Source organism: Janthinobacterium tructae (assembly GCF_006517255.1).
GTDB classification, from domain to species: domain Bacteria; phylum Pseudomonadota; class Gammaproteobacteria; order Burkholderiales; family Burkholderiaceae_D; genus Janthinobacterium; species Janthinobacterium tructae.
Genome location: NZ_CP041185.1, coordinates 5,658,539 through 5,887,703 on the forward strand (window position 1 = coordinate 5,658,539; position 229,165 = coordinate 5,887,703).

195 protein-coding genes, 7 tRNA genes, 3 rRNA genes, 1 other RNA gene and 1 riboswitch (2 of these 207 cut by a window edge) are annotated in these 229,165 nt (G+C 61.8%); of the genes, 119 read left to right on the top strand and 87 right to left on the bottom strand.

Going from position 1 to position 229,165, the window contains the following annotated elements; genetic code table 11:
• Nucleotides 1-1,316 carry the 3' portion of a sodium-translocating pyrophosphatase gene (locus FJQ89_RS24935; protein ID WP_141172127.1) on the top strand. 808 nt of this gene lie to the left of the window's left edge, so the window shows 1,316 of its 2,124 coding nt (coding positions 809-2,124); the start codon falls outside the window, past its left edge; the stop codon is at nt 1,314-1,316.
• 46 nt (nt 1,317-1,362) lie between these two features.
• Here FJQ89_RS24935 and FJQ89_RS24940 read toward each other — a convergent pair whose 3' ends face one another.
• On the bottom strand, nt 1,363-3,432 hold the full coding sequence (locus FJQ89_RS24940) for a TonB-dependent receptor domain-containing protein (RefSeq protein WP_141172128.1): 2,070 nt from the start codon (nt 3,430-3,432) through the stop codon (nt 1,363-1,365).
• Between the two features lie 286 nt (nt 3,433-3,718).
• Here FJQ89_RS24940 and FJQ89_RS24945 point away from each other — a divergent pair, with 286 nt between their 5' ends.
• The 14 genes from FJQ89_RS24945 (at nt 3,719) to FJQ89_RS25010 (ending at nt 22,065) form a co-directional block, all read left to right on the top strand.
• A complete protein-coding gene (locus FJQ89_RS24945; RefSeq protein WP_141172129.1) occupies nt 3,719-4,150 on the top strand; it encodes a hypothetical protein in 432 nt (143 codons plus the stop codon).
• A 156-nt stretch (nt 4,151-4,306) separates the two neighbouring features.
• Nucleotides 4,307-5,065, top strand: coding sequence for a 3-hydroxyacyl-CoA dehydrogenase (locus FJQ89_RS24950; protein WP_071078915.1), 759 nt, complete (start codon nt 4,307-4,309; stop codon nt 5,063-5,065).
• An 84-nt stretch (nt 5,066-5,149) separates the two neighbouring features.
• The gene (gene ggt, locus FJQ89_RS24955) at nt 5,150-6,925 is read left to right on the top strand and encodes a gamma-glutamyltransferase (RefSeq protein WP_141172130.1); all 1,776 of its coding nucleotides are present in this window, start codon (nt 5,150-5,152) and stop codon (nt 6,923-6,925) included.
• A gap of 206 nt (nt 6,926-7,131) precedes the next feature.
• Nucleotides 7,132-8,301 carry a patatin-like phospholipase family protein gene (locus tag FJQ89_RS24960; protein ID WP_071078913.1) on the top strand — a complete coding sequence of 390 codons (1,170 nt, stop codon included), beginning with the start codon at nt 7,132-7,134 and terminating at the stop codon, nt 8,299-8,301.
• Between the two features lie 81 nt (nt 8,302-8,382).
• Nucleotides 8,383-12,588: a two-component regulator propeller domain-containing protein gene (locus tag FJQ89_RS24965; protein ID WP_423245221.1), complete on the top strand. Its 4,206-nt coding sequence runs from the start codon at nt 8,383-8,385 to the stop codon at nt 12,586-12,588.
• A gap of 85 nt (nt 12,589-12,673) precedes the next feature.
• Nucleotides 12,674-13,384, top strand: coding sequence for a response regulator (locus FJQ89_RS24970; protein ID WP_141172131.1), 711 nt, complete (start codon nt 12,674-12,676; stop codon nt 13,382-13,384).
• Nucleotides 13,385-13,477: 93 nt separating this feature from the next.
• Complete coding sequence (locus tag FJQ89_RS24975; RefSeq protein ID WP_141172132.1) at nt 13,478-15,097, top strand: AMP-binding protein; 1,620 nt, start codon at nt 13,478-13,480, stop codon at nt 15,095-15,097.
• Nucleotides 15,094-17,493 (top strand): bifunctional salicylyl-CoA 5-hydroxylase/oxidoreductase, encoded by a 2,400-nt coding sequence (locus tag FJQ89_RS24980; RefSeq protein ID WP_141172133.1) that lies wholly within the window; start codon nt 15,094-15,096, stop codon nt 17,491-17,493. The genes FJQ89_RS24975 and FJQ89_RS24980 overlap by 4 nt, the downstream gene beginning before the upstream one ends.
• 1 nt (nt 17,494) lies before the next feature.
• Nucleotides 17,495-18,295: an SDR family NAD(P)-dependent oxidoreductase gene (locus tag FJQ89_RS24985; protein WP_141172134.1), complete on the top strand. Its 801-nt coding sequence runs from the start codon at nt 17,495-17,497 to the stop codon at nt 18,293-18,295.
• A 12-nt stretch (nt 18,296-18,307) separates the two neighbouring features.
• On the top strand, nt 18,308-18,829 hold the full coding sequence (locus FJQ89_RS24990; RefSeq protein WP_141172135.1) for a MarR family winged helix-turn-helix transcriptional regulator: 522 nt from the start codon (nt 18,308-18,310) through the stop codon (nt 18,827-18,829).
• 10 nt (nt 18,830-18,839) lie between these two features.
• Nucleotides 18,840-19,694, top strand: coding sequence for an enoyl-CoA hydratase family protein (locus FJQ89_RS24995; protein ID WP_141172136.1), 855 nt, complete (start codon nt 18,840-18,842; stop codon nt 19,692-19,694).
• Nucleotide 19,695: 1 nt separating this feature from the next.
• Nucleotides 19,696-20,850 carry an acyl-CoA dehydrogenase family protein gene (locus FJQ89_RS25000; RefSeq protein ID WP_141172137.1) on the top strand — a complete coding sequence of 385 codons (1,155 nt, stop codon included), beginning with the start codon at nt 19,696-19,698 and terminating at the stop codon, nt 20,848-20,850.
• A gap of 26 nt (nt 20,851-20,876) precedes the next feature.
• Nucleotides 20,877-21,269, top strand: coding sequence for a RidA family protein (locus tag FJQ89_RS25005; protein ID WP_141172980.1), 393 nt, complete (start codon nt 20,877-20,879; stop codon nt 21,267-21,269).
• Between the two features lie 163 nt (nt 21,270-21,432).
• Nucleotides 21,433-22,065 (top strand): PEP-CTERM sorting domain-containing protein, encoded by a 633-nt coding sequence (locus FJQ89_RS25010; RefSeq protein ID WP_141172138.1) that lies wholly within the window; start codon nt 21,433-21,435, stop codon nt 22,063-22,065.
• 158 nt (nt 22,066-22,223) lie between these two features.
• Here FJQ89_RS25010 and FJQ89_RS25015 read toward each other — a convergent pair whose 3' ends face one another.
• Nucleotides 22,224-24,197 (bottom strand): acyltransferase family protein, encoded by a 1,974-nt coding sequence (locus FJQ89_RS25015; protein ID WP_141172139.1) that lies wholly within the window; start codon nt 24,195-24,197, stop codon nt 22,224-22,226.
• A gap of 435 nt (nt 24,198-24,632) precedes the next feature.
• Between FJQ89_RS25015 and FJQ89_RS25020 the strand changes: the two genes are divergently transcribed.
• From FJQ89_RS25020 to FJQ89_RS25150, 27 genes are all read left to right on the top strand, one after another.
• Nucleotides 24,633-24,707, top strand: a tRNA-Arg gene (locus FJQ89_RS25020).
• Nucleotides 24,708-24,879: 172 nt separating this feature from the next.
• Nucleotides 24,880-26,772 carry an ATP-binding cassette domain-containing protein gene (locus FJQ89_RS25025; protein WP_141172140.1) on the top strand — a complete coding sequence of 631 codons (1,893 nt, stop codon included), beginning with the start codon at nt 24,880-24,882 and terminating at the stop codon, nt 26,770-26,772.
• Between the two features lie 151 nt (nt 26,773-26,923).
• Nucleotides 26,924-27,613 (top strand): CAAX prenyl protease-related protein, encoded by a 690-nt coding sequence (locus tag FJQ89_RS25030; RefSeq protein WP_243136250.1) that lies wholly within the window; start codon nt 26,924-26,926, stop codon nt 27,611-27,613.
• A 41-nt stretch (nt 27,614-27,654) separates the two neighbouring features.
• A complete protein-coding gene (epsL, locus tag FJQ89_RS25035; RefSeq protein ID WP_141172141.1) occupies nt 27,655-28,911 on the top strand; it encodes an XrtB/PEP-CTERM-associated polysaccharide biosynthesis outer membrane protein EpsL in 1,257 nt (418 codons plus the stop codon).
• Between the two features lie 8 nt (nt 28,912-28,919).
• A complete protein-coding gene (locus tag FJQ89_RS25040; RefSeq protein WP_141172142.1) occupies nt 28,920-30,302 on the top strand; it encodes an undecaprenyl-phosphate glucose phosphotransferase in 1,383 nt (460 codons plus the stop codon).
• Nucleotides 30,303-31,004: 702 nt separating this feature from the next.
• On the top strand, nt 31,005-31,925 hold the full coding sequence (locus FJQ89_RS25045) for an EpsD family peptidyl-prolyl cis-trans isomerase (protein WP_243136252.1): 921 nt from the start codon (nt 31,005-31,007) through the stop codon (nt 31,923-31,925).
• Between the two features lie 29 nt (nt 31,926-31,954).
• A complete protein-coding gene (epsE, locus tag FJQ89_RS25050) occupies nt 31,955-32,743 on the top strand; it encodes a polysaccharide export protein EpsE (protein WP_141172143.1) in 789 nt (262 codons plus the stop codon).
• A gap of 58 nt (nt 32,744-32,801) precedes the next feature.
• Nucleotides 32,802-34,211 (top strand): chain length determinant protein EpsF, encoded by a 1,410-nt coding sequence (gene epsF, locus FJQ89_RS25055; RefSeq protein ID WP_141172144.1) that lies wholly within the window; start codon nt 32,802-32,804, stop codon nt 34,209-34,211.
• Between the two features lie 15 nt (nt 34,212-34,226).
• Nucleotides 34,227-35,102 carry a chain length determinant protein tyrosine kinase EpsG gene (epsG, locus tag FJQ89_RS25060; protein ID WP_243136254.1) on the top strand — a complete coding sequence of 292 codons (876 nt, stop codon included), beginning with the start codon at nt 34,227-34,229 and terminating at the stop codon, nt 35,100-35,102.
• Nucleotides 35,102-35,995 carry an exosortase B gene (gene xrtB, locus FJQ89_RS25065; RefSeq protein ID WP_141172146.1) on the top strand — a complete coding sequence of 298 codons (894 nt, stop codon included), beginning with the start codon at nt 35,102-35,104 and terminating at the stop codon, nt 35,993-35,995. The genes epsG and xrtB overlap by 1 nt, the downstream gene beginning before the upstream one ends.
• A complete protein-coding gene (gene epsI / locus FJQ89_RS25070; protein ID WP_141172147.1) occupies nt 35,992-36,660 on the top strand; it encodes an exosortase-associated protein EpsI, B-type in 669 nt (222 codons plus the stop codon). The genes xrtB and epsI overlap by 4 nt, the downstream gene beginning before the upstream one ends.
• A 130-nt stretch (nt 36,661-36,790) precedes the next feature.
• A complete protein-coding gene (locus tag FJQ89_RS25075) occupies nt 36,791-38,332 on the top strand; it encodes a lipopolysaccharide biosynthesis protein (protein ID WP_141172148.1) in 1,542 nt (513 codons plus the stop codon).
• A 12-nt stretch (nt 38,333-38,344) separates the two neighbouring features.
• Entirely contained in the window at nt 38,345-39,412 is a 1,068-nt protein-coding gene (locus tag FJQ89_RS25080; protein ID WP_141172149.1) for a nitroreductase family protein, read from the top strand.
• Nucleotides 39,413-39,469: 57 nt separating this feature from the next.
• Nucleotides 39,470-41,035 carry a hypothetical protein gene (locus FJQ89_RS25085; protein WP_141172150.1) on the top strand — a complete coding sequence of 522 codons (1,566 nt, stop codon included), beginning with the start codon at nt 39,470-39,472 and terminating at the stop codon, nt 41,033-41,035.
• A gap of 55 nt (nt 41,036-41,090) precedes the next feature.
• On the top strand, nt 41,091-42,329 hold the full coding sequence (locus FJQ89_RS25090; protein ID WP_141172151.1) for a polysaccharide pyruvyl transferase family protein: 1,239 nt from the start codon (nt 41,091-41,093) through the stop codon (nt 42,327-42,329).
• Nucleotides 42,330-42,339: 10 nt separating this feature from the next.
• On the top strand, nt 42,340-43,341 hold the full coding sequence (locus FJQ89_RS25095; RefSeq protein ID WP_423245173.1) for a glycosyltransferase family 2 protein: 1,002 nt from the start codon (nt 42,340-42,342) through the stop codon (nt 43,339-43,341).
• Between the two features lie 1,452 nt (nt 43,342-44,793).
• Nucleotides 44,794-47,067, top strand: a complete 2,274-nt coding sequence (locus FJQ89_RS25100; RefSeq protein ID WP_141172153.1) for a hypothetical protein — start codon at nt 44,794-44,796, stop codon at nt 47,065-47,067.
• Nucleotides 47,068-47,339: 272 nt separating this feature from the next.
• Entirely contained in the window at nt 47,340-48,458 is a 1,119-nt protein-coding gene (locus tag FJQ89_RS25105; protein WP_141172154.1) for a glycosyltransferase, read from the top strand.
• 38 nt (nt 48,459-48,496) lie between these two features.
• Nucleotides 48,497-50,365: an asparagine synthase (glutamine-hydrolyzing) gene (gene asnB / locus FJQ89_RS25110; protein WP_141172155.1), complete on the top strand. Its 1,869-nt coding sequence runs from the start codon at nt 48,497-48,499 to the stop codon at nt 50,363-50,365.
• Nucleotides 50,366-50,372: 7 nt separating this feature from the next.
• Nucleotides 50,373-52,388: a heparinase II/III family protein gene (locus tag FJQ89_RS25115; RefSeq protein WP_243136258.1), complete on the top strand. Its 2,016-nt coding sequence runs from the start codon at nt 50,373-50,375 to the stop codon at nt 52,386-52,388.
• On the top strand, nt 52,385-53,695 hold the full coding sequence (locus FJQ89_RS25120) for a nucleotide sugar dehydrogenase (protein WP_141172156.1): 1,311 nt from the start codon (nt 52,385-52,387) through the stop codon (nt 53,693-53,695). Before FJQ89_RS25115 ends, FJQ89_RS25120 begins: the two co-directional genes overlap by 4 nt.
• A complete protein-coding gene (locus tag FJQ89_RS25125; protein ID WP_205704530.1) occupies nt 53,676-54,938 on the top strand; it encodes a glycosyltransferase family 4 protein in 1,263 nt (420 codons plus the stop codon). Before FJQ89_RS25120 ends, FJQ89_RS25125 begins: the two co-directional genes overlap by 20 nt.
• 50 nt (nt 54,939-54,988) lie before the next feature.
• On the top strand, nt 54,989-56,143 hold the full coding sequence (locus FJQ89_RS25130) for a nucleotidyltransferase family protein (RefSeq protein ID WP_141172157.1): 1,155 nt from the start codon (nt 54,989-54,991) through the stop codon (nt 56,141-56,143).
• A 20-nt stretch (nt 56,144-56,163) separates the two neighbouring features.
• Nucleotides 56,164-57,618 (top strand): mannose-1-phosphate guanylyltransferase/mannose-6-phosphate isomerase, encoded by a 1,455-nt coding sequence (locus FJQ89_RS25135; protein WP_141172158.1) that lies wholly within the window; start codon nt 56,164-56,166, stop codon nt 57,616-57,618.
• A 182-nt stretch (nt 57,619-57,800) separates the two neighbouring features.
• A complete protein-coding gene (locus FJQ89_RS25140; protein WP_141172159.1) occupies nt 57,801-58,358 on the top strand; it encodes an FxDxF family PEP-CTERM protein in 558 nt (185 codons plus the stop codon).
• 84 nt (nt 58,359-58,442) lie between these two features.
• The gene (locus FJQ89_RS25145) at nt 58,443-59,021 is read left to right on the top strand and encodes an FxDxF family PEP-CTERM protein (RefSeq protein ID WP_141172160.1); all 579 of its coding nucleotides are present in this window, start codon (nt 58,443-58,445) and stop codon (nt 59,019-59,021) included.
• A 138-nt stretch (nt 59,022-59,159) separates the two neighbouring features.
• Nucleotides 59,160-60,182 carry a TIGR03790 family protein gene (locus tag FJQ89_RS25150; RefSeq protein ID WP_341474470.1) on the top strand — a complete coding sequence of 341 codons (1,023 nt, stop codon included), beginning with the start codon at nt 59,160-59,162 and terminating at the stop codon, nt 60,180-60,182.
• Between the two features lie 84 nt (nt 60,183-60,266).
• Here FJQ89_RS25150 and FJQ89_RS25155 read toward each other — a convergent pair whose 3' ends face one another.
• Entirely contained in the window at nt 60,267-60,995 is a 729-nt protein-coding gene (locus tag FJQ89_RS25155; protein ID WP_243136260.1) for a PEP-CTERM sorting domain-containing protein, read from the bottom strand.
• 90 nt (nt 60,996-61,085) lie between these two features.
• On the opposite strand from FJQ89_RS25155, the gene FJQ89_RS25160 reads away from it, so the two are divergent.
• The 5 genes from FJQ89_RS25160 to FJQ89_RS25180 all read left to right on the top strand — a co-directional run bounded on the left by FJQ89_RS25160 (nt 61,086) and on the right by FJQ89_RS25180 (nt 66,671).
• Nucleotides 61,086-61,286: a hypothetical protein gene (locus FJQ89_RS25160; protein WP_141172162.1), complete on the top strand. Its 201-nt coding sequence runs from the start codon at nt 61,086-61,088 to the stop codon at nt 61,284-61,286.
• A gap of 180 nt (nt 61,287-61,466) precedes the next feature.
• Nucleotides 61,467-64,466: an ExeM/NucH family extracellular endonuclease gene (locus FJQ89_RS25165; RefSeq protein ID WP_141172163.1), complete on the top strand. Its 3,000-nt coding sequence runs from the start codon at nt 61,467-61,469 to the stop codon at nt 64,464-64,466.
• Between the two features lie 10 nt (nt 64,467-64,476).
• Nucleotides 64,477-65,115 carry an NF038129 family PEP-CTERM protein gene (locus tag FJQ89_RS25170; RefSeq protein WP_141172164.1) on the top strand — a complete coding sequence of 213 codons (639 nt, stop codon included), beginning with the start codon at nt 64,477-64,479 and terminating at the stop codon, nt 65,113-65,115.
• Nucleotides 65,116-65,298: 183 nt separating this feature from the next.
• Entirely contained in the window at nt 65,299-66,003 is a 705-nt protein-coding gene (locus FJQ89_RS25175; RefSeq protein ID WP_141172165.1) for a winged helix-turn-helix domain-containing protein, read from the top strand.
• Nucleotides 66,000-66,671 (top strand): LuxR C-terminal-related transcriptional regulator, encoded by a 672-nt coding sequence (locus tag FJQ89_RS25180; RefSeq protein WP_141172166.1) that lies wholly within the window; start codon nt 66,000-66,002, stop codon nt 66,669-66,671. The genes FJQ89_RS25175 and FJQ89_RS25180 overlap by 4 nt, the downstream gene beginning before the upstream one ends.
• Here the strand turns inward: FJQ89_RS25180 and FJQ89_RS25185 are convergent.
• From FJQ89_RS25185 to FJQ89_RS25195, 3 genes are all read right to left on the bottom strand, one after another.
• Nucleotides 66,668-67,087 carry a protease inhibitor I9 family protein gene (locus FJQ89_RS25185; protein WP_141172167.1) on the bottom strand — a complete coding sequence of 140 codons (420 nt, stop codon included), beginning with the start codon at nt 67,085-67,087 and terminating at the stop codon, nt 66,668-66,670. The two genes, FJQ89_RS25180 and FJQ89_RS25185, sit on opposite strands and share 4 nt — an antisense overlap.
• Before the next feature lie 75 nt (nt 67,088-67,162).
• Nucleotides 67,163-70,315: a S8 family peptidase gene (locus FJQ89_RS25190; RefSeq protein WP_141172168.1), complete on the bottom strand. Its 3,153-nt coding sequence runs from the start codon at nt 70,313-70,315 to the stop codon at nt 67,163-67,165.
• Nucleotides 70,316-70,357: 42 nt separating this feature from the next.
• Nucleotides 70,358-71,116, bottom strand: coding sequence for an NF038120 family PEP-CTERM protein (locus tag FJQ89_RS25195; RefSeq protein WP_141172169.1), 759 nt, complete (start codon nt 71,114-71,116; stop codon nt 70,358-70,360).
• 463 nt (nt 71,117-71,579) lie between these two features.
• Between FJQ89_RS25195 and gspG the strand changes: the two genes are divergently transcribed.
• From gspG to FJQ89_RS25255, 12 genes are all read left to right on the top strand, one after another.
• On the top strand, nt 71,580-72,023 hold the full coding sequence (gspG, locus tag FJQ89_RS25200) for a type II secretion system major pseudopilin GspG (RefSeq protein ID WP_141172170.1): 444 nt from the start codon (nt 71,580-71,582) through the stop codon (nt 72,021-72,023).
• A 35-nt stretch (nt 72,024-72,058) separates the two neighbouring features.
• Nucleotides 72,059-73,264: a type II secretion system F family protein gene (locus tag FJQ89_RS25205; RefSeq protein ID WP_141172171.1), complete on the top strand. Its 1,206-nt coding sequence runs from the start codon at nt 72,059-72,061 to the stop codon at nt 73,262-73,264.
• A complete protein-coding gene (locus tag FJQ89_RS25210; RefSeq protein ID WP_141172986.1) occupies nt 73,264-74,958 on the top strand; it encodes a GspE/PulE family protein in 1,695 nt (564 codons plus the stop codon). The genes FJQ89_RS25205 and FJQ89_RS25210 overlap by 1 nt, the downstream gene beginning before the upstream one ends.
• Nucleotides 74,951-75,769 (top strand): hypothetical protein, encoded by an 819-nt coding sequence (locus FJQ89_RS25215; RefSeq protein ID WP_141172172.1) that lies wholly within the window; start codon nt 74,951-74,953, stop codon nt 75,767-75,769. Before FJQ89_RS25210 ends, FJQ89_RS25215 begins: the two co-directional genes overlap by 8 nt.
• Entirely contained in the window at nt 75,766-76,314 is a 549-nt protein-coding gene (locus FJQ89_RS25220; protein WP_141172173.1) for a hypothetical protein, read from the top strand. Before FJQ89_RS25215 ends, FJQ89_RS25220 begins: the two co-directional genes overlap by 4 nt.
• A complete protein-coding gene (locus tag FJQ89_RS25225) occupies nt 76,311-76,874 on the top strand; it encodes a hypothetical protein (RefSeq protein ID WP_141172174.1) in 564 nt (187 codons plus the stop codon). The genes FJQ89_RS25220 and FJQ89_RS25225 overlap by 4 nt, the downstream gene beginning before the upstream one ends.
• Nucleotides 76,871-77,392 (top strand): hypothetical protein, encoded by a 522-nt coding sequence (locus tag FJQ89_RS25230; protein WP_141172175.1) that lies wholly within the window; start codon nt 76,871-76,873, stop codon nt 77,390-77,392. The genes FJQ89_RS25225 and FJQ89_RS25230 overlap by 4 nt, the downstream gene beginning before the upstream one ends.
• Nucleotides 77,392-79,422: a secretin N-terminal domain-containing protein gene (locus FJQ89_RS25235; protein ID WP_141172987.1), complete on the top strand. Its 2,031-nt coding sequence runs from the start codon at nt 77,392-77,394 to the stop codon at nt 79,420-79,422. The genes FJQ89_RS25230 and FJQ89_RS25235 overlap by 1 nt, the downstream gene beginning before the upstream one ends.
• Nucleotides 79,419-79,910, top strand: a complete 492-nt coding sequence (locus tag FJQ89_RS25240; protein WP_141172176.1) for a type II secretion system protein — start codon at nt 79,419-79,421, stop codon at nt 79,908-79,910. Before FJQ89_RS25235 ends, FJQ89_RS25240 begins: the two co-directional genes overlap by 4 nt.
• A 3-nt stretch (nt 79,911-79,913) precedes the next feature.
• Complete coding sequence (locus FJQ89_RS25245) at nt 79,914-80,306, top strand: type II secretion system protein (RefSeq protein ID WP_141172177.1); 393 nt, start codon at nt 79,914-79,916, stop codon at nt 80,304-80,306.
• Between the two features lie 5 nt (nt 80,307-80,311).
• A complete protein-coding gene (locus tag FJQ89_RS25250; protein ID WP_141172178.1) occupies nt 80,312-80,962 on the top strand; it encodes a type II secretion system protein in 651 nt (216 codons plus the stop codon).
• A 240-nt stretch (nt 80,963-81,202) separates the two neighbouring features.
• Nucleotides 81,203-81,685: an FxDxF family PEP-CTERM protein gene (locus FJQ89_RS25255; protein ID WP_141172179.1), complete on the top strand. Its 483-nt coding sequence runs from the start codon at nt 81,203-81,205 to the stop codon at nt 81,683-81,685.
• Between the two features lie 191 nt (nt 81,686-81,876).
• On the opposite strand, the gene murJ is transcribed toward FJQ89_RS25255, so the two are convergent.
• Nucleotides 81,877-83,424 carry a murein biosynthesis integral membrane protein MurJ gene (gene murJ, locus FJQ89_RS25260; RefSeq protein ID WP_141172180.1) on the bottom strand — a complete coding sequence of 516 codons (1,548 nt, stop codon included), beginning with the start codon at nt 83,422-83,424 and terminating at the stop codon, nt 81,877-81,879.
• A gap of 297 nt (nt 83,425-83,721) precedes the next feature.
• Here murJ and rpsT point away from each other — a divergent pair, with 297 nt between their 5' ends.
• Nucleotides 83,722-83,988: a 30S ribosomal protein S20 gene (gene rpsT / locus FJQ89_RS25265; protein ID WP_010395935.1), complete on the top strand. Its 267-nt coding sequence runs from the start codon at nt 83,722-83,724 to the stop codon at nt 83,986-83,988.
• A 164-nt stretch (nt 83,989-84,152) separates the two neighbouring features.
• Here rpsT and FJQ89_RS25270 read toward each other — a convergent pair whose 3' ends face one another.
• From FJQ89_RS25270 to FJQ89_RS25280, 3 genes are all read right to left on the bottom strand, one after another.
• Nucleotides 84,153-84,605 (bottom strand): DUF192 domain-containing protein, encoded by a 453-nt coding sequence (locus tag FJQ89_RS25270; protein WP_141172181.1) that lies wholly within the window; start codon nt 84,603-84,605, stop codon nt 84,153-84,155.
• Nucleotides 84,606-84,736: 131 nt separating this feature from the next.
• Nucleotides 84,737-85,000, bottom strand: coding sequence for a hypothetical protein (locus FJQ89_RS25275; protein ID WP_141172182.1), 264 nt, complete (start codon nt 84,998-85,000; stop codon nt 84,737-84,739).
• Nucleotides 85,001-85,123: 123 nt separating this feature from the next.
• Entirely contained in the window at nt 85,124-85,687 is a 564-nt protein-coding gene (locus FJQ89_RS25280; RefSeq protein ID WP_096234386.1) for a pseudouridine synthase, read from the bottom strand.
• Nucleotides 85,688-85,977: 290 nt separating this feature from the next.
• Between FJQ89_RS25280 and icd the strand changes: the two genes are divergently transcribed.
• On the top strand, nt 85,978-87,231 hold the full coding sequence (gene icd / locus FJQ89_RS25285; protein WP_099760198.1) for an NADP-dependent isocitrate dehydrogenase: 1,254 nt from the start codon (nt 85,978-85,980) through the stop codon (nt 87,229-87,231).
• A 92-nt stretch (nt 87,232-87,323) separates the two neighbouring features.
• Here icd and cspE read toward each other — a convergent pair whose 3' ends face one another.
• A complete protein-coding gene (gene cspE, locus FJQ89_RS25290; RefSeq protein ID WP_010395943.1) occupies nt 87,324-87,527 on the bottom strand; it encodes a transcription antiterminator/RNA stability regulator CspE in 204 nt (67 codons plus the stop codon).
• 321 nt (nt 87,528-87,848) lie between these two features.
• On the opposite strand from cspE, the gene clpS reads away from it, so the two are divergent.
• The 3 genes from clpS to FJQ89_RS25305 all read left to right on the top strand — a co-directional run bounded on the left by clpS (nt 87,849) and on the right by FJQ89_RS25305 (nt 93,998).
• Entirely contained in the window at nt 87,849-88,151 is a 303-nt protein-coding gene (gene clpS, locus FJQ89_RS25295) for an ATP-dependent Clp protease adapter ClpS (protein ID WP_096234388.1), read from the top strand.
• Nucleotides 88,148-90,448: an ATP-dependent Clp protease ATP-binding subunit ClpA gene (gene clpA / locus FJQ89_RS25300; protein WP_141172183.1), complete on the top strand. Its 2,301-nt coding sequence runs from the start codon at nt 88,148-88,150 to the stop codon at nt 90,446-90,448. Before clpS ends, clpA begins: the two co-directional genes overlap by 4 nt.
• A 181-nt stretch (nt 90,449-90,629) precedes the next feature.
• A complete protein-coding gene (locus FJQ89_RS25305) occupies nt 90,630-93,998 on the top strand; it encodes a S41 family peptidase (protein WP_168208525.1) in 3,369 nt (1,122 codons plus the stop codon).
• Here the strand turns inward: FJQ89_RS25305 and FJQ89_RS25310 are convergent.
• The 4 genes from FJQ89_RS25310 to prpR form a co-directional block, all read right to left on the bottom strand.
• Nucleotides 93,985-94,704 carry a LytR/AlgR family response regulator transcription factor gene (locus FJQ89_RS25310; protein ID WP_141172185.1) on the bottom strand — a complete coding sequence of 240 codons (720 nt, stop codon included), beginning with the start codon at nt 94,702-94,704 and terminating at the stop codon, nt 93,985-93,987. The two genes, FJQ89_RS25305 and FJQ89_RS25310, sit on opposite strands and share 14 nt — an antisense overlap.
• Nucleotides 94,701-95,759: a sensor histidine kinase gene (locus tag FJQ89_RS25315; protein WP_243136263.1), complete on the bottom strand. Its 1,059-nt coding sequence runs from the start codon at nt 95,757-95,759 to the stop codon at nt 94,701-94,703. Before FJQ89_RS25315 ends, FJQ89_RS25310 begins: the two co-directional genes overlap by 4 nt.
• Nucleotides 95,760-95,762: 3 nt before the next feature.
• Nucleotides 95,763-96,635, bottom strand: coding sequence for an alpha/beta fold hydrolase (locus FJQ89_RS25320; RefSeq protein WP_141172186.1), 873 nt, complete (start codon nt 96,633-96,635; stop codon nt 95,763-95,765).
• Nucleotides 96,636-96,738: 103 nt separating this feature from the next.
• A complete protein-coding gene (gene prpR, locus FJQ89_RS25325; protein WP_141172187.1) occupies nt 96,739-98,364 on the bottom strand; it encodes a propionate catabolism operon regulatory protein PrpR in 1,626 nt (541 codons plus the stop codon).
• 209 nt (nt 98,365-98,573) lie between these two features.
• Between prpR and FJQ89_RS25330 the strand changes: the two genes are divergently transcribed.
• The gene (locus tag FJQ89_RS25330; RefSeq protein WP_141172188.1) at nt 98,574-102,230 is read left to right on the top strand and encodes a sensor domain-containing protein; all 3,657 of its coding nucleotides are present in this window, start codon (nt 98,574-98,576) and stop codon (nt 102,228-102,230) included.
• A 96-nt stretch (nt 102,231-102,326) separates the two neighbouring features.
• Here FJQ89_RS25330 and xth read toward each other — a convergent pair whose 3' ends face one another.
• On the bottom strand, nt 102,327-103,091 hold the full coding sequence (gene xth / locus FJQ89_RS25335) for an exodeoxyribonuclease III (RefSeq protein WP_141172189.1): 765 nt from the start codon (nt 103,089-103,091) through the stop codon (nt 102,327-102,329).
• 570 nt (nt 103,092-103,661) lie between these two features.
• Here xth and FJQ89_RS25340 point away from each other — a divergent pair.
• Genes FJQ89_RS25340 through FJQ89_RS25355 form a run of 4 tightly spaced genes read left to right on the top strand, consistent with a single transcriptional unit; the run spans nt 103,662 to nt 105,283 of the window.
• Nucleotides 103,662-104,033 (top strand): phiTE_015 family protein, encoded by a 372-nt coding sequence (locus tag FJQ89_RS25340; RefSeq protein WP_099760191.1) that lies wholly within the window; start codon nt 103,662-103,664, stop codon nt 104,031-104,033.
• Between the two features lie 10 nt (nt 104,034-104,043).
• On the top strand, nt 104,044-104,232 hold the full coding sequence (locus FJQ89_RS25345; RefSeq protein ID WP_034782199.1) for a DUF1653 domain-containing protein: 189 nt from the start codon (nt 104,044-104,046) through the stop codon (nt 104,230-104,232).
• Between the two features lie 35 nt (nt 104,233-104,267).
• Entirely contained in the window at nt 104,268-104,738 is a 471-nt protein-coding gene (locus FJQ89_RS25350) for a CreA family protein (RefSeq protein WP_071079295.1), read from the top strand.
• 11 nt (nt 104,739-104,749) lie between these two features.
• Entirely contained in the window at nt 104,750-105,283 is a 534-nt protein-coding gene (locus tag FJQ89_RS25355; RefSeq protein WP_205704532.1) for a hypothetical protein, read from the top strand.
• A gap of 185 nt (nt 105,284-105,468) precedes the next feature.
• Here FJQ89_RS25355 and FJQ89_RS25360 read toward each other — a convergent pair whose 3' ends face one another.
• The gene (locus tag FJQ89_RS25360) at nt 105,469-106,962 is read right to left on the bottom strand and encodes a leucyl aminopeptidase (RefSeq protein ID WP_141172190.1); all 1,494 of its coding nucleotides are present in this window, start codon (nt 106,960-106,962) and stop codon (nt 105,469-105,471) included.
• A 67-nt stretch (nt 106,963-107,029) separates the two neighbouring features.
• Between FJQ89_RS25360 and lptF the strand changes: the two genes are divergently transcribed.
• Genes lptF through FJQ89_RS25380 form a run of 4 tightly spaced genes read left to right on the top strand, consistent with a single transcriptional unit; the run spans nt 107,030 to nt 110,719 of the window.
• On the top strand, nt 107,030-108,175 hold the full coding sequence (lptF, locus tag FJQ89_RS25365; RefSeq protein ID WP_141172191.1) for an LPS export ABC transporter permease LptF: 1,146 nt from the start codon (nt 107,030-107,032) through the stop codon (nt 108,173-108,175).
• A complete protein-coding gene (lptG, locus tag FJQ89_RS25370) occupies nt 108,172-109,341 on the top strand; it encodes an LPS export ABC transporter permease LptG (RefSeq protein ID WP_096234398.1) in 1,170 nt (389 codons plus the stop codon). The genes lptF and lptG overlap by 4 nt, the downstream gene beginning before the upstream one ends.
• Entirely contained in the window at nt 109,341-109,748 is a 408-nt protein-coding gene (locus FJQ89_RS25375) for a sirohydrochlorin chelatase (RefSeq protein WP_141172192.1), read from the top strand. The genes lptG and FJQ89_RS25375 overlap by 1 nt, the downstream gene beginning before the upstream one ends.
• The gene (locus FJQ89_RS25380) at nt 109,745-110,719 is read left to right on the top strand and encodes a stealth family protein (protein WP_141172193.1); all 975 of its coding nucleotides are present in this window, start codon (nt 109,745-109,747) and stop codon (nt 110,717-110,719) included. Before FJQ89_RS25375 ends, FJQ89_RS25380 begins: the two co-directional genes overlap by 4 nt.
• Here the strand turns inward: FJQ89_RS25380 and FJQ89_RS25385 are convergent.
• The 8 genes from FJQ89_RS25385 to FJQ89_RS25420 form a co-directional block, all read right to left on the bottom strand.
• Nucleotides 110,716-111,366 carry a hypothetical protein gene (locus FJQ89_RS25385; protein ID WP_141172194.1) on the bottom strand — a complete coding sequence of 217 codons (651 nt, stop codon included), beginning with the start codon at nt 111,364-111,366 and terminating at the stop codon, nt 110,716-110,718. The genes FJQ89_RS25380 and FJQ89_RS25385 overlap by 4 nt on opposite strands.
• A gap of 247 nt (nt 111,367-111,613) precedes the next feature.
• Nucleotides 111,614-112,378, bottom strand: coding sequence for a uroporphyrinogen-III C-methyltransferase (cobA, locus tag FJQ89_RS25390; RefSeq protein WP_141172195.1), 765 nt, complete (start codon nt 112,376-112,378; stop codon nt 111,614-111,616).
• 29 nt (nt 112,379-112,407) lie between these two features.
• A complete protein-coding gene (locus FJQ89_RS25395; protein WP_141172196.1) occupies nt 112,408-113,724 on the bottom strand; it encodes a sulfate adenylyltransferase subunit 1 in 1,317 nt (438 codons plus the stop codon).
• Nucleotides 113,724-114,635: a sulfate adenylyltransferase subunit CysD gene (gene cysD / locus FJQ89_RS25400; RefSeq protein WP_099760183.1), complete on the bottom strand. Its 912-nt coding sequence runs from the start codon at nt 114,633-114,635 to the stop codon at nt 113,724-113,726. The genes FJQ89_RS25395 and cysD overlap by 1 nt, the downstream gene beginning before the upstream one ends.
• A 40-nt stretch (nt 114,636-114,675) precedes the next feature.
• Nucleotides 114,676-115,392, bottom strand: a complete 717-nt coding sequence (locus FJQ89_RS25405) for a phosphoadenylyl-sulfate reductase (protein WP_141172197.1) — start codon at nt 115,390-115,392, stop codon at nt 114,676-114,678.
• Between the two features lie 9 nt (nt 115,393-115,401).
• Nucleotides 115,402-115,962, bottom strand: coding sequence for a DUF934 domain-containing protein (locus tag FJQ89_RS25410; RefSeq protein WP_141172198.1), 561 nt, complete (start codon nt 115,960-115,962; stop codon nt 115,402-115,404).
• Nucleotides 115,955-117,643, bottom strand: a complete 1,689-nt coding sequence (locus tag FJQ89_RS25415) for a nitrite/sulfite reductase (protein ID WP_096234405.1) — start codon at nt 117,641-117,643, stop codon at nt 115,955-115,957. The genes FJQ89_RS25410 and FJQ89_RS25415 overlap by 8 nt, the downstream gene beginning before the upstream one ends.
• Before the next feature lie 69 nt (nt 117,644-117,712).
• Nucleotides 117,713-118,486 (bottom strand): sulfite exporter TauE/SafE family protein, encoded by a 774-nt coding sequence (locus FJQ89_RS25420; RefSeq protein WP_141172199.1) that lies wholly within the window; start codon nt 118,484-118,486, stop codon nt 117,713-117,715.
• Between the two features lie 160 nt (nt 118,487-118,646).
• On the opposite strand from FJQ89_RS25420, the gene FJQ89_RS25425 reads away from it, so the two are divergent.
• The 3 genes from FJQ89_RS25425 to FJQ89_RS25435 all read left to right on the top strand — a co-directional run bounded on the left by FJQ89_RS25425 (nt 118,647) and on the right by FJQ89_RS25435 (nt 121,565).
• On the top strand, nt 118,647-119,588 hold the full coding sequence (locus tag FJQ89_RS25425; protein WP_071078844.1) for a CysB family HTH-type transcriptional regulator: 942 nt from the start codon (nt 118,647-118,649) through the stop codon (nt 119,586-119,588).
• Nucleotides 119,589-119,649: 61 nt separating this feature from the next.
• Complete coding sequence (locus FJQ89_RS25430) at nt 119,650-120,300, top strand: class I SAM-dependent methyltransferase (RefSeq protein ID WP_141172200.1); 651 nt, start codon at nt 119,650-119,652, stop codon at nt 120,298-120,300.
• A 317-nt stretch (nt 120,301-120,617) separates the two neighbouring features.
• Nucleotides 120,618-121,565, top strand: coding sequence for a porin (locus FJQ89_RS25435; RefSeq protein ID WP_141172201.1), 948 nt, complete (start codon nt 120,618-120,620; stop codon nt 121,563-121,565).
• A 45-nt stretch (nt 121,566-121,610) separates the two neighbouring features.
• On the opposite strand, the gene FJQ89_RS25440 is transcribed toward FJQ89_RS25435, so the two are convergent.
• The 3 genes from FJQ89_RS25440 to FJQ89_RS25450 all read right to left on the bottom strand — a co-directional run bounded on the left by FJQ89_RS25440 (nt 121,611) and on the right by FJQ89_RS25450 (nt 125,070).
• Nucleotides 121,611-122,792, bottom strand: a complete 1,182-nt coding sequence (locus FJQ89_RS25440; RefSeq protein ID WP_141172202.1) for a PAS domain-containing sensor histidine kinase — start codon at nt 122,790-122,792, stop codon at nt 121,611-121,613.
• A 163-nt stretch (nt 122,793-122,955) separates the two neighbouring features.
• Entirely contained in the window at nt 122,956-123,714 is a 759-nt protein-coding gene (locus FJQ89_RS25445; protein ID WP_096234411.1) for a LytR/AlgR family response regulator transcription factor, read from the bottom strand.
• A gap of 63 nt (nt 123,715-123,777) precedes the next feature.
• Nucleotides 123,778-125,070, bottom strand: coding sequence for a sensor histidine kinase (locus tag FJQ89_RS25450; protein WP_141172203.1), 1,293 nt, complete (start codon nt 125,068-125,070; stop codon nt 123,778-123,780).
• A 594-nt stretch (nt 125,071-125,664) separates the two neighbouring features.
• On the opposite strand from FJQ89_RS25450, the gene FJQ89_RS25455 reads away from it, so the two are divergent.
• The 6 genes from FJQ89_RS25455 (at nt 125,665) to FJQ89_RS25480 (ending at nt 132,228) form a co-directional block, all read left to right on the top strand.
• Nucleotides 125,665-127,194: ribosomal RNA gene (locus FJQ89_RS25455) — 16S ribosomal RNA — on the top strand.
• A gap of 79 nt (nt 127,195-127,273) precedes the next feature.
• Nucleotides 127,274-127,350, top strand: a tRNA-Ile gene (locus tag FJQ89_RS25460).
• A gap of 25 nt (nt 127,351-127,375) precedes the next feature.
• A tRNA-Ala gene (locus FJQ89_RS25465) sits at nt 127,376-127,451 on the top strand.
• A gap of 242 nt (nt 127,452-127,693) precedes the next feature.
• A 23S ribosomal RNA gene (locus FJQ89_RS25470) occupies nt 127,694-130,568 on the top strand.
• Nucleotides 130,569-130,706: 138 nt separating this feature from the next.
• Nucleotides 130,707-130,819 (top strand): 5S ribosomal RNA (gene rrf, locus FJQ89_RS25475).
• Together the 16S, 23S and 5S rRNA genes with 2 tRNA genes alongside form the textbook arrangement of a ribosomal RNA operon.
• Nucleotides 130,820-130,929: 110 nt before the next feature.
• Complete coding sequence (locus FJQ89_RS25480) at nt 130,930-132,228, top strand: leucine-rich repeat-containing protein kinase family protein (RefSeq protein ID WP_141172989.1); 1,299 nt, start codon at nt 130,930-130,932, stop codon at nt 132,226-132,228.
• Nucleotides 132,229-132,281: 53 nt separating this feature from the next.
• Here the strand turns inward: FJQ89_RS25480 and FJQ89_RS25485 are convergent, their stop codons facing one another.
• Both FJQ89_RS25485 and FJQ89_RS25490 read right to left on the bottom strand, forming a co-directional pair.
• Nucleotides 132,282-133,541: a nitronate monooxygenase gene (locus FJQ89_RS25485; RefSeq protein ID WP_100876084.1), complete on the bottom strand. Its 1,260-nt coding sequence runs from the start codon at nt 133,539-133,541 to the stop codon at nt 132,282-132,284.
• 183 nt (nt 133,542-133,724) lie between these two features.
• Nucleotides 133,725-134,210, bottom strand: a complete 486-nt coding sequence (locus tag FJQ89_RS25490) for a YajQ family cyclic di-GMP-binding protein (RefSeq protein WP_010396032.1) — start codon at nt 134,208-134,210, stop codon at nt 133,725-133,727.
• Between the two features lie 185 nt (nt 134,211-134,395).
• Between FJQ89_RS25490 and murB the strand changes: the two genes are divergently transcribed.
• Entirely contained in the window at nt 134,396-135,424 is a 1,029-nt protein-coding gene (murB, locus tag FJQ89_RS25495; protein ID WP_141172204.1) for a UDP-N-acetylmuramate dehydrogenase, read from the top strand.
• Here murB and ppnP read toward each other — a convergent pair whose 3' ends face one another.
• The 15 genes from ppnP to FJQ89_RS25570 all read right to left on the bottom strand — a co-directional run bounded on the left by ppnP (nt 135,425) and on the right by FJQ89_RS25570 (nt 153,335).
• Nucleotides 135,425-135,739, bottom strand: a complete 315-nt coding sequence (ppnP, locus tag FJQ89_RS25500; RefSeq protein ID WP_141172205.1) for a pyrimidine/purine nucleoside phosphorylase — start codon at nt 135,737-135,739, stop codon at nt 135,425-135,427. It abuts the gene before it with no gap.
• A 24-nt stretch (nt 135,740-135,763) separates the two neighbouring features.
• Nucleotides 135,764-136,789 carry a diguanylate cyclase gene (locus FJQ89_RS25505; protein WP_141172206.1) on the bottom strand — a complete coding sequence of 342 codons (1,026 nt, stop codon included), beginning with the start codon at nt 136,787-136,789 and terminating at the stop codon, nt 135,764-135,766.
• Nucleotides 136,790-136,799: 10 nt separating this feature from the next.
• On the bottom strand, nt 136,800-137,849 hold the full coding sequence (gene cheB, locus FJQ89_RS25510; protein ID WP_141172207.1) for a chemotaxis-specific protein-glutamate methyltransferase CheB: 1,050 nt from the start codon (nt 137,847-137,849) through the stop codon (nt 136,800-136,802).
• A gap of 10 nt (nt 137,850-137,859) precedes the next feature.
• A complete protein-coding gene (locus FJQ89_RS25515; protein ID WP_141172208.1) occupies nt 137,860-140,145 on the bottom strand; it encodes a hybrid sensor histidine kinase/response regulator in 2,286 nt (761 codons plus the stop codon).
• Entirely contained in the window at nt 140,142-140,828 is a 687-nt protein-coding gene (locus FJQ89_RS25520; protein WP_141172209.1) for a chemotaxis protein CheW, read from the bottom strand. The genes FJQ89_RS25515 and FJQ89_RS25520 overlap by 4 nt, the downstream gene beginning before the upstream one ends.
• Before the next feature lie 9 nt (nt 140,829-140,837).
• Nucleotides 140,838-142,073 (bottom strand): CheR family methyltransferase, encoded by a 1,236-nt coding sequence (locus FJQ89_RS25525; RefSeq protein WP_141172210.1) that lies wholly within the window; start codon nt 142,071-142,073, stop codon nt 140,838-140,840.
• Nucleotides 142,070-142,525, bottom strand: a complete 456-nt coding sequence (locus FJQ89_RS25530; RefSeq protein ID WP_141172211.1) for a chemotaxis protein CheW — start codon at nt 142,523-142,525, stop codon at nt 142,070-142,072. The genes FJQ89_RS25525 and FJQ89_RS25530 overlap by 4 nt, the downstream gene beginning before the upstream one ends.
• A 4-nt stretch (nt 142,526-142,529) precedes the next feature.
• Complete coding sequence (locus FJQ89_RS25535; RefSeq protein ID WP_141172212.1) at nt 142,530-144,341, bottom strand: methyl-accepting chemotaxis protein; 1,812 nt, start codon at nt 144,339-144,341, stop codon at nt 142,530-142,532.
• Nucleotides 144,342-144,530: 189 nt separating this feature from the next.
• Complete coding sequence (locus FJQ89_RS25540; RefSeq protein ID WP_071078781.1) at nt 144,531-145,766, bottom strand: argininosuccinate synthase; 1,236 nt, start codon at nt 145,764-145,766, stop codon at nt 144,531-144,533.
• A 69-nt stretch (nt 145,767-145,835) separates the two neighbouring features.
• Nucleotides 145,836-146,756 carry an ornithine carbamoyltransferase gene (gene argF, locus FJQ89_RS25545; protein ID WP_099760165.1) on the bottom strand — a complete coding sequence of 307 codons (921 nt, stop codon included), beginning with the start codon at nt 146,754-146,756 and terminating at the stop codon, nt 145,836-145,838.
• Nucleotides 146,757-147,042: 286 nt separating this feature from the next.
• Nucleotides 147,043-149,895, bottom strand: coding sequence for an ATP-binding protein (locus tag FJQ89_RS25550; RefSeq protein WP_141172213.1), 2,853 nt, complete (start codon nt 149,893-149,895; stop codon nt 147,043-147,045).
• 175 nt (nt 149,896-150,070) lie between these two features.
• Nucleotides 150,071-150,523 carry a hypothetical protein gene (locus tag FJQ89_RS25555; RefSeq protein WP_141172214.1) on the bottom strand — a complete coding sequence of 151 codons (453 nt, stop codon included), beginning with the start codon at nt 150,521-150,523 and terminating at the stop codon, nt 150,071-150,073.
• A gap of 267 nt (nt 150,524-150,790) precedes the next feature.
• Nucleotides 150,791-151,696, bottom strand: coding sequence for a ribosome small subunit-dependent GTPase A (gene rsgA, locus FJQ89_RS25560; protein WP_141172215.1), 906 nt, complete (start codon nt 151,694-151,696; stop codon nt 150,791-150,793).
• Nucleotides 151,693-152,058: a 4a-hydroxytetrahydrobiopterin dehydratase gene (locus tag FJQ89_RS25565; RefSeq protein ID WP_141172216.1), complete on the bottom strand. Its 366-nt coding sequence runs from the start codon at nt 152,056-152,058 to the stop codon at nt 151,693-151,695. The genes rsgA and FJQ89_RS25565 overlap by 4 nt, the downstream gene beginning before the upstream one ends.
• Nucleotides 152,055-153,335, bottom strand: coding sequence for a M48 family metallopeptidase (locus tag FJQ89_RS25570; RefSeq protein WP_141172217.1), 1,281 nt, complete (start codon nt 153,333-153,335; stop codon nt 152,055-152,057). Before FJQ89_RS25570 ends, FJQ89_RS25565 begins: the two co-directional genes overlap by 4 nt.
• Before the next feature lie 56 nt (nt 153,336-153,391).
• Between FJQ89_RS25570 and orn the strand changes: the two genes are divergently transcribed.
• Entirely contained in the window at nt 153,392-153,988 is a 597-nt protein-coding gene (orn, locus tag FJQ89_RS25575) for an oligoribonuclease (protein ID WP_205704533.1), read from the top strand.
• 99 nt (nt 153,989-154,087) lie between these two features.
• On the opposite strand, the gene FJQ89_RS25580 is transcribed toward orn, so the two are convergent.
• Both FJQ89_RS25580 and gcvA read right to left on the bottom strand, forming a co-directional pair.
• The gene (locus FJQ89_RS25580; RefSeq protein ID WP_141172218.1) at nt 154,088-154,453 is read right to left on the bottom strand and encodes a hypothetical protein; all 366 of its coding nucleotides are present in this window, start codon (nt 154,451-154,453) and stop codon (nt 154,088-154,090) included.
• Nucleotides 154,450-155,394, bottom strand: a complete 945-nt coding sequence (gcvA, locus tag FJQ89_RS25585; protein WP_071078774.1) for a transcriptional regulator GcvA — start codon at nt 155,392-155,394, stop codon at nt 154,450-154,452. Before gcvA ends, FJQ89_RS25580 begins: the two co-directional genes overlap by 4 nt.
• A 317-nt stretch (nt 155,395-155,711) precedes the next feature.
• Here gcvA and FJQ89_RS25590 point away from each other — a divergent pair, with 317 nt between their 5' ends.
• From FJQ89_RS25590 to FJQ89_RS25610, 5 genes are all read left to right on the top strand, one after another.
• On the top strand, nt 155,712-156,611 hold the full coding sequence (locus tag FJQ89_RS25590) for a DMT family transporter (protein WP_141172219.1): 900 nt from the start codon (nt 155,712-155,714) through the stop codon (nt 156,609-156,611).
• Nucleotides 156,612-156,805: 194 nt separating this feature from the next.
• Nucleotides 156,806-157,906, top strand: coding sequence for a hemin-degrading factor (locus FJQ89_RS25595; RefSeq protein ID WP_205704534.1), 1,101 nt, complete (start codon nt 156,806-156,808; stop codon nt 157,904-157,906).
• Entirely contained in the window at nt 157,894-158,841 is a 948-nt protein-coding gene (locus FJQ89_RS25600; protein ID WP_141172220.1) for a heme/hemin ABC transporter substrate-binding protein, read from the top strand. The genes FJQ89_RS25595 and FJQ89_RS25600 overlap by 13 nt, the downstream gene beginning before the upstream one ends.
• On the top strand, nt 158,838-159,890 hold the full coding sequence (locus FJQ89_RS25605; RefSeq protein ID WP_141172221.1) for a FecCD family ABC transporter permease: 1,053 nt from the start codon (nt 158,838-158,840) through the stop codon (nt 159,888-159,890). Before FJQ89_RS25600 ends, FJQ89_RS25605 begins: the two co-directional genes overlap by 4 nt.
• Nucleotides 159,891-159,898: 8 nt before the next feature.
• Nucleotides 159,899-160,687 (top strand): ATP-binding cassette domain-containing protein, encoded by a 789-nt coding sequence (locus FJQ89_RS25610; protein ID WP_141172222.1) that lies wholly within the window; start codon nt 159,899-159,901, stop codon nt 160,685-160,687.
• A 4-nt stretch (nt 160,688-160,691) separates the two neighbouring features.
• Here the strand turns inward: FJQ89_RS25610 and FJQ89_RS25615 are convergent, their stop codons facing one another.
• The 6 genes from FJQ89_RS25615 to FJQ89_RS25640 form a co-directional block, all read right to left on the bottom strand.
• Nucleotides 160,692-161,126: a hypothetical protein gene (locus FJQ89_RS25615; protein WP_205704535.1), complete on the bottom strand. Its 435-nt coding sequence runs from the start codon at nt 161,124-161,126 to the stop codon at nt 160,692-160,694.
• Nucleotides 161,123-162,562: an efflux transporter outer membrane subunit gene (locus tag FJQ89_RS25620; protein ID WP_141172223.1), complete on the bottom strand. Its 1,440-nt coding sequence runs from the start codon at nt 162,560-162,562 to the stop codon at nt 161,123-161,125. The genes FJQ89_RS25615 and FJQ89_RS25620 overlap by 4 nt, the downstream gene beginning before the upstream one ends.
• The gene (locus FJQ89_RS25625; RefSeq protein WP_141172224.1) at nt 162,559-163,641 is read right to left on the bottom strand and encodes an HlyD family secretion protein; all 1,083 of its coding nucleotides are present in this window, start codon (nt 163,639-163,641) and stop codon (nt 162,559-162,561) included. The genes FJQ89_RS25620 and FJQ89_RS25625 overlap by 4 nt, the downstream gene beginning before the upstream one ends.
• A gap of 26 nt (nt 163,642-163,667) precedes the next feature.
• A complete protein-coding gene (locus FJQ89_RS25630) occupies nt 163,668-165,191 on the bottom strand; it encodes an MFS transporter (RefSeq protein WP_141172225.1) in 1,524 nt (507 codons plus the stop codon).
• 117 nt (nt 165,192-165,308) lie between these two features.
• A complete protein-coding gene (locus tag FJQ89_RS25635; RefSeq protein ID WP_141172226.1) occupies nt 165,309-166,229 on the bottom strand; it encodes a LysR family transcriptional regulator in 921 nt (306 codons plus the stop codon).
• A 76-nt stretch (nt 166,230-166,305) separates the two neighbouring features.
• Nucleotides 166,306-167,004, bottom strand: a complete 699-nt coding sequence (locus FJQ89_RS25640) for a UPF0149 family protein (RefSeq protein WP_141172227.1) — start codon at nt 167,002-167,004, stop codon at nt 166,306-166,308.
• A 103-nt stretch (nt 167,005-167,107) separates the two neighbouring features.
• Between FJQ89_RS25640 and FJQ89_RS25645 the strand changes: the two genes are divergently transcribed.
• Both FJQ89_RS25645 and FJQ89_RS25650 read left to right on the top strand, forming a co-directional pair.
• On the top strand, nt 167,108-168,121 hold the full coding sequence (locus FJQ89_RS25645) for a serine/threonine protein kinase (protein WP_141172228.1): 1,014 nt from the start codon (nt 167,108-167,110) through the stop codon (nt 168,119-168,121).
• Nucleotides 168,122-168,312: 191 nt separating this feature from the next.
• On the top strand, nt 168,313-170,748 hold the full coding sequence (locus FJQ89_RS25650; protein ID WP_141172229.1) for a coiled-coil domain-containing protein: 2,436 nt from the start codon (nt 168,313-168,315) through the stop codon (nt 170,746-170,748).
• A 39-nt stretch (nt 170,749-170,787) separates the two neighbouring features.
• Here the strand turns inward: FJQ89_RS25650 and FJQ89_RS25655 are convergent, their stop codons facing one another.
• The 11 genes from FJQ89_RS25655 to FJQ89_RS25705 all read right to left on the bottom strand — a co-directional run bounded on the left by FJQ89_RS25655 (nt 170,788) and on the right by FJQ89_RS25705 (nt 181,440).
• On the bottom strand, nt 170,788-171,741 hold the full coding sequence (locus tag FJQ89_RS25655; protein ID WP_243136265.1) for a hypothetical protein: 954 nt from the start codon (nt 171,739-171,741) through the stop codon (nt 170,788-170,790).
• A 245-nt stretch (nt 171,742-171,986) separates the two neighbouring features.
• Entirely contained in the window at nt 171,987-172,361 is a 375-nt protein-coding gene (locus FJQ89_RS25660; protein ID WP_141172230.1) for a hypothetical protein, read from the bottom strand.
• Between the two features lie 33 nt (nt 172,362-172,394).
• Nucleotides 172,395-173,633 (bottom strand): TerD family protein, encoded by a 1,239-nt coding sequence (locus FJQ89_RS25665; protein ID WP_141172231.1) that lies wholly within the window; start codon nt 173,631-173,633, stop codon nt 172,395-172,397.
• Nucleotides 173,630-174,616 carry an HpcH/HpaI aldolase/citrate lyase family protein gene (locus tag FJQ89_RS25670; protein ID WP_141172232.1) on the bottom strand — a complete coding sequence of 329 codons (987 nt, stop codon included), beginning with the start codon at nt 174,614-174,616 and terminating at the stop codon, nt 173,630-173,632. The genes FJQ89_RS25665 and FJQ89_RS25670 overlap by 4 nt, the downstream gene beginning before the upstream one ends.
• Nucleotides 174,609-175,715, bottom strand: coding sequence for a cysteine protease StiP family protein (locus FJQ89_RS25675; RefSeq protein WP_141172233.1), 1,107 nt, complete (start codon nt 175,713-175,715; stop codon nt 174,609-174,611). The genes FJQ89_RS25670 and FJQ89_RS25675 overlap by 8 nt, the downstream gene beginning before the upstream one ends.
• Nucleotides 175,712-176,464 carry an HAD family hydrolase gene (locus tag FJQ89_RS25680; RefSeq protein WP_141172234.1) on the bottom strand — a complete coding sequence of 251 codons (753 nt, stop codon included), beginning with the start codon at nt 176,462-176,464 and terminating at the stop codon, nt 175,712-175,714. The genes FJQ89_RS25675 and FJQ89_RS25680 overlap by 4 nt, the downstream gene beginning before the upstream one ends.
• Nucleotides 176,442-177,605 carry a phosphoribosyltransferase domain-containing protein gene (locus tag FJQ89_RS25685; protein WP_141172235.1) on the bottom strand — a complete coding sequence of 388 codons (1,164 nt, stop codon included), beginning with the start codon at nt 177,603-177,605 and terminating at the stop codon, nt 176,442-176,444. The genes FJQ89_RS25680 and FJQ89_RS25685 overlap by 23 nt, the downstream gene beginning before the upstream one ends.
• Nucleotides 177,602-178,639, bottom strand: coding sequence for an ATP-grasp domain-containing protein (locus tag FJQ89_RS25690; RefSeq protein WP_141172236.1), 1,038 nt, complete (start codon nt 178,637-178,639; stop codon nt 177,602-177,604). The genes FJQ89_RS25685 and FJQ89_RS25690 overlap by 4 nt, the downstream gene beginning before the upstream one ends.
• Nucleotides 178,640-178,736: 97 nt before the next feature.
• A complete protein-coding gene (locus tag FJQ89_RS25695; RefSeq protein ID WP_141172237.1) occupies nt 178,737-179,453 on the bottom strand; it encodes a TIGR00266 family protein in 717 nt (238 codons plus the stop codon).
• Nucleotides 179,454-179,641: 188 nt separating this feature from the next.
• Nucleotides 179,642-180,217 (bottom strand): TerD family protein, encoded by a 576-nt coding sequence (locus FJQ89_RS25700; protein WP_034759261.1) that lies wholly within the window; start codon nt 180,215-180,217, stop codon nt 179,642-179,644.
• A 140-nt stretch (nt 180,218-180,357) separates the two neighbouring features.
• The gene (locus FJQ89_RS25705; protein ID WP_141172238.1) at nt 180,358-181,440 is read right to left on the bottom strand and encodes a DUF475 domain-containing protein; all 1,083 of its coding nucleotides are present in this window, start codon (nt 181,438-181,440) and stop codon (nt 180,358-180,360) included.
• A gap of 234 nt (nt 181,441-181,674) precedes the next feature.
• On the opposite strand from FJQ89_RS25705, the gene FJQ89_RS25710 reads away from it, so the two are divergent.
• The 3 genes from FJQ89_RS25710 to FJQ89_RS25720 all read left to right on the top strand — a co-directional run bounded on the left by FJQ89_RS25710 (nt 181,675) and on the right by FJQ89_RS25720 (nt 186,736).
• Nucleotides 181,675-182,100 (top strand): divergent PAP2 family protein, encoded by a 426-nt coding sequence (locus tag FJQ89_RS25710; protein WP_071078753.1) that lies wholly within the window; start codon nt 181,675-181,677, stop codon nt 182,098-182,100.
• 238 nt (nt 182,101-182,338) lie between these two features.
• Nucleotides 182,339-183,511 carry an efflux RND transporter periplasmic adaptor subunit gene (locus FJQ89_RS25715; RefSeq protein ID WP_141172239.1) on the top strand — a complete coding sequence of 391 codons (1,173 nt, stop codon included), beginning with the start codon at nt 182,339-182,341 and terminating at the stop codon, nt 183,509-183,511.
• Nucleotides 183,512-183,514: 3 nt separating this feature from the next.
• Complete coding sequence (locus FJQ89_RS25720) at nt 183,515-186,736, top strand: efflux RND transporter permease subunit (protein ID WP_141172240.1); 3,222 nt, start codon at nt 183,515-183,517, stop codon at nt 186,734-186,736.
• A gap of 92 nt (nt 186,737-186,828) precedes the next feature.
• Here FJQ89_RS25720 and FJQ89_RS25725 read toward each other — a convergent pair whose 3' ends face one another.
• The 5 genes from FJQ89_RS25725 to FJQ89_RS25745 form a co-directional block, all read right to left on the bottom strand.
• Nucleotides 186,829-187,161: a hypothetical protein gene (locus FJQ89_RS25725; protein WP_141172241.1), complete on the bottom strand. Its 333-nt coding sequence runs from the start codon at nt 187,159-187,161 to the stop codon at nt 186,829-186,831.
• A gap of 239 nt (nt 187,162-187,400) precedes the next feature.
• The gene (locus FJQ89_RS25730) at nt 187,401-188,324 is read right to left on the bottom strand and encodes an SAM hydrolase/SAM-dependent halogenase family protein (protein ID WP_141172242.1); all 924 of its coding nucleotides are present in this window, start codon (nt 188,322-188,324) and stop codon (nt 187,401-187,403) included.
• Between the two features lie 17 nt (nt 188,325-188,341).
• Nucleotides 188,342-190,849 (bottom strand): TonB-dependent receptor plug domain-containing protein, encoded by a 2,508-nt coding sequence (locus FJQ89_RS25735; protein WP_243136267.1) that lies wholly within the window; start codon nt 190,847-190,849, stop codon nt 188,342-188,344.
• 194 nt (nt 190,850-191,043) lie between these two features.
• Nucleotides 191,044-191,808, bottom strand: coding sequence for a histidine phosphatase family protein (locus tag FJQ89_RS25740; RefSeq protein ID WP_141172243.1), 765 nt, complete (start codon nt 191,806-191,808; stop codon nt 191,044-191,046).
• A gap of 80 nt (nt 191,809-191,888) precedes the next feature.
• Nucleotides 191,889-193,289 (bottom strand): L-cystine transporter, encoded by a 1,401-nt coding sequence (locus FJQ89_RS25745; protein WP_099760137.1) that lies wholly within the window; start codon nt 193,287-193,289, stop codon nt 191,889-191,891.
• A 258-nt stretch (nt 193,290-193,547) separates the two neighbouring features.
• On the opposite strand from FJQ89_RS25745, the gene FJQ89_RS25750 reads away from it, so the two are divergent.
• Nucleotides 193,548-193,925 (top strand): nuclear transport factor 2 family protein, encoded by a 378-nt coding sequence (locus tag FJQ89_RS25750; protein ID WP_141172244.1) that lies wholly within the window; start codon nt 193,548-193,550, stop codon nt 193,923-193,925.
• Between the two features lie 13 nt (nt 193,926-193,938).
• Nucleotides 193,939-194,328 (top strand): hypothetical protein, encoded by a 390-nt coding sequence (locus FJQ89_RS25755; protein ID WP_141172245.1) that lies wholly within the window; start codon nt 193,939-193,941, stop codon nt 194,326-194,328.
• Between the two features lie 3 nt (nt 194,329-194,331).
• On the opposite strand, the gene FJQ89_RS25760 is transcribed toward FJQ89_RS25755, so the two are convergent.
• Together FJQ89_RS25760 and FJQ89_RS25765 are read right to left on the bottom strand one after the other, a co-directional pair.
• Nucleotides 194,332-194,937, bottom strand: coding sequence for an IMPACT family protein (locus FJQ89_RS25760; protein WP_141172246.1), 606 nt, complete (start codon nt 194,935-194,937; stop codon nt 194,332-194,334).
• 67 nt (nt 194,938-195,004) lie between these two features.
• Entirely contained in the window at nt 195,005-195,262 is a 258-nt protein-coding gene (locus tag FJQ89_RS25765; RefSeq protein WP_141172247.1) for a hypothetical protein, read from the bottom strand.
• 66 nt (nt 195,263-195,328) lie between these two features.
• Here FJQ89_RS25765 and FJQ89_RS25770 point away from each other — a divergent pair, with 66 nt between their 5' ends.
• Complete coding sequence (locus FJQ89_RS25770) at nt 195,329-196,126, top strand: AraC family transcriptional regulator (protein ID WP_141172248.1); 798 nt, start codon at nt 195,329-195,331, stop codon at nt 196,124-196,126.
• A 494-nt stretch (nt 196,127-196,620) separates the two neighbouring features.
• The gene (locus FJQ89_RS25780; protein WP_141172249.1) at nt 196,621-197,094 is read left to right on the top strand and encodes a hypothetical protein; all 474 of its coding nucleotides are present in this window, start codon (nt 196,621-196,623) and stop codon (nt 197,092-197,094) included.
• 51 nt (nt 197,095-197,145) lie between these two features.
• Here FJQ89_RS25780 and FJQ89_RS25785 read toward each other — a convergent pair.
• Nucleotides 197,146-197,221 (bottom strand) — tRNA-Lys (locus tag FJQ89_RS25785).
• Nucleotides 197,222-197,299: 78 nt separating this feature from the next.
• Nucleotides 197,300-197,375 (bottom strand) — tRNA-Lys (locus FJQ89_RS25790).
• 120 nt (nt 197,376-197,495) lie between these two features.
• Between FJQ89_RS25790 and FJQ89_RS25795 the strand changes: the two genes are divergently transcribed.
• Together FJQ89_RS25795 and FJQ89_RS25800 are read left to right on the top strand one after the other, a co-directional pair.
• A complete protein-coding gene (locus tag FJQ89_RS25795) occupies nt 197,496-197,954 on the top strand; it encodes a MarR family winged helix-turn-helix transcriptional regulator (protein ID WP_168208526.1) in 459 nt (152 codons plus the stop codon).
• Entirely contained in the window at nt 197,951-199,450 is a 1,500-nt protein-coding gene (locus FJQ89_RS25800) for an MDR family MFS transporter (protein ID WP_243136269.1), read from the top strand. Before FJQ89_RS25795 ends, FJQ89_RS25800 begins: the two co-directional genes overlap by 4 nt.
• Here the strand turns inward: FJQ89_RS25800 and FJQ89_RS25805 are convergent.
• Nucleotides 199,444-200,532 (bottom strand): NADH:flavin oxidoreductase/NADH oxidase, encoded by a 1,089-nt coding sequence (locus FJQ89_RS25805; RefSeq protein WP_141172251.1) that lies wholly within the window; start codon nt 200,530-200,532, stop codon nt 199,444-199,446. The two genes, FJQ89_RS25800 and FJQ89_RS25805, sit on opposite strands and share 7 nt — an antisense overlap.
• 103 nt (nt 200,533-200,635) lie before the next feature.
• Between FJQ89_RS25805 and FJQ89_RS25810 the strand changes: the two genes are divergently transcribed.
• Nucleotides 200,636-200,977 (top strand): ArsR/SmtB family transcription factor, encoded by a 342-nt coding sequence (locus FJQ89_RS25810; protein ID WP_141172252.1) that lies wholly within the window; start codon nt 200,636-200,638, stop codon nt 200,975-200,977.
• A 122-nt stretch (nt 200,978-201,099) separates the two neighbouring features.
• Nucleotides 201,100-202,230 carry an acyltransferase family protein gene (locus FJQ89_RS25815; RefSeq protein WP_141172253.1) on the top strand — a complete coding sequence of 377 codons (1,131 nt, stop codon included), beginning with the start codon at nt 201,100-201,102 and terminating at the stop codon, nt 202,228-202,230.
• 32 nt (nt 202,231-202,262) lie between these two features.
• Here FJQ89_RS25815 and FJQ89_RS25820 read toward each other — a convergent pair whose 3' ends face one another.
• From FJQ89_RS25820 to ybgC, 11 genes are all read right to left on the bottom strand, one after another.
• The gene (locus FJQ89_RS25820; protein ID WP_243136270.1) at nt 202,263-202,541 is read right to left on the bottom strand and encodes a type II toxin-antitoxin system RelE/ParE family toxin; all 279 of its coding nucleotides are present in this window, start codon (nt 202,539-202,541) and stop codon (nt 202,263-202,265) included.
• A complete protein-coding gene (relB, locus tag FJQ89_RS28665; protein ID WP_341474471.1) occupies nt 202,510-202,851 on the bottom strand; it encodes a type II toxin-antitoxin system RelB family antitoxin in 342 nt (113 codons plus the stop codon). The genes FJQ89_RS25820 and relB overlap by 32 nt, the downstream gene beginning before the upstream one ends.
• Nucleotides 202,852-202,857: 6 nt before the next feature.
• A tRNA-Lys gene (locus FJQ89_RS25830) sits at nt 202,858-202,933 on the bottom strand.
• 89 nt (nt 202,934-203,022) lie between these two features.
• Nucleotides 203,023-203,098, bottom strand: a tRNA-Lys gene (locus FJQ89_RS25835).
• Nucleotides 203,099-203,166: 68 nt separating this feature from the next.
• The gene (gene ybgF / locus FJQ89_RS25840; RefSeq protein ID WP_099760127.1) at nt 203,167-203,925 is read right to left on the bottom strand and encodes a tol-pal system protein YbgF; all 759 of its coding nucleotides are present in this window, start codon (nt 203,923-203,925) and stop codon (nt 203,167-203,169) included.
• A 135-nt stretch (nt 203,926-204,060) separates the two neighbouring features.
• On the bottom strand, nt 204,061-204,582 hold the full coding sequence (pal, locus tag FJQ89_RS25845) for a peptidoglycan-associated lipoprotein Pal (RefSeq protein ID WP_096234468.1): 522 nt from the start codon (nt 204,580-204,582) through the stop codon (nt 204,061-204,063).
• Nucleotides 204,583-204,625: 43 nt separating this feature from the next.
• On the bottom strand, nt 204,626-205,894 hold the full coding sequence (gene tolB, locus FJQ89_RS25850; RefSeq protein WP_479723896.1) for a Tol-Pal system beta propeller repeat protein TolB: 1,269 nt from the start codon (nt 205,892-205,894) through the stop codon (nt 204,626-204,628).
• Between the two features lie 5 nt (nt 205,895-205,899).
• Nucleotides 205,900-206,922 carry a cell envelope integrity protein TolA gene (gene tolA, locus FJQ89_RS25855; protein WP_141172255.1) on the bottom strand — a complete coding sequence of 341 codons (1,023 nt, stop codon included), beginning with the start codon at nt 206,920-206,922 and terminating at the stop codon, nt 205,900-205,902.
• A gap of 48 nt (nt 206,923-206,970) precedes the next feature.
• Nucleotides 206,971-207,411, bottom strand: coding sequence for an ExbD/TolR family protein (locus tag FJQ89_RS25860; RefSeq protein WP_223278896.1), 441 nt, complete (start codon nt 207,409-207,411; stop codon nt 206,971-206,973).
• 15 nt (nt 207,412-207,426) lie between these two features.
• Nucleotides 207,427-208,116, bottom strand: a complete 690-nt coding sequence (gene tolQ, locus FJQ89_RS25865; protein ID WP_071078726.1) for a protein TolQ — start codon at nt 208,114-208,116, stop codon at nt 207,427-207,429.
• 47 nt (nt 208,117-208,163) lie between these two features.
• Nucleotides 208,164-208,565 carry a tol-pal system-associated acyl-CoA thioesterase gene (gene ybgC, locus FJQ89_RS25870; protein ID WP_046682324.1) on the bottom strand — a complete coding sequence of 134 codons (402 nt, stop codon included), beginning with the start codon at nt 208,563-208,565 and terminating at the stop codon, nt 208,164-208,166.
• A 315-nt stretch (nt 208,566-208,880) separates the two neighbouring features.
• Nucleotides 208,881-209,005: riboswitch (ZMP/ZTP riboswitch) on the top strand.
• A gap of 111 nt (nt 209,006-209,116) precedes the next feature.
• Here ybgC and glyA point away from each other — a divergent pair.
• From glyA to FJQ89_RS25925, 11 genes are all read left to right on the top strand, one after another.
• Complete coding sequence (gene glyA / locus FJQ89_RS25875) at nt 209,117-210,361, top strand: serine hydroxymethyltransferase (protein ID WP_141172256.1); 1,245 nt, start codon at nt 209,117-209,119, stop codon at nt 210,359-210,361.
• Nucleotides 210,362-210,504: 143 nt separating this feature from the next.
• Nucleotides 210,505-210,969 (top strand): transcriptional regulator NrdR, encoded by a 465-nt coding sequence (gene nrdR / locus FJQ89_RS25880; protein WP_071078724.1) that lies wholly within the window; start codon nt 210,505-210,507, stop codon nt 210,967-210,969.
• Between the two features lie 254 nt (nt 210,970-211,223).
• A complete protein-coding gene (pilV, locus tag FJQ89_RS25885) occupies nt 211,224-211,790 on the top strand; it encodes a type IV pilus modification protein PilV (RefSeq protein ID WP_141172257.1) in 567 nt (188 codons plus the stop codon).
• The gene (locus tag FJQ89_RS25890) at nt 211,787-212,764 is read left to right on the top strand and encodes a PilW family protein (RefSeq protein WP_243136271.1); all 978 of its coding nucleotides are present in this window, start codon (nt 211,787-211,789) and stop codon (nt 212,762-212,764) included. The genes pilV and FJQ89_RS25890 overlap by 4 nt, the downstream gene beginning before the upstream one ends.
• A gap of 9 nt (nt 212,765-212,773) precedes the next feature.
• Nucleotides 212,774-213,433, top strand: a complete 660-nt coding sequence (locus FJQ89_RS25895) for a pilus assembly PilX family protein (protein ID WP_341474472.1) — start codon at nt 212,774-212,776, stop codon at nt 213,431-213,433.
• On the top strand, nt 213,430-217,314 hold the full coding sequence (locus FJQ89_RS25900; protein ID WP_141172258.1) for a pilus assembly protein: 3,885 nt from the start codon (nt 213,430-213,432) through the stop codon (nt 217,312-217,314). The genes FJQ89_RS25895 and FJQ89_RS25900 overlap by 4 nt, the downstream gene beginning before the upstream one ends.
• Before the next feature lie 56 nt (nt 217,315-217,370).
• Nucleotides 217,371-217,868 (top strand): type IV pilin protein, encoded by a 498-nt coding sequence (locus tag FJQ89_RS25905; protein ID WP_141172259.1) that lies wholly within the window; start codon nt 217,371-217,373, stop codon nt 217,866-217,868.
• Between the two features lie 3 nt (nt 217,869-217,871).
• Entirely contained in the window at nt 217,872-218,453 is a 582-nt protein-coding gene (locus tag FJQ89_RS25910) for a GspH/FimT family protein (protein WP_243136272.1), read from the top strand.
• A 62-nt stretch (nt 218,454-218,515) separates the two neighbouring features.
• Nucleotides 218,516-219,589 (top strand): bifunctional diaminohydroxyphosphoribosylaminopyrimidine deaminase/5-amino-6-(5-phosphoribosylamino)uracil reductase RibD, encoded by a 1,074-nt coding sequence (ribD, locus tag FJQ89_RS25915; protein ID WP_205704670.1) that lies wholly within the window; start codon nt 218,516-218,518, stop codon nt 219,587-219,589.
• 30 nt (nt 219,590-219,619) lie between these two features.
• A complete protein-coding gene (locus FJQ89_RS25920) occupies nt 219,620-220,255 on the top strand; it encodes a riboflavin synthase (protein ID WP_116743605.1) in 636 nt (211 codons plus the stop codon).
• A gap of 150 nt (nt 220,256-220,405) precedes the next feature.
• Nucleotides 220,406-221,683: a hypothetical protein gene (locus FJQ89_RS25925; RefSeq protein ID WP_141172261.1), complete on the top strand. Its 1,278-nt coding sequence runs from the start codon at nt 220,406-220,408 to the stop codon at nt 221,681-221,683.
• Here the strand turns inward: FJQ89_RS25925 and FJQ89_RS25930 are convergent.
• Nucleotides 221,680-222,105, bottom strand: coding sequence for an OsmC family protein (locus FJQ89_RS25930; protein WP_141172262.1), 426 nt, complete (start codon nt 222,103-222,105; stop codon nt 221,680-221,682). The genes FJQ89_RS25925 and FJQ89_RS25930 overlap by 4 nt on opposite strands.
• A 297-nt stretch (nt 222,106-222,402) precedes the next feature.
• On the opposite strand from FJQ89_RS25930, the gene ribBA reads away from it, so the two are divergent.
• The 3 genes from ribBA to nusB all read left to right on the top strand — a co-directional run bounded on the left by ribBA (nt 222,403) and on the right by nusB (nt 224,739).
• On the top strand, nt 222,403-223,524 hold the full coding sequence (gene ribBA / locus FJQ89_RS25935; protein WP_070219577.1) for a bifunctional 3,4-dihydroxy-2-butanone-4-phosphate synthase/GTP cyclohydrolase II: 1,122 nt from the start codon (nt 222,403-222,405) through the stop codon (nt 223,522-223,524).
• A 59-nt stretch (nt 223,525-223,583) separates the two neighbouring features.
• The gene (gene ribH, locus FJQ89_RS25940) at nt 223,584-224,066 is read left to right on the top strand and encodes a 6,7-dimethyl-8-ribityllumazine synthase (RefSeq protein WP_099760114.1); all 483 of its coding nucleotides are present in this window, start codon (nt 223,584-223,586) and stop codon (nt 224,064-224,066) included.
• 202 nt (nt 224,067-224,268) lie between these two features.
• Nucleotides 224,269-224,739, top strand: a complete 471-nt coding sequence (gene nusB / locus FJQ89_RS25945; RefSeq protein ID WP_071078713.1) for a transcription antitermination factor NusB — start codon at nt 224,269-224,271, stop codon at nt 224,737-224,739.
• A 121-nt stretch (nt 224,740-224,860) separates the two neighbouring features.
• Here nusB and FJQ89_RS25950 read toward each other — a convergent pair whose 3' ends face one another.
• The gene (locus FJQ89_RS25950) at nt 224,861-225,781 is read right to left on the bottom strand and encodes a lytic transglycosylase domain-containing protein (RefSeq protein WP_168208527.1); all 921 of its coding nucleotides are present in this window, start codon (nt 225,779-225,781) and stop codon (nt 224,861-224,863) included.
• Nucleotides 225,782-226,259: 478 nt separating this feature from the next.
• Between FJQ89_RS25950 and ubiD the strand changes: the two genes are divergently transcribed.
• The 3 genes from ubiD to FJQ89_RS25965 all read left to right on the top strand — a co-directional run.
• On the top strand, nt 226,260-227,744 hold the full coding sequence (ubiD, locus tag FJQ89_RS25955; RefSeq protein ID WP_141172263.1) for a 4-hydroxy-3-polyprenylbenzoate decarboxylase: 1,485 nt from the start codon (nt 226,260-226,262) through the stop codon (nt 227,742-227,744).
• Between the two features lie 185 nt (nt 227,745-227,929).
• An RNA gene (gene ffs, locus FJQ89_RS25960) (signal recognition particle sRNA small type) lies at nt 227,930-228,028 on the top strand.
• 213 nt (nt 228,029-228,241) lie between these two features.
• Nucleotides 228,242-229,165, top strand: the 5' portion of a protein-coding gene (locus FJQ89_RS25965) for a DNA polymerase III subunit gamma/tau (protein WP_141172264.1). 1,407 nt of this gene lie beyond the right edge of the window; 924 of the gene's 2,331 nt are visible here — the first part of the coding sequence; its start codon is at nt 228,242-228,244; its stop codon lies beyond the right edge, outside the window.

Consider the following 229,165-nt stretch of genomic DNA (forward strand, 5'->3'; position numbering starts at 1 on the left):
TCCTCGCCTCCATCGTCGGCTGCTCGATGGTGAAAACAAAGCCGGGCGCGAAGATCATGTCGGCCCTGTACACGGGCCTGTGGTGGGCGGCCGGCCTGTCGCTGGTGGGCTTTGCCGTGGTGACGTGGCTGCTGTGGCCGGACGACGCCATGCGCTACAAGGTGCTGGGCGCCACCGTCGTCGGCATCGTGCTCACGGGCCTGATGGTGTACATCACCGAGTACTACACGGGCACGGACTTCAAGCCGGTGCGCCACATCGCCGAAGCGTCGACGACGGGCCACGGCACGAATATCATCGCCGGCCTGGGCGTGTCGATGAAGTCCACGGCGTATCCGGTGCTGGCCGTCTGCGTTGCCATCCTCGTCTCGTATCAATTGGCAGGCCTGTACGGCATTGCGATCGCCGCCACGGCCATGCTGTCGATGGCGGGTATCATCGTCGCGCTCGACGCGTATGGCCCCATCACGGATAACGCGGGCGGCATCGCGGAAATGTCGGGCCTGCCCGACTCCGTGCGCGCCATCACCGATCCGCTCGACGCCGTCGGCAACACCACCAAGGCCGTCACCAAGGGCTATGCCATCGGCTCGGCCGGGCTGGCCGCGCTGGTGCTGTTTGCCGACTACACGCATGCGCTCGAATCGGTGGGCCAGCACATCACCTTTGATTTGTCGAACCCCATGGTCATCGTCGGCCTCTTCATCGGTGGCCTGATACCGTATCTGTTCGGCGCCATGGCGATGGAAGCGGTAGGCCGCGCGGCCGGTGCCGTGGTGGTGGAAGTGCGGCGGCAGTTCCGCGACATCAAGGGCATCATGGAAGGTACGGCGCGGCCCGAATACGACAAGGCCGTCGACATGCTGACGGCGTCGGCCATCCGCGAAATGATCGTGCCGTCCTTGCTGCCGGTGGTGGTGCCCATCGTCGTCGGCATGCTGCTGGGGCCAGCGGCGCTGGGGGGGCTGTTGATGGGGACCATCGTCACGGGCCTGTTCGTGGCCATTTCCATGACCACGGGCGGCGGCGCCTGGGACAATGCGAAGAAATACATCGAGGATGGCCACTTCGGAGGCAAGGGGTCGGACGCGCACAAGGCGGCCGTCACGGGCGACACGGTGGGCGACCCGTACAAGGATACGGCCGGTCCGGCAGTGAACCCCTTGATCAAGATCATCAATATCGTGGCCCTGCTGCTGGTGCCGCTGCTGCCGGCCACGGGCTGGCTGGCCGTCAAGGCTCCGGCGCCCATCCACGCGCCCGTGCCGGCCATCCTGGCGCCGGCGACGCCCGTGCAAGTGTTGCCGGCGCAGTAAGGCACTCCCTGCCGCCCCGCGGCACATGCCGCAGGGCGGTGCCGCGTCAGAAGCGCGACGTCAGGCCGACAAACATACGGCGTCCCGGCACGTAATAGTCGACCAGGCCGTCGGCCATCGGCCCCTTCTTGAACAGGTTTTGCACGCCACCGCGCACGGTCCACTGGGGTGTGACCTTGTACGACACCACGGTGTCGACGATGGTGTAGGCTTTTTCGGCCAGCTTGCCGGCATCGAGTTCCTTGCCCGTGTACTGGGCCGATACTTCGCCGAACAACTGGTCGTTGACTTGCCAGCCCAGCGCCGAGTACCACGACAGCTTCGGTGTCGACAGCAGGTTGGTGCCCGTGGTCAGGTTTTTCGCTTCCGCCATGTAGGTCACGTTGTTACGCCAGTTCAGGTTTTTCGTCAGCGGGATGGTGGCTGTCGCTTCCAGGCCGCTGGTACGTGCCTTCTGAATATTCGTCATCTTGGTCCACCAGCGTTTCTGGTAAAAGCCCAGCGGCGCATAGTCGATCTTGTTCTTGAAATCCGTGTGGAAGTACGTCAAGCCCACATCCCAGCCATTCTGTTCCCACGCCACGCCGATCTCGCCGGCCGTGCTCGTTTCCGGCTTCAAGTCCGCATTGCCGGCCATGTAGCAGGAGCCGGTGACGTAGCCCAGAGGTTTCAGGCTGCCGCAACCGCGTCCGCCCGAGTTGGTCGCCGCCGCCGGCGAGTTTTCCTTGAGGCTCGGGGCGCGGAAGCCTTGCGAGACGCCGCCCTTGATGGTCCAGGCGGGGGCAGGGTGGTACACCAGGTACAGGCGCGGGCTGTAGTGGTTGCCGAACTTGCTATGGTGGTCGAGGCGCAGACCGGCCGTGGCCGTCAAGTCTTCGCGCAGGAACAATTGATCTTCCGCAAACAGGGCCGAGGTGGTGCCCGACAGGGTCGCGCCGCTCACGGTGTTACCCAGGTAATCGGTGGGCACGGTGCCGATGGTACTCGTATTCGTCAGTTCCTGGTGCTTCCATTGGCCGCCCATCACCAGCATTTGCTCGATGCCGCCCCAGCCGATCCGTTTTTCCAGGCTGGCATCGAGCGTGCTGTCCTTGGATTTTGCTACCGAGCCGACGACTTCGTTATCGAAGTCGTTGTGATACAGGTTGACCATGGTCTTGCCGAAGTCCCAGCGACCTTCGTAGCCTAGGCTGACGCTCTTGCGTATCAGTTTGTTGGCGCCCCAGCTGTAGACCAGCGGATCGCCATTCTCGTCATGCGCGCTCGAATCGCTGGCTTCCTGCCTGCCATAGCTGGCGTCCAGCGACAGGTTCTGTTTCTTGCCAAGCGCCCAGTTCAGCTGGCCCGAGACAGTCTGGTTGCGTTCGCCGCCCATGCTGCCCGCTTTCTCGAAAAATTTTTCATCGGGATTCTGACGCGACTGGCTTACGCCCAGGCGCATGCCGACCGTGTCCGACAGGGGGCCGGCCAGGTTCACGCCCAACTGGTGCGCCGTGCCGCGGTCGCTGTCCTGCGGCTGCGTGTAGTTGGCCGTGGCCGAACCGTTCCACTTGCCCGGTATCTTGCGCGTGATGATGTTGATCACGCCGCCCATGGCGTCCGAGCCGTACAGCGAAGACATGGGGCCACGCACCACTTCGATGCGCTCGATCATGTCGGGCGAGATCCAGTTCAAGTCCTGGCGCCCCAGGTCGGGGCGGTAGGCGGTGTCGGCCGAGCTGCCCACGCGCTTGCCATCAACCAGAATCAAGGTGTATTTGTCGGGCAAGCCGCGCAGCTTGATCTTCGACGCCTCGCCTTCGGGGCTGGTGCCACCCGTGACGCCGGGGATGCGGCGCAGCAAGGTGTTGAGGTCATACACGGGCTGGCGCTCGATTTCCTCGCGCGTGATGACGCTGATACTGGCCGGCGCATCCTTGATGTCGATGGCCGTGCCGGACGCGGTGACGACCACCGTGTTCATGGTGGGATCGGCGGCCACATTGCCTTCGGCCCAGGCGCTGCTGACGGCCAGCGAGAGCAGGCAGGGCAGGAGCAGGGCGGTGGAATGGATAGCACGGGCGGGAGTGGCGACGGGGGCCAAGAAGGTTGCGAAGGCGGGACTGCGCTTGGTCATGGTGAACTTTCCGGATGTTGTTATTTCCTGGCTGCCTTCCGGGTGGCTCGGGTATCAATGAATAGAATAAACTGCGCTCGAATTCCACTAATGAGAATAAGAATCGTTCTTATTGTAATGCCGTCCTGGCAAGAAGGAAAGTACTGAGAGGAAATAAAACACCGTTGCAAGGTGTGCCACGGTGGTGTGCAGCACGTGCAAACGTGAGAAATTGTTACGCGCGCTGGCATCTGGCGCGGCATGTGCCAATAATGAACGCTGTGCGATGGCTACCGGGGGAAGCGGCATGCAGACGATGAGCAAAATGATGCCGGCGCTGGCCTGCGCCGTGTGCCTGCTGGCTGGCGGCCATGCCTGGGCGCAGGAACCGGCGGCGCCCGCTGAGTCCTTGCCCGTGTGCCAGCTCGACCCGCGCGACAGCGGCAAGCTGGCCGTGGAGCCGTGCCGCCCGGCGCCGCCCGTGCAGCCGCGCCGTTCCGTGGCGCAAGTAGTTGGCCGCATGCCCGTGCATCACTCGGCGCCGCCCGTCGTGCCCATGGCACCCCTGCCGCCCGGCCCTACCGTGCCCATGCCCGGCGCGCCGCAGCCCATCGGTGCCTGCGACACGGGCGGTTGCCGCGATGCGGCCGGCGTGCGCTACAACGGCGCGGGCAACGCCACGCTCGATGCCAACGGGCGCATCTGCCATCGCAATGGTGCTTTCATGCAGTGTTTTTAACCTTGCCATTGCTTGCCGCTGCAAGTTTTCGCTGAGCGGGCGTAAAAATGGCTACAATTGTCGCCGACATTACGTTTACGTAAACGTAATGATGGCATCATGCACCATGCAACCATCGGGCGCCGGGAACACGGCCCTCATCACTCAGGAGATTTCATGCAGATTCAGGACAATGTATTCATCATCACGGGCGGCGCATCGGGTTTGGGCGCAGCCACGGCGCGCATGCTGACGGCCGCTGGCGGCAAGGTCGTGCTGGCCGATGTGCAGACGGAGGCGGGCCAGGCGCTGGCCGCTGAACTGAACGGCGTGTTCGTGCAGTGCGATGTGACGTCGGAAGAAGACGGCATGGCCGTGGTGGCAGCGGCAGGCAAGCTCGGTACCTTGCGCGGCCTGGTCAACTGCGCCGGCGTGGCGCCGGCCGTGAAAACCGTGGGCAAGGATGGCCCGCATCCGCTGGCCCTGTTTCAGAAAGTCGTCAACATCAACCTGGTGGGCACCTTCAATATGTGCCGCCTGGCGGCCGATGCCATGGCCAAACAGGATGCCACCGCTGAGGGCGAGCGCGGCATCATCATCAACACGGCGTCCGTGGCGGCCTATGATGGCCAGATCGGCCAGGCCGCGTATGCGTCGTCGAAGGCGGCCGTGGTGGGCCTGACCCTGCCGATGGCGCGCGACCTGTCGCGCAACGGCATCCGCGTGATGACGGTGGCGCCCGGCATTTTCGAGACGCCGATGTTGCTGGGCATGCCGGCCGAAGTGCAGGATGCACTGGGCAAGATGGTGCCGTTCCCATCGCGCCTGGGCAAACCCGGCGAGTACGCGCAGCTGGTGAAAGCCATCGTGGAAAACGTCATGCTCAATGGCGAAACTATCCGCCTGGACGGCGCGATCCGCATGCAACCCAAATAAGCCCGGCGTGATTTGATGTAGGATACCCCCGTATGGGGCGTACAGCCTTGCTCGGCTGTGCGCCCTTTTTTTATCGGAGAATCCATGATCACATTGAAGCCGCTGGCGCTGAGCCTGACCTTGCTGGGAGCTCTGGCTGCCTATCCTAGCTTTGCCGAAGTGCCGCAAAAGGCGCCGGAAATCGCCACCGCGTATGCGGAAAAAAGTGGTTGGGCGGCGCAGAAATTCATGGTCGCCGCCGCCAATCCGCTGGCCGCCGATGCCGGCTACCAGATGCTGAAGCGCGGCGGCAGCGCCATCGACGCGGCCATCGCCACGCAGCTGGTGCTGACCCTGGTCGAACCGCAATCGTCGGGCATCGGCGGCGGCGCCTTTTTGCTGTACTCCAGCGCCAAGGGCGTGCAGGCCTTCGACGGGCGCGAAACGGCGCCTGCCGCCGCCGACGAACACCTGTTCCAGAATGCCGACGGCAGCCCCGTCTCGCGCGCCACGGGCGTGGTGGGCGGACGTTCCGTGGGTGCGCCGGGCGTGCTGCGCATGCTGGAACTGGCGCACAAGGAGCATGGCAAGCTGCCGTGGGCGACCCTGTTCGGCCCCGCCATCAAACTGGCGCACGGCGGCTTTCCCGTCAGCCAGCGCCTCAACGGCCTGTTGAGCTGGGACCAGGCCCTGAAGCGCGACCCTGTCGCCGCCGCGTATTTCTATGACCAGGACGGCAAGCCCTGGCCTGTCGGCCATGTGCTGAAAAACCCGCAGCTGGCGCGCACCCTGCGCGAGATCGCCGGTGGCGGCGCCGACGCCTTTTACCAGGGCCGCATCGCGCGCGACATCGCCGCCAAGGTGGCCTCGCACCCGAGCAATCCGGGCAAGCTGACGGCGGCAGACATTGCCGGCTACCGTGCCAAGGTGCGTGAACCCGTGTGCAGCGATTACAAGGCCTGGACCGTGTGCGGCATGCCGCCGCCTTCGTCGGGCGGCATCGCCATTGCGCAGATGCTGGGCATGCTGGAAGTGAAGGACATCGGCCCGTATGCGCCCGTCGACGGCGTGCTCGATGTGCAGGCGATCCATTTGTTTTCGGAAGCGGGGCGCCTGGCCTACGCGGACCGCAACCGCTACGTGGCCGACACGGACTTCGTGCCGCTGCCCGGCAAGGGCATCGCCTCGATGCTGGATAAAAGCTACCTGGCGCAGCGCGCCTCGCTGATCGGCGACAAATCCATGGTGAAAGCCTTGCCCGGCACGCCGCCCGGCATGCAGGTGGCGTGGGGCATGGATAACGCGCTGCAGCGCCCGTCGACCTCGCACCTGGTGGCGGTCGACGCTTTTGGGGGCGGCCTGTCGATGACCACCAGCGTGGAAGACGCGTTCGGCTCGCGCCAGATGGTCGACGGCTTTTTGCTGAACAACCAGCTGACGGATTTCTCGTTCGATTCGCGCGATGCCGCTGGCCCCATCGCCAACCGTGTTGAAGCGGGCAAGCGCCCGCGCAGCGCCATGTCGCCCACGCTGGTGTTTGAGAAGGGTACGCACAAGCTGGTACTGGCGACAGGTTCCCCGGGGGGCTCGTCCATCATCAATTATGTCGCCAAGGTGCTGGTCGGCACCATGGACTGGGGCTTGAACGTGCAGCAAGCCATCAGCCTGCCGAACTTCGGCAGCCGCAATGGCCCGACGGAGCTGGAAAAGGGCCGCGCGCCGGCCGCCCAGGTCGAGGCGCTGCAAGCGATGGGCCATGAGGTGCGCGTCATCGAACAGAATTCCGGCCTGCAGGGCATCATGCGCCTGAATGCGCACGGCAAGGATTTCTGGTTTGGGGGCGCCGATCCGAGAAGAGAAGGCATGGTGCGGGGCGACTAGGGGCACCGGACCAAACCTACTGCGCGTCGGTATAGGCGGCCTGCGATGCTCACCGTACCTTCGTACGGTTGCGCTTCTTAGTCGCCTCTCCCTTCCGCTCGCTACGGTTTTGTCCGGCGCCGTGATGCTAACAATATACCTGCAGGAACTGGCGCCTGCCTTCCAAACTTTTCCACAAAGTATCAAGACCCTGCTAATCTGCCGGCATGGGAATACAAAATAAAACAGGCTTGATACTCACGGGAGGCGGTGCCCGTGCCGCCTACCAGGTCGGCGTGCTGCAGGCAATTTCGGCGATATTGTGGGAAGCGGGCTGGGCGCCGGCGCGCAACCCGTTCGATATCATTTGCGGCACCTCGGCCGGCGCCATCAACGCCACGGCGCTGGCCTGCCGCGCCGACAATTTCGGCGAAGGCGTGCAAAAGCTGCTCGACGTGTGGCAGCATATCCAGGTCGAGCAAGTTTACCGCGCCGATTCGCTGGGCGTGATCCGTTCGGGCGCGCGCTGGCTGTCGCTGCTGTCGTTTGGCTGGCTGCTGCGCCAGTGGCATGCCTCGCCGCCCAATTCCCTGCTCGACAATACCCCGCTGGTCAGCCTGCTGCACCGCATGCTCGACCTGCCGCGCCTGGACGCGGCGCTGGCCGATGGGCTGCTGCATGCGCTGGCCGTGACGGCGTCGTCGTATTCGGGCAGCCGTCACATGACGTTTTACCAGACGGGGGCCGAGATCGCGCCCTGGGTGCGCACGCAGCGGCTGGCCTTGCAAGACCAGATCGGTGTGGAACACTTGCTCGCCTCTGCCGCCATCCCCTTTATTTTTCCCGCCGTGCCGCTGTACGTGGGCGGCCAGCGTGAATACTGCGGCGATGGTTCCATGCGCCAGCTGGCACCGATCTCGCCGGCCATCCACCTGGGGGCGAACAAGGTGCTGGTGGTGGGCGCGGGACGCATGACGGAACCGGCGCCCGCCGCGGCCGAAGCGGCGCGCTACCCCAGTCTGGCGCAGATCGCCGGCCATGCGCTGTCGTCGATCTTCCTCGATGGCCTGGCCGTCGACATCGAACGCCTGAACCGCATCAACCTGACCCTGTCGATGCTGCCGCCCGAGTTGCTGGGCAAGACGGCCTTGCGGCCCGTGGAATTGCTGGTCATCGCGCCGTCCGAGCGGCTCGACGCCATCGCCAGCCGGCATATCGGCAGTTTGCCGCGTCCCATCCGCACCATGTTGTCGGGCATCGGCGCGGCCGAAGCGCGCGGCGCGGCGCTGGCATCGTATTTATTATTCGAATCGACGTATACTAACGAGCTGATCCGTCTTGGACAGCGCGATACGCAGGCCCGCAAGGATGATGTCCTGGCGTTCTTTGGTTCCTGAGACGGCCCTTGGAGCGGCGTGCGTTTTTTTCGCGTTTTTTTTGACAGGACGATTGTGCTGGTATTTCGACGTGTTTGCGAAGTGGTATTGCTGTTGTCTTTGCTGCTGCCGGGCGGCCCGGCCGCGGCGGCGCCTGCGCCCACCCTGCGTTTCGATCAGCTCAGCGTGGAACAGGGCCTGGCGCAGGAATCGGTGCTGGCCATCGCCCAGGACCGGCAGGGCTATATGTGGTTCGGCAGCCAGTCTGGCCTGAGCCGCTACGACGGCTATCGCATGGTCGTCTACAAGAATATCGAGGGCGACAAGACCAGCCTGGCCGACAACTGGGTCGGCGAACTGCATGTCGATAGCCAGGGCCAGCTGTGGGTGGGCACGGACAACGGCCTGGACCGCTTCGACGCCGCCAGCCAGACCTTCACGCATTACGTCCCGGCCGAAAAGAGCAAGCGCGGCAACGGCAACCGGCATATCCACGCCATTCTTGACGATGGCGCGCGCGGCTTCTGGATCGCCACCTCGGACGGTTTGCAGCATTTCGACCCCGCCACTGGCGCCTTCCGCACCTGGCACCATGAAGAAGGTAATCCGCACAGCCTGGGCGACAATGAAATCAAGGCGCTGGCGCTGGACGCGCAACAGCGCCTGTGGATAGGCACCGTCACGGGCCTGGACATGCTGGCGCCGGGCAGCGACCGCTTCGAGCATTTCGCCGTCGACACGGAGCCCGGTTCCAAATATAACGTGATCCAGTCGCTGCTGGTGGATCGCCAGCAGAATCTGTGGATAGGCACCATGGCCGGCGCCGAGCGCTGGCGCCTGGGAGGCGCCGGGCAGGCACCGCAGTCGCGCCTGCGCCTGAATGAAAAACAGGGTTTTTCCGCCATCCGCGTGGCCAGCCTGTACCAGGATATCGACGCCACCGTCTGGCTGGGCAGCAATGCCGATGGCCTGTTCCGCTGGCTGCCCGAGAGCGACACCTTCCTGCAGTACCGGCACCAGACGGGCGACAAATTCAGCGTCGCGGACAACCAGCTGTCGTCGCTGTACCGCGACCGCGCGGGCACTTTCTGGGTCGGCTCCTGGTACAACGGCGTGAGCCGGGTCGACCTGGGCAGCGGCGGCTTTTCGCGCATGGCGCGTGCGCCCGGCGATGTGGGCGCGCTGGCGGACAAGAAAGTGCGCGCCGTGGCCGACGCGGGCAATGGCAAACTGTGGCTGGCCACCAAGGGCGGCCTGAAACTGTACGATACGCGCGACGGCAGCTCGCGCCTGTTCGACCTGCGCAGCTCGCCCGGCATGTCGCGCGACGAGCAGGTCACCACCTTGTACAAGGCGCCGGACGGTACCCTGTGGGTGGGTGGCTCGACGGGCTTGCACCGCTTCGATCCGGTACTCGGGCGTTTCTTTACCATGCGCTTTGCCGCCGGCGATCCGAACAGCGACACCATCCGCAATATCGTGAGCGACCGCAGCGGCATGCTGTGGGTCTCGACGCGCGGCGGCGTGCACCGTTTCGACCCCGTCAGCCGCGCCTTTACTACCTACCGCCACGATCCGGCCAACCCGAACAGCCTGTCCGACAACATGGTGCGGCCCGTGCTGGAAGACGCCAAGGGGCGGCTGTGGATAGGCTCATTCCACGGCCTCGATTTGCTGGACCGCGCCAGCGGCCACTTCAGGCATTTCCGCCACGATCCGCAAAATCCGCATAGCCTCAGCCACGACGAGGTGCACTATCTGCACGAGGACAAGCGCGGCGTGCTGTGGGTGGGCACGGCCAATGGCTTGAACCGCATGGATGTCGATGCGAAGGGCGACATCCGCTTCCGGCGCTTCCTGCGCAAGGATGGCATGGCCGACGATGCCGTCGCCAGCATCCTGGGTGACGATAACGAGCAACTGTGGCTGAGCACGAATAGCGGCATCACGCGGCTTGACATGCGCAGTGGCCTGTTCCGCAACTATGACAGCGCCGATGGCACGGTGGAAGGCTCGTACTTTGATGGCGCGGCCCTGCGCGCGGCCGACGGCACCATGTATTTCGGCGGTTTTAACGGCATGACGGCGTTCGTGCCGCAGGATATCCACGACAACCGCGTGCCGCCGCTGGTGGCCATCACGGAACTGCAGATCTTCAACAAGCCGGTGGCCATCGGCCGCGGCGAATTCGCGCACGTGCTCAGGACGGCCATCGACCATACGCGCCAGTTGGTGCTGACCAGCCGTGAAAGCGTCTTTTCGCTGGAATTCGCGGCCCTGCATTTCGCTGCGCCCCAGCGCAATATGTTCGCCTACCGGCTCGAGGGCTTCGACCAGGACTGGGTCATGACGGATGCGGGGCGGCGCTTTGCCACCTACACCAACCTCGATGCGGGCAATTATGTGTTTCGCGTCAAGGCGGCCAACAAGGATGGCGTGTGGAACGAGAGCGGCGCCACCTTGGCCATCACGATCCTGCCGCCGTTCTGGAAAACCTGGTGGTTCCGTACTCTGATGGCGGCACTGCTGCTGGGCGCCGTGTATGGCGCTTACCGGCAGCGCGTGCGCGCGCTGCGGCGCCAGCAGAACGAGCTGGAAAAACTGGTCGGCGAACGCACGGCCGAGTTGCAGAGCAAGGAAATCGAAGTGCTGGCGCAGTCGGAAAAGCTGGCGCAAGCCAATAGCAGCCTGACGAAAAACGAGGAAAGCCTGCGCCTGGCCAAGCGCAAGGCCGAGGATGCGACGCGCCAGAAGTCGGAATTTTTAGCCAATATGAGCCACGAGATGCGCACGCCGCTGGCCGGCGTGATCGGCATGCTGGGCTTTGCCCTGCGCGACGAGCAGCTGCACGATGCCACGCGCGAGCAGATATTGCGCGGCCAGGCCAATGCCCAGTCGCTGCTGGTGATCATCAATGACTTGCTCGATTTTTCCAAGATCGAGGCGGGCAAGCTGAGTATCGAAAATATCGACTTCGCGCTCGGCGCGGCGATCGAGACGGTCGTCAGCCTGTTCGAGGAGCAGGCGGCCGCGCGCAGCATCGGTTTTGCCATCGATTTCGCACCCGACCTGCCGCCCTTCGTGGTGGGCGACCCGACCCGTTTGCGCCAGGTGCTGGTCAACCTGGTCGGCAATGCCTTCAAGTTTACCCAGCGCGGCGGCGTCAGCGTCTGCGTCGAGCGGGCCGGCGTGGCCAGCGGCAGCGGCGGGCGCAGTGTCAACCTGATCCGCTTTACGGTCAGCGACAGCGGCATCGGCATCGATGCGGACGCGATGGCGCGCCTGTTCCAGAAGTTCGAGCAGGCCGACGCCAGCACCACGCGGCGCTACGGCGGCACGGGGCTGGGCCTGGCGATCTGCCGCCAGCTGGTCGAACTGATGCAGGGTGAGATCGAGGTGGCCAGCACGCCGGGGCAGGGCAGCACCTTTGCCTTCACCTTGCCGCTGGCCGATGGCGTGGCGCCGCCGCTGGTGCCGCAGGTGGCGCTGGCGCCGCACAGCCACCAGTTGCGTGTGCTGTGCGCGGAAGACTTCCCCACCAACCAGATCATCATCCGCGTCATGCTCGAAGAACTGGGGCACAGGGTCGATGTGGTCGCCAATGGCGTGCTGGCGGTGGCGGCCTGCGTGCATACGCGCTATGACCTGATCCTGATGGACGGGCGCATGCCGGAGATGGACGGCGCCACGGCGACACGATTGATCCGCGTGGGCGGCTGGCCGGACCAGCCCGTGCGCGACCAGGAACTGATGATCGTGGCCCTGACGGCGAATGCCAGCGATGAAGACCGCAGCCGCTATCTTGGCGTCGGCATGGATGATTTCCTCAGCAAACCGGTCGACGAGGCGGCGCTGCATGCCTTGCTGGCGCGCGCCATCGAGCGCCAGCTGCAGCGCGGTTTCATGTTGCCGCGCATGCCGTCGAACGTGCCGCGCGCCGCCGCACGGGGGCAGGCCGAACTCGATGCCCTGTTCGGCATCGCGCCGGCTGCGCCCGTCGCGGCACTCTCGCGGCCCATCCGCAGCGGTGAACTGCAACGGCGCATCCGTGTCGCCTTCGTCGCCGACCTGGAGGGGCGCCTGCGCGAACTCGACGCCGCCCTGGCGGCGCAGGACAGGGACAATGCCGGGCGCCTGCTGCACGGTTTGAAGGGCAGCGCCGCCTATCTCGACGAAACGCAGCTGCACATGCTGTGCACGGAAATGGAAGAGGCGGCGGATGGCGGGCGCTGGACGCAGGTGGCCTTGCATTTGCCGCAATTGCGCGCACTGTTGGCGCAAATAGCCGTTTCGGGCAAGGAAATGTAAAATAGGCAATGCCGGCCTTCGAACGCGCGGCGAAACTGGGTAGAATACGGCCAGGCCCCTGACGCCGCCGGCAATGGAGAAAGCAATGAAAGTACTGGTGGTTGACGATGATGTCGTGTCGCGCATGGTCTTGATGCATCTGATCGACAGCTGCGGCGTGCACGATATCGTGGAAGCCGAAGATGGCGCGGCGGCGTGGGAGCAGCTCGAAGGGGGCTTGCGGCCATCGCTGTGCTTTTGCGATTTGCGCATGCCGCGCCTGTCCGGCATGGAACTGCTGCAGAAAATCCGCTCCGACAGCACGCTCGACGCCATGCCGCTGGTGCTGGTGTCGTCGGCGAATGACCAGGATACGGTGCGTGACGCCGTGCAGGCCGGTGCCGCAGGCTACATCGTCAAGCCCTTCCAGCCGGAGCAGGTGCGCCAGCATATCGACGCCTGCTTCGACATCTCCGTATTATCGGCCGAGGCGCCGCGCGACACCTTGCAGCGCCTCGGCATCGACAGCGAACGCCTGCAGGCCTATCTGACGGGTTTCCAGGGGCAGGTGGGCGCCGCCAGCGAACAGGTCGACGCCTTGCTGGCGCGCGGCGAGCCGGCCCAGGCGCGCCAGCAGCTGGAACGGCTGCACCTCGGTTGCCGCACCCTGGGCTTGCATGGCGCGGAGGCCGGGATGATGGACCTGCTGCAGGCATCGGTGCTCGATGGCGATCAGATACAGGCGGCGCTGGCCGCACTGGCGCGCAGCGTGGCGCAGCAGGCGCGCCTGGCGCGGCAGCACGACACCGCCGACTGAATCTGCTGTTTTCCGCTTGCCGGGAAAATACTTTAGGTTTAAAGTATCTGCTTCCGGGCCATGTGCACGCGCCCGCTACCAGCCAGGATGAGCATGAGCAGCGACCCTTCGCCCAGCACCGCATCTCCCCAGGACGACTTTGCGCGCGCGCACCTGCCGCCGCGCGCACTCTGGCCGCAGCTGTGCCTGGACTTGCCCGAGCTGCAGTATCCGCCGCGCCTGAACTGTGCCGCCGTGCTGCTCGATGCGGCCGTCGCCAGCGGTGGCGGCGAACGCAGCGCCATCCTTGCCGATGGCCAGCGCTGGACTTACGCGCAGCTGGCGCAGCAGGTCGACCGCATCGCCCACGTGCTGCGCGCCGACCTGGGCCTGATCCCCGGCAACCGCGTGCTGCTGCGCGGCGCGAATACGCCCATGATGGCCGCCTGCCTGCTGGCCGTGCTGAAGGCCGGCTGCATCGCCGTGCCGACCATGCCGCTGCTGCGCGCGCGCGAACTGTCCACGATTATCACCAAGGCAGAAGTGAACGCCGTGCTGTGCGCGCAGGGCTTGCGCGGGGAACTCGACGGCGTGCCGAAATGCCCGCCGATGTTGTGCTTTGGCGCTGACGATGCGCCACTGGAACAGCACATGGCCGCCCACGATGCACCGTTTGCCGCCTGCGACACGGCGGCCGACGACGTCTGCCTGATCAGCTTTACCTCGGGCACGACGGGCGTGCCCAAGGGCACCATGCACATGCAGCGCGACCTGCTGGCCATTTGCGACTGCTTTCCCCGCTCCATGCTGCAGGTGCGCGCCGACGATATCTTCATCGGCACGCCGCCGCTGGCCTTCACTTTCGGCCTCGGTGGCCTGCTGCTGTTCCCCCTGCGCTTTGGCGCTTGCGCCGTGCTGCTGGAAAAACTCACGCCCGAGGGTCTGCTGCGCGCCATCGGCGCCTATCACGCCACGATCTGCTTCACGGCGCCCACCTTTTACCGCCAGATGGCGCCGCTGGTTGCGCAGCACGACCTGCGCAGCCTGCGCCTGTCCGTTTCGGCCGGCGAGGCGCTGCCGCTGGCCACGCGTGACGCCTGGCAGGCGGCGACGGGACTGGCCATGACGGACGGCATCGGCGCCACCGAGATGCTGCACATCTTCATTTCCGCCACAGGAGAGGGCATACGCCGCGGCGCCATCGGCAAGGCCATCCCCGGCTACCAGGCATGCATCGTCGACGACGCCGGCGTGCCGCAGCCGCCCGGCGTGACGGGCCGCCTGGCCGTGAAAGGCCCCACCGGTTGCCGCTACCTGTCCGACCCGCGCCAGCGCGAGTACGTGCAGAACGGCTGGAACCTGACGGGCGACACCTTCGAGATGGATGCCGACGGCTATTTCTATTACCGCTCGCGCAGCGACGACATGATCGTCTCGGCCGGCTACAACATCGCCGGCCCGGAAGTGGAAGAGGCGCTGCTGCGCCATCCGGCCGTGGCCGAGTGCGGCGTGGTCGGGCGCGCCGATGCCGAGCGTGGCCAGATCGTCGAGGCGCACATCGTGCTCAAGGAGGGCTGCCAGGCCAGTGACCTGCTGGCGGCCGAACTGCAGGACTTCGTGCGCCAGCAGATCGCCCCGTATAAATATCCGCGCGCCATCCGTTTCCTGCCTTCCCTGCCGCGCACGGAAACGGGCAAGCTGCAGCGCTTCAAACTTCGCACGGACACCACATGAATATTGTCTGCATCGGCGGCGGCCCCGCCGGCCTGTATTTCAGCCTGCTCATGAAAAAGCAGAACCCGGAGCACCGCATCACCGTCATCGAGCGTAACCGCCCGTACGACACGTTTGGCTGGGGCGTGGTGTTTTCCGACCAGACCCTGGGCAACCTGGCCAACGCGGACGAGCCGACTGCGCGCGCCATCCTGCAGGCGTTCAACCACTGGGACGATATCGAGATCCACTTCAAGGGCGAGACCGTACGCTCTGGCGGTCATGGTTTTTGCGGCATCGGCCGCAAGCGCCTGCTTAATATCCTGCAGGCGCGCTGCGAGGAACTTGGCGTGCAGCTGGTGTTCGAGACGGAAGTGCAGGATGACCAGGCCATCGCGAAGCAGTACGGCGCCGAGCTGGTGATCGCCAGCGACGGCTTGAACAGCCGCATCCGCACGCGCTATGCGGCCAGCTACCAGCCCGAGGTCGAGCAGCGTCATTGCCGCTTCGTCTGGCTGGGCACGCGCAAGAAATTCGAGGCCTTCACGTTTGCCTTCCGCCAGACGCCACACGGCTGGTTCCAGGCGCATATCTATCAATACGACGGCGACACGTCGACCTTCATCGTCGAAACGCCGGAACACGTGTGGCGCGCGGCGGGGTTGGACGCCATGAGCCAGGAAGAGGGCATCGCCTTTTGCGAAGCGCTGTTCGCCGAGGAGCTCGATGGCCAAGGTTTGCTGAGCAATTCGCCGCACTTGCGCGGTTCGGCGCAGTGGATCACCTTCCCGCGCATCGTTTGCCGGCAATGGGTGCACCGGCACGATGGCGTGCCCGTCGTGCTGATGGGCGACGCGGCCCACACGGCGCATTACTCGATCGGTTCGGGCACCAAGCTGGCGCTGGAAGACGCCATCGAGCTGGCGCGCTGCTTCGGCCAGCATGCCGACGCCGCTGCTGGTACGGATGCTGCGCTGCTCGCCTACCAGCAGCTGCGCGCCATCGAGGTGTTGAAAATCCAGAGTGCTGCGCGCAATTCCATGGAGTGGTTTGAAAACGTCGAGCGCTACAGCGCCATGCAAGCGCCGCAGTTCGCCTATTCCATGCTCACGCGCAGCCAGCGCATCTCGCATGAAAACCTGCGCCTGCGCGATCCCAAGTACGTGGCCGATTATGAGCTGTGGCTGGCGCGGCGCGCGGGCGAACAGGCCGGTGTGACGCTGCCGGACGAAGCCATGCCGCCCATGCTCACGCCCTTCCGGCTGCGCGGGGTGTTGCTGAAAAACCGCATCGCCGTCTCGCCGATGGCGCAGTACAGCGCCGTCGATGGCGTGGCGGGCGACTACCATCTGATGCACCTGGGCGCGCGCGCCATGGGCGGTGCTGGCCTCGTGTTTGCCGAGATGACGTGCGTGTCGGCCGATGCGCGCATCACGCCCGCCTGCCCCGGCATGTACAGCGAAGCGCACACGCAGGCCTGGCGGCGCATCGTCGATTTCGTGCATGCCAACAGCGATGCGAAGATCGCCCTGCAGCTTGGCCACGCGGGGCCGAAAGGCTCGACGCGGCCCATGTGGGACGGCATCGACCTGCCTTTGAAAGAGGATAACTGGCCGCTGCTGGCTGCCTCGGAGCAGCAGTACCTGGCCGGCGTGTCGCAGCTGGCGCGCGCGGCCACGGAAAGCGACCTGGCGCGCATCGAGCAGGACTTCGTGCGCGCCACCCTGGCGGCCGCCGTCGCCGGTTTCGACTGGCTGGAACTGCATTGCGCGCATGGTTATCTGCTGTCGAGTTTTATCTCGCCGCTGACCAACCGCCGCACGGACGAGTATGGCGGCAGCCTGGAAAACCGCTGCCGTTATCCCTTGCGCGTATTGCGCGCCATGCGCGCGGCCTGGCCGCAGGATAAACCGATGAGTGTGCGCATCTCGGCCCACGACTGGGTCGAAGGCGGCATCACGCCCGACGATGCAGTCGTCATCGCGCGCCTGTTCAAGCAGGCCGGCGCCGACCTGATCGACTGTTCCTCGGGACAGGTGAGTAAACTCGAACAGCCCGTGTACGGACGCATGTTCCAGGCGCCGTTCGCCGACCGCGTGCGCAACGAGGCGGGCATCGCCAGCATGGCCGTCGGCTCCATCTTCGAGGCCGACCACGCCAACAGCATCATCGCCGCCGGGCGCGCCGACCTGTGCGCCGTGGGCCGGCCGCACCTGGCCAACCCGGCCTGGACGCTGACGGAAATGGCGCGCATCGGCTACAGCGGCGCAGGCGCAGTGACAGGCGCAGCGTGGCCGAAACAGTATCGTCCGGGCCAGCAGCAGCTGGAACGCAATCTGCAGCGCGAGCGCCAGCTGGCCGCCGCCAGCACGGGCCTCACCCCGCAACAGGTGGCCGTGCGGCTGCTGGAAGGATGACATGAACAAGGAACAACTGGACGGCGCATTGGCCGACAAGCACGCGCTGGTGACGGGTGCCGCCAGCGGCATCGGCCTGGCGTGCGCGGGCGCCTTGCTGGGTGCGGGCGCCCGGGTCACCCTGGCCGGGCGCGACGGCGCGCGGCTGGCGCGCGCGCGCATGCAGCTGGAAGAGGCGGGCCACGCGGGCAGGGTGGCCATCTGCGTGCTCGACGTGAGCGTGGAAGCGTCCGTGCAGGCGGGTTTCGCGCAGGCCGCCGCGCACTTCGGCCGCATCGACATATTGATCAATAACGCGGGCCAGGCGCACGCGGCGCCGTTCGGCAAGACGGGTGCGGCCATCTGGCAGCAGATGCTGGCCGTGAACCTGACGGGCGTGTTCCACTGCTGCCAGGCGGCCATGCCGGCCATGCTGGAAGCGGGCTGGGGGCGCATCGTCAACGTGGCGTCGACGGCGGGCCTGAAAGGCTATCGCTATGTCAGCGCCTATGTCGCCGCCAAGCACGGCGTGATCGGCCTGACGCGCGCGCTGGCGCTGGAAGTGGCGCCGCGCGGCGTCACCGTCAACGCCGTATGCCCCGGTTACACGGAAACGGAGATGGTGGCGCAGGCCGTGCAGAACATCGTGCGCAAGACGGGGCGCGGCGAAGACGCGGCGCGGGCGGAGCTGGCGGCTGGCAATCCGCAGCAGCGGCTGGTACAGCCACAGGAAGTGGCCGATGCGGTGGCCTGGCTCTGCCTGCCCGCGTCGGCCGCCATGAATGGACAATCGATCGCCGTCGCCGGCGGTGAAGTCATGTAGACAATGGATAAAATGGACAATGAACGCGACCTCCCGCAGGCCGAGCCGGTGCTGGACCTGGCCAGCCGCCTGACGCAGGACCACCACCAGTCGCTCAAGCTGTGGCTGCGCATGCTTTCATGCACGGTGAAAATCGAAAACGAGGTGCGCACGCGCTTGCGCGCCACCTTCGGCATCACCTTGCCCCGCTTCGATCTGATGGCGCAGCTCGAGCGCTTTCCAGAAGGCTTGCGCATGGGCGAACTGTCCCGGCGCATGATGGTCACGGGCGGCAATATCACGGGCATCACCGACCAGCTGGAGCAGGAAAAACTGGTGCTGCGCGTGGTCGATCCGAAGGACCGCCGCTCGTACAGCGTCAAGCTGACGCCGGCCGGCCGGCGCGCCTTCGACGAGATGGCGCGCGTGCACGAAGGCTGGATCGCCGAACTGCTGCACGGCGTGACACCGGACGACAAAACCCGATTGATCGACCTGCTGTCGCAGATGAAACAGCACTTGAATGAACACGATCGTGACACCATCGATAAATAAAGGAAGCAACATGCGCCACTTACCCGGCCAGCCGCAAGACCTGCCAGGCAACCGCGCCAGCCTGGGCCATTACACCGCGCAGCATTTTCTGTTTTCCGTCGACGCAGGCGTCGCCACCTTGACCCTGCACCGGCCCGAGCGCAAGAATCCGCTCACCTTCGATTCGTATGCGGAATTGCGCGAACTGTTCCGCGCGCTGGCGCATGCGGACGACGTCAAGGCCGTGGTGATCACTGGCAGCGGCGGCAATTTCTGCTCGGGCGGCGATGTGCACGACATCATCGGCCCGCTGACAAAACTCGACATGCCCGGCCTGCTGGCGTTTACCCGCATGACGGGCGACGTGGTGAAGGCCATGCGCGCCTGCCCGCAGCCCATCGTCGCCGCCATCGACGGCATTTGCGCGGGCGCCGGCGCCATGCTGGCGCTGGCTTCCGATATCCGCATCGGTACGGCGCGCAGCAAGACGGCTTTCCTGTTTACCCGCGTGGGCCTGGCCGGCTGCGACATGGGCGCCTGTGCCTTGCTGCCGCGCGTGATCGGCCAGGGCCGCGCCGCCGAACTGCTGTACACGGGCCGCTCCCTGGCCGGCGCCGAGGCCGAGCGCTGGGGCTGGCTCAATCGCCTGGTCGAGCCGGAGGAATTGGGCGAAGCGGCGCAGCTGTTCGCCGCCGGTCTGGCCGGCGGCCCCACCTTCGCGCACGGCATGACGAAAAAAATGCTGCAGCAGGAGTGGAACATGGGCGTCGATGAAGCCATCGAGGCGGAAGCGCAGGCGCAAGCCATTTGCATGGCCACCAACGATTTCCACCGCGCCTATCACGCCTTCGTGGCGAAGGAAAAACCACAGTTCGAGGGTAATTGACATGCGTGATACGAGCTATCTGGACTGGCCGTTTTTCGAGGCGCGCCATGCGCAGCTTGCGTCTGAGCTCGATGCCTGGGCGACGCAGCACCTGGACGGTGCGCATGGCGCCGACGTCGATGCGGCTTGCCGCGCACTGGTGGTGCAACTGGGGCAGGGCGGCTGGCTGGCGCACGCCACCGGCACCGATGGCAAGATCGATACACGCGCCATTTGCCTGATGCGCGAAACCCTGGCGCGCCACGACGGCCTGGCCGATTTCGCCTTCGCCATGCAGGGACTCGGTTCCGGCGCCATCGGCCTGTTCGGCAGCCTGGAGAACAAGGCGCGCTATCTGCCGGACGTGGCCAGTGGCAAGCTTATCGCCGCCTTTGCCCTCTCCGAGCCGCAGGCCGGTTCCGACGTGGCGGCGATGGCGTGCGCGGCGCGGCGCGACGGCGACGCGTATGTGCTCGATGGCGAAAAAACGTGGATCTCGAACGGCGGCATCGCCGACTTTTACGTGGTGTTCGCCCGCACGGGCGAAGCGCCCGGCGCGCGCGGCATCAGCGCCTTCATCGTCGATGCCGACAATCCCGGACTGGAAATCGCCGAGCGCATCGCCGTGATCGCGCCGCATCCGCTGGCGCGCCTGCGCTTTGCCGATTGCCGCGTGCCCGTGTCGCAGCGCCTGGGCGAGGCGGGGCAGGGCTTCAAGGTGGCGATGGCGACACTGGACGTGTTCCGCACCTCGGTGGCCGCCGCCGCGCTGGGTTTTGCGCGGCGCGCCTTCGATGAAGCGCTGAACCACGCGACCAAGCGCCAGATGTTCGGCCAGACCCTGGCGGATTTTCAATTGACACAGGCGAAACTGGCACAGATGGCCACCGGCATCGACGCGGCCGCGCTGCTCACCTACCGCGCCGCCTGGCAGCGCGACCAGGGCCGCAAGGTGACGAAGGAGGCGGCGATGGCCAAGCTGACGGCCACGGAAACGGCGCAGCAGGTGATCGACGCTGCCGTGCAACTGTTCGGCGGCATGGGTGTGGTCAGCGACCATCCGGTCGAGCGCCTGTACCGCGAAATTCGCGCCTTGCGCATCTACGAGGGGGCCAGCGAAGTGCAGCAATTGATCATCGCGCGCGAATTGCTGCGCGAGGCGGCGGTGGACGCATGAACGGTATGAACAATCAGGAGAAGACAATGCAAGTGCTGCAACCAGCAGGATGGGCCAGGCCGCGCGGCTATGCGAACGGCGTGGTCGCCAGCGGGCGCACGGTGTATGTCAGCGGCATGATAGGCTGGGATGCGCAGGGCCAGTTTCACACGGACGATTTCGCGGGGCAGGTGCGCCAGGCGCTGCAGAATATCGTCGCCGTGCTGGCCGAGGCGGGCGCTTTGCCCGAGCACATCGTGCGCATGAACTGGTATGTACTGGACAAGAAGGAATATGTGGCGGCATATCCACAAATTGGTGTTGCTTACAGAGAAATCATTGGCAAGCATTTTCCGGCCATGACGGCGGTGCAGGTGGCGGGACTGATAGAGGACAGAGCGAGGGTGGAGATCGAGGTGACGGCGGTGTTGCCTGAGTGAGCGGCGGCACCTGTATGGTAAGCATAAAAATGTAACAAATCGTGATTTCTCCAAGAATAGATATTAAAACCACACTATTTGTGTTCTACTTGGCAACCGATCTCATACGCTATAAATGTAGATACGGCATTTCTTGAGAGAATTATTACGAAAGAGGTTACATATGTTAATGCGTACAGGTTTAATTGCGCTGATGTCAATTGCGACGCTGGGAAGCGCCGCTGCTGCCATTCCAAACAATGGATTTGAGAGGAGCAATCTGTCCTCGTTTTCCATCGGTGGAGATTCTGATGTCCAGGTGCGAACGTCATTTCTTGGCTATACGGCTGCCGAAGGACAATATTTTGCGCATTTGAGCAACGCTGGACAGGAAGACCTGAGTGCGTTTGGCGGGACAATTGGCTCTGCCATGAGCAAGACGGTCACCCTCGCTGCAGGGCAGGGTTTTTCTTTTAAATGGGCCTTCCTGACAACAGAGTCCGGACCCACGCCCTACAATGATTTCGCCCTGTTTTTGAATGGCAAGGTCTTCAATTTGTCGGATGTTGTCACGGTTGGCGCCAATGGCCGCACAGGATGGAATACTTACAACTGGACGAATCCGGAAGCTTTTACCGGCACGGTGACTTGGCTCGTGGGCAACGCGAAAGATAATCTGTCGTCCTCCCATCTGCTGATCGATGATGTCAGGATGGCTGTGAGTCCGGTACCGGAACCCCACTTTTTGACAATGCTGCTTGTCGGGCTTGGTATTTCAAGTGTCGCAGGACGGCGAAAGAGAAAGCGTGATGCATAAAAAAACGATAAAAAGATCCGCTTTTGCGGATCTTTTTATTGGTGCCTGCGCGGCTGCCTGCGGCCGCTATCAACAAGTTCCAGGCGTTGAGAATTGCCGGCCATGGTGGGTGTATGCAACCAACGAGGGGGCTTTTGTTACCTCCCCTTCAAGCACAATTAGCTGCTCGGTACGACACTTTTCTCTACTCTCGATGCCTTTGTCGAGGCAGCGGGGAGCAGGGTGGGAGCAAGATAGCTTGCCACGCGCCGCGCGTAAGCAGGTCGCATATGGATGGGATCCGTGTAGAGCGGTTTCCCTTCTGCATCAAGTACCGGACAAGTTTCCTGCGAACACAGGTAGTTCAGCGGATCGATCAGCACTGCTCCTGTCTGTTCGGCAATGGCGCTCAGGCGCTTACGCGGACCGGCACTCTCTCGAAGAAATTTTTCGACCGCAACGTCAGGAATCTGAGGCAGGGGATAAATACTTTTGAAACGCGAGCCCGCATACATGTTACGGGGGTCAAATGCGCCGCCACTGGGAGGTTGCATGATGAGGTAGACACGCTTCCCATGTTTTTTCAGTAATTCTACGCTCGTTTGCAGGGATTGGTAGGCTTTTTCCATCGCTATTTCTTCAGGGAATGCGTAGCGTTTGCCATTGGATTCAACGAGCAGTTCTGCATAGTTATTTTTGAAGTATCCATACCATGCGGCTCCAATCACGACCGTATCCACGTCATCCTGGTTGGCAAGGTCATATGCGGCATCGATTATTTTCGGACATATCGGGAAACGCACCAAGGGCAAGCGGATAGTGCCTTGAATTGGCGGGCAGCCGCCGGCGGTGGCGAAAATCACCGAATTGTTTGCATTACCGCTCTTTGCCATGGTCTGCTCAATATAAGGACCATATTGCTGTATCAGCGAATCTCCGATGAATACTGTCAGTTTTGGAGAGGTGCTGCTTATTTTCTGAAAAACGATCCCATTGTGACGGTATGGCGTGAAACTTTGGCCGGGAAAGTCGCTGTCATTCAAGGCATTCAGATAGATGTCGGCGCCGTGTACATTGATGCGTTCCTTGAGCAGGCCAAAATGAATGCTCAAACCAATAGCTATGATAGCGACCATGGCGCCGCTCAAGGATGCCACCACGTTTTTCTTTCTACGGGTGCGCAGTGGCACTTCAAGGTAGCGATAGGTCAAATAAGCAAGAGCAAAGGCAAGCAGTATTAGTGCTATTTTAATTTGATACGTCGGCTTTTCGCCGTGAATGATGAATCCAAAGGATAGCAATGGCCAATGCCAGAGATACAATGGATAACTGATCAAACCAATCGATACCATTATTTTTCGGCTGAGGATAGCGCGATTGATGATCGAAGATGGCCCCGCCATGATTAGCAAAAATACTCCGGCGACTGGAAGGATCGCCCACCATCCGGGAAAAAGATCCTGAGGCTTGATCAGCGAAAAACCGGCAATCAGCATGGCCGCACCGATCACGGACGCCGAATTTTTTTGGCGCGCAGACCATGTCGGGCGATAAAGATGCCAATACGCTGCGATGCCACCGGCCATCAGTTCCCAGAAGCGTGTCAATGGCGAAAAAAACGCTGCGGAGGGATCCGTTCCGACGGTCAGGATATTACTGGCCATGGAGATGACAAATATCACCGTTGTGACCAGGAGAAAATTCATCTTCTTTTTAAAGACGAGCCATAGGATCAATGGCCAAAGAAAATAGAATTGTTCTTCTACGCCCAGGGACCACAGGTGCAATAAAGGCTTGGTAGTTGCTGAGTTGTCGAAATATCCGGATTCATGCCAAAGTACGAGGTTGGAAATAAAGCTCCCGCCAGCGGCCGTGTGCTTGCCCACCTGCTGGAACTCTCCACTCAGCAAAGTTATCCATCCAAAACCGAGTGTGACCACAAGAACCAGTAATAATGCTGGAAAGATACGCCGCACGCGGCGGGAATAGAAACTTGCAATGCTGAAATCGTTCGTTTCCAGCTGTGTCAGGATGATGGACGTGATCAAGTATCCAGAAATGACGAAAAAAACATCGACACCGATGAAGCCGCCGACGAACCAGTTTGGCCACCCATGATAGAGAACCACAGAAAGTACAGCGACCGCGCGCATGCCATCAATGTCGGCGCGGTATTTGATGCCGTGAGGATGCGGGGCGCTAGGACGTGTGTTCAGGGCAGTCTCCTGGGGGGTAAGGTAATGGAGGCGCAGCGCAGGAAGTTGATCTGCAGGCGATGTGCTAGGTCCATCAGCTATTCATCTGATTGCAATAGTGCTAAAGCAGCAAGACGGATGTCTGAAGAATCATTATTATAAATCAAACTAATTGTATTTGTTGATAACAAATACAAATACTTGGAAGTGTCTGCCGGCACCCTGTAGCCGAAAAATGCCTGCGCTGCGCTGCTGCCGGAACTATGCAGCAGCGTGTCCGCTAATGTAAAGCCGCCCTTGCAAGTGGTAAGGAGCAGCGAAATCGTGTGTCTTTCGTATCTGATTTGCTGTGCGCTTTACCTCTCTGGTTGTACAATAGCGACGCTTTCGCGTGTCGCCATCGTACAATGGATAGTACAAGGTCCTCCTAAGACTTAAATGCAGGTTCGATTCCTGCTGGCGACACCACGTTTCCACGCAACGCGCGTCGGCAGCCTGTGATATTCCTGGCGGTAATTACTGGTCGATGGCGATTGAAGTCCAAGTTATCGGTACAATGCGTGCTTCATTCATCTAATCGGCGGCTGTTTGGCACACCACGCGGTGTGCGCGAGACGGCGCCCGAGCACTCTTACTCATTATGGCTGTCATTTCTCTTTCATCGGCGCAACTTGCGTTCGGTCACGTCGCGCTGCTCGATCACGCGGAATTTTCACTGGAAACCACGGAGCGGGTCGGCTTGATCGGCCGCAACGGCACGGGTAAATCCTCGCTGCTGAAAGTTATTTCGGGCAAGTTCAAGCTCGATGACGGCTTGTTGGTGATGCAGCAAGGTATCAAGATCGCGTATGTGGAGCAGGAACCGCAATTCGACCCGGACATGTCCGTGTTCGACGCGGTCGCTTCCGGCATGGGCGAATCGCAGGCATGGCTGAAGGAATACGATGCGTTGACGGGCCAGTTTGGCCAGGGCAATGACGACGAACTGATGGAACGCATGCACGACATCCAGGTCAAACTCGATGCGGCCGATGCGTGGAGCTTGCCGAACAAGGTGGAAACCGTGCTCGACCGTCTGAACCTGACGGGCGACATGTTGATGAAAACCTTGTCCGGCGGGATGCAAAAGCGCGTGGCGCTGGCGCGCGCGCTGGTGTCGGCGCCCGACGTGCTGCTACTCGACGAGCCGACCAACCATCTGGATTTCAGTTCCATTCTGTGGCTGGAAGGTTTATTGCGCGACTTCAAGGGTAGCGTGCTGTTCATCACCCATGACCGCTCCTTCCTCGACAACGTCGCCACGCGCATCATCGAGCTCGACCGCGGCCGCTTGCTGTCGTACCCGGGCAACTTTACGGCTTATCAGACCCGCAAGGCGGAGCAGCTGGAAATCGAAGAAGTGGAAAACGCCAAGTTCGACAAGTTCCTGGCGCAGGAAGAAGTGTGGATACGCAAGGGCGTCAAGGCGCGCCGCGTGCGCGACGAAGGCCGCGTGCGCCGCCTGGAAGCGCTGCGCCTGACGCGCAATGCGCGCCGCGATCAGCAGGGACAAGTGAAACTGGACGTGTCGGCCGGCGAACGCTCGGGCAAGATCGTGGCGGACCTGGAAAACGTCTCGAAGACTTATGGCGACAAGGTCATCGTCAAGGATTTCAGCGCCACCATCTTGCGCGGTGACAAGGTCGGCCTGATCGGCGCCAACGGTGCCGGCAAAACCACCTTGCTGAAGATGATCCTGGGTCAGGAAGAGTCGGACACGGGCACCATCCGCCTGGGGACCAAGCTGCAAGTGGCGTATTTCGACCAGATGCGCACGCAGCTGAACGAAGAAGCGAACCTGATGGAAACCATCGCGCCGGGCAGCGACTGGGTCGAGATCAATGGCCAGCGCCGTCACGTGATGACCTACCTGAACGACTTCCTGTTTGCGCCGGAACGCGCCCGTTCGCCCGTCAAGTCGCTGTCCGGTGGCGAACGCAACCGTTTGCTGCTGGCACGCCTGTTCGCCAAGCCGGCCAACGTACTCGTGCTCGATGAGCCGACCAATGACTTGGATATCGATACCCTGGAATTGCTGGAAGAGTTGCTGGAAGAATACACCGGCACCGTCTTTCTGGTAAGTCATGACCGTACCTTCCTCGACAACGTGGTCACGCAGGTGATCGTTGCCGAAGGCGAGGGCAAGTGGCGCGAATTCGTCGGTGGCTACACGGACTGGGAGCGCGTGCGCACCTTGCCGATCGCCACGGCGCCAGCCAGCAAGCCGGCCGTGAAGGTCGAGGCAGCCACTCCTGCCGCCAAGCAGAAAAAGCTCAGCTACAAGGAACAGCGCGAGCTGGAAGAGTTGCCGAAGCTGATCGCCAAGCTGGAAGACGAGCAATCGGTGCTGGCTGCCGAGCTGTCGCATCCGGATTTCTACAAAAAGACGCCAGCCGAAGGCAAGCGCCTGAACGCGCGCGTGGCCGAGATCGAAGGCGAACTGCTGGAAGCACTGGAAAAGTGGGAGCAAATCGAGGTGCGCAGCAATGCCTGATTAGTTTCTTGCATTCTTTGTTGTAATTTAAGTTAGGATTACTTGCCACGGCAACGGTTCTGCTTGATATAATTATATAATTATATTTATTACATCGGAGGATGCATGTTTGTCATGATAAACGCGCGATCCGGACCACGGCGTCCGGCGCGTGGTTCCGCCTCCGGTGCGCATCAGCATGTTTGACCGCGCCGCCTTGCCCCGCGTAGCGCCATTTCTGGCCTACCTCTCCTTCATCTTCATCGTCGACATGCTGGGCCGGGCGGGCTTTGCCGCGCAGGACCTGCGCTGGCTGTACGCCGTCAAGATCGGCGTCGTGCTGGGCATGCTGCTGTACTGGCGCCGCAGCTATACGGAATTGGCCTGGACGCCATTGGGCGCGCGCGCCTTGGTGGTGGCACTGGCCACGGGATTTGTTGTTTTTTTGTTGTGGATTAACCTTGACGCGGGCTGGATGACGATCGGCAGTGCCGATGGCTTTGATCCGCGCAATGACGGCCAGATCGAGTGGAGCCTGGTGGTCTTGCGCATCGCCGGGGCCGCCCTCGTGGTGCCCGTGATGGAAGAACTGTTCTGGCGCTCTTTCCTGCTGCGCTGGATCGACGCGCCTGATTTCCTGAAATTTCAGCCACGCCTGGCCAGTGCCAAGGCGTTTGTCATCAGCGTCGTGTTGTTTGGCTTTGAACATAATTTGTGGCTGGCGGGCATTGTTGCCGGTGCCGCGTATAGCCTGTTGTACATGCGTAGCCAGAACCTGTGGTCACCCATCCTGGCGCACGGGGTGACGAATGGCGTACTGGGTCTCTGGATTGTTTCCGGTGGACACTGGACTTACTGGTAATATTGCCAATCAACTGTTGTTTTCTCAAAAGACGATATCTCATGTTGAAATCCCCGCGAAAAAGTCAGCTTAGCTACCTGGGTCTGCCACTCAGGATGGCTCCCCTGTCTGCGCTGCGTGCAGCCTGTGTGCTGGTGCTCGGCGGCCTGGCAACGGTGCCAGCCATGGCTGCGCTCAGTGATACCATTTTTCCGTTTCTGGCCACGTCGTATTCGTACGACGACAATTTGCTTCGCCTGGACGACACGACGCCCGGTTACAAGGGCTCCCGATCGGACACGTCGCGCCAGTTGCAAGCAGGCTTTTTATTTAACCGTCCTATCGGACGTCAAATTTTATCGGGACAGGCCAAATGGTCGCGCGTCTCGTTTCAGAATTTTGATAATCTCGACTATAACGGCATGGATTTCCAGGCGGATCTGGAGTGGCATATCGCCAATCACCTGCAGGGCCATCTTGGGTCCACTTACAGTCAGACCCTGACGCCTTTCAGTGATTTCCAAAGCACGGAGCGAAATCTGCGCGTGCGCCGCCGGGACTACGTCGATGGCGCCTGGCGTTTTCATCCCAGTTGGCGCGTGCGCGGCGCTCTGAGCCGCGAACGCTATTCCTATGACTTGCCTGTCATGCGCCTGTCGAACCGCGTCGAGGATGCGAGCGAGTTCGGCGTCGATTACCTTGCGCCTAGCGGCAGCTTGATAGGTATTCAGTTACGCCATCTCAAGGGAGATTACCCTAACCGTGCCAATGGCGGCCAGTTTGGCGTAGATGACGGCTACACACAAGATGAGGTAAAAGCGAATATTTATTGGCGCTATAGCGAAATTACCCAGGTGCAGTTGTTGGCGGGTTGGGCTCGGCGTGGCCATACCTTGTATAGGGGCCGAGATTCCAGTGGCACTAATGGGCGCTTGGTCGTCAACTGGGCTCCACTGGGCAAGGTGCGCTTCACCGGTAATCTCTGGCATGAGTTTGGCACAGTGGAAAATGCGCTTATTTCCAGCAGCTTGAATAATGGCGCGAGTTTGTCTGCGACATGGGATATTACGGCCAAAGTGCGCATGGATGCACAGCTGCGGCGTGAGAAGCGCGATTTCTCCGCCGCCAGCGGACTGGTGTTTCCTGTCGACGTCACTGACACGACGCGCACCGAGTCGTTGGGGCTGACCTATTTCCCACGGCCAAATATCCAGTTAGGATTGAATGCGTTCCGTGACAAGCGGGCGGGCGCACCCATTATCAATACGAGTAGCTATCGCGCCAAAGGCGTCTCTTTTAGTGCCAGCGTGCAGTTCTGAAGAGCATCATGACCGTTAATGATATACCTCTGATTTCGTTTTTTCAGCGCGTACTTGATCCCTTGATCATCATGGGAACGCTGTATTTGCTGTCAGTACTGTCGGGTACGCCGTTTACTGGCTACTCGTTGGTGCTGATGATATTGGCATTCTTTATTTCCTCGTCGGTATTCCAGTATGTCGATCCGTACCGGACGTGGCGCAGTGGCCGCATGCTTGCCTATGCCCGCGATGTCTTCGTCGGCTGGGCGATCACCGCGCTGATCCTAGTATTCCTTGGCTCCGCCACGGGGCTGGCATTCCACTACAGCCACGACCTGGTCATGGCCTGGTTCCTGCTCACGCCGTTTGTGTTGCTGGTCAGCCATCTTGCTGCGCGGCGTGTCGTCGCTGATCCGGGGCGTGACAGCGAGGTGCGTTCCGTGGTGATCATCGGTGCCAATGATGCCAGTTTGAAATTTGCCAGCACGGTGGAGCGCAATCCCAACCTGTTCATGCAGGTGCGGGGCTTCTTTGATGACCGCACCGATGACCGCTGGCCGGAGAAGATGCGCGAACCCATGCTGGGCAAGATGGCTGATATTGCCGCCTATGTACGCGAAAATAATATCAAGATGATATTTATCAGCCAGCCCATTTCCGCCCAGCCGCGCATCCGCAAGATGCTCGATGAATTGCAGGATACGACCGCATCCGTGTATTTTTTGCCGGATATCTATATCTTTGACCTGATGCAGGCGCGCTTCGACAATGTGGGCGGCATGCCTGTGATCGCCATTCGTGAATCGCCCTTTACCGGCATTAACAGCATGGTCAAACGCGGAAGCGATATCGTGCTTGGCTTGCTGATCCAGATCTTGCTGTTGCCGGTGATGCTGGTCATCGCCATTGCCGTCAAGCTGACGTCGAAAGGGCCGATCATTTTTCGTCAGCGGCGGTATGGCCTGTATGGAGAAGAAATTATTGTCTATAAGTTCCGCTCCATGACCGTCAGTGAAGATGGGGCCACCGTGACTCAGGCAACCAAGAATGACCAGCGTGTCACGCGTATAGGGGGCTTCTTGCGCCGTAGTTCGCTCGATGAGTTGCCACAGTTCATCAACGTGTTGCAAGGGCGCATGAGCATCGTGGGACCACGGCCGCATGCTGTGGCGCACAACGAGCAATATCGCAAGCTGATCAAGGGCTACATGCTGCGCCACAAGGTCAAACCGGGAATCACTGGCTGGGCGCAAGTGAACGGCTTGCGTGGTGAGACCGAGACCCTGGACAAGATGGAAGCGCGCATTCATTTCGATCTCGATTATTTGCGTAACTGGTCCTTGTGGCTGGATATCTGGATCATTTTCCGCACAGTCAAGGTAGTGCTGGCACGCGAGAATGCCCACTGACCACCCTGGTACTGGAATATGTTTTGTGCAGTGTTGATACGCGTTAAAATGATTGCAGAACTTCTACTCTCCGCACCACCACTTTTGCCATGTGGGTGCGGGCTGGCTGGTGGTAGTCGCCGGGAGGCTGGCCAGGGAGCGTGCGCCGCGGTGGTGGATCGTGCTGGCAGCGCTGCCGTGCGCCGTTTGTGTCATCTAGAAATGTTACTGCGAGTGCGAGATGGTTTTCCGATGGGGAAGTTTATTTCAAATGCCAACCCTGCTCCAGTCTAGTCGCTTCCTGGCACTGATCGGCTTGCCGCCCTTCGGTGACATGCATCGCGCCTTTGCGTTTTTAAAAAGTGCTATTCTATTAATAATTTCTGCCACAATGTACCCGTAGCATCACATGATCACCTTGGAAACAGTTGTTTTTAACCCTTCTTAATGGATTTTTAAGCAAATAGTTTCCAAGAGGACTTGTAAAATGTGTATCATATTTATAATATTGACAATTGTGGGGGCAAGTCCCATAATTTTGACCGAAATCTATTTTTTTGAATAACAATGTTGTTTTCCAGTCTATTGATTTTGCTGGTTGCAATCGTGCCGTTCTTAGCAGATTTTCCGACCTGAATCCAAGGAGTAATCTTGAACCATTCTCATGACGCAGCGCTGTCCCATCACAAACTCGTTGCTCCTTCGCGCCTGCGGTGTGCGGTCTTGGTGTTGCTGGTTGTGGCCGGCTTGTCAGCCTGCGGTAACAAAGAGAAGAAACCAGGCCAGGCATTGGCCAGTGTCAATAGCGAAGAAATCACGGTTTTGCAACTGAATGAAGAGATGCAGCGCGCGAATGTACAGGCTGCGCAGCAGGAAGCTGCCAGCAAACAATTGCTGGAATCGCTGATTGATCGTCAGTTGCTGCTCAACGAAGCCGTCAAGGACAAAGTGGATCGCGATCCAAAAGTTGTGCAAGCCATCGAACGGGCCAAGGCGCTGATACTCGCGCAAGCCTACATGCAAAAGAAAATAGGTGCTGTTGCCCGTCCGGAAAAAGCCGAGATCGAAGAGTACTTCACCAAGAATCCGCAATTTTTCGCGCAGCGCAAGCAGTTCGACATGCGTGAACTGATTATTGCAACTGCCGATGTGAATGACGGTCTGAAGGCGGCGATGGATAGCGCCAAGTCGCTCGAAGAGGTGGCGGCATGGCTCGATGCGAACAAGGCGAAATATGCGCGCACGCAACTGTCACGCACCAGTGCTGACCTCGCGCCTGAATTGAGCGGCAAGTTGCTGGCGATGCCGAAAGGCCAGTTGTTCATCATTCGCGAAGGCGACCGTACCTTGCTCATTTCGCTGGCGGACATCAAGGACAGCCCTGTCACCCTGGCGCAGGCGGCACCGCAGATCGAGCAGTTCCTGTTCAATAAGAAGAACAAGGATGCTGCCGATGCGGAACTGGCCCGCCTGCGTGCCACGGCCAAGATCGAATATATGAACCAGGCTGAGAAAAAAACGCCGCCTGCTGCCGTCGCATCGGCGGTGGCGAGTGCCAGCGCTCCGGTTGTCCCGGCGGCTCCGGTGGCGCCGGCGGCACCCGACCACGACGTCAATGCACGTGGTGTAGCGGGTTTGAAGTAATTTAATTGATGTATTTATTAGGACTGATCATGAAACGACTCGTACTGTGGATGACGGCGCTGTTGATGGCAGGGGTACTGAATGTTGCCGGTGCAGCAGATGTTCTGCTGGGCCCAGGGGATATATTGAAAGTCACGGTGTACGGCAGCCCCGACCTTGCCATGGAAACCCGTGTTAGCGAAGCGGGCGATATTACATTCCCGCTGATCGGCCCCGTGCATGTCGGCGGTCTCTCCACGTCAGTGGCCGAGAAGAAAATCGGCGGCTTGCTGGAAAGTGGCGGTTTTTTACGCAAGGCCCAGGTCAATATCCTCGTGACAGTCCTGCAAAGCCAGCAAGTGTCGGTGCTGGGCCAGGTTAACCGTCCGGGACGCTACCCGATCGAAGGCAAGCGCAGCGTCATGGATATGCTGGCGGTTGCCGGTGGCATAAGTGCCGATGGCGGTGATACGATCAGCCTGATCCGCAAACGCAGCGGCAGTACCACGCGCGAAGTGGTCGACATCATCAAGATGGTGCAAAGTGGCGAGTTGTCCCAGGATTACGAGGTCTCGGGCAATGACGTGATTTTCGTCGAGCGCGCTCCCCGCTTCTATATTTATGGTGAGGTACAACGTCCTGGCGCATTCCGGCTCGAGCGTGATATGACCGTGTTGCAGGCATTGTCAGTGGGCGGTGGTTTGACACAGCGCGGTACAGAACGCGGCGTGCGGATCAAACGCCGTGACGCCAATGGCGCCTTGCAAGTGCTCGATGCCAAACATGATGATTTGCTCAAGGTGGACGACGTCGTGTATGTGAAGGAAAGTCTTTTTTGATTTTCCACTAACACATTTGTCATACGGCACCATTTTTTCTCCGGTTTGAAAGCACCAAATGAACTTAGCCCAATTTTTACTTATCTTGCGAGCACGCAAGAAAATTGTCCTGCTAACCCTGCTGTTTACAGTCGCGGTTACGTTGGGCGTCAGTCTGATTCTGCCGAAGTCGTATCGGGGAACCAGCTCACTGGTGCTGAACTATAAAGGTGTAGATCCGCTGACCGGCTTGACCTTGCCAGGGCAATTGCTGCCTGGGTATATGGCAACGCAGATTGATATCATCAGCAGCAAGAATGTCGCTCTGCGCGTGGTCGATTCCCTCGGCTTGGCGAAAAGCCCTGCCGTCGTTGCTCAGTTCAACGAGGATACGCAAGGCAAGGGCAATATTCGTGACTGGCTGGCCGACTTGCTGCTGAAAAAGCTGGAAATCGTGCCGTCGCGCGAGAGCAGTGTCGTCGATGTCAGCTTCAAGGGCGCCGATCCGCAATTCGTTGCCGCTGTGGCGAATGCATTTGTTGATGAGTATCAAAAAATCAACATCCAGCTGAAGGTGGAGCCGATGCAAAAGGCCTCCGCTTACTTTAACGACCAGATCAAGCTGTTGCGTGACAATGTCGAGGTAACGCAAAGCCGGTTGTCAAAGTACCAGCAAGAGAATGGCATCGTCAGTGTCGATAACCGTCTGGACGTCGAATCGAATCGCTTGAACGACTTGTCGGCACAATTGGTCGCGGCACAGGGGCAGTTGATGGAAGCCAGTTCGCGCCAGCGCATGGCGCAAGGTGCGAATGCGGCCAACTCGCCTGATGTCACAACGAACCCGCTTATCCAGAATCTGAAAATCGGGCTTGGTAGCGCGGAGGGGAAATTGGCCGAACTTGGACAGCGTCTGAGCCCGAATCACCCGCAATACCAGAGCGCCAAGGCTGAAGTGGACAAGTTGCGCAATGATTTGCGCGAACAAATGCAGGCGACGTCGTCCAGTGTTGGGAATAATGCGGAAATCCTGCAGCAGCGCGAGGCAGCCGTGCGCGGGGCCCTGGCGGCACAGAAATCCAAGGTGCTCGAACTGAACCGCACACGCGATGAAATGGGCGTTCTGGCGAAGGACGTGGAAAGCGCGCAGCGCGCATTCGATGTGGCATCGCAGCGTTTTTCGCAAACGCGGATCGAGGGACAGTCCGATCAATCCGACGTGGCGGTATTGAACCCGGCCACGCCGCCGATCGAACCGGCCTCGCCGAAAATCCTGTTGAACGTCGTGCTGTCGCTGTTCCTGGGCACCATGCTGGGGGTCGGTTTTGCCCTAGTGATGGAAATGCTCGATCGCCGCGTGCGTTCCGAGACGGACCTGCAGGATGCGGTTGATGTGCCGGTGCTTGGCCTAGTGGAATGGAAGGCGCCAAAGCGTCGCCGTTTCGGTCTCTTCAAACGTGCTGCGCCACGCAAGCTTGGCCTTAATTAAAGAATGGACTCGACGATGAATCAACTTATCCACCCGGTTGCGACACCGGCACCGTCGCGCAGTGCCGATTCCAGTATCGGTGGCTTGCTGCTGGAATCAGGCAAGATCACGCCGGAAGGTGCCGAGCGCATCTTGCGCATGCAGAAAGAACTGGGTATACGCTTCGGTGAAGCGGCGCAGCGCCTGGGCCTGGTAACGGAAGCCGATATTCAACAAGTGCTGGCGCGCCAATTCGATTATCCTTACCTGCAGCCAGGCGAACGCCAGTATTCAGACAAGCTTTTGGCCGCCTATCAACCGTTCAGTCCGCAGGTGGAAACCCTGCGTGCTGTGCGTAGCCAGTTGATGCTGCGCTGGTTTGCACGCGGGCGCAAGGCGCTGGTAGTGGCCGGAATCGATTCCGGTGATGGTGCCAGCTTGTTCGCCGCCAACCTGGCCGTGGTGTTTTCCCAGCTGGGTGAAAATACTCTGCTGGTGGATGCGAATTTGCGCAAGCCGATACAGCATGAGGTTTTTGATGTGAAGGGGCGCCAGGGCTTGTCCGACATGCTGGCTGGCCGCGCCGAGATCGATATCATTGAGAAGGTGGATGCTTTTGTTTCGCTGTCAGTGCTGGGCGCTGGTACCTTGCCGCCGAATCCGCAGGAACTCCTCAGCCGTAGTTCGTTCGGCGGCTTAAATCAACAACTGGAAAGCTTGTACGACGTCGTACTGTATGACGTGGCAGCCTATTCCGATGGTTCCGATTCGCTGGCCATCGCCGGCCGCGCCGGCGGTGTGTTGCTGGTGGCACGCAAGAACAAGACGCAGCTGGAAGCGATCAGCGCCATGGCCGAACAAATGAAAAACAATGGTGCCGAGGTGGTTGGCTCCGTGCTGGTTGACTTCTGATGACAGCGCTCTCAAACGCCGGTGCTGGGTCAGCCTCTGCCAAATGGCGGATGGAACTGTCCAGTTGGCCGATATTGCTGGGTTTCCTGGCACTCGCCGTTCCGACGTTGATCAGTCTTTTTGGCGGCCCATGGTCGACGGAAGAGTACGCGCACGGACCGATTATCCTGGTGCTTGCCTTATGGCTGATGTGGCGCCGCTGGCCCATGGTGCTCGCGGCGGCAGATAGCCGTCCGAGCTGGACCGGCTGGCCGCTGTTTGCGCTTGCAATGCCTCTGTACGTGATTGGCCGCTCGCAACAGATACTCTCCTTTGAAATCGGCTCGCTGATATTGCTGGGAGCTGCACTGGTGCAGGTGCGTCAGGGTGCGCGTGCGCTGGTCATCTTGTGGTTCCCGTTTTTCTTCATGCTGTTCATGATTCCCTTGCCCGGCGCCGTGGTCAGTGCATTGACTATGCCTATGAAGATGGCGGTTTCCTATGTTACCGAACACTTGCTGTATGCCGCCGGGTACCCGATCGCGCGCACCGGGGTGATTTTGCAGATCGGGCAGTACCAGTTGCTCGTCGCTGATGCCTGTGCCGGCTTGCAGACCTTGCTTACCCTGGAATCGCTGGGTTTGTTTTACCTGAATGTCGTGCGCCATACCTCGGCCTTGCGTAATATCGGCCTGGCCTTGTTGATCATTCCCATTTCCTTCACTGCGAACGTGATTCGCGTAGTGACGCTGACGCTGATTACCTATTACTTTGGCGATGCCGCTGGCCAGGGCTTCCTGCATGGCTTTGCCGGAATGGTGTTGTTCATCAGTGCACTGGTTTTGATTATTGGCGTCGATTCCCTGTTGCAGAGTATCTCGAAGTGGCATGCCGGACGCGGAGCGCTCAAATGAAGACAAGATTAATTGGCGCAATGGTGATGGGCGCCTGCATGTTGCTCGCCGCTGGTGCTACAGTGGCACTCACGCCCCATATCTACCAGGCGAAGATTCGTCCGCCGTTTGTGCTGGAAAACGTGATACCAGTGCAGTTTGGGGAGTGGAGCGAGGAAAAGAACCAGATGGCCGCTGTGGTCAGTCCGGAAACGGCAGCCATGTTGAAGAAAATTTATTCGCAAACACTCTCGCGCACTTACGTCAATCGCCAGGGTGAGCGTGTCATGCTGTCGATAGCTTATGGCGGGGACCAGAGCGACACCATGCAGGTGCATTACCCAGAAGTGTGCTATCCCGCACAGGGCTTTCAGCTATTGCGGGAACGCAGTGAAACCTTGAAGCTCGCTTATAGCAGCATCCCCGTAAAACGCCTGGAAACGAGCCTGGCCAACCAGCGATTCGAACCGATTACGTACTGGACCACAGTGGGTGACCAGGTCGTGCAAGGCGGATTCAATAAAAAGCTTGCGGAAATGAAATATGGCATGGACGGCCAGATACCCGATGGCTTGCTATTCCGGGTCTCGTCGATTGATATGAATACGGCGCGTGCGTATCGATTGCATGACAACTTTGTGAGCGCTTTGGAAAAACGTTGCCTCCGGCATATCGCAAGCGTCTGATGGGAAGCACATCTTGAAATGTTCAGTTTGTTTCATGTCTGCGGTTCCAGGCTGATGAAGCTTCGTCCTTTGCCGAGTTTTCGAGTGTACTTGTCCTTCGCCAGGTTACCGTCACCAGTGCTCTGTCACCATGTCCGCTGATTTGCACGAAGACGCCTATTCCTCGGCGAAAGTGAAACGCAGTCTGGTGCATTTCCTAGTAGGTAAAACTGGTTCGGCAGTCATCGCGATTGGCATGCTGCTGGTGCTGGTACGCATGCTCGAACGGGAATCATATGGTTTGTACATTGTTCTATTGGCCACCCTGGAATTGGTGCAGTTGGGCAGTAGCCTGGGGTGCTACCCGGCATTGAACCGTTATGTACCGGAGCTGTTGTCGCGTAATCAGGGCTTGGCCGTACGGCGCCTGCTTTGGCTGCTGTCTTGCTGGCGTGGCGTGACGCTGGCTGTCGCATGCCTTATTTTTGCCAGCATGGCCAGGCCCTTGTCCGGCTTGCTGGGTTTCCCGAACTTCGCTGCCATTATAGCCTTGTACGCGGTGGTCATTTTCCTGGAAGGTGCGGCCCGCTATTTTGATGTTGTTTTTGAAACTTTATTGTTGCAGGGTGTAAGTCAAAGTGCGGTGTTGCTGCGCAATGGTTTGCGTCTGGCTGGAATCCTGCTGGCGTTCTCCTTCGACATGGAATTTTCCCTCTTGATTTTTGTATGGATCGAAATAACGGCATCTGCTTGTGGACTGGGCTTTTCCATATTGTTGACTGCGCGTCATGTCAATGCCATTGCGCGTACGCGTCCTGGCGACCAGGCCATGCCTTCGGTGTCGCGCATGCGCACGTATGTGACGCCAGCCTACCTTGCCCAGGTGGTCGGTCTGGCGCAGGGGCCTGATCTGGTCAAGATGCTCGTTGCCAAGCTGTCTGGCGCTGTGCAGACCGGAGCATTCGGCTTTGCGGCGGCGCTGGCCAGCATGTTGCAGCGCTATCTTCCTGTCTTCTTGCTGATCGGGATGGTGCGGCCTTTATTTGTTTCACAGCAGGCCCGAGGCAGGGATCCCGCGCGCCTGATTCTGCTGGCAAATCTTGTTTTCAAGCTTAATGTTTTTGTGATCGCTCCCGTCGCGATGCTGCTGCTAGTGGTGGGTGAGCGCCTGACCGGAACGTTGTCGGGAGGAAAATTTCCGGAAGCCTGGCAATATCTGGCTGCCTTGCTCTTGCTCTTGGTCGCGCAAACCCTGCATGTCGTTCTGGGTTTGATTGCGCTGGCGGCCGAAGAAGCGCGCGCCGGACTGCTAGGGACAATGTATGGTCTGGCAGGCATCGCCGCCGGCCTGCTACTGTATCCATTGATGGGGCCGCTGTCGATGTGCGCCGGCCTGATAGTCAGTGAGCTGATTTGGTGCTGGGTCATGCATGGGGCGTTAAAGCGCCATGGATTTCACTTCCGGATCGATTGGTCTGGATTGCTGCGCTTGTGGCTTGCTGCCGCGGCCGCGATGCTGCCGCTGCTGCTGGGACGTGCCTATCTGTTGGGTTCCTCTCTACTGGCGCTGATGTCGGCGATTGCCTTCACCGGTCTGCTGTATTTATTCATCGCTCGCCTGCTAAGGCCATTTTCTGGCAGTGAGCGCCACTTAATCAATTCGGCGTTGCCCAAGCCGATTTTTGTCTGGTAATGATAGAGCAAGATGTCCGATTTTAAACAAACGGTACCCGTGCCAGGGTTGAAGGCGCGCCTGAAACAGCAACTACGCGCCCATCCACTGCTGTGGGGCGTTTATTGGCGAGCCAAGCAGCAGATTCGCCGCCTGGCGTTGATGCGCTATTTTTGGTACGACATCCGTCACACCTACCGGGGCATGTTCTGGCGGCATCAACATGTAGAAGTGCCTACCTTGGGCGCCGAGATGCTGTTTCAATATCATAAATTAGAAAAAGGGCTGGTCATGCCGGGCAAGCGTCGGCTGTTCGGGCTTGAGCCAGCGCATGCTAGCATGCAACTAATACAGCGTTGGCGCGCGGCGGGACATGATTTGCAAGATCCCGTGTATGTTGGTGCGGTCGAAACGCTGCGTGCCTACCAAAGGCGCTTGCGGGACAATGAGCTCGACCCGAAGGGCATTATTTTGCCTCAAGTGGATGTTTTCCTTCAGAACAGCGGTGATGGCGATGCGGCGTTAGCGACACCACAGAAGCTGGTGAAAGCGATGGTGACCGAACGGTCGCCGGCGGCCACGTTCCGTTCGCTGACGGAAGCACGCCGTAGCGTACGCAGTTTCTTGCCCGAGACAGTGCCATACGGAGTGTTCGAGGAAGCCGTGCGCCTGGCCCAGCTCTCACCATCGGCCTGCAACCGCCAGCCTTGCCGCATCTATCTGGTGAGTGACGAGGAACAGAGGCGGCAACTGCTTGCGCTGCAGAACGGCAATTTGGGCTTTGGCCATATGGCGCCCCATGTCGCCATCATTACCGCCGACGAGGAATGCTTTTTTGATGCCAGCGAGCGGCACGAGCCGTATGTCGATGGCGGCCTGTTTTCCATGTCGTTCATTCTTGCATTGCGTGCCCAGAATGTCGCTTCGTGTTGCCTCAACTGGTGTGTTTCGCCAGAGACCGACCGGCGTGCGCATGCCTTGTTCGCGCTGCCGCAGTCGCAGCGCATTGTCATGCTCATGGCGATCGGCTATGCGCCCGAGGAGTGCGCGGTGCCCCGTTCGCCCCGGCGAGGCTTGGAGCAGGTGTTGATTTCATTGTAAGCACGGCGCCGATGGCGCAAAATTTCTATAATCGCAAGGCAGTTGGAGCCAGGCTTAATGAAGCAGTCACTTAAAAAAAATCGATTCCAGTATGTTCTCATGGCGATGGGCGGCATGCTGACAGTCTTTCTGTTGTCCGCATTTGTTGCCCTAGCAGGACCGGGAAAACCGACCTTCCTGCTGATCGGTGCAATGGCGGCAGCGTTTCTTCTATTGCTAGATAATTCGCGCCTGATCTTCCTCCTGGGCGTGATGGTATTTGTGGTGATTGGTCAGTTGCTCTATTTTGCGAAAATCAACCAGGCGCTCTGGCTGCCGTATGGCCTGTCCGCTTTGCTTTTCCTGCGCATTCCTTCCGCATACCTGCAAAGTCCATTTGCGAAATCGCGGGTGCCGATCCCGCTGCTGCTGCCGCTGCTGTTTTTCTTTTTTATCCTGCTGCTGTCCATTGCTCTCAATACGCCTCCGTTGTTGCAGGTAATGGTGGGTGGCAAAAACCTGATCATGCTGTGGAGCGTCTTCCTGCTGATCGCCTTGTTTGCCATTCCGTTTTCAGCGATGGAGCGGCTGATTGGCATGTTGTTCGGCGTCGTTTTCCTGCAAATTCCCTTTGTTCTCTATCAATACTTCATCGTGGCGCCGAAGCGTAGCAACCTCGGTGGCCGTCACGGCGTGGCGTGGGATGCAATCGTCGGTTCTCTGGGGGGCGATCCGAACGCGGGGGGCTTGAGCGGTTCCATGGCATTTTTATTGGTGGTAGGCATGATCCTTGCCATCAGCCTGTACCGCCATCGCCAGATCGGGAAAAAAATGCTGGCGGCGATCTGGCTTGCCGGATTGCTGTGCATCGGTTTGGCTGAAGTGAAAGTGGTCGTCGTACTTTTACCAATTGGTATCGGCATCTTGTTTTGGAAAGATTTGCTGGCCAGGCCCTTGAAAGCAGTTCTGGGTGTGCTGGGGGGCGTGGTGTTAGCGCTGTGCATCTTGGTGGCGTATAACGAAATACACTCCAATAAGTCGAACAAGGCACATGATTTGACGCAGTTGCTGGATCAGAATTTTGGCTACGTTTTGGACCCGGCTCTGATCAATTTTGAGACGGGCGAGATGGGCCGCAGCGCCGCCATCATGTTCTGGTGGAGCGAAGGCTTCGAGCCGGATCCATTACGGGGTCTGCTCGGATACGGGCCGGGTGCCAGCCGCAGCTCGAGTTCGCTGGCGGTGGGTGAAATTGCAAGGAAGTACAAGTTTGGCATCGACCGCTCCAGTGCCACCCAATTGCTGTGGGAAGTGGGCCTGGTAGGATTCTTTGCTTATCTGCTGATTTTCGGCGGAGCGGTATGGATGGCGTTGCGCAGTGCCGACGTCTTCCAGTCGCCGAGAACGAAGGCGATGCTGGAAGCCTCTGGCGCGAGTCTATGCATGGCGCTGTTGATGTTGCCTTATGGTCGCGACATGTTGGAGGCGCCCGCGCTGACCTTCACCATGATGTGCCTGCTGGGCTATGTCGCCCAGGCATATGGACTGCGTGCGCTGGCCAGCGTATCGCGCAAGGGAGTCCCGCGTTCCGCAAGTGCAGGCATTTTGACAGAGCAGGACGTGGTGGGCTTACAAAAACGTTGAATCGAGTCATGCCATGGCGTGAACACTTCGCTATCAATCTACTACAGGATGTTTCATGACTAAGATTTACTTTGCAGGTCACAATAACTTTGGCAACCGGGGCTGTGAAGCATTGGTCCGTTCCGTGTCGGGACTGATACGCACGCAGCTCGATAGTGTGCGGTTCGCCACCCCCTCCGTTGCCATCGAGCTCGATAGCAAGCAGTGGCCGCAAGCGGTAGCCAATGGAATCGAATTCGTTTCCGCCGCGCCTGCCTCCGAGAAGTTGCGTTGGTGGAGCCGGGCGAACCGGGTGCTGCCTTTGATTGAGCGCATGGGCCGGCCGGGCAGCAAGCTCGATCCCGCCTCGCATAGACAGTTAAAAGATTCGTCGCTGCTGCTGATGACGGGCGGCGATAATATTTCTCTCGATTATGGTTTGGTGTCGCTATATGAGCATGCCGCGTATATCGATGCGGCAAAACGCCTGGGGATACCGGCCATGTTGTGGGGTGCCTCAGTGGGACCGTTCAGCCGTAAGCCTCATGTGGAACGCTTCATGCAAAAGCACCTAGCCGACTACGCGGCCATCACGGTACGCGAAACGGAAACGGCGCGTTATCTGCGTGGCATTGGCCTGGACAATGTGATCGAGGCCAGTGATCCCGCCTTTACCCTCGTTCCGGAAGCATTCGACGTGAGCTCCATCTTGCCCGAGGCGCCAGAGGGCGTCATCGGCATTAATGTCAGCCCTCTGGTGCGAGGTTACCTTGCCGGAGAACAAGCACGCACGACACTCGATGCCGAGGTGGCGGCCTTCGTGCGCGAACTCGTCGAAAAGCGTGGTTACGCCGTTGTATTGCTGCCGCACGTCGGACCACTCGATGGCAGCAACCGCAATAGCGATTACCACTACATGCACGGCTTGATGAAGGAATATGCGCTCGACCATCCACGCATACGCCTGGCTCCTTCGCATCTGAATGCCACGCAGCTGAAATACCTGATTTCGCGCTTCCGCTTCTTTATTGGTGCGCGCACCCATGCCACCATTGCTGCATTCTCCACAGGTGTGCCGACCATTTCGATTGCTTACAGCGTCAAGGCGAAGGGCATCAACCGTGACCTGTTTGGCGATACGCGCCTCGTTCTCGATACCCCGGCCGTGTCGCTCGTCAGCTTGCGCCAATACTTGAGCCACCTTGAAAGTCATGAGCAGGAGATCCGGGATCTGCTTGCCGAGCGGATTCCCGAATGGCGCCGTCGTGCGGCTATTCCCGTACAGTCCGTATTGAATCTGGTAGGGAAACGTTGATATGAGCAGGATGGCTGTGAGTGTCATCATCAAGGCGCTTAATGAAGAAAAGCATATAGCGCGGGCAATCGAAAGTGCCCTGCGGGCGGTGAGCAAAGTTGGCGGGGAGGTGATCCTTGCCGACTCGGCATCAACTGATCGCACGGTTGAAATTGCCTCGGCGTATCCGGTTACCATCGTCAGCCTAGCTAACCCGCTGGAGCGCTGCTGTGGTATCGGAGCACAGCTCGGTTATCAGCACGCCCGTGGCGAGTTCATTTATGTCCTCGATGGCGACATGGTCATGCATGATGGTTTTCTGGAAGCCGCCCTTGCGTGTTTTGCCGAGAATGCGATGCTCGCCGGCGTGGGCGGCATGGTCTGCGAAAAAAATCTTGACAGCCTTGAGTATCGAATGAGGGTCGCGCGCGCGTCGCCTGATTTGAAGCCCGGAGAAGTAGGGCGCCTCGATGGCGGCGCCCTGTATCGCCGTGCCGCAGTCGACAAACTCGGGTACCTGACCGATCGCAATCTGCATAGTTATGAAGAGTTCGACCTTGGCATACGGCTGCGTGCGGCAGGCTGGAGCTTGCAGCGCATCCCCGTGAATGCGGTAGATCACTATGGCCATACGACGGAAGCGGTGAAACTGTTGCTGCGGCGTTGGAAAACTGGCTACATCTGCGGCTCAGGCGAGGTCCTGCGCGCCGCCATCGGCAAGTCTCATTTGCCACTGGTATTGCGGGAACTGCGCGACCTGCATTTAAGCGGGGCGATCATTGCATGGGGGCTTGCCATGGTTGGCGTGTGGTGGCTGCCCGCCTCCCTGCTGGCCACGACAGGTGCATTTTTACTGGTTCTGATACTGCCCATACTGTTGATGGCGGTAAAAAAACGCTCGCTAGCGCGCGCTACGTATTCTATATTCTCGTGGTGTCTCGGTACTGCGGGCTTGTTGCGCGGCTTTTACGCATCGCGCCGTCCACCTACTGAGTCGATCCGGGTACGCCTGCATTCCCCAGGCGCATATTGAATCCAGGGATGGCCGCGCCAGCTGTTCCTGCAATGCCGACGGCGGGCGCGGCAACGTTTACATACCGAGTGCCCCCTTGCAACGGATGCGTGGCTATCAGCGTAACCATCTAACATCATTGAAGACGTCGAGCAGCCACCGTCGGTATGATATTCAATCAAGTTGTGGCCGGCACCGCTGGCCCGCAGCCCATAGTTGTTACGCACAATTATGTGGAGCACGAGGACCAAGCTTCGAGGATGGAGTTTCCACCCACATTATAGCTATAATTTCTTTCAATGATCGAATCGTCCACATTGGCAACCTCGAAGCGTTTTTCAGCGAAGCCTAGCCTTCGTAATCGATAATTATGCACACATTGCCGGTTTGGGGGGAGGGGGGCGGCGCGTCGCAGGCAGAGTTGGTTCGCGTGGTCACTTTCGAAAAGGAAGTTGCTAGACTTTCCCCATTGTATCAGGCCATATAGCGTAATTGCCTGCTTATTCGCAGGTTTTCTGGCCTGACGCGGGTGACTAAACGCTTGCTTCGACGCGTATTTGGTCGCCAGCAGTGAGCTACGCTACGTGGCAGGTTGCGGCCGCGAAGCAATGCCTGTCCCATCATGCAGCATCGCTGTCGTTTGAGTATCAGGCTTGGCCGGACGGTAAAACCTTGCTGCGTGCACATGGTTTTACCGCAAGATAGAAGGTCATTCTGAATGAATAACGATATATGCGACGGCAAGAAACAATGGTATGAAAAATAATCGTTGTATATGAAAAATATATATCTTATTCATAATTTATTGACGGTGAAATTCAATTTATATTGAATTTCATGCATTTTTCTTCAGTGTTGTCAGCCGAGACATTATTTTATTGCGTCATATTTAATAGATGCATGTGCACGTTAGTTACTGTTTTCATCTGAATGGCGATCTTTTTGAAGAAGGTAACTGTTATTTATTCACCGTTCTGCAGGTCCCGTTGCTGATTACGTGCGTGCGCGCTCGTCGCTTTGTCTGGAGGTGATTTCTGCTTGCGCCACATGCACCCTCGAAGCACCCCTGGCTTGGCTATGGCAAGGCCGGAGCGACGCCTAAGTGCTCTCTTGCACACTGGGCGGTAGCGATTGACTGGAAGGCTCGCGATTTTCTGCTCGATGAATGGGCCGCAAGTGTATCGCCAAGCTGGCGCGAGGGGCAATTGTTGTTGAATTGCACGGAGTTATCTTTGGCGCTTCTTTTAATGAGCTTGCTTCAAAACAGAAATGATAAAATGAGGCAATTAAATATTTGTGGGTATCGGTTGCTTAGCATGATATTTAAATCATTTTTTCATTTATGGCAATTTTGTGCTATCTGGCTGTTGGTTGATTTGGCTGCAAAATCTTCAATGTTGAATGGTAGTTCGAAGACGGATGGTTCTGCAGTGACGAATCGCTGCTGAGTATTTCTCTGCAAGAGGAGGTATTATGTTTTTTAACTATATGACATCGCGCCAGGTGTATCGTGGCATTGGCAAATGGTTGTTGCTGGCTGGCCTGTGTGCTTTTTCGTCGGCTGGGGCCATTGCTGCAGAGTGGAAGACGGTCGAGGACACCAGCTTGGTCATTCGCGATGGGAGCCCACTCGATTTCAGTAAGTGGCTGCCCGCTGGGCCAGCCGGTTCGCAGGGTGCGGTGATAAGTGGCGGACCACGTGGACGCTTCGCCTTTGCCAAGAATCCGGCAGTGCCTGCGACCTTGAACTGCGTTTCCCTAGCATGGAGTCCTGCTACGGGCAGCTTCCCGGACAAGGTCATGGCGGACTTGTTCGCCCGTCAGATCAAGGTGCATGGATACAACCTGGTGCGCATACATCATGTTGAAGCGATATTAATGACAAACCGGGCAGTTGACTTTGATTTTGACCCAGTGCAGTTGGACCGCTTTTATTACTTCCTGTCGGCGCTGAAGAAACAAGGCGTGTATTGGGTGATCGATGTCATGACGTCGGAGAACGGCGCATTCGGCAATGTCCTGCCAAATCGCTGGATAGAAAAGCATAACCTAAAAGTCAAGGTGCACGTAAAAGAGGACGCAAAGGCCCATTGGCGCATGCTTGTCGATAAGTTATATGTGCCGAAGAATCCATATACTGGCTTGAGCCCGTTGAATGATCCCGCCATGGCGGGCATGATATTGCTGAATGAAGGAAGCTTGAACTTTCTTGCTCAGACGCGTGAAAGAGGTATTTGGCCGGCTGAACTGCAGCCATTGTTTGTTGCCTTTTTGAAGCGCAAGTATGTAAACGATGCTGCTCTCAGGACGGCGTGGGGTGACTTGCGCGCAGATGAATCCATTGTGACCGGCACTGTGCGCATGCCAGAGGCACGCAACTATTCCGTGCGCATGCAGGATTTCCAGAGACTGCTTGGCGAAGTGGAGACCGATACCGGACGTTGGATGGCAACCCATCTGCGCTCGCGCGGCTACGGCGGTCCCTTGACCTCCTACGACAACTGGAATACCACACAGGCAGGCGCGACCCGTGCCGGATTTGGCTGGATCGACATGCATGCCTACCATGATGAGGTGTTGGGCTTTTCCCCAGGAACGAAAATTGCGCAGACCAGTTCCACAGACGGTGGCGCGCGCTATGCCCGCTGGCTGGCAACAGCCCGGCATGCCGGAAAGCCTTTCTCGGTCACGGAGTATGGTCAGCCATTCTGGAACCGTTTCCGTTTCGAGGCGGGTGCGATCGTGCCGGCGATGGCCGCGCTGCAAGGCTGGGACTATGCTTGCCTGCACGGTGAAGGTGGCGTGGATCTCACCTTTTATAACAATGTGATACGCAAGGTGGCCGTACACCCGTATGGCGTGGGAATCGATCCCGTGACCCGTGCTGGCGAGACACTCGCCGCTTTGTTGTTCATGCGAGGCGACGTTGCGCCCTCTCCCAACCGGATAAGCATCGACTACCAGGGTGATTCCGCCTTTACGCGTCCCTATCTGGACGCGGTACCTGACGACCTTGGCATGGTAGCCTGGATGACGGGCGTGGAGGTGGTATATCCCAAGGAGAAGTCGTCAGTGGCCGTGAAGCAGGTCTGGCAGCCGACGACGTTCAATCAAACTACTTGGGGTCTGGCAAAAAATACGGCACAGGCTGCCATGACGCCTCAGGATTTTGCCACCGACCTGCGGGTTGCGGAACTGCGCAAGTTTGGCATTCTCGATAGTGCCAATCGCAGCAATGTTGCTGCCGGCCTGTATGAGAGCGACACCAAGCAATTGCTGATGGATACCCGGAATCGCCGCTTCATAGTGACGACTCCCCGTACCGAAGCAATTACCATGGCCGCACCGAGCAGTAACTTGACAGTAAAGTATCTAACGGTTGTTTCCACTGCGTCTCCCGCATTGCTGTCGGCCAGTTCGCTCGATGATCTGGCCTTGGCTGACAGCAAGAAGATTTTGCTAATTCTCGCCACGGATGCACAAAACACGGGCATGAAATTTGCCGATGCGGATAGGCGCGAGTTAGTTTCTTTGGGAAAAATACCTGTGCAGATACAACGCGGCGTAGCAAGCGTGAAGTTGGCGTTGAATCATGCTACGCCGATGAAACTGACGGCGCTTACCCTGAATGGAGAGCCAGGCAACGAAATCCCCCTCACGCGCACAGGTAATACATGGACCATGACCCTCGATAGCAGCGCATCGGTGAAGGGCCCGACCACCTTCTTCTTGCTGGAGAAAAAATAGGTGCAGGCTTTGCTGTCGGCGATGTGTATTGGTGTTGTGCATCGCCGCCGTTTCACGCTACTGTCGGTGCTTTAGATATTCATGGCCGCGTCTTGGTGACGCGGCTTTTTTTTGGGTAGCCCACAGTTTTTATTTGCCCCATGGAAACATGGGCAGCCGTTTAATTGCCAGTATGAAATAAATATTTCTTATCATTTTTCTTGCGATATATTTGTCATGGAAAAGTATTGTGCGATGAGCCAAATTGCAAAAATATAACATATAATATAAATATGATTACTATTCTCGTGCTGGGGCCTGCGTTGACGGCTGTGAGCGGCGTTACAACTCATCTCAATCAACTGTTCCGCTCTTCGCTGGCTCAGGAGTTCTGTCTTGTTCATTTTCAGGTGGGCAGCGAGGGGCGTGCTGAGTCAATGCTGCGCAAGCTGTTGCGTTTTAGCTGGAGTCCTGTGCAATTTATGGGCGCCTTGCTGCGGCACCGTCCACAGATTGTGCATGTCAACACGTCCATGGAACCTAAAAGTTATTGGCGTGATATTGTCTATGTTGTCATGGCAAAGTTGCTGGGGAAACGGGTGTTATACCAAGTTCATGGCGGGGCCTTGCCACAGGTGTTTTTCCGCAATCGGTTGCTGAAAAGCCTGCTTGCGCAAGTGCTGCGGATGGTCGATGAGGTCGTCTTGCTGGCGCAGGTGGAATTGCAGGAATATCGGCGCTTCGATGCCAAGCTGGCATTGCGGGTGATCCCAAATGCGATTGATATCATTCCTGATCCGCTGGTGAAATATGTCGTGCACCACAGGCCATTGGCGCTGGTTTATGTCGGCAGGCTGGCTGAGGCTAAGGGAATTTTTGATCTGCTCGAAGCGTTGGCACTGGTGCGCCAGGGCGGGAATCAGGCCACGCTCACTATTGCCGGAGGTGGACCAGCCGATGCGGCGCTGCGTCAACGCGTAGAGCAACTTCAGTTGCAAGATGCCGTGGTTTTCCTTGGGCCGGTATTTGGAGCAGACAAGAATCAGGCGTGGCTGAGTGCCGATGTGTTTGGATTCCCCACGTATCATAACGAAGGATTGCCGTATGCCTTGCTGGAAGCAATGGCTGCGCGTACGCCGGCATTGATTTGCCCGGTCGCCGCCATACCGGACGTTATGCAGGATGGCGTGCATGGTTTGTTCGTGCCGCCGCGCAATCCCCAGGCATTGGCGGACGCGATCCTGCGTCTGGACGCGGACCGTGAACTGTTGCGCGATATGGGGCAAGCGAGCCGTAGCAGGATAGAAGATCATTACTCGTTGGCTCGGCTGGCAGCAGACTTCCGCGACGCGTATCGGTCGCTCTCCGATGGGCAGGAAAAGGCCGGTGCAAACGTCCCGGATGTGCGCTAAGCGCCGTGAATTTTCATTGCGTAGAAGGATAGTCATTCATGTGTGGTATTGCCGGTTTTGTTGTTCCCTCACCCAATCTCGATACGCTTGCGCAATTAGCCCTGATGGGTCAGGCGATTGCCCATCGTGGTCCCGACGATACGGGCATACTCGACGTAGTCAGTAGCGATGAGAGGTATCGCGTCGGTCTTGTGCACCGGCGCCTGTCGATCATCGATCTGGCCACCGGTCACCAGCCGTTGGGCAATGCCGATGGCTCGGTGCAAGTGATTTTTAACGGCGAAATCTACAATTTCCAGTCGTTGCGCGAAGAGCTAATTGCCTTGGGGCATATTTTCAAAACCGCATCCGATACGGAAACCATCGTGCACGCGTATGTGCAGTGGGGCGAGGAGTGCGTGCGGCATTTCCGCGGCATGTTTGCCTTCGCCATCTGGGATGCACGCCACGACCGCCTGTTTATCGCGCGTGATCCGTTTGGCAAGAAACCGCTGTTCCTGTGCGAGCACGCTGGCGGCTTGTTGTTTGCCTCGGAAATCAAGGCCTTGCTGGCCGTTCCTGGTGTCGCCGCGGAGGCTGACGAGGCGGCCATCTGGGATTATTTTGCCTACCGCTATGTACCGGGTCCGGCGACCCTGTTCCAGGGAATTCGAAAACTGGCACCTGGCTCTACCCTGACATGGGAAAACGGTGTACTGCGCGAACAGGTGTATTTCACGCCCGCCGACAGCCGGCCGCGCGTTGCGGCCCCGTTGCCTGCCGACCCCGTCGCCACCTTCCTCGACAAGCTCGATGAATCTGTGCGCATCCGCATGATTTCCGACGTGCCTTTCGGCGCTTTCCTGTCCGGCGGCATTGATTCGTCTGCCGTGGTGGCGCTGATGTCGCGCCATACGGAATTACCTGTCAAGACCTTCTCAGTTGGCTTCAAGGAGGGCGGCTTCAGCGAACTGGCGTATGCGGCCGATATCGCCCGGCAATTTTCCACCGAACACCATGAGTTGGAAGTGTCCGTCGACCAGGTCATCGCGCTCCTGCCCGACCTCGTGCGTTTCCGCGATGCCCCCGTGGCCGAGCCATCCGACATTCCCATCTACCTGCTGGCGAAAGAATCGCGCAAGACGGTGAAAATGGTCTTGACGGGCGAAGGATCCGATGAAATCCTCGGTGGCTACCCCAAGCACGTGTACGAGCGCTATGCGGGCAATTATCAGATGCTGCCGGGCCTGCTGCGCCGCAGCTTGATCGAGCCGGCCATCGGTGCCTTGCCGTACCGTTTCCGCCGCGCCAAGACCGCGATCGTGAACCTGGGCCTCGAAGCGTTCGACGAGCGCATGCCGCGCTGGTTCGGCATGATGTCCGACCAGGAACGCGCGCGCCTGGTGGCCATGCCGGCGCCGGTGCGCCAGCGCGATCCTTCGCTGGGCTGCGGCAGCGCGGGCAATAGCGCCTTGCGCCGCATCCTGTGCTTCGATCAGCTCAGCTGGCTGCCGGACAATCTGCTGGAGCGGGGCGACCGCATGACCATGGCCGCCTCGCTGGAAGCGCGTATGCCTTTCATGGACCACGAACTGGCGGCGTACGTGTCGAGCCTGCCGGACGAGTATCGTGTGCGCGGCCGCACCACCAAGTGGATATTGCGCGAAGCCATGAAGCAGCTGCTGCCGCAAGCCATTCTGGAACGGCCGAAGGTGGGCTTTCGCGTGCCCGTCAACGAATGGTTCCGCGGTCCCATGAAGGATTATCTGTACGAACACTTGACGGGCACCGATTCGCGCACGCGCCACTATTACCATGCGGCAGCCCTGCAGCAAGTGCTGGCCGAGCATGTGGCGGGGCGGCAAAACCACGAAAAGCTGCTGTGGAGCTTGCTTACCCTGGAAATCTGGCATCGCCAGTATCTGTGAGATGTCCATGCTGAGCAATCTGTCCTGGAAACTGAACCGCTTGCGCGCCATGGGGGCGCCCGAGGTGGTGCACCGCGTGCGCGATGCCGTCCAGCAACGGTTGCAGGCGCGCGGTTATGGCCTGGCGCTGGTGCCGCCGCCCGCCGCGCGCCAGCGATTCGGCGCGCCATGGCTGGGCTTGCCCATTGATCCTGCGCCGCACCTGGCGGCGGCCGAACGCATCCTGGCCGGCCGCTTCGACGTGTTCGCCCTGCGCGATGCGGATCTGGGTTTCCCGCCCCAATGGAACCGCGATCCGAAGACGGGTACCGTGGTGCCGCTGGGCTTTGGAAAGACGCTCAATTACCGCGATGAAGCGGTGGTGGGCGATATCAAATGCCTGTGGGAACCGAACCGCCACCTGGCCGTGGCTGACCTCTCGATGGCATACCGCTTGGGCGGCGACCTGCGCCATGCGCATGGCGCGCAAGCCTTGCTGGAATCGTGGTGGCAGCAGTGTCCGTATCCGCTGGGACCGAACTGGAGCAGCGCGCTGGAACTGGCCTTGCGCTTGGTCAGCTGGTCGCATGCGTGGCACTTGCTCGGTGGCATCAACAGCCCCCTGTTTGAGGGCGCGCAAGGGCAGGCCTTCCTGCAGCGTTGGCTCGACAGCATCTACCAGCATTGCCACTTCATCGCCGGCCATTTTTCGCGCCACTCGTCGGCCAACAACCACCTGTTTGGAGAATTGACAGGCTTGCATATTGCCGCGCTCACATGGCCGTGCTGGCCGGAAAGTGCTGGCTGGCTGGCACAGACGGAACGCGAGCTGGAAGCGCAGGCGCTGCAACAGAACGGCGCGGATGGTGTGAACCTTGAGCAAGCCATTTATTATCAGCATACGGTGGCCGACGAGATGCTGCTGTGCGTGCTGGCTGGCCGGGCCAACGGCCGGCCCCGCTCGGCCGCTTTTTTACAGCGCCTGGAAGCCATGCTGGAATTTATCGCCGCCATGACCAACGTGGCGGGCGAGATGCCGATGATCGGCGACGCCGACGACGCGCTGCTGGCGCACTGGGACAAGGCGCCTGGCGCCAATCCATACACCTCGCTGCTGGCCAGCGGCGCTGCCCTGTTCGGCCGCGCCGACTTCAAGGCCAAGGTGCGCGCCTTCGACGAGAAAAGTGCATGGCTGCTGTGCGCGGCGGGGAGAGAGGCGTTTGACGCCTTGCCGGACGCTGCGCCCGATACCTTGCCACGCGCTTTCCCTGATGGAGGCTATTACGTGATGGGCGCCGGCTTCGGCACGCCCGGCGAAGTGCGCCTGACCGCCGACGCCGGCCCGCTGGGCTACCTGGGCATTGCCGCGCACGGCCACGCCGATGCGCTGGCGCTGACCTTATCTGTGGCGGGCCAGATGGTGCTGGTCGATCCGGGCACCTATGCCTACCACACGCAAAAGCAGTGGCGCGATTATTTCCGCGGCACCAGCGCGCACAACACCGTGCGCATCGATGGCCGCGACCAGTCCGAGTCGGGCGGCAACTTCCTGTGGCTGCGCAAGGCCAGGGCAGAGTGCCTGGCGTGGCGCGATGATGCGGATGGGCAATTCTGGAGCGCCAGCCATGACGGTTATCTGGGCTTGAAAGATGCCGTGCTGCACCGGCGCGACGTGCGCGTGGCACATGGCGCTGCGCTGATCGTGGTCGATGACGTGATCGAATGCGAAGGCGCGCATGAAGTGGAGCTGTTCTGGCACTTCGATCCCCGCTGCCGCGTGCAATTGGATGGCCAGGTGCTGCGCGTGGCGGGCGATGCCTTCTTGCTGGAAATGCATTTGCCATCGTTGTCAGATGCCTCCCTGCAACTAGTGTACGGCAGCGACAACCCGCCGCTGGGATGGATATCGCATCGGTTTGATGAAAAACAAGCCGCGCCGACCCTGGTCTGGCGCGCGCAGGTACAAGGCACGACCGCCTTGCGCACCGAGTTACGCTTGAGTTTGGCTAATCCTGATCTGTCAGAAAATACGAGGAAAACATGAAAATTAGCATATTTGGTTTGGGTTATGTGGGTGCCGTGTCGGCAGGTTGCCTGGCAACGGATGGACACGAAGTCATCGGCGTCGATCCGAACAAGACCAAGGTCGACCTGATCAACCAGGGCACCACGCCCATCATTGAAAAAGACATCGGCGAGATGATCGCCGCCACCGTGAAGAGCGGCCACTTGCGCGCCACGGCGGATGTGCGCGACGCCGTCTTCGGCTCGGACATGTCGCTCATCTGCGTAGGCACGCCGTCGCAGCTCAATGGCAATCTGGATCTGAGCCACGTGCGCAAAGTATGCCAGGAAATCGGCGCGGCCATCCGTGAAAAGGATACTTTCCACGTCGTCGTGGCACGCTCGACCATGCTGCCCGGTTCCATGCGCTCGCTCGTCATTCCGACTCTGGAAGCGGCCTCGGGCAAGGTGGCTGGCGTCGATTTCGGCGTGTGCAACAATCCGGAATTCCTGCGCGAAGGCACCGCTGTCTACGATTACTACCATCCGCCGAAGACGGTCATCGGCGAGTCCGACGAAAAGGCAGGCGCGCTGCTGGTGCAGCTGTATGAAAAGATGGATGCGCCGCTGGTGCGCACGGACGTGGAAACGGCCGAGATGGTCAAGTACACGGACAATACCTGGCATGCCGTCAAAGTGGCGTTCGCGAACGAAATCGGCAACATTTGCAAGGCCGTCGGCATCGATGGCCACAAGGTGATGGAAATCTTCTGCCAGGACACCAAGCTGAATTTGTCGCCGTACTACATGAAGCCGGGCTTTGCCTTCGGTGGCTCCTGCCTGCCGAAAGACGTGCGCGCGCTGACCTACAAGGCGCGCAGCCTGGACCTCGATTTGCCCTTGCTGAACTCCATCCTGCCGTCGAACCAGCGGCAAGTGGAAAAAGGCATCAAGATGATCGTCGACAAGGGTGCGCGCAAGGTGGGCATCCTGGGCTTCTCGTTCAAGGCCGGTACGGATGACTTACGCGAGTCGCCGCTGGTCGATGTCATCGAGTACCTGCTGGGCAAGGGCTACGAACTGAAGCTGTACGACAAGAACGTCAACCTGGCTGCCTTGACGGGCGCCAACCAGGATTACATCCTGAACCACATTCCGCACATTTCCAAGCTGATGGTAAGCAACATGCAGGATGTGCTCGACTTCGCCGACACCATCGTCATCGGCAATGGCGCGGCCGAATTCAAGACCGTGCCAGACAGCCTGAAGCCGCACCAGCACATCGTCGACCTGGTGCGTATCAGCAAGGAACAAAGTGGAGAGCAATATGACGGCATCTGCTGGTAAGACCATGGCAGGGCCGCCGCGGCGCGTGCTGATCCTGGTGGAAAACCTGCCTTCGCCGTTCGATCGGCGCGTGTGGCAGGAAGCGACCACACTGCATGCGAATGGCTATGAAGTGTCGATCATCTGTCCTACGGGCAAAGGTTACGAGTCGCGCTACGAAGCCATTGACGGCATCCATATCTACCGCTACCACCTGCCGCTGGAAGCGGAAGGTGCCAAGGGATATCTGGTGGAATATACACTGGCGCTGTTCCACACTTTCCGCCTGGCGTGGAAAGTGCACTTCGCGCGCGGCTTCGACGTGATTCATGCTTGCAATCCGCCCGATTTGCTGTTCCTCATCGGCGGCTTCTTCAAGTTGACGATGGGCAAGCGTTTCCTGTTCGACCACCATGACATCAATCCGGAGCTGTACGAAGCCAAGTTTGGCCGGCGCGACTTCTTCTACAAACTGATGGTGCTGTTCGAACGCTGGTCGTTCCAGAGCGCCGACGTGTCGATCGCCACCAACGAGTCGTACAAGAAGATCGCCATCGAGCGGGGCGGCATGAAGTCCGAGGATGTCTACGTGGTGCGCAGCGGTCCCAAGCTTGACCGGCTGCGCGTGCTGCCACCCGTACCAGAACTCAAGAAAGGCCGCACTTACCTGGTCGGTTACGTGGGCGTGATGGGTGCGCAGGAAGGCATCGACCTGCTGCTGCAGGCGGCGCAATACATCGTGCAGACCCTGAAGCGCGAGGACGTGCACTTTGGCCTGGTGGGCGGTGGCACCTCGCTCGAACAGATGAAGCAGATGGCGCAGGACATGGGCATCGCCGACTACGTGACTTTTACCGGACGCGTGCCGGACCAGCAATTGCTGGAAATGCTCAACACCTCGGACGTGTGCGTGAACCCGGACGTGGCCAACGACATGAACGACAAGTCGACCATGAACAAGATCATGGAATACATGGCCCTTGGCAAGCCGATCGTGCAGTTCGACCTGGTTGAGGGCAAGGTTTCCGCACAGCAGGCATCGCTGTATGCCTTGAAGAACGACCCCATCGACATGGCGCGCAAGATCGTCGAATTGCTGGACGACCCGGCCCGCCGCGAGCAGATGGGCGCGTTTGGTCGCCATCGCGTGATCAACGAGTTGGAGTGGGAGTATGAAGCGCCCAAGCTGCTGGCCGCGTATGCGCGCCTGTTTCCCGCCACCGCGCCCGCTACTCCCGTGACCTTGAGCAAGGACGGCCGCTGACAGGCGTCGCCTGGCCAGCCATCCCCAATCCTGATGGAGCATACGCGACGATGAAAGCAATGATATTAGCGGCAGGCAAGGGCACGCGCGTGCGGCCCCTGACCTATGATTTGCCCAAGCCGATGATTCCTATCCTGGGCAAGCCCGTGATGGCTTACCTGGTGGAACACCTGGCGCAGCATGGCGTGACCGATATCATGGTCAACGTCAGCTATCTGCATGAAAAGATCGAGGAATATTTTGGCGAGGGCCACCAGTTCGGCGTGCAGATCGGCTATTCCTTCGAAGGCTATACGAACGATGCGGGCGAGGTCGTGCCGCAACCGCTGGGCTCGGCTGGGGGGATGAAGAAGATCCAGGAATTTGGTGGCTTTTTTGACGACACCACGATCGTGCTGTGCGGCGACGCTTTGATCGACCTCGACCTGGAGGCTGCCCTGCGCGAGCATCGCAGCAAGGGTGCGCTGGCATCCGTCATCACCCTGGAAGTGCCATGGGACAAGGTGTCGAGCTATGGCGTGGTGGTCAGCGACGATGATGGGCGCATCCGTGCCTTCCAGGAAAAACCCGCGCAGGCCGACGCGTTGTCCAATTGCGTCAGCACCGGCATCTACATTTTCGAGCCGGAAGTGCTGGACCTGATACCCTGCGACCGTCCCTTCGATATCGGTTCGGAACTGTTTCCCTTGCTGGTGGAAAAGGGCTTGCCGTTCTATGCGCAAAAGCGCCAGTACAACTGGATTGACATCGGCAGCGTTAAGGATTACTGGGAAGTGCTGCAAAGCCTGCTGATGGGAGAAGTTGCCCAGTTGCAGGTGCCGGGCACCCAGATTGCCGATGGCGTATGGGCTGGCCTGAATACCAGCATTGATTGGAGCGGCGGCACGCGTATCGAAGGCCCCGTCTACATCGGCTCAGGCTGCCGTATCGAAGCGGGCGCGACCATCATTGGTCCCACCTGGATAGGCCACGGCAGCCATGTGTGTAGCGGCGCGGAAGTGGTGCGCAGCGTGCTGTTCGAGTACACGCGCGTGCTGCCGGACGTGCTGCTCGATGAAATGATCGTTTTCAAGGATTATAGTGTCGACCGTGCCGGCCAGATGCGCCACGCCTCCGAGTATGCCACCGATGCCTGGGGTAACGCGCGCGACCGGCGCAGCCGGCGCCGCGCGGAAACGCCGCCGGCCCTGTACGCTGCCTTATAAACTGTTTGCGAAGTGAAACCATGAAAATTTACCCAGTCATCCTGTCCGGCGGTTCGGGCACCCGTTTATGGCCGCTGTCGCGCGCCGTGTTGCCCAAGCAACTGTTGCCGCTGGTAACGGACAAGACCATGTTGCAGGAGACGGCGCTGCGCGTGACCAGCCTGCCCAACCGCCGTGCCGGCGATAGCGGACTGGCCGGTTTCGACGTTATGTCGCCGCTGGTGGTGTGCGGCAATGAGCACCGTTTCATGGTGGCCGAGCAGTTGCGCGAGATCGGCTTGCCGCCGCTGGGCATTTTGCTTGAACCGGTGGGGCGTAATACGGCGCCGGCCGTGGCCGTGGCTGCGCAATATCTGCTGGCCATCGACCCGCAGGCGCTGATGCTGGTCTTGCCGGCCGACCATGTCATCACCGACGTGGCTGCGTTTCACCAGGCCATCGCCGAGGCGGCGCTGCTGGCGGCCGATGGCGCCCTCGCCACCTTCGGCATCGTGCCGACGGTGCCGGAAACGGGCTATGGCTACATCCGCAGCGGCGCGCCTGTGAGTCCGGGGAGCATGGGCTGCAAGGTCGAGCGTTTCGTGGAAAAACCGGACCTGGCCACGGCGCAGTCGTTTCTGGCTGCCGGTAATTATTTCTGGAACAGCGGCATGTTCATGTTCCGCGCCGAACGCTATCTGGGCGAACTGGGGCAATTCCAGCCCGCCATGCTCACCGCCTGCGAAACGGCCGTGCGCGACGGCTACCGCGACCTCGATTTCTGCCGCCTGGAAGAGAAGGCCTTCGCCGCCTGCCCGTCCGATTCGATCGACTATGCCGTCATGGAGCATACGGCGCATGCAGTGGTGCTGCCGGCCGCCATCGGCTGGAGCGATGTCGGTTCCTGGTCGGCCCTGTGGGAAGTGCAGCAGGGTGATGCCAACGGCAACGTGGTGCGCGGCGATGTGTATCTCGATGGCGTGAGCAATTGCCTGGTGCGCGCCGAGCGGCGCATGGTGGCCGTGCTGGGGGTGCAGGACTTGATCGTCGTGGAAACGGACGATGCGGTATTGATCGCGCACAAGGACCAGGTGCAGCGCGTAAAACAGGTGGTCGATCACTTGAAGCAGGCGGGGCGCAGCGAACACGTGCAGCATCGCAAGGTGTACCGTCCGTGGGGCAGCTACGAAGGCATCGATATCGGCGAGCGCTTCCAGGTCAAGCGCATCACCGTCAATCCGGGTGGCAAGTTGTCGCTGCAGATGCACCACCACCGGGCCGAGCACTGGGTGGTGGTCAGCGGCACTGCGAGCGTCACCTGCGGCGAGAAGGTGACCTTGCTGACGGAGAACGAATCGACGTACATCCCGATCGGCATGACGCACCGGCTGGAAAACCCGGGCAAGCTGCCTTTGCACCTGATCGAAGTACAGTCGGGTAGTTATCTGGGCGAGGACGATATCGTGCGCCTGGAGGATGTCTACCAGCGCGCCTGATGTGCGTTTTTTACGATATCCGCACCGTGAAACTATTGGCTTTAAGAATGATGCTATAAAGTAACTTCTCATTAAATAATAGTTAACATAAAAAATTGCTTTATGCTATGATTCTGTCTGGTTTGATCAAATAACTCATGCGGACGCGCTGGCGCGTCCGCATTTACGCTCAGTGGAATCGCATGAAGAAAAATACGTATTCGGTGCTGGCTGCGCTGGCCTTTGCCGGTTCAGCTTTGTTCTCGCAGGCAGTCATGGCCGCGCCCGTCGACATCAGTTCCACGCCTGGCGCAGTGAGTCTGGCCGCAGGCGGTTCGCTGACCTTTGGCGACAAGTTTAAAAACAATCAAAAAAGCAATTTTTTCAATGACCTGTTCGCATTTAATGTGAGCAAGACCAGCGACCTGAGCGTGGTACTGAACTCGCGCAGCAGCAGCGCGGCGAATGGTCTGAACCTGACGGGTTTCGGTTTGTACAGCAGCGTCGGCAATACCTTGGTGCTGGGCGGCGATCAGTTGCTGACAGGCATCGATGACAAATGGACCCTGTCGTATGCCAATCTGGCTGTCGGTTCCTATTACTTGAAAGTCAGTGGCAACGTGGTGTCAAACACGGGCGCGGCTTTCAGTGCGAACGGCAGCCTGGTGTCGGCCGTGCCTGAGCCAGGTACGTATGCGATGTTGCTGGCGGGCCTGGGCCTGCTGGGCTTCATGGCACGCCGTCGCCAGAAGGCGGCTTGAGTCCTGCCTGGTTGATTGGCATCCTCGTTTGTGTTTCCATCCCGCAGCTGGCTTGAGCCGGTTGCAGTCATCTTGGTGAAAAGTATGAAAAAATTCCTGAAATCCCTGTTCGTGGCCGCCATGTTTGCCGGCAGCAGCCTGGCAGCCCATGCGGCGCCGGTTGACATCAGCCACGCCACGGTGGATCTGACGCAAGACTTGCTCGATTATTCCAGCAGTGAGCTGCTGGGCTCGTTTTCGCTGGCGCCAGGCCAGTTGGCTGGTGTAGGCAATAACTTTTTCAGCGACAAATTCATGTTCAGTGTGACGGGCCTGAACGACCTGAGCGCACTGGCAACGTCGCTCAAGCCGAGCGCCAACTCCGGCCTGACATTGACCGGTTTCAGTCTGGGTAATGCCAACGGCATTCTGTTTCATGGCGCGATTGATCTGATCAAGTTCACCGCGCAAGACCAGGCGTGGTCACTGGAGTCCGGCTCCGCGCCTTTAGCTGCTGGTAACTATTTCCTGCAAATTGACGGCTATGTGGCCTCGCCAACGGGCGGCAGCTACAGCGGCATCCTGGCCGTGACGCCGGTGCCGGAACCGGAAACCTACGGCATGATGTTGGCAGGCCTGGGTTTGCTTGGCTTCCTTGCGCGCCGCCGCAAGCTGTCAGCCTGAAGATAGAAAATCCTGGACATGAAACGGAGGCTTCGGCCTCCGTTTTTTTGTCGCCGGCCGATGTGGGGCTATAATTGTCACGCACAGTGGGTGGCAGCGGCATGGCTGCTTCGATCTTCCTCAACGGCGATATTGACCTTGCATAAATCTCTCTTCTTTTCGCTGGCGCTGGCCGCCGGCATCGCACGTGCCGACGCGCCATCCATGCCGCCAGGATTGAATGCGCAGCAATTGGCTGTCGTGGTCAATGACGCCGAGCCGAACAGCATCGCGGTGGGAGAATATTACCGCCAGGCGCATGGCATTCCTTCTGCAAACGTGGTGCACGTGAGTATCCCGAATCGCCCGCGCAAGCTCAGCGTGGATCAGTTCGCGCAGTTGAAAGAACGTATCGATGCGCAATTGAAGCCCCATATCCAGGCCGTGCTGATGGTGTGGAGTGCGCCGTATGCTGTCGAATGCAACTCCATCACTTCCGCCTATACCATGGGCTATGATGCGGGGCAATGCGCGAAGACGTGCGATGCGGGCAAGCCCAGCAGCTATTTCAACAGCAATGTGCCGCAACCATTCACGCAGATGGGCATGCGCCTGTCCATGCTGCTGCCCATCGATTTTGTGGAAGAGGCCAAGGCCGTGGTGGATCGCGGGACGGTCAGCGGTTTTTCTGTGCCCGCCGCCAGCGCGTATTATCTGACCACCAGCGAAAATGCGCGCAACAGTCGTGCCGCCTTTTTTCCGCCTGCCGGGATCGTGCGCCAGCGCAAGCTGACGGTTAAGAACCTGAAGGTCGATGTGCTCGATGGTGCCCAGGACATCATGGTGTACCAGACGGGCATGGCGAAGGTCGCAAAGCTCGACACCTTGCGCTTCCTGCCTGGCGCCCTCGCAGATCACCTGACTTCGTTCGGTGGCGATCTGCAGGGGACCGCGCAAATGAGCAGCCAGCGCTGGCTGGAGGCAGGGGCCACGGCCAGCTATGGTACTGTCAGCGAGCCCTGTAATTACTGGCAAAAGTTTCCCAATTCGACAGTGCTGCTACGTCGCTACCTGACGGGCATGACGGCGCTGGAGGCGTACTGGGGGAGTGTGGCGTGGCCGGCGCAGGGATTGTTCATCGGTGATCCGCTGGCAGCCCCGTATGCAGCGTTCCGGCGATGAGAAGGATAGGGGAAATGATGGAGGCATAAGGGCGGTGGCCAAGGCGGCTCTCGCAAACCGTCCTTGCCTGGCGCTTGTAATGTCTTAATGCGTCTTTTTTGCGCGTTTCCGGCGTGCCGCTAGCCCCATCAGTGCGAGCCCTGCAATGACCATGGCGTAGTTTGCTGGTTCTGGAACGGCAGGAATCGTCGGGATGTTCGGGATGGCGCCGCTGCCTCCACTATCGAGGCCGCCCCCCGCGCCGCCGCCCCCCGCACCACTCTCTGAAAAGCCGCTATCGAGGCCGGCTTCGGGCGTGCTGCGCACCAGCGAGGCATATTCGGGGGGAGTCCTGGCGGCAGGTCGGCCTCCGCGATAGCCACCCGCTTCAGGCAACAGGTTTTCATCTTCTTGTTGGGCAATAAAATCACGTGCCCCGAATCTCGGCGTGTCGTGGCTCTGCAGCCGCCGGCCGCTGCCGCTGCTGGCGGTCGCATTGCTCTCGCCATACGGATTGCTCAGCTGGTGATTGCTATTGTCAAATTGTGGTTTGCGCAGGCTGGGGGTCGAATTGTCTTTCTCGAAGGCCGGGTTTTCGCTGTTGCCCGTGTTCGGACGGCTGGCGTAGCCGATCTTTCCATTTACCAGGCGGCACGCATTATACGCGCCATTCATGTCGGCATTCTTGCCTGCCAGATTGTCGTTGCTGGTGGCTTGACACTTGCTATCGTCCTGCGGTTCATGGTTTTGTGCATGCAGCAAGCCGCTGCACAGCATCAAAGTCACGCTGAGTACAAGGGTGCGGGGATGGAATGGGGTTACACGTTTTAACATGGCTGATCTCTTGGTCGAGTCTCCCAACGCATGCATATCTGCACTGGCATACGGGAGGCGATTAGCGCCGGCGTCAGACATGCAAATGTCATGAGCATGAATGAACTAGCTTTTCAAGAGCGAGGCGTGAGTGGGGCCTGCCCTGGCGATATCTACTTTACTGGCTTTCCCGGCAACATTAATTGCTTGTCAGGAGAAAAACTTATTTGCATGAAATATATCACATTTCCGCTGCCATTGCCCGCCAAAATTGTATTGATTACTTTTTCGTTGCTGAAAAGATACGTATAAATCCACTGTTGTTTGCGCGCCAAGCGTGCGCATTTACTCCATTCGGCTTAATCAAATGTCATCAAGTCGTCATCCCGGGCATTTAATATGCAAATAACAAGTCTGAAATACTTTTGTTAATCGTGGTGCGCCGGCCGATCATGTGGGGCCGGCGTCATTTATTCACCGACCGGGATCCTCATGCACACCTCGTTTTCCCCCTTGCGCACGCCGCTGCGCCTGACCGTCATGGCCGCCGTGCTGGCCAGCCTGTCCCTGCCAACCGTGGCCCTGGCCGCTTCCGATATCGTCATCAGCCAGGTATATGGCGGTGGCGGCAACAACGGCGCGCTGTACCGCAACGATTTCATTGAGATTTTCAATCGTGGCAGCAGCCCCGTTAACCTGAGCAACTGGAGCGTGCAATACGGCGCGGCCGGTGGAACGAGCTGGGCCGTGACGGCCTTGCCGGCCATCGATCTGCAGGCTGGCCAGTATTTGTTGGTGCAGCAAGCCAAAGGCACAGGCGGCACGCAGGACTTGCCCACGCCGGACGCCACGGGCACCCTGACCATGTCAGGCACGACGGGTAAAGTATTGCTGAGCAATAGCAAGACGGCACAAGTGGGAGCGGCTCCTACGGGCGCGGCCGTCGTCGACCTGGTCGGCTTCGGCACGGCCAACGGTTTTGAGGGCAGCGTCGCGCCCGCGCCGTCGAATAGCGTGGCTATCTTGCGCGCGAATGGCGGCTGTGTTGACACGGACGACAACGGCGCCGACTTTGCCAGCGGCAGCGTGACGCCGCGCAATACGGCCTCGCCGCTGAATGTTTGTGGCGGCCCCGTGGTGCACAAGATCATCACCAGCTGCCCCGCCAGCCTGGCCTTGGCCGTGGGCAATGGCGGTAACGCCGTGCTGCGCGCCTCCGACGTCGATGGCATCGTGAATGCCGCCATCTTGAGTTCGCCCGCCGTGGCCGGCATCAGCCTGGCCAGTTTCAGCGCTGCCGGCGTGGCTGGCGACAGCGCCAGCGTGAGCCTGCTGGTGGCCGCCGGCGTGCCGGTGGGCAATTACCCCGTCATCGTCAGTTTCAGCAACGACCAGCAGCAGACAGCCTCGTGCAAGGTGGACGTGGCCGTGCAGGGCCTGGCCGCCATCAGCCACACGATTCCGCAAATCCAGGGCAGCGGCGCGGCCAGCCCGTACGCCAATTCCGTGCAGACAAGCGAAGGCGTGGTGACACTGAAAGTGGGCACCGGCTTCTTCATCCAGGATGCGGCCGGCGATGGCGATCCATCGACGTCGGACGGCATCTTCGTCTACACGGGCAATACCGTGACGACGGTGCAGCCGGGCGAGCTGGTGCGTGTGACGGGCACGGTGTTTGAATACACGCCCACGGGTGCGAAAAATTCCTACACGGAATTGAAGGATGTGACTGCCATCCTCACGCAAAGCGCCGGCCACAGCATCGTGCCGACGAATGTGACTTTGCCAAACGATAACTTGGCTGCTGTGGAAGGCATGCTGGTGCGCTTCACGCAGCCGTTGACCGTGTCGCAGAACGCCTACCTGGGCGCGCGCGGCGAATTGACCCTGTCGGCCGGACGGCGCGAAGTGCCGACCAACCGCTACCCAGCCGGATCAAACGAAGCGCAAGCCTTGATCGCGGCCAATGCGAACAACCTGATCGTGCTCGATGATGGCATTTTCGTGACGCCACCCACCATTCCTTACATCGGCCAGGACAACACCGTGCGCAGCGGCGATACGGTGGCCGATCTGACGGGCGTGGTCGACTTTGGTGCCATCGGCGGTGGCGGCGCCGCGTACAAACTGCAGCCGACGCAAGCGCCGCAGTTTTCGCGCGACAACCCGCGTGCGGCCAGCCCGGAATTGCCTGCTGGTAACGTCAAGGTGGCCAGCGCCAATGTGCTCAATTTCTTCACGACCTTTACGAATGGCAGCAACGTCTTTGGCCAGACGGGACAGGGCTGTACTCTGGGCACGTCGACAAGCAAGAGCAATTGCCGCGGTGCCGACAACCTGGCTGAATTCGTGCGCCAGCGCGACAAGATTGTCGCCGAACTCAAAGCCATCGATGCCGACGTGGTGGGCTTGATGGAAATCCAGAACAATGGCGAGACGGCCGTCACCTACCTGGTCGAGCAACTGAATGCGGCCATCGGCGGCATGAGCTACGCCGTGGTGCCGAAACCGGCCGCGACCGGCACGGATGCCATCCGCGTGGCGATGATTTACAAGCCGGCCAAGCTAGGCCTGGTGGGCGGCGCTTTGTCGGATGCCAATGCCATCAACAACCGTCCGCCGATGGCGCAAACCTTCCGCGCCGGCAATGGCGAGAAATTCTCGCTGATCGTCAACCACTTGAAATCGAAGGGCAGCTGCCCTTCGGGCGGGCCGGACGCGGACAACAACGATAGCCAGAGTTGCTGGAACGCCACGCGCGTGCAGCAGGCGCAGCGGCTGGTGGGCAGTTTCGTGCCGCAAGTGGCAGCCGCTGCCGGCGACGCGGACGTGCTGGTCATCGGCGACCTCAATTCGTATGGCGCGGAAGACCCGATCCAGGTCATCACGGGCGCCGGCTTCGTGAATGAACTCGAACGCTTCGTGCGTCCGTCCGGCATGCCGTATTCATATGTGTTTGGCGGCCAGAGCGGCTACCTCGACCATGCGCTGGCCAGTGCCGCGCTGAGCCCGCAAGTGGCCGGCGTGGCCGAATGGCATGTCAATGCCGACGAGCCGGAAGTGATCGACTACAACATCGATGCCGCCAAGCCGCAAGACTTGTACAGCGCCTTGCCGTACCGCGCCTCGGACCACGACCCCGTCGTCGTCAGCCTGGACTTGCAGCCGGCCTACCGCGACATCACGGCCGCCGTGAGGCAAGCCAGCTCGGGCCTGACGGTCAACCGCGCCACGCAAAAATACACGGGGACGTTCTCGTTCACCAACACGGGTACCAGCACCTTGAACGGCCCGTTCCAGGTGGTGTTCGGCGGCTTGCCTGCCGGCGTGACCCTGGCCAACGCCACTGGCAGCCATGCGGGCGCGGCTTTCGTCAGCGTCAACGCGGCCAGCCTGGCGCCGGGTGCGACGGCTTCGTTTGCCGTCAGTTTCAGCAATCCGTCGAAAGTGACGATCAATTACTCAGCCAGCATCTACGCCGGCAACTTCTAAGGACATCACCATGTTTGCAACGACACTCAACCGTACCTTGCGCCACGCGGTGCTGGCCGCCTTGCTTGCTGGCAGCTCCAGTCTGGCGCTGGCTGACCCGCTCAGTTACCACGTGGAAATCGACACCAGCCAGTTTTCCGGCGCCGGCTTCCTCGACTTTTCCTTTATCGCCGGCAACAGCCCCGCGCCGGGCGCCAGTGCCATCTTGAGCAACTTCTCGGGCGCTTTCGGCGCGCTCGAATCGCAGGAAGGCAGCGTCAGCGGCAGCCTGCCCGGTACCTTGACCTTCGGCAATAGCGGAGCGTATAACGACTGGTTTCACAACGTGACCCTGGGCGGCAAGTTCGGTTTCAATATCGTCTTTGGCGGCGACTTTCTGAACACGGCCGGCAGCGCGGGCACAACGTTTGGCGTGGGCTTGCTCGACTACACCGGCATAGCTTACCTCGGCAACGCGAATGGCAGTGTGCTGCAATTCGAACTGACGCCGCTCAACGGCGGTTTGCCCGCCAGCATCGCCGGCAGCACGTATGCGAGCATCGCGTCCATATCGGCCGTGCCGGAAGCGTCTGAATGGATGATGCTCACGGGCGGCCTGGCACTGATCGGATTTGCCCTGCGCCGTCGCCAGCCTGTCACCCGCACCTAGTCTTTCCAGACTGAACACAGCGCGCCTGCGGGCCGCTGTGTTTCATCTATTTAGTCGTAATAGCTATAAATCAGGAAACTAAATTGTATTGGTCAGCGTTTTACGCTTGATGCATAGTAAAAAACTTGTCGGGCAGTCTAGTATTTTCATGACTGCTGCCAACTTTTTTCGGGAGATGCATCGATGCCTGGCCATATTCTGGTGCTGGACCCTGCGCCCGCCATGCAGGCGCTGCTGGTGCATAACCTCGCTGGCGCCGGCTACCGGGTCAGCTGCGCCCTGGATGCGCGCGGTGCGCTGGCGCTGCTGGCAGCCGATCCGCCCGAGGTGCTGCTGCTGGAATGGGAATTGCCGGACGCGTCCGGTATCGCGCTGCTGCGCCAGGTGCGCCAGGACGGCGTACTGTGCGACTTGCCCATCATCATGCTCAGCGCGCGCGACAGCGAACAGGATAAGGTACTGGCGCTGGAAAGCGGCGCCGACGATTATCTGTGTAAACCTGTCGGCCCCCGTGAAATGCTGGCCCGCGTGCACGCGCTGCTGCGCCGCCGCGCGCCATCGGCCTTGCGCGCAGGCGCAGGCACTGCAGCGCTGAGGCTCGACCCGCACACCCTGCGTGTGACGGCCGGTAACGTGCCCGTCAGCCTGGGGCGCGTGGAATTCAAGCTGCTGCATTTCCTCATGGATCATCCGGACAGGGTGTATAGCCGCGCGCAACTGCTGGACCAGGTGTGGGGCCATGCCGCCTATCTCGACGAACGCACGGTCGACGCCCATGTGGGACGCTTGCGCCAGGCTTTGCTGCCGGGCGGCTGCGGCCACCGTATCGAAACCGTGCGCGGCAGCGGCTACCGCTATCTGGCGCTTGATACCGCCGTGTGCGCATGATGCTGCTGACGGGGCGGGAGCAGGAATACCTGCTGCACGCCATCCTCAGCGCGCATGGCATCGCCGTGCCCGGCGATTTCTTTCTGTGGAGCCAGGGGCCGCTGCAAATGCTGTTGCCGCACGACTTATTAATGTGCGCGCAACTGGACGCCGACGGTGCCGTGTTGCGCAGCGAAGCCTGGCATAGCGCCGCGCCCGATCACGCGCAGCTGCGCGAGCGTCAGGGGCAGCTGGCATACCTTGCGCTGGCCTGGCGTGCCGGTGGCCAGAAGGCAGGTGTCATCGACGGCGTGCTGGTGCACGGCAGCGTGGGCGACGCCGGCGGCAGCTTTTTTGCCCTGTTTGCGATGGGGGCGACGGATGCGCTGCGCCAGGCGTATGCGCTGGAATTGCTGCTGCCATATCTGCACCTGTACTGGCTGGCGTTGCCTGGCAGCCAGCGTGCGCGCATGACCGGCACGGCTGGCATGCGCGCGGCCAGTGCGCGCGAGCTGGAAGTACTGCATTGGGTGCGCGAAGGGAAAAGCAATAACGAGGTCGGGCAAATTCTCGGCATTAGCGGCGCCACCGTGAAAAGCCATTTGCAGCGCATCTATAAATTACTGCAGGTGAGCAACCGCATGCAAGCCGTGTCGCGCAGCGTCGCGCTGCGACTGCTCAGCCATTAGCGCTGGTCCTGCGGCCTGGTCTGCACCTTGCCATTGCCGCCACCATCTTGCATGTGTTCGACGGTGCCGGGCGACACCCTTGCCACGTCCGGGCTCGCTTTCAGGCGCGCCACTTCGGCTGGTGTCAGCATGGCGGCAAAGCCGTTGAAAGTCACCGTGTAGCGGTATTGCACGGGGGCATCGGGTACCAGCGCCAGCACTGCGCGCTGCTGCGCTTCCAACTGGGCCGTGTAGCGCCGCGCGGCGTCGCTGTGCGTATCGAGCCCATGCACGCCATCCGCTTGTGAGGCCAGCGGCGGGGCGCGCAACTGCACCAGATAGGACAGCCGCGCCGCAGCGGCCTGCGCCGCGGCAGGCAGTGCATGGATGCTGGCCATGCCGGCCAGGATGGCAATGCTGAGGCGAAATGTGGACATGCGCCGATTGTACGCGCGTCGCGCAAAAAAAACGCGCCCCGCAGGGCGCGCCGTGTACTGCCGGGAGCGATACCGTTACAGCTTGGCGTCCGCTCTCACGTTGCGCTGGCTGGGGACGGCCAGCGGCAGCGGGTTGTTGGTCTCCACCGACAGCACGGTGGTGGACGCTGCCGCGTTGTTGCCATCGAGGAATACTACACCGCCCAGGTAGCGTTTGCCCGTTTCCAGTCCAGACCAGCTGACGCCAGCCGTGGCGCTACCGCCCACATACACCTTGGTGGGCAGGGTGGCTTTCAGGTTGCCGCCCTTGTCGGCTGTCGTGACGACGGCCGACGACAGGCCGAAGCTTGTCGACACGCCATTTGCCACTTCATAGCCGATCGCGCACACCTTGTAGCTGCCTGCCGCGGGGGTGGTGACGGTGATGGCCTCGTTCGAGCCGCCGTTGGTCGAGGTGGCGACGGTCGCGCCGGCGCTGTTGAGCAGCAGCAGGTCGAGGTCGTTGCCCGTGCCTTCAGTCGTGTCGCGGTCGAAGATTTCGAAGCGCGCCACGACAGTGTTGGCGGGAATGCTGACATTGACGACGCGCACGCCGCTGCCGCCCGCCTTGCACGCGGCAGCCATCTGCGCCAGCGTGTCGACGCTGCCCTGTGCTGCCTGGCTGATGGTTTGCTCGCTGCGCGCCACTTCCTTCAGGCCGCCCGTCGCCGCGCCGACCTTGCCGGCAAAGCCGGTGGACAGGGTCAGCGAACGCAAGCCGCTGACCTTGTCGGCCCGCAGCAATGCCGGCGATTGCACCGCGCGGCCCGAGCGTGCCGTAACGGGGCTGCGCACCGTGTGCACGCCGTCGCTCCACACGAGGGCGCCATACTGCCAGGCATTGTCCGGCGCCGTGGTGCGCGTCAGGGTCACGGTGAAGGACTTGGTTTCGCCGGGCGCGAGCGCCAGGGTGGCGGGCGCCACTGCCACGCTGTAGCCGCTGACCGAGGCGCTTGCCGTGTAGGTGGCGCTGCTGCTGCCCACATTGGTGACGCGGCGCGTCACCGTTTGCGTGCCCAGCACGTTACCGATGGTGATCGACGGCACGTTCAGGTTGTAGCCGGCAATGGTACCGCCCGCGCATTCGGCCGTCATGCCAACGCCGCACATGTATTTCTTGTAGTCAGCCAGGCTGGCGTCATACACGAGGCCGGGATCGGTCGCCTTGTTCGGCGTCACGTGGCCGGCGCCCTGGCCCCATGGCAGGATGCCGCGCGCGTCGCCTGCCTGAACGTCGGGCAAGGTGGTGCTGCCGGTCGTCATCAGGGCCGATTTGATGGCGGCCGGACTCCAATCCGGATGCTGCTGGCGCAGCAGGGCGGCCAGGCCGGCCACGTGCGGGCTGGCCATCGAGGTACCTTGCAGGAAGATGTAGGCTTGCGCCGGCACCAGGTTGCCATCTTGCACGGCGTCGCGCTGGGCGCGCGACAGGGCGGGTGTGCCGCCGGCCAGGATGTCCACGCCAGGCGCGGTGACGTCCGGCTTGAGCAGGTTGGCGTCGTACAGGTTCGGGCCGCGCGACGAGAAGTCGGCCACCACGGGTGCGGCGGGGCCGTTGCCGTTGGTGACGAAGCGCGAGATGGCGGCCGTGGCCGCGCCCGTTTGTGCCTGAGCGTTGATCAGCGCGCCGTCGGCGGCGCTCACATGCACGGCGGGCAGCACGTGCGGGTCGGATACCAAGCCTATGCCCGTGTCGACCAGCACCATGCCTGCGCCACCGGCTTCCAGCACGGCGATGCCCTTGTCGGTGCGCGCCGTGGTGCCGCGCAGGCAGCTGACGACCTTGCCTGCAACCTTGGCCGGATCCAGCAGGGCCACGCCGCCGTTGTCGCCAGCGCGGTAGCACAGGGCCAGTTTCTGCGCATCGGCGCCGGGCAAGCCCGCGTCTTGTGCGCGGATCAGGGTGGTGGCTGGCAGCGGGTTGTAGTTGAGCGAGGCGCCCATGTACTTGGCACCATTGCCCAAGGTCACGGTAGCCTGGTTGGCGCGGTTGTGCGTCGAGGCGGCCACCGTGGTGATCCATGGGCTGACGTGGGCCACGGTATTGGCAGGACCCGCATTGCCGGCCGAAGCGGCAACGAAGACGCCGGCATTCGACGCATGCAGGAAGGCTTGCTCGACGGGATCGTTGACGGTGCCGCCACCGCTGATGGAGTAGTTGATCACGTGGACGCCATCCTGCACGGCTTTTTCGATCGCCGCCACGCTGTCGCCACCGTAGCAGCCGTTCTTCGCGCCGGTCGGCTGGGTGGCCAGATTGTAGGACCAGCACACCTTGTAGACGGACAGGCGGGCGCGCGGCGCCACGCCGGAAATGGCGCCCAGCGGCGTTCCGTTCACGGTGACGGGCACGCCCGCATTGCCGCCCGCAGTGGACGAGGTATGCGTGCCGTGGCCGCCTTCGCCATTCGGGTCGCCGATGGAATCGCGCGGCGAGGTGAATTCGCTCCAGTGCTGGATCTTGTCCGTCTCGGTCAGGCGTACGGCGTTGAAGTATTGCGCGCCGAGCAGCTTGTTGTTGCAGTGGTCTTGCGTAAAGCCTTCGCCGGCCTGACAGCTGCCTTTCCAGGCGGCCGGCGCGGCGCCGTATGCCAGGGCGGCGTTCGGGTCGAAGGTCGGGGCGCCGTTGGCGTCGACCCTGTCCGCATACGACAGGTTTTCCGGCCACACGCCGCCATCGACGATACCGATGATGATGTTTTCGCCCGCATGCTGCTTGCCGCCCAGCTGGCTCCACAGGCCGCCCGGCTGATCCAGGCCCAGGAAGGTGGGCGTGTAGTTCGTTTGCAGGGCGCGCGGTTCGTCGGGGGCGATGTTGGCTACTTCGCTGCTCGCTTGCAGCTGGCGCACTTCGGCGTCGGTCAGCAGGGCGGAAAAACCGTTGAGGACGATCTTGTACTGGTATTGCACGGGTGCGGCGGCGACGAGGGCTTGTACCCGGGCCTGTTTCTGTTCAAGGTAGTCGCCGTACAGCTGCACTTGCGTGCTTGCCAGGTCGAGGCGGCTGCCGGCGGCAGGCTGGGTGGCATCGAGGCCATCCACCGAACCGGTGTAGGAAGCGATGGGTTTGTCGGTCAGCTGCACGATGTAGGGGCGGCGCAGGTCGTCGGCGTGGGCCTGCAAGCTGAGGCTGGCAAACAGGCTCAGCACGGCGAGCGAAATGGGACGCAAGGTGGGGCGGAATGTCATGTAGGGTTTCCTGGTGACGGTAGCGGGAATCGAAAGGGAAGATCAGGCTTGCTTGCGGCGGCGCGCCGCGAAACCGATGCCTGCCAGGCCCAGCAGCATCATCGCGTAGGTCGATGGCTCCGGTACCGAGGCGACGATATTGTCGAGCGCAAACTGGCCCTTGTTGGTGCTGAAAGCGTTGCAATTGCCGGCCGTGTTGCAAGTGAAGCCGAAGAAGGCCAGCGAGGCGAATTGCTGGCTGCCGAAGCTGGCGCTGGTGTTGTAGCGCTGGAACTGGAAGTTGCCGCCGATGGGGCCGCCCAGCTGATATGTTTCATAGATGGAAGAACCGTTGGCATAGAAGCCTTGCACGCGCAGCAGGCCCGCTACCGCCGGATAGGTGACGCCCTGGGCGTAGCCGATGAAGCTGGCGTCGAAACCTTGCAAGCTGACGCTGCCGCCCGTCTTCAGCGGATCGAGGTAGACGATGCCGTCGTTGAGCGATGCATAGTAATTGCTCGTATTGTTGGTCGGGCACGCCATGCCGCAGGCGGCCGGGTCCGTGCCGTCGAATACAGCGCCGACCAGGTCGCCATAGCTGGCGCCGACGGCATTCGAGGCGCCCGTCAGCAGGAATTTGCCGAATTCCAGGGAGTCACCGTGGCCGACGAATTGGCTATCGATGTTGTCAAAGTTGATCACGTCCGCCATGGCGGCGGGAGTCCAGGCGGCGGACAGGGCCAGGATGGCGGCGCCGGTCCACTGCTTGGCCGAGAAAGGACTTGCCGCGGCAGTTGCCTTCGAATGCACAATACGAGTCATGAATTTTCCCTTGCTGTTTATGTAGGATGCAATATGTTTTGCGTCTGGGATGCTCTCTCCTGCGCGGCCGGATAAGACCAATGCGTAGAAAATTGATTTTTACTATAGCAAAAGAGGCAATTTTATTGTTTGATATTCTTGCAAATTTAATTTGAAAGTTACAAATAATGAATGAATAAAATTCATCACTTACTATGACTTGGTAACCAGGAGTAGATGGTTTTCGCATCGAAAATAGTTGAGTAGTTGCCTAGCCAGCCGAGCGCGCGGCGTCGTGGCGGTTTCGCGCACGCTGGATGGTTTCCGCTGAAATTTGTTGTTCGCAGTGCAAATAAAAGATTGTATGAACTATAACCGGCATGGTAGGCTGATAAGCATCAGGCAAGCGCGTGTCGCCCGTGCGTGGCCATCCGCCGCGCGCAGCGACGCAATGTATTGAGGGTAGGCAATAAGGAGTTACCGGATGCATGCAGCACACAGGCAGAACCTTGCGGCAACGCGCCATGCGCGCGGCTTTACCTTGCTCGAATTGCTGGTCGTCATCGTGATCATCGGCTTGCTGGCGGCGTATGTCGGCCCCAAGTATTTTGCCCAGCTGGGCAAATCGGAAGTGACGGTGGCCAAGGCGCAGATCGAGGCGTTTGAAAAGTCGCTCGATACCTATCGCCTCGACGTGGGACGCTACCCGACCACGGAAGAAGGTCTGGGCGCACTGCTGGTGGCGCCGCCGGCTGCCGGCACGCGCTGGAATGGACCGTACCTGAAAAAGGCCGTGCCGCTCGATCCCTGGGGCCATGCCTATCAATACCGCGCACCCGGCAGCAAGGGCGAGTACGACATCGTCTCGATGGGCAAGGATGGCCAGCCCGGTGGCAGTGGCGAGAATGCCGACATCAGCTCGCAATAGCGCCAGCGCTACTCCTCCCTCACGGAAACGCCATCATGCAGTTTGAAGTTCGCGCGCTCTCCACGGACCAGGCAGCGGTCACCTTGTCGACTTGCGTGATTGACGCGCGCGACGAAGCGGACGCGCGCCGCCAGGCCGAGGCGCGGGGCCTGTTTGTCAGCGCCATCCGGCCGCTGCGGGCCACGCCGTTCAGCGCGGCCGGACGCCAGCGCGCGCGCGCGCTGCCCCTGTTGCTGTTTAGCCAGGAATTGCTGGCGCTATTGAATGCGGGCCTGGGCATCGTCGAGGCGCTCGAAGCCCTGTTGGAAAAGGAAGCGGCGCCGGCCACGCGCAGCGTGCTCACGCGCCTGCTGGAAGGCTTGCGCGAAGGCAAGCGTTTTTCCGCCGTGCTGGCAGAGCAGGCCGAACTGTTCCCAGCGCTCTACATCGGCATCGTCAAGGCGGCCGAAGGCACGAGCGACTTGCCGCGCGCGCTGTCGCGCTATATCGACTACCAGCAGCGCATCGATGCGGTGCGCTCAAAAATCGTCAGTGCCGCCATCTATCCGGCCATCCTGCTGGCCGTGGGTGGCGGCGTCAGCGCCTTCCTGATCACCTATGTCGTGCCGCGCTTTGCCGAGGTGTACCAGGGCGCCGGGCGCAACCTGCCGTGGATGTCGCAAGTCATGCTCAGCTGGGGCCAGTTCGTCACCGAACACGGCCTGGTCCTGCTGTTGGCGCTGGCGCTGGCCGGCAGCGTGTTGCTGACCGCCGTGCGCCGCGTGCTGCGCAACGGCGGCGTGGCGCGCCTGCTGGCAAAGCTGCCCGGTATCGGCGAGCGCGTGCGCATCTATGAATTGTCGCGCCTGTACCTGACGCTGGGCATGCTGGCGGAAGGCGGCATCACCATCGTGCAGGCAATTTCCACCGTGCAAGCGATGGTTTCGCCGCGCATGCAGGCGTCGTTGCGCCAGGCGCGCGACGCCATCGAGGCGGGCCAGCCCCTGTCCTCGGCGTTTGAGCAGCATCAACTGACGACGCCCATTTCCCTGCGCATGCTGCGCGTGGGCGAGCGCACGGGCGACATGGGCCCCATGCTGACGCAGTCGGCGGCCTTTTACGACGGTGAAATCAGCCGCTGGATCGACCGCTTCACGCGCACCTTCGAGCCGCTGCTGATGGCCGCCATCGGCCTGATCGTGGGTGCCATCGTGATCCTGCTGTACATGCCCATCTTTGACCTTGCCGGCGATATTTCATGATGCACACTGATTCTGCGCCCACCGTGACCATCGACGCTGCGCTGCTGCAGAGCGCGCGCGCCCTGTGCCTGCACTCGAAGCGCAGCCTGGTCGAAGAATTGCAGCAACTGAGCGGCATCGAGGCGCGCGCCGTGGTGCGCGAACTGGCGCGCCCCTTCGGCTTGGGCGTGCTGGAAACGGCCGACATGCTGGCCTACGTTCCCGCCTTCGACCTGCTGCCGCTGTCGCAGGCATTGGCGCGCCACAGCGTGCTGCTGCGCGCCGCCGATGGCCAGCTGGTGGGCGTGATTGCCGACCCGTTCGACCTCGACCTGCAAACCTGGCTGGGCGCGCGCGCGGGGCAGGCCAGCCTGACTGTGCGCCTGGCGCTGCAGGCCGACATCGGCGCCTACCTGTCGAAGCAGGAAGAATCGGCGCGCGCCGTCGACAACCTGCTGCCTGGCGCAGCGAACGACGCGCGCCGCGATGGCAAGACGGCCGCCGTGCTGTCATTCGCCAGCGTCTCGGAAGCGGCCAGCCCCGCCGTCAAGCTGGTCAACTCGACGCTGTACGACGCGCTGAAGGCGGGCGCCTCGGATATCCACCTGGAAAGCACGGCCGGCGGCCTGGCCGTCAAGTACCGCGTCGATGGCGTGCTTGATCACGCCACGTCCGTCAACGGCATCGAAGTGGCCGAACACATCATCTCGCGCCTGAAAGTGCTGGCCGAACTCGATATCGCCGAGCGCCGCGTACCGCAGGACGGCAGCTTCCGCGTTGAATCGGGCGGGCGCGAAATCGACTTGCGCGTCTCCATCATGCCCAGCATCCATGGCGAGGACGCCGTCATCCGCATCCTCGACAAGCGCGCCATGATCGAGGCGTACGGTGCGCTGACCCTCGAAGCACTGGGTTTTGACGCCCCATCGCTGGAAGCCTTGCGCGCGCTGGCGCAGGAAGCCTACGGCATGTTGCTCGTCACCGGTCCCACGGGGTCGGGCAAGACCACGACCCTGTACGCGGCGCTGACGGAAATCCATAACGGGCGCGAAAAGATCATCACCATCGAAGATCCCGTCGAATACCAGCTGCCCGGCATTTTGCAGATACCCGTGAATGAAAAGAAGGGGCTGACCTTTGCCAAGGGCTTGCGCTCGATTCTGCGCCACGACCCCGACAAGATCATGGTGGGCGAGATCCGCGACCGCGAGACGGCGGAAATCGCCGTGCAGTCGGCCCTCACAGGCCACCTGGTACTCACCACCGTGCATGCGAATAATGTGTTCGACGTGTTCGGCCGTTTTACCCACATGGGCATCGACCCGTATGCGTTTGTCTCGGCCCTGAACGGCATCTGGGCGCAGCGCCTGATCCGCACCAATTGCCCCCATTGCGCCACCGAATACACGCCGGACGATGGTGAGCTGGCCAGCGTGGGGCTGGCGCGCGCCGACGTTGATGCATATCAATTCAAGCAGGGCAAGGGCTGTGGCGACTGCCGCGGCACGGGCTACAAGGGGCGCCGCTCGATCGCCGAAATCCTCGTGCTGACCGATGAAATCCGCGAACTCATCGTCGACAAGAAACCGATCCGCCAGATCAAGGCGGCCGCGTATGCGAACGGCACGCGCAGCCTGCGCCTGGCGGCGCTGGAACTGGTCAGGCGGGGCGCCACCACCATCACGGAAATCAAGAGGGTCACCCTGCATGCGTAGAGCTTTTGGAATGGGTTTGCGCCTGGGCGTGGCGGCGGGCAGCATCAGCCTGTGGCGCAGCAGCCGCTGGCGCGCACCGGCATGGACTCTGCTGCGCGAGGTCGCGTATGTGCCCGACACCGGCCTGCATGGCGACTTTGCTGCCCTGGGCCAGGCGCTGGAACAGATTCTGCCGGAGGGACAATACGCGCGCTGGCCCTTGTCCGTGGTGCTCGACGATGCGTTGGCGCGCCTGTGGCAAGTGGACATGCCGCAAGGCGCCGCGCGCCTGGCCGACATCGAGGCTGCCGCCGCGCTGCGTTTCCAGTCGCTGTATGGCGATCCTCCCGGCCTGTGGCAAAGCTGCCACGCCTGGGACGCGCGCGCGCCGTTTTTCTGCGCCGTGCCGCGCGCGCTGCTGGCGCAACTTGCCCGCGTGGCCCTGGACCGCAAGCTGGCATTGATTTTCATCACGCCGCAATTCGCGCGCCACTGGAACCGCTGGCACGGCGCGCTGAAACCGGGCGCCTGGTTTGGCCAGTTGCAGGAGAACACCTTGACCCTGGGCGTGCGTCACGATGGCCGCCTGCGCGCCGTGCGCGCGCTGCCTGTGCCCCCGGACGCGGGCCATGGCTGGCTGGTGCAGACACTGGCGCGCGAGGCGCTGCTGCAAGGCGTGCCCGCACCGGCGCAGCTGCAGCTGTGCGGCGCGCCGCCATCAGGCTGGCTGGCGCCGGCGGCAGCGTTTCAATGCCAGTTTTTTTCCACGCCAGACGGGGACGGTGCCTTGTCGCCGGCCGCGCGGCTGGCGCGCAGCGCAGGCCTGGCATGACGCGCCTCGATATCGATTTCGCCCCCCCCGGCTGGCGCCGCAGCCTGCACCGCGTGCCCGCATGGGCATGGATCACGGGGGCGCTGGGCGTGGCGCTGATCGCTACGGCGGCATACAGCGGCAGCGCCGCGCTGCAGCGCCAGCAGGCCAGCGAGATGCAATGGCAGCGCGCGCAGCAGCGCGTCGCGCAAGCCGCGCAGGAGCCGCCACCCATGGCGATCGTGCCGATTGCGCCGGCGCAGGCGGCGGCCGTGAATGCGGCCATCCTGCAACTGAATCTGCCGTGGCGCGACCTGCAGGATGCGCTGGCCAGCGCCACGCCGCCCGGCATCGCGCTGCTGGCGCTGGAGCCGGATGCGCGCAAGCGCGTGCTGAAGATCACGGCCGAAACCACCAGTAGCGACGCCATGGTGGCGTATGTGGCGCAATTGAAGCAGCAGCAGCTGTTTGGCGTGCGCGTGCAGCTGCTGCGCCATGAAATCAATGCACTCGATCCGAACCGGCCCTTGCGCTTCCAGTTGGAAGCACGCTGGGGTGCGCCATGATGGCCATCGACCTCCATACCTTGCGCCTGCGCGCGCAACTGCTGCTGCGCCGCGTGGGCACGCCCGCCTGTATCGCCGTGGCCTTGCTGGTGCTTGGTGTGGCCGCCTGGACCTGGGCCTGGCAGCAGCGCGCCGTGGCCGCGCAGCTGGCAGCGCGTCCATTGCCGGCGGCCTCGCTGGCCGCAGTTGCTGCGGTACCGGTGGCGACATCGGGCGAGAACCTGGCGCGCTTCCATGCGACGCTGGGCCAGCAGCGCCACGTCGAGCAGCAAGTCAAGCTGCTGTTCGACCTGGCCGCGAAAAACGGCCTGCAGCTGGCGCAGGGCGAGTACAAGAGCGGCTACGACAAGGCCAGCCGCGTCGCCACTTATCAGGTGACCTTGCCACTCAAGGGCAGTTATGCGGCCGTGTGGCAGTTTGCGCTGCAGGCGCTGCGCGCCATGCCGTTCGCCTCGCTCGATGAACTGAGTTTTCGCCGCGAGCAGATCGCCGACACGCAGCTCGAAGCGCGTTTGCGCCTGACCTTTTATTTAGCTGACAGCGCGGGAGAAGCACCATGACGCCGCGCCATTACCTGCTGCTGGCCGGAGTGCTGGGCGCAGGCGCCTTGCTGCTGTTTGGCGAGCGCCAGCCCGTCTCCGAGGTGGCCGAGGCGGTCGAGCGGGCCGTGGCGCCAGCGCGCCAGCGCGCTGCCAGGCCTGCCGTCGCACAGCCAGCCATCCTGGCGCTGCTGCCGCGCAGCGAGGTGGCGGGCGAGGACGGCGACACCTTTGGCGGCGCCGATGGCGTCTTCCAGAGCCAGAACTGGACTCCGCCGCCACCGAAAATGGCGGTGACCGCCGCACCGCCGCCGCCACCGCCGATGGCGCCGCCGCTGCCGTTCGTCTACCTGGGCAAGGCGGCAGCCGATGGCGCCTGGGAAGTGTTTTTGTCGCGCGCCGACAAGACGTATATCGTGCGCGCCAATACTGTCATCGATGGCGCCTACAAGGTCGTGACGATCGCGCCGCCCGTCATGACGCTCACTTATCTGCCGTTGAACCAGGTTCAGCAGCTCAACATTGGAGTATTCGAGTGATGTCTCGTTCCTTTTCATCGGCGCTGCTGTTGGTGCTGCTGTCCGGCTGTGCCGGGCAGCAGGCCTACCTCGACGGGCGCGAGCTGATCGCGCAAAACCAGGTGCCTGCCGGCCTGCAAAAGCTGCAGGAAGCGCTGCAGCAGGACCCCGGCAACGTGCAGTACCGCAGCGCCTACCTGCAGGCGCGCGAACGGGCCACCAGCACCGGCCTGCAGCAGGCCGAGCGTCAGGCGCAAACGGGGCAGGGCGAGCTGGCGCGCGCGGGCTTTCTGGGCGTGCTGGAAATCGATGCGCAGAACGAGCGCGCCACCAGCGGCTTGCGCGCGCTCGAGCGCGAACAGCGCCAGGGGAAATTGCTGGCTGATGCACGCACGGCGTTTGATGCAAAACAATACGACCCGGCGCGCCAGCGCCTGAACGCCATCCTGACGGAGCAGCCGAACCATGCGGGCGCGCGCGCGCTGCAGCGCGAAGTCGATGAAAAGACGGCGCCGCCTATCGTCGAATCGGGCCTGGCCAAATCGTACAAGCAGCCGATCAGCATCGAGTTCCGCGACGCGCCATTAAAACAGGTGTTCGAACTGATTGCGCGCCGCTCCGGCCTCAATTTCGTCTTCGACAAGGACGTCAAGGCCGATGCGAAAACCTCGATCTTCCTGAAGAACAGCACGGTGGAATCGGCCATCTACTTCCTGCTGGTGACGAACCAGCTGGAGCAGCAGGTGATGGATGCGAACACCATCCTGATTTACCCGAACGTGGCGGCCAAGCTGAAGGAATACCAGGAAGTGCTGGTGAAGACCTTTTTCCTCGCCAATGCCGACGCCAAACAGGTAGCCAACACGCTCAAGACTATTTTGAAGACGCGCGACGTGGTGGCCGATGAAAAACTCAACCTCGTCATCGTGCGCGATACGCCCGAGGCGATCCGCCTGGCCGAGCGCCTGATCGCGCTGCAGGACGTGCCAGAGGCGGAAGTGGTACTGGAGCTGGAAATCCTCGAAGTCAAGCGCAGCCGCCTGCTGGAACTGGGCGTGGCCTGGCCGACGAGCCTGACCCTGACGCCGCTCTCCACCTCGGGCGGGATGGGGCTGACCATCAGCGACCTGAATAATCTGAACCAGCGCAGCATTGGCGTGAGCGACCTGTCCGTGACGGCCAACATCAACAAGAAGGACGGCGACGCCAACATCCTGGCCAACCCGCGCATCCGCGTGCGCAACCGCGAAAAGGCGAAGTTCGTCATCGGCGACAGGGTGCCCGTGGTGACCACCACCATTTCGCCGGGCACGGGCGGCTTCGCTTCCGAATCCGTCAGCTACCTGGACGTGGGCCTGACGGTGAACGCCGAACCGACTATCTACCTGAATAACGAGGTGGGCATCCGCATTTCGCTCGAAGTGAGCAACCTGGGCGCGGCCACCGTCACCCGGAGTGGCTCGACCTTGTACCAGATCGGCACGCGCCAGGCCTCGACCATGCTGCAATTGAAGGATGGCGAAAACCAGGTGCTGGCGGGCTTGATCAACAACGAAGAGCGCAGCTCGGGCAACAAGGTGCCGGGCTTGGGCGACATTCCCGTGCTGGGGCGGCTGTTCGGCAGCAGCAAGGATGACAGCCAGAAGACCGAGATCGTGCTGTCGATCACGCCGCACCTGGTGCGCACGGTACAGCGTCCGGAAGCGAAGGAATCGGAATTTTCGGCCGGCACGGAAGGCAGCTTTCGCCGGCGGCCCGACATGGCGGCCAAGGCAGCCACGCAGATGCCGGGCACGGTGATCGTGCGTTCCGGCGCGTCGGCCGTCGGCATGCAGGCGCCGCCGCCGCAGCCGCTGATGGTGCCGGGCCAGGTGCCGCAGACGCTGCCGCAGCCGCAGACGGTGGCCTCGCCAGAGGTGACGCCATCCCCCGAAACACCTGCCGCCTCGCCGCTGCCGCTGTCCTCGGGCCAGCCCATGCCGCTGCCGGTGTCGCCCTTGCCGCTGTCGTCCGGCCAGCCCGTGCCGGTGGCGCAGCCAACCGCCAAATGAGGCTGGCCCATGCCAGGAAGGGGCAGGGTGGCTTCAGCCTGATCGAGCTGCTGGTGACCCTGGCCATCCTGGGCGTGCTGGCCACGCTGGTGGTGCCCGTCACGCAGGTGGCCATGCAGCGGCGCCAGGAGCAGGATTTGCGGCGCGCCTTGCGCGATATCCGCCAGGCTCTGGATGCGTACAAGCGCGCCGGCGACGAAGGGCGCATCGTGCGTGCCACGGACGCCAGCGGCTACCCGAAAAGCCTGGAAGTGCTGGTCGAGGGCGTGCCGGACCAGCGCAACCCGAAACGCAGCAAGATGTTCTTCCTGCGCCGCGTGCCGCGCGACCCGTTCAATGCCGATGCCAGCCTCAGCGATGCGCAGACATGGGGCCGGCGCAGCTACGCCAGCGAGGCGACCGAGCCGCGCGAGGGGGACGACGTCTACGATGTGTATTGCACATCCAGCAAGACTGGCCTGAACAATGTGCCTTACCGCTTATGGTGAACCATGGCTGCCAATAACCATGCTGCGCGCGCGCGCGGCTTTACCCTGATCGAACTGCTGGTGGTGCTGGGCATCGTGGCGCTGCTGCTGACCCTGGCCGTGCCGCGCTATTTTCCCAGCCTGGACAAGGCGAAGGAAACCGTGCTGGCGGACAACTTGCGCAATCTGCGCATCACCATCGACCAGTACCACGGCGATACGGGCCGCTATCCCGATACCCTTGAGCAACTGGTGGACAAGAAATACCTGCGCGCCATGCCCATCGACCCCATCACGGAGAGCGAATCGACATGGCTGATCGTGGCGCCGCCCGACGATACGCCGGGCCAGGTGTATGACGTCAAGAGCGGCGCGCCTGGCAAGGACCGCAACGGCACGCCGTTTGCCGACTGGTAGCTGCGATGCATGCTCGTGCGCAGCGCCAGCGCGGCTTCACCTACCTTGGGCTGATCATCCTGGTGGCCATCCTGGGCTTGGTGGGCGCGGCCGGCCTGAAGATGGGCTCCCTGCTGCAGCGCCAGGCGGCCGAGCAGGAGCTGCTCGACATCGGCGCGCAGTTTTCCGATGCCCTCTATAGTTATGCGGCCGCCACGCCGCCGGGACAGCCGCAACAGCCGCCGAATCTGGCCGCCTTGCTGCGTGACCCCCGTTTCCCCCAGGTGCGCCGGCATCTGCGCAAGCTGTATGCCGACCCCATCACGGGGCGTGCCGAATGGGGCTTGCTGTACCAGCCCGGCAGCAATGGCATCATTGGCGTGCATAGCCTGTCGCCAGCGGCAGCGTTGAAAGTAGGAAACTTCGAGGCCCGGTTTGCCGGTTTCGACGGCAAGGCGCGGCTGTCGGAATGGCATTTCATGGTCGATGCCAGGGTCTCATCCGTGCCGTCTGCGGGACAGGCCGCTGTTCCGGCGAGTGATGAGGCCGGCATTACGCCCGCCTTGCCGGCGCTGCCGTTGTTTTCGCGCACTGTTACCCCACCGCAAGAGCAAGCGCCAACAGAGCCCGATGAGCAGCCTGAGCCACAAAATTCCGCTGAAAACACTTCCGGGTAGCAGTTTTTACCGTAAAACATGGGGAAAATAAATATATGTGCCGGCAACTATTTTTCTGAAGAAATTCATAGATAGTGGCAAATATTTCATTAGGAAAATAGTTATCATGGATGAAACTTAGATAAAATATTTGTAATTGATTTAATGCATTTATGCTACCATTCTGTTTAGTACTTCCGGTACTAAAACTATTGGTGGCCTGCGCATTGCAGCCATAAATTACTTTTTAAGGGATAAACTATGAAATTGAAATTTATCGCTGCAGGCATCATGGCAGCAGCATCGTTCAGCGCTTATGCAGGCGATCAAGTCCTTGATATTACCGCTGACGGCGATGTCCACACCTTCAACGCTGTTGTTGGTGATGGCATTTTGTCCGGTGGTCTGGATGAGATCATCCTGAACGGCCTGGGTGCTGGCAAGTACAACATCGGCTTGTCGATTACCGGCCAGAAGCTGACGTTCAATGCGCTCACGTCGAACCTGAACAATCAACTGGGCGAAGCCTTCTCGGTTGGCGGCCTGAAGTTCTTCGGCGTGGAATACAGCGGTGTTGGTCCGTTCAAACTGCAACTGTTTGGTAACGCCCTGGCCGGCGCCAATTACAGCGGCACCTATACGGTGAGCGCCGTACCAGAACCAGCAACCTACGGCATGCTGCTGGGTGGTTTGGGACTGCTGGGCTTCATGGCTCGTCGTCGTTCGGCAAAAAAAGCTGCCTGATATCGCTGCTGTGTAGAATGTGAAAACCCGCTTCGGCGGGTTTTTTTCGTTTGGTCTGGGTCGGCTGCGCAAGGTGAGACGCAGGCAACAACGTCCTGCGCAATCCGGACAAGTGGCGCAGGACTAGGCGCCAAGTCGAAGACAGTACGGCAGTACGGCGAGACGCAGGCAACAACGTCCTGCGCAGCTTGTTATGCGTGGCGCTTGAAGTCGCGGAAGCGGAAGCCAGCGAGGAACAGGGTGACAAAATACGCCACGCCGCACACGGCCACCACCAGGGCCAGCGCGCCGGCCCGCAGCAGCGGATGGGCTTGCATGGCGATCCAGTCGATGCGCATGGCGCCAGCATACGCCACGCCGCCCATCACGATGAGTGCCGGCAACAGGCGCAGGAAGAACTTGGCCCAGCCCGGCTTCGGCTGGTAGATGCCGCGCTTGCGCAAGCCCCAGTAGAGAAAAGAGGCGTTCAGGCAGGCGCCCAGACCGATCGACAGGGCCAGGCCGGCCACGGCGATGTAGGGCACGAACAGCAGATTCATCAACTGCGTGGCAATCAGCACGCCGATGGCGATTTTCACGGGCGTGCGGATGTCCTGGCGCGCATAGAACGCGGGCGCCAGGGTTTTCACGAGGATGATGCCGATCAGGCCCAGGCTGTAGGCCACCAGCGGTTGCGTCGACATGGTCACCGATTCGGCCGTGAACTTGCCATAGTGAAATAATGTCGCGATCAGCGGCGTGGCCAGGGTCGCCATGCCGACGGCGGCGGGCAGGGCCAGCAGGAAAGTCAGGCGCAAGCCCCAGTCCAGCAGGGCCGAGTATTCCGTCTTGTCGCCATCCACGTTGGCCTTTGACAGGCTGGGCAGCAAGATGGTGCCCAGGGCCACGCCCAGCATGGCGGTAGGGAACTCCATCAGGCGGTCCGCATACGACAGCCAGGAAATGCTGCCTTCCGTCAGGCGCGAGGCGATGCTGGTGTTGATCATCAGGCTGATCTGGGCTGCCGAGACGGCGAACACGGCCGGTCCCATTTTTTTCAGCACGCGGCGCACGCCGCCGTCGGACAGGCCGATGGCGGGATTGAGCGACAGGCGTGGCAGCATGCCGATCTTGATCAGCGCGGGAATCTGGATGGCCACCTGCAGCAGGCCGCCGGCGAACACGGCAATGGCCATGGCGTAGATCGGCTGTTTCAGGTGCGGCGCGAGGAACAGCGAGGCGGCGATGAATGATAAATTGAGCAGCACCGGCGTGAAGGCGGGAATCTTGAATTCGCGCCAGGTATTCAGAATGCCGCCCGCCAGGGCCACGAAGGACATGCAAGTAATATAAGGGAACATCAGCCGCGTCATCCACACGGCCGCGTCAAAAGCGCCCGCGTCCTTGGTCAGGCCCGTGGCGATCGCATACACGAACCACGGCGCGCCGACGATGCCGATGGCGGACACGAGCAAAGTGGCCCAGACCAGGGTGGTGGCCACGTGGTCGGCCAGTTGCTTGCTCGCTTCCTGGCCATGCTGGTTCTTGTATTCCGACAAGATCGGCACGAAGGCTTGCGAGAAGGCCCCCTCGGCAAACAGGCGGCGCAACAGGTTGGGGATGCGGAAGGCAACAATGAAGGCATCCGTGTAGGCGCCGGCGCCAAAGGCGCGCGCGAACAGGCTTTCGCGCAATAATCCGGTTACACGGGACAGCATGGTCATGCTGGAGATGGCGGCGAGGGTTTTAAGCAAGTTCATGGGGGCAGATTATAGCCGGGCGCGCTACCGTTAAACGCTAAAAATATGGTAACAATTGCTGCCGATTCGCCCTCGCCAGGCCCATTTTCAGGTATTTTTGGTGTCACACACGGTTTTTTGATTTGCCCCCGCTTGAAAATATCGCTATAATCGAAGGCTGTACAGAATTCTGTTACGCAGACACTAATGTTTGACAGGCACTGGTTTGGCACACATGGTTCGGCAGACGCACAGAACGCACCGGTTGGCAAACACTAATGTTTGCAAACGCACTTTGACCCTGTTTTAGGAAATTCCATGGCAAATACCGCACAAGCGCGCAAACGCGCTCGTCAAGCAGTTAAGCAAAACGCACACAATTCGTCCCAACGTTCGACCTTGCGCACGGCTATCAAAGCTGCTCGCAAAGCGATCCAGGGCGGCGACAAGGCAGCTGCTGCTGCAATCTTCCAAGCATCCGTGTCGACCATCGACCGTATCGCTGACAAGAAGATCATCCACAAAAACAAGGCAGCTCGCCATAAGAGCCGTCTGGCAGCTGCCTTGAAAGCACTGTCCGCTTAATATTCGCCAGCAGGCAAGCCACCACGGTGGTCTTGCCTGTGCCAGTACGCTGGCACTGGTTGAAAAGCAAAAACCCGCAGATTCGTTCTGGCGGGTTTTTTCGCGTTTTTTTTGTGCGGTTTTTGCGGCCGCGCCCGCCAGCGGCTGGCTGCGGCCGCTATGGCCTAGCGCGTCGCGGGCAGGTTGCCGATGCTCATGCCTGGCTTGATATTTTTTTGCTTGAACCAGCCCAGGTTCATTTCCAGCGCATAGCGCACGGGCACGGTTCTGGTCGAGCAGTGGCTGTCGAGCGTATGCGCTTGCATGTCTTCGATGTTGACGATCTTGCCGCTGGCATCGATAAAGGCCACGGACAGGGGCAGCGGCGTGTTTTTCATCCACATGCATTGCGTGGACGGGGTGCCAAAGACGAACAGCATGCCTGCATTCGCCGGCATCTTTTCACGGTACATCAAGCCTTGTTCGCGTTGCTCTTCCGTAGCGGCCACTTCCGCCTGGATCAAGTGCATGCCGGCCGAGAGCTGCAAGCTCTTGCCTTGCGGTGTTTGCGCTTGCGCAATGCTGGCACACGCCAGCAGGGCGATGGACAGGCTGAGACGGCGAAGGGAAGTTTTCATGGCGCGGGACGGTGGCTGCGAAGCGGCGATTAAGCCATGCAGGCGGCTGCCTGGTCAAGCATGTTGCCTGGCCGTATCGAAAGCGTGGGGTTACAGCAACATGGTCGCTGCCGTCACCCCGGGAACGACGCTTACTTCACCGGCTTGCCTGTTTCAGCGGCCGGCTGCTTCGTCTTGCGCGGATGCGGAATCAGGCGCGGTGCATCGGTTGCGGCCGAGGCGTTGACCGAGGCCGCTGCCGGCTTGACGGCATCGGTGGCAGCCGAGGCATGGCTGGATGCCGATGCAGATGCCGATGCCGGTGGCGGCTTGACGGCATCGGTCGCTGCGGAAGCGTGCACCTTGGCGCCCGATTGCGCCAGTGCGGCGCCGGCAAGCAGGGAGGCGGCCAACATCAGTATTCCTTTTGTCATCATCTTTCCTTTTCCGTCATGTTAAGGTCAGATGATTTTAATGCATTATCTAAAAATAAATAATGCTTATCGGCAAAATTGCTGAAGCCACTTTTCTTGTCCTGTTCACGCCTTGCCAATGTTCTCCGCTGGCACTTCGCACCATTCGCCGGGCAGCAGAGGGTGGCTGGCCAGCGAGAACGGGCCGATGGCGCTGCGCACCAGGCGCAGGGTGGGCAGGCCGACGGCAGCCGTCATGCGCCGCACTTGCCGGTTTTTTCCTTCTTTCAAAGTGATCGCCAGCCACGAGGTCGGCTTGTCGGCGCGCGCGCGGATCGGTGGGTTGCGCGGCCACAACCAGTCCGGCTCGGCGATGCGCACGGCCTTGCACGGCTTGGTGATGAAGTCGCCCAGGTCCAGCGGCGCCTGCAGGCGCGCCAGGCTGGCCGCATCGGGCACGCCGTCGACCTGCACCAAATAGGTTTTCGCTTCCTTGCGGTCGGGGTGGCTGATCTCGTGCTGCAGGCGGCCGTCGTCCGTCAGCAGCAGCAAGCCCTCGCTATCGGCGTCGAGCCGGCCGGCCGGGTAGATGCCGGGAATGGTCAAATGGTCGGCCAGCGTGGCGCGGCCGTCCTGCGGCGAAAACTGGCACAAGACCTGGAATGGTTTATTGAAGAGGATGAGTGGCATGCTGGTCGAGGAATGGATGTAAGCGGTGGTGGCTGCTGGTCGGCGCCGCAAAAGCGTGGCGCCCTGTAAAATAGTGGTGCATAATGTGAAACACAGTCTTATGTCTTATAGAAGACATGGGCGGTATGGCAACGAGGTTCTTTGGCGCCGCAGATGGTCCGGCTGTTCTTTCCCTGCTAAAGTGCGTTGTTGCCACCCTGTTCGGACTTGTTTTTGTAAACTCTGCAACCGCAGAGCGCGTCGCCGGCCAGTGTTGCCCGCCAGCGGTGTGTCCCACTTCGGAGATCACGATGTATCAACATATCACTGTACCTGCTGACGGCCAAAAAATCACCGTCAACGCCGATTTTTCGCTGAATGTACCAGATAATCCTATCGTTCCCTTCATTGAAGGCGATGGCACGGGCATCGATATCAGCCCGGTCATGATCAAGGTGATCGACGCTGCCGTGGCCAAGGCCTATGGCGGCGCGCGCAAGATCAGCTGGATGGAAATCTACGCGGGCGAAAAATCGACGAATGTGTACGGTCCCGATGTGTGGCTGCCGGAAGAAACCCTGGCCGTACTGAAAGATTACGTCGTCTCCATCAAGGGCCCGCTGACCACGCCCGTCGGCGGGGGTATCCGCTCGCTGAACGTGGCCCTGCGCCAGCAGCTCGATCTGTATGTCTGCCTGCGTCCCGTGCGCTACTTCACGGGCGTGCCGTCGCCCGTGAAAGAGCCGGAAAAGACGGACATGGTGATTTTCCGCGAAAATTCGGAAGACATCTACGCCGGCATCGAGTACCAGCAAGGCTCGCCCGAAGCCAAGAAATTGATGGATTTCCTGATCAATGAAATGGGCGTGACGAAGATCCGCTTCCCGGCCACGTCCGGCCTGGGCATCAAGCCCGTCTCCATCGAAGGCACGCAGCGCCTGGTGCGCAAGGCCATCCAGTACGCGATCGACAATGACAAGCCATCCGTGACGATTGTGCACAAAGGCAACATCATGAAGTACACGGAAGGCGGCTTCCGCGACTGGGCGTATGCGCTGGCGCAAACGGAATTCGGCGCCGAGCTGATCGATGGCGGTCCATGGTGCAAGTTCAAGAATCCGAAGACGGGCCGCGACATCATCGTCAAGGATTCCATTGCTGACGCGTTCCTGCAACAAATCCTGCTCCGTCCGGCCGAATACAGCGTCATCGCGACCTTGAATTTGAACGGCGATTACATTTCCGACGCGCTGGCGGCGCAAGTGGGTGGCATCGGCATCGCGCCCGGCGCCAATCTGTCCGATTCCGTGGCCATGTTTGAAGCGACGCATGGTACGGCGCCGAAGTATGCAGGCAAGGATTATGTGAACCCCGGTTCCCTGATCCTGTCGGCGGAAATGATGCTGCGCCATATGGGCTGGCTGGAAGCGGCCGACCTGATCATTTCTTCAATGCAAAAATCGATCGCCTCGAAGCGCGTCACCTACGATTTCGCCCGCCTGATGGAAGGCGCGACGCAAGTGTCGTGCTCCGGTTTCGGCGATGTGATGATCGAGCACATGTAACACGCGGGGCAGGGCAGGGTGCAGCGCACCCTGCGGACGAAAAAAAACCCCGTTCGAAAACGGGGTTTTTCACATCTGAGGGCCGGCGATGCTTAGGCTGCTTGGATGTTGGAAGCTTGCTTGCCTTTAGGGCCTTGCGTGACTTCGAATTGAACTTTTTGACCTTCTTTGAGGGTCTTGAAACCGTTCATGTTGATTGCGGAGAAATGAGCAAACAAATCTTCGCCGCCGTCATCTGGAGTGATGAAGCCAAAACCTTTGGAATCATTGAACCACTTAACTGTACCTGTTGCCATAAAAAGAACTTTCAAAATTAAAACAAATCACACGAGCCATAAAAGCAAGAAGCTTCTTGCCCCCTCCTCGACGTCTCACTTCTTATCAAGCTGTACATTACTGCAACAGTCGATACAGCATTGTTGGCGGAATAAATAATGAAGTCAAGCGCTTTTCCATCGATATTGCCAAATTCTTCACGGCAACCAAAAAAGCAACTCTTGATTTTGACAGCAAGGTCGCCATCTGCGCACTATTAAGAAAACGCGTAAGATTGAAAACAATTGGAAAGGCGTAGATATTGCGCATGACAACCACTGTGAAAGCATTAGAATAAGCGTATGGCAACCAAGCACGACACAGAAACCCTGCTGGAGCGGCAAGTGCTGAAGCCGCCACCGCTCTACCAGGTGGCCTTGCTCAATGACGACTACACCCCGATGGAGTTTGTGGTGGCTATCATTGAGGAGTATTTCAACAAGGACCGTGAAACGGCGACGCAAATCATGCTCAGTGTTCATCGCTACGGCAAAGGAGTGTGCGGCGTGTTCTCTAAAGATATAGCGTGTACCAAAGTGGAGTTCGTTTTAACGCATGCGCGCAAGGCAGGGCACCCCCTGCAGTGCGTGATGGAGGAAGTATGATTGCGCAGGAATTAGAAGTAAGTTTGCACATGGCGTTTGTCGAAGCTCGGCAGGCACGGCATGAATTCATCACGGTTGAGCATTTACTGCTGGCACTGCTGGACAATCCCTCCGCTGCCGAGGTGTTGCGTGCCTGCGCGGTCAATATTGAGGACCTGCGCAAGACCCTCACCAATTTCATCAGCGATAACACGCCGACCGTGCCTGGCACGGGCGAAGTCGACACCCAGCCGACGCTTGGTTTTCAGCGCGTCATCCAGCGCGCCATCATGCACGTCCAGTCCGCCTCGAATGGCAAGAAGGAAGTCACTGGCGCCAATGTGCTGGTGGCCATCTTCGGCGAAAAGGATTCGCATGCGGTCTACTACCTGCACCAGCAGGGCGTGACGCGCCTCGATGTGGTCAATTTCATTTCGCACGGCGTGCGCAAGGACCAGTCGACGGAAAGCGCGAAAGCCTCCGAAGGCGTGGAAGACGCGCCTGTCGAGGGCCAGCCGAAGGAAAGCCCGCTCGACCAGTTCACGCAAAACCTGAACAAGGCCGCTGCCGAAGGCAAGATCGACCCGCTGATCGGCCGCGAGGAAGAAGTCGACCGCGTGATCCAGATCCTGTGCCGCCGCCGCAAGAACAATCCGCTGCTGGTGGGCGAGGCGGGCGTGGGCAAGACGGCCATCGCCGAAGGCCTGGCCTATCGCATCACGCAAAGCGATGTGCCGGAAATCCTGCAAAATGCCGTCGTGTATTCGCTGGACATGGGCGCCTTGCTGGCCGGTACCAAATACCGCGGTGACTTCGAACAGCGCCTGAAAGCCGTGCTCAAGCAATTGAAGGACAATCCGAACGGCATCCTGTTCATCGACGAAATCCACACCATCATCGGTGCGGGCTCGGCTTCGGGCGGCACCCTGGACGCCTCCAACTTGCTGAAACCGGCGCTGGCGAATGGTCAATTGAAATGCATCGGCGCGACCACGTACACGGAATTTCGCGGCGTGTTCGAGAAAGACCATGCGCTCTCCCGCCGTTTCCAGAAAGTGGACGTCAACGAGCCGACCGTCGAGCAGACCATCCAGATTCTGCGCGGCCTGAAATCGCGCTTCGAAGAACATCACGGCGTGAAATACTCGGCCTCGGCCCTGTCGACGGCGGCCGAACTGGCGGCGCGCTTCATCAACGACCGCCATCTGCCCGACAAGGCGATCGACGTCATCGATGAAGCGGGCGCGGCGCAGCGCATCCTGCCGAAGTCGAAGCAAAAGAAAACCATCGGCAAGGCCGAGATCGAGGACATCATCGCCAAGATCGCGCGCATTCCGCCGCAAACGGTCAACCAGGACGACCGCAGCAAGCTGCAGACGATCGACCGCGACTTGCGTAACGTTGTGTTCGGGCAAGATCCCGCCATCGATGCACTGGCCTCGGCCATCAAGATGGCGCGCGCCGGCCTGGGCAAGACGGACAAGCCGATCGGCTCCTTCCTGTTCTCCGGTCCGACCGGTGTCGGCAAGACCGAGGTGGCCAAGCAACTGGCCTTCATCCTCGGCATCGAGCTGATCCGTTTCGACATGTCGGAATACATGGAACGCCACGCGGTCAGCCGCCTGATCGGCGCGCCACCGGGCTATGTCGGTTTCGACCAGGGCGGCTTGCTGACGGAAGCGATCACCAAGAAGCCGCATGCGGTCTTGCTGCTCGATGAAATTGAAAAAGCCCATCCGGACATTTTCAATATCCTGCTGCAAGTGATGGACCATGGCACCTTGACGGATAACAATGGCCGCAAAGCCGATTTCCGCAACGTGATCATCATCATGACCACCAATGCGGGCGCGGAAAGCTTGCAGAAAGCCTCGATCGGTTTCACCAACTCCAAGCAGGCAGGCGACGAGATGGCCGACATCAAGCGCATGTTCACGCCGGAATTCCGTAACCGCATCGACGCGACCATCAGCTTCCGCGCGCTGGACCAGGACATCATCCTGCGCGTGGTCGACAAGTTCCTGATGCAGCTGGAAGAGCAGTTGCACGAGAAAAAGGTCGAGGCCGTGTTCACCGAGAAGCTGCGTGCTTTCCTCGGCAAGAAAGGCTTCGATCCGCTGATGGGCGCGCGGCCGATGGCGCGCCTGATCCAGGACCTGATCCGCAAGGCCCTGGCCGACGAGCTGCTGTTCGGCCGCCTGGTCACCGGTGGACGTGTCACGGTCGACCTCGACGGCAAGGACCAGGTCTTGCTGGAATTCCCGGAACCGCCAGACGCGGCACCGACGGCGGCACCGGAGACTGTGGAAGTAGAATAATCGCCTTCCGCTGCGACGCAGTGCGCAAGAAACCCGCCCCACGCAAGTGGCGCGGGTTTTTTTTCGCTTTTGTGGGTAATAAAGAAGGTTTTCTTTGGTCGTGCTTATGCCAGAATTGCTGTCCGGTATCGACATGATGTCCATGCCGTCTTATCGCCCTGACCGCTATCTGGATGCTCACATGAAAATTTCCCGCACTCTTACCTTGCTCCTGTTGTCCGCCGGCTTGCAGGGCAACGCTGCCGCGGCTGCCGCCGCGCCTGCTGGCAGCTACTTTCGTTTTCCCGCCGTACGCGGCGACACCGTCGTCTTCACGGCCGAAGGCGATTTGTGGAAAAGCAGCGTGCGCGGCGGTGCGGCGCAGCGCCTGACCACGCATCCCGGCTATGAAACGAACGCGGCGATTTCGCGTGACGGTCTGTGGCTGGCGTTTTCCGCCGCCTATGAAGGTGCACAGGAGGCGTATGTGATGCCGCTGGCGGGCGGCTTGCCGCGCCGCATTTCCTTTGATAATGGCGGCGTGCTGGTGCTGGGCTGGACGGCGCAGGGCGAAGTGCTGGTCAGCACGCAAAATACGGACGGTCCCGCTTCGCGCCGCATCGTCGCCGCCATCGACCCCGTGAAACAGACGCGCCGCGTGTTTCCCGTGGCTGACGCCAACGACGCCGTGCTCGACGATGCGGGCAAGACGCTGTTTTTCACGCGTTTCGGCCTGGCTGTGACCAACGACAATGTGCGCAACTACCGGGGCGGTGCGCACGCCACGCTGTGGCGCTATGACCTGGGCGGCAAGGGCGAGGCCGTGCGCATGCACACGGACCCTGCTGTATTGGCGGGCAACAACAAGCGCCCCATGTGGTGGCAGGGCCGCGTGTTGTACATCAGCGACGAAGGCGGCAGCGACAACCTGTGGAGCATGCTGCCCGACGGCTCCGATCGCCGCGCCTTGACCAGCCACACGCAGTGGGACGTGCGCAACGCCGCGCTGGGCGACGGCAAGATTGTGTATCAATTGGGCGCAGACCTGCGGGTACTGGACCTGGCCGCAGGGACGGATTCATCGCCATTGCCGATCAGCCTCGTATCCGATTTCGACCAGCAGCGCGCGCGCCAGATCCGCTCGCCGCTCGATACCTTGAGCAATGTGCAGCTGTCGGGCAAGGATGAGCGCATCATCCTCACTGCACGGGGCCGCGTCAGCATCGCCGGCACGGGTAGCCTGCGCCGCGTCGACATCGCCATTCCCGAAGGGGCGCGGGCGCGCGATGCCGTCTTTTCCAGCGATGAAAAGTCCGTGTTCGCCATCGTCGACACGAGTGGCGAGAACGAAATCTGGAAGTACGCCGCCGATGGTTCGGGCAAGGGCGAGCAACTGACGACGCAGGGCGACAATCACCGCTGGAAGCTGTACCCGTCGCCGGACGGGCGCTGGCTGGCGCACACGGACAAGAAGGGCCGCTTCTGGCTGCTGGACCTGGCCACCAAGGGCAATCAATTGATCGACGACGCGGGCAAGGCGGGCGTGGACAAGCACGATGAAGTGCAATGGTCGCCCGACAGCCGCAACCTGGCCATCGTGCGCGTGGCCAGCAACGAGCAGCGCGAGCAGATCGGCTTGTACAACCTCGCCTCGAAGCAGCTGCAATTCGTCACCAGCGACCGCTACACATCCGGTTCGCCCGTGTTTTCGCCCGACGGGCGCTGGTTGTATTTCCTGTCGGCGCGCAATTTTCAGCTGGCCAACGGATCGCCGTGGGGCGACCGCAACATGGGCCCCGTGTTCGACAAGCGCATCGGCGTGTATGCGCTGGCGCTGCAGCCGGGCAACCGTTTCCCGTTCCAGCCCGATGATGAGCTGAGCCGTCCGGGAGTGAAACCGGCCGAAACGGACGATGAAAAGGCGGCCGAACTGGCGGCGGAAAAGGCGCTGGAGAAAGCCGGCGGCAAGACGAGCGTGAAGAAAGCGCCGGCGGCGCTGCCGGACGTCGTCTTCAAGGGACTGGCCGAGCGCCTGTATGAAGTACCGCTGGCGGCGGGCAATTACGGTGCGCTGGCCATGGATGACAAGCGCCTGTATTTCCTCGAGCGCGACAGCGGCGAGAACAAGTCCAGCCTGAAGACCTTGGCCATCGGCAATACCGGCTCCAAGCCGGAGGTGCTGGTGGCCAATGTGCGCGAATTCGACCTGGCGCAGGATAAAAAGCATTTGTACTACCGTACTGCAGCGGCCACCGGCCCGGGCGAGATGCTGGTGATCGAGGCGGGCGCCAAACTGCCATCCGACCTGTCGAAGGCCAAGGTCAAGGTCGACGACTGGACGTTTGTGTCGAATCCACGCCTGGAATGGAAGCAGATGTTCAACGACGCCTGGCGCTTGCACCGCGATTTCCTGTACGACGCGAAGATGCGCGGCGTGAACTGGAAGGCGGCGCGCGACAAATATGCGCCGCTGGTCGAGCGGGTCACGGACCGCGCCGAACTCAATGACGTGCTGGGCATGATGGTGGCCGAAGTGGGTGCCCTGCATTCGCAGATCCGTCCCGGCGAATTGCGCCGCACGGAGCAGGAAGGCACGCCGGCCGGCCTGGGCGCCGTGCTGGCGCGTACCAGCGAGGGCTACCTGGTCGAACATGTCTACCGCAGCGAAGCGGAATTGCCCTCGGCGCGTGCACCGCTGTCGCGCCCAGAGGTCGATGTGAAGGCTGGCGACGTGATCACGGCCGTCAACGGCAAGGACGTACTGGCCGCGCGCGATATCAGCGACCTGTTGCTGAACCAGGCCGACAAGCAGGTGCTGCTGCAGGTACAACGAGGTAAAGGTGCGCCGCGCGCCGTCATCGTCACGCCCGTCAACATGGCAAAACAGACGGCGCTGCGCTATGGCGACTGGGAATTGAGCCGCGCCGAGCAGGTGGCTGCCGCTTCGCAAGGGCGCATCGGCTACCTGCACTTGCGCGCCATGGGTGCGAACGACATCGCCTCGTTTGCGCGCGACTTTTACGCCAACATCAACCGCGAAGGCCTGATCATCGACGTGCGGCGCAATAACGGCGGCAATATCGACAGCTGGATCATCGAAAAACTGCTGCGCAAGGCCTGGGCCTACTGGGCGCCGCCGGGCGTGCAGCCATCGTCGAACATGCAGAACACCTTCCGCGGCCACCTGGTGGTGCTGGTCGATGAACTCACGTACTCCGATGGCGAGACCTTCGCCGCCGGCATCAAGGCATTGAAACTGGCGCCGCTGGTAGGCAAGCGTACGGCCGGCGCCGGCGTCTGGCTCAGCGACAATACGCGCCTGGCCGACAATGGCATGGCGCGCGTGGCGGAAAACGGCCAGTTCGGCATCGATGGCCAGTGGCTGATCGAAGGCGTGGGCGTGGTGCCGGATGTCGAGGTGGAGAACCCGCCGCACGCCACTTTCAATGGCGCCGACCGCCAGCTGGAAGTGGCGCTCGACATGCTGGCGAAAAAGCTCAAGGAGCAGCCGCGTCCCGCCTTCCAGGCGCAGCCTATCCCCGCGCTGAAGCAGGGGGCTACAGTCCGGTGACGGACTTGAACTGCTGCGCGCGGCGGCGTGATACTTCCACCACGCTGCCGTCCAGCAGGTGCAGGTCGAGGCCATCGGCCGCATTCGGCGCCATTTGCGCCACCTGCGCCAGGTTGACGATCTGGCGCCGGTTGGCGCGCAAGAACAGCGTGGGGTCGAGCTTTTCTTCCAGCTGGTTCAGGGTGCGCAGCATCAGCGGATGCTGTGCACCGAAATGCACGCGCGTGTAGTTGCCTTCCGATTCGAGCAGGCGGATATCGTCAAACGCGACAAACCAGCAGCGTTCCCCATCCTTGATGAAGACCTTGCGCGGCGCGGGCGGCGGCATGGCTAGCGCCCGCGCGCCGGCACGCGCCAGGGCCGTGGCCAGGCGTGCCGCCTGCACGGGTTTTTGCAGGTAGTCGAGGGCGCTCACTTCAAACGCCTGCAGCGCGTACTGGTCGAAGGCCGTGCAAAAGATGACGTCGGGCGCGTCATCCAGCGCGGCCAGCAGGTCGAAGCCGGAGCCGCCCGGCATCTGCGCGTCGAGCAGCAGCAGGTCCGGGCGCAGCTTGCCGATCTGCTCGATGGCGTCGGCCGCGCTGGCCGCCTCGCCGACGATCTCCACGGCGCCGCGTTGCACATGCGGCGCCAGCAGGCGCCGCAACTCGGCGCGCGCCAGGCGCTCGTCATCGACCAGCATTACCTTGAGCGGCTGACCGTTCATGCCAGCTCCGGCAAATGGATGGTGGCGCATACCCAGCCCGCCTGCTGGCGCAGTTCCAGGCTGGCATGCTCGCCGCAAGCCAGCTGCAGGCGCTGGCGTGCATTGCGCAAGCCGACGCAGGTGGAGTTGCCGGGTTCGTGCAAGGCGCCCGTGTTGGCGACATCGATCTGCAGCATGGTGGCGCCGTCGTCAGCGCTGGTACGCCGCGCTGCAATGCGGATGTCGCCGCCATCGGCGCTTGTTTCCACGCCATACTTGACGGCGTTTTCCACCAGTGTTTGCAGGGCCATGGGCGGCACGCGCACGTGATCGATGCCGGGGGGGATGTCGAAGCTGACGCGCAGGCGATCCTCGAAGCGTATCTGTTCGATCGCCAGGTAGGCGCGCACGGCGTCCAGTTCGGCCGACAGCGGCACCGTCGCATGCTGGCTGGACTGCAGCGCGTGGCGCATCAGGTTGGCCAGCTGGTCGATCATCTGCGCGGCCGCCTCGCGGTCTTCGAAGATCAGCGCGCGCACGCTATTGAGGCTGTTGAAGAAAAAATGCGGATTGACTTGCGCCTGCAGGGCGCGCAACTGGGCGTCCTTGGCCAGCACTTCCAGACGCAGCGCCTCGGCCTCGAAGCGGCTGGCGCGGCGCAGCGACAGCGCGGTGAAGTAGAACACCGTCCAGGTCAGAAATACCCCGAACCAGAACAGCAGCGCGCCGGGCAGCCATGCCAGGCCGCGCAGGACGTCGGGCGGATACATGACGTGGAAGGCGGCTGTTACGCTGGCCGTCTGGATGATGGCCAGCAGGATCAGCGACGGCACGATGCGTTTCCAGCGCAAGCCGTTTGCCGCCCAGCCGTACCGGCGCAGCACGCCATGCCACAGGTGCGACAGCAGCAGCCCGCCCAGCGAGCCCCAGCAGGAAATCGTCACGACGATGCGCAGCTGCGAGGAGCCGCCATACACACTGTTGAACAGGGTGAGTGCGCCCCAGCCGGCCAGCTGGAAGGTCCAGTACCAGTTGATCCTGGCCAGCAGCGGCGGCCGGTGCAAGGGAGCGTTCACGGTCTAGTCCAGGAACTGTTCGATGCGCGCATGCATCCAGTCCGGCTGGTCGTACATGATGAAATGGCGCGCCGTGTCGGCCAGCGCGATTCTTACGCCCGGCAGCTGTGCATACTGTTGCTGGAAGGTCGCTTCGATGGCGGCGCGCGGCGCATAGTCCTTGTAGGCGATCCAGGTGCCCAGCACCAGCGTGGGCGACTGCACTTTCGCCACGTCCTGGCGCAGGTCGCTGGCCATCAGCGTGCCCATGGCGCGGATGACCGTTTCGCGGTCCGAGCGCTGGCCCCAGCCGATGATGCGCTCCACGTCGGCCGGCGCCGTCGCCATGCCGGCAACCGTTCGGCGCTGGCTGGCGCTGGAGCTGGCCACATCCTGCGCCCGCATGGCCGATTGCATCTGGCTTGACATGGCTTGCAGCTGTTCCGGCGTGGCGTTTGGCATTTGCACCGCGCCCAGCGCCGGCAGCGAGTCGACGATCAGCAGCTTGCCCGTCTGGGCCGGATGGTCGATGGCCATTTTCAGGCCCAGGAAGCCGCCCAGGCTATGCCCGATGATGGCCGGCCGGCCCAGTTTCCGGGTGCTGATGTAGTCGGCCAGTTGCTGCTCCGCCTGTGCCAGCAGGTCGCCTTCGATAGGCGCCACGCCGGCAAAGCCGGCCAGGGTCAGCACATGGCAGGCGCGTCCTGTTTTCGGTCCGCACAGGCGCGCCACCGTGCCTTGCCAGACTTCGCCCGAGGATGCCAGGCCGGGAATCAGGATCAGGGGACGGCCCAGGCCCGTGACGTCGACCGTGAATGCCGCGGGCGCTGCGGCCTGGCTGGCGCCCGCCAGCAGCACGGTACCGAGCAAGATCAATGTTTGCAATGTTCGTTTCATGATGTGTTCCTCCTTGACGACGATGCTAGCGGGCCAGGTGGCTCGCCGCCAGCATCGCGGGATGAGTGGCGGCAGGCAGGGATGAACGGCCCTGTTCCTCTCCTCAGCCGGCGCGCAGGCGGCGCCACAGGGTGGTGCGGCTGATGCCGAGGTAATGGGCGGCCGCGTCGCGGCGCCCGCCGAAGCGCGCCAGTACGGCGCTGGCGCTTTCGTCTTCCGGATGCGGCGGTGCGGCGGCAGCCGGTGCCGGCAAAGCCGTGGCCGGGCTGGCGTCTTGCGCCAACTCCGGCGCCACGCCCAGCACGAAGGCGGGCGTCAGCGCCTGCAGCGGTTCGGCGGCCAGGAACAGCGCCAGGCGCTCGGCCAGGTTGCGCAGTTCGCGCACGTTGCCGGGCCAGTCGTAGCGGCGCAGCAGCGGCGCGCAGGCATGGATTTCCGCGTGCAGGTTGGGGTGCGGCCGCGCGCCCAGCGCGGCCAGCGCGTTTTTCAGCGACCATTCGGTCAGGCCGGGAATATCGCTGGCGCGTTCGCGCAAGGCGGGCAAATGCAGGCGCAGCACGGCCAGGCGGTAGAACAGGTCGGCGCGGAAGCGTCCTTCGCGGATGCGCTGTTCCAGGTCGCAGTGGGTGGCGCTGATGATGCGCACATGGATGGCGATGGGCCGCGTGCCGCCCACGCGCACCACTTCGCGCTCTTCCAGCACGCGCAGCAATCTCGTTTGCAGGGCCAGCGGCATTTCGCCGATTTCATCGAGGAACAGGGTGCCGTGGTTGGCCGCCTCGAACAGGCCCGCATGGCCGCCCCGGCGCGCCCCCGTAAAGGCCCCGTCCTCGTGGCCGAACAGTTCCGATTCCAGCAAGGACTCGGCGATGGCGCCGCAATTGATGGCGATGAAGGGCCGGTTCGCGCCCAGGCTGCGCGGGCTTTCGCGGTGGATGGCCTGCGCCACCAGCTCCTTGCCGCTGCCCGTCTCGCCCTGGATCAGCACCGTCGCCGGCGAGCGGGCATACAGCACCACCGACCGGCGCAGCGCTTCCATCGCTTCCGATTCGCCGCGCAAATCGTGCAAGCCGTGTCGCGCGCGCAGGGTGTCGGCCACCACCGCGCGCCGTCCCCGGTTCGACTCTATCTGCGTCAGGCGCGCCAGTTCCAGCGCATCGTCGAAGGCGCGCCGGATGGCCGTGGCCGAATACACGAAGACGGCGGCCAGTCCCGCCTCTTCGGCCAGGTCGGTGACGAGGCCCGCGCCGACGACGGCTTTGACTCCGGCCGCCTTCAGTTCGTTGATCTGCGCGCGCGCGTCTTCCTCGGTGGCGTAGGTGCGCTGGGCAATCTGGAAGCCGAAGGTGGCGGCAAATTCGGCCAGTTCCGGCATCGGGTCCTGGTAGGTGACGACGCCGATGTCCGGCGAGATGCGCCGCGCGCGCGCCAGCGCCTGCATCACGTCGTAGCCGCTGGCCTTGGCGATGATGACGGGTACCGACAGCCGGCCTTTCAGGTAGGCGCCGTTCGAGCCGGCGGCGATGACGGCGTCGCAGCGTTCGGTGGCCATGCGTTCGCGGATGTGGCGCACGGCGTCGTCGAAGCCCAGGTTGATCGGCTCAATCGTCGCCAGGTCGTCGTATTCGAGCGTGATGTCGCGGAACAGGTCGAACAAGCGCGAGACGGAGACGGTCCAGATGACGGGTTTGTCGCGGTGGTCGAGCGGAGGTTGGGGAGGGCGGCGCATGCTTTATTCTAAACGATTTGTTTCATTTTCTGGCCATGCAACGCCGGTGCAACGAGCGTGTTGCAAGTGGTCTGTGGTGTTTCAGGTATTGCCAATAAGGAATATGAAGAAACCCCGGGAAACTGGTTTATGATCTAACAGCACTATGATGCCTGACGAATATATTGTTCAGGTGCATTCCGACCGCTAACAACCAACCCATGGTGTCCATGAACCGCGTACCGACCAGTCCCGATTTCATCGCCGATGCCTTGCAGCTGATCGCCTTGCCCGCCTGCGCCTGCGATGCCTGCGGCATGGTGGTCGCGGTGAATGGCGCCTTGAGCGCCTTGCTGGGCAGGGATGTGTCGGGCCGCCTGCTGGCCGACTGTTTTACGGACGCCTACCGCGCGTCGAGTACCAGCATGCTGCGTGGCGCGCTGGGTGCGGCCGGGCGCGAGCGGCACTGGGACAGCAGCCTGGAGGGAATCGATGCGGCCATCGCCGTGCAGGTGTGGGCCAAGCCGCTGCCGGTGGGCGATGGCTTGCCGGGCGCGACCCTGGTGTTTGCCGACATCAGCGTGCAGCAGCGCGACCAGCAAGCCTTGCGCAAGACCTTGCTGGAACAGCAGGCCATCCTGGAAAGCGCGGCCGTCGGCATCGTGTTTTCCAGGGGTGGCTTCATCGAGGAGTGTAATATTCGCGCCGCCGAGATGTTCGGCTATGCGCGCCACCAGTTGACGGGCATGCCGGGCGCGGTGCTGTACCGCTCCGCCGAGCATTGCCGCATCCTGGGGCTGGAAGCGGCGCCGTTGCTTTCCAAGGGCAAGCCGTACCGCACCGAACTGGAATTGCGGCGCCAGGATGGCACACTGTTCTGGAGCCGGCTGCACGGGCGCGCCGTCGATCCCTTGAATACCCATGACGGTACCGTATGGATCATCGAAGATATCAGCGACCACCGGCGCGATGAAGACCAGCTGCGCCGCGCCATGCTGGAAATGCAGGCCGTGATGGACAACGCGCCGCTGGCCATCGGCTTCCAGCGCGACAAGGGCGTGCTGCGCTACAACCGCCGCTTCGCCGAATGCTTCGGCTTTGATGGCGACAGCGGCGTGGGCCTGGCCGTCGCCGACCTGTACCCGTCGCGCGCGGCCTACGAGAACGTGGTGCGGCAAGCGTCGCCTCTGCTGCGGCGCGGCCAGCCGTTCCAGGGCGAGATGGAGATGCGCCGCCGCGACGGCTCCACGTTCTGGGCGCTGGCGTATGGCTACGTGCTGAATCCGGAGAGTCAGACCGACCGCGGCTTGCGCGACACGATCTGGCTGTTCGACGACCGCAGCGCGCAGAAGGCGGCCGAGGAGGCCACGCGCCAGCTGATGCTGGAGCAGCAGGCCATCCTCGACAATGCGTCCGTCGGCATCCTGTTTTCGCGTTCGCGCCTGGTCTTGCGCTGCAATCCCCGCTTCGCCGAAATGTTCGGCTACGCGCAGGAGGAGATGACGGGCCTGCCCGCCGCCGAGCTGTTTCCCTCACCCGCCGCCTACGCAGCGTTTGGCATGCAAGCCAGGCCACTGCTGGGACAGGGCTTGCCGTACGAGCAGGATGAAGTGCTGTTCCGCCGCCGCGATGGCAGCCTGTTCTGGTGCCGCATCCGCGCCAAGGCCGTCGACCAGGAGCATAGCGAGCAGGGTACCATCTGGATACTCGAAGACGTCACGGACAGCCGCCAGGCGCAGATGGAAGTGGCGGCCATCATGACGAATGCCTCGGTGAGCATCCTGTATACCAAGAACCGCCAGATCACGCGCTACAACCTGGGCTTTGCCGCGATGTTCGGCTACAGCGGCGACGAGGCGCTGGGCCTGCCCGGGCGCGCGCTGTACGTGTCGCAGCAGTCCTACGAGTTGCTCGGCGCGGCGGCCTTCCCTTTCCTGTCGGTGGCCAAGCCGTTCCAGACGGAAGTGGAAATGATGCGCCGCGACGGCACGACCTTGTGGGCGCAGCTGATCGCCTATGTGGTCAATCCGGACGATCCGGCCGCCGGCACCATCTGGATCATCGAGGACCGCACCGAAGCGAAGCGCGCCGAAGAATCCTTGCGCAATGCGCTGCTGGAAAACCAGGCCATCCTCGACAGCGCCGTGCTGGGCATCTCGGTGGTGGAGGGCGGCTACAATTTGCGCGCCAACAGCAAGATGGAAGAGCTGTTCGGCTATGGACCCGGCGAGATCAACGGCCTGTCGGTGCAGGCCCTGTATCCGGACGTGGCCGCGTGGAAGACGGCACGCGGCGAGACGGCGCGCGATTTCGCGGCCGGCAGGGTGCACATGTCGGAATACCAGCTGGTGCGCAAGGATGGCAGCCGCTTCTGGGCGCGCCTGTCCGGCCGGCCGTTCGACCTGGCGCATGCGCATGGCCGTTCCGTGTGGCTGGTCGACGACGTGACGGCGCGCCGCGAGGCGGCCGAGGCGGTGCGCCGCGCGCGCGACGAGCTGGAACTGCGCGTGCACGAACGCACGGCTGAACTGGCCGGCGCCAATCTGCTGCTGCAGGGCGAGATCGCCGAGCGGCGCCAGGCCGAGGCGCGCGTGCATCATATGGCTTACCACGACAACCTGACGGGCTTGCCGAACCGCGCGCTGCTGTCGGACCGGCTGGAACGGGCCATGCTGGCCGCGCAGCGCTCCGGGCGCAAGCTGGCCGTGATGTTCATCGACCTGGACCGTTTCAAGACCATCAACGATTCGCTGGGCCACATGACGGGCGACGTGCTGCTCAAGGAAGTGGCCGCCCGGCTGTGCCGCGCGGTGCGCGCCAGCGACACGGTGGCGCGCCTGGGTGGCGATGAATTCGTCGTCCTGGTGCCGGGCATCCGCGACACCGACGAGGCGGCGCGCGTGGCCGAGAAGGTCATCGAGGCGCTGACGCCCGCCTTTCCGCTCGACGGCCACGTGCTGCACGTGACGCCGTCCATCGGCATCTGCGTGTATCCGGACGATGGCGGCGATGTCGACACCCTGATGCGCCATGCCGATGCGGCCATGTACCACGCCAAGGGCAATGGCCGCAATAATTACCAGTTCTTCACACAGACGATGAACCAGGCAGCGGCCCTGCACTTCGACCTGGAAAGCAGCTTGCGCACGGCGCTGGCGCTGCAGCAGTTCGAACTGTTTTACCAGCCCATCATCGATATCGCCACGCGCCGCCTGCATGGCATGGAAGTGCTGCTGCGCTGGCGCCGTCCCGGCCATGGCCTGGTGCTGCCTGACCGCTTCATTCCCATCATGGAGGAAAACGGCTTGATCGTGCCGGTGGGCGAATGGGTCATGCGCCAGGCCTGCGAGCAAAGCATGGTCTGGCAGCGCCAGGGCTTGCAGCCCGTGCCCCTGGCGGTGAATTTGTCGCCGCGCCAGTTCATGCACAAGGGCCTGGTGGCGGCCATCGGCGACGTGGTGCGGGAAACGGGCATCGATCCGGCGCTGCTGGAATTCGAGATCACCGAGACGGCGCTGATGCAGCACGGCGAGCATACGCTGGAGATTTTGCGGCAGATCAATGGCATGGGCCTGCGCCTGTCGATCGACGATTTCGGCACCGGCTATTCCAGTCTGGCCTACCTGAAGCGCTTCCCTGTGAAAAAGGTCAAGATCGACCGTGCCTTCATCAAGGACCTGGAACACAGCGCGGAAGACCGCGCCATCGTGGCGGCCATCATCGCGCTGGCCGACAGCCTGCAATTGTCGACCGTGGCCGAGGGCGTGGAGACGGAAGAACAGTTCGCACTGCTGCTGGCGAACGGCTGCCGCTATGCGCAGGGTTATCTGTTTTCCGCGCCCGTACCGGCGATCAATGCGCAGGCCTTGCTGGAACGCGTGACATAAGCTGCTGCGCGTCGGTATAGGTAGCCGGCGAGGCTCACCGGCTCGGCGCCCCCGCGCTGTGGCAAGGCTGCGCTTCTGTCAGGCGTTCTTGAATGATTAGTCGATGGTGGCGATGACGGGCGCATGGTCGGACGGCTGCTCCCACTTGCGGGGCACGCGGTCTATCACGCACGCCGTGCAGCGGCCAGCCAGGGCCGGCGAAAGCAGGATATGGTCGATGCGCAGGCCCTTGTTCAGGCGGAAGCCCAACTGGCGGTAGTCCCACCAGCTGAACGATTTGTCCGCCTGCTCGAACAGACGGAAGGCGTCCGTCAGGCCGATGTCGAACAGGCGCTGCAGGGCGGCGCGTTCCTTGTCCGAGACCAGCACCTGGCCGGCCCAGGCGACAGGGTCATGCACGTCGCGGTCGTCGGGGGCGATATTGTAGTCGCCCACGACGGCCAGCTGCGGGTGCTGCAGCGCTTCTTCGGCCAGCCAGTCGTGCAGGGCGGACAGCCAGCCCAGCTTGTACTCGTATTTGTCCGAGTCGATGCTCTGGCCGTTCGGCACGTAGGCGCAGACGACGCGCACGCCACCGATCGTCGCGGCCAGGATGCGCTGCTGCGCATCTTCATAGCGGGGATTGTTCTTCACCACGTCGGTGATCGGCAGCTTCGACAGGATGGCCACGCCGTTGTAGGTTTTCTGGCCGCTGAAGACCACCTGGTAACCAGCCGCCTCGATCTCGGCGACGGGGAACTTGTCATCCGTGAGCTTGGTCTCTTGCAAGCAGAGTATGTCGACCGGGTTGTCTGTCAGCCACTGCAGCACTTGCGGCAGGCGCACTTTGAGTGAGTTGACGTTCCAGGTGGCGAGTTTCATGGGAAAAATCCTTGCTTGAATAGGTATCGATAAGCGCGAATCTTACCGCATGCGTGTCGCCGGCGTGCTGCCCGCCGCTTGTCGCGCAAGCACCTTATTTTCCCACAGGGAAAAAGAGTGTTCATAAAGTATATATATTTAACCAATCGTGGCGCATGAATATTATGTTTTTGTGTATGATTGATCAACCCCTATGTTTGATTTGGCATAAATGGCTGGCGTGGCAGGCTGCGTCTCGCCGTTTAACGCGACAAAGGTGTAAAGTTTCTCGCTGAAACGCGATAAAAACTACTAAAATGGCACAATGTAACAACTGTGTCACACGGCTTTGTTACAGCCAACTTGAGAACCGAACAGGAAGCAGTTGTAATTAGTTGTAATTGCTATTCCGATTACATGACCACTGTGCCGGGGCGGAGCGTCAGTTCCGTCCTTGGCGCCGCCAGACTTGTTATATAAATTGCAGTACTATATCTATGAGACTGTTTTGCGACATCAATAGATGGTACTATTTTGAAATGTTGCAGTTTTAATAGTGAGACTTGCGCGTAGCATTTGCAAAGGAAGAAAATGCGAACTGCATTTGAAGCGTGGGCGCAGCGTGACGGCCACATTGTGCGGCGAAGAGAAGACAAACCGGATGAGTACCTGATTTTCGAGACCCAGCGCCGCTGGGTTATCTGGCAGGCAGCTCTGACGCATGGCAAGACGGCGGCCAAGCCGCGCGTGAGCGCGGCCGAAAAGGCGGCGAAAGCCCAGCGCGCGCTGGAAATGTCCTCCGATGAGGCGATCGTGCGCAACAAGGTGCTCAATGAAGTGCTCGACGCCTTCAGCGGCGCCGATGGCGCTGCCGGCATGGAAGGCATACTGAAAGTGATCCAGGGCCTGAAGATGAAGCAGAAGGCACTGGCCGACGACAAGAGCGAAGATTCAACGGCTTGAGGGGACGGCGATGCGTTATCGACACTACAAGGGCGGCATTTATGAACTGGTGTGCGAAGCCACGCTGGAAGCGGATCTGACGCCGATGATCGTGTATCGCGCTGCGGACGGTTCCATCTGGACCCGGCCGAAAGACGTGTTCTTTCAACTGATCGAAGTCGAAGGCGTCATGGTCCAGCGTTTCGCTCCCATTAACTGATGGCCGCCTGCGTGCGTGCCCGGGATTATTTTCATATGCGTAAATTGCTGCCTGCCGCTTTGGTGCTGGGCTTTGCCTGCACCGCGGCGCATGCCGAAACCATCGGTTCGGTCGACACGGTGTTCAAACTGATCGGCCCTGACCACAAGATCGTCGTCGAAGCCTACGACGATCCCCGTGTCGCTGGCGTCAGCTGCTATCTGTCGCGCGCCAAGACCGGTGGCATCAAGGGCGCCGTCGGTCTGGCCGAGGACAAGGCCGACGCGGCCGTCGCCTGCCGCCAGGTGGGGCCGCTGCAATTCAAGGGCAAGCTGCCGCGCCAGGAAGAAGTGTTTACCGAGCGTGCCTCGATCTTCTTCAAGCATGTGCGCGTGGTGCGCATGGTCGACAGCAAGCGCAATGCGCTGGTCTACCTCGTGTATTCCGACCGCCTGATCGAGGGCAGCCCGAAAAACAGCGTCACCGCCGTCGCCGTGCCCGGCGACCAGCCGATTCCCGTCCGTTAAGCGAGCTACCCATGCGTGTGCCGCTGTCTGCTCCCCTTGCCGCCTTTGCTGGCGGGATGCTGCTGTTCGCTCTGGGCGGCTGCGCCACCTTGACCGGCAATACCGAGCAGATGGTGCTGGTGCAAACCATCCAGGACAACCGCGAGCTCAATGGCGCCGGCTGTATCCTCAGTAATGATGTGGGCAAGTGGTTCGTCACCACGCCGGGGCGCATTACCATCCGCAAGAGCCAGGAGCCTCTGAAGGTCGATTGCCGCAAGTACGGTTCACCCGCCATCGCCACGGACGATCACATCGATCCCAAGCTCAATGCCAGCGTCTGGAGCAATGTCATCCTGACCCTGGGCGTCGGCTATTTCGTCGACCGCAACACCGGCGCCGGCTTCGACTATCCATCGATTTTGACCATCGTCATGCAGGACCCCGCGCGCCTGGCGCCGCCGCCCGCGCCGATTCCGTTGCCGCCGCCTGCGGCCGCCGTGCCGGAAACGGTGGTGCAGCCGAAGGTGGCGCCATCGCCTTTGCCCAATCCTGTCGTCTACTGATTCAATGACACATAAAAAAACCGCCAGGTCAGTGACCGTGGCGGCTGTCTTCTTACGTAACGACGCCTGACAAAACCGTAGCGAGCGGGAGCTAGTGGTGGCCGAGAAGCGCAGCTGTACTTTATGTACAGCGAGCATCGCCGGCCGCCAATAGCCCCGCGCAGCAGGTTTGGCCTGGCGTTCTCTTAGACGCGGTTGATGAGGAACGTCGTCAGCAGGGGCACTGGACGACCGGTCGCGCCTTTTGCGCCGCCCGATTTCCATGCCGTGCCGGCGATGTCCAGATGCGCCCAGGTGTACTTCTTGGTGAAGTTTTCCAGGAACGCCGCTGCCGTCACCGAACCGCCGCCTGGCGTGCCGATGTTGGCCAGGTCGGCGAAGTTCGACTTCAGCTGCTCGTTGTAGGCTTCTTCGATCGGCATGCGCCATGCCGTGTCGCTCGACTGTTTGCCCGCTGCCAGCAGTTCATTGGCCAGCAGGTCATGCGCTGCGTCGCTGCGCGTAAACAGGCCGCTGTTGTGGTGGCCCAGGGCGACGACGCAAGCGCCCGTCAGGGTGGCGATATCGACCACGGCTGCCGGCTTGAAGCGTTCGGCGTAGGTCAGCGCGTCGCACAGCACCAGACGGCCTTCGGCGTCGGTATTGAGCACTTCGATGGTCAGTCCGTTCATCGAGGTGACGATGTCGCCCGGCTTGGTGGCGCGGCCCGATGGCATGTTTTCGCACGCGGCGATGACGCCGATGACGTTCAGCTTCAGGTTCATTTCGCCGATGGCGCGGAAGGTGCCCAGTACCGAGGCGGCGCCGCACATGTCGTACTTCATTTCATCCATGCCAGGACCGGCCTTGATCGAAATGCCGCCCGTGTCGAAGGTTATGCCCTTGCCGACCAGGACCACTGGTGCATCCTTTGCTTTGCCGCCCATGTGTTTCAGGACGATGAATTTTGGCGGCTGTTCGCTGCCGTTGGTGACGGACAGGAAGCTGCCCATTTTCAGCGCTTCGAGCTGTTTGCGGTCCAGCACTTCGACTTCGAACTTGTAATCCTTGGCCAGCTGCTTGGCCGTGTTGGCCAGGTAGGTCGGGTTGGCGACGTTGGCAGGCAGGTCGCCCAGCTTGCGCGTCAGGTCGGAACCGTTGGCAATGGCGATGGCTTGCGCCAGCGCGCCGCGCGTGGCTGCCGTTGCCGGCGCCGCCAGGGCGATCTTGCGCACGCCTGCTGGCGCCGGATCTTTTTTGCTTTTTTGCGAGTCGCAGCGGTATTCGCTGTCGTGGGCGGCTTGCACCACGCAACGGATTGCCCAATTTATGTCGCGCTCTTTCACTTCGGTCAGCGGTAATGCGATAATGGCGTCCGCAGCGCCCAGCGAGCCGAAAGCCTTGAGGGCCGCTTGTACACCGGTAGCGAAGCTTTTTTCGCTGACAGTTTCATCGCTGCCCATGCCTACCAGCAGAACACGTTCGGCGGCGACGCCATCGACTGCGCGCAGCAGCAAGGTGCTGCCTGGCTTGCCGCTGATGTCGCCGGACTTCAGCGCAGCCGAAATCGCACCCTTGCTGTCCAGCGATTTTGCCGCTGGCGACAGTTTTTTGTTTTCGAATACCGCAACCGCGATGCATCCGCTTTTGGCCGTGCCGAGGGTGCTCTTGGTATCGAATGCTTTTATGCTAAAGTCCATTTGGTTCTCCGTTTTCATTTACTAGTAACGTGTTACTCAACTAACTGACCCGAATTATAAACTCCGAATGATCTTTCAACGCGCCCTTCGACGTGAATTGGCTAGTGCCGCCGGGGCCACCTTCACTGTTTTATTCAGCATCCTGCTCACCTGGATGCTGATCGGTATTCTCGGCAAGGCGGCGGGCGGCAAGATTGCGTCGGCCGACGTCATGTCGCTGATGGTTTTTTCCGCCCTGATGCAGCTGCCCACCATCATCATCCTTACCGGTTTCATTTCGGTGCTGATGGTCGTCACGCGCAGCTACAAGGAGTCGGAGATGGTGGTGTGGTTCGCCTCCGGCCTGAGCCTGTCGCGCTGGATCTGGCCCGTGCTCAGCTTCGGCCTGCCGCTGGTGCTGGCCACCGGCGTCCTGAGCCTGTACGCCACGCCGTGGGCGCAAAAGAAAAGCGATGAATACGTGGCGCGCTTTGAAAAGCGCGAAGACCTGCAGAAAGTCACGCCGGGCCAGTTCCGCGAATCGGCCGGCAGCAACCGCATCTTCTTCGTCGAGGGCGTCAGTGGCGAGAAGAATGTGGTGCAGAACGTCTTCGTCAATACCGTCGATGAAAAAGGCAGCGCCGTCGTCGTCGTCGCCAAAGAAGGCGTGATCAATACCGACGCCAAGGGCGAACGCTTCCTGGTGCTCAAGAGCGGCCGCCGCTACCAGGGCGTGCCGACGCAGGCGGACTTCCAGACCATGGAATTCGAGCAGTACATCATGCGCATCGAGAGCAAGCAGCAGGAACTGGGCGCGGAACTGGGCGTGCGCGCCATGAGCACCATGGCGCTCATCGCCGATCCGAATCCCTACACCATGGCTGAATTGCTGTGGCGCGTCAGTGCGCCCATGATCGGCCTGATGCTGATCCTGCTGGCCATTCCGCTGGGCTTTGTCAATCCGCGCGCCGGCAGTTCGGCCAACCTGATCGTGGCCCTGCTGATTTTCTTTACGTACAGCAATCTTATCAAGGTCGTCGAAGCGAGCGTGAAACAGGGGCGCCTGACATTCGGCCTGGCCTGGTGGCCGCTGCACCTGCTGGCGGCACTGGCCGTGGTGGCGCTGTTCGTGTGGCGCCTGAATGTGAATCACCGCTATCATCCGCTGGTCCTGCTGGCGTCCTTCAAGCGCGCGCGGCGCGCCGGCAAACCAAGTAAAGCGGTATCGAAATGAAGATTTTACAGCGCTATTTTGCGGTCTCGATATTCCAGGCGGTGCTGTTCGTGCTGCTGGCCTTCCTGGCACTGCAAGCCTTCATCGACCTGACGGGCGAGCTGCCGAAGGTGGGCCGCAACGGCTACACCATCCAGTATGCCTTCCTGTATGTGCTGGTGCTGGTGCCGGGGCATGTGTACGAGGTGATGCCGATTGCGGCACTGATCGGCACGATCTACACGATGGCGCAGTTCGCGGCCAGTTCCGAATTTACCATCATGCGCGCCTCGAGCATGTCGACGGCGATGGCGGCCGGTTTCCTGTTCCGCATCGGTATCGTCTTCGTGGTCATCACCTTCATCTTTGGTGAGCTGATCACGCCGCGTACCGAGCCGCTGGCCGAACGCCTCAAGCTGACGTCGCGCGGCGCGGCCGTGTCGAGCGAGTTTCGCTCGGGCCTGTGGACCAAGGACATGGTCAAGAGCGACGGCCTGACGGGCACCGTCACCGGTTCGCGCTTTTTTAATGTGGGCGAAGCGCGTCCGGACGGCCAGCTGAAAAACGTCAAGCTGTATGAATTTGATACCGATATGCGTTTGCGCACCCTGACCGTGGCCAAGGGGGCGACGTATCAGGGCAATAATATCTGGCGCCTGACCGATGTGACGGAAACCTCGTTCTCGAACAGCGCGGCGACCTCGCCCGGCTTCGAACCGAAGCTGGCGAACTACTTTGGGCAGGAAACGAGCCTGGTGCGCACGGTACAGAGCGCCAGCAAGGACATGACGTCGGAAGTGACGCCGAAGATCCTGACGGTGTCGGCTTCCGATCCCGAGCGCATGTCGGCCAGCGAACTGGCCGTGTACACGCGCCACCTGGCCGAGAACAAGCAGGAAACCGAGCGTTTCCGCATCGCTTTCTGGAAAAAGCTGATCGATCCACTGGCCATCTTCGTGTTGATGGCGCTGGCGCTGCCGTTCGCCTACATGCACACGCGCAGCGGCGGCATCAGCCTGAAGATCTTCATCGGCATCATGATCGGCGTGAGCTTCATGCTGGTCAACACGCTGTTTTCGCATCTTGGGCTGCTCAGTACCTGGCCGGCCTTCCTGACGGCGGTGGCGCCGAGCACCCTGTATCTGCTGCTGGCGCTGGGCGCCTTGTGGTGGGTGGAAAGACACTAATGGAGACGAACGTGCAACAGGCACTGATCTTGTTTGCCCATGGCGCGCGCGCCGCATCGTGGGCCGCGCCCTTCGAGCGCCTGCGTGACCTGAGCCAGGCGCGCATGCCCGGCACCAGCGTGCACCTGGCCTTCCTGGAGCTGATGACGCCGCGCCTGCCCGAACTGGTGGCGACCCTGCTGGCCGAGCTGCCCGCCGGCGCCATCCTGGACGTTACCGTGGTGCCCGTGTTCCTGGGGCAGGGCGGGCATGTGCTGCGCGACTTGCCGCTGTTGCTGGAAGAATTGCGCCAGCAGCATCCGGCACTGCGCCTGAAGGTGGTCGAGGCGGTGGGTGAGAACGCCAGTGTACTGGCCGCCATCGCCGATTACTGCGTGGCGGCGCCAGGCTCCAGCCCTCTGCCTTGAGCGGCATCGACATCGACATCGTCTACCTGTGGGTTGACGGCGCCGATCCCGCCTGGCGCACGCGCCGGCAGCACGCCTATGCCGCCTGGGCGCAGGCGCATCCCGGCCAGTTGGCCCTGCACGGCAACGTGGCGGGGCGCTATCGCGACAACGGCGAACTGCGCTACAACCTGCGCGCGCTCGAGCGCTTCTTCCCCGGCCACGGACACATCTACCTGCTGACGGACCGGCAAGTGCCACACTGGCTGCGCGTTTCACCGCGCCTGACGGTGATCGACCATGCCAGCCTGATGCCCGGCGCCTCCCTGCCCGTGTTCGACTCCGGCCATATCGAATCGTACCTGCACCATATTCCCGGCTTGTCCGAACGCTTCCTGTACCTGAACGACGACGTATTTTTTGGCGCGCCGTTCGAGCCCGCATTCTGGTTTGGCGGGGAAGGGGAGGGGCGTCTGAGTGTGTTTACGGAGAGCGCGCTGCAGCCCGATTTGCAGGACTTGCGCGCCGACGTGGCGGCGCCCGTGAATTGCGCCACCTTGTCGCGGCAATGGTTGTCGGCGCAGTACGCCGATTACCGGCATGAACCGCGCCTGTATGCGCATGCGCCGCGGCCCATGCTGAAAAGCGCGCTGCATGCACTGGAAGGGCTGGCGCCGGCCATGTTTGCCAGCGTGCGCGCGACGGTGTTCCGTTCCTGGCAGGTGCCGGCATTGCTGCCCGACCTGGTGCCGCGCTGGATGGTGCATCAGGGCGTGGCGCGCTCGCGCATGCTCGACCCGCTGCATATTGCCAGTGGCGACGTGGATGCGCCGCGGCAGCTCGAGGAGCTGGCGGCGCGTTTCGGCCGTTTGCCGTTTTTCTGCATCAACGATACCTGCGACGAGGCCGACGATGACGATCCGCGCCTGCTGCGCGTGGCCGCGACCTTGCAGCGGCTGCTGCCGCTGCCATCCTCATTCGAAGGCGCTTAAGCCGCTTTCCTGTTTGGCGCCAGGCTGATGCGGGCGGCGGCCGTGGTGTCGGACAGCGACGCGAGGAACAGCAGCAAATAGGCGCCCAGTTCGAAGACTTCCTCGCCCAGCAGCGCGTAAGCGTCCGGCATGCCGTGAAATACCTTCTTGTCGAAAGGCCAGCCAGCGACCATCAGCAAGCCGCCGATGGCTGTCAGGATGGTGATGCGCATGCTGAAAATCTGCGGCGCAAGGGAAAACACCTTGCGCGCGCGCGGCGCGAAGAAAATCAGCACGCGTATCAGGATCAGCAATTCCACCACGCGCAGGGCTTTTTCAAGCTGTGCCCAGGCCGGTGCCGTACCGAACTGGTCGATATCGAGTTCGCGCAGCAGGAATCCGAACAGCAGGGCCGACAAGCCTGCATGCATGAGGAAACGCAGGGACTGGCGGTCAGGCTCTTGCCATGCGCGCACGCCGTGCACCGTACAGGCCAGGGCCAGGAACAGCGCCTGCAGCCATTCCAGTAAATGGTTTTCATCGTCGATATCTGGAAACACCGTCCACAGGGCGATGGAGGCAGCCATGCTCAGGAGTACTGCGCTGGCGACGCCGGCATTGCTGCGGCTGAGCGAAGTCAGGGCTTCGCGCACGGAAGTGAAATTCATGTGTGATCGTAAGGCTAAAGTTGCGCGGCGCGATATTGCAGCCTGCGGGCGCAGCTTTTTTCGGGGAGACTGCTGCGCGGTTCCCGTCAGCGGGGATGCCGCACAGCAAGCGCTATGGCGGGGTGTAGCGCAATTTTATTGCTATCACGCAACAACTTCTCGAGAAAAGATGCGGGTGCATCGTATCATGTTTCTTTTGAAGACGTCGGTTACTGACTTTAAAGTCGGTAAAATACGGTGTATTTATTCAGGCATGGCGCAGCAGAACAGCAGCCTCATCTTCGATGGCCTGGTGCGCGCGCATGGCCATGGCGTCGCCCAGCATCACCAGCACAGGGCCGTGGGTGTCGCCCAGGCCATGCGCCAGGGCGCTCAGCGTCAGGCGTACGATGCGCTGGTCCGGGCGGCTGCAGTTTTCAATCACCACCACGGGCGTGTCAATGTGCCGGCCTTGGGCCAGCAGGCGCTGCGCCGTGGCGATGGCTTCGCGTCCGCCCATGTATTGCACCAAGGTATCGCAGTCGGGAATGCGCGTCTGCTCAGGTTCGCCCGGCGCCGTGCTGGAGGTAAAGAAGGCCACGCTGCGCGAGACGCCCCGCTTGGTCAGCGGTTGCAAGGTGGCGGCGGCCGCCGCCAGGGCCGTGGTAATGCCGGGCACCACTTCGACGGCGATGCCCGCTTCTTCCAGCGCCCGCAGCTCTTCGTCGGCACGGCCGAACAGCATGGGGTCGCCCCCTTTCAGGCGCACGACGAGGGCGTGCTTGCGCGCATTGTCGACGAGTTGCTTGTTGATGAAGGCTTGCGCCGTCGACAACTGGCCGCAGCGCTTGCCGACCAGAATCTTTTGCGCCTGGGGACACAGCTCCAGCATCTCGCTTGTCACCAGCGCGTCGTGCAGCACGACGTCTGCTTGCGCCAGCAGGCGCGCGCCGCGCAAGGTCATCAAATCTTGCGCGCCGGGGCCGGCACCGATCAGGTAGACCTTGCCAGGGAGAGATGGGGAGCTGTTCATATGGCTGCCTTTCTTGGTCGAAACGCGGCTTACAGCCGAACCATACCGGCCGCGACCGTCTGGTGGGTCACTTCATCGATCAGGATAAACGCGCCCGTGGCGCGGATATCGGCATACGCGTCGGCTGCCAGCGCCTGCTGCACGTTCAGGCTGATGCGGGCGATGTCGTTCAGCTTCAAGCCTTCGGCCGGATGGCGCTGCTGCGTATTGATGTCGAGGATCGAATCGATCGCCGTCACCTTGGCCGCCGTCTGTTTCGTGCCGTGCTTGATCCAGTACTTGCGGCGCAGGTCCAGCGCGTCTTCGGACAGCCAGCACACGTCGGCCACTACTGTTTTCAGCAGGGTGGCAGGGCGCTCGCTGCTGGCCAGCAAGTCGCCGCGCGAAATATCGAGGTATTCATTGAGCAGCAAGGTGACGGACTGGCCCACCACGGCCGTTGGCAGCGAGCCGTCCAGCGTGACGATATCCTTGACCGTTGCCGTCTGGCCCGAGGGCTGCACCACCAGGGTGTCGCCGATGCTGACCTTGCCCGCCTCGATGCGGCCCATGTAGCCGCGGAAGTCGTTTGCTTCGTGGCCATTGTGGCGCGCCACCAGCTGCACCGGGAAGCGGAATGGCGTGTCGTGCGATTCGTCGTAGACGGACAGCGATTCAAGCAGTTCGATCAGGGTCGGGCCCGTGTACCAGCCCAGCTTGTCGCCGCGTTCGACGACGTTGTCGCCCGTCAAGGCGGACAGCGGGATCGGCGTGATGTCCTTCAAGCCCAGCGACTGGGCGAATGTGCGGTAGGCAGCGACGATGCGGTTATATACCGTCTCATCGTAGTCGATCAGGTCCATCTTGTTGACGGCGACGACCACGTGCTCGATCTGCAGCAAATGGGCAATCGTCGAATGACGTTTGGTCTGGATCAACAGCTCCACGCTGCCATCGTCACCGAGTTTGACTTTCGAGACGTCGATCAGGATGATGACGGCGTCGGCCGTGGACGCCCCCGTGACCATGTTGCGCGTGTACTGTTCATGGCCCGGCGTGTCGGCGATGATGAACTTGCGTTTCGGCGTGGCGAAATAACGGTAGGCCACGTCAATGGTGATGCCTTGCTCGCGTTCCGCTTCCAGGCCGTCCGTCAGCAGCGACAGGTCGACCGTGTCGCCCACCGTGCGCTTGTGCTTGGAGCGCGACATGGCGTCGAGCTGATCGGCGAAGATGCCCTTGCTGTCGAACAGCAAGCGGCCGATCAGGGTGCTCTTGCCGTCATCGACGGAACCGGCCGTGATAAAGCGCAACATGCCGCGTTCAACGCTGTCGGTGAGAGTGGTGTTGGAGATTGCTGCGTTCATTAGAAATACCCTGCTTTCTTGCGTTTTTCCATCGAGGCTTCGGAAGTCTGGTCATCCATGCGGGTGGCGCCCCGTTCCGTGATTTGCGTGATTGCCGTCTCGGCGATGATGGCGTCGACCGTGGCCGCATCGGACGAGACGGGGCAGGTGCACGAGATATCGCCCACCGTGCGGAAGCGCACGACTTGCGTTTCCACCGTTTCGCCTTCGCGTGGCGGCGTCAGATCGGTCAGCGGCACCAATAAACCGTTGCGTGGGATCACCTGGCGCTCGTGCGCAAAGTAGATCGGCGGCAATTCCAGCTTTTCGCGGGCGATGTATTGCCACACGTCCAGTTCGGTCCAGTTCGAGATGGGGAAGACGCGCATGTTTTCACCCGGATGCACGCGCGTGTTATACAAATCCCACAATTCGGGGCGCTGGGCTTTCGGGTCCCAGGCGCCGAATTCGTCGCGGAAGGAAAAGATGCGTTCCTTGGCGCGGGCCTTCTCTTCATCGCGGCGCGCGCCGCCGATGCAGGCGTCAAATTTGTATTCGGCAATCGTTTCCAGCAAGGTCACGGCTTGCGCCGCATTGCGCGAATCCGTGGCCGGGTTACGCAGGCGCACGGTGCCGCGCTGGATCGAATCTTCGACGGAGCCGACGATCAGGCGCTCGCCCAGTTCCGCCACTTTCTTGTCGCGGAACGTGATGACTTCCGGGAAGTTGTGGCCCGTGTCGATATGCACGAGGGGGAATGGAAACTTGCCTGGGCGGAAGGCTTTTTCAGCCAAACGCAGCAGGACGACGGAATCTTTGCCGCCCGAGAACAGCAGGGCGGGATTGGCCGATTCGGCCGCCACTTCGCGCAGGATGTGGATGGCTTCCGATTCAAGGCTGTCGAGGTGACGCTGGTTCAAAATATTGCTCATATGGTGTACTTTCTTGTTCTGCTGAGTCTGTTGTGTCTGTTCAGGCTGCCACGGATTTGATGCGTATCAACTTGCCGTCCACCATGTGCAGGCCGCATTCCTTGGAGTCCGGGTTTTCCCACCACCAGCGTCCGGCGCGCACATCTTCGCCCGGCTGCACGGCCCGCGTGCACGGTTCGCAGCCGATCGACGGGTAGCCCTGGTCGTGCAGCGCGTTGTAGGGCACGTCGTTGGCACGGATATAGTCCCACACATCCTGCTCGGACCAGTCGGCCAGCGGATTAAATTTTGTCATCGCGTGCGCCGGATCGTCTTCCTGCACGTGCAGTTCGGCGCGCGTGGTGGACTGGGCGCGGCGCTGGCCCGTGACCCAGGCCTTGTTGCCGGCCAGGGCGCGGCCCAGCGGCTCGACCTTGCGGATGCGGCAGCATTCGCGGCGCATCTCGACGCTGTTGTAGAACGCATTGAGGCCATTCTGTTCCACGTAGGCGGCCACCGCTGCGGGCTGCGGGCGGTACAGGGTGATGTCGTGGTCGTAGCGAGCCTTGACCTTGTCGAGCACGGCCAGGGTTTCCTGGTGCAGCCGGCCTGTTTCCAGGGAAAAGATGCCGATTGGCAGCTTTGCCTTGAGAATCATGTCGGTCAGCACCATGTCTTCGGCTGCCAGGCTGGACGCGAACACGGCCGGCGAGAATTCCGCGGCGATGCGTGTCAGCGTTTGCTCGGTGGCGTCAATCAAAGAAGTCAAATCGCTCATGATTGGTCCTCAGATGCCGGCCGCGTTGTCGAGGTCAGGATTCTGGCCTTCGCGCTGGTGGCGGCGGAACAGCGGCGATTTCTGATCCCACGAGGCTTGGTAGGTTTCTGAAAAGACCGATAAACCTTTCAGGGCGTCATGGATGCTGCGGTCGGGCCGCGTCGCATAAGCGTCAAAGCCTACCCTGTGCATGGAAAACAGCTGGTCGCGCAGCACGTCGCCGATGGCGCGCAATTCACCCTGGAAACCCAGGCGGGCGCGCAGGTTGAAGGCGATGGAATAGCCGCGGCCATCCGTGAATTTCGGGAAGTCCACGCCGATGACGGGCAGTTGCGCCACGTCGGCGGCCAGTTCTTCCGGGCGCTCGTCGCTGGCCAGCCAGACGCCGATGTCGGGCAGGCGCGCGGCCAGGGTATCGCGCTGGGCTTGCCACACGGGCAGCGGTACGATGACCTTGCCGGCAGGCACGACCACCGTTTCCGGCGTGTCGTTTTCATCGAGGCGCAGCAAGCCCCAGGTATTTGGCACCACGGCGGCGTTCTTGATGATTTCTTCGCGTACTTCAAACATATTCGTCTTCTCCCACCAGGTTGCCGACCGTGATCGGCGTTGCATATACGTGTTCCTTGAACGGCGCCAGGCCCAGGCGCTGGGCCGTATCGACGAAGCGCTCGCCTTCGTGGCGGTCGCGCACGTAGACGTGCAGCAGGCGGCCGATGACTTCAGGCATCTGCAGGGAAGAGAACGATGGTCCGATGATCTTGCCGATGGCGGCGTTGTTGCCTTGCGCGCCGCCGATCGACACTTGATACCATTCGCTGCCATCCTTGTCGACGCCGAGGATGCCGATGCTGCCCACGTGATGGTGGCCGCAGGCATTGATGCAGCCGGAAATATTCAGTTCGATCTCGCCGATGTCGTGCTGGAAGTCGATGCTGTCGAAGCGTTCCGCGATGGCGGCCGCGATCGGCAGCGACTTGGCGTTCGCCAGCGAGCAGAAATCGCCACCGGGGCAGCAGATCATGTCCGTCAGCAAGCCGATGTTCGGCGTGGCCAGGCCGTGCGCCTTGGCTTCCTGCCACAGCTTGAACAGTTTTGACTGCTCGACGTCGGCCAGCACCAGGTTTTGCTCATGCGTCACGCGCAGTTCGCCAAAGCTGTAGCGGTCGGAGAGATCGGCCGCGAAATCGATCTGCTCGGCCGTCGCGTCGCCCGGTGGCACGCCCGTTTTTTTGAGCGACAGCACCACGGCGACATAGCCGGGGCGCTGGTGTGGCTTGACGTTGCGCGCCAGCCAGTTCACATACGCCTTGTTGTCCGCGTGTTCGGCCTTGTAGTCGAGTTCCGGCAGGGCAAGGTAGGCGGGCGGATTGAAAAAGTCCGCCACGCGCTGCATTTCCTCGGTGGTCAATGTTTCCGGACCATCCTTCAAATCGACCCACTCCGCTTCCACCTGGCGCGTGAATTCTTCCACGCCGATGGCTTTCAACAGAATCTTGATGCGCGCCTTGTATTTGTTGTCGCGGCGGCCGTGCAGGTTGTACACGCGCATGATGGCCTGGATGTACGTCAGCAAATGCTGCCATGGCAGGAAGTCGCGCACGACGCTGCCCAGTATCGGCGTGCGGCCCATGCCGCCGCCGGCCATTACCTTGAAGCCCACCTCTCCAGCGGCGTTGCGCACGGCCGTCAAGCCGATATCGTGCACGGCGATGGCGGCGCGGTCTTCCTCTGCGCCATTGATGGCGACCTTGAATTTACGCGGCAGGGCGATGAACTCGGGGTGGAAGGTGCTCCACTGGCGCAACACTTCCGCATACGGGCGCGGATCGATGATTTCATCGGCGGCGACACCGGCGTACGGGTCCGATGTTGTATTACGGATACAGTTGCCGGACGTCTGGATCGCGTGCATTTCCACGGAAGCCAGGTCGGTCAGGATATCGGGAGTCTGTTCCAGTTCGATCCAGTTGAACTGGATGTTCTGGCGCGTGGTGAAGTGGCCATAGCCGCGGTCATACTTGCGCGCGATGTGCGCGAACATGCGCATCTGCGTCGACGACAGCAAGCCGTACGGCACGGCGATGCGCAGCATGTAGGCGTGGCGTTGCATGTACAGGCCGTTTTGCAGGCGCAGCGGGATGAATTCCTCTTCCGTCAGTTCATTGGCGATACGGCGCGCAACCTGGTCTCGGTACTGGGCGATGCGCTCTTTGATGATGAGGTGGTCGTACTGATCGTAATGGTACATATCAATTCCTAAAAAAGCCGGGGTACTGGAAGACTGCCTGGGATGATGTTGTGGATACTGCTCTTGTCTTTAATAGATTAGCTTTATTGCCACGCCGGTCAAGGTCATCGCCAGCAGCACTCTTAAAAACTGTTCCGGCACGGAGCGGGCCACCCAGGAGCCGAGCGTGATGCCGGGCAGGGAGCCGACCAGCAGCGAGGCCAGCAATTCCCAGTGGATGGAACCGAGCCACCAGTGGCCCAGGGCGGCGATGGCCGTCAGGGGGACGGCGTAGGCGATATCGGTGCCCGCCACTTCGGCCGAGGTCATGCGTGGATACAGCATCACCAGCAAGGTGGCGCCGATGGCGCCGGCACCGATCGACGAGACCGTCACCAGCACGCCCAGCACGGCGCCGGCGATGATGGTCGCGGCGGCAAGCTTGTTGCCTTGTAATTGTTTCTCAGGGTGCGCGTTGATCCAGGCCAGCATGCGGCCCTTGAAGATCAGCGCCACGACGGTCAGCAGCACGGAGGCGGCGATCGAGTAACGGATGATCTGGCCGATTTCCGGCGACAGGGTGCCGAACGATTTCAGCGCCAGGGTCGCGACGACGGCGGCAGGCAGGGCGCCGATGCACAGGCGCTTGACGATATCCCAGCGGATGGTGCCACGCAGGCGGTGCGTCAGGGTGCCGGCGCTCTTGGTGATTGAGGCGAACGCCAGGTCGGTGCCCACGGCCACGGAAGGCGGTACGCCAAACAGCAGGGTTAACAGCGGCGTCATCAGCGAGCCGCCGCCCACGCCGGTCATTCCTACGAGTAATCCTACGGCAAATCCTGAGACTATATAAGACAAAGTCATGCTTGCACCCCCAAAGTACCCGCAATAGTAATAAACTTAGTGTTTATTCCAAACTACTTAGTACGCATTTGCTTATATGCGATATGCGTATATGCATGAACGCAAAATCATGGGTAGGGCGGAAACTCGGTAAATTACGGCAATCTAGGGCAAACCAGCAATGAATCTCCATCAACTGCGCTTCGTGCGCGAAGCGGTTCGTCAGAACTATAACCTGACGGATGCCGCCAAGGCCTTGTTTACGTCGCAACCGGGCGTATCGAAAGCCATCATCGAGCTGGAGGAAGAGCTGGGCGTGGATATTTTTACACGCCACGGCAAGCGCATCCGCGGCTTGACGGAGCCGGGCCGCCTGGTGCTGGAATCGGTCGAGCTGATCATGCAGGAAATCGACAGCATGAAGCGCATCGGCAAGGAATTCGCGGCGCAGGACAGCGGCAGCTTTACCATTGCCACCACGCATACGCAGGCGCGCTACACCTTGCCCAAGGTGGTGCAAGCCTTCATGCTGAAGTTCCCCAAGGTACGCTTATCTTTGCTGCAAGGCAACCCACGCCAGATCGCCGAGATGGTGCAGCGCGACCAGGCCGATCTTGCCATCGCCACGGAATCGATTGCCGCCATCGATGGCCTGATTACCTTGCCCTGCTATCAATGGGAGCACGTGGTGGTGGTGCCGGTCGACCATCCGCTGCTCAAATCGAAGTCCGTAACCCTGGAAGAAATCGCTGCCTTCCCCCTGATTACCTATGACAGCGCGTTTGCCGGACGCAACAAGATCGACCACGCTTTCGTGCTGCGCGGCCTGAAGCCGGACATCTTGCTGGAAGCCATCGATGCCGACGTCATCAAGACTTATGTCGAGTTGGGCATGGGGATTGGTATCATAGCGGGTATGGCCTTTGATGCCGAACGCGACAAAGGCTTGCGCTCCATCCCTGTCGGCCACCTGTTCGGCATGAATGTGTCGCGCGTGGCCGTCAAGCAGGGCGCGTATTTGCGCAGCTATATTTATACCTTTATCGAGTTGCTGACGCCGACCCTGAACCGCAAGCTCATTGAGCAGGCGATGAGCGGTGATAAAGAGCACTACGAACTATAACAATGCATGAAGTCGGCCGGGCGATGTGCCTGGCCAAGATTATTTAAGAAGAGAAGAAACAATGATTACCGATCAGCTTGCCAAATATTACGCCACCATCGCGCAGCAGTACGAGCGCGTCTATGACAAGCCCGAACGCCAGGAAGACCTGGAAGTGTTGCGCGACAAGGTTGCCGACGTGCTCGAAGGCCACACCGTGCTGGAACTGGCCTGCGGTACCGGCTACTGGACGGAAGTGGTCGCCGAGTCGGCCGAGTCCGTGCTGGCCACCGATATCAACGATGAAATGCTGGCGCTGGCCCAAGCCCGCGGCTTGCCCGACAACGTCACCTTCGCCAAGCTCGACGCATTCAACTTGCCCGATGACTTGCTGGGCAAGTTTACGGCTGTGTTCGCCGGTTTCTGGTGGTCGCACGTCAAGCGCGAAGACCAGGACAAATACCTGAAGCAATTGCGCAACAAGCTGGGCAAGGACATCCTGCTGGTGCTGATCGACAATTCTTATGTTGATGGCAGCAGCACGGTCATCGCGCGCACTGACTTGCTGGGCAATACCCACCAGTTCCGCACGACGGATGCCGGCGAGCGCTATGAAGTGCTGAAGAATTTCCCGTCGGATAGTCATCTGCGCAAGAAGTTTGCCCACTCGGCCCGTGAAATCCGCATGAAGCGCCTGGAATACTATTGGCTGCTGAGCTGCCGTCTGAAATAAAGCTGATCTTTCTATATGGTAGGTCGGATTAGCGGCGCAGCCGCGTAATCCGACACCGCCGCCTTGCCAACAAGGTTGTCGGATTACGCGTGGCCTTGCCCCGCTAATCCGACCTGAGGTAAATTGGCCTCACGCCGTATGAACCGCCCTCGGGCGGTTTTTTTTCGCCTGTTGTTTTTATCTGACACGATGTTGTGCCAAAAAGCAACATATTGTCGATGTCATATTGTTGAAGTATTTCGTGGGCATGATTCGGTTCAGCAGCTAAGCAGCTCAGCAGCAGCTCAACTTGTCCAACCTAATGTAGAGAATCTCAAGTGAAAAAAATTACTCTGGCAGCATTGATCATCGGCACCTTCGCAGCAGCTACGGCGCAAGCACAATCGAACGTTACCGTGTATGGTCTGGTTGACCTCGGTATCGCCAAGACCACTGGCCAGCCGACGGTGCAACGCGAAAACAATGCGTCGCGCCTCGGTTTCAAGGGTACGGAAGATCTGGGTGGCGGCCTGTCCGCAATTTTCAACCTGGAAAGTGAATTCCTGGCCGACACCGGCGCGCAAAAGGGTGTGTTGTTCGACCGTCAAGCTTACGTGGGTTTGAAAGGCGCGTTTGGTACCGCCATTCTGGGCCGCACCAAGAATCTGGTCGATGGCACCATCGCCCGCGTCGACCCATTCAACACCTACGGCGTGGTTGGCAAGAACAATGAAACCCTGCTGCGTTCGGGCGTCGGCTCGTCGCGCGTGAACAATGCCGTGACCTACAACAGCCCAAGCTTTGAAGGTTTCGTGGGCAGCCTGCAGTACGTACTGAGCGAAGTCAACAGCGCTGACGCAGGCGTGATCGGCCTGGCAACCTACGACAATGGCCCGATCAGCTTGCACGCCGGCTACGAGAAAGCCGTGCAAGCAACGGCAACGGCCGCCAAGCCTGATCTGTGGTCCATCGGTGGCGGCTATAAATTCGGCCCGGCCAAGATCACGGCCGCCTACTCGAAAGGCGACACCAAGGTGGCTGCCAACGGCGAATTCAAGTCCTACCTGATCGGCCTGAACTACACGGTTGGCGGCGGCGATGCCAAAGTGTCGTACGGTAAGCAAGAGCAAAGCAACAACAAGGTCAAGGATCAGGACACCATCAAGGAATTCGGCGTCGGCTACGATTACCACCTGTCGAAGCGTACCGACGTGTACGCCTACGCTGGCCGCGAGCGCGTCAAGTCGCTGACTTCGTACCAGATCGGCCTGGCACACAAATTCTAAGTATCATTCGATGTGATGGAGTGGAGGCGCCTGCGGGCGCCTTTTTTATTGCGTTGCGGCTTCTGCCGCCCCGGCATGCATGGGCAGCGAGATGTCGATGCGTGTGCCGCCCAGTTCGTTATCGGCGCCGATATGGATGCTGCCGTTCAAGCCCCACACCCGCTCGCGCATGCCCAGCAGTCCCAAGGCCGCAGCTTTTTCCAGGTCATGTTCGGCAATGCCGCGGCCGTCATCCTGAATGGTGATCGCCAGCGAGGAATCGATGCGGTGCAGGGCGATGGTGATGTGGCTGGCCTCGGCATGGCGCGCGATATTCGTCAGCGCTTCTTGCACGATGCGGTAAATGGCCGTGCTGCGCGCGTCGTCGAGCACGAGGTCGGCCTCGTCGGCCAGCAAGTCAAAATGGATGGCGCGGCGCAACAGAAAGTCGTGGCGCAATTTTTGCAGCGCGAAATACAAGCCTCCTTCATCGAGCGCGCGTGGGCGCAGGTTGCTGGCGATGCGCCGCAGCGAAGTGATGGCCGTCACCAGCAAGCCATCCATGCTTTGCAGCAACGCTTGCAGGGACCCGGTGGTGTCCGAGTGCTGGCGCACCAGGGTCAGGTCGCCGCGCAGGGTGGCCAGCAATTGCCCCAGGTCGTCATGCAGTTCGCGCGCGATATGCTTGCGTTCCTCTTCGCGGATCGATTGCAGAGCGCTCGACAATTCACGCAATTGCGAAAAGGAGCGGGCCAGCTGTTCATGCATCTGCTGGCGCGCGCTGATATCGCGCACGATGATGGTAAACACACTATGGCCGTCTTCTTGCATGGCCGAGAGCGAGCCTTCGAGGGGAAACATGGCGCCATCGCTGCGCCGTCCCGTCAGGGTGTAGTCGGTGGCGCGCCGGCCCGTCAGGCGCAGCTCCTGGCTGATGTCGCCAAACGGTGGATCGCCCTCGTGCCTGCCCAGGCTGCGCAAGTCGCGCAGGATGTAGTGGCCCAGGTGCCTGCCGCGCATGCCGGCCGGCGTGTCGTCGAACAATCTGGCTGCCGCCGCGTTCGCATGCAGAATGAATTGCGCGCTATCGATACTGATGATGGCGTCGCTGGCGCTGTCGATGATGGCTTGCCCGCGCGCCTGCTGTTGCCGGCGGGCTTTCAGCGGAGGAAACAAGCACAGCAATAGCGCCGCCGCCATGCCCAGCGGCAGGATGCGCAGCAGTGTGGGACTGCCTCGGTCTGGCATATGGGCTTCTCCTTGCGAACGTGAACGAATGCAGGGCAGGAATGATGGACGGGACTTTATGTAGCCTATGCCTGCTGGGGCGGCGCGGCTTGATGTGGCGCAGGAAGGGGGGAGGAAGAGATCAAGGCGCCGCGCCGGCATGGGCCGGGCGGCAGCGAGCGACTTACATTTGCTTGAACAGGTGCAAGAAGCTACGGCTCACTTCGAGCTTGTCGGATTTGCCTTTGATGAGTACCAGGTGGCGGCCGCGGATGTCGCGCGTCACGCCTTCGATGGCATTCACGTTGACCAGGGTAGCGCGGTGGATTTGCCAGAACAGCGCAGGATCGAGCTCTTCTGCCAGATCGCGCACGGGCTTGCGGATCAGTGCCTCGTACTTGGCGGTTTGCACGCAGGTGTATTTCTCGTCCGAACGGAAAAATAAAATCTCTTCCACGGGGATCATGCGCAAGTCCTGACCGATGCTGGCCTGTATCCATTGCAAATAGGTGGGCTTGGCCGTGATTTTCTCCGCCAGCTGCGACAGCATGGCCGTCACGCTGCTGTTGACGTCCAGCGCAGGCTTGTTCAAGTGCGTTTTCAGGCGCTCCACCGTCACCAGCAAGCGCTCATGCTCGGGCGGCTTGAGCACATAATCGACGGCGCCCCGCTCGAAGGCTTCGACGGCGTGGGTATCGTAGGCCGTGACAAAGACGATATGCGTCTTGCTGCCAATCACTTGCGCCGCCTCCATGCCCGTCTTGCCCGGCATGCGGATATCGAGGAAGGCAAAGTCGGGCTTGAGTTGCTCCACCAGTTCGATCGCTTCGTCGCCATTCTTGGCTTCGCCAATGATTTCCAATTCGGGCCAGGCCTGGCCCAGGCGCAGGCGCAGCTGGTCGCGCATCAGTCTTTCGTCGTCGGCAATAATAGCGGTAGGCATAGGTCTCAAGTGTGAACAGGCGAAGATTGATTATTCAATGATTTAGCGTTTTTATCAACTGTCTTATTTAGACAGCTGATATGGCACTTCGATCACGGCGCATACACCGCTGGGCTGGTTGGGCGTGATGGTCAGGCTGCCCTGGTCGCCATGCAGCAGCTTCAGGCGTTCGCGGATGGTGGGCAAACCCAGGCCCGTGCCATCGCTGGGCACCACGCCAAAGCCCAGGCCGTCATCGGTGACGATAACGCGCAGCTTGCTGTGCGCCACTTCGGCCACGATGCGCAGGGTGCCGCCTTCCGGCTTGACTTCCAGCCCGTGCTTGATGGCATTTTCCACCATCGATTGCAGCATCATGGGGGGGAATGCGGCGCTGCGCAGGCCATCGGGAATCTGGAAATCGACGGTCAGGCGTTCTTCCATGCGCATTTTCAGCAGGTTCAAGTACGCTTGCACCATGTCCGCTTCGCGGCCCAGGTTGGTAATCAGGGCGTTGTCGCGCATTTGCGGCAACACCGCGCGCAGATACTGGATCAGGCTGCGCTGCATCTTGGCCGCGCGCGGTGGATCGACCTGGATCAAGTGTTCGACCGAGGCGAGTGTGTTGAACAGGAAGTGCGGCTCGACTTGTGCCTGCATCATCTGCATCTTCGCTTCGCTGAGCTGGCGCTGCATGGATTCGCGTTCGGCCGCCTCATTCGCCGTGACAGTTTCCGCTTCGGCGCGTTTTTTGCCGCCAACCAGGGCTTTCATGGCGAACAGGGCCAGCACCAGCAAGGATACAAAACTCTTGAACCAGGTGGACGCTTGCTGGTGGTAACGCGACACTTTTTGTTCCGCAGCATCATCGACCGCTTCTTCGATGGCATTTGACAGCTCTTCGCCGATTTGTGGTGGCAGTTCAATATGGACTTCTTCCCCCGAGGCATTGGTGGTTACTGGATAGCTGGGTTTGGCGGGGGCGGCCGGTGGTTGAGGCGGCTCTGGCGGTACGGTACTGGCTTGGGCGTCCGCCTCGGCGGCATCGGCCGGATCGCTGGCCGCGTCGGCCGCGCTGCTGCGCCGGTTCTTGCTGTTGCGGGGATTGAAATGAATGCCGGTATCGTCGATCAGGATATTGGTTTCGCCCGTGCCCTTGCTGCTGCGTTTATGCGACTTGATGACCACTTCTTCGTCCGGGCTGGACGAGAACAGCTCATCTTGCAAAATGGAGCCGGCGATCAGGGCCAGCGCCGCGAACAGGAAAAATTTCCACCAAGATAGTTGGGTAACCCAGGTTGTCGTCGCGTCGAATGCCCGTTGCACCCAAGCGAGGATGGTTTTCAATAATTGGGGCAAGCTGGAAATCGGAAGCATGGTGGCACTTTCAAGTACAAGAGTTAATCGACGCAGCGGGCAAGTTTAACCCCTTGTTGAGTAGCGTCAGAGTCTGATGTTGCCACTGTGCCTAAAGACCACGAAGTGCGCCAGTCGATTGCGACAGGCTGCACAAAAAGGCGCTTGAAGTGAAGGCAAGGCTTGCTGGGCGGTGAGGGGAGGCTGCGGCATCAAAATAGCCCTTGCGGGACGCGCAGCCCAAGGCTATAATTCGCCCCCTCGCTGAACGATGCATGCAAATGCTGAGTTAAGTGGGTAAAAAAGAAGGTTGACGAAATGCTGAAAAAGCTTCATACTCTTCCTTCTTCGCAGCTGACAAACACAACGCTTTGTCGATAGCGCGAAAGTAGCAAATAAGCAGTACCGAATACAGTTCTTTAACAATTAACAGTCGATAAGTGTGGGCATTTGATGTAAGTGCAGCGTCAATCTTCGGATTGGCGTCTAACTTAAAATATCAAATGTTCACAAGAAATAATGAAATAGGCGCTACGCAAGTAGTGGCCTGTCAGTTTTTTGAGTGAGCGACCCGTCGCAAGACGGTGCCAATAAAATGGCAAAGTAACAGAGATTAAACTGAAGAGTTTGATCCTGGCTCAGATTGAACGCTGGCGGCATGCCTTACACATGCAAGTCGAACGGCAGCACGGAGCTTGCTCTGGTGGCGAGTGGCGAACGGGTGAGTAATATATCGGAACGTACCCTAGAGTGGGGGATAACGTAGCGAAAGTTACGCTAATACCGCATACGATCTAAGGATGAAAGTGGGGGATCGCAAGACCTCATGCTCGTGGAGCGGCCGATATCTGATTAGCTAGTTGGTAGGGTAAAAGCCTACCAAGGCATCGATCAGTAGCTGGTCTGAGAGGACGACCAGCCACACTGGAACTGAGACACGGTCCAGACTCCTACGGGAGGCAGCAGTGGGGAATTTTGGACAATGGGCGAAAGCCTGATCCAGCAATGCCGCGTGAGTGAAGAAGGCCTTCGGGTTGTAAAGCTCTTTTGTCAGGGAAGAAACGGTGAAAGCTAATATCTTTTGCTAATGACGGTACCTGAAGAATAAGCACCGGCTAACTACGTGCCAGCAGCCGCGGTAATACGTAGGGTGCAAGCGTTAATCGGAATTACTGGGCGTAAAGCGTGCGCAGGCGGTTTTGTAAGTCTGATGTGAAATCCCCGGGCTCAACCTGGGAATTGCATTGGAGACTGCAAGGCTAGAATCTGGCAGAGGGGGGTAGAATTCCACGTGTAGCAGTGAAATGCGTAGATATGTGGAGGAACACCGATGGCGAAGGCAGCCCCTGGGTCAAGATTGACGCTCATGCACGAAAGCGTGGGGAGCAAACAGGATTAGATACCCTGGTAGTCCACGCCCTAAACGATGTCTACTAGTTGTCGGGTCTTAATTGACTTGGTAACGCAGCTAACGCGTGAAGTAGACCGCCTGGGGAGTACGGTCGCAAGATTAAAACTCAAAGGAATTGACGGGGACCCGCACAAGCGGTGGATGATGTGGATTAATTCGATGCAACGCGAAAAACCTTACCTACCCTTGACATGGCTGGAATCCTTGAGAGATCAGGGAGTGCTCGAAAGAGAACCAGTACACAGGTGCTGCATGGCTGTCGTCAGCTCGTGTCGTGAGATGTTGGGTTAAGTCCCGCAACGAGCGCAACCCTTGTCATTAGTTGCTACGAAAGGGCACTCTAATGAGACTGCCGGTGACAAACCGGAGGAAGGTGGGGATGACGTCAAGTCCTCATGGCCCTTATGGGTAGGGCTTCACACGTCATACAATGGTACATACAGAGCGCCGCCAACCCGCGAGGGGGAGCTAATCGCAGAAAGTGTATCGTAGTCCGGATTGTAGTCTGCAACTCGACTGCATGAAGTTGGAATCGCTAGTAATCGCGGATCAGCATGTCGCGGTGAATACGTTCCCGGGTCTTGTACACACCGCCCGTCACACCATGGGAGCGGGTTTTACCAGAAGTAGGTAGCTTAACCGCAAGGAGGGCGCTTACCACGGTAGGATTCGTGACTGGGGTGAAGTCGTAACAAGGTAGCCGTATCGGAAGGTGCGGCTGGATCACCTCCTTTCTAGAGTTTGCACGAATCAGTAATGATTCACGCATCAAATGTTCACACTTATCGGCTGTTAATATAAAGAACAGCATTTGGGGCTGTAGCTCAGCTGGTTAGAGCACCGTGTTGATAACGCGGGGGTCGTTGGTTCGAGTCCAACCAGCCCTACCAGTTTCTGTAGTCTGGAAATACCCTAGGGGGATTAGCTCAGCTGGGAGAGCACCTGCTTTGCAAGCAGGGGGTCGTCGGTTCGATCCCGTCATCCTCCACCAAAAGTTCAAACGTAAATCAGTGCCGATAGTGCACCGGGATTTAGGTTTGGTCTTTTCGAGATCAAGTGCTGTATGTTCTTTAACAATCTGGAAGAAGTAAAGATTATTTATTGATCGGTTTGCCGTAAAACGCAAATCGATGGGTAATGATTGTATGTATCAACAAACAAGCAACAACGTTGTACTTTCTTATCCCTGTAGCGCTCTTTCATCATGCAAATGATGAGAGGCTAACGTTATAGGGACAAGCGAATAAGTGCACATGGTGGATGCCTTGGCGATTACAGGCGATGAAGGACGTAGTAGCTTGCGATAAGCTGCGGGGAGTGAGCAAACACACTTTGATCCGCAGATTTCCGAATGGGGCAACCCACCCTTTTAGGGTATTGCATACTGAATACATAGGTATGCAAGGCGAACGCGGCGAACTGAAACATCTAAGTAGCTGCAGGAAAAGAAATCAACCGAGATTCCCAAAGTAGCGGCGAGCGAAATGGGAAGAGCCTGTACGTGATAGTCGGACCGATAACAGAATCCTCTGGAAATAGGAGCCATAGTGGGTGATAGCCCCGTATGTGAAATCGGACCGGTGGTACTAAGCGTACGACAAGTAGGGCGGGACACGTGACATCCTGTCTGAATATGGGGGGACCATCCTCCAAGGCTAAATACTCGTAATCGACCGATAGTGAACCAGTACCGTGAGGGAAAGGCGAAAAGAACCCCGGAAGGGGAGTGAAATAGATCCTGAAACCGTGTGCATACAAACAGTAGGAGCGGACTTGTTCCGTGACTGCGTACCTTTTGTATAATGGGTCAGCGACTTACATTCAGTGGCAAGGTTAACCGCATAGGGAAGCCGTAGAGAAATCGAGTCCGAATAGGGCGATCAGTCGCTGGGTGTAGACCCGAAACCAAGTGATCTACTCATGGCCAGGATGAAGGTGCGGTAACACGCCCTGGAGGTCCGAACCCACTAATGTTGAAAAATTAGGGGATGAGCTGTGGGTAGGGGTGAAAGGCTAAACAAACTTGGAAATAGCTGGTTCTCTCCGAAAACTATTTAGGTAGTGCCTCAAGTATCACCATCGGGGGTAGAGCACTGTTATGGCTAGGGGGTCATTGCGACTTACCAAACCATTGCAAACTCCGAATACCGATGAGTGCGAGCTTGGGAGACAGACGTCGGGTGCTAACGTCCGGCGTCAAGAGGGAAACAACCCAGACCGCCAGCTAAGGTCCCAAAGATTGGCTAAGTGGAAAACGAAGTGGGAAGGCTAAAACAGTCAGGATGTTGGCTTAGAAGCAGCCATCATTTAAAGAAAGCGTAATAGCTCACTGATCGAGTCGTCCTGCGCGGAAGATGTAACGGGGCTAAGCCAGTCACCGAAGCTGCGGATATCCTTTATTGGATATGGTAGGAGAGCGTTCTGTAAGCCTGCGAAGGTGTCTTGTAAAGGATGCTGGAGGTATCAGAAGTGCGAATGCTGACATGAGTAGCGATAATGGGGGTGAAAAGCCTCCACGCCGTAAGCCCAAGGTTTCCTGTTCAACGTTCATCGGAGCAGGGTGAGTCGGCCCCTAAGGCGAGGCAGAGATGCGTAGCTGATGGGAAGCAGGTTAATATTCCTGCACCGTCGTATGATGCGATGGGGGGACGGATCGCGGAAGGTTGTCCAACTGTTGGAATAGTTGGTTTTTGGCTCATAGAAGGCACTTAGGCAAATCCGGGTGCGTAATTCAAGGGGTTGAGACGAGTGAACTTGTTCACGAAGCAATCGGAAGTGGTTCCAAGAAAAGCCTCTAAGCTTCAGTCATACGAGACCGTACCGCAAACCGACACAGGTGGGCGAGATGAGTATTCTAAGGCGCTTGAGAGAACTCGGGAGAAGGAACTCGGCAAATTGGTACCGTAACTTCGGGAAAAGGTACGCCCCAGTAGCTTGATTGGTTTACTCCATGAGGGTGAAAGGGTTGCAATAAACTGGTGGCTGCGACTGTTTAATAAAAACACAGCACTCTGCAAACACGAAAGTGGACGTATAGGGTGTGACGCCTGCCCGGTGCTGGAAGATTAAATGATGGGGTGCAAGCTCTTGATTGAAGTCCCAGTAAACGGCGGCCGTAACTATAACGGTCCTAAGGTAGCGAAATTCCTTGTCGGGTAAGTTCCGACCTGCACGAATGGCGTAACGATGGCCACACTGTCTCCTCCCGAGACTCAGCGAAGTTGAAATGTTTGTGATGATGCAATCTACCCGCGGCTAGACGGAAAGACCCCATGAACCTTTACTGTAGCTTTGCATTGGACTTTGAACCAATCTGTGTAGGATAGGTGGGAGGCTTTGAAGCGGGGACGCTAGTTCTCGTGGAGCCAACCTTGAAATACCACCCTGGTTTGTTTGAGGTTCTAACCTTGGTCCGTTATCCGGATCGGGGACAGTGCATGGTAGGCAGTTTGACTGGGGCGGTCTCCTCCTAAAGTGTAACGGAGGAGTTCGAAGGTACGCTAGATACGGTCGGACATCGTGTTGATAGTGCAATGGCATAAGCGTGCTTAACTGCGAGACTGACAAGTCGAGCAGGTACGAAAGTAGGACATAGTGATCCGGTGGTTCTGTATGGAAGGGCCATCGCTCAACGGATAAAAGGTACTCTGGGGATAACAGGCTGATTCCTCCCAAGAGTTCATATCGACGGGGAGTTTGGCACCTCGATGTCGGCTCATCACATCCTGGGGCTGTAGCCGGTCCCAAGGGTATGGCTGTTCGCCATTTAAAGTGGTACGTGAGCTGGGTTTAAAACGTCGTGAGACAGTTTGGTCCCTATCTGCCGTGGGCGTTGGAAATTTGAAGGGGGCTGCTCCTAGTACGAGAGGACCGGAGTGGACGTATCTCTGGTGTACCGGTTGTCACGCCAGTGGCATTGCCGGGTAGCTAAATACGGAAGAGATAACCGCTGAAAGCATCTAAGCGGGAAACTTGCCTTGAGATGAGATTTCCCAGAGCCTTGAGCTCTTTGAAGGGTCGTTCGAGACCAGGACGTTGATAGGCTGGGTGTGGAAGTGCAGTAATGCATTAAGCTAACCAGTACTAATTGCCCGTACGGCTTGTCCCTATAACCTTAGCAGGTACAGAGGATAAGACGGTACAACGTTGCGTGTTTGTTGATACTACTATTCATTACCCCAATCTTTGCTTCTTCCAGATTCAGGCTTTGTCGCTCCATCGAGGACAAATGCCAGTACAAGTTATGCCTGATGACCATAGCAAGTTGGTCCCACCCCTTCCCATCCCGAACAGGACCGTGAAACAACTTTGCGCCGATGATAGTGCTGCAACCAGTGTGAAAGTAGGTTATCGTCAGGCTTGTTATTCGAAAAAACCCCCATCGGTGATCCGGTGGGGGTTTTTTTACGTCCGCTGGATTGAGCTATGCCAGCGCTTGCCGGGTTGTTGAAAGGGATATCTTGTCTGCTGTGCATACACTGGAACAATTACACACTGGCCAACTGGCCGGCGTGCGCCGCCTGACGCTGTCCTGCGGCTTGAGCGACTTCCCCCGTGAGATATTCGACCTGGCCGACAGCCTGGAAATCCTTGATTTGTCGGGCAATGCGCTGTCCTCCCTGCCTGACGATTTGCCGCGCCTGCACAAGCTGCGCATCATTTTTTGCTCGGATAATCTGTTCACCACCTTGCCGGCCGTGCTCGGTTCCTGTCCTGCGCTGGAAATGATCGGTTTCAAGGCGAACCGGATCGACCATGTGCCAGCCGCAGCCTTGCCGCCCAGGCTGCGCTGGCTGACCCTGACCGACAATGCCATCGAAGTCTTGCCGGATGAGCTGGGCAAGTGCGGTGCATTGCAGAAACTCATGCTGGCGGGAAATTGTCTGGCCAGCTTGCCCGCCTCCCTGGCCAATTGCCGCCAATTGGAACTGGTGCGCATTGCCGCCAACCGTTTCACGGCGCTGCCCGATTGCCTGCTGTCTTTGCCGTGCCTGAGCTGGCTTGCGTACGCGGGCAACCCGTTCACGGAAGTGCGCGAACTGGTGGCCCTGACCGATGCCGGTACGGCGGTTGTGGCCTGGTCCCGCCTGGCAGTGGCGCAGCAGCTGGGCGAGGGCGCATCGGGCGTGATATACCGTGCCCGCCTCGATGGGCGTGATGATGTCGCCGTCAAAGTATTCAAGGGGGCGATGACCAGCGACGGCTTGCCACGCAGCGAAATGGCCGCCTGTGTCGGTGCGGGTACGCACGCGGGCCTGATTCCCATCCTTGGGACGCTCGATGGGCATCCGCAACAGGCGATGGGCCTGGTCATGCCGCTCATCGATGCTGCCTTCCGTAACCTGGCCGGTCCGCCCAGCCTGGCGTCATGTACGCGCGATGTGTATGCCGATGGCGTGCGCTTGGATGCGCCGCAAGCGCTGGCCATTGCCCATGGCATCGCCTCGGCCGTGTGCCAGTTGCATGCGCGCGGCATCGTGCATGGTGACTTGTATGGCCACAATATCCTGCATGCGCACGCCGGAGCCTGCCTGCTGGGCGATTTTGGCGCGGCGTCCATGTTTGCGCCCGGTTCGCCGCAAGGGGACTTGCTGCAGGGTATAGAGGCGCGCGCCTTTGGCGTGCTGCTGGGCGAGTTGATCGCGCATTGCGCGACGCGCTTGCCCGGTCTGCAGGCCATGATGGATGCCTGCCTGCAGGAAGGCGTGCTGCGGCGGCCACAGTTCGACGTGATCGAGCGGGCATTGCGAGACATGCTTCCCGTATAAAAAATGGCGCAGCCTTCGCAGGCTGCGCCATTTTTATTTCAGGCTGAGAATATTCAGCCTTGGACTGCTTTTTCCGGCAGGGCGATCTGGTTGTCGACGCTGAACTGGTAATCCTTGAAGACGTGTTCGGCCGTCAGGATCTGGTATTCGCCGTTGTCGAGCTTGTGCGTGGTGTCCTTCAGGCGATACGTGTAATGGCCGCAGGTCCAGCAGTTGAAGTTGCGCATGTGGGTGCACAGGCAGGTCTTGTCCATCACGACGACGGTTTTTTGTTCCGGATGGGCCGCCACTTCGCGGTTGTATGAGTTGATGTACGCGCAATTGCCCGTCGCGTCGAGCAGGTAGCCATACGATTCGCAGCCTGGACGGATGCCGGCGCCGATGGCGGGCGTGTTTTTCAGCATGCGCATCGGGTAGCCCGTCGGCGAGACGCCGTTGACGATGATGTCTTCTTCCGAGGCTTTGTAGTATTCCTGCTTGACCTTGTTTGGCAAGCCGCATTCCTCGGTGACGGTGAAGCGCGTCGCCACTTGCACGCCAGCTGCGCCTGCTTCCAGGAAGGAGACGGCATCGCTGCCCGTGAAGATGCCGCCAGCGGCGATCAGCGGGATGTCCAGCTGTTCCGTTTTCAGATAGGCCAGCAGTTCCGCGGTAATTGTGTGCAGGTCGTAATTGGCCCAGTCCATGCCGAAACCCAGGTGGCCGCCGGCCAATGGTCCCTCGACGATGATGAAGTCGGGCAGCCGGTCCAGCTTGGCGTTCTTGCGCAGGAAAATCTGCAGGGCGCGCACGGACGAGACGATGATGCCCAGCTTGGCATCGCGGAAGCGCGGATGGTCGGCCATCAGGGCGAACGAACCGAAATGCAGGCCGGCCGACAGGGTGATGCCGTCGATGCCTGCGTCCAGCGCCGCATTCAGGCGCACGCGCAAGGTTTCGCGGGGGCCATTCATGGTCAGCTTTTCCATGCAATTGACGAAGATCAAGCCATCGCCTTTTTTCGCTTCCATGGTGCGGCCGATATGCAGGCGTTGCGCTTCGGCCAGGCGGCCCAGGTCGAACTGCACCACGGCTTTGTCGCTATTATTGATGTTGAACTTGTACAGTTTCGTCTTGTCTTTGACGAAGGTGGTGTCGAAACGGCGATCCGACACATCTTCCACCATGGCATCGGAGATATGCCCGATACCGTTCAGCCGGGCCGCTTCCAGGGCCAGCTCCGACGTGGAAATATCCACACCCATTCCGCCTATCATGATGGGCACATATTCTTTTTTGCCAAATCGCAGGCGGAAATCATCAACACGTTTCATTGCTATCCTTAGACTACCGTGGTTATCACTGAGCCAGATGTACGGTCAAGCCCGCTGCCGGTCGGGCGCGCGGGCGCATGTAGCTGTGCGCAGCTTCAATTCTACCCCAAGCGGGCAGGCTCTCCGGGACAGCTTGCCAGCATGCTGGTGCAAGCGCGGGCCGGATCGCCCGCCGCATCGAAATTAATCGCGGAAATTGTTAAATTCCAGCGGCATGTCGGGCACGTCCTTGCGCAGCATGGTCATGGCCGCCTGCAGGTCGTCGCGCTTGGCGCCCGTGACGCGCACGGCTTCACCCTGGATGCTCGCTTGTACCTTCATCTTGCTGTCCTTGATGACGCGCACGATTTTCTTGGCATCATCCGATTCGATGCCATTCTTGATCTTGATGATCTGCTTGACCTTGTCGCCGCCGATCTTCTTGATGTCGCCTTCGTCGAGGAAGCGCACATCGACCTTGCGTTTGGTCAACTTGTTCGTCAGAACGTCGCGCACCTGGCTGAGCTGGAATTCCGAGTCCGCAAACGCGGTCAATTCGTTTTCCTTGTGTTCGACGCGGGCGTCGCTGCCCTTGAAGTCGAAGCGGGTCGTGATTTCCTTGTTGGATTGCTCGACGGCATTCTTGACTTCGATCATATCGGCTTCGGAGACTACATCAAATGATGGCATGGTCTGTTCCTTTTCTTGTTAAAGCGAGCGCGCGCTCGGCGCACTGGGCCTTGGCGGCTGATTCTGCGCCATGGGACGGCCCTGTTAAAGATGCGACATTTTAACGGACAACGGGCAAGTCGCCCTTGTCCTGAGGTGGTTTTTTGTCGCTTTCGCTCTATAATCGAGCAAAATTCCCCTATCCCATGCATCCAGAGCTCACCATCGAACACAATTACTCCCTCCAGCGCCTGAATACCTTCGGCATCACGGCCAATGCGGCCGCCTACGTACGCATCACTTCGCAAGCCCAATTGCAGGCCGCGCTGCAAGATCCCGCCTTGTCCGCCATGCCGCGCCTGATACTGGGCGGCGGCAGCAACATCGTCCTGACGGGCGACTTTCCCGGCGCCGTGCTGCACATGGCCACGCGCGGCATGCGCCTGGCGCAGGCGGATTTCGAGACGATACTCGTGACGGCCGCCGCCGGCGAAAACTGGCACGACTTCGTGCAGTGGACCCTGGCGCAAGGCGTGGGCGGGCTGGAAAACCTGTCGCTGATCCCCGGTACCGTGGGCGCGGCCCCTATCCAGAATATTGGCGCGTATGGCGTTGAAATCAAGGATTATCTGCATAGCGTGAGCGTCATGCACAGCGCCAGCGGCATCGTCTTCGACATGGACCGCGACGCTTGCCGTTTCGCTTACCGCGACAGCATCTTCAAGCAGGCGGACGGGCGCGAGCTGATCGTGCTGGAAGTGACGTTTGCCCTGCCTGCCGAGTGGCAGCCGAACTTGCGCTATGCGGAACTGGCACAGGCCGTGGCCGAGCGCAATCTTGCCGAACCGACGCCGCAACAGGTGGCCGACACGGTGATGGCGATACGCCGGCGTAAATTGCCCGACCCGGCCGTGATTGGCAATGCGGGCAGTTTCTTCAAGAATCCCGTGGTGTCACGCGAGCAGTGTCTTGCCTTGTTGGAACGTTTTCCCACCTTGGTGCACCATGCGCAAGCCGATGGCACGGAAAAACTGGCGGCCGGCTGGCTGATCGATCAGTGTGGCTGGAAGGGAAAAAACCTGGGGCCCGCGGGAGTGTATCCCAAGCAGGCACTGGTTCTGGTGAATAATGGCGGCGCTCGTGGCGCGGACATTACCCGGCTGGCGGCAGCGATACAGGATGATGTAGAGGCGAAATATGGCGTGCGCCTGTCGCCCGAGCCTGTGTTTGTTTAATCAGGCAAAATGGCAGACGTAGTCGACAGTTTCGACGGTTTCAATATCAAAATGGCTATTGCCCGGCACCTTGAATTCCTGGCCCGCGGCATAGCTGTTCCATTCTGTCGCGTCGGCCAGGCGTACCTTGCACAGGCCCCCGACGATTTCCATCGTTTCCGGCGCGCCCGTGTTGAAGCGCAGCGATGACGGGAAAATCACGCCCACGCTTTTCTTCGTGCCATCGGCCAGGATGACATTGTGCGAGACGCACTTGCCGTCAAAGTAGATATTCGACTTTTTGACGACGCTGACATTGTCCAGTTGTGTGCTCATGCTTCACTTTCCTTCAGTTAAAAATCAGTCTTCGACGTCATCGGCGCTCAACACGCTGTTGCGTCCGCCGCGCTTGGCCGCGTACAGGGCCTGGTCGGCGCGGTTGATCAGTTGCTCGACCGTCGAGTCCGGGGACGGCACGATGGTGGCCACGCCGATCGAGATGGTGACGATGCCCGTGCTTGCCGCCGGGTTCTCGATCTGCAAGCCCTCCAGGTGACGCCGGCACGCTTCGGCGATCAGCAAGGCCCCTGCGGCCTGCGTTTCAGGCAGGATCAGGGCGAATTCCTCGCCGCCATAGCGGGCTGCCAGGTCGGCCGGGCGTTTCAGATGTTCCGTCAGCACGGCGGCGACTTTTTTCAGGCCCAGATCGCCCGCCAGGTGGCCAAAGTGATCGTTATAGCTTTTAAAATGGTCGATATCGCAGAACAGCAGGCTCAGCGGCGTCTTGTCGCGCTGGCCCCGCTGCCATTCAAATTGCAAGGTTTCATCGAAGCGGCGGCGATTGGCGATGCCCGTCAAGCCATCGAGGGCGGCGAGCTTCTGTAATTCAATATTCGCATCGGCCAGGTTTTTTTGGCTTTCGCGCAGGAAACGAAATGCCTGGTCGCGCTGCAGGCGGCTGATGTGCGCATTGGAATGGTAGCGTATGCGCGCCAGCAATTCCAGGCGGTCCGGCAGTTTCACCACGTAATCATTGGCGCCGACGGCAAAGCTGTGGGCCTTCAGTTTCGGGTCATCCTTGGCTGACAGCACGATCACCGGCACATGCGCCAGCGCCGCGTTTTCGCGGTACAGCTGGATCAGCGCGAAGCCGTCGATGCCCGGCAGCACCAGGTCTTGCAGGATGACAGTCGGTTGCAAGCGCAGCGCCGTGTCCAGCGCCTGCGTGGCGTCGGTCACGTAATGGAACTCGATATCCTGCTGGTCGCTCAGCATGCGCCGGATTGCCTCAGCAATGATCAACTGGTCGTCCACCAGCAGCACGCTGACCTTGAATTCGGTCAATGCGGGCTCATGCAGGGTGAAACTGGAGGAAAATTCTGGCATTGCATTCTTTTCAGATGTTAGGGGAGGACTCCCACCCATTGTTGAGTTTCGCGCCCAGGCGGTTGCGCAGGCTGGCGCCTATTCTATCCAATGGCAGGATTTGCTGCGCTGCATCGAGTTCGGCTGCCGCGCGCGGCATGCCATACACGGCACTGCTGGCCTGGTCTTGCGCTATCGTCGTCTTGCCCGCGCGGCGCATGGCCAGCAAGCCATCGCCGCCATCGCGGCCCATGCCTGTGAGCAGCACGCCGATGGCATCGCCGCGCCAGTGCTGTGCCACGCAATGAAAGAAGACATCGACGGAAGGACGGTAAACATAGTCGCGTGGTGCCGCATCGTAACCCAAACGATAATTTTGATCTAGCAGCAAGTGATCATTGGTCTTGGCGACCAGCACGCTGCCGGCCACCAGTTCGTCGCCCTCGGCGATCACGCGCACCGGCATGTCCAATTGATCGTCCAGCCATTTGGCGAAGTGCGAGGCGAAGGTTTCATCGATATGTTGCACCACCACGATGGCGCAGCCGGGCGGCGCCGTCCAGCCGGACAGCACCTTGGCTACCGCTGACGGCCCGCCCGTCGAGGCGCCGATGGCCACCAGCGTGCTGACCTGGCCATCGCCGCGCTCGCCCTTGGCTTGCACCTGGCGTGGCGGTGGCGCTTCGGCGCTGTGGCGTATCAGCTTGCCGATGGTCTTGATCTTGGCCAGCAATTCGCTGTCGCCGCCCACTTCTCCCTGCAGCACGGGCGTGGCCGTGACGTCGAGCGCACCGGCGCCCAGCGCGCGGAACACCTGGTTGACATTGTCCTGCGGGCGTCCCGTGACCACCAGGATGGCGCACGGGCTTTGCTCCATGATCAGGCGCGTCGCTTCCACGCCATCCATCTCCGGCATGTTCAGGTCCATCAGGATCAGGTCGGGACGGTTGCCCTCGCACATGCGCACGGCCTCGAGCCCCGTGCGGGCAATCCACAGCACCTGGTGCTCCTGCGTGCTGGCCACCACCCGGCGCAGGGCCTCGGCGGCCATGGCGACATCGTTGACAATGGCAATTTTCATGAAGTACGACTCATAAGCTGGCATCTCCTATCAGGTCGGCCACTGCGTCGAGCAAGGTCTCGTCGTGGAAGCTGCCTTTGGTCAGATAATAATCGGCGCCGGCGGACAGGCCGCGCGCGCGGTCTTCCGGGCGGTCCTTGTACGAGACGATCATCACCGGCAGCTTGTGCAGGTGCAGGTCCTTCTTGATCAGCGAGACCAGCTCGATGCCATCCATGCGCGGCATGTCCACATCGGTGATCACCAGGTCGTACTCGCCGCTGCGCACCACGTTCCAGCCGTCGATGCCGTCGATGGCCACGTCGACCTCGAAGCCGCGCGCCAGCAGCAGCTTGCGCTCCATTTCGCGCACCGTCAGCGAATCGTCGACGACGAGGATGCGCTTGGCGCGGCGCTGCTGCGCGTGGCCGGCCTGCGCCAGCTGGCGCAGGCCGCCCTCGTGCAGCAGTTTGTCGATCGACAGCAGCAAATCGGGCACGTCGAGGATCAGCACCGGCTCGCCGTCGTCGAGCAGGGCGGCGGCGGAAATGTCGCGCATCTTGCCGAAGATCGGATCGATGGCCTGCACCGCCAGGCTTTGTTCGCCGCGGATGGCGTCGACCACCAGCGCATAGCTCTGCTTGCCGCGCCCGATCACCACCACCGGCAAATCGTCGGCGCTGCTGGGCGTTTCGCCCAGCTCCAGCACCTGCGCCGCCGACACCAGGCCCAGATGCTCGCCCTTGAGTTCAAAGAACTGCTTGTTTTCCAAGGTATGGATGGCCGCTTGCGGCACGCGCACCACGCTTTCCACCTTGACGATGGGGATGGCGTAGGCCTCGCCCTGGATGTCGATCACCAGCGCGCGCACGATCGACTGCGTCAGCGGCAGGGTAATCAGCGCGCGAAAACCCCGGCCCGGCTCCGATTCCAGGCGCACCGTGCCGTTTTGCTGGCGTATCGTCTCGTGCACGATATCGAGGCCCACGCCGCGTCCGGACAACTGGTTGGCCGTCGCTTTCAGGCTGAAGGCGGGCAGGAACAAAAATTCCAGCAGCTCGCCCGGCGACAGCGCGGCGGCCATGGCGGGGCTGGCCATCTTGCGCTCGATGACGGACTGGCGGATTTTTTCCAGGTCGACGCCGCGCCCGTCGTCGCTGATCTCGATGCTCAGCATGCCGGCGCGGTGGCGCGCTTCCATGCGTATCGTGCCCATTGCTGTCTTGCCCGCGTCGATGCGCTCGTACGGGCCTTCCATGCCATGGTCGATGGCATTCCTCAGCATGTGGTTGAGCGGGCTTTCGATCTTCGCCAGGATGTCGCGGTCGACCAGCGTGTCTTCGCCGTCGATCTCCAGCTGCACTTCCTTGCCCAGGCTGCGCGCCAGGTCGCGCACCATGCGCGGGAACGCGTGGATGCCGTCGCGGAAAGGGCGCATGCGCAGGGCCAGTACTTCGTCGACCATGCCCTGCGAGACGGCCAGCAGGCGCCGCTCATAGGTTTCGATGTCGGCGATGTGTTCGAGCATGAACTGCTTCAGGGGCTGCGTCTTGTGCAGCGCCAGCAGGGACTTTTCCATCAGGTCCGGATCGCCTGAGCGGGCAATGGCGACGTGCAGCTGTTCGATGGCCGAAAACAGGCTGCTCTGGTTGCGCTTGAAGCGCTGCAGGGCGCCGACGAACGGGTGCATCTGGTGCGCATTGATGCGCGATTCGCTGGCCAGCGACAGCAATTTGTCGAAATTCTGCGCCTGGGCCTTGGCTGGCGCACCGGTACGCGGCGCGTTGGCGGCCGCCGACTCCACTTCTTCGCCCGCCAGGCCGCCGGCCACTGTCGCTTGCAGTTCGGCGGGGGGCGACGGCACGGGCGAAGGCGCCGAGGGCAGGGCCGGCAATTCCGGCAGCTCGGCGATGCCGGCGATGGCGTTCAGGGTCTGGTCGATCTGCGTCGCGTTGGCGGCCAGCCACGCTTCGGCGCCCGCATCGTCCAGGCGTGACAGCTGCACGATCAGGTCGACACCCGACAGCAGCACGTCGACCCGCTCCGGCGTGAGTTTCAAGCGGCCATGCTGGGCGGCGACAAAGCTGTCTTCCATGCCGTGCGCCAGTTGCACCACCACTTGCAGGCCGACGATGGCGGCCGCGCCCTTGATCGAGTGCGCCGCGCGCATCATCGATTCGACGGCGGCCGCGTCGCCCGCATGGCGCTCCATGGCCAGCAAGCCATCGGTGAGAATCTGGGTCTGGCTGTCCGCCTCCATGCGGAACAGGTCCAGCATGGAAAAGGCACTCAGGTCGCCGTGCTGGTCCTGGCTCATCGTAATAGTCTCGCAAGTTGAAAGCCGATCAGCGCCGTGTCCAGGCAGCCGATGCGCATGTCGCCCTCGGTGATGACACCAGACAGGAAGCGCGACAGGCCCTTGTTGATGGTGGCCGCAGGCGTTTGCACGCTGCTTGAGGCGTAGCGCACGATGCCGTGCAGGTCGGCCACGGGCAGGGCGTAGGCTTGCTCTTCCCAGCGCATCAGCAGCAGGCGCGCAAAGGTGTGGCGGCCGCGGGCCGGCGGCGCACCCTGTTCGTCGATGCCCAGCAAACTGGCCAGCGACATGCACGGATACAGCTTGCCGCCGATATTGACGATGCCAGACAGGCCGCGCCCGCTGCGGTGCGGCAGCACGTGCGGTTTCGCTTGCGGCGCCACGGAGTCGAACACGCGCGTGGGCAGCGCCAGCCATTCGCGGCCGATGCGAAACACCAGCACCGAGCTGTCGCGCACTTCGCCGCCCGCATCGATCTGGCGAAAGTGGCTGGCCCAGTCGCGCTGGTAGTGCTCATCCACGGGCCGTTGCAGATTGCGCTGGGCGGCGCCCGCATACACGTCGCAGTTGCGGCAATGTACATTGGCTGGCAGCCTGGGGCAGCTCTGGTCGCCGACCACGCCGATATGGTTCCAGCAGTCGTCGATGCTGGCGGAGGACTCTGTGGCGATGAGGTTGGTCATGCTTGCCCCTTAGTTGGACGCCTGGCGGCGCTGGTAGATGCGCGCCGCGCGCGCCTTCAGGGTAGCGGCGGCGGTGTGGTTGCCATTGCGTTCGGCCAGCAGGGACAGGTGGCACAGCGCTTCGTAATGATCCGGCTGCAAATAGATGCAGCGGCGCCAGTAGTCGTCGGCCAGGTCCATCTTGCCGGCCAGTTCATTGATCATGCCCAGCATGAAATACGCTTCGGCCGCCTCTGGCACGCGGGCCAGGTGGGCGTGGCATTTTTCGCCCGCCTCGCGCAACTGGCCACGGTCGGCCAGCCGGCGCGCTTCGGCCAGCAGGTCTTCCGGTGGCTGCGGCGCCTGCACCGGCACGGGGCGCGGACGTGCCGCCGGCGCCGGGACGGCGCGGGCCGGCGCGGGCCGTGGCGCGGGCGGCACGCTGCGCAGCGCGCGCGTCGGCGGCGGCAAGGCGGCCACCTGGATCACGGCGGCTGGTGGCGTGGCTTCCTTTTTCAGTGCGAAGGCCTGGCGGAACTGCAGCGGCGCAAAGCCGTTCTGGCAGAACGACGGCACTTCCGCATAGCCGGCCAGCAGCATGCCGTCGTCGGCCAGCAGGGCGGACAGGTTGGCGATGGCGGCGCGCGTGGTCGGCTTGTCGAAATAAATCAGCAGGTTGCGGCAGAAGATGACGTCGTAGTGGCGGCTGCAGGTGGCAGTATCGAACTGCAGCAGGTTGCCCTGCCTGAAGGTCACCTGTTCGCGCAGGGCGTCGATGATGCGGTAGGCGTCATCGGCCACGTGCGTGAAATAACGCTCGCGGAAGGCCACGTCCTGGGCGCGGAAGGCGTTGCGGCCATACACGCCGGCCTGCGCCCGTTCGATGCAGCCGGGACTGAGGTCATACGCGTCGATGCTGAAGGCCTGTTTCGGCACGCCGCCGTCGCGCAGCGCCATGGCCATCGAATACGGTTCTTCGCCGCCCGCGCACGGAATCGACAGGATGCGCGTGGCACGCCCGCGCGCCCAGCGTTCCTGCACCAGTTCGACGGTGGCGTAGAACGCCTGCGGGTCGCGGAACAGCCACGATTCGGGCACCACCACCAGTTCGATCAGCTGCGTCATTTCGGCCGGCGTGAGCGCCTGCAGGTAGGCGGCACTATCGCCAAAACCCGTTTGCTCCATGCGCTGGCGGACGGCCCGCTCGGCCACGACTTTGGAGACGGACAGGCCGGTCGCGCGGCGCAGCAGGGCTTGTGCCGTCATTGCGCGCTCGCGTCTTGAAACAGCAGCGCACGCACGTCGGGCGGCAGCAGGTGTGCCAGTTCGACCAGCTGCACGATGCCGTCGGCGTCGCTGGCCACCTGGCCCAGGAACGGCGCCGTGGCCACGCCGCTGTCTTCAAGCTGTTGCGGGTCGATGTCGGCGATGCCGCGCACCTGCGAGGCCATCAAGCCCAGCGCATGCGTGGCGCCGCCAGCTGCGCGGTAGTCGACGATGACGATGCGCGTGTCGAACTGCGCGGCGGCGGCCGGCAGCCCGGCCAGGCGCGACAGATCGATCACGGGCACGGGCATGCCGTGCAAGTCCATCAGGCCGGCCACATAGTCTGGCGTGAGCGGCAACTGTTTCAGCTCCAGCAGCGGCAGCACGCGCACGATGCCGGCCAGGGGCAGGCCATAGCGGTCGCGTCCGATGTGAAAGAGCAGTACTTTCATGGGATCAGATGGTGACGGCGAAGGACGACACGCTCGACTGCAGGTCGCCCGCCGCATATTGCAGCTGGTGCACCGCTTCGCTGGTGGCTTTCAAGGATTCCACCGTTTGCTGGGTGGCGTCGTTGAGCTGCATCATGGTGTCGGAAATCTGCGATGCGCCTATCGCTTGCGACTGCATGCCTTGCAGCACGGCATCAAATTGCGGTGTGAGCTTTTGCACCTGGTCCATCACGGACGACAGCTGCTCGGCCACTTGCCGCACTTCGCCCACGCTGCGGCGAATTTCCTCGGAAAATTTATCCATGCCCATCACGCTGGCCGACACGGCTGACTGCATTTCCTTGAGCATTTGCTCGATATCCCAGGTGGAAACAGAGGTCTGGTCGGCCAGGCGGCGAATTTCCGTGGCCACCACGGAGAAGCCGCGGCCCGCTTCGCCCGCCTTTTCTGCCTCGATGGCGGCGTTCAGCGAGAGGATATTGGTCTGGTCGGCCACCTTGGTGATGGTGATCAGCACGCTATTGATATTGCTGGCCTTTTCCGACAGGGCGGCCAGCTTGGCATTGATGGAGTCGGTGGCCGAGACCATGTGCTGCATGGTCGAATCCATGCGCTTGAGGTTGTTTTGCGCTTCGGCCGTGGCATTCGTCGTGTAGTCGGCCACGGCCGTGGCGTCTTCCATGGTTTTGAGCAACTGGCTCGTATTGGCCGAGATTTCCTTGGTGGTGCTGAGAATTTCCACGCTGGTTTGCGCTTGCTCAATACCCGTGGCTTCCTGCTGGCGTGCCGAGGCGGCGATTTCCGTGGCCGACGTCGTGACCTGGATGCCAGCCTTTTGCACATTGTTGAGCAGGCTGCGCAGGTTTTCGAACATCTTCGCCAGGCCGTTGCCCAGCTGGCCGATGGCGTCGCTGCCCGTGATGTCAACCTTGCCCGTCAGGTCGCCCGAGGCCGCCTTCGACACCACTTGCAGCAAGGAGTCGACCTTGGCGCGCAAGCTATTCGTGGCCGCCAGTTCATTGGCCTGGTTATCCTGGATGGTTTGCGCCATGCGGTTGAATTCTTCCGTCACCTTGCCCAGCTCGTCGCGCGAGAGGATGGCGGCGCGCGCGTTCTGCTCGCCGCCGGCGATGCGTCCGACGGCATCCGTCAGGTTGTTCAGCGGACCGAGGATGGAACGGCCCAGCAGGTAGGAAATGCCCAGCGCCAGCACCACGCACAGCAGGCCGCCCAGGGCCAGGGTCAGCAGCATGGTTTCCTGCAATTTTTCCGTGTTGGCCGTGCGCTCTGCCAGCAAGCGGCTTTCCTCTGCTGCGACTTCGTCGAGCAGCTTGTTCGCTTGCGCGACGGCCGGGTAGCCGGTCGGCGGCATGCTGCGCGCCACCGATTCCGTCGCGCCCGGGGCATTGCCCAGCGCGCGGCGCTTCTCGATCAGCGGATTGATCCATTCCTTGATCCAGACGCTGGTCAGCTGGTCGATCTTGCGGAAGCGTTCCGACTGCTGCTTGTTGTCGACCGTCATGGCGATGGCTTTTTGCGTGTGCTGGCTCAGCACCGCCATCTCGTCCGTTTCCGGGTTCAGCGAGGCTTCGTTGCCAGTCAGGATGAAACCGCGTACTTCCACCTGGATTTGCAGGACGGAATTGTGAATCTTGTCGATCTCGACCAGCACGTCCATCGTATGTCGGTCCCATGCATTGGCCTCCGACAGGCGCGAAAAACTGTTGTAGGCGACGCCCAGCAGTATCAGGATGATGGCCACGATGGAGCCGAAGCCCAGGTACAGTTTATTCTTGATACTCAGGTCTTTGAACATGGTGGCTCCGGAAGCGGGAAGTTTCGACTAAATTGCACTGTAGCATTTTGCCACGGGGACAGCAAAACGGGGGCGGATACGGGAGCTGCAGGGGGGTAAAATCGCGGACCAGTGCGTTCCAGACGTAAAAAAAGCCGCCCGTGGGCGGCTTTCGGCTGGCGCGGGAGGCGGCGCCTCCCCGATAACCAATTACTTCTGGCCGCGCTTTTCGCGGGCGATGGCGGCGATGCGCATGCGCAAGGCGTTCAGCTTAATGAAGCCGCCGGCGTCGGCCTGGTTGTAGGCGCCGCCGTCTTCGTCGAAGGTGGCGATGTTCATGTCGAACAGCGAATCGGTCTTCGAATCGCGCGAGACGACGATGACATTGCCCTTGTACAGCTTGATGCGTACCCAGCCGTTCACGGTTTCCTGCGTGTGGTCGATCAGGGTTTGCAGGGCAACGCGCTCGGGCGCCCACCAGTAGCCGTTGTAGATCATCGACGCGTAGCGCGGCATCAGGTCATCTTTCAGGTGGGCCACTTCGCGGTCCAGTGTGATCGATTCGATGGCGCGGTGGGCTTTGAGCATGATGGTGCCGCCCGGGGTTTCATAGCAGCCGCGCGATTTCATGCCGACGTAGCGGTTTTCCACCAGGTCCAGGCGTCCCACGCCATGCTTGCCGCCAACTTTGTTCAGTTCGGCCAGCACGGTGGCAGGCGACATGCGCACGCCGTTGATGGCGACGATGTCGCCTTTTTCGTATTCGATGTCCAGGTACTCGGCTTCGTCCGGCGCCTTTTCAGGGCTGACGGTCCAGCGCCACATGCTTTCTTCCGCTTCGGCGCTCGGGTTTTCCAGGTGACGGCCTTCAAAGCTGATGTGCAGCAAGTTGGCATCCATCGAGTACGGCGCGCCGCCGTTCTTGTGCTTCATGTCGATGTCGATGCCGGCGTCTTCCGCGTACTTCAGCAGTTTTTCGCGCGACAGCAGATCCCACTCGCGCCATGGGGCGATGATTTTCACGCCAGGTTTGAGCGCGTAGGCGCCCAGTTCGAAACGCACCTGGTCGTTGCCCTTGCCGGTCGCGCCGTGCGAGATGGCGTCGGCGCCGGTGGCGTTGGCGATTTCGATCAGGCGCTTGGCGATCAGCGGACGGGCGATCGAGGTGCCCAGCAAATATTCGCCTTCGTACACGGTGTTGGCGCGGAACATCGGGAAGACGAAATCGCGCACGAATTCTTCGCGGACGTCTTCGATATGGATGTTTTCCGGCTTGATGCCGAATTTGATGGCCTTGGCGCGCGCCGGTTCCAGTTCTTCGCCCTGGCCCAGGTCGGCCGTGAAGGTGACGATTTCGCACTGGTAGTTATCTTGCAGCCATTTCAGGATGACGGAGGTGTCGAGTCCGCCGGAATAGGCCAGGACTACTTTTTTAATGTCGCTCATATTGCTTCCAGTTGTCGTTGTCGATGTATGTATTGCGATGCTGCCAGAATGGTTGCAGTGCCTGGCGAATTAGTTGATTTTACCGAGTAACAGGTATTCGATCAGCGCTTTTTGCACGTGCAGGCGGTTTTCCGCCTCGTCCCACACCACCGATTGCGGGCCGTCGATCACTTCGGCGGCCACTTCCTCGCCGCGGTGGGCGGGCAGGCAGTGCATGAACAGCGCGTCGGGCGCGGCGCGGGCCATCTTCGCGCCATCGACGATCCAGCCGTCGAAGGCGGCAATGCGGGCCGCGTTTTCTGCTTCGTAGCCCATGCTGGTCCACACGTCCGTGTTGACCAGGTGCGCGCCCTCGCAGGCGTCGGACGGGTTGGCAAAGAACGTGTAGCGTTCCGTCTTGACTTGCGCCAGGTCGATGTCGTAGCCCTGCGGCGTCGACACGTTGACGTGGAAACCGAACACTTCGGCTGCCTGCAGCCACGAGTACAGCATGTTGTTGGCATCGCCGATCCAGGCGACGACCTTGCCGGCGATCGAGCCGCGGTGTTCGATATAGGTGAAGATGTCGGCAAACACCTGGCACGGGTGGTGTTCATTGGTCAGTCCATTGATCACCGGCACGCGCGAATTGGCGGCGAAACGCTCGATGATTTCCTGGCCAAACGTGCGCACCATGATGATGTCGCACATGCGCGACATGACCTGGCCCGCGTCTTCCACCGGCTCGCCGCGGCCCAATTGGGAATCGCGCGTGTTCAGGTAGATGGCGGCGCCGCCCAGCTGGTGCATGCCCGCTTCGAACGACAATCGCGTGCGGGTGGAGTTCTTTTCAAAGACCATCACCAGGGTGCGGTCGATCAGTGGATGGTAGATTTCGTAATTCTTGAACTTGCGCTTGATCAGATGGGCGCGTTCGATCACATATTCGTACTCTTCCAACGTGAAATCGGAGAACTGGAGGTAGTGCTTGATCGGTTTTTTTATCGACATAATGACCACTTGAAGATGCGCAGGCCGCCGGCGGCGTGCCTTTCCCGCCGGGTTGCATCAGCGTACAACATCTCGTCTGATGACTGCCTCGCCCGGCGCGCTGCTGTGTTGATCGGTGCCCGTGCCTGTTTGTCGCGCGGGTCGATGCGGTTTGCCAAGTTGTAAATCATGCAATGGCAGGGACTTCAGCCATTCAATTATAAGGGTTTTGCTTTTAGATTGGAAAGACTGCCCGGACGGGTACTTGTGTAGACAAGTGGCCGCGTCCAGCCAGGCGCTTGCCGGCTCAATAGATGTTGGCGGGCGTGGCCGCATCGATCTGTGGCGCCAGCAGCGGCAGATCGAGCGTGAAACGCGTACCGGAGGAGCTGCTGGTCACCTGGATGGTGCCACCCAGCAAGGCCGTGACGATGTTGTAGCTGATCGACAAACCGAGGCCGCTGCCGCCCTGGCCCAGCTTGGTAGTAAAGAAGGGGTCGAAGATGCGTGACAGATGCTGTTCGGAAATGCCACCGCCATTGTCGGCAAAGACGATCTGTACGCGCGCGCCATCGAGCGTGGCGGACAGGTGCATGCAACCCGCGCCGGCGCCGCCATCGTTGGGCGCGGGAGCGAACGCGTGCAGCAGGGCGTTGTTGATCAGGTTGGTGATCACCTGGCCGAATGGGCCCGGATAGCTGTCCATGGCGATGCCGAATGCGATGTCCGTCTCGATGCGGTGGCCCGAACTGCGGATGCGGTTCATGACGGTGGCGATGATTTCATTGCTCACCTGTTGCAGGTCAAACTGGCGCCGCTGTTCCGTGGTGCGGTCAACGGCCACCTGCTTGAAGCTGTTGACCAGGTCGGCCGCACTGTGCAGGCCGCGCATCACCAGCGCCGACGCCTTGCCCGCATCCTCGATGTAGGCGGCCAGGTCGGAGCGGCGCAGGCCGGGACCGTTCATCAGGCGTTCCACGTCTTCCGTTTTTTGCTGCATGGTGCTGGCGATCAACAGACTGTTGCCGATCGGGGTATTGAGTTCATGCGCCACACCGGCCATCAGGGAACCGAGGGCGGCGAGTTTTTCCTGCGACACCAGTTGCGCCTGGGCATCTTGCAGCTGCCGGTAGGCGCTGGCATTGTCGAGCGCGATGGCGCCATACGCGCACAGGGTGCGGAAGATCAGCCGCTCGCGTTCGCCGTAGGCATGGGCATGGCAAGCCTGCACCGTCATCACGCCCAGCACGCGCTCGCCCACGGTCAAGGGCACGTACAGCACGCTCTGGTTATGCAGGGTGCCGGGCACGGTGTAGGCGTGGCGCTTCGGTGGCACCTGGTCGATATACACTTCGCGCCGGCCCAGCAGGCAGCGCACGGAGTAGGCGCGTGGATTGCTCAGTGGAATGGCGTTGTCGGACAGCGGCCGGCCCGCTTCCATGCCGTGCGCGCGGCGCAGCGCCGTGCCCGCCGCATCGAGCATGTAGACGGCGAAGGTGTTGACTGGCAGCAAGGCATGCACGTGGCGGTCAAGCACCTGGAACACGGCGCTGGCGTCGAGGTGGGTGGTGATTTCCTGGCCGATGGCCGACAGCCGTTCCAGCGTGTCGCTGGTCTGTTGCAGTACTTCGGCACGGCGCGCTTCGGAGGCGGCCAGTTCGCGGTGGTGATAGCCTTCCGAGCGCGCATGTTCCGTCTGGTGGTAGATCTGCATGGCGGTGGCGCGGTTGCTCGCTTGCTGGGTGTGGCTTTTTTCGCGCGCCACGCCCGCATCGAGGGCGATATCGTAGGCGCGCGCATAGTCGCCCGCATGCGCGTATTCGCGCGCCAGCGCATCGAGCAGTTCGCCGGGCGGCGAATACCCTTCGATGGAGGCGGCCACCTGCAGCGCCTGGTGCAGGAAATGCAGGGCGGGATTGCGTTCTGACATGCCTGCCGGTGGCGGCAACTCGTGGCGCGCATGCAGCATGGCCAGCACGCGCAGCGCCGCCACCTGGTGCATGGCGTCGCCCTGCGCGGTGGCCAGCTGGCAAGCCCGTTCGGCCGCCTGCAGCGCCTCGTCCGGCCGGTCCAGGTAGGACAGCGCGTGGGCGCGGCCGCGCTGCGCCATGCTGCGGAAATCGGCCTGGCCCAGCGCTTCGGCGCGCTGCGCCAGCCGGCTGAAGGCGTCGAGCGCCGTGTCGTAGTCGCCCTTGTCCAGGCTCAGTTCGCCCAGGTGGAACAGCGCGTTGGCATACGTGCGCGCACCCGACACGGGCGCCAGGATCTGCAGCGCTTCGCGCAGCAAGTCTTCGGCGGCGCCCAGGCGTCCCAGCTTGCGCATGGTTTCGGCCGTATGCGTCTGGCAGGCGCCGATGCTGCGCGGCCAGCCGGTGGGGCGCGCCAGGTCCAGCGCGCACTGCATCCATTCGAGGGCCGATTCATTGTCGTTGAGGCTGGCGAAACAGTCGCCGATATTGATGGCGGCCGTGATGGCGCCGCGCAGCTGGCCGCTTTCCAGCGCCGCTTCATAGCTTTGCATGTAGTGGCCGGCGGCCGTGCCCAGGTCGCGCGAGGTGTGCGCCAGCAAGCCGAGGAAGTCATGCACCCAGGCTGCCAGCGGTGCGGGCAGCTTGACGCCGGCGTCGGCCTGGAGATGCCCGCCCCAGCGGGCCTGTGCGGCAGGCGCATCGCGCAAGACCGCCCAGCGCGCCGAGGCCGCGTCGGCCAGGCTGGCGCGCATCGCATCGCCGGCGCCGCGCGCTTGCTGCGCCGCGGCCAGCAGTTCGGCATCGCAACGGGCATGGTCGCCCCGGTCGACGGCGATCGAGGACAGCAGCCAGTGGGCATCGGCGCAACCGACGGCGTCGCCGTGCGCGTCGCAGGTGGCGCGTGCCGCCATGGCCAGGCTTTCCGCGGAATCGAGCGCGCCTTGCAGCCACGCCACTTCCGCCTGCACCAGTTGCAGGCGCGCGCGCGCCTGTTCCAGTGCTGCCGTTTCCAGGTCGCCCAGCGGCAGCAGCAGGTGCGCTTCCTCGCTCAGCGCAATTGCTCTTGTGCAATCACGCTGGCGCAAATGCCAGGACAGCAACAGCAGCAGCGGTATGCGCCCGGCGCCACGCAACGGCAGCAATGCGCTTTCCCACTGCGCTACGTCATGTTCGAGCGCGAACATTTCCATTCAAGCATTCTCCCCGCAAACAGTGCGCCAGCCTGCGACGGCACAGGCCATGTGTCATCGCATTGTAAGCTGCATTCAGGGGAATTGTTCAGTGCGCCGGTCAGAATTATTCAACCGGCAAGGCGCCGCCGGCGGGGGCGATTTGCCCCCCGGCGTCCGATGCTGGACCCGGCGCTTAGCGCGACGCGAGGCGGATGCTGCTGCCAGCCGCAGTGCTGGCGCTGCGCATGTCGGCGGGCATGCGCAAGCCGGGCAGGAACTGGGCGTCGTCGATCACCACATGCGCGCCTTCATTGCTGAAGACGAAAGTGGCGCCCTTTTGGGTGACAAACTGGCCAGGGCCGGTAGGGTAGATTTCCACGCTGGCCTTTTCCTGCCATTCGCGCTCATCGATCAGGCGGCCAAAAAAATGCTTGTCCTGCTGGTGGACTTCCAGCCGTTGTCCATTCGACAGGCGGTATTGCTGTTCGATGTCGAAAGCTTGCTTTGCCGTGACCGGATAGTAGGCGCCAGGGGTCACGCGCACGCTGTCGGCGCTTTGCGGTGCGGCGGCGCTTTGCGCCTGGGCGGTGCCGCCAGCAAGGGCGAAGATGGCGGCGAGGAGGGGGAGTAAGCGTTTGGTATGCATGACATTCACCTTCGATCAGGATGACAGGATTGGTTAGAGTTAGATCGTGTGGTCGCTGGCGGGTTTCCGGCAGGGACTGGTGTCAAGTTAGCAAAGGCGCCTCACCATCGCCAGTGGCAGGCGATGGAAGGCAGGTTTGACGCGCTGAAATGCCGAAAACAGCGGATGAACGGTTTTGGGATTAAAGTCGGATGGCGGGCTCGGCTGCAAAATTAAATTTTGCCAGCCGAGCTTTTTTTATCGCTATCTTTGTTCTGCGGCGTGCGCTTAGTAGAGGGTCTGCGCCGATTCGTGCAGCAGCTGGCCATACAGGGTATGGCGCATCTTGGCGATCTTGCCTTCAGACAATGCTTGCAGGATGGCGCACTGCGGTTCGATCAGGTGGCGGCAGTTGTAGAACTTGCAGCCGCCCAGGTAGGGCTGGAATTCGCGGAAGGCCCGTTCCAGCATGCCTTCGGACAAGTGATACAGGCCGAATTCCTGGAAGCCGGGCGAATCGATGATGGAGCTGTTGGCACCCAGTTCATCGAGCTTGTACAGGCGCGTAAAGGTCGTCGTGTGCTTGCCCGTGTCGAGCGCGGCCGAGATTTCGCGCACGGCGATGTCCGCGTCCGGCACCAGCAGGTTGATCAGCGACGATTTGCCCATGCCCGACTGGCCGATCAGGATCGACGACTGGCCGGCCAGCAGCGGCGCCAGGGTGGCCACGGCGTGCTCCGGTGCGGCGCGCGCCGATACCTCATCGACGGGATAGCCCATCGAGGAATACGGCAGCAGGCGTTCGCGGGCGCGCTCCAGCGAGGCCGTCACGTCCGTTTTATTCAGGATGATGCGCGCCGCGATGCCGGCCGCGTCAGCCGCCACCAGCGAGCGCGAGATCAGGTCGTCGGCAAAGCCCGGTTCCGTCGCCACGACGATGAACAGCTGCGTCAGGTTGGCTGCCAGCAACTTCGATTTGTACTGGTCCGAGCGGTACAGCAGGGTCTTGCGTTCCTCGATGCGGTCGATGACGGCCTGGTCGTTGGAGGTGCGCGTCAGGTGCACGATGTCGCCCACGGCCACATTGGTCTTCTTGCCGCGCGTCACGCATTGCAGCTTGGCGCCATCCACGTCGGCCAGGTAGTGGCGGCCATGGGCGGCAATGATGATACCCGTCAACTTGCCTTCGCTCATGGGGCCACCTGGCTGCTCTGGTAGATGAGGTCGGCCTTGGCGGCGCAGATGAAGTCGTTTTCGGACAGGCCGCCGGCGCCCTGGTTGACCGAGTGCGTATCGTAGCGCACGGCGCAGGTTTTGTAAGTGATGATGAGCTCCGGATGGTGGTCTTGCGTATGGGTCATATAGGCCAGGGCGTTCACGAACGCCAGGGTCTGGTAGTAGTTCTTGAAGCCGAAGTCGCGGCACAGCTTGCCATTTTGCAGCGTCCACTGGGGCAGCAGGGCGTGCAGGGTGGCGATGTCCGTGTCGCCCAGCGCCTGCTGGCGTGGCGAGCAATTCAGTCGGGCCAGGTCTTGCGAAGTCGATGGCGTATTCATGTCGTAGCCCCTTTCAGGTGGCGGATGCGCACGCTGGCCGGCGGGTGCGAGTCGTAGAAGGCCGAGTGCAGCGGGTCGGGCGTCAGGGTCGACGCATTGTCTTCATACATTTTCACGAGCGCCGAGACCAGGTCGTCCGCCTGCGTGTGCGTGGCGGCAAAGGCATCGGCCTCGAATTCGTGCTTGCGCGAGCTGAGCGAGGTCAACGGTCCCAGCAGGAAAGTGAAGACGGGCAAGGCCAGCATGAACAGCAGCAGCGCCAGCGCATCCGTCGGCTGGCCCGTCAAGGCCAGTGCCACGGGATCGACACCCAGGCCCGCGTAAAACCACGGCTGCGTCTTCAGGAAGCCCAGCAGCGCCAGAAAGCCCAGCGAGATGACGAACATCATGGCGATGCGCTTGACGATGTGCTTGAGCTTGAAATGGCCCAGTTCATGCGCCAGCACGGCTTCGATTTCCTGCGGCGCCAGGCGCGACAGCAGGGTGTCGAAGAAGACGATGCGCTTGTTGGCGCCAAAACCCGAGAAATATGCATTGCCGTGGGCGCTGCGTTTCGAGCCATCCATCACGAACAAGCCTTTCGAGGCGAAACCCACGCGCTGCATCAAGCCTTCGATGCGGCTTTTCAAGGATTCGTCGGCCAGCGGCGTGAATTTGTTGAACAGCGGGGCAATAACTGTAGGAAACAGCACCATCATCAGCAACTGGAAGCCGCTCCAGACGAACCACGCGTACAGCCACCACAGGTCGCCCGACCTGGCCATCAGGGTCAGCACGACCCAGATCAGCGGCAGGCCGATGGCCGCGCCCAGGCCCACTCCCTTGAGCATGTCCGTGAAGAACAGCTTGCGTGCCATGGTGTTGAAGCCGAAACGTTGTTCCAGCACGAATTGGCGGTAGTAATCGAAGGGCAGGTCGATCAGGCCGGAAATGACGGCAAAGGCGGCGATCAGGCCGATCTGGTACAGCATGGGCGAACCCGCTCCCATCGATTCATTCAGGGACAGCGCCAGCCATTGCAAGCCGCCCAGCAAGGTGAAACCGATCAGCACGGCGTAGTTGACCAGCAAGGTCAGCAAGCCGAACTTGGTTTTCGCCACCGTGTAGTCGGCCGCCTTCTGGTGCGCGGCCAGCGGGATCTTTTCCGCAAATTCGGGCGGCACCGCAGCGCGGTGGGCCAGCACGTGGCGAATCTGCCGCGAAGCGAGCCAGAAGCGCACGGCGAGGGTCAAAACGAGGACGGATACAAACAAAATCGAAAACGCGAGTGAATACATTCTGTGCCTGTGAGAAAATGGCTGATTATTTAGTTTGATTAGGCCAAGAGAGAATTATGTCACAAGCGACCGACTTAGCTGCATCCACCCCTGCACCCGTTGTCCCGGCACGTCCGAACGAGATGAACCTGGTCTGGGTCGACATGGAAATGACGGGCCTGGAGCCCGATACCGACCGCATCATCGAAGTGGCGGTGGTGGTGACGGACATGCACTTGAACCTGCTGGCCGAAGGCCCCGTGTTCGTGATCCACCAGTCGGATGAAACGCTGAACAAGATGGATGCCTGGAACAAGGGCACGCACGGCCGCTCGGGCCTGATCGACAAGGTGAAAGCGTCGACCGTGACGGAAGCGCAGGCGGAAGCGGAACTGATCGCGTTCCTGAAGAAATACGTACCGGCAGGCAAGTCGCCCATGTGTGGCAACACCATCGGCCAGGACCGCCGCTTCATGGTGCGCGGCATGCCGAAGCTGGAAGCGTTCTTCCACTATCGCAATGTGGACGTGTCGACATTGAAAGAGCTGTGCAAGCGCTGGAAGCCGGAAATCGCCACCGGTTTCAAGAAACACCAGAAGCACACGGCGCTGGCCGATATTCTCGAGTCGATCGAAGAATTGAAGTATTACCGTGAGCATTTTATTAAACTGTAGTGGTGTTGTCGGCTTACGGGTGTTGTCGGCTTACGCGCTGCGCGCTTAAGCCGACCTACGCCGACCTACGAGCCGTTACCGCCGCTGGCGTAGGTCGGCTTAGCGCCCTGGCGCGTAAGCCGACACATCCGCCGCCTCAAAGACAAGGCTGTGCCAGGCGCCATCCTCATCCTGCCACTCCAGCGCAAACGCTCCCGTTTGCCGCAAAGCCGTGATCCAGCGCACTTCTCCAGGCGGGCGGAAATATGCCGCACACTGCCCGAACGGCTGGCCCAGCCGGCACAGCACCAATCCTTCCCCGGCCACAGCGCACCACTGTTCATCGGCATCGATTAAGGCCACGGCCGGATCACCATAGAATTCGCCCAGGCTGGCCTGCCGGCCATCGGCCGCCGTCACCGTGGCTTGTTCATATTCATGCTGGACAATATATGTGGCGCTGCGCGCCAGTTCCCTGTTCGTCATGCGCTCTCCACGGTGGGCCAGACGGTTTCCTGGTCGGCGCGCGCCTCGGCGATCAGCCATTCGCAGAATGCATGCACGAGGGGACGCGTTTCCGCCTGGGGCGAGCGCAGCAGATAATAGCAGTGGGGACCGCGCACGGCGTGTTCGAAAACGCGCACCAGGCGGCCCGAGCGCAGGTCGTCGCCGATCAGGGGGCTGGCGGCGATGGCCACGCCCTGACCGCTGGCGGCCGCGTCCAGGCATAAATATGTGTGCGAAAAGCGCGCGCCGCTGTTGCCGCTATTGCCGCTGTAATGCACGCCGCAGCTGTGCAGCCAGCGCGTCCAGTCGATTTCGCCGGGCAGGTGCACTTCCGGCTCGTCGTGCAGCAGCGGGTAGCGCAGCAGGTCGGCGGGCTGGCGCAGGCTGGCCGCGTTGGCGCGAAAGCCGGGGCTGCAGACGGCGGAAAACCATTCTTCCATCAATAAATCGACTTTGAGGCCCGGATAGCGGCCCGGTCCCAGGCGGATGGCCACGTCCACGCCATCGCGCGCCAGGTCGACCGGGTGCATCGAGGCCAGCACGCGCAGCTCGATCTGCGGATAGCGGTCGCGCAGCCTGCCCAGGCGCGGCATCAGCCAGCGCGAGACGAGCGAGCTGGTGGCCGTCACCGTCACCACCTTGTCATCGCCCTGGCGCCGCGCCTGCTCGGAGACGTCGGCCAGCTGGTTGAGGATGGGGCCCAGCGAGGCCGCATAGCGCTGGCCGGCGCTGGTGAGCACCACGCCGCGCGGCAGGCGCTGGAACAGCACCACGCCGAGCCACGCTTCCAGCTGTTTTACGTGGTGGCCGATGGCGCCGGCCGAGACGTGCAATTCTTCGCCCGCGCGCTGGAAGCCTTCATGGCGGGCGGCCGCCTCGAAGGCGTGCAGGGCGGCGAGCGGGGGCAAGGGACGGGACATGGCACTCTTCTAGAGAATTGAGCCTCAGTAATATTTGGCCTATCCGTGAAGAATATTGGTTTGTTTCATTTTGCGCAAGCGAATATGATGCCGTCACTGCGTGAAGTGACCCGCAATAAGATTCACGCATGCATTTCACGTACGCGTCACCTTCCAGCCTTGCTTGGCATTAATATTTACAACGCCTGGGAAAACCGTCGCGAGCGGCAGTGATTTGTGGCTGAGAAGCGCAACCGTACTTCAGTACGGTGAGCATCGCCGGCCGCAAAGCGCGACGCGCAGCAGGTTTACCCTGGCGTACTCAAAGAGGTTTAGTCATGTCTGATCGCCGCGCTGTTGCGCTGGTGTTGCTGTCGGCCGCCGGTTTCGGCAGTTCCGCAGTGTTTGCCAAGGCGGCCTATGCGTCCGGGGTCAACCCGTCGACCATGCTGGCCTTGCGTTTCGTCATTGCCGCCATGCTGTTGCTGCCGCTCGTGTGGCTCGGTGGCTGGCGCTTGCCGCGCGGCCGCCTGCTGGCCGGCTACATGCTGATGGGCCTGATGTACACGGCCCAGTCGCAAGGCTATTTCAATGCCCTCATGTATGCCAGCAGCGGCCTGTGCGGCATGCTGCTGTACGTGTATCCCGTGCTGGTGACGATCCTGGCGCTGGCGCTGGGCTGGGAAAAGCTGGACCGGCGCATGCTGGTGCTGATGGCGCTGGCCATTGCCGGCATGGCCATTACCCTGGGCGGCAAGCTGCAGGGCCAGCCCATCGGCATCGCGCTGGCATTGATGGCCGCCGGCGTGTACGCCGTGTACATCCTGTTTGGCAACAGCCTGTCGAAAAGCCGCGAGAATATTCACCCATTGGCCGCCTGTGTGGTGATCCTGGGCACGGCTGGCCTGTCGAATACTGCGATTGCCCTGTGGCAAGGCGTGGCCTTGCCGGGCACGCCGACGGGCTGGCTGGCCGTCAGCGCCATTGCCCTGTTCTCGACGGCCATCGCGATTGCCGCCTTTTTTGCCGGCGTGGCGCAAATCGGCGCGGCCAAGGCATCCATTATTTCCACGTTTGAACCCGTCATCACGATGGCGTTCGGCGTGACCATGCTGAAAGAATCCGTCAGCGGCACGCAATTGCTGGGCGGCGCCATGGTGCTGGCCGCCGTCGTCTTGCTGGCGCAGCGTCCCGCGCCCAAGGCGGCGGCCATGCCGGGCGTGCAGGCCAGCGCCTGATCCTGTTTTCCTGAACTGATCGGCTGTATCGATCGGTCTCCTTTGCGCCGCGACGGGTTTCCTGTCGCGGCGCTTTTTTTTTGCACATAAAGTCTTGATTGCGAATGATTCTCATTTATAATTGACTTCAAGATTCCCCCACCACCAGCCAGCCCTCCGCATGCCAGCCAGTGTTCGCCTTGAAAGGAGACACCGTGTCGAGCACGTTCCCCATTTGCAATACCGAACTGGTCGCCAGCGAATTTGCCCGCCTGCGCCGCGAAAAGAAAGCCCGCCACCGCGACATCGCCGAGGAACTGGGCATAGCCGAAGGCGAGCTGATCGCCGCGCATGCGGGCCTGTCGCTGGCCGATGGCGCCTTGCTGGGCGCCGTGCGCCTGCAGGCGGACTGGCCCGCCATCATCGCCGCGCTGGAACCGCTGGGCGAAGTCATGGCGCTGACGCGCAACGCCTCGTGCGTGCATGAAAAGACGGGCGTCTACCGCAAGGCCAGCCACAACAACCATGTGGGCCTGGTGCTCGGTGGCGACATCGACTTGCGCGTGTTTTACCGCCACTGGGCGCATGGCTTTGCCGTACGCGAGGTGAACGAGGGCGAAAACGCGGTGCAGCGCAGCCTGCAATTCTTCGATGCGGCCGGCCATGCCGTGCACAAGATTTTCCTCAAGCCGCAAAGCGACCTGGCCGCCTACGACGCCTTGGTGACGCATTTTGCCGATGCGAACCAGGCGGCCGGCATTGCCGTGACGGCGCCGGCGGCGCCGCCGGCCGAATTGCCCGACGCGCAGATCGACGTGGCCGGCTTTCGCGCCGCCTGGGCCGATTTGCGCGACACGCATGAATTTTTCACCGTACTGAAAAAATATGCGGTCTCGCGCCTGCAAGGCCTGCGCCTGGCCGAGCCGCGCTTCGTGCAGCAGCTCGACAAATCCTGCGTGCTGGACCTGCTCAATAGCGCCGCCCTCGAAAAAGTCTCCATCATGGCTTTCGTCGGCAATGCCGGCATGATCCAGATCCATTCGGGGCCCGTGCACAAGATCGCCGTGATGGGGCCGTGGATCAATGTCCTCGACACGCGCTTCAACCTGCATTTGCGCGAAGACCATATCGCCAGCGCCTGGGTGGTCAGAAAACCCACCGTCGATGGCCTGGTGACGTCGGTGGAACTGTTCGACGCCAGGGGCGACACCATCGTCATGTTCTTCGGTGAACGCAAGCCGGGCGTGCATGAATTGTGCGAATGGCGCCATATCGTCGACAGAGTGGCGCAGGAGGGCGAACTATGCGCCGCATGATCGCCGCCAGCGTGGCGCGCCGCATCGCGCTGAAAAAAATGGGGGCGGGAGCACTGGCCCTGGCCACGCCGATGCAGGTGCTGGCCGCCGTGTCCGACGCGGGCAAACCTGTGGTCAAAGCGCGGCGCATCGTCAGCGTCGGCGGCGCCCTGACGGAGATCGTCTACGCGCTCGGGGCGCAGGGCGAACTGGTGGGCGTCGATACCACGTCGCTTTATCCGGCCGTGGCGCAACAGCTGCCGCAAGTGGGCTATGCGCGCACCCTGTCGGCCGAGGGTGTGCTGTCGCTTGCGCCAACGCAGCTGATCGCCACCGAGGAGGCGGGGCCGCAAGCGGTGCTGCGCCAGGTGCGCGACGCGGGCGTGCCGGTGGCGGTGCTGAACGCGAATAACCAGTTCGAAGGCTTGCTCGAACGGGTGAAACAGGTGGGCCGGATAACGGGCCGTGCCGATTCCGCCGCGCGCCTGGCGCAAGCCTTGCAGCAGCAGTGGGACGGCGCCCTGGGCAAGGTGCGCCAGCGCAGCCCATCACCGGTACAATCAGCCGTGCGCGTGCTGTTCATCCTCGCCCATGCGCCGAACCAGGTGATGGTGGGCGGGCGCCAGACGGGCGCCGACGCCATGCTCGCGTATGCGGGCGCCGTCAACGTGATGGGCGGCCAGGGCGGCCTGGGTGGATTCGCCGGCTACAAGCCCCTTACGCCGGAAGCCGTGATCGCCGCGCGGCCCGATATCGTGCTCGTCACGGATCAGGGCTTGAAAGCCTCGGGCGGCGTGGATGGCATCTTGAAACTGCCAGGCCTGGCGCAGACGCCGGCCGGGCGCAAGCACCGCATCGTCTCGCTGGAAGCCATGCTGCTGCTGGGATTTGGCCCGCGCATGCCGCAGGCGCTGGCCGAACTGGACGCCGCCTTCGCCAAAGCCATGACAGCATGAACATGGCCACCCTGGCATCTGTCGCTCCGTGGCGCTGGCCACGCTGGGGCGCTGGCGGGCTGCTGGCCGCCGCACTGGCTTGCGGCTTGCTCGTCGCCGTGCAGGCGGGTGCCGTGCCGGTGACACTGGCCGACTGGCTGGCCCCTTGGCAAGCGGGCGACGATGCGCTGTCCGGTGGCGCTTACGTGCTGTGGCATATCCGCCTGCCGCGCGCCCTGTTCGCCATGCTGATCGGCGCCGCGCTGGCGCTGGCAGGCGGCTTGACGCAAGGGCTGTTTCGCAATCCGCTGGCCGACCCGGGGCTGCTGGGCGTAAGCAGCGGCGCCGCCTGCGCGGGCGCGGCCACCATCGTCTTCGCCGCCAGCCTGCACGTGGCGCCCGAGCTGCGCGTGTGGCTGCTGCCGGGGGCCGCGTTTGCCGGCGCCATGCTCATTTGCGTGCTGCTCGACCGCGTTGCCCGCTGGGCCACGCCAGGCTCCATTGTCGGCCTGCTGCTGACGGGCGTGGCGCTCAATGCCATTACGGTGGCTGTCATGGGCCTGTGCATCTACCTGGCCAGCGACGACCAATTACGCACCCTGACTTTCTGGACCCTCGGCTCGCTGTCGGCCGGCAGCTGGCGCCAGGTGGCGGCTTTGCTGCTGGTGCTGGCCGGCGCGCTGTGGGCCACGCGCTTCCTGATGCGCTCACTCAATGCGCTGGCGCTGGGCGAGGCGCAGGCGCTGCATGTGGGCATCGATGTGGGCCGGCTGCGCACGCAGGTGATCGTGCTGGTGGCCGTGCTGACGGGTTTTGCCGTCGCCTGGTGCGGCGGCATCGGCTTCATCGGCCTGATCGCGCCGCACCTGGTGCGCACCTGGCTGGGGGCCGACCAGCGCCGCGTGCTTCCGCTGGGCATGCTGATGGGCGGCTTGCTGCTGCTGTTGGCCGACACCCTGGCGCGCACGGTCGCCATTCCCGCGGAAGTCCCCGTCGGTATTTTCACGGCCTTGCTGGGCGGGCCATTTTTCCTGATGCTGTTGCGGCGCTTCCGCCACGCCAGCGCCTAGAGGTGAACATGACGTCCCTGCTGGAACTCTCCTTCGCCACCACCCAACTGGGCCAGCAGTATTTTGGCCCCTTCAATGTGCGGGTGGCGCCCGGCGAGCGCATCGCCATCCTCGGCCCCAGCGGCGCGGGCAAGTCGACCTTGTTGAAACTGATGGCGCGCGAACTGCAGCCGCAGGCGGGACAGGTGATATTCGCGGGCCGGCCGCTGGCGCAGTGGCCGCTGGCCGACCTGGCCCTGCGCCGCGCCGTCCTGCCGCAAGGCTCGAACGTGGCTTTTGGATTGCAGTGCGAGCTGGTGATCGGCCTGGGGCGGGTGGCGCGCCTGCTTGACCCATCGCTGGAGCGTATCGTGCAGGACGCGGCCGCCCTGGCGCACGCCGCGCATCTGCTGGGCCGCCGCCTGGACACCCTGTCCGGCGGCGAGCAGGCCAGGGTGCAGCTGGCGCGCATTTTCGCGCAGATGTGGGATGTCGACAATGGCTTGATACTCGTCGACGAACCGCTGGCGGCGCTCGATCCCGGCCTGCAGTTCGATCTGCTCGATAGCCTGCAGCAGTTTTGCGCCGCGCGCGGCCACGCCGTCGTCGCCATCCTGCACGACATCAATCACGCCTTGCTGGGTTTTGAGCGGCTGCTGCTGGTGCGCTCAGGCCAGCTGGTCGCCGATATCGCCAGCGATGCCGGCGCCGTGCCCGCCCTGGCCGCGCTGTACGGCATCGCCCTGACGACGGCGACCAGCAGCGATGGCGACGTGTGCGTCATCCCTGCCAGGAGCGCGGTGCGCAGGGCCGCCTAAATTACTACCACACGTCCGCCGCGCGCGGCCGCGCCATCTGGCCGCTACCGAGCAGCCAGACCATCAGGGCCTCGGCCTGTTCGCGCGTGGCCGCCACCTCCTGCACGATGCCGAACGCCTTCATGGCGCCGGCCGCCATCGCCTGCAGGCGCGCGCGCTGCTCCGCGTCCGCCTCGACCGACACGAGGCCACGGCAAAGGGCGGCCAGCGCCACCTTGTTATGCTTGAGCCACAGGCCGCGGCGCTTGCGGTCGATGTGCGCTTCATTGCTGCGTTCCTCTTTGAACAGCAGGACGAACGGTGCGCCGTGGCGCAGCAGGGCGTCCATGTCGTTTTCCCATAGCGGGGCATAGCCGGTGACGGCCGTTTCAGCGCGAAAGCGCACGATGGGAAAGTCGCTGACGTCGTGGATGGAGAAATGTGCGGGATTCGGTTTCATGGCCTGCTTCCTTGCGATGTGCTTGTAAATGCTTGCCAGCCGCCGCCCAGCGCCTTGTAGACCTGGACCAGCGACAGCGCAGCGGTGGCGCGGCTGTCGACCAGCGCCGCTTCGTTGTTCAATAAGGTGTTTTGCACATGCAGTACGTTGAGAAGGTCCGTGCCTCCCTGGCGGTACTGCAGTTCCGCGCTGCCCAGCGCGCGCCGTCCCTGCTTGACGGCTTCATCGAGGCTGGCCTGGCGGCGGGCGTTGGCCTGGTAGCCAGACAGTGCATCTTCCACTTCGTGCCAGGCGGCCAGCACCGTCTGGCGGTAGGCGATGGCCGCTTCCTGCTGCTGCGCCTCGCGCAATTGCAAGTTGCCGCGCAGGCGGCCGCCATCGAACAGGGGCACGCTGAAGCCGGGGCCGAAGGCGAAGCGTTTGGCGTCCCAGCCGATATCGGACAGCTGCATCGCCTGCAGGCCGACGCTGCCCGAGAGCGTGATGCGTGGATAAAAATCGCCTTGCGCCACGCCGATGGCGGCCGTGGCCGCGTGCAGCTGCGCTTCGGCGCGGCGGATGTCGGGACGCCGCCCGGCCAGGCTGCTCGGCACGCCCAGCTGCACCTGCATGGTCATGGCGGGAATGTCCTTGCCCGCCGCCAGTTCCTCCTGCAGGGACTGCGGCGGCAGCGCCAGCAGGAGGGCTAGGGCATTGCCCAGGCGCGCTTCGCGCTGCTGCAGCGGCGGCAGGCGCGCTTCGATGGTAGCCACGTGGGCCGCCGCCTCCGCCTCGTCGAGTTGCGTCGCCGCGCCTTCGCGCAGGCGGATGCGCGTCAGGTTCAAGGTATGGCGGGCGATATCGAGCAGTTGCTGCGTGATGGCCAGCGTCTGCTGCGCGCCGCGCAGCTCGATGTAGTCGCGCGCCGTTTCGGCCAGGACGGCCAGCAGCACGCCATGCTGCGTTTCCACGGCCACCTCGACGCGCGCGTCAGCCGCTTCCACTTCGCGCCGCACGCGGCCCCACAGGTCCAGTTCCCAGGCCGCATCGAGGTTGCCTTGCCACAGGTTGTAGGCGGACTGGCCGTTGTTGCGCGACGGGTCGCTCAAGCCCTGCTCGCTGTTGCGCGCGCGGCTGTAGCTGCCATTCGCACCCAGGGACGGGCCTTGCGCGGCGCCGATGACTCCGCGCGCGGCGCGGCTCTGTTCCAGCCGGCTGCTGGCCGCCAGCACGTCGAGGTTGGCGCCGGCGGCGCGCTGCAGCAGGGCGGACAAAGTCGCGTCGCCAAAGCTGTCCCACCAGCGCTGTTCGATGGCGCCATCCTGCTGCGCGGCGAAACGGGCGTCCTGCGCCTGGCGCCATTGCAGTCCCAGATTATGGTGCGGGCGCTGGAAGTCGCTGCCGACGCTGCCGCAGCCGGCCAGGCCCAGGGCCGTGATGAGTATCAATGCTTTCATCGTGCGCTCACCTGTTGCAGCTGTTGGCGGCGCATGGCCGTATCGATGCGCACTTCGGCCGACATGCCCACGCGCAGGCGGGTGCCCCGGTCCCGGTCGCCATCCTGGCCCGGTTCGAGCGCGATCCTGACGGGGATGCGCTGCACCACCTTGGTGAAGTTGCCAGTGGCGTTTTCCGGCGCGATGGCGGCAAACGTCACGCCCGTGGCGGGCGCGATGCTGTGCACTGTACCGTGCAGGAGTACGCCCGGATAGGCGTCGACGGCGATGCTGGCGCGCTGGCCCTGGCGCACGTGGGTCAGCTGGGTTTCCTGCAGGTTGGCGATGACGAAACTGCGGTTCAGGGGCACCACGGCCATCAGGCTGGCGCCAGGCGCCACCAGGGCGCCGACGCGCACGGCGCGGCGTCCCACGATGCCGTCGATGGGGGCGCGCAGCTGCGTATGCGACAGATCCAGTTCGGCCCGTTGCAGGCTGGCGCGGGCGCGCAGCAGGGACGCTTCGGCCGCGCCTTGCTGCGCCTGCAAAATGTCCGTCTGCTTGCGGGTGGAGACCAGGGCGGCGCGGTTTTGCGCCAGGCGCGCGCGGCTCACGTCGAAGCGCGATTGCGCCTGCTGCGCGTTCTGCACGCTGCCTGCGCCCTGGCCGGCCAGGTGCTGCGAGCGGGCCAGCTCCTGCTGCGCCAGTTTGTCTTCCGCCTGGTTGGCGTCGACCAGGGTCGTGGCTTGCTCGATCACCGATTGCTGGCGCTGCAAGGTAGCGCGGGCATTCGCCAGCTGCGCTTCGGCGCCGGCTACCTCGGCGCGGGCCGAGGCGGCGGCGGCCTGATAATCGCGGTCGTCGATGCGCGCCAGCAGATCACCCGCCTTGACAGTCTGGTTGTCTTCCACCAGCACGTCTCGCACGATGCCACCGACCTTGGGGGAGAGCACGGTGTAGTCGGCACTGACAAAGGCGTCGTCGGTACTTTGTTCGTCGCCACGGGCGAACAGCAGTTGCCAGGCGCAAAAGGCGAGGGCACAGGCCAGCAGGGCCAGGCCGAGAAGAAAGGCGCGCGAGCGCAGTATGGGTTTTTGCATGGTGAAGCTCTTTCGTGAAGTAAAAGTCAGGCGGCGCGCGGCGGATAGACGCGCGTCGGCAGGATGGGAATGATCACAATCATGGCCAGCGCGATGGCGGCCACGGTGAGGTACAGGTCGGACGAGGTCAGGGTGACGACTTGCGCGTGCATGCGCTGCGCCAATCTTTCCATGTCCACGCCGGCCGGCAGGTTGCCCAGGCGCTCACTGAGCACCGTCGAATGAAAATGGTTGCGGCGCGTGATCAGCGCATCGAGCACGCCGGTGGCGACGACGGCCGACATGCCCTTGATGGTGTTGAACCAGGCCGAGGCGAAAGGGCCATCCTGCGGCGCCAGGCCCGTGGTGGCCAGCAGCAGCAAGGGAATCACGGCCATCGGTTGTGCAAAGATCTGCACCGCCTGCAGCAGGTAGAAATGCGTGCGGATCCAGTCCGGCGACATGCGCGCACCCAGCATGCAGGACAGTGCCAGCAGGGCCAGGCCGATGGCCAGTACCCAGCGGCAGTCGACGGCGCGCAGATTGCACAGGGCTGCCACCAGAGGCAGGGCGATCAGCTGCGGCAGCGCCACCATCAGCATCACGGGCGCCGTTTGCAGCGGGCGGTAGGCATGCACCTGCGCCAGGTAGGACGAGGGAATCAGGATCACGGCCAGCAGCACGAACAGCACGCCGCCCAGGGTCAGCAGGGCGTGGCTGAGGTTACGCCGCGACAGCAGCTGCAGCTTGAAAAACGGCAGCGGATGCGACCATTCGTTGATGAAGAACAGCACCAGCAGCAAAAGACCTCCGCCCAGCAGCACGCAGATCAGCGGCGAGGCGAACCACGCCAGGCGCTCGCCCTGCAGCATGCCGATGACCAGCATGCTGATGGCGGGCAGTCCAAGCAGCAGGCCGCGCCAGTCGAACTGGCGCAAGCGATCGAGGCGCAGCGGGTCTTGCGGCAGGCCCCAGGACACCATCAGCAGGGCGACGATGCTGCCCGGGACGACTTGCCAGAAGGCCCATTGCCAGCCCAGGTACTCGGTCCAGAAGGCGGCCAGCGGCGTGCCCAGGCTGGGGCCGAAGGTGGCGCTCAGCGCATAGCCGCCCAGGCCATACAACTTGATGTTCGGCGGCAGGAAGCGCAGCGCCACCGTCATCAGCATGGGCGGCAGGGCGCCGCCTGCCGCGCCCTGCACCACGCGCAGCAGCATCAGCACGGACAGGTTTGGCGCGAACGGGCATAGCAGACCTGCGGCCATGCAGACGATGATGGCGGTGGCCGTCAGGCGGCGCAGCGAAAAGGTGACGGAACACCACGGCGCAAACGCCATGGCCGACACCGAGGCGGCCGCATACAGGGCCACGAGCCAGCTGGCGTCGTCGCGCGCGATGCCCATGGCGCCGCGGATGTCGGCCAGCGCGACCTTGGTGATATTTTCATTCAGGCCCGACACCAGTACGGCCAGCAGCACGCCGGCCAGGCCCGTGGCCAGGCGCAGGCCGAAGGCGGGAGGGGCGGGTGGCGCGGCCGCGGGGGCGGCGCCGGGAAGCGGTACAGCAGACACAGGGAACTCCGTGGATGAGGATCAGTCCACGCAGTATAGGTAGTGCTAAATATGATGAAAATTGATCATTGATGAAGTCTGAATTGCGTCAGACGCAATGATGGTGGGGATCCGACCCTAAGCTTCTGGTGGCGTGCCGCCGCACAGCTCCTTGATCATGCGCCGCAGCCAGCGGTGCGCATGGTCGTGGTCGAGGCGCGGGTGCCAGGCCTGGAGTACCTCCACGCTGTCGACGGGAATCGGCAGCTGGAAGGTGCGCAACTTCAAGCCCAGCCGCTCGACGATGGGCAGCAGGGGCGTGGGCATCAGCGGCAGCAGCAGGCGCGAATCGGCCACGGCGAAAATGGCGGACTGGAAGTTGGGGCTGATCAGCGAGACGCGGCGCGTGTAGCCCCGCTCGGCCAGTATGGTGTCGAACGGGCCGCGCGCCAGGCCGCGCCGCGAGACGCTGATATGTTCGTACTCGGTAAAGCTGTCGAGGGTGATGGGGCCGTCGAAGATCGGGTGGTCGCTGCGGGCGATGCCGACAAAGCCGCTGCTAAACAGCTGCTGCAGCTTGATGTCGGGCGCAAAGGCGCGCCGCGCGCTGATGTACAGGTCGATGCGGCCCGCATGCAGGGCGTCGTTTTCCGTGGCGCCATCGCCTTCGGGCACGAAGCGCAGCACCGTGTGCGGCGCGTGCACGGCCAGCAGGTCGCGCAGCTTGCCGCCATACGCGCCAACGAATACGTCGTTGGCGCACAGGCTGAACGTGCGTTCCAGCGTGCGCAAGTCGACTTCGCGGCCGGACGTGAAGATGGCGTGCGCCTGCTCCACCACGCCACGCACCTGCTCGCGCAATTCCAGCGCGCGCGGAGTGGGCGCCAGGCCGCGCCCGGAGCGCACGAAGACGGGGTCGCCGATGGCGTCGCGGATGCGCGCCAGGGTGCGGCTCATGGCCGGGGCGCTCAGATGCATGCGCCGCGCGGCGGCCACGGCGCTGCCTTCCTCGAGCAGGATATCGAGGGCAACGAGCAGGTTCAGGTCGGGGAGTTTCATGCGGCGATTATAGCCCGGGGGCCAGCGCCAGCGCTGCGCCGGCAGGACGCCGGCGCAGAGGGATGCTACTGCGATGTTACTCGGCTGCCGGTTCGGCGCCGCAGCATTTCTTGAACTTCTTGCCGCTGCCGCAAGGGCAGTCGTCGTTGCGGCCCACTTTCGGCTCTTCGCGCTTCATGGTTTGCACCGGTGCCTTGCGGCGCGGTACCCAGAAACGGTGGATGGCCGGCAGGTTCGCTTCCAGTTCCTGCGCCAGCTTGTGCGCCTTGACCGGGTCTTCCACCAGCTTCAGTTCTTCTTCCTTGATTTCGTCGGCGCCCAGCAGGTAGATCGGCTGCATCAGCTCGGCCACTTCGGAGTCCCAGATTTCATTCCACGAGCCAGGACGCAGTTCCATGCCGTCCCAGAAGCCCCAGCACCAGGCTTCGGCGTCGATCAGGGTCTGGCCTTCGTAGTCGTGCTCGACGAACAGGGCTTCGAATTCCTTCGGCGCCACTTCAAACGTCACCAGCACTTCGTTCATGAAGCGCATGATCAGGTTGACGATGCGTTCTTCTTCCTTGCTGTTCTTGAATTTCGGTGCATCTTCGGCATCTTCGCCCCAGACGCGCGGCAACCACTCGGCTGGCATGATCGGTTCCGGGCCGATGGCGACGGCCGTCAGATAGCCGTGCAGCATATCCATGGTCATCGCGTCTTCGGAGCAGCGCTCCGACAACAGGAATTGGTCTAATTCGTCGAATTCTTTTTCTGATAATGGCTGTTCGAGTGACATGGCTTGCTCTTTGATGAAATGTAAGGCGCCAGTATACGCTTTGCTGCGGCTTGCCGCCGAAGTGTTTGCACCGGCGGCCCGCGCGCGCCTTACAATGTCGCTTATGCACAATGAAAACCAGCCGCACGAGGACGACCGGCCCGTCCATCCCTTTTCCGCCCTGAGCCCCGATTGCGTGCTCGACGCGCTCGACAGCGTGGGCTTGCGCGGCGATGGCCGCCTGCTGGCCCTGAACAGCTACGAAAACCGCGTCTACCAGGTGGGCATCGAAGACAGCGCCCCCCTGGTGGCCAAGTTTTACCGCCCCGCGCGCTGGAGCGACACGGCCATCCTGGAAGAGCACGCGTTCGTGTCCGAGCTGGTCGAGCGCGAAATCCAGGTGGTGCCGGCGCTGGAGATCAACGGCAGCACCCTGCACCAGTACCAGGGCTTCCGCTTTGCCGTCTTCCCCCGCCACGGCGGCCGCGCGCCCGAGCTGGATGATCCGGCCACCCTGGAATGGATAGGGCGCTTCATCGGCCGCATCCACGCCGTCGGTGGGCTGTCCACCTACCAGGAGCGGCCGGCGCTCGATCATCAGACGTTCGGTGTCGAGCCGCGCGAGTTCTTGCTGGAAGGCAATTTCCTGCCGCCCGAACTGCTGGCCGCGTATTCCAGCGTGGCGCAGCAGGCGCTCGATGGCGTCAAGCGCTGCTATGACCGCGCGGGCGACGTGGCCGTGCTGCGCACGCATGGCGATTGCCATGGCGGCAACGTGCTGTGGACGGACGCCGGCCCCCATTTCGTCGATTTCGACGATAGCCGCATGGGTCCGGCCATCCAGGACCTGTGGATGATGCTGTCGGGCGAGCGCAGCGACCAGGTGCGCCAGATGAGCGACATCCTGGCCGGCTACGAAGATTTTTGCGATTTTGACCCGCGCCAGCTGTACCTGGTCGAAGCGCTGCGCACCCTGCGTCTGATCCATTATTCGGCCTGGCTGGCGCGCCGCTGGGACGACCCCGCCTTCCCCGTCGCCTTCCCGTGGTTTAACACGCAGCGCTATTGGCAGGACCGCATCCTGGAATTGCGCGAGCAGGTGGCCCTGATGGATGAAGCTCCCCTATGGCCAATTTAAGCGCGCGATAAAACGCCCATGGCGGCGTTGCATTGCCCTGAGCATTTTCTCGGACGCTTAAATCCCTGCCAAATCTCGAAAAGAGCGGTAAAACAGGCTCTTCTTGCGGCGCTGATTTGAGTATGCCTGTTCGATAATGGTGGTAATAAATTCCTATAAGCAATGGAATTCACCCGAATAAGCGAGAAATCATGCAAGCACAGCAAAATCAGCGCCAGGCCGCCTCCCTCACCGTCGCGTACTGCGCCGACGACGAGTTCGACCAGGACAGCATGGTCTCGCTGCATGATTTCAAGGACCTGGAGCGCAAGGCTGATGCGCCTGTCCCTGCCGCGCCGTCCACCCCCATGTCCGAGTCGCAAGCCGAGCCGGCAGCCGAAACTGATGGCAAGGCGCCTGCCGCCGAACGCCAGAAAATGGAATTAAAAGCCATCCACGAGGCGATTGCCCGCGTGGAAGCGGAAGCGAAGGCCACCTGCGCCGCCGAGAGCCGCGCGCTGGCCGAGGCGCGCGTGCGCTCGCTGGCCGAGGACCGCGCCGCCATCGACGCGGCCGCCGCCGCCGCCGCACAGCAAAATGCGCAGGCAGCCGAAGAAGCGATTGCCGCCAACCGCGAACGTCTCGATACCATGCGCGCCGCCGCGCAAGCCAGCGTGGCCCGCCTGGAAGCGGTCAAGCAGGAGACGGCCGAACTGCGCGCGCGCGTGGAGTCCGACAATGCCATCCGCCTGGCTGCCGAACAGCGTTCGCGCGCGGAACAGGAAAGCCGCTTGCGCGCCTGCGAGCAAGTGGCGGTGCAGTCGGAACTGGCCGAACAGGCCGCCCGCGCCGCCGAAGAATTGCAGGTGCAGACGGAGCAGGCGCGCCTGCAAGCCGTCGAGCGCGTCGCCGCCGTGCAGGCGGCCAAGGAAGAAATGGTGGGCATCGCCTCGGCCGACGCCAGAGTCGCCGTGCTGGCGCGTGAACGCGAGCGCCATGCGCACGGTGCGCGCCAGACGGCGCAGATGCTGGCCGAAGCGGAAAGCGAAGCGCTGGACTTGACGGTGCAGCGCGAGCGCGCCGACCAGATCGCGCTGGAATCGGCCTTCAACCGCGCCGCCGCCGAAGTGCGCGCCCTGGAAGAAGCGCGCGCGCTGGCGCACCTGGAGCAGGAACGCGAAGCCATCGCCCTGGCGCAGGCGGAATCGGAACGCCATGCGGCGCAGTCCCTGCGTTTGCGCCTGCAGACGGAAAAAGAATTGCGTGACGCGGCCATCCACCGCGAGCGCCTGGAAATGGTCGCCGTCGCCAGCGCGCAGGCGCGCCGCGATGCCGACGTGCGCATCCTGGCCGCCACCGAGGCGCGCATCGAGGTGGACCGCCAGCTGCGCGCCGTGGCGCTGGCCCGCGTAGCGGCCGAACAGGATGCGGAAATCGCCGGCCACGCCAAGCTGGAAGCGGAAACGGCCGCACTGGAACAGACCAAGGCGCGCGAAGCGGCCGAGCAGGCAGCCGCCGTGGCAGCGGCGCGTGAACTGGAAGAGCAGCAGCACGCCGCCAGCCTGGCGCAGGAACGCGCCGAACTGGCGCGCCAGGCATCGGAACTGGCCGCCAGCCAGAATGACGCCGAGCAGGCCGCGGTCGATGCCGGCAAGGCGACGTTGGCTGCGCAGGCGCAGGTGTCGCAACTGGCGCAGGAAAAAGCCCGGCAGGCGGAGCGCCTGCTGCAAGCCGAGCAGGAACGCCTGGCCGCAGAACAAGCCGCCCTGGCCGCCTTGAAAGAAAAACTCGAAGCGGAAGCGCTGGCGTGTAACGCGGCGCAGGAACGCATCGCCGCAGAAGACGCGCAAGCCGAACTGCTGCGCGGCCAGCACGCGGCCGAACAGGCCTTGCGGGAAGCGGCGCAAAAGGAAGCCGACGCCATTCGCATCCTGATGGACCAGGCGCTGGTCGAAGGCGAGCAGAAAGCGGCTGCCGCGCAAGCCGTGCAGGCGCAGGCGCGCCTGGCCGTGGAACTGGGACAAGTGCATAGCGAGCGTGCCCGCGTGGAAGAAGACAAGGCGCAAGCGGCCGACGCGCTGCTGGCGTCCGAGCGCGATTTCGTCGCTGCCGAACGCGAGTCGCTGGCCTTGATCGCGCAAAAACTGGTGCAGCAACGCCAGACCAGCAGCGCCGAAGAGCGCGCTTCGCAAGCCATCGCCGGCCGTCTGGAGGCGGAAAAGCAGGCGACGGCGGCCGCTGAAACGCGCGCCGCCATGGAACAGCAGGCGCTCGACGCCATGCGCCAGCGCGAGCAGCTGGAACGGGTCGCACAGCAGGCCGCCAGCGAGAAACTCGCCGCGCAGCAAGCCTTGCTGGCCAGCGCCCAGGCGCATGCGGCCCTGCAGCGCAAGGCCGCCGAGACCACGCGCGCGATGGCCGCCGCCAGGCAGCAATTGCTGGAACAGGACACGGCGCGCGCGCAGCAGCAAGAGCGTGAACTGGCCGCCCTGCGCGCCAGCCTGGAGCAGCCGCAAACGGTCTTTTCCAGCTCGCTGACCGCCGCCCGCGCTAAAGCCGAACAAGTCAGCTCGGCCAGTTTGACGCGTGAAGTGATCGAACGCTTGACGCAGCCGAATGAAGCTGGCGCCGTCTGGCGCTCACGTTAACAGAATTCGAAACCAGTCCCAGCGGGACTGGTTTCGTCATCAAAACTTCCGTCCCACCCCCACCAGAATCAAATCGGCATCGCGGTGATAATCGGTGACGACCCGGTTCCACGCCACTTGCGCCACCCAGCGGCGGTCGAGGTGGTAGCGGGCTGTGGCCGATAGCAAGCCTGTCAGGCGCGTGCCGTGGCCCTGGGTGTCGCGCCCGTCCCACGCCAGGTAGGGGCCGCCGCCCATGCCGAATTCCACCTTTTCATTGAGTGAACGGATCAGCCACAGCTGGGCGGCCACGCCGCGCCGGTGCGCCAGGTCGGCATCGCCTTCATCGAGGGCGGTGACCGTCCAGTCCACGTATTTTCCCGCCGCGCGCCGGTATTCCAGGGTGAACGGGCGCGCGCTTTCCGAGCGCAAGCTGTTGACGATGGTGTGGCCCGTCGAGAGTGTCAATGTGTCGTCGTGGGCCCAGTTCTGCAAGTGCAGCTTGGCGCCCGGCACGCCGTCATAGCGGTAGCCGGCGCCGATCATCAGGTGCGTGGTATTGTCCTTGCCGCTGGGGCGGATGCGGTTGATTTGCGCTTGCGCATACCAGCGATTGTCGAATTGCCAGCGCGCCTGCAGGCTGACGATGGAGCCCCAGCCATGGTCATTGTCGAAGTTGTGCAGGCCGTCGTCGGTCCTGGCCGTGTCGAAGAAGAAGTAGCGACCCACGCCGGCGCCCAGCATCAGGCCCTGCTCCACTTTTTTCGTGCGCAGCCAGAACTGGCCCGCCATGCCGTCGCGGTGATGGTCTTCGGGGTGGCCTTCGTTGATATACGACAGGCTGACGGCGTTGTAGTGTCCCACCGGCTGCGTGTAGCTGACGGCGGCCACAAAGGTGCGCTCATTGGTCGAACTGACTTTCAGGGCGCCGGCCATGCCGGAGATATCCTGTGCCTGGACGGAGAGGGGAAGCGAGACGGCCAGCAAGGCCAGGACAGGGTGGCAGATGCGCATGACATTTCCGGTGATGATGCAGGCTGAAGGTTGGCTGGCTGGGCATCATGCGAAGGCACAATCACCACGCACATTTACTACATTAGTAAAATGTCTCAGTCAGAACTAATTGCCCTAGTGTATAAGAAAGTGAGAATGTGTGAGGCGCGCCAATGATGCGGCGGGAGGGGAGGCGCCGGCCTGGACGGGCTGGCCGGCGCGATGTTGCTGGAGCTACTGGAATTGCGGTCGTATTACTGTCTCTATTACTGGCTCAAGACGACTTTGTCGGCAAAATATTCCGTCTCGCCGAAGCATTGCGTCGGCACCCCCTTGTGCTGGCTGTAGGTGACGAGGATGCGCTTGCCGGCGGCAGCCGTCAGTTGCTTCGCCACTTCTTCATTGCGCACGCTGAACTGGAATTTTTCCGGGATGGTGCCCGGCAGCGCCGTCAGCAGCAATTCACCCTCCCATGTCTTGCAGATCCAGCCCCGCTTGGAGAACTTTTGCAGGTAGCCCGCACGTTCGCCTTCCGAGTACGAGAAGCTGAGAGCCATCCACGTGTAGGCGGCCAGCAGCAGGAAGCCGGCCACGAGGAAGATGACGAAGGCGAAGGTGACTTTTTTGGTCGTAGGGGTCATGTTAGGGGGTGAATTGTTTAGTTGGAGAAAGATTTAGTCTTTCCGTCCGGCTTTCCAGTTAAGACCAAAGTTATATCTTTCGTCCATGGCCTGGTGCGCCGTGATTTTACCTTGGCCGCCGAAGTATTCCACCAATTTTGTCACCTGCAGGTTGCCGCCGTGGTTTTCCAGCATGGCGATGGCGCACATGGCGTGCGAGCTGTCCGTGTCGAGGCGCACTTCCACGGTAGGCTGGCCGGGGATCTCGATCGTCACGACGCCATCGGTGGCGGCCCAGTTCGGCACGCCTTCGTAGATGAAGGCGTATACGAGCACGCGCTTGATCTGCTCGAAATGGGTGCCGTTGATGAAGATGTTTTCGCCACTGCTGACGCTGCCCGTGCGGTCGTCGCCTTCCAGGTGAATGTACGGCGGACGGTCGTAGGCGCCCCAGCTGTTGCCCAAGGCCTGCACGGCGCTCTTGCTGCCATTGCTCATTTCGAACAGGCAGCCGATATCGAGGTCGATGCCGCCCGAACGGCTGGCCGGCTTGTTGAACAGCTTGCCGAGAAAGCCCGTGTCCAGCTTCGAGGCGGGCGCCTGGCCTTGCGCGGCGTTCTGGTTCCAGTTCAGGTTGACGCGGATGCGGCCATAGCCGCCGCTGTCGCGCTTGTCGAGCGAAATCTTGTCGCCGCGTTTTTCCAGGCGGATTTTCGACAGCGAGATTTTATTTGCCGGTGGTGGCGGTGGCGCTGCTGGCGTGGACACGGGAGCAGGGGACGACGAAGCCGCCTCGCTGCCGCCAAAGTGCTTCAGCAGCGCCGCCAGGCCGCCGGCAAAGCCCTGGCCCACGGCGCCGAAGCGCCAGCTGCCGTCGCGGCGATACAGTTCGCCGATGATGACGGCTTTCTCGTCCTGGAAGTCATTGCCCGTGAAGGCGAAGGTGGCCGCCTGGCCCAGCGCCATGCTGGAGTTGCCCAGCGCGCGCATGCTGCCCTGGTCCGTCGCCGCCGTAAATACCAGCTTGTCGATCGAGGCTGGCAGACGGGAAAGGTCGACCTGGAAGGTGGAGCGGGGGCCGTTCAAGTCCACCGTGATGGCGTTGTCCGGCGCGCTTTTCTGGTTGAAGAACACCATGTAGCGGTCGTCCGACAGCTTGCCGGCCGCATCGACGCCGAAGCAGCTGACGTCCACTTCCATCGAACCCGAAACGATATCGAGCGTGACGGCAAACGGGCCATTCAAGCCCAGGTCAGCCAGTTTGCCTTTTTGTCCGCGTGTGAAATTGGTCATGGTCGTGCAATCCCTTCGTCGCTTGAGAGTTGAGTCAATGAGGTAGTCGGCAGGTGCGCCGGTGCCGCGTCGGCCACATGGCGGATGCCGAACAGGCGCGCCTGTTCGATGATGCGCTGCGCCCAGCTGGAGTGGGTCGCCACTTCGCACATCGATTCCTGCATGCGGAACACGGCCGGGCTATCCGGGTCGATGATGCGCAGCGCCAGTTCGATGTCCGACTGCGCCACCTGGTAGTGGCGCTCGATCTGCGGCACCTGGTCCGGGTGGATGGCCGTCTTGGCGATCATGCCGTGCGCCATGTCCTGCGCCACTTCGGCGTCCAGCCAGCTGCCCTGCGACAGGTGCTCGAAGACGGGTGCCGTCAGCTGGAAACCGTGCGGCTTGAAGATGGTCACCAGGCGGCCGATGACCTGGCCCAGCGGCGTCTGGTAAATGGTGCCGCTGGTGGGGCGGCGCAGTCCCAGCAGGGCCAGCAGATCGTTGCCGCCGATGCGCAGGGCCAGGATGCGGCGCCGCACTTCCGGCGCCGATAAAATGATGCGGAACTGCTTCATTTCCTCGTCGTCGAACACTTCCGCCGTTTCCAGCGTCGGCATCAGCAAATGGTGCGTGTGGCGCACCAGCTCGAAATACGCGGCGAAGTTGTGGCGCGTGGACTTGGGCAGCACGAAGCCGCTCAATTTGTCGGCGCCGGGCATGGCCAGCACGCGCGCCAGCACCTCGAGATTACGCACGCGCACGAAGCGCAAGGTATCGGACTCGTCGCACATGTTTTGCAGCGCCAGCGACAAATTGAACAGCGCGTAACTGAGGTCGCGTTCCGCGATGGCGTCTTCGGTGCAAAGTATGACCGAGCGCAAATGGCTGAATTTGTCGCCATTGGCGATCGCCAGCAAGTCCTTGTGCGTGGTCGGCACATACATGGAGGCGCCCAGCGCCGCCTTGTGTTCGCTTTGTGGGTGTAGGGAGTTGTTATCCATCGACTGCGCTCCTGATAAGGGCGACCGCCTGGTAGGGCAGCGCCGGTTCTACTGTGACGGGTATGGCTTTTTCCTGCGCCAGAAGCAGCAAATGTGCCACGTCCGGCGCATTCGTGTCGCGCACGATCAGGCGCTCGGGCACGCGGCGCAGCAGCACGCGCGTCGCTTCGCCGATGCCTGGCTTGATCAGGTTGATGTCGCTGATGCCGTATTGCTGCTGCGCAGCGGCCATGTAGGCTTGCGAGCGTGCCGCCATGGCTGGCGCATCGCTCGCTTCGGCCAGGGGGACGCCGCTGCTGGCGGCGATCGCCATGGCGTCGGCCACCAGGCCGTCGGCGAAATCGCGCGACTGGTCGTGCTGCTCGAACTGCGCGTAGTACACGCAGCCGTGGAAGTCGTCGGGGCCGATGGCATCATTCAACACGGAGCGGCTGACCAGGCCCGAGACGGTGGCGTTCAAAATGCTCGACGGGATCAGGTAGTCGCTGGCCGAGGCGGCGCAGGCGGCCGTGCCTGCCAGGTCGGCCAGCACGAACAGGCCGCCGTCGACGGCCGTGCCATGGGCCGCGTTGAAATCGTTGACCGTCTGGCGCAATTCGCGTGAAATCACGCCCTTGCCCGTCCAGCCATCGACGAAGACGAGGGAGGCGTCACCGTGGCCCTGCGCCAGGATGTGTTTCAAGGCATTCGCATCGATGCCGCGGTCGCGGATGATGGAGACGGAATAATGGCTGCACTCGCGCTGGAATACCTGGCGCAGCAAGTGCCCCAGGATGACGCCCACAGGTGTGCCCGCGCGCGCCAGCGACACCAGCGTGATGGCGCCAGTGCGGCGCGCCGCGATCAGGGCCGCCAGGCGCAGGCAGTCGCGCGCCATCTGCAGGCGGTTGGCAGCAAACGCGCTCTGGAACAGGGCCAGGTAGGCGGGCGAGGGCAGGGATTCGGGCGACAGCATCTCGCTGTAGTGGCGCTGGCCCGACTGGATCAAACGCTCTTTTTCGGCCAGGTCGAGGATGGGCTCGAGCGCCATCGGCGTGAGCAGAAACTCGACGTCTTCCTGGCGGTAGCTGCCGCTGAAATGCTGCGTGCTGTCGGTCATAGCGCCGCCACCGTGAGTGCCGCCAGCTGGGTGCCGTTGGGGATGATGGCGTAATCGCAGGCAGCCATGAAACGCGCGTCCGAACGGCTGTCGCCCATGCCGAAGCTGACGATGGGGCCATGTTCGGCTTCCAGTTCCGCGCGCAGGTAGGCCACGGCGCGCGCCTTGTTCAGGGTCTTCGGCAGCACGGCCAGGTTGTTGCCGTTGCGGTGGATGAAGTAGTCCGAACCTTCGGCGGCGATCCACTGCTGCAGCACTTGCTCTTCGATGTCGGCCAGGCGTTCGCCGCGCGCTTCATGGTCCTTGACGACGATGTAGAACGGCGTGTTGTAATCCTCGATCAGGCGCGCGCGCGAGGGCATGCCCGTCTTGATCTGGAAATCGTCGATGATGCGCATGGCATCCTGCAGGCCGGGCAGCGCCGTCTGCATGTCGCTTTGCATCAGGGCCAGCCAGCCGGCGTCGAGCGCGCCGCCCGGCTGCAGCACGATGCCGCCGTAATCGAGCACGCTGTAGCTGGTAAACGGCAGGTCGACCCGGCGAAACGCGTCGCCATTTCTCGCCGTGGCGGGGATCAGCGTCATGCCGCTTTGGGCGAATTCAAAGAAGGCGCGCTGGCGCGCCGTCGTAAACGAACAGGCGTCGCCATTTTTCAAATAGGCGGCCGCTTGCAGGTCGGTCTCGCCCGGGCATTTTTTCGGGGTCTGGAACAGTGTGTCGTCCAGATCAACAAACAGGAATTTCTTCAATTTTGGTCTCTGACTGAAAGTGGAACAGGCGGCCATTCAACTGGCCGGCGAGTTGCATGAGGGCCGGGCTGGCCGGAGTTTCATGGCAGATGAAAACGTGCTGGTACTGGCCAGGCGCCACGTTGTACAGGTAATTGGCGATGCCTTCGCCGTAATTGTCGTCGCAGTTGACGATATGGCCGACGGAGCCCCACGACAGGATGGGCGAGCGCGTGGTCGATTGCACCACCACGTTCTTTCCCAGGCTTTCCAGTTCCCGCGCGAGCAGGAACGACGGGTGCATGAATTCGCCCGTGCCCAGCACCAGCACGGAGTCGCCGGCGCCGATTTCCTGCGCCAGTTGCACCGCCAGGCCTTGCGGCGGGGTCAAGGCGCGTCCCACGCCGATGCGCCCGAAGGCGGGGCTGGCGCCGCGTTCCGCATTCGCTTCGAAGCGCTGCGCGCTGGCCGCTACCGGAGCCGGCGCATCGCCGGCCTGGAAGGCGTAGTGGCCGGACAGCGCCGCGCCTATGGTCGTGGGCAGGCCGAAACGCTGCGTGAGCCCCGCGTTGGCGGCCTGGCCCATGAAATTGGTGATCACGCCCAGGTGCAGCTTTTCCAGCTGCGGATAGCGCGCGCGGCACACTTGCACCAGGTTGGCGAAGGTGTTGCCGGTCGACGCTTCATCGTCGATCAGCACCAGGCTGCGCGCGGTGGAAAACAGGGTGCTGGCCGCATCCGATAAATGCAAGAACTGGCGCGGCGCGTGGCTGTGCGATTCCTCGAACTCGAAGAAGGGCACTGTGCCCACGCGGTAGCGCGAGCTGTGCAAAAACAGCGCCTTGCAGGAAGAGCCGGGATTGGCGCGCAGCCAGGCTTCGAACACGCCCTGGCCCAGGCCGACGGCCGTTTCCGCCATGGCGATGAAGACCACGGGGCCGGGCAGGCTGGGGGGGATTTGCGCGGCCAGGTCGTCGTGGATGGCTTGCATGGCGCGCGGCGTGACGGGCCAGTGCTTGCCCAGCACTTTCGACAGGAACAGGAAGCCGCGTTTGGCGTTGGCGCGTGCGGCAAAGCCGATCAGCCAGTCCAGCGGAAAGCGCGCCTCGTCCACCTTCAGGGTCAGCTCACCCGTGGGCATCTGCTTCTTGACGCTGTTCATGGCAGCTCCACGGCGTAGGCGGCTTCGCCCACGCGCATGCCTTCGTGGATGGCGGGCACACTGAGCTTGTCAAAGCCCTGGTCGAAGCCGGCCAGCGCCAGGTAGGGCAGGTTGGGACCGGCCGCGCACGCCATGCCGATGCCGCCCGACATGCGCGGGTTAATCTCCAACAAGGCCAGGCCATTCGCGCCTTCGCGGAACTGGATGTTGAACACGCCATTCAAGCGGTAGTCGCGCGCCAGTTTGTCGCAGGCCGCCAGCAAGTCTGCGCGCAGTTCGATCAGCTGGCCGCTGCCGCCCCCGTGCAGCTTCTTGCGCGGCACGGCGCAAATCAGCTTGCCCTGGTCGGCGACGCAATCGGCGCTGTATTCGTGGCCGTCGAGGTATTCCATCAGCAGCAGGGTCTTGAACGATGCCATCTGCGCCAGGCCCGTGCGCAGTTCCTGCGCATTGACCTGGTAGGCGGCGCCGGCCAGCAGCAGCTGGGCGCTGCTGCGCTCTTCATCGAGTATGGCAAAGCCCAGCGCATACACGGATTCGGACGGCTTGATGCACAGCTTGCGATGCAGCGGGCGCAGTTCGGCATAGGCGGCGTCGTATTGCGCGATGGTGGTCACGGCGCGGTAGTCGGCCGGGCGCGCCATGGGCAGATCGAGGCCGTCGCAGAAGCGTGCCTTGTCGTGCATCAGGTCGAGTACCTCTTCGGTGGCCACGCTGAGCACGCGCGTGCCGAGGGCGGCGAAGCGCGCGCTGGCGCTGCCGATCAGGCCCGCTTCCTTGCCGGGCCAGAAAATCGTGATACCCCGCTCGCGGCAAAATTCCAGGCACCACTCGACATAGTTGTGGCCCGTCAGTCCCGACGGTTCGACCGCGTATTCGTGGGCCGACAAGAAGGCGGCCGCGTGCGCGTTCGTATTGCTGCACACGATGTGATAGCGGGGCACACCGCCTGTGGCGGCCATGTCGGCCTCGCGGATCAGGCGCATGGCAGTGCCGACCGAGGAAAATGTTTTGTTGAACCAGACTCTTTGCATGTACGGGGACCGGGTGGAAATAGGGGAAGCCGCGCGCAGGTGCGCGCGCGGGCAGTGTAGCCAGAAAAACTTAACCTGGCCTTATGGGGAAGGGGAATCAGCCAGCTTTGCCGCTGGCTGTCCATTTCAGGAATGCATCGCGGTTGCGCGAGCAGATGAAGACCTTGCCCGAGCCGGAAAAGCGCAGCACGATGCCTTCGCCGCTGGTCACGCTGTTGACGATATTGCCGAGGAAACCGCCGATGCCGCCGCCGCCCGAGCCGCCGCCCGTGGTCACGGAAATCTCGTATTTCAGGCTATTGTCCCAGCACACCACGTGGGAATTGTCGATCACGACATCCTTGCCCGGCTCGACGTCAAGCTGGAACATGGAGCCGAAGCCCGACACCACCACTTGCCCCGTACCGGCCGTCTCCATGACGAAGAAGCCGCCCGACTGGGCGAACAGCGCGTTGCCGAGGCTTTGCGTGCGCACTTTCATTTCCGTGCCCGAGGTGGCGGCGACAAAGGCGCCGTCGTTGAGCAGGTACTGGCGCGCGCCCACGTCGACCACTTCGATGGCGCCCGGCAGGGTGGGCGAGAGCAGGCAGTCGCCGCTGCCGCGCACCGCTTCGATATGCTGCTGGAAGAACGATTCGCCGTTGGCGAAGCGGCGCATGATGGCGCCGCCCAGGCCGCCCGTCATCTTGCCTTTCAAGTCCAGCGCCGTCTCCATCATCACCATCGCATCCGATTCGCAATAGATGGTTTCGCCCTGCTTCATGCTGACGTGGAGGAAAGGATCGACGTCGCCCGTGACACTAAATACTGGCATGATAAATCTCCAAAAAAAAGCCGCCTGATCTGTGCAGGCGGCAGCAATGATATGACATTAAGATAATTCACCTCGGAAAACCGTAGCGAGCAAGCTCGATTTCGGGTCGAGTAGCGCAGCTGTACGGAGGTACAGCGAGCAACGCAGGCCCGAAAGTGAGCGGCGCAGTAGGTTTAACGAGTGTGAATTTAAGCGTTGACGCCGAACGAGCGTGCGAGGGGGCCCAGGCCGCCGTTGAAGCCCTGGCCGATGGCCTTGAACTTCCATTCGCCGTTGTAGCGGTAGATTTCGCCAAAGATCATCGCCGTTTCCGTCGAGCTGTCTTCGGACAGGTCGTAGCGGGCGATTTCTTTTTCGCCTTCCGCGTTCAGGCAGCGGATGAAGGCTTTCGAGACCATGCCGAAGTTCTGGCGGCGCGCGTCGGCGTCGTGAATGGTGACGGTGACGCTGATGCGGTCGATGTCGGCTGGTACGCGCGACAGGTCGATTTCGATGCGCTCATCGTCGCCTTCGCCTTCGCCCGTGGTGTTGTCGCCCGTGTGGACGACGGAACCGTCGGTCGACTTCAGGTTGTTGTAGAAGATGAAGTCAGAGTCGCCACGGACTTTGCCGTCGCTTTTCAGGAGGAAAGCACTACCGTCAAGGTCGAAGGTGGCGCCGTCCGTCGAACGAGGATCCCAGCCGAGGCCGACGATGATCTTCTTCAGGTTAGGTGCTTCCTTGCTCAGGTTGACGTTGCCGCCTTTTTGCAAACTGATTGCCATGTGGTGCTCCTTTTAGTGATTTAGCTTAAATAACCGGCCGGTGGCGTGTTTTGCCTGGCTGGCCGGTTGTCATGCCTTCATGGGATGAGCGCCAGGCGCTCGTGCCATTACTCTCTCAATTGGGGGCGACGCCCCCGATTTCAAGCTTGTGCCGCGTGCCGCTTGCGATAACGCAGGGATGACCACAGCGAGACCAGGATGAAGGCCACGCCTGACAGGCCCGTGAACCACTCCGGAATATGGTACTTGACGGACGCCAGCATGATCAAGGCCAGGATGCCGATCGCATAATGGGCGCCGTGTTCGAGGTAGACGAATTCGTCCAGCGTGCCCTTGTGCACGAGGAAGACCGTCATCGAGCGCACGAACATGGCGCCGATGGCCAGGCCCAGCATGATGATGACGACGTCGTTGGTGATGGCAAAGGCGCCGATCACGCCGTCAAAGCTGAACGAGGCATCGAGCACTTCCAGGTACAGGAAGCCGCCGATGCTGCCGCGTGCTACCGTTTTTACGAGATCGCCATTGCCGTTCCTGGCTGGCGTGGCGCCTTCTTCTGCGTCATCCTGCAAGTCCGGTTCGCCTTCTTCCAGCAAGCCGCTGATCCAGTTCACGCCGATGTAGACGGCGATGCCGACGATGCCCGCAGCGAGCACGCTGTATTTTTCATCCGCAGGGCCCATCGCCACGCAGGCCGCCACGGCGCCCATGGTGATCAGCACGGCCAGGCTTTCGGTGCCCAGCGCATTGACTTTTTCTTCGGCCCAGCCCAGCCAGTGCAATTCCTTCTCGTCGTCAAACAGGAAGTTCAGGAATACCAGCAGCAAAAAGGCGCCGCCGAAGGCCGCCACTTGCGCATGGTTGTCCGTCAGGTGCTTGGCATACACGTCCGGCGTGGTGGTGGCCATGGTCCAGACATCGACCAGGCCCAGGCCCGTGGCGACGGATACGATGACCAGCGGGAACAGCAGCCGCATGCCGAAGACGGCCACGAGGATACCGACCGTCAAAAACAGTTTTTGCCAGAATTCATTCCAGTGGCGCAAGACCGAGGCATTCACCACGGCATTGTCGAACGACAGCGACACTTCCATGACGCCCAGCACGCCCGTGATCCACAGGGCATTGATCAGGCCGGGCATGCCGCCATGGCTGTAACCCCACCAGCCCGACACCGCCATCAGGATAAAAGTGACTAAAAAGGAAATTCTGAAATGCCGCATGAGGACCCCGTTGCAAGTATGAAAGACGTTTGATTATCCGCGCCGCTGTGCGCGCCGCGCTCAGTGTTGATATACGTCAATTGTTGTATATGCCATGATTTTATATTAGTTGCCGCCGGGGGCCGCGTTTTATAGTCTGGCGCCAGACAGTTCTGCTGGCGCGGATGATCTGCGATAATTGCGGCGCGCCCGTCTCTCCAGACACACTCTCTACATATAAAAGAAGGAATACCCGTGGATATCGCTTACCTCGTCACGCCCCTGATCGCCTGGATCCTGGTCGGACCGATCAAATTCCTGATCAACAGTGTCCGCACGCGGCAATGGGCGTTCGGCCTGGTCGGCAATGGCGGCTTTCCCAGCAACCATAGCGCCGTCGTGTCCAGCATGGCAACGTTGATCGCCTTGCGCGAAGGCATCGGCCACCCCGCCTTCGGCGTGGCTGTGACCCTGGCCTTCATCGTCATCATCGACGCCAACAGCCTGCGCCAGCACGTGGGCAAGCAGGCGGCGGCCATCAACCGCCTGGCCGGGGAAGCGGCCAGCGCCGCGCACAAGACCTTGCGCGAGCGCATGGGCCATACCCTGGTGGAAATCGCCGGCGGCCTGTGCACGGGCGTGGCGATCGGTTTCCTGATCAACACCGTTTTTAGCCGCTAAGCTCGCTTCTCCCGAAACGCAAAACCCCGCCTGAAGGCGGGGTTTTGCGTTTCAGGGCGTAAAAACTACGTTTCATCCATTGATTAAAGCATTACAGGAAACCGCCGATTGACATGCCCGGACACGCTCATGGATACTTTGGCGCTTGTGGTTTTAATAAAAATAAATGCCTGCTAACGCCTGCAGCCCTATCCGGGCTGCGGGACTGTCGCGGTGCTATCTATCCGGAGAATTACCCATGTTGCGCAAAACCCTGTTTGTTCTGGCAATCGCTTCCGCCCTGACCGCCTGCGGCAAAGAGTCCAAAGATCCCGGCAAGGGCGGCAAGGGGGCCAAGGAACAGGCGGGCGCCGCCGTCAATTTGCTCGTCTCCCCGGAAGACCTGCTGACGATCCAGAGCAATGCGCTGGCGTCGGGGCCCGTCATCACCGGTTCCGTGCAGCCCGAGCGCAACGCGGATTTGCGCGCCGAAGTGTCTGCCGTGGTGATCCAGGTCATGAAGGAAAACGGCGAAGTCGTCAAGCGGGGCGACGTGCTGGTGCGCCTGGATGAAACGTCCATCCGCGACAGCCTCAATTCGGCCGAGGAAGCCAGCCGTGCCGCCAGCCAGGTGCTGGAACAGTCCGAACGCATGTTCCAGCGCATGAAAACCCTGCGCGCCTCGGGCATGACCTCGACGCAGGCGCTGGAAGACGCGGAAATTCGCCGCAATAATGCGCAAAGCGATCTGTCCGCCGCGAAAAGCCGCGCCGCCCAGGCCCGCCAGCAACTGCAGCGCACCCTCGTGCGTGCGCCGTTCGACGGCATCGTGAGCGAGCGCAAGGTATCGAATGGCGATACGGCGCAAATCGGCAAGGAATTGATCAAGGTCATCGATCCGACCAGCATGCGTCTGGAAGGCCTGGTGTCGGCCGACAAGATCGGCGTCGTCAAGGTGGGCCAGCCCGTGCTGTTCCGCATCAATGGGTATCCGGGCCAGGATTTCGCGGGCAAGGTGCGCCGCGTCGATCCTGCCGCCAATGCCGTCACGCGCCAGGTGGCCGTGCTGGTCGATTTCAACGACAAGGAACAACCGCGCGTGGCCGGCCTGTATGCGGAAGGGCGCATCGAGACGGACAGCATCAGCGCGCTGATGATACCCGACTCGGCGCTGGTGAAGGCGGGCGACGTCACGTACACGTGGAAGGTCAAGGATAAAGCTTTGCATAAAGTCAACTTGCGCATCGGCGCGCGCGATGTGCGCACGGGCCAGTGGGAAGTGCAAAGCGGTCTGGCCAGCGGCGATACCGTGCTGCGCACGCCGGGTTCGACCTTCAAGGATGGACAGAAAGTGGAGCTGACGGCCGGCAAAGCCGTACCCGCTGCCGCCGTGGCCAGCAGCAGCACCGTCGTTGCCGGTAAAGGAAACTAAGCCATGTTCCTTTCCGATTTCAGTATCAAGCGGCCCACCGCCACCATCGTCCTGATCCTGGCGATGATGTGCGTCGGCTTGCTGGCGCTCAAGAAACTGCGCGTCAACCAGAACCCGGACGTCGAAGTACCCTTCATCGTCGTCAGCATCCCTTACCCTGGCGCATCGCCCGATACGGTCGAGCGCGAAGTGGTGAACCGCCTGGAAAAGTCCTTGCAAAGCATTTCCGGCGTGACCGAAGTCAACAGCGATTCGAATGAAGGTTCGGCCACCATCTTCCTGAAGTTCTCGTTCAATACCAACCTGATCGAGGCGTCCGACAATATCCGCAATGCGATTGCCGCCGTGCGCTACAAGTTGCCGACGGAGATGCGCGAGCCTATCTTGCAGCGCATCGACCCGGCTGCCGAACCGATCATGCAACTGGCGCTGTCGTCGAATACGCAAAGCCACGCGGAAATTTCGCGCCTGGCCGAGGACGTGCTGTCGGACCGCTTCCGCACCGTCGATGGCGTGGCGCTGGTCAACGTGGGCGGTTCGCTGAAGCGCGAGCTGTCCGTGCTGCTGCGCGCGGAAAAATTGCGTGAATACAATGTATCCGTCAGCGACGTCGTCACCGCCTTGCGCAACCAGAACACGAATGCCCCGGTGGGCAAGGTACGCGGCACCCTGGACGAGAAAAGCATCCGCCTCGTGGGCCGCATCGAGTCGCCAAGCGACTTCGAGAAAGTGGTGATCAAGCGCCGCGGCGAGGAAATCGTGCGCCTGGCGCAAGTGGCCACCATCGTGGATGGCTTTGCCGAAGTCAATAGCCTGAGCATGCGCAGCGGCAAGCCCAACGTGGGCATATCGATTACCCGCGTGCGCGACGCCTCCACTGTCAGCGTGGCCAACAAGATCCGCGACATGGTGGCGGAAATCAACAAGACCTTGCCGAAAGGCACGATCCTGCAAGTGACGCGCGACGGCGGCGAAAACGCCCAGCATAGCCTGAATAATGTGATCGAATCGCTGGTGCTGGGCGCCGTGCTGACGATCTTCGTCGTCTACGCCTTCCTGAACTCGTGGCGTTCGACCCTGATCACGGCGCTGAGCCTGCCGACGTCCGTGATTGCCGCCTTCATTGCCGTGTGGCTGTGCGGCTTTACCCTGAACTTCATGACCCTGCTGGGCCTGTCGCTGGCTATCGGCGTGCTGATCGATGACGCCATCGTGGTGCGCGAAAACATCGTGCGCCACATGCAGATGGGCAAGGATCGCCGCACGGCTGCGCTGGAGGGCACGGCCGAGATCGGTATGGCCGTGGCTGCCACGACGTTCTCCATCATCGCCGTCTTCATTCCCGTGGCCTTCATGCCGGGTATTTCCGGCGAATGGTTCCGTCCGTTTGCCTTGACGGTGACGTGCTCGGTGCTGGTCAGCCTGGGCATCTCGTTTACGCTCGACCCCATGCTGTCGGCCTACTGGGGCGACCCGATCGAGGAACATGCGGCGCCGAAAAAGGGCATCGGCCGCGTGCTGGAGAAATTCAACCACTGGTTCGACCACCAGGCGGACCGCTATGGCCGCGTGATCGCCTGGGCCCTGCATCACCGCCGCTGGATGGCCGTCATCGCCTTCGGCAGCCTGGTGGGCGCCATCGCCCTGCACGCCACGCATGGCGGCACGAGTTTCCTGCCGGCATCCGATTCGGGCAATCTGATGATCAATGTGCGCACGCCATCGTCGAGCAGCATCGAGTACTCGCGTTTGAAACTGGAAGCGGCGGCCGTGCTGGCGCGGACCTTGCCTGAAACCAAGGATACCAACAGCTCCATCAATGCGGGCGGCGGACGAGTGTATGTCGACATCGGCAAGCGCAACACCCGCAAGCGTTCGGCCAAGGAAATCGCGGTCGAGCTGCGCGAGAAGATGTCGCGTCTGGTGGGCGCCGAATACGTGGTGCAGGATGACTTGAGCAACGGTTCGCAAAAACCGATCCAGGTGGAATTTACGGGTCCGGATTCGCGTAAACTCATGGAAATTACCAACGCCTACATGGACAAGCTGCGCGCCATTCCCGGTGCCGTCGACGTGGGCCTGTCCGAGCAGGACCCGAAGAACGAACTGCAGATCGAGCTCAACCGTGGCCTGGCCAACTCGATGGGCATTTCTGTCAATGATGCGGCGCAATCGTTGCGCGTGGCGTTTGCCGGCGTGGAAGTGGGCGACTGGGTCGATCCGACGGGCGAAACGCGCGACGTGGCCGTGCGCCTGCATCCCGATGACCGCGTGGCATCGGAAAACATCGAGCGCCTGCCGATCAGCGTGACGGGCACGTCGCAAATGGTGCCGCTCGACCAGATCGCCACCATTACCATGGGCAAGGGCCCGTCCGGCATCGAGCACAAGAATGGCAAGCGGACGATCACCGTGTCGGCCAATGCGCAAGGCCGCTCGAATGGTGAAGTGACGAGCGACGCCATGAAACTGGCCAACTCCATCGACTTCCCGCCCGGCTACGGCCTGGCGCTCGGTGGCGCCGGCCAGGACCAGCAAGAGCTGTTCACGGAAATGCTGATCGCGCTGGTGATGGGTATCGGCCTGATGTATTTGATCCTGGTGATGCAGTTCGGTTCCTTCACGGCGCCAGTGGCCGTGATGATGTCCTTGCCGCTGAGTCTGATCGGCGTGGTGGTGGCGCTGGTGATCACCAATAACACCCTCAACCTGATGAGCTTTATCGGCATCATCATGCTGATGGGTCTGGTTGCCAAGAACGCCATCCTGCTGCTGGACGCGGCGCGCAAGCGCGAGGAAGAGGGGCATGGCCGCGAGGACGCGCTGATGTATGCGGGCCGCATGCGTCTGCGCCCCATCCTGATGACGACGTTTGCGCTGATCGCCGGCATGTTCCCCGTGGCGCTGGGCCTGGGCGAGGGCGGCGAGTTCTACCGTCCATTGGCGATCGCCATCATCGGTGGCACCATCACCTCGACGATTCTGACCCTGCTGGTCGTACCGACCTTCTATGACAGCATCGAAATCGCCCGCGATGGCGCCGTGGCCAAGTTCCACCGCCGCGCCGCGCGCATGCCCGTGGTCGTGGCCATGATATTGACCTTGCTCGAATGCGTGCTGACCTTGCTGCTGGTGCGCTTCGTCTACCGCATGCTGAAAAAGGCCGTGCTGTTCCTGATGGGACGCCGTACGCCGAAAGCGGCGTCGGTCAGCCTGCAAAAATAGTACCGGGCCAAGGCGCGGCTTGCGCTGCGCCGTGGTATTTCAAGAGCCTTCCGCGGAAGGCTCTTTTTTTGCCTGCCCGCTTGGCCAGGGGACTAACTGTTGCGTGGCGGCGTGGTGCCTGTCCCTGTACCTGTTCCCGGTGGCGTGCCATTTTGAGGCGGGGTGGTGGCGGGCGGCGTGGTCGTGCCATCGGGGTTGGTGGTGGTGCCCGGTGTCATGCCTGGCGTGGCCGGCGTGGTGGTGTCCGGGTTGGTCGTGCCTGTGGTGCCGGACGTGCCGCTGGTGGCGGGCGGCGTTGCCGGCGCAGTGGTAGCGGGCGTGGCGGTGGTGCTGGTGTCGCTGTGTTTGTTGCAAGCGCCCAGCAGCGCACAGACGATGGCGCTACCGAGGACGAGCTTGCTGGTGGTCAGGAGTGGAGCCGTCATGATTGTTCCTTTTCAGTGGAAGACTGTCGTGGAAACGCATGCCTCGCCAGATTGCGTATCTGAAACATGGCTGGCATCGCTTGCAAGGTTTAGAGCGGGTGGGCCGGCACAGGTTCACCGGACTTGCACAGGCGTGGTGCTGGCGGGGGCGGGCAGAGCGCTGGGTTTGACGTAGCGCAAACCCGCAATGGATATGGCCAGTTGGGCCAGGGCAGGATACCCTGGCCGCGCAAGGACATTTATTTTGCCGCAGGGGCCTTGCTCACTTCCACTTCCCAATCCACGCCCGAGGCGACGTGGTGTTGGGCGGCAAAGTCACCCTGGCTGATGGCCACGGCCACGTCGAGCAGGCTGTTCAGGTAGACCAGGGGCTTGCCCTTGGCGACGCCGCCAAACGTGTGTTCGAAGGGCGCCGTGACCTTGGCCACTTGCTTGCCCTTGTGCAAGATGCGCACTTGCAGCGGGTCATGCAGTTTTACCTGCAATTCGTCGAGCAGCGATTTCGGAATATTCGTCCATACATTGCCATATTTCACGTCCAGCACGGGTACGATGCCGCGGATGGTATTGCCGTCGCGTACAGGTTTTTGATACGCGATTTTCACCACGGATTCGCTCGGCAATTGCGGGCCCACCTGTTCATAGCTGATGGCGCCCGAGGCCAGGCGCGCACCGACATACGCGTACACGTCGCGGCCATGGAAGGTGTACGACTCGGCGGAGCCAGCCAGGCGGTTGACCTTCTCATCGATTTCGCGCAGTTCGGCTACGCCGTCGCGCTCGGCGATCAGGGTGAACAGGCCATTGTCCGGTCCCACGAAGTAGCGGCCACCCTTGGTTTTCAGCACCACCGACTTGCGGTTGGTCCCCACGCCAGGATCAATGACGGAAACAAACACCGTGCCTTGCGGCCAGTAATTGGCCGTCTGGTACAGGCGGTAGGCACCCAGCCAGATGTCGTAGTCGGGAATCTGGTGCGTCAGGTCCGAGATGGTGAGCTGGGGATCGACGCCATAGGCGACGCCATGCATGGCGGACACGGCGCCGTCGGCCGTGCCGAAGTCCGTCATCAGTACCAGCGGTGCGGCAGCCTGTGCGGGCGACAGCAGAAGCGCGCTCAGGCAGGCACCGGCGACGAGGTGGGAGATGCGTTTGATGATCATATGCTCTTTCCGTGACTTTAAAACGTGTAGTTCAGCTTGGCGTAGAAATACGCGCCATTGACGCCGATGGGGTTGATGAAATTGTAAGGCAGGGCGCCGCCATACGTGGCGTTATTCGTCTGGCGCACGCGTTGCGGATAGCGGTCGAGGATATTGTTGCCGCCTACGCTCACCGTCAGTTGCTTGCTCAGTTTTAACTGGCCTTCCAGGTCCAGCGACCAGACCGCGCCGAAGCGCTGCGCGGGAATACCGTCGATCAGGGGCGCATCGCTGTCGTAGGAAAAATCTTTCAACTCGCCGAAGCGCGTGGCGCGCGCCTGCACGCCCCAGCCGGCCGCTTGCCAGTCGGCGCCGAGGATCAATTTGCTGGTCGGTGACGCATGTTTGATGCGGAACAAACTCGTCTCCGTCAGCAGGGTCAAACTCGGATCGATATTGGCCAGCGTAGCGGAACTCTGGCGTACCTTGTCGAGACTGGTCTTGTTCAGGTTCAGCGCCGCATTCAGGTTCAGCTTGCCTGACGTGAAGGCCAGGTCGTGATTCAGCACCACGTCCAGACCCTTGGTACGTGTGTCGAGCAGGTTGGCCAGGTAGGCCACGGACTGGATGTCGCTGCGACCATTCGCGGCCAGGTAGGCGGTGACGGCGTCGCTCTGCAAGTCGCTCGAACGCGTGATGCGGTCGCGGATGCGGATCACATAGGGGTCCACCGTCACGCTGGTGGCGGTCGCCGGTTTCCAGGCCAGGCCCAGCGAGACGTTGGTCGATTTTTCCGGTTTCAGCTGTTGCGCACCGAAGCTGCGCGCCAGCGGGTCGCTGGCCGGCAGCAGGGCCGCCGTTTGCAGGGCCGTGCCATCGGCATTGAAGTTCAGTGTGGCGAAGCGAAAGCCCGTCTGCACGAGGGCCGGCGCGCGGAAGCTGTTCGACAGTGAGCCGCGCACGAGAAAGTTGTCCGTCACTTTATAGCGCGTGGACAGTTTGCCCGTGCTGGCGCTGCCGAAGTCGCTGTAGCGGGAATAGCGGGCGGCGGCGCCTACCAGCAGGCGCGGCGTGAGGTCGCTTTCCACGTCCGCATACACGGAGCGGATTTGCCGGCTGCCGTCGTAGGCGTCGGATGGGCGCAAGCCCGGTCCGGCCTGCGCGCCCGGTGGCGCGTCGGTAAAACCGCCGGCCGCATATGAAGCGGGGTCGCCGGCCGAGCTGGTGTAGGTTTCGCGCATCCATTCGGCGCCCACTGCCAGGCTCAAAGGGGCGGGCAAACCGATGTCGATGCTGCGCGTGGCATCGAGGTTCAAGGCGTTCTGGCGGAAGTCGAAGCCGGCCAGCTTGAAACGCGTGGGGCTGGCCGCGCCCAGCGAAGCGTTGACGGAGTGGCTCACGCCGTAGTCAAAGCGGTCGCTGCCGTGGCGCGCGCTGGCGTCCCAGTTCCACTCGCCCGCGCTGCCGCGCACGCCGGCCACGATGCTGAGGTCGCGCTTGTCGCCGTTGGTGACGGGGCGGTAGCCGTTCGGATACAGGGCCGGCACATTCGACGGGTCGCCCGGATAGCGGAAGTAGGCGCTGCCGTCCGATTTGCGCTCGTTGAGGGTGGCAAACGAGTACAGGTCCAGGCCATTGGCCAGGGTGAGCTGGGTGTTGTAGAACAGGTAGTTGTTGCGCTGGCGCGAGTCGCCGGACTTGAACACCACCTTGCCATCGAGCGCCTGGTCGGCCGGCGTGAAGTTGTAGGAAGTCCAGCCCGCGTCGCTGGGGCCGGCCCGTTCCGTTGGCGAGCGGCGCCGCGTTTCCGCGCCGAAGCGGAAGAATCCCGCCTCGCCCAGCGGCACGCCATAGTCGGCGTTGACGATGACGGTCTGGCCATCCGTCAGGGTTTGATCGGTCGGATCGAAATGCGTGTGGTTGGCGCCATAGCTGAGGGAGGCGGCGCCGCCCGTGCGGGCTTTTTTCAGCACGATGTTGATCACGCCCGCGACGGCATCGCTGCCGTACTGGGCACCGGCGCCGTCGCGCAGGATTTCGATGTGGTCGATGGCGTTCGGCGCAATGGCGTTGATGTCGACCGGTACGGTGCCGGCGAAGCTGCTTTCCGTGTCGAGCACGGCGCTCGTGTGGCGGCGCTTGCCGTTGATCAGCACCAGCACCTGGTCGGGCGCGAGGCCCCGCAGCTGGATGCCGCGCACGGAGTCCGACGCGCCGCTCGACTCGATGCGGGGGAAGTTGATCGACGGCGACAGGTTTTGCAGGGCCGCGCCCACGTCGCCCGTCGACAGCGCGTTGCTCACTTCGCGCGCGCCGAAACGGTCGATGGGCACGCTGCTGTCGAACACCGTGCGGTTGCGCGCGCGCGAGCCGACGACGGTGACCTGGTCGATGCTGGCGCTGGCCGTTTCATTGGCGCTGCCGGTGGTGGCTTGCGCATCTTGTGCCCAGGCGGACGGTGCGCCCAGCATGGCGCAGGCCAGCACGATGGCGCGCAGCGGCGTGGCGGGAGTGGCAGATACAGGATAGAAGTGGCACGTATGCACGGCGTGGTCCTTTGGGCTCGATTAGTGTTGGTGTGGAAACAGTTGCCATGAGCTTAAGGGAGGCTCCCGCCGGCGCTAACGATTCTTTCTGGATATGCTTATGCTGTTGTTTTTATGCCGCCAGGAACGCAGCAGGGAAGGCGTGATGTAGGCAAGGCGTGCTGTCGATAGCGTCCACGCATGCCTCCGAAGTATCAGGATTTGGGCGCGGCCGGCATGTCGGGCTGGGCCGTGACAGGGGTGCCGGCCGCTTCCAGCGGCGCGACGAAGTTGCACAGGTCCAGCTGCAGCTTGCCGTGCCTGCCCAGGGCGGGATTGAAGGCGTACGAAGTGATGCCGCAGTTGGGCACGTCGGCAGCCTTGTCGATGGCCAGGATGGCTTGCTCGTCGCAGCGTTCCAGCAGGTAGCGGAAACAGTTGACGATGACCTGGTGGCCGACAATCAGCACCCGTTCGCCCCGGTATTCGCGCGTGATGGTGTCGAGCACGCTGCGCAGGCGCAGGATGACGTCGCACCAGCTTTCGCCGCCCGGTGGACGGAAATAAAATTTACCGACGTGCTGGCGCTGCTCGTACAGTTCCGGGTACTTGCTGGCAATGCCGTGCACGGTCAGGCGGTCGAGAATGCCGAATTCCTTTTCGCGCAGGCGTTCGTCGGCCACCACGGAGGCGAGGCTGTCCGCATCGATGCGCGCCAGCACGGCTTGCGCCGTCTGCTGCGCCCGCACGTAGGGCGAGTACAGCACGACGGTCGGTTGTTGTTCAGGGGGGAGGGTGGCGAACCAGTCGCCCAGGGCTTGCGCCTGGCGCGCGCCCAGCTCGGAGAGGGAGACGTCGACATCGCGCTCGGCAATGGCGATCAGTAACTGTTTTTCCGCTTCGGCGGCATCGCGCGCCACGTTGCCGGCGCTTTGGCCGTGACGCACGATCCAGATGTGTTGCGGCCATTTCTGTTCCATCGCCTTGCGCCTTCCTCTGTATTTATTATGAGTAAATATAGAGAAAAGCGGCAAGGCGCGGCGCGCCGGTGGATGGCTTCTTAGGCGGCGTGTTCCGCTTCGTCCAAGTCGGGTGCGTCGTCGCTGTTGTAGACGGCCAGGTCGGTCTGTCCCATGACCCTGCTGGTGACGGTGCCGGCCGTGATCGAGCCGCTCACATTCAGGGCCGTGCGGCCCATGTCGATCAGCGGCTCGACGGAGATCAGCAAGCCGGCCAGCGCGACGGGCAAGTCCATCGCCGACAGCACGATCAGGGCGGCAAACGTGGCGCCGCCGCCCACGCCGGCCACGCCGACGGAACCGATGGTAATGATGGCCAGCAGCGGCAGCAGGAAGCTGACGGTGAACGGGTCGACGCCGACGGTGGGGGCGATCATCACGGCCAGCATGGCCGGGTAGATACCCGCACAGCCGTTCTGGCCGATGGTCGAGCCGAACGAGGCGGCGAAGTTGGCGATGCCTTCCGGCGTGCCCAGGCGCTGGGTTTGCGTCTGCACGCTCATCGGGATCGAACCGGCGCTCGTGCGCGAGGTAAACGCGAAGGCCAGCACGGGGAAGACTTTTTTCACGAAGCGCAGCGGGTTCAGGCCCACGCCGGCGATGATGGCCAGGTGCACGAGGAACATCAATATCAGCGCGCTGTAGGAAGCGACGACGAAGTTGATCAGTTTCAAGATGTCCGTGTAGCTGGACGACGCCACCACTTCAAACATCAGCGCGAATACGCCGTATGGCGTCAGGCGCAGCACCAGGGTGACCATGCGCATGACGATGGCGTGCGCCACTTTCATGAAGCTTTCGAAGGAAGCGAAGATTTCCGGCTTTTTCGCCGCGATGCCCGTGGCCGAGATGCCGATGAAGATGGAAAACACCACCACGGCGATGGTCGACGTCTTGCGCGCGCCCGTCATGTCGAGGAAGGGGTTGGTCGGCACGAAGCTGACCAGCAATTTTGGTAATGACAGGGCTTTCGCCGTTTCCAGCGAGCCTTGCAGCTGCACGCCGCGCGCCACTTCGGCGGCGCTCGAGGTCAGGCCGACAGCCGTCAGGCCGAACAGCTTGGCCATCAAGATGCCCAGCGCGGCGGCGATCGTGGTGGTAATGAGCAGGGTGCCGATGGTCAGTGCGCTGATCTTGCCCAGGGAACTCGCATCCTTGAGCTTTAAAATGGCGGAAATAATCGAGACCATGATCAGCGGCATGATGATCATCTGCAACAGTTTGACGTAGCCGCTACCGACGATGTCGATGTATTCATTGGTGCCCGCGATGATGGGCGAACCGGCGCCATACAGCGCTTGCACGGCCGCACCGAGCAGCACGCCCAGGCCCAGGCCCGTGAAGACGCGCACGGTAAACGTCGCGTGTTTGCGTTGCTGGTGGAACATGAAGGCGAAGACGAGCAACGCAACGAGCAGGTTCAGAATGATGTTAATTGCCATGAAGGGGGCCTTATCTTGGTTTTATTCGAGACTGCGGAGAGCACTTTACTACAAGTCATTGCTGCCCCAGCCTGGGGCGAAAGGGCAAGCACTGTACAGTACTATGGGGGTGTTTTACGCAGTACTGCTGCGAATATTACGCTATATAAATATGCTCCACAGGCATAAGCCTTCGGGATGATTGTGAAATTGGCTATTTCGTGCCAGCATGGTTTTCCCGTTTGCTAATATGCGCGCGTTATTTTAATAAGGAAAAAAATGAATGCTTTAACGGAAGTACAAGTGCTGGATGCGGAAGAGCGCTTGCGCCTTGCCATGATGGCCTCCGACGTGGCCACGCTGAATGCCTTGCTGGCCGACGAGTTACTGTTTACCAATCACCTGGGTCATCTGCTGAGCAAGCATGCGGACCTGGCCGCGCACGAGCAGCGCCTGCTGGCCATCACGGACTTGCGCGCGTCCGAGCGCCATGTGCGCATCAACGGCAACGTGGCCGTGGTCTCCGTGCGCATGCAGCTGACGGGCAAGTATCACGACGTGGAAACGCATGGCGACTTCCGTTTTACGCGCGTGTGGACGCAGGATGCGGCCGGCGCGCTGCAAGTGATCGCCGCCCATTCGGGCGTCGTGGCTTGAGGAGCAGGATTTAGTGGATCATCGTTCCAAAGGGCAGCTGTTTGAAGCTGTCATCGCAGCCGGCCCGGCCACGCTGGCCATCACGGCCGGCTATCCCGTGCTCTTGTACAACCTGGTGCGCACCTGGGCCGACGCCCCCGGAGACCATGCCCTGGCCGCTCTGCTGCTGACGGGCGGCCTGTGGACCTTGCTGGAATTCTGGCGCATCGCCCTGGCGACGGTGGCGCGCAAGGCCTATGTGTTCAACTGGCGCTTCTGGCTGGCCATCGCCGCTTTTCTTGCCTGCTTCGTGCGCTTTGTGCCGGACATGCCGGCCGGACTGATGCTGGTATTGATGGTGCTGCCTGCGCTGGCGTGGACGCATTTCATTTTGCTGCAGATCAAGCGGCCGCGCGACTTGTAAGGCTTACTCTTCCTCTTCGGCTTCTTCCTTCAGCCAGTGGATACGCCCATTGCCCGCCTCATGCAGATGAGCGAGCAGGGCGGTGGCCGCCGTTTCAGGCAGGCTGAAGTCGAACAGCACGTTTTCGCCGTGCGCCACGTTCAGCAGCGTGGCGCCGGCACCGTCGAGCTCGCGGCGCAGCATGCCTTCCATCGCATACGGCACCGTGCAGCGCAGGGACCTTTGGCGCACGATGGCCGTCTTTTCCGCCTGCAGCAGCGCTTGCGCCACGCTGTCCGTGTAGGCGCGCACCAGGCCGCCTGCGCCCAGCTTGATCCCGCCGAAGTAGCGCACGACGGTCGCCAGCACGCCTTCCAAGTCCTGGTGGCGCAGCACGTCGAGCATGGGCCGCCCTGCCGTGCCGCTCGGTTCGCCATCATCGACGGCCGCCGACTGCCCGCCCGCCAGCAGCGCCCAGCACACATGGCAGGCGCCCGGATGCTGGGCTTTCAAGTCATTGACCACCTGCTGCGCGCTGGCGCGGTCCGTCATCGGCTGCACGCAACCGATGAAACGGCTTTTCTTGATGATCAGTTCGCTGTGGACGGAGGTGGCAATGGTAAACGGCATGGCGGGTGCGAAGGCGGGCAAAGCAGCATGATAGAGGAAATGCGCGCCGGCGACGAGCCGGTACCTCCTACTTGCCCGATGGCGACACGAGCGCGCGCAGCGCCGCGTCGCGCACCTGCACAATGTCGAACAGTCCCAGCGCATGCAGGGCGGGCAGGGCGTCCACAATGTCGCGCTCGGCGATGGCCTTTTCGTCGATGCTGCTGGCGTCGTCCAGCCACAGCCGGGCATTGGCGAGAAAAGCGCCCACCGTGCCCTTGCGCACGGTGACGCCATTGAACTGGCCCTGGTTTTGTTGATCGGCTAATACGTCTTCTGCACGCATGGTGAACTCCTGAAGGTTGGAAAGACTTCACTGTATGATGGCCGGATTGTCTTGCCTGCGTTGTTTATGTCATTCGATACGTCAAATCCGTCAATCTTGCCACCGCAGCGATTGCTGCGTGCCGTGCGCATTGCCCAGCCGCAGGAACGGGTGACGGCGGCGCATTGCCATGCCAGCGGCCAGCTGTTCGGCGCCATGCGGGGCTTGCTTTCCGTTGCCGCCGACAGCGGACAGTGGGTGGTGCCGGCCAGCCACTGCGTGTGGGTGCCGCCCCATCACGTCCATGCGCTGCGTTCGCATGGACCGTTTGCGGGCTGGAGCGTGTATGTGGACGAGACCAGCTGCGCCGGCTTGCCCGCCGCGCCTTGCGTGATGCGCGTCTCGGGCTTGCTGCGCGAGGCGGTGGGCCGCGCCAGCACCTGGGACGAGGGCACGCTGGACATGCGGCAGGCCCGCGTGGCGGGCGTGATCCTCGACGAGATCGCCGCCGCGCCGCACGAATCCTTCGGCTTGCCCCTGCCCACGGACCCGCGCCTTGTGCGCGTGGCGCGCGCCGTGCTCGATGACCTGGCCGACGAACGGGGCGTGGAAGCACTGGCCGCCTGGGCCGGCGTCTCGCCGCGCACCCTGGCGCGCCGATTCACGATCGAGACGGGTTTTGCGCCCTCCGCCTGGCGCCAGCGCGCCCGCATCCTGCGCGCCCTGGAATTATTGGCCGCAGGCCAGCCCGTGACGACGATTGCGCTGGACCTGGGCTACGACAACGTCAGCGCCTTCATCGCCATGTTCAAGCGCGTGATGGGGGTGACGCCGGGCAGGTATGGGGAAGGGCATGGCAGTGAATCGAGCAATATCGGTATTTAATAAAGCGCAACTTGCTGCCGATGGAGGCGGCCAAGGATGAAATCGTGTACGAATGCCGGACCTGACTCCGGCCCCGCAGGCGCCCGGATGCTGCGCCTTCCAATCGTTGACCACCTGCTGCGCGCTGGCGCGGTCCGTCATCGGCTGCACGCAGCCGATGCAAGGGCTTCTCCTGATGATCAGGCCGCTGTGGAAGGGGGAGGCGATGGTTAGCGGCATGGCGGGGACGACAGCGCGCAAAGCAGCTTGATAGGGGCAATGCGCGTGGCAGGGAGGGGGGCGAGGATGGCGCATCCGCTTCCCGCCTTGCGGCCTGTTCATTGGCTTTCGCTGTTGAAAAAGATGCAGCGATTGTTGTTATTTATGCAGTGACAATCCGTTAGCTTTCAGCCTGAAAAAGCGAGGAATATCTCATCTGTGGCGCGACGGCAGCGTGCCATGTGGCGCAAGGATCTGCTTCACGCGGCTACTTGCCGCTCATGAAAGGGGATGTCATGTCACATGTATGGATAGGAAAGTTCGATGGCACGATGCAGTGCGACAAGGAATCGCCCAGCATTCCACTGGGCGAGATGCGCGAACAGCTGGCGCGGCTGATCGGGGACGCCGCCATCCTGAACGCCAAGCGCACCGAGCGGCCGATGCCGCAATTGTGCGGCCTGCCCAGCGGGGTCATCAATGCCTATGAAATTACGGCGGCGGGCTGGCAGCTCCTGTGTGACGGCGTTGCAGGCAAGCAGGGTTTCTTTCGTCTCGACCAGTTGGAGCAGTGCAGTGCGGAACAGGTCAATGTCAGCCGCCTGATCGGGACGTTGACGGCATCGCCACCTCACGCCGTGCGCGACCTGGTCGGTCATCCGCTGCGCGTCTACCAGTCCGGCGATGGGCTGACCAGGGATTGGCGCCCTGAACGTTGCAATATCGAAACTGACAAGGAAAGCCGTATCGTCAGTGTGTGGTTCGGCTAGGCAATAACAAAAAAGCCCACGAACCGGGTTCGTGGGCTTCTCTGAAGTATTTGGTAGGCCGTGCGGGATTCGAACCTGCGACCAACGGATTAAAAGTCCGCTGCTCTACCAGCTGAGCTAACGACCCAAAAACTTTGACTACTTACTGCGGTAATACTGTGCGGTGATGCTTGCCATGAAGACTTGCAAACGAACCACAAATTCTTGGTAGGCCGTGCGGGATTCGAACCTGCGACCAACGGATTAAAAGTCCGCTGCTCTACCAGCTGAGCTAACGACCCAAGGGCGGCTATTATGACGGCCAACGGCGGTTTTGGGAAGGGCGGGAATGGAAAAAAGCCTTGCATGGTGTCCGGGTGCGGCATAATATAGGTAGATAGCCTACCTACTTATATATGCCCATGTCCACTGCCGAAGAACTTCCCATCCCCGAACGCGCGCTGGCGCTGTCCGATGAATTGCGTACGGCGTTCAAGCGTCTGCTGCGCTCCATGCAGCGCGAAGGGGGCGAGCTGGAAGGCAGTGTGTCGATGATGCAATACATGCTGCTGGCCCTGATCCACGAGCAGCCCGGCATCGGCGTGGCCGCGCTGGCGCGCCTGCAGAATGTGCGCGGCCCGACCGTCAGCGCGCAGGTCAAGTCGCTCGAAGAAGCGGGGCTGGTCGAGCGCAGCGCGCCCGATCCGCAGGACCGCCGGCGTTCGGGCCTGCAGGTGTCCGCGCATGGGCTGGCCATGCTCGAAACTCTGCGCGCGCGCCGCCGCGATGCGCTGGCGCGGCGCATCGCCCGTCTGACGCCGCAGCAGGTCGATGCACTGGCCGCCGCCATGCAGCCGCTGCTTGAGATAGGCCAGGCATGAGCGGCCCCGATCACGCCACAGGCGCAGAAAAAGACGCGGCCAAACCCGTCACCGAACGCGAAGTGCGCGCCATCTACCTGGGCCTGATGGCCGTGCTGGGCCTCGGTGCGCTGGACCAGAGCATCGTCGCCACGGCCTTGCCGCGCATCGTCGATGACCTGGGCGGCATGGCGCATTTGTCGTGGGTGGTGACGGCCTACGTGCTGGCCTCGACGGCCACCATGCCCCTGTACGGCAAGCTGGCCGACCAGTACGGCCGCCGTCCCATGATCTTCACGGCCCTGCTGACCTTTTTGCTCGGTTCCGTGCTGTGTGGATTGGCGCAGAACATGACGGAACTGATCATCTTCCGCGCCATCCAGGGTCTGGGTGCGGGCGGCTTCATGCCGCTGGCGCAAATCATTATTGGCGACATCGTGCCGCCGGCCGAACGGGGCAAGCGGCAGGGCATGGTGCCCATCGTGTATGCCGTCACCAGCGTGCTGGGCCCCGTGCTGGGCGGCGTCATCACGGATGCCCTGTCGTGGCACTGGATTTTCTATGTCAACCTGCCCATCGGCGCGGCCGCCTTTGTCATCATCGCGCGCGCCATGCGCAAACCCGCGCGCACGCATGCGCACCAGATCGACTACCTGGGGTCGGCATTGCTGACGGGCGCCATCACGGCGGCCCTGCTGGTGCTGGCGCTGGGCGGCACAGAGTGGTCGTGGGATGCCTTGGCCATCAAGGTGTGCGGCGGCATTGCCGTGCTGCTGGGTATCTGGCTGGCCTTCCACGTGAGCCGCGTGGATGAACCGGTGCTGCCACCCGACCTGTTCGAGAACCGCACCTTCAATATCGCCAGCCTGGTGATGGCCATGACCTTCATGGGGCTGATGGGCGCCAGCGTCTTCTTTCCCCTGTTCTTCCAGCTGGTGATGGGCACCAGTCCTGCCGAATCGGGCGTGATGACGGTGGCGATGATGGTGGGCCTGGTGGCGTCGTCGATGTTCAACGGCCGCGTGTTGTCGCGCTCGGGCAAGTACAAGATGGTGCAGGTGGCGGGATTGGCCGTGGCGGTGCTGGCGTTTGCCGTGCTGGCCTGGGCCATGGCAACGTCGCGCGGGTACTGGATCATCGAGCCGGCCATCTTCTTCCTCGGCACGGGGCTGGGACTGGTGATGCCGAACATGACGATTGCCGTGCAAAATGCCTTGCCGCTGGCGCGCCGCGGCGTGGGCACGGCCATGCTGGCCTTTTTCCGCTCATTGGGCGGCTTGCTGGGCGTGACGGCGTCCGGCGCCATCCTGGCGCACCAGTTGCAGCAACATGGCGTGGAAGCCGTCTCGGCGCTGGGCGCGCATGCGGCGGTGCAGACGGTGGATGTCTACCGCCATGCGATCGCCAGCGTATTTGGCGCCGGCGCCGTGCTGCTGCTATTGGGTCTGGTCTTCCTGCTGTTCCTGCCGGAACTGCCCCTGGAGGGGCATCCGGCAACGCTCAACGATGATCAATAGCGTTCGAGCCAGTGCGCGTACGGCGCCGGCATCACCCACGAGGCGCGCTCGACGCCGAGTTCCTTGGCGGCAAAGTATGCCCAGTGCGGATTGGCCAGGTGCGCCTTGCCGACCATCACCACGTCCAGCTGTTCTTCCTTGACGACGCGCTCGGCAATCGCCGGCGTGCCGAAGCCCCAGGCGGATGAGACGGGTACGCCCGCTTCGCGGCGGACTCTTTCCGCAATCGGGCCCATGAAGGCAGGGCCCCACGGAATCGACACGTCGGGAATCGTGAAGCCCATGCTGACGCTGAGCATATCCATGCCGGCCTCCTTGAATTGGCGCACCAGGCCGATGGATTCGAGCAGGGTTTGCTCGTCGCGGCCGTCGAATTCCAGCACGCCAAAGCGGATGGTCAGCGGCAGGTGCTCGGGCCATACGGCACGCACGGCTTTCAATGTTTCCAACAGGAAGCGGCTGCGGTTTTCCACGCTGCCGCCATAGATATCGTCGCGCTGGTTTGAGTGGGCGGAAAAGAAGCTTTGCGCCAGGTAGCCGTGGGCGAAATGCAGTTCCAGCCATTCGAAGCCCACTTCGCGCGCACGCACGGCCGCATCGACGAAGTTCTGTTGCACGCGGGCGATATCGTCAAGGTCCATGGCGCGTGGCACTTTCGGCAGGCCGCCGCCAAAGGCGATGGCGGACGGCGCGATGGTTTGCCAGCCGCGCGCGTCGCCTTCAACAATATGGTCATCGCCTTCCCATGGACGGTTGGCGCTGGCCTTGCGGCCCGCGTGGGCGATCTGGATGCCGGGCACGGAGCCGGCCGCCTTGATGGCTTTCACGACGGGCACGAAGGCTTGCGCCAGGTCATCATTCCAGATACCCGTGCAGCCGGGCGTGATGCGGCCTTCGGGCGCCACGGCCGTCGCTTCGACGATCACCAGGCCGGCGCCGCCGCGCGCCATGCCTGCATAATGCGACAGATGCCAGTCGTTGGCCTGGCCATCGACGGCCATGTACTGGCACATGGGTGGCACGGCGATGCGGTTGCGCAGGGTGATCTCTTTAAGACTGAATGGTTGGAAGAGGGCGGACATGGTGGCCTTTGTGTGTGTTGGTGGTAGATAGGGATGCTGATTCGGTAGTTCGTAAATATTCGAAGAATGGAATTAGTATAGCGCATGCTGTATGATTCTGCTCATGCGTCCACACAAACATCCCCCCGCCAGCGAATTTGTGCTCGAAAGAGTGCTGTACGCCTTGAGCGATTCCATTCGCCTCGACATCGTGCGCCACCTGGCCAGAGTGGACGCGGCCGCCTGTGGCGACCTCGACGGCGGGCGGCCGAAGTCGACCGTTTCCCACCATTTCAAGGTCTTGCGCGAAGCGGGCCTGGTCTACACGGAAAATGCGGGCACGACGCACATGAATACCTTGCGCCGCGCCGATATCGAGAGCCGCTTCCCTGGCTTGCTCGATGCCATTTTGGCGCAGCAGCCCTTGGCGCCCGCAACGCCGGAGGCGGAAAAGCCGGCAGCTTAGTCGCCTGCCGTGCCCCGCCATTTGCCAGGCTCGGCTATCATGTCGGCCTTTCGGTAAATCCTCAGCCGCGCGCCAGTTGCGCGATGGGCTGGCGACACTACCTGGCATGGCAAGGGATGGGAATGACGGCAGCAGCAGTGGTAGTACAGGCGGACCTGGCAAATCGTCCGCAGTTTGGCTGGATCAATGGTTTAAAGGCAGGCGCGGCGCAATTGATCGTGTTGCACCACCTGGCGTTTTACGGGCCGATGTCCGATTACGTGCAGCCCCTGTGGCCCGAGTTGCTGGACTGGCTGGGCAGCAGCGCGCGCATCGCCGTGCAAGTGTTTCTCGTCATCGGCGGCTTCCTGGTCGCCAAATCCCTTTCTCCCGCCGGCCGTCCCGGCATTGCCACCCCCTTGCAAGCCGTCTGGCGCCGCTATGCCAAGCTGGCGCCGCCTTTCCTGGCCGCCACCTTGCTCGCCGCCATCATCACGCCCGTGGCCGGTATCTGGATGCAACACGATTCCATGTCGGCCGCCGTCACCCTGGGCCAGCTGAGCGCCCATGCCTTGCTGCTGCACGGCGTGCTGGGCTATGAATCGCTGTCGGCCGGCGCCTGGTACGTGGCCATCGATTTCCAGCTGTACCTGCTGACGGTATCGCTGCTGTGGCTGGGCGGCCGCCTGGCGGGCCAGCGGCGCATGGGCTGGCTGATGCCGCTGGCCGTCACCGTGGGCATCACCTTTTCCCTGCTGTATTTCAATCTCGATGCGGGCTGGGACAACTGGGCGCCGTACTTCTTCGGCAGCTATGGCCTGGGACTCATGGCCTGGTGGGCCAGCGACCCCAGGCGCAAGCCCGGTACCATGGCCGTGCTTATGGCGATGGCCGCCGTGCCCGTCCTGCTGGCCCTGGCCGTCGATTACCGCAGCCGCATCGCCCTGGCGCTGATCGTCGCCTGCGCCCTGTTCCTGTTCGGCCGCGCCCGCACGCCTTCGCAGGGCCGCGCCTGGCGCATCATCAACGCCCTGGGGCGCATCTCGTATGCGGTGTTCCTCGTCCACTTCCCCGTCAGCCTGCTGGTGAATGCCTTGTTTACTTCCTATGTCCCATTGGAGCCGGAGTGGCAGGCGCTGGGCATGCTGACCGCCTGGATTGCCAGCCTGGCGGCCGGTGCCGCGTTTTACCGCTGGGTGGAGGTGCCGCTGGGGCGGGTGATGGGTAGCGTGGTGGCGCATCTGGGCGGGAGACCGGCGTTGGTGTCGCGTTAAGGACTGTTTTCCGATATGCCGGGAGAAGGGGCTTAAGGATACAGTTGCCGTGTATGCATGACGGCAAGAATTTCTATCGCGCTTGCGTCAACGCGATACGCGACGACATGGTTTGGATGGGCAAGCAGTTCGCGCGTGCCAATCACTCTGCCAGTTCGGTATAGGTGAGGATTTGGAAGTTGTGAAATAGCGTTGTCGATGTCGTTGTAAGGCTGAAGTGCTGCCGGCCGGTTGCGCTGCGCGATGTACGTGAGTATCGCGGTCAAATCTTCCTGGGCTTCAACCTTCCATTGAATCGGCAGCATGGTCATCAGGCCCGGCTGCGACGATTTTTTTCAGTTGCGCCATGACAGTGTCATGTGGGCGGGCAGGGCGGTCATCATTCAGTGACGCCAGTACCTTGGCGCGAAACCAGTGGTCATAGGTTTCGGCGGTTTCCGTTGTCTCAAATGCGGACGTGGTCGAGGGTAGGATGGTGCTCATGATGGTCTGATTATGCGGCAGTCCGACAAGGCTGTATTGCGGGTGATGAGGCGTTTGATTTGCGTCAGGAATGGCATCACTGTGCAAGTGATGCCGCCCAAAACAAAAAAGCCAACCGCGAACGGTTGGCTTCTTCATAGTATTTGGTAGGCCGTGCGGGATTCGAACCTGCGACCAACGGATTAAAAGTCCGCTGCTCTACCAGCTGAGCTAACGACCCAAAAACTTTTTACAACAACTTCGGTAACACTGTGCTGTAAAAAAATGCTTGCTGGTACAACTCGCAAGCAGATCAGTACTGCGTATTCGTGGTAGGCCGTGCGGGATTCGAACCTGCGACCAACGGATTAAAAGTCCGCTGCTCTACCAGCTGAGCTAACGACCCGAAGAAGGAAGATTATAGGGGGTGCCCGGGATTCTGTCAAACCTAACGGGCAACTTTTTCCCCGCCTTTTACTTTTTGCCGCCCCGTTCCTTGGCCGCTTGTGCCGCGCTGGAGTCCGGGTAGCGCGAGATCAGGGCGTTCAGGGTCTTGGTCGCGTTCGGCTTGTCTTTCAGCTCCGTGTAGCAGCTGGCGATGTTGAGCATGGCGTCGGGCGCTTTCGGGCTGTCCGGGTAGTGTTTCAGCACTGCCTGCTGGGCCGTGATGGCGCTCTTGCAGTCGCGCTGGGCGTAATAGGCGTTGCCCAGCCAGTATTGCGCGTTGGCCGCGTAGGCCGATTCCGGATAGCGTTTCACGAAGGCATCGAGGGCCGTGACGGCACCCTTGTAGTCGCCCGACTTGAACAGGCCGAATGCCGACTCGTACGCGCTTTGCTCGGAGACGCCGACGGCCGCTTCCTGGCCATCGATGGTGACCTGGCGCGGCTCGAGCTTGCGCAGGCGCGCGTCGATGTCGGTGTAGAAATCCTTCTGGCGCTTTTGCACATTCGTCAGGTCGTTGCCCAGCACTTCGATCTGGCCGCGCAGGCGGGCGATCTCTTGCATGGTCTGGTCGTGCTGGTTGAGCAGGCTCAAGGTGCTGGTCTTGTCCGCCTTGGTGTCAATGCGGCTGTTCAGGTCGCGTGCCATGGCGTCCACCTTGGCGCGCAGCTCCAGGATGGCCTTGCGCGCTTCGTCGTCGTCGAACAGGGCGGCGTTGGCGTGCAGGGGCAGGTAGGCAAACGCGGCCATCAAGGCGGCGGCGACGCCGGCTTTCGAGAATGTCATCATGGGTCGGGCTTTCAAAGGTTACGCAAAACATGCAAACGGGGCGCCGGGCGGTGAATCACCGCGCTGCGCCCCATTATTATGCCTATGACTGGCCAGTTAGGTAAGCGTCAATGCTGCAGCGCTCACCCTTGAACATCAATAAACGATGTCAGCGCGGCGGTTTTCTGCCCATGCTGCTTCGTTGCTGCCTTGAGCTTTAGGCTTTTCTTTGCCCAGCGACACGGCTTCCATTTGGCCTTCTGGCACGCCCAGGGCGGCCATCGACTTGCGCACGGCTTCAGCACGTTTCTGGCCCAGGGCCAGGTTGTACTCAGCGCCACCGCGTTCATCGGTGTTACCTTGGATCAGGATCTTGCGGCTAGGCGTTTTCACCAGGTAGCCAGCGTGGTTTTGCACGACTGCGGTGTCTGCTTCGCGTACGACGTATTTGTCGAAGTCGAAGTAGATGCTGCGGTTAGCCAGCACGCCTTTTGGATCGTCCAGTGGATCGACCGATGCGGTCGTTACTGGCTGAACTTGACGGGTGTCAACTGGAGCGACGACTTTTTCAGGAGCGCGCTCAACCACTGGGGTTTCTGCGACTTTGACTGGGGTGCTGCAGGCGGACAGCAGGGCTGCGGTAGCGGCGATGAAAGCCAAGCTTTTAAAGTTACTCATTTTTATTCTCCGGGTCATGGTTAAAGGTGAAACTGTACAGCATTTACTTCATGAAAGGACCCCAGGTGGGCTCCTTGATATTGCCAGCTTGCGTAGTCAAACGCTGTTTGACGCGGCCATCCACCGATACCACTGCCAGCGACTTGCGTCGTCCGGATTCGGTCGCGTACATGATATATTTCCCGTTGGGCGAAAAGCTCGGTGATTCGTCGTTGGCGGTGTCCGACAGGCGCAGTTCCTGGCCACTAGCCAGGTCGAGCGCGTAGAGCTGGAAATTGCCGTCGCGACGGGAAATATAAGCGAGAGTCTTCCCGTCGGACGAAATCCGCGGGCTGATGTTGTAGGAGCCGCCAAACGTCACGCGCTTGGCGTCGCCACCGCCAACCGACATGCGGTAGATTTGTGGTCCGCCGCTGCGATCGCTGGTGAAGTAAATGCTTTGGCCATCGGCCGAGAATTGGGGTTCCGTATCGATGCCGCTGCTGTTGCTGACGCGGCGCAAGCCGCTGCCGTCGGCATTGACGGTATAGACCTGGGTATGGCCATCGCGCGACAGGGCCACGGCCAGGCGTGCGCCGTCCGGGCTCCAGCTCGGCGCCGAATTGCTGCCTTTTTCATTCGATACGATGGTGCGCTGGCGCGTCACCAGGTTTTGCACGTAGACGATGGGTTTTTTCTTTTCGAACGAGACATACGCCACCTTGGTGCCATCCGGCGACCACGACGGCGAAATGATCGGCTCGTTCGAGCGCAGGGCGACCTGGATGCCTTCGCCATCGGCGTCGGCGATTTCCAGGCGGTATTCCCGGCCCGATTGCGTGACGTAAGCGATGCGCGTGGCGAACGCGCCTTTCGTGCCGGTCAGCTTCTCATAGATGTCATCGGCGATCTTGTGCGCCAGCAGGCGGTTGAACTGCGGCGCGGCCGCATTGTTCATGCTGGAAATCTGCGCGCCCTTGATGGTGTCGAACAGCTTGTAGCGCACGTCCAGGCGGCCATCGGCCATGCTTTGCACGCTGCCGGCCGCCAGCGCGTCGGCGCCGCGCGACTTCCATTGGTCGTAGCTGACGGGCGCCGTTTCCGACACGGGCGCATCGGCGTCGATCAGCTTGAACACGCCGCTGCGCGCCAGGTCGGCCTTGATGATGCCGGACAGCGATTGCGGCGCCGCCGATTCATTGACAAAGCTGGCGACAGCCACCGGGATCTGGTTGCTGCCGATCCCTGTAATTTCCACGCGCAGCTGCGCCTGGGCGCCGGCGGCTCCCAGCATCAGGCCGGCACAGAGCACGACATAGCTCATTTTTTTCATGATCATCATTTAGGCAAATCCTTCATCTCGAATATGAGTTCAATCTCGCGTTCCACGGTGCCGTCTTTTTTCTTCGGCAGTGGCGACGATTTATTAATGGCGTTTTCCACCGAGCTGTCATACGCCGGCAGACCGCTGCTTTTAATCTTTCGGACCGAAATAATTTCCCCAGTTGGCAGTTGCTCGATCTTGAACACGGCGCGCGGGTTGCCCGGCACGTCCGTGCTACCGCTGTACGCGATATTGCTCTTGATCTTGCTCGTCAGGGCAGCGACATAGCCGCTGTCCTTGCGTGGCGCGGTCGCTTTCGCGGCCGTGCCCGTTGTGCCATTGCCTGCCTGTGCCATCAGCCGCTTCATGTCATCGGCGCGCATTTTGTCGGCAGCGGCTTTTTCCGCTGCCGCTTTCTTGGCCTTGGCGGCTTTTTCGGCCGCTGCTTTTTTATCGGCCAGTTCTTTCTCGGCTTTTTCTTCCGCCGCTTTCTCTTTGGCTTCCTTGGCTTTCTCCAGCTTGTCGGCCTTTTCTGCTTTTTCTTTCTCCAGCTTGGCAGCCTTGTCTTTTTCTTTCTGCTTCTGTTTTTCCAGTTCGCGCTTTTCTTCTTCGCGTTCCTTCAATTCCTGCTTGCGGCGTTCTTCCGCTGCCGCTTTGTCTTTTTCTTCCTTCAGCTTGGCCTTCTTGCGTTCCAGGGCGATCTCCGCCTCGCGCAGGTCAACCTTCGGCTCGGGTGCTGCCACCGGCGGCGGTGGCGGCGGGGCCGGCTGTTCCACTTGCGGTTGCGGCGGCGGCGCCGGTGTGGGCTCCGGTTCGGTCGCCACCTCGGGCGGCGGCGCGGCCGTCTGCACTTTCAGGTCCCACACTTCCGCTTCGACGGCGACAGGTTCCGTATTTTGCCAGTGTACGCCCACCCACAGGAAAAACAGCAGGCCAAGGTGCATCGCCAGCGCCAGGCCCAGCGAGGGCCAGCGGCTGCGTTCGCGCGGCACGCTGTAAGGCTTGCCGAGTACATGGTCGATTTGTTTGGTCTGCAAAGTCTAGTCTATCTAAAAACGGTCAAGTCTGGAAACAGGGTAATGCGCTTACTTGGTGGCCAGGCCGACTCTGGTAATGCCCATCTTTTTCGCTTCCGAAATGAGCTGGATCACATCGTCGTACTTGCTTTCCTTGTCGCCCGCGATCATCACGGGATAGTCGGGATTGCTCTCGTGCAAGCCGCGCAGCTTGCGCAGCAGGGCGTCGCGGTTCGGTTCCGTTTCCGGCGACAGCTGTTCCTTGCCGATGACGCCGATCGACAGCGAACCATTTGGTTTCAGCACGATCTGAATATAGTCATCGGGTGGTTTCGCCGACTTTTCCGCGTTGGGCAGGTTCACCACGCTGGGATTGTTCGACGATGGCATCACCATGAAAATGATCAGCAGCACCAGCATCACGTCGATATACGGCACGACGTTGATTTCGGACTTGAACTTGCGGCCACGGCCGCCGCGCATGCCGCCGCTATTGAATGAGGAACCCATGGACGCTGCTCCCTCTTAGCGCGACTGGCGCTGCAAGATGTTGGAGAATTCCTCGACGAAGCTTTCGAAGCGGATCGCCAGGCGGTCGATGTCATGCGAAAAGCGGTTGTAGGCGACGACGGCGGGAATGGCCGCGAACAGGCCGATGGCGGTGGCGATGAGCGCTTCGGCAATGCCGGGCGCGACGGCGGCCAGGGTGGCTTGCTGCACGTTGGCCAGGCCGCGGAAGGCGTTCATGATGCCCCAGACGGTGCCCAGCAGACCGATGTAGGGCGAAACGGAGCCGACGGAGGCGAGGAAGGCCAGGTGCGATTCGAGCACGTCCATTTCACGCTGGAAGGCGGCGCGCATGGCGCGGCGTGCGCCGTCGAGCACGGCGCCCACGTCCAGCGCTTCGCGCGAACCGTAGGAAGCCTTGCCCTTGATGAATTCGCCCATGCCGGCGTCAAAAATGCGGGCCAGCGCGCCGCTCTGGTCGCGGTTGCCGCTGGCGCTTTGATGCAGCGCATGCAGGTTGCCGCCAGCCCAGAAGCTGCGTTCAAATTCGATGGTCTGCTTGCGCGCCTGGCGCACGGCAAACATCTTGCGGAAAATGTAAGTCCAGCTGGTCAGGGAAATCAGCAGCAGCAGGGCCATGATCAGTTGCACGATCAAATGGGCATTGGAGATGAGCGCGAGGAAAGAAAGATCTTGTGTAACGTTCATTGGCTGGCAGTCTGTTGGGTGAATTGTCCGGGGGGTGGCGGTAGGGCTCAGGCGGCGCGCATGCGGGCCGCCACTGCATCAGGCACGGCGCGCGGGCGCAATGCCGAGTCGACGCAGCCGATCTTGACGCGGGCCGTGTTCAGCAGGCGGTCGCCGCACCAGGCTTGTTGCAGGAAAACGATGGAGGCGCGCCCCATTTTTTCTATGCTTAAGGTTAATCTTACCGTGTCATCGAGCCTGGCTGGCGCATGATAGTCGGCGTTGACGCTTTTGACAACGAACATCGCATCGTGTTGTTCCAGCAATTCCTGCTGGCCCACGTCGATGGCGCGCAGCCATTCGGTACGTGCGCGTTCGAAGAATTTCAGGTAATTTGCGTAATAGACGATGCCGCCGGCGTCGGTGTCTTCATAGTAGACACGTACGTTCCAGGTAAAGACTGAAGGCATGTTTATTGCGCCAGTAGTGAGATTGAGCAACATTTTACGCGATTTTTCTTCTTGTGACTGTGGGCGCTTGCTGGAAAGCCATGCAAAAGCTGCATATAAGTTGCACCGCAGCATTGTAAATCCGGGGGGCGCAATGGCAAGCTTCGTAACATACGCTTACATGCCGCAGCCAGGTTTACGTTTAGCTTAAGAGCCGCAGTCACGCTGCGGGGCGGCCTGGGCCCATGCCCGGGCTGCGATGGCGCGCCGCGATTATAGCTGCACGGTTGCATTCCTTGCTCAATTTGGGCACTTAACTTACAATTTGATTTCCATTACGTCTCACGTGACTGGCGAAAAGTCGGGCGATCTCCCTGGATGGCGATCGGCAAACCGGCGAAAGGTGGGCACCCACCGGGAAACGTGAGATTTTTCATCAGCCGTTCGCCTGGGTAGCCACTATGGAAAAGCACGAAGAGGCTGCCTGTCCAATGTTGTTATTCACTTAACGCCGGCTCCCCTCATTCGATCCAACCTGCCAGTACAAGCACCCTCATACTTGGAGTTTTTACATGTTTGCAAAAGATCACACCCTCGCCAACGTCGATCCTGAATTGTTCGCCGTCATTCAAAAAGAGAACACGCGCCAGCACGATCACATCGAACTGATCGCGTCGGAGAACTATACGTCGCCAGCCGTAATGGAAGCGCAAGGCTCGCAGCTGACGAATAAATATGCCGAAGGTTATCCAGGCAAGCGTTACTACGGTGGCTGCGAATTCGTCGATGTGGCCGAGCAACTGGCCATCGACCGTGTGAAACAGCTGTTCGGCGCCGAATGCGCGAACGTGCAGCCGAACTCCGGCTCGCAGGCGAACCAGGGCGTGTTCTTTGCCGTGCTGAAACCAGGCGACCTGATCATGGGTATGTCGCTGGCCGAAGGCGGCCACCTGACTCACGGCATGCCGCTGAACATGTCCGGCAAGTGGTTTGACGTCGTGTCGTATGGCTTGACGGCGGAAGAAGACATCGACTACGAGGCAATGGAACGTCTGGCCCGTGAACGCAAGCCGAAGCTGATCATCGCCGGCGCGTCGGCCTTCTCGAAAAAGATCGACTTCGAGCGTTTCGGCAAGATCGCCAAGGAAGTGGGCGCCTACTTCATGGTCGACATGGCCCACTACGCCGGCCTGATCGCCGCCGGCCTGTACCCGAACCCGGTGCCGTTCGCCGACTTCGTCACCTCGACCACGCACAAATCCTTGCGCGGCCCGCGCGGCGGCATCATCCTGATGAAGGCTGAGCACGAAAAAGCCATCAACTCGGCCATCTTCCCTGGTATCCAGGGCGGCCCGCTGATGCACGTGATCGCCGGCAAGGCCGTCGCCTTCAAGGAAGCGCTGAGCCCTGAATTCGTCGAATACCAGAAGCAAGTGGTCAAGAACGCCGACGTGCTGGCGAAAACCCTGATCAAGCGCGGCCTGCGCATCGTTTCCGGTGGCACCGAATCGCACGTCATGCTGGTCGACCTGCGCGCCAAGAACCTGACGGGCAAGGAAGCCGAAGCCATCCTCGGTTCCGCGCACATCACCTGCAACAAGAACGGCATCCCGAACGACCCGCAAAAGCCTTTCGTTACCTCGGGCATCCGCCTGGGCAGCCCGGCGATGACGACGCGCGGTTTCAAGGAAGCGCAAGCGGAAGAAGTGGGCAACCTGATCGCCGACGTGCTGGACAATCCGCATGACGCCGCCACCATCGAGCGCGTGAAAGCGGCCGTGAAAGTGCTGGCCGACGCGCATCCAGTGTACGCATAATTATTTGTCCAGAATGTGTCATACAGAGTAAGATTCTGTATGACACATTCCTTCGTGCCCAAGGGCGCCCGGAGTGATTCGGGCGCCCTTTGTACAAGGGCGGCGATTTCCCGTAATTATTACTATAAAGTTGTAGCCAGCCCATGAAATGTCCATTTTGCCAGCACGGCGACACCCAGGTTCTCGATACGCGCGTATCGGAGGAAGGGGATGCCATTCGGCGCCGCCGCCGCTGCGGCAAATGCGACAAGCGTTTTACCACGTACGAGCGCATTGAACTTATCATGCCGGCCGTCGTCAAAAAGAATGGCAGCCGGACGGAGTTCGCTGCGGATAAGTTGCGCGGCAGTTTGATGCTGGCCTTGCGCAAGCGTCCCGTCGCGGCCGCCTCCGTGGATACGGCCATCGCCTCCATCCAGGAAAAACTGCTGACCAGCGGCTTGCGCGAAGTCGATTCCGGCTATATCGGCGAGCTCGTCATGCAAGAGCTCAAGCGCCTCGACAAGATCGCCTACATCCGCTTCGCCTCCGTCTACAAGAATTTCGAAGACCTGGCCGAGTTCCAGGATGCGATCGCCGAAGTGGGCCAGGCGCGCAGCAAGCCCTGACGTTCACCTTCTTGCTCAGCTTCTTGCTCACCTGATTGAAAACGGGGCCGGTTCTGCGCCCCGTGTGCACCACGCCAGCGTTCGCCTGGCAAGCGGTCTGATCAATCCCTACGCTGTTCTTCTCAGCTTATCGCCATGCTGTTTGCGCTAGCGCAGACCCGGTTTTTTGCGCGCGCCTATCGTGTAGCTGGGCCGCCTGTTCTTGCGACTCTGTCTGCGGAAGGGAGTAGCGCATGCGCAATGGCGGTCGCACTATGTTTCCTGCGGGTGGCAGCAGCCTCGTCGAGGTGCTGGTGTCGCTGCTGCTGTTGGCGCTGGGCGTGCTGGGCGCCAGCATCCTGCAACTGCATTCCCTGCGCGCGCGCCACGAGTCGGCGCTGTTGTCGGCAGGCGTGCAACTGGCCGCCGGCATGGCCGAGCGCATGCGCGCGAACAGCGTGCTCATGAATGGCCCCGATACGGGCAATCCCTACCTGAACGTGGCCTACGCGGCGGCGGACGACACCGAAGCAGGCGGCGGCACACCTGATTGCTTCGGCGTTGCCGCCTGCAGCGCGGCCGAACTGGCGCAATTCGACATCGCCGAATGGAAACAGCAGCTGCATGCGGCCTTGCCCGGCGCGCGCCTGCATATCTGTCGCGACACTTCCGCGTGGGATGCCGCCGCCCAAGGCTTGCACTGGGCGTGCAGCGGTGGCAAGGGCGCGCCCATCGTCATCAAGCTGGGCTGGCGCGGCCGACAGCCCGATGGCTCGCCCGCCGTGAATGCGGCAGGCGAGTCGCTGCCCAGGCTGGCATTCCAGCTGGGAGGCGGCGCATGAACGGCATGCACGCCCGCTTGCGCCAGCATCGCGGCATGAGCCTGCTCGAATTGCTGGTGGCCCTGTCGCTGGGCGCGCTGTTGATGCTGGCGGCCAGTAGCGTGCTGCTGGCGGCCAGCGGCAGTTATGGCGACCAGTCCGCCAGCGCGCGCCTGGATGATAACGGCCGCTATGCGCTCGACACCATCGCCCGCGCCGTGCGCCAGACGGCGTATGTGAACTGGGATAGCAGCGCCGCGCCCGTCGCCCATGCCGCGCACGACAGCGCGAATATCGCCGGGCTCGACGCGCACAGCCTGGGCAAGAACAGCGAGGGCATCAGCGGCGCGTTGCCCGGCGCCCTGCATGGCAGCGATGTGCTGGCCCTGCGCTATTACGGCGCCGGCAAGGAAGAGGGTGGCGACGGTTCCGTGCTCAATTGCGCCGGCTTCGGCGTGGGCGCCGCGCAAACGCAGGCGCAGCGGGGCTGGAGCATTTTCTATGTGGCGCAGGGCGCCGATGGCGAAGGCGAACTGCGCTGCAAATACCGTGGCGCGAACGGCTGGGGCGCTGACGCCATCATCCGCGGCGTCGACGGCTTCCAGGTGCTGTATGGCCTCGATACGGATACGCCGCCCGACGGCGTGGCGAACCGCTATCTCAACGCCAGCGCGCTCGACGCCTACGATGCGGCGCTGGTGCTGGTGGGTGCGGATGCGGCCGCGCGCCAGCGCGATTTGCACAGCCGCACGCACTGGAAGCGCGTGGCCGGCGTGCGCGTGGCGCTGCTGTTGCATGGCGAAGCGGGCCAGGCGGACAAGATGGCGGAACTGGGACCGGCGCAGTTCGACCTGTTCGGCAAGGGATATGCCGAGGCGCACGGTGCTGGCGACATGGGCGTGCGCATCGCGCGCACGGCCTTGCCCATAGCAACGCGCTCCCGGCTGCGACAATTGGTGCAGACAAGCATCATGCTGCGCAACGGGCCGGTCTAGGCGGGCGCCATGATGGCTGGCGCGGGCGGGCGCTGTTGCGAACCTTGGTGCGCAGCTCGTGTACGTCATGGTGGCGCCACCCTCGTGTATGTGCTGTGCCTGCTGGTGATCATCTTGCTGCTGGGTGTATCGGCGGCGCAGATGGCCTTGCAGGGTGAAAAGGCGGCACGCGGCGAGCGCGACCGGCAGATCGCGTTTCAGGCGGCGGAGGAGGCATTGGTGGATGCGCAGAACGATATCGAAGGCTTGCCCGGGGCGCCGGGACGCAGCAGCCTCTTCGCACCAGGCAGCGCGGCCGGGTTCGCGGACGGCTGTGGCGAGGGAGGCGCACTGGGCCTGTGCCTGCCCGCAGCCCCGGAGGCGCCGGCGCTCTGGTTAAGTACGGATCTCGATGGCGCAGAAGGGAGCAGCCGCGCCGTGCCATACGGCCAGTTTACGGGCGCCGTCATGCAGACGGGGCAGGGTTTCCTGCCGTCGCGCCGGCCCCGCTACCTGATCGAACTGCTGCCGTTCCACCCGCCCGGCGCACAGGCGGCGGCAGTGACTGGCGGCCTGGCCACGGAAAGCTATGTGTACCGCATCACGGCCATCGGTTTTGGCGCGCAGGAAAGCACGCAAGTCGTGCTGCAAAGCTACTATCGCAAAGAGGCGGCGGGAGCGGGGCCATGAGGGCCTTGTCGTTTGCTTTGCTGTCCGCTTTGTGGTCTGCCTGGCTGCTGCTGATCGGCTTGGTTTGCTTGGTTTGCCTGGTTTGCGGCGTCGCCGTCGCGGCCGCACCTCCCGTGGCGCTGGCACGGGCCGACGCGGGCTTGCACGGCGCCAGGGTGCCGCCGAATCTGCTGCTCAACCTGTCCCTCACGCATGCGGCAGCCGCTGCCGCACATGGCGGCGACTATGCACCGCAGCGCGAGTACCTGGGGTACTTCCATGCGCGCATGTGCTACAGCTATCCGTACCGCAGCAAGGATGGCGTCATGCAGCCCGATTTGCGCGCGGCGACTGCTTACTTCTCCGTGTTGAAACGGGCCGATGCGCTGCACGGCTGCGGCGGCGATAGTTTCAGTGGCAACTTTCTAAACTGGGCCAGCGCCAGCATGCTCGATATCGTGCGCTATGCCTTGACAGGCGGCGACCGCGTCATCGACGAGGTGCGCAAGACGGTGCTGCAGCGTGCCTGGCTGCCCGATGGCGACGGCACCATCGACTTCTTTGCCCACCCTGTCTTTTTCCCGCGCAAGGTCTTGCAGGCCGGCGTGGCGGCGGCGACGCCGTTTGCGCTGGCGCAACTGGCCATCGTTTCCTGCCGTAACCGCCTGCTGTTCGGCGACGCCAGCTTGCCGCCGGGCGGCAGTTGCGACGCGCCCGGCACTGCCGCCACGCACGGCGTGTTTCTCGCGCGCGTGCGCGTTTGCGACATGGAAGAAGGGCCGCTGCGCGACGACTTGTGCCTGGCATATGGCAAGAATTACAAGCCGGTGGGTGCCGTGCAGCGCCATGGCGGCCGGGTGCGCGTGGGCGTGTTTGGCCATTTGAACGGCCTGCCCGCCAGTGCCGGTCCGGTGTATGGCGGCGTGCTGCGCGCGCCGCTGGCCCACGTGGGCCAGCAACGCTGGACGGCGCCCGACTATCTGCCGCAAGACAATGCCGGCGCCGAGTGGCATCCCGCCACTGGCGTATCCGTAGCCCCAGCTGTGGCCCAAGCTGCCAGCGCTGGCGGCGGGGTGACCGCTTACATCAATGGCCTGGGCCGCAGCAACGCCGCGCATCCGGGTGCGTACGCCAGTGCGGCGCCGCTGGCCGAATTGCTGTACGAATCGCTGCGTTACCTGCAGGGGCGGCAAGCGAGCGCAGTGGTGCCGCCTGTCACGGCGCCGCCTGCCATCGACGACGGCTTGCCGGTCGTGATTGCGTGGAGCGACCCGCAAACGGCCAGTTGCCAGCGCCACAGCATCGTCAGCCTCGGCGATGCGGGCATGGCGGGCGACCGCTACGTGCCCGGCAATGTCCCGCTAACTCCCGCATCAAACGGCGACCGCGCACGCGCCGCCGATGGCTTTGCGTCGCCACCATTTGATGCGATGGCCTGGACGCACGCGGTGGGCAGCCTGGAAAGCGGCGGCGTGCAGGGCAATCCCGCGCCACGGCCCGACCTGGCGGCGCTGGAGCTGCTGGCCGAGGGGGCGGGCGGCGCCAGCTACCACGCGGCAGGGCTGGCCTACTGGTCGCATGTGCAGGCCCTGCGCCCCGGCGGCAAGAACGATGGCGTGGCAAAGGTCGAGCACTATGCGGGCGACTTGCGCCAGGGCGACCCGGCGGGCGTGCCCGGCTCTACGCCCTTGTTATTGGCGGCCAAATATGGCGGCTTTCTCGATGCGAACGGCGACGCCAACCCCTTCAAGAGCGCAACGGGCAGCGCGTTCGATGAATGGAGCGTGGATGGCCGCTGGCCCGCCCATTACTTGTCCGGCAGCGACCCGGCCGCCCTGATCGCGGGACTGCGCTCAGCCTTTGCGGCCGTCGACAAGACCACCTTGCCGGCGACGCTTGCCGGACCGGCCCTGATGGCGCTGGCCAGCGGAACGGAAGAGGCATACTGGTTCCGGACGCAGCTGCGCCTGGCCGATGGCAGCATGAGCTTGTCGCGCGCCGCGTTTGCCGTGGGCGCCGATGGCGCACTGCTTCCCGGCAAGCCATGGTGGCGCGCCGGTGGGCTGGACAAGGTGGCACAGGATGGAACGCCAGCGGTCTTGCGTCCCGTCTACACGCTCGACGCCAAGGGCGCTCTGATGCCGCTGGCCTGGACGCGGCTCGATGCGGAGCAGCGCAGCGCATTCGACGCCGGCGATGGGCAAGGGGAGGTGCGCCTGGCGTATCTGCTGGGCCAGCGCACGCACGAGGTGGGCCAGCCGGGCGGCTTCCTGCGGCGCAGGTCAGGCAGCCTGGGCGCGGCACCATACGCCAATCTGCTGTACGTGGGCGCGCCGGGGCTGGGCATGCCGGGCGCCGGTTATGGCTTGCACCGCCAGGCGCTGCTGCAGCGGCGCAAAATGCTGTACCTGGGCGCCAACGATGGCTTGCTGCATGCCTTCGATGCGCGCACGGGCAGCGAAGTGTTTGCCTATCTGCCGCAGGCGCTGTTGCACGCGGCAGCAGCCGCTGCGAGCACTCACTACAGCCCTGGCCAGCTGCTCGACGGCGCGGCAGCTACGGCGGAAGTGCTGGCGCTGGGACGCTGGAAGACGGTGCTGGTGTCGGCCATGGGCGGCGGGGCGCAGGGCGTGTTTGCGCTCGACATCACCGACCCGGCGCGCTTCGCGCAGGACGGGGCGCTGTGGGAGTTTACCGACCGCGACGACAAGCTGATGGGCAACGTGCGCGCCCCGCCATCCTTTGCCCGCATCAACATGGGCGGCAAGGAGGGCGCGCCGGTCTATCGCGATGTTGCCATCGTTGCCAGCGGCTACAACAACCATGTTAATGACGGCAAGGACACGACGGCGCCCGCATCGGCTGCCGCCATGTTCCTGTTGGCGCTGGACAAGGCACCCGGCACGCCCTGGCTGTTGGGAAGTAATTACTTCCGGCTCAAGGTGCCCGTGGCCAGCGGCGGCGGTGGCGGCCATGATACTGATGCGGGCGCCGAAGCCATGTCCCACGCGCTGGGCCCGCCCGCCGTGGTACCGGGCGGCGATGGCGCACTGGGGTATATCTATGCGGGCGATTTGCAGGGCAATATCTGGCGCCTCGACATGGCTGGCGGGCCGCCGTGGAAGGAGGGCCAGGGGCGCAAGCTGGTCTTTGTCGCGCGCGACGCGCAGGGCCGGCGCCAGCCCGTGACGCAGCAGTTGAACGTGGCCTACGCGCCCGATGGCGGCTATGTGCTGCTGTTCGGCACGGGCAAGCTGCTCGAAGCGGCCGATACCTGGCCTGCCGCCTTTCTGTCGCAGTCGTTTTATGCCGTGCACGACGATTTGCTCGATGCTTCCCCCACGCGCAGCCGGGCCGACCTGGAGCCGCGCAGCCTGGGCGAGGCGGTGGGCGGCGTGCGCGTCGACGGCGCGGAGCTGCGCTATACGGGCAGCGAGGCCATGCGCGGCTGGTACCTCGATTTTCTCCATACGGCGCAGACGGGCGAACGCAGCATCAATAGTCCCGTGCTGGCCGCCGGCAAGGTGCTGTTCAATACCGTCCTGCCCGGGCGCGACCCTTGCGCCAAGCCGGCCACGCGGCTGTACGTGCTCGATGTGCTGAGCGGCTTTGCCGCCGATGGCGCCGGCGTCGTGCAGGCGGGCGCGCAGACGGGGCGCTTGTTCGATGGCCTGGCGCGCGCGCCGCCGCTGGCGCTGGAGTTGAACAGCACGGTGGGCGCCGCGACGGCAGCAGGGCGGGCCGAGGGGCGCAAGGAATTGGCCGTGCTGCAACCGGGGTTGCCTGGCGCGGCCAGCGGGACGGTGCTCAAGGTCGTCAGCGCGCCGCTGCCAGCGCGGCGCCTCAGCTGGCGCGAAGTGGCGAACTGGCGCGAATTGCACGAGGCGGCCAAGAAAAAATAAGCCCAGCAAGGGTGGCGCATCGTATCGGCTGGCGATTTTTGGAAAGGGGAGTTCGCATGGGGACGTTGGCAAGGCGGCACTGGCCCGCTGCACACGGTGGCGTCCCCGCCGCCGCCTTGGGCTTCAGCCTGATCGAACTGCTGTCCGTGCTGGCGATCATGAGCCTGCTGCTGGCGCTGGCCGTACCCGCTTATCATGGCCATGTCGTGCGCGCCAAGCGGGTGCAGGGACAGGCGGCCTTGCTGCGGTTGATGCAGCAGCAGGAACGTTATTATTCGCAAAACAATCATTACCTGGTTTTTTCCTCGGCCTCGCCGGCACCGCAGGTGCAAGCGTTTCCGTGGTGGTCCGGCGACGGGCCGGCTGCCAGCGCGTATGAAATCGAGGCGCTGGCCTGTCCCGGCTCGACGATCGGACAATGCGTGCTGTTGCGGGCCATGCCGGGCACATCCAAGGTTGATGCGCAGTTCCAGGATGCCGATTGTGGTGTCCTGTCCTTGCGCAGCACGGGGCAGCGCGGCAGCAGCGGCCCCGCCAGCCATTGCTGGCCTTAGTTCATGGTCAAGCCCAAGCGGCCACCGCGGACCGGGCACACCTTCGGGCACACCCTGCTCGAATTGCTGGCCGTGCTGGCGATTGCGGCGCTGCTGGCGGCCACGGCCATGCCCGGCTTGCAGCAGGTGCTGGCACGCCAGCAAGTGCGCGCGGCGGCCACGGACTTGTTCTCGGCCATCGAACTGACGCGGGCGCAGGCAATGGCGCGGGGACAGCGCGTGCTGCTGATGCCGGCCGGGCCCGGTGGCACGGACTGGGGCACGGGCTGGCTGGCATTCATCGACCGCAATGCCAACCTGGCGTTCGATGACGGCGACGAATTGCTGTTCCGTCAGGGACCGCTGTCGGCCGGCATTGCGGCCCAGTTTGCTTTTTCCTCGGCCACGGCGCCGTTTTATATCGCCTACAATGGCGCAGGACGCAGTTGCAGCGCGACCAATAGTCTGGCGGCGCGCTGGGGTACCTTGTCCCTGACTTTGGGAAAGCAGGTGCGCCATATTAAAATCAATATGCTGGGCCGGGTGCGCGTGTGCGATCCGCAGCAGCAGGCGGCCAATTGCAGCGGCGTGGCCGACAGTTCGTAACCCGACTTATCTATTACTCACTATCAAAGAAGCCCGTGGAAATACTCAACGATATCGATGGCATGCGCCTGGCGCTGGAATGGGCTGCGCGCGGTTTATACACGACCTCGCCCAATCCCCGCATCGGCTGCGTGATCGTCAGGGATGGCCAGGTGATCGGCGCCGGCGTGACGCAGGCGGCGGGGCAGGATCATGCCGAGGTGCAAGCCTTGGCGAATGCGGCGGCGCGCGGCAACGACGTGCGCGGCGCCACGGCTTACGTCACCCTGGAACCGTGCAACCACCATGGCCGCACGCCGCCCTGTTCCGATGCGCTCGTGCGCGCGGGGCTGGGGCGCGTCGTGGCCGCCATGACGGACCCGAACCCGCTGGTGGCGGGGCAGGGGCTGGCCAAGCTGGAAGCGGCCGGCATCGCCGTCACCACGGGCGTGCTGGCCGACGAGGCATATGAAATGAATATCGGCTTTTTTTCGCGCATGCAGCGCGGCAAGCCGTGGGTGCGCATGAAAACGGCGGCCAGCCTGGACGGCATGACGGCCTTGCACAATGGACAAAGCCAGTGGATCACGGGACCGGAGGCGCGTGCCGACGGCCATGCGTGGCGCGCGCGCGCCTGCGCCATCCTGACGGGCATCGGCACGGTCAAGGCGGATGATCCGCAATTGAACGTGCGCGCCATCGAGACGCCGCGCCAGCCGCGCCGCATCGTCGTCGATAGCCGCCTCGACATCAGCCTCGATGCGCGCATCTTGCAGGGCGGCGGCACGTGGATCGTGGCCGCCGTGGCCAACCCCGAGAAAGAGGCGCAGTTGCGCGCCCTGGGCGCGGAAGTCATTCTGTTGCCGAACGCGGCCGGCAAGGTCGACCTGGCCGCGCTGATGCTGGAACTGGGACGCCGGCAATGCAATGAAGTCCACGTCGAGGCCGGCACCAGGCTGAACGGCTCGCTGATCCGCGAAGGCTGCGTCGACGAGCTGCTGGTTTACCTGGCGCCCACCTTGCTGGGCGATGCGCAAGGCATGTTTGCCTTGCCCGCCTTGACGGATCTCAAACAGCAGCGCACTTTGCAGTTTCACCAGGTTCAGCAAGTGGGCGAGGATTTGCGTATCCTTGCAAGATTCGCGCAGCGCAATTAATACACTCACACTTTTTATAAGGTTAGCTCCATGTTTACAGGAATTGTTGCCGCCATCGGCAAGATTGAAACCGTGCAAGCACTCGACGGCGGCCTCGATGCCGGCGTGCGCCTGACCATCCATGCGGGCGGCTTGCCGCTGGCCGATGTGGCCCTGGGCGATTCGATCGCCATCAATGGCGCTTGCATGACGGTGGTGGAAAAGTCGGACACGGGCTTTGCCGTCGATGTCTCGCGCGAAAGCCTCAATTGCACCGTGGGCCTCGATACGACCACGGAAGTGAACCTGGAAAAAGCTCTGACCCTGGCCGAGCGCCTGGGTGGCCATCTGGTGTCCGGCCACGTCGACGGCCTGGGTATCGTGCGCAAGTTCGAAGCCGTGGGCGAATCGTGGGAGCTGGTCATCGAAGCGCCGCATGAACTGGCGAAATACCTGGCCTTCAAAGGTTCCGTTGTCGTCAACGGCGTGTCCCTGACTGTCAACCGAGTGGAAGACCTGGGCGCGGGTGCCGTCAATGGCTGCCGCTTCTCGATCAACCTGATTCCGCACACCATCGCCATGACGACCCTGAAGCACCTGACGGTCGATGGCAAGGTCAACCTGGAAATCGACCTGATCGCCCGCTATGTCGAGCGCATGCTGTCACTGGACAAGGCCGCCGCCTGAAATAAGAACTGAATACAGGAACTGAGCATAGTAGCTGAACACAGTAATTGAACACAGCAACACATCCGCCGGCCTTCGCATCTTGCCAAGCGTGTGTTGCTTTTCTTGCAGACGCGCATACTATGAAGCTTTCCGCAGTGGAGGCTAGCCATGGACCCGATTTCGCGTGCAACCGTGCCCAATGTCATACCGGCCACGCCCCGCGTGGGCGCAACGGCACCTCTGACGCCGGCGCTGCCAGTGCCGGCGTCCAGTGCGGCGGCGGCCCTTGCCGCTCTGTCATCGACCCAGGTCGACCTCTCGCCGCTGGGGCAGTTCCTGTCCGGCGTGGCCTTGTCGCGCCGGCAACTGCTGGCCTTGCAGGGCGTCGCAGAGCAGGCTGGCACGGCAAATACCCCCGTGAATGTCAATGAGGACTTGCTGGCGCTGGCGCGGCAGCTGACGGAATCGTTCGCCCAGCTGCAAACGAGCGGCATCGATGCCAGCCAGCTGGCGACGGCGGGCGACACGCCGGGCAGCCTGGCGCAGCGCTACGATTTGCTGTCGGGCGACGGCACGACGGATGCGGCCGCCGCGCTGGCGCAGGACGGCGGCCTGCTCACGCAAGCGCAACTGGCCCGCATCGGCATCGATTTGCGCAATGAAGATGTCGACGCAGCAACTTTGCAGGCCGCGTATGCGGCCGACAGTAACGCCACCCTGAATGCTTTGCAACAGGGAACGGACGTGCTGGCGCAGGTGGGCGCCGTGCTGGTCCGGCAGCAGGGCGCGCCGCTGGCGGCCGTGGTCGAAGCGGATTTGACGGGCGCAGCACTGCCGTCCAGCGCCGTGCAGGCCGCGCAGCCGCAGGCCGTCGATGCGGCACCGGCGCAAACGGCTGCCATTGCACAACGACAACTGGAACTGCAGCAGCAACTGGAAACGGAAGAGCTGAACCTGGACTTGCAGGAATTGCGGCCGCCGTCGCCGGCAGCCGTTACCATCGATGAGCAGGACTTGCTGCAGGCGCAGCGGGCAGACAGCCTGAGCGTGGATGCCCGGCGCATCGACAGCGAACGCATGAATACCGATCAGCAGGTGCAGCAGCAGGAGGCCGCGGGGGCGATACAGGCGGCGTCCGACCGGGCTCAGTCGCTGGCAGGCGAAGCACAAGTGCAAGCCGAAGCGGGACTGGCGACGGCGCAAGCCCAACTGGCCCAGCAAAATGCGCAGGCGCAAGCGCTGGCCGCGCAAAACGCGGGCATGGCCGAGCCGCCGCCCTCGTCGCAAGATCCGTCCGTGGCGGCGGCCATCGCCGCGTATAACCTGAACAATGCAGCGCTGAATCCGGGCTTGATGAACCGGCCATTGCCGGCCAGCGACTCGCGCCTGCCGCTGGTGGCGCCCGTCGCTGCCGTGGAGCCGGTCAAGCCCGTGACGAAAATCTAGGGCAGCAGGGTAGCGTCCAGGCTAATGTTGGCTTTAAGTAACTTCGACACGGGGCAGCCGGCCTTGGCCTTGCCCGTCAATGCCTCGAATGTTGCCTGGTCGGCGCCCGGTATCTTTGCTTTCAGGATCAGGTGGACGGCCGTGATGGCAAAGCCGTCGTCGACCTTGTCGAGGGTCACTTCGGCCGTCGTTTCCATCTTTTCCGCCGTCAGGCCCGCTTCGCCGAGGATCAGCGACAGGGCCATGGTGAAGCAGCCCGCGTGGGCGGCCCCGATCAGTTCTTCGGGATTGGTGCCGGGCTTGCCTTCGAAGCGGCTGGCAAAGCCGTAGGGATATTCCTGCAAGGCGCCGCTGCGCGTGCTGATGGCGCCCTTGCCGTCCTTGATGCCGCCTGACCAGATGGCCGATCCGTTGGTTTTCATGTTGCCGCTCCTGTGTGAGGTGTCGCTGCGAGAGGGGTGTCAGCACCGTGGCGATGACCGGCTGATCTTATGCTCTTCGCAAGGCCGGCGGCGCGCGTCTTGCCGCCTCCGCGTGCGGCGGAGCGGGGAATGGGCGCTTTGCGGAACAGGCTGCGGCGCGCATGCCGCTAAGCTGTCTTATTTCAGGTCTGCAAGCGCTAAATCCTTTAAAATAGCAGGTTATAAGAAAATTCCCGGAAATTCGCGGAATATTCGCACGCGATGTTTCAGTTTTTAGTCTCACTAAGAGGATCAATGATGTCTATATCAAGCACCGAGGAGATCGTCGCTGAATTGCGCGCCGGCCGCATGGTGATACTGGTCGATGAAGAAGACCGGGAAAATGAAGGCGATCTGGTGCTTGCCGCCGATTTCGTGACGCCTGAAGCTATCAATTTCATGATCACGCATGCGCGTGGCCTGGTCTGCCTGACCCTGACGGAAGAACGTTGCGACGAGCTGAACCTGTCGATGATGACGTCGCGCAACGGCACCGCCTATGGCACCAATTTTACTGTTTCCATCGAAGCGGCCGAAGGCGTGACGACGGGCATTTCCGCCGCCGACCGCGCCAAGACCATCCAGGTGGCTGTGGCCAAGGGCACGCAGCCCAGCGATATCGTCCAGCCTGGCCATATCTTCCCCCTGAAAGCGCAAAAGGGCGGCGTGCTGATGCGCGCAGGCCATACGGAAGCCGGTTGCGACCTGACGGCCATGGCCGGCCTGACGCCCGCTTCCGTGATTTGCGAAATCATGAAGGACGACGGCACCATGGCGCGCCTGCCGGACTTGCTGGTGTTTGCCGAGCAGCACGGCCTGAAAATCGGCACGATTGCCGATCTGATCCATTACCGCAGCCAGACGGAGTCCCTAGTCGAGCGCGTTGCCGAGCGCACCCTGCACACGGCGCACGGCGAATTCCGTTTGATCGCGTTCCGCGACAAGCCCAGCGCCTCGGCCCACCTGGCCCTCGTGCACGGCGACCTGGCCCCTGGCCTGGAAGCGCTGGTGCGCGTGCACCAGCCCGTTTCCCTTCTGGACGTGCTGGAAAGCGAAGCGACCACCCACTCGTGGACGGTGGCCGCCTCGATGGCGGCCATCAAGCAGTCCGAACGGGGCGTGATGGTCTTGCTGAACTGTGGCGAGACCTCCAGCGAGCTGTTTGCCCAGTTTGCCGCGCTGGACACGCCGCAAGCCAAGCCGAAAGGCCGTGCCGCCAGCATGGACTTGCGCAGCTATGGCATCGGCGCGCAAATTCTGCGCGACCTGGGCGTGAGCAAGATGCAATTGCTGGCCAGTCCCCGCAAGATGCCGTCGATGGTCGGTTTCGACCTGGAAGTGACCGGTTTTCAGTGCCATCCTGGCCAGACGTCGATGTGATAGTAAATGATGGCGGCATGTGCGTGCCGCCCTGAACCACCAGATTAAAGAGGCATATGATGAGCGTAGGAACTTATGAAACCAATTTTGCCGGCGAAGGTTTGCGCGTCGGTATCGTCCAGGCACGATTCAATGAAATCGTCGGTGGTGGCTTGCTGTCGGCATGCCTGGAAGAGTTGAGCAAGCTGGGCGTGGCCGATGAAGATATCCTGCACGTGACCGTGCCGGGCGCCCTGGAAATCCCACTGATTCTGCAAAAAATGGCAGAAACCGAGCAATTCGACGCCCTGATCGCACTGGGCGCCGTGATTCGCGGTGAAACCTACCACTTCGAGCTGGTATCGAACGAATCGGGCGCAGGCATCACGCGCATCGGTCTCGATTACGGCATTCCCATCGCCAACGCAGTGTTGACGACCGAAAACGACGAGCAGGCGGAAGTGCGCATGCTGGTCAAGGGAGCAGAAGCGGCACGCGTGGCAGTGGAAATGGCTAATTTAGCGCAAGCGCTAGAAGAGTTGCAAGAATCCGAGGAGGACTAGCCGTGTAGTGAACGTCCGATAAAACGCCCATAGCTGCGTTGCAAGCCCTCGGCGTACATTCGTACTGTCTTCGGGCTCGCGCCTTGCTCTGAGCATTTTCCCGAACGTTCTGACACGCGGTTGGCTGCGGCGCGTTGAAAAGCGCGCCGTGCTGTCTCGCCGGAATTTGTAGTGAACACGTACTTAAGAACAGGTAACAATCATGACTGAGAAAAATTTGCTCGCCAATCCCAGCAAAAACCGCACGCCGCGTCACCGCGCGCGCGAGTTTGCGCTGCAGGGCTTGTACCAGTGGCTGCTGAACAATGAAGACGCGACCACCGTCGTGAACAATATTCGCGCCGCGCATGGTTTCGACAAGGCCGATGGCGATCATTTCACGGTGCTGCTGTACGGCGCCATCAAGGATTCGCTGGCGCTGCGCGACAGCATGGCTCCCTTGATCGACCGCAACATCGCGGAACTGTCGCCCATCGAACACGGCATCCTGCTGATCGGTGCGTTCGAGCTGAAGAACAACATGGAAATCCCGTACCGCGTCGTCATCAACGAAGCGGTCGAGCTGGCCAAGTCGTTTGGCGGTATCGACGGCCACAAGTATGTGAACGGCGTGCTCGACAAGCTGGCAGTGAAATTCCGCGAGGAAGAAGTGGGCGCCAACAAGCGCAAGTAATATAGAGCGTAGTTCCTGCGGCTGCTGCCGCAGGGCAACAAAAAAGCCACCGGCACTTGCGTGCGGTGGCTTTTTCATTGGGTGCCGCTTTTTGGATGCCCCTGTGAGGGCGTTTAAAGGGTCACAGGCCGGCGATCTCGTTATGTGGTGCAATCTTGATGGTGATGCTGCCGCTTTCCGCTGCCGGGGCCTTGGCTGGCGCTGGCGTGTTCGATGCCATCACCGGCGTGCTGGTCGGCACGCGCTGGCCAGCCGATACTTGCTTCAGGCGGCGGTATTCGGCCAGCACGCGCGAGCCGTAGCCCGAGTCGGTGGCGAAGTTGGCGGCGCCCACATAGGTTTTCAAGCCCGCTTCGACGGAACCGCCGCGCGTGACGTAGTCTTTCAGGATCAGCGAGCCGACACGGATGTTGGCGACCGGGTTCAGGGCCGCTTGCACGCCGCCCATTTCCTGGAAGCGCTCATGGTGCACTTTCGACATGACTTGCATCAAGCCTTGTGCGCCGACCGGGCTTTCGGCGAACGGGTTCAAGCCCGATTCGATGGCCATCACGGCCAGGATCAGCAGCGGGTCCAGCTTGATTTCGCGGGCCGTCAGGTACGCCGTCGAGACGAGCATATTGGTCGCATCGTTGGCCACGCGATAGCGCTTGGAGAGCCAGTTGGTGACCCATTGCTGCTGCTTTTGCGTGCCCAGCAAGGCTTTTTCTTCCTTGGTCAACGGTGCCTCGTTGCCGGCGGCCATTTGCACGGAAGCAGGCGCTTCCATCAGTGCCGACAGGGCCGGCGCTTCAACGGCTTGCGCCTCTGCCATCGGCAGCGGAAACAGGCTGTGCGTCAGTTGCTTGCCCAGGTCGGGACGGAACATCAGCAGGGCGATCAGTGCCAGGGCGGAAATGCCGAAGACTGTCAGTGTGTGTTGTGCAGTGGTTAAAACGCCACGTGCCGAAATGGCTTGTGCGCGGGCGCGCAAACGCGCCAACGCCGGCTGGCCAGCCACGGTTGAAGCAGGCAATGCTGCTTCAGTGCTACGATGAGTCATAGAGTTCCCCGAAATGTCGCGTCAACAGGCAGTCCCTCCGCGGTCTCGCGGTGTTGTGGGTACTGCCAATGCCGTGCATCAGAAATATCATCGTTTCCGCCGCGTATGGATGCGTGCGAGAAACGCCGTCATTGCTTGCTTGAGCTGATCGGTCCCATGCTGGTATTGGATCAGTCGCAATACAACTTTTACCGGGGGTAAGGCAGACGCCTTTTGAAAACACTCCTTAAAATGTCATGTGGAGCCCCGACTCCGTGAATGAAAGAGAAACGCTAAAATCAAGCCCTGGGCCGGCGTGCTCTTTCAAGTTGGGCGAATTGTAGAAGCCGTTTTATATCAAGTCAATACTAACGAATCGATTCTTTATTACTTTTATGTCTTACTTTTTGTCTTGCATTGTGCCAAAAGCCAATAAAATCAATTACTTGGCATAGATCCTTCAGCAACGGCGTCCGACGTCAAAAAAAATTAAAAACACATGAAATATTCAGATTTGCGAGATTTTATTTCTCAGCTGCAACAAATGGGTGAACTTAAGCCTATTTCGACCCCTATTTCGCCGATTTTGGAGATGACGGAGGTGTGCGACCGCACCTTGCGCGCAGGCGGACCGGCCTTGCTGTTCAACAATCCGACGGGATACGACATGCCGGTGCTGGGCAATCTGTTCGGCACCACGCGCCGCGTGGCGCTGGGCATGGGCGCGGAAGACGTCAGCGAGTTGCGCAAGATCGGCCATGTGCTGGCGCGCCTGAAAGAGCCGGAACCGCCGAAGGATTTCAAGGACTTGCTGGGCCTCGGTTCACTGGTGAAATCCGTGTGGGACATGTCGCCGAAAGAGTTGCGCGGCGCGAAGTGCCAGGAAATCGTCTGGGAAGGCAATGACGTGGACCTGGCGCGCCTGCCCATCCAGCATTGCTGGCCCGGCGATATCGCGCCCCTGATCACCTGGGGGCTGGTGATCACCAAGGGGCCGAACAAGAAGCGGCAAAACCTGGGCATCTATCGTCAGCAAGTACTGGGACGCAACAAGGTCATCATGCGCTGGCTGGCGCACCGGGGCGGGGCGCTGGACTTCCGCGAGCATGCGATTCAAAGCAAGGGCAAGCCGTATCCGATCGCCGTCGCGCTCGGTGCCGATCCCGCTACTATATTAGGGGCCGTCACGCCGGTGCCGGACAGTCTGTCCGAATACCAGTTCGCCGGCTTGCTGCGCGGCAGCCGCACCGAATTGGTAAAAGCGATTGGCAGCGAGCTGCGCGTGCCCGCATCGGCCGAAATCGTGCTTGAAGGCCATATCTACCCGGATGAAAACCATCCGAGCGGCTACGAGCACGCGCTGGAAGGGCCGTATGGCGACCACACGGGCTACTATAATGAACAGGACAGTTTCCCTGTGTTTACCATCGACCGCATCACCATGCGCCGCGACCCGATTTACCACTCCACATACACGGGCAAGCCGCCCGACGAGCCGGCCGTGCTGGGCCTGGCGCTGAACGAAGTCTTCGTGCCCTTGCTGCAAAAACAGTTCAGCGAAATCACGGATTTCTATCTGCCGCCCGAAGGCTGCAGCTACCGCATGGCCGTGGTGCAGATCAAGAAGCAGTACGCGGGCCATGCCAAGCGCGTGATGTTCGGCGTGTGGAGCTTCCTGCGCCAGTTCATGTATACCAAGTTCATCGTGGTGGTCGACGAGGACGTGAATATTCGCGACTGGAAAGAGGTCATCTGGGCCATCACCACGCGCGTCGACCCCATCCGCGACACCACCCTGGTCGACAACACGCCCATCGATTACCTGGACTTCGCTTCGCCGGTCAGCGGCCTGGGCAGCAAGATGGGCATCGACGCGACGAATAAATGGCCGGGTGAAACGACGCGCGAGTGGGGCACGACGATCGCCATGACGCCGGCAGTGAAGGCCAAGGTGGATGGCATCTGGCAAGAGCTGGGGCTGTAGGTCGGGTTAGCGCTTGCGCGTAACCCGACGTTGCTTGCATGTTCACGATCTGCGTATTCAGCAGTGTCGGCCGCTTACTCAGCAGTGTCGGCTTACGGCCTGCGGCCTAAGCCGACCTACGCCGACGTACGAAGCATTGACACGGCAATTTCCCAATCTTGCGCAGGTCGGTTATAATTGTGCCTGGCGGGCCCCTGCGCATCGTGGCATGGCTAACCTGGTCAGGTCGGGAACGAAGCAGCCACGGCTATTAACCATGAGTGCCGCAGATCAGGCTCGCCTCCTTCGGGAAACAAACAGTAAAGCTGCCGTTGGCGGCTTTTTTGTTTTGCGGCGCTGTGTTTTGCCAGTCCGCATGCTTGCCTGATTTTCCAGAATGCCACTCTCCATGTTATACAATTGCTGCTTTGCCGCGTTTGCCATAGTGAATGGCCCGGCCATGAGGCTTGCGCCCGCCGCGCAGGATCACCCGCAAAATCGCATGGTAAAATCTCAGCATGTCCTATCAAGTCCTCGCCCGTAAATACCGCCCCAAGAATTTCGAGACGCTCGTCGGCCAGGAGCACGTCGTGCGCGCGCTCACGCATGCCTTGCACAGCGGCCGATTGCATCACGCCTATCTGTTCACGGGCACGCGCGGCGTCGGCAAGACGACCCTGTCGCGTATCCTGGCCAAGTCGCTCAATTGCATCGGCCCCGATGGCACAGGCGGCATCACGGCCCAGCCTTGCGGCGTGTGCGAAGCGTGCACGGCGATCGATGCGGGACGCTTTGTCGACTATATAGAGATGGATGCGGCGTCGAACCGCGGCGTCGATGAAATGGCGCAGCTGCTGGAACAGGCGGTCTACGCGCCCAGCAACGCGCGCTTCAAGGTCTATATGATCGATGAGGTGCACATGCTGACCAATCACGCCTTCAATTCCATGCTGAAGACGCTGGAAGAGCCGCCTGAACACGTCAAGTTCATCCTGGCCACGACGGACCCGCAAAAGATTCCCGTGACCGTGCTGTCGCGCTGCCTGCAGTTCAACCTCAAGCAGATGCCGCCCGGCCACATCATCAGCCACCTGGACAATATCCTGGGGCAGGAAGGCATCGCCTTCGAACAGCCGGCCTTGCGCCTGCTGGCCCAGGGCGCCCACGGTTCCATGCGCGATGCGCTGTCGCTGACGGACCAGGCCATCGCGTACGCGGCCGGCGCAGTGACGCTCGACGCCGTGCAAGGCATGCTGGGTGCGCTCGACCAGTCGTATCTGGTGCGCCTGCTCGACGCGCTGGCGCAGCAGGACGGTGCCGATCTGCTGGCCGTGGCCGACGAGATGGCCTCGCGCAGCCTGTCGTATAACGGCGCGCTGCAAGACCTGGGCACTCTGTTGCACCGCATTGCGCTGGCGCAAACGGTGCCGGCCGCCTTGCCG

What these genes read in the sequence shown, in the direction of transcription:
- lptF (WP_141172191.1), top strand. Translation starts at nt 107,030, where the DNA reads ATGATCTTTCAACGCGCCCTTCGACGTGAATTGGCTAGTGCCGCCGGG.
- epsL (WP_141172141.1), top strand. Translation starts at nt 27,655, where the DNA reads ATGTTGAAATCCCCGCGAAAAAGTCAGCTTAGCTACCTGGGTCTGCCA.
- FJQ89_RS25330 (WP_141172188.1), top strand. Translation starts at nt 98,574, where the DNA reads ATGAACCGCGTACCGACCAGTCCCGATTTCATCGCCGATGCCTTGCAG.
- FJQ89_RS25275 (WP_141172182.1), bottom strand. Translation starts at nt 85,000, where the DNA reads ATGTTGGCCGCCTCCCTGCTTGCCGGCGCCGCACTGGCGCAATCGGGC.
- FJQ89_RS25005 (WP_141172980.1), top strand. Translation starts at nt 20,877, where the DNA reads ATGCAAGTGCTGCAACCAGCAGGATGGGCCAGGCCGCGCGGCTATGCG.
- FJQ89_RS24980 (WP_141172133.1), top strand. Translation starts at nt 15,094, where the DNA reads ATGAATATTGTCTGCATCGGCGGCGGCCCCGCCGGCCTGTATTTCAGC.
- FJQ89_RS25645 (WP_141172228.1), top strand. Translation starts at nt 167,108, where the DNA reads ATGCACAATGAAAACCAGCCGCACGAGGACGACCGGCCCGTCCATCCC.
- FJQ89_RS25205 (WP_141172171.1), top strand. Translation starts at nt 72,059, where the DNA reads ATGCAGTTTGAAGTTCGCGCGCTCTCCACGGACCAGGCAGCGGTCACC.
- FJQ89_RS25695 (WP_141172237.1), bottom strand. Translation starts at nt 179,453, where the DNA reads ATGCCAGTATTTAGTGTCACGGGCGACGTCGATCCTTTCCTCCACGTC.
- FJQ89_RS25100 (WP_141172153.1), top strand. Translation starts at nt 44,794, where the DNA reads ATGTTTTTTAACTATATGACATCGCGCCAGGTGTATCGTGGCATTGGC.
- FJQ89_RS24970 (WP_141172131.1), top strand. Translation starts at nt 12,674, where the DNA reads ATGAAAGTACTGGTGGTTGACGATGATGTCGTGTCGCGCATGGTCTTG.
- FJQ89_RS25345 (WP_034782199.1), top strand. Translation starts at nt 104,044, where the DNA reads ATGCGTTATCGACACTACAAGGGCGGCATTTATGAACTGGTGTGCGAA.
- lptG (WP_096234398.1), top strand. Translation starts at nt 108,172, where the DNA reads ATGAAGATTTTACAGCGCTATTTTGCGGTCTCGATATTCCAGGCGGTG.
- FJQ89_RS25860 (WP_223278896.1), bottom strand. Translation starts at nt 207,411, where the DNA reads ATGGGTTCCTCATTCAATAGCGGCGGCATGCGCGGCGGCCGTGGCCGC.
- FJQ89_RS25725 (WP_141172241.1), bottom strand. Translation starts at nt 187,161, where the DNA reads ATGACGGCTCCACTCCTGACCACCAGCAAGCTCGTCCTCGGTAGCGCC.
- FJQ89_RS25520 (WP_141172209.1), bottom strand. Translation starts at nt 140,828, where the DNA reads ATGACCAACCTCATCGCCACAGAGTCCTCCGCCAGCATCGACGACTGC.
- rsgA (WP_141172215.1), bottom strand. Translation starts at nt 151,696, where the DNA reads ATGAGCGAAGGCAAGTTGACGGGTATCATCATTGCCGCCCATGGCCGC.
- FJQ89_RS25720 (WP_141172240.1), top strand. Translation starts at nt 183,515, where the DNA reads ATGTTCCTTTCCGATTTCAGTATCAAGCGGCCCACCGCCACCATCGTC.
- FJQ89_RS25950 (WP_168208527.1), bottom strand. Translation starts at nt 225,781, where the DNA reads ATGACTCATCGTAGCACTGAAGCAGCATTGCCTGCTTCAACCGTGGCT.
- FJQ89_RS25230 (WP_141172175.1), top strand. Translation starts at nt 76,871, where the DNA reads ATGACGCCGCGCCATTACCTGCTGCTGGCCGGAGTGCTGGGCGCAGGC.
- FJQ89_RS25605 (WP_141172221.1), top strand. Translation starts at nt 158,838, where the DNA reads ATGAACATGGCCACCCTGGCATCTGTCGCTCCGTGGCGCTGGCCACGC.
- FJQ89_RS25485 (WP_100876084.1), bottom strand. Translation starts at nt 133,541, where the DNA reads ATGAAACGTGTTGATGATTTCCGCCTGCGATTTGGCAAAAAAGAATAT.
- FJQ89_RS25640 (WP_141172227.1), bottom strand. Translation starts at nt 167,004, where the DNA reads ATGTCACTCGAACAGCCATTATCAGAAAAAGAATTCGACGAATTAGAC.
- FJQ89_RS25525 (WP_141172210.1), bottom strand. Translation starts at nt 142,073, where the DNA reads ATGACGGCACAAGCCCTGCTGCGCCGCGCGACCGGCCTGTCCGTCTCC.
- FJQ89_RS25655 (WP_243136265.1), bottom strand. Translation starts at nt 171,741, where the DNA reads ATGCGCATCTGCCACCCTGTCCTGGCCTTGCTGGCCGTCTCGCTTCCC.
- epsE (WP_141172143.1), top strand. Translation starts at nt 31,955, where the DNA reads ATGAAACGACTCGTACTGTGGATGACGGCGCTGTTGATGGCAGGGGTA.
- FJQ89_RS25350 (WP_071079295.1), top strand. Translation starts at nt 104,268, where the DNA reads ATGCGTAAATTGCTGCCTGCCGCTTTGGTGCTGGGCTTTGCCTGCACC.
- ribD (WP_205704670.1), top strand. Translation starts at nt 218,516, where the DNA reads ATGCGCCTGGCGCTGGAATGGGCTGCGCGCGGTTTATACACGACCTCG.
- FJQ89_RS25535 (WP_141172212.1), bottom strand. Translation starts at nt 144,341, where the DNA reads ATGTTCAAAGACCTGAGTATCAAGAATAAACTGTACCTGGGCTTCGGC.
- ybgC (WP_046682324.1), bottom strand. Translation starts at nt 208,565, where the DNA reads ATGCCTTCAGTCTTTACCTGGAACGTACGTGTCTACTATGAAGACACC.
- epsF (WP_141172144.1), top strand. Translation starts at nt 32,802, where the DNA reads ATGAACTTAGCCCAATTTTTACTTATCTTGCGAGCACGCAAGAAAATT.
- ybgF (WP_099760127.1), bottom strand. Translation starts at nt 203,925, where the DNA reads ATGATGACATTCTCGAAAGCCGGCGTCGCCGCCGCCTTGATGGCCGCG.
- FJQ89_RS25245 (WP_141172177.1), top strand. Translation starts at nt 79,914, where the DNA reads ATGGCTGCCAATAACCATGCTGCGCGCGCGCGCGGCTTTACCCTGATC.
- FJQ89_RS25440 (WP_141172202.1), bottom strand. Translation starts at nt 122,792, where the DNA reads ATGCCAGACCGAGGCAGTCCCACACTGCTGCGCATCCTGCCGCTGGGC.
- FJQ89_RS25780 (WP_141172249.1), top strand. Translation starts at nt 196,621, where the DNA reads ATGTCACATGTATGGATAGGAAAGTTCGATGGCACGATGCAGTGCGAC.
- FJQ89_RS25385 (WP_141172194.1), bottom strand. Translation starts at nt 111,366, where the DNA reads ATGAATTTCACTTCCGTGCGCGAAGCCCTGACTTCGCTCAGCCGCAGC.
- relB (WP_341474471.1), bottom strand. Translation starts at nt 202,851, where the DNA reads ATGAAGAAGCCAACCGTTCGCGGTTGGCTTTTTTGTTTTGGGCGGCAT.
- FJQ89_RS25805 (WP_141172251.1), bottom strand. Translation starts at nt 200,532, where the DNA reads ATGTCCGCCCTCTTCCAACCATTCAGTCTTAAAGAGATCACCCTGCGC.
- FJQ89_RS25515 (WP_141172208.1), bottom strand. Translation starts at nt 140,145, where the DNA reads ATGAGCCAGGACCAGCACGGCGACCTGAGTGCCTTTTCCATGCTGGAC.
- FJQ89_RS25190 (WP_141172168.1), bottom strand. Translation starts at nt 70,315, where the DNA reads ATGACATTCCGCCCCACCTTGCGTCCCATTTCGCTCGCCGTGCTGAGC.
- FJQ89_RS25540 (WP_071078781.1), bottom strand. Translation starts at nt 145,766, where the DNA reads ATGAGCGACATTAAAAAAGTAGTCCTGGCCTATTCCGGCGGACTCGAC.
- FJQ89_RS25670 (WP_141172232.1), bottom strand. Translation starts at nt 174,616, where the DNA reads ATGGATAACAACTCCCTACACCCACAAAGCGAACACAAGGCGGCGCTG.
- FJQ89_RS25450 (WP_141172203.1), bottom strand. Translation starts at nt 125,070, where the DNA reads ATGCTTCCGATTTCCAGCTTGCCCCAATTATTGAAAACCATCCTCGCT.
- FJQ89_RS25745 (WP_099760137.1), bottom strand. Translation starts at nt 193,289, where the DNA reads ATGGCAATTAACATCATTCTGAACCTGCTCGTTGCGTTGCTCGTCTTC.
- gspG (WP_141172170.1), top strand. Translation starts at nt 71,580, where the DNA reads ATGCATGCAGCACACAGGCAGAACCTTGCGGCAACGCGCCATGCGCGC.
- FJQ89_RS25705 (WP_141172238.1), bottom strand. Translation starts at nt 181,440, where the DNA reads ATGCGGCATTTCAGAATTTCCTTTTTAGTCACTTTTATCCTGATGGCG.
- FJQ89_RS25410 (WP_141172198.1), bottom strand. Translation starts at nt 115,962, where the DNA reads ATGTTTGAAGTACGCGAAGAAATCATCAAGAACGCCGCCGTGGTGCCA.
- FJQ89_RS25530 (WP_141172211.1), bottom strand. Translation starts at nt 142,525, where the DNA reads ATGAAAGTACTGCTCTTTCACATCGGACGCGACCGCTATGGCCTGCCC.
- FJQ89_RS24975 (WP_141172132.1), top strand. Translation starts at nt 13,478, where the DNA reads ATGAGCAGCGACCCTTCGCCCAGCACCGCATCTCCCCAGGACGACTTT.
- FJQ89_RS25160 (WP_141172162.1), top strand. Translation starts at nt 61,086, where the DNA reads ATGAGCATGAATGAACTAGCTTTTCAAGAGCGAGGCGTGAGTGGGGCC.
- xth (WP_141172189.1), bottom strand. Translation starts at nt 103,091, where the DNA reads ATGAAACTCGCCACCTGGAACGTCAACTCACTCAAAGTGCGCCTGCCG.
- FJQ89_RS25255 (WP_141172179.1), top strand. Translation starts at nt 81,203, where the DNA reads ATGAAATTGAAATTTATCGCTGCAGGCATCATGGCAGCAGCATCGTTC.
- rpsT (WP_010395935.1), top strand. Translation starts at nt 83,722, where the DNA reads ATGGCAAATACCGCACAAGCGCGCAAACGCGCTCGTCAAGCAGTTAAG.
- FJQ89_RS25225 (WP_141172174.1), top strand. Translation starts at nt 76,311, where the DNA reads ATGATGGCCATCGACCTCCATACCTTGCGCCTGCGCGCGCAACTGCTG.
- FJQ89_RS24945 (WP_141172129.1), top strand. Translation starts at nt 3,719, where the DNA reads ATGCAGACGATGAGCAAAATGATGCCGGCGCTGGCCTGCGCCGTGTGC.
- FJQ89_RS25905 (WP_141172259.1), top strand. Translation starts at nt 217,371, where the DNA reads ATGGGGACGTTGGCAAGGCGGCACTGGCCCGCTGCACACGGTGGCGTC.
- FJQ89_RS25310 (WP_141172185.1), bottom strand. Translation starts at nt 94,704, where the DNA reads ATGAACGGTCAGCCGCTCAAGGTAATGCTGGTCGATGACGAGCGCCTG.
- FJQ89_RS25900 (WP_141172258.1), top strand. Translation starts at nt 213,430, where the DNA reads ATGAGGGCCTTGTCGTTTGCTTTGCTGTCCGCTTTGTGGTCTGCCTGG.
- FJQ89_RS24990 (WP_141172135.1), top strand. Translation starts at nt 18,308, where the DNA reads ATGGACAATGAACGCGACCTCCCGCAGGCCGAGCCGGTGCTGGACCTG.
- FJQ89_RS25145 (WP_141172160.1), top strand. Translation starts at nt 58,443, where the DNA reads ATGAAAAAATTCCTGAAATCCCTGTTCGTGGCCGCCATGTTTGCCGGC.
- FJQ89_RS25690 (WP_141172236.1), bottom strand. Translation starts at nt 178,639, where the DNA reads ATGCAAAGAGTCTGGTTCAACAAAACATTTTCCTCGGTCGGCACTGCC.
- FJQ89_RS25765 (WP_141172247.1), bottom strand. Translation starts at nt 195,262, where the DNA reads ATGCGTGCAGAAGACGTATTAGCCGATCAACAAAACCAGGGCCAGTTC.
- FJQ89_RS25105 (WP_141172154.1), top strand. Translation starts at nt 47,340, where the DNA reads ATGATTACTATTCTCGTGCTGGGGCCTGCGTTGACGGCTGTGAGCGGC.
- FJQ89_RS25650 (WP_141172229.1), top strand. Translation starts at nt 168,313, where the DNA reads ATGCAAGCACAGCAAAATCAGCGCCAGGCCGCCTCCCTCACCGTCGCG.
- FJQ89_RS25340 (WP_099760191.1), top strand. Translation starts at nt 103,662, where the DNA reads ATGCGAACTGCATTTGAAGCGTGGGCGCAGCGTGACGGCCACATTGTG.
- FJQ89_RS25570 (WP_141172217.1), bottom strand. Translation starts at nt 153,335, where the DNA reads ATGTATTCACTCGCGTTTTCGATTTTGTTTGTATCCGTCCTCGTTTTG.
- FJQ89_RS25890 (WP_243136271.1), top strand. Translation starts at nt 211,787, where the DNA reads ATGAACGGCATGCACGCCCGCTTGCGCCAGCATCGCGGCATGAGCCTG.
- ribH (WP_099760114.1), top strand. Translation starts at nt 223,584, where the DNA reads ATGAGCGTAGGAACTTATGAAACCAATTTTGCCGGCGAAGGTTTGCGC.
- FJQ89_RS25235 (WP_141172987.1), top strand. Translation starts at nt 77,392, where the DNA reads ATGTCTCGTTCCTTTTCATCGGCGCTGCTGTTGGTGCTGCTGTCCGGC.
- FJQ89_RS25175 (WP_141172165.1), top strand. Translation starts at nt 65,299, where the DNA reads ATGCCTGGCCATATTCTGGTGCTGGACCCTGCGCCCGCCATGCAGGCG.
- pilV (WP_141172257.1), top strand. Translation starts at nt 211,224, where the DNA reads ATGTTTCCTGCGGGTGGCAGCAGCCTCGTCGAGGTGCTGGTGTCGCTG.
- FJQ89_RS25760 (WP_141172246.1), bottom strand. Translation starts at nt 194,937, where the DNA reads ATGCCGTTTACCATTGCCACCTCCGTCCACAGCGAACTGATCATCAAG.
- FJQ89_RS25375 (WP_141172192.1), top strand. Translation starts at nt 109,341, where the DNA reads ATGGAGACGAACGTGCAACAGGCACTGATCTTGTTTGCCCATGGCGCG.
- nusB (WP_071078713.1), top strand. Translation starts at nt 224,269, where the DNA reads ATGACTGAGAAAAATTTGCTCGCCAATCCCAGCAAAAACCGCACGCCG.
- FJQ89_RS25250 (WP_141172178.1), top strand. Translation starts at nt 80,312, where the DNA reads ATGCATGCTCGTGCGCAGCGCCAGCGCGGCTTCACCTACCTTGGGCTG.
- FJQ89_RS25000 (WP_141172137.1), top strand. Translation starts at nt 19,696, where the DNA reads ATGCGTGATACGAGCTATCTGGACTGGCCGTTTTTCGAGGCGCGCCAT.
- FJQ89_RS25155 (WP_243136260.1), bottom strand. Translation starts at nt 60,995, where the DNA reads ATGTTAAAACGTGTAACCCCATTCCATCCCCGCACCCTTGTACTCAGC.
- cobA (WP_141172195.1), bottom strand. Translation starts at nt 112,378, where the DNA reads ATGAACAGCTCCCCATCTCTCCCTGGCAAGGTCTACCTGATCGGTGCC.
- cheB (WP_141172207.1), bottom strand. Translation starts at nt 137,849, where the DNA reads ATGAAAATTGCCATTGTCAACGATGTCGCCATGGCCGCCGAGGCCCTG.
- FJQ89_RS25420 (WP_141172199.1), bottom strand. Translation starts at nt 118,486, where the DNA reads ATGACTTTGTCTTATATAGTCTCAGGATTTGCCGTAGGATTACTCGTA.
- FJQ89_RS25010 (WP_141172138.1), top strand. Translation starts at nt 21,433, where the DNA reads ATGTTAATGCGTACAGGTTTAATTGCGCTGATGTCAATTGCGACGCTG.
- FJQ89_RS24940 (WP_141172128.1), bottom strand. Translation starts at nt 3,432, where the DNA reads ATGACCAAGCGCAGTCCCGCCTTCGCAACCTTCTTGGCCCCCGTCGCC.
- FJQ89_RS25015 (WP_141172139.1), bottom strand. Translation starts at nt 24,197, where the DNA reads ATGCGCGCGGTCGCTGTACTTTCTGTGGTTCTCTATCATGGGTGGCCA.
- FJQ89_RS25220 (WP_141172173.1), top strand. Translation starts at nt 75,766, where the DNA reads ATGACGCGCCTCGATATCGATTTCGCCCCCCCCGGCTGGCGCCGCAGC.
- FJQ89_RS24985 (WP_141172134.1), top strand. Translation starts at nt 17,495, where the DNA reads ATGAACAAGGAACAACTGGACGGCGCATTGGCCGACAAGCACGCGCTG.
- FJQ89_RS25425 (WP_071078844.1), top strand. Translation starts at nt 118,647, where the DNA reads ATGAATCTCCATCAACTGCGCTTCGTGCGCGAAGCGGTTCGTCAGAAC.
- FJQ89_RS25195 (WP_141172169.1), bottom strand. Translation starts at nt 71,116, where the DNA reads ATGACTCGTATTGTGCATTCGAAGGCAACTGCCGCGGCAAGTCCTTTC.
- FJQ89_RS25430 (WP_141172200.1), top strand. Translation starts at nt 119,650, where the DNA reads ATGATTACCGATCAGCTTGCCAAATATTACGCCACCATCGCGCAGCAG.
- FJQ89_RS25820 (WP_243136270.1), bottom strand. Translation starts at nt 202,541, where the DNA reads ATGACCATGCTGCCGATTCAATGGAAGGTTGAAGCCCAGGAAGATTTG.
- cspE (WP_010395943.1), bottom strand. Translation starts at nt 87,527, where the DNA reads ATGGCAACAGGTACAGTTAAGTGGTTCAATGATTCCAAAGGTTTTGGC.
- FJQ89_RS25490 (WP_010396032.1), bottom strand. Translation starts at nt 134,210, where the DNA reads ATGCCATCATTTGATGTAGTCTCCGAAGCCGATATGATCGAAGTCAAG.
- FJQ89_RS25115 (WP_243136258.1), top strand. Translation starts at nt 50,373, where the DNA reads ATGCTGAGCAATCTGTCCTGGAAACTGAACCGCTTGCGCGCCATGGGG.
- FJQ89_RS25405 (WP_141172197.1), bottom strand. Translation starts at nt 115,392, where the DNA reads ATGAGCGATTTGACTTCTTTGATTGACGCCACCGAGCAAACGCTGACA.
- xrtB (WP_141172146.1), top strand. Translation starts at nt 35,102, where the DNA reads ATGACAGCGCTCTCAAACGCCGGTGCTGGGTCAGCCTCTGCCAAATGG.
- FJQ89_RS25180 (WP_141172166.1), top strand. Translation starts at nt 66,000, where the DNA reads ATGATGCTGCTGACGGGGCGGGAGCAGGAATACCTGCTGCACGCCATC.
- FJQ89_RS25280 (WP_096234386.1), bottom strand. Translation starts at nt 85,687, where the DNA reads ATGCCACTCATCCTCTTCAATAAACCATTCCAGGTCTTGTGCCAGTTT.
- ribBA (WP_070219577.1), top strand. Translation starts at nt 222,403, where the DNA reads ATGTCTATATCAAGCACCGAGGAGATCGTCGCTGAATTGCGCGCCGGC.
- FJQ89_RS25625 (WP_141172224.1), bottom strand. Translation starts at nt 163,641, where the DNA reads ATGCAAAAACCCATACTGCGCTCGCGCGCCTTTCTTCTCGGCCTGGCC.
- FJQ89_RS25140 (WP_141172159.1), top strand. Translation starts at nt 57,801, where the DNA reads ATGAAGAAAAATACGTATTCGGTGCTGGCTGCGCTGGCCTTTGCCGGT.
- FJQ89_RS25800 (WP_243136269.1), top strand. Translation starts at nt 197,951, where the DNA reads ATGAGCGGCCCCGATCACGCCACAGGCGCAGAAAAAGACGCGGCCAAA.
- FJQ89_RS25240 (WP_141172176.1), top strand. Translation starts at nt 79,419, where the DNA reads ATGAGGCTGGCCCATGCCAGGAAGGGGCAGGGTGGCTTCAGCCTGATC.
- argF (WP_099760165.1), bottom strand. Translation starts at nt 146,756, where the DNA reads ATGTCGATAAAAAAACCGATCAAGCACTACCTCCAGTTCTCCGATTTC.
- FJQ89_RS25270 (WP_141172181.1), bottom strand. Translation starts at nt 84,605, where the DNA reads ATGAAAACTTCCCTTCGCCGTCTCAGCCTGTCCATCGCCCTGCTGGCG.
- FJQ89_RS25130 (WP_141172157.1), top strand. Translation starts at nt 54,989, where the DNA reads ATGAAAGCAATGATATTAGCGGCAGGCAAGGGCACGCGCGTGCGGCCC.
- FJQ89_RS25215 (WP_141172172.1), top strand. Translation starts at nt 74,951, where the DNA reads ATGCGTAGAGCTTTTGGAATGGGTTTGCGCCTGGGCGTGGCGGCGGGC.
- FJQ89_RS25685 (WP_141172235.1), bottom strand. Translation starts at nt 177,605, where the DNA reads ATGAACAGCGTCAAGAAGCAGATGCCCACGGGTGAGCTGACCCTGAAG.
- FJQ89_RS25210 (WP_141172986.1), top strand. Translation starts at nt 73,264, where the DNA reads ATGCACACTGATTCTGCGCCCACCGTGACCATCGACGCTGCGCTGCTG.
- FJQ89_RS25565 (WP_141172216.1), bottom strand. Translation starts at nt 152,058, where the DNA reads ATGAATACGCCATCGACTTCGCAAGACCTGGCCCGACTGAATTGCTCG.
- epsI (WP_141172147.1), top strand. Translation starts at nt 35,992, where the DNA reads ATGAAGACAAGATTAATTGGCGCAATGGTGATGGGCGCCTGCATGTTG.
- orn (WP_205704533.1), top strand. Translation starts at nt 153,392, where the DNA reads ATGTCACAAGCGACCGACTTAGCTGCATCCACCCCTGCACCCGTTGTC.
- ggt (WP_141172130.1), top strand. Translation starts at nt 5,150, where the DNA reads ATGATCACATTGAAGCCGCTGGCGCTGAGCCTGACCTTGCTGGGAGCT.
- FJQ89_RS25815 (WP_141172253.1), top strand. Translation starts at nt 201,100, where the DNA reads ATGACGGCAGCAGCAGTGGTAGTACAGGCGGACCTGGCAAATCGTCCG.
- tolB (WP_479723896.1), bottom strand. Translation starts at nt 205,894, where the DNA reads ATGAAAAAAATGAGCTATGTCGTGCTCTGTGCCGGCCTGATGCTGGGA.
- FJQ89_RS25075 (WP_141172148.1), top strand. Translation starts at nt 36,791, where the DNA reads ATGTCCGCTGATTTGCACGAAGACGCCTATTCCTCGGCGAAAGTGAAA.
- FJQ89_RS25920 (WP_116743605.1), top strand. Translation starts at nt 219,620, where the DNA reads ATGTTTACAGGAATTGTTGCCGCCATCGGCAAGATTGAAACCGTGCAA.
- FJQ89_RS25095 (WP_423245173.1), top strand. Translation starts at nt 42,340, where the DNA reads ATGGCTGTGAGTGTCATCATCAAGGCGCTTAATGAAGAAAAGCATATA.
- FJQ89_RS25740 (WP_141172243.1), bottom strand. Translation starts at nt 191,808, where the DNA reads ATGGAACAGAAATGGCCGCAACACATCTGGATCGTGCGTCACGGCCAA.
- FJQ89_RS25125 (WP_205704530.1), top strand. Translation starts at nt 53,676, where the DNA reads ATGACGGCATCTGCTGGTAAGACCATGGCAGGGCCGCCGCGGCGCGTG.
- FJQ89_RS25930 (WP_141172262.1), bottom strand. Translation starts at nt 222,105, where the DNA reads ATGAAAACCAACGGATCGGCCATCTGGTCAGGCGGCATCAAGGACGGC.
- FJQ89_RS25550 (WP_141172213.1), bottom strand. Translation starts at nt 149,895, where the DNA reads ATGGAAATGTTCGCGCTCGAACATGACGTAGCGCAGTGGGAAAGCGCA.
- FJQ89_RS25025 (WP_141172140.1), top strand. Translation starts at nt 24,880, where the DNA reads ATGGCTGTCATTTCTCTTTCATCGGCGCAACTTGCGTTCGGTCACGTC.
- FJQ89_RS25320 (WP_141172186.1), bottom strand. Translation starts at nt 96,635, where the DNA reads ATGAAACGAACATTGCAAACATTGATCTTGCTCGGTACCGTGCTGCTG.
- FJQ89_RS25770 (WP_141172248.1), top strand. Translation starts at nt 195,329, where the DNA reads ATGTCATTCGATACGTCAAATCCGTCAATCTTGCCACCGCAGCGATTG.
- epsG (WP_243136254.1), top strand. Translation starts at nt 34,227, where the DNA reads ATGAATCAACTTATCCACCCGGTTGCGACACCGGCACCGTCGCGCAGT.
- FJQ89_RS25795 (WP_168208526.1), top strand. Translation starts at nt 197,496, where the DNA reads ATGTCCACTGCCGAAGAACTTCCCATCCCCGAACGCGCGCTGGCGCTG.
- FJQ89_RS25700 (WP_034759261.1), bottom strand. Translation starts at nt 180,217, where the DNA reads ATGGCAATCAGTTTGCAAAAAGGCGGCAACGTCAACCTGAGCAAGGAA.
- FJQ89_RS25660 (WP_141172230.1), bottom strand. Translation starts at nt 172,361, where the DNA reads ATGACCCCTACGACCAAAAAAGTCACCTTCGCCTTCGTCATCTTCCTC.
- FJQ89_RS25750 (WP_141172244.1), top strand. Translation starts at nt 193,548, where the DNA reads ATGAATGCTTTAACGGAAGTACAAGTGCTGGATGCGGAAGAGCGCTTG.
- pal (WP_096234468.1), bottom strand. Translation starts at nt 204,582, where the DNA reads ATGAGTAACTTTAAAAGCTTGGCTTTCATCGCCGCTACCGCAGCCCTG.
- FJQ89_RS25085 (WP_141172150.1), top strand. Translation starts at nt 39,470, where the DNA reads ATGAAGCAGTCACTTAAAAAAAATCGATTCCAGTATGTTCTCATGGCG.
- FJQ89_RS25665 (WP_141172231.1), bottom strand. Translation starts at nt 173,633, where the DNA reads ATGACCAATTTCACACGCGGACAAAAAGGCAAACTGGCTGACCTGGGC.
- FJQ89_RS25610 (WP_141172222.1), top strand. Translation starts at nt 159,899, where the DNA reads ATGACGTCCCTGCTGGAACTCTCCTTCGCCACCACCCAACTGGGCCAG.
- FJQ89_RS25505 (WP_141172206.1), bottom strand. Translation starts at nt 136,789, where the DNA reads ATGCCAGAATTTTCCTCCAGTTTCACCCTGCATGAGCCCGCATTGACC.
- FJQ89_RS25305 (WP_168208525.1), top strand. Translation starts at nt 90,630, where the DNA reads ATGAAAATTTCCCGCACTCTTACCTTGCTCCTGTTGTCCGCCGGCTTG.
- FJQ89_RS25360 (WP_141172190.1), bottom strand. Translation starts at nt 106,962, where the DNA reads ATGGACTTTAGCATAAAAGCATTCGATACCAAGAGCACCCTCGGCACG.
- FJQ89_RS25635 (WP_141172226.1), bottom strand. Translation starts at nt 166,229, where the DNA reads ATGAAACTCCCCGACCTGAACCTGCTCGTTGCCCTCGATATCCTGCTC.
- FJQ89_RS25170 (WP_141172164.1), top strand. Translation starts at nt 64,477, where the DNA reads ATGTTTGCAACGACACTCAACCGTACCTTGCGCCACGCGGTGCTGGCC.
- FJQ89_RS25675 (WP_141172233.1), bottom strand. Translation starts at nt 175,715, where the DNA reads ATGACCGACAGCACGCAGCATTTCAGCGGCAGCTACCGCCAGGAAGAC.
- FJQ89_RS25810 (WP_141172252.1), top strand. Translation starts at nt 200,636, where the DNA reads ATGCGTCCACACAAACATCCCCCCGCCAGCGAATTTGTGCTCGAAAGA.
- FJQ89_RS25910 (WP_243136272.1), top strand. Translation starts at nt 217,872, where the DNA reads ATGGTCAAGCCCAAGCGGCCACCGCGGACCGGGCACACCTTCGGGCAC.
- FJQ89_RS25730 (WP_141172242.1), bottom strand. Translation starts at nt 188,324, where the DNA reads ATGATCATCAAACGCATCTCCCACCTCGTCGCCGGTGCCTGCCTGAGC.
- FJQ89_RS25135 (WP_141172158.1), top strand. Translation starts at nt 56,164, where the DNA reads ATGAAAATTTACCCAGTCATCCTGTCCGGCGGTTCGGGCACCCGTTTA.
- FJQ89_RS25620 (WP_141172223.1), bottom strand. Translation starts at nt 162,562, where the DNA reads ATGAAAGCATTGATACTCATCACGGCCCTGGGCCTGGCCGGCTGCGGC.
- FJQ89_RS25415 (WP_096234405.1), bottom strand. Translation starts at nt 117,643, where the DNA reads ATGTACCATTACGATCAGTACGACCACCTCATCATCAAAGAGCGCATC.
- murJ (WP_141172180.1), bottom strand. Translation starts at nt 83,424, where the DNA reads ATGAACTTGCTTAAAACCCTCGCCGCCATCTCCAGCATGACCATGCTG.
- clpS (WP_096234388.1), top strand. Translation starts at nt 87,849, where the DNA reads ATGGCAACCAAGCACGACACAGAAACCCTGCTGGAGCGGCAAGTGCTG.
- FJQ89_RS25445 (WP_096234411.1), bottom strand. Translation starts at nt 123,714, where the DNA reads ATGCCTACCGCTATTATTGCCGACGACGAAAGACTGATGCGCGACCAG.
- gcvA (WP_071078774.1), bottom strand. Translation starts at nt 155,394, where the DNA reads ATGTCCCGTCCCTTGCCCCCGCTCGCCGCCCTGCACGCCTTCGAGGCG.
- icd (WP_099760198.1), top strand. Translation starts at nt 85,978, where the DNA reads ATGTATCAACATATCACTGTACCTGCTGACGGCCAAAAAATCACCGTC.
- FJQ89_RS25615 (WP_205704535.1), bottom strand. Translation starts at nt 161,126, where the DNA reads ATGAAACCGAATCCCGCACATTTCTCCATCCACGACGTCAGCGACTTT.
- FJQ89_RS25925 (WP_141172261.1), top strand. Translation starts at nt 220,406, where the DNA reads ATGGACCCGATTTCGCGTGCAACCGTGCCCAATGTCATACCGGCCACG.
- FJQ89_RS25580 (WP_141172218.1), bottom strand. Translation starts at nt 154,453, where the DNA reads ATGACGAACAGGGAACTGGCGCGCAGCGCCACATATATTGTCCAGCAT.
- FJQ89_RS25395 (WP_141172196.1), bottom strand. Translation starts at nt 113,724, where the DNA reads ATGAACGCAGCAATCTCCAACACCACTCTCACCGACAGCGTTGAACGC.
- asnB (WP_141172155.1), top strand. Translation starts at nt 48,497, where the DNA reads ATGTGTGGTATTGCCGGTTTTGTTGTTCCCTCACCCAATCTCGATACG.
- FJQ89_RS25355 (WP_205704532.1), top strand. Translation starts at nt 104,750, where the DNA reads ATGCGTGTGCCGCTGTCTGCTCCCCTTGCCGCCTTTGCTGGCGGGATG.
- FJQ89_RS24960 (WP_071078913.1), top strand. Translation starts at nt 7,132, where the DNA reads ATGGGAATACAAAATAAAACAGGCTTGATACTCACGGGAGGCGGTGCC.
- FJQ89_RS25165 (WP_141172163.1), top strand. Translation starts at nt 61,467, where the DNA reads ATGCACACCTCGTTTTCCCCCTTGCGCACGCCGCTGCGCCTGACCGTC.
- FJQ89_RS25090 (WP_141172151.1), top strand. Translation starts at nt 41,091, where the DNA reads ATGACTAAGATTTACTTTGCAGGTCACAATAACTTTGGCAACCGGGGC.
- FJQ89_RS24995 (WP_141172136.1), top strand. Translation starts at nt 18,840, where the DNA reads ATGCGCCACTTACCCGGCCAGCCGCAAGACCTGCCAGGCAACCGCGCC.
- FJQ89_RS25715 (WP_141172239.1), top strand. Translation starts at nt 182,339, where the DNA reads ATGTTGCGCAAAACCCTGTTTGTTCTGGCAATCGCTTCCGCCCTGACC.
- FJQ89_RS25590 (WP_141172219.1), top strand. Translation starts at nt 155,712, where the DNA reads ATGTCTGATCGCCGCGCTGTTGCGCTGGTGTTGCTGTCGGCCGCCGGT.
- cysD (WP_099760183.1), bottom strand. Translation starts at nt 114,635, where the DNA reads ATGAGCAATATTTTGAACCAGCGTCACCTCGACAGCCTTGAATCGGAA.
- clpA (WP_141172183.1), top strand. Translation starts at nt 88,148, where the DNA reads ATGATTGCGCAGGAATTAGAAGTAAGTTTGCACATGGCGTTTGTCGAA.
- FJQ89_RS25555 (WP_141172214.1), bottom strand. Translation starts at nt 150,523, where the DNA reads ATGCATACCAAACGCTTACTCCCCCTCCTCGCCGCCATCTTCGCCCTT.
- FJQ89_RS25600 (WP_141172220.1), top strand. Translation starts at nt 157,894, where the DNA reads ATGCGCCGCATGATCGCCGCCAGCGTGGCGCGCCGCATCGCGCTGAAA.
- FJQ89_RS25080 (WP_141172149.1), top strand. Translation starts at nt 38,345, where the DNA reads ATGTCCGATTTTAAACAAACGGTACCCGTGCCAGGGTTGAAGGCGCGC.
- ubiD (WP_141172263.1), top strand. Translation starts at nt 226,260, where the DNA reads ATGAAATATTCAGATTTGCGAGATTTTATTTCTCAGCTGCAACAAATG.
- FJQ89_RS24950 (WP_071078915.1), top strand. Translation starts at nt 4,307, where the DNA reads ATGCAGATTCAGGACAATGTATTCATCATCACGGGCGGCGCATCGGGT.
- FJQ89_RS25185 (WP_141172167.1), bottom strand. Translation starts at nt 67,087, where the DNA reads ATGTCCACATTTCGCCTCAGCATTGCCATCCTGGCCGGCATGGCCAGC.
- glyA (WP_141172256.1), top strand. Translation starts at nt 209,117, where the DNA reads ATGTTTGCAAAAGATCACACCCTCGCCAACGTCGATCCTGAATTGTTC.
- FJQ89_RS25120 (WP_141172156.1), top strand. Translation starts at nt 52,385, where the DNA reads ATGAAAATTAGCATATTTGGTTTGGGTTATGTGGGTGCCGTGTCGGCA.
- prpR (WP_141172187.1), bottom strand. Translation starts at nt 98,364, where the DNA reads ATGCGCCGCCCTCCCCAACCTCCGCTCGACCACCGCGACAAACCCGTC.
- FJQ89_RS25895 (WP_341474472.1), top strand. Translation starts at nt 212,774, where the DNA reads ATGATGGCTGGCGCGGGCGGGCGCTGTTGCGAACCTTGGTGCGCAGCT.
- FJQ89_RS25040 (WP_141172142.1), top strand. Translation starts at nt 28,920, where the DNA reads ATGACCGTTAATGATATACCTCTGATTTCGTTTTTTCAGCGCGTACTT.
- ppnP (WP_141172205.1), bottom strand. Translation starts at nt 135,739, where the DNA reads ATGAGCACACAACTGGACAATGTCAGCGTCGTCAAAAAGTCGAATATC.
- tolQ (WP_071078726.1), bottom strand. Translation starts at nt 208,116, where the DNA reads ATGAACGTTACACAAGATCTTTCTTTCCTCGCGCTCATCTCCAATGCC.
- nrdR (WP_071078724.1), top strand. Translation starts at nt 210,505, where the DNA reads ATGAAATGTCCATTTTGCCAGCACGGCGACACCCAGGTTCTCGATACG.
- murB (WP_141172204.1), top strand. Translation starts at nt 134,396, where the DNA reads ATGCATCCAGAGCTCACCATCGAACACAATTACTCCCTCCAGCGCCTG.